Source organism: Parvibium lacunae (assembly GCF_003335215.1).
In the GTDB taxonomy this organism is placed as follows: domain Bacteria; phylum Pseudomonadota; class Gammaproteobacteria; order Burkholderiales; family Burkholderiaceae_D; genus Parvibium; species Parvibium lacunae.
Genome location: NZ_QPGB01000001.1, coordinates 230,687 through 461,372, shown reverse-complemented (window position 1 = coordinate 461,372; position 230,686 = coordinate 230,687). Strand labels below are relative to the sequence as shown.

The window sequence follows — 230,686 nt, the reverse complement described above, 5'->3', positions numbered from 1 at the left end:
GTAATTGCGCAAGTGCGGCCTGTGCTGCTGCTTGTTCCGCTGCACGACGTGATTGTCCTACACCAGGAACACGGATACCCAGCGAAGGGATGTCACATAAGACATGAAACGCTTGGGCATGGGCAGCACCACTGATTTCCGTCACAGCATAAGTCGGCAACGGTTTCTTTTGCCCTTGCAGTAATTCTTGCAATTGTGTTTTCGGGTCTTTCGCTGTGATCTGAGTTAGCGCGATTTCACTTAAGAGCGGGGCATAGAGTTCGCGCACTAACTTTTCTGCAGCAGCGAAGCCTCCGTCCAGAAGCATTGCCCCAAGTAGCGCCTCAAATGCATCAGCCAAAATGGAAGGTCGTTGCAAACCACCACTGCGGAGCTCCCCCTCACCAAGGCATAAAAACATCTCCAGTTGTAAGGTTTGGCTGAGTTGATGCAGAGTTTGTTGCTGAACAAGATTGGCCCGAATTCGAGACAAATCTCCCTCCGTCTCGGTCGCAAATTTTTCATAGAGAATCTGCGCTACAGCACAATTCAACACGCTGTCACCCAAAAACTCGAGTCGCTCATTGTGTGGCAGGCTGTGACTGCGATGGGTCATTGCCTGGCGAAGCAAAGCAGGCTGGCGAAAAGAATAGCCAATACGCTGCTCAAGAACAGCCAACGCAGTCATAGGGAGAAGGTTGCGTGCATCATCACACCGCTGGCAAGCATCACTATTTCAGTTTCTCAATTAATTTTTTTGCCTCAGCCGCGGTATCTGTGGTGCCTGTAAAGTCGAAAACCAGGCGTGCGTTATTCCACTCCATCAGCTTGATTTCACGCGAATAGGCAAAAGAAATTTCATAACCATCGCCGCTCTTGGTCTGCTCGACAACGAAGTCTTTCGCCGGATCAAACGTTCGAATTTCATTGATATATAAAAACTTACCTAGCGAGTCTCTGACGGCAGAGGGTGTTTTGTGATTCAGGTCTCGGGTTGCTTTGATGGCACGCTGCAGCGTCCAATATTCATTCAGGACAGGAAACAGCTTCATGACAAACACACTGCCAAAAATCAACAGAGCGCAAATAATGATTAACTTCAGAAAGGAAAACCCACGCTGCTGCTGAATCGATGATCTTGTATGCATTCTCGCTCCCTCTAAAATATCAATGAACTAGTAAGCTGAATCGACGGCTTAATGAAAACGACCAATACGAGTGATATCAGAAAAATTCATCCAGACAAAAAAAGCTTTACCGACAATATTGGCATCAGGCACAAAGCCCCAAACCCGACTGTCTTCGCTATTATCGCGGTTATCGCCCATCATAAAGTAATGTCCGGCCGGGACTTTGCATTTAAACCCGATATTGCTGTATTCGCAATGATCGCGATAGGGGAAATCCAATACCCGATCGACATATGGGGGCCGATAGTCATCATTTAATATCTGATGCTCGACATTGCCTAATTTTTCGGAAAAATGTTTGGCATAACTCACGCGCTCTTTGTCATAAAAATCTGGCAAGGGTGTCATGGCTAGCGGCTTGCCATTGATAGTGAGCTTCTTGTTCCGATACTCCACCACATCACCCGGCACACCAACAACGCGCTTGATAAAATCGACAGTCGGGTTGGGGGGGTGTTTAAATACCATTACATCCCCACGCTGAGGGTCATTGAGCGAGATAACTTTCTTATTGATCACCGGCAAACGAATGCCATAGGTGAATTTATTCACCAGAATAAAATCACCCACCAATAAAGTAGGAATCATAGAGCCTGATGGAATCTGGAAAGGTTCCACAATGAACGATCGCAACGAAAAAACCAGCAAAATCACCGGAAAAAAACCAGCCGTCCATTCAATCCACCATGGTTCGCGTAAGCGGGCTATTTCAATCGCTTGTTTTTGCCGCGCAACCTCGGCCGGCCCGGATTCAGTCTCCACGCTGGCAGCCGTGATGCGTTCGAAATCTTGCACCGCTTGTCGCGCTTGCTGCTGACGCTGGCGGCGAAAAATCAGCTTATCCAAAACCCAAAAAATGCCGGTGAAGACCGTTAATATAAATAACAGCAGGGCAAAATTAAAATCCATGTTTTTCCTTATTTATCATCAACTTGCAAGATCGCTAAAAAAGCTTCTTGCGGAATTTCCACCGTCCCGACCTGCTTCATGCGTTTTTTACCGGCCTTTTGCTTTTCAAGCAGTTTTTTCTTACGGGTGATATCGCCACCATAGCACTTGGCCAATACGTTCTTGCGTAATGCTTTAATGTTTTCGCGGGCAATAATATTCGAGCCAATCGCCGCCTGAATCGCCACATCGTACATCTGCCGCGGAATCAATTCACGCATTTTCGCGGCTACTTCACGGCCACGGCTTTGCGAATTGCTACGGTGGCAAATCAAGGACAAGGCATCGACCTTTTCGCTGTTAATCAGCATATCGACTTTAACCACATCGGCCGCTCGGTATTCTTTAAACTCATAGTCCATTGAGGCGTAACCACGTGAGGTAGATTTCAAACGATCAAAGAAATCCAGCACAATCTCGCCCAAGGGGATCTCATAGGTCAACACCACTTGGCGACCATGGTAAGCCATGTTGATTTGAATACCCCGCTTCTGGGTACAGAGAGTAATGACAGACCCCACATATTCTTGCGGGGTAAAGATTGTCACGGTGACTATCGGTTCGCGAATTTCTTCAATCTTGGCCGGGTCCGGCATTTTGGAAGGATTTTCCACCTGCGTCAGCGACCCATCCCGCTCAATCACCTCGTACACTACCGAGGGCGCCGTGGTAATCAGGTCCATGTCGAATTCGCGCTCCAAGCGCTCTTGCACGATATCCATGTGCAACAAGCCCAAGAAGCCGCAGCGGAAACCAAACCCCAGTGCGGAAGACACTTCGGGTTCAAACATTAATGCGGCGTCGTTCAACTGGAGTTTTTCTAAGGAGTCGCGCAAAGCGTCGTATTGATTGGATTCAACCGGATACAAACCTGCAAACACCTGGGGTTTGACTTCTTTAAAGCCGGGCAACGGCGCTTTCGCGGAGACTTTACCGGCCAAGGCGGCGTGGGTAATCGTATCGCCCACCTTCGCGCTTTTCAGCTCTTTAATCCCAGCGATAATGAAACCCACTTCCCCCGCGGAGAGATGATCACGCTGCACCGACTTGGGCGTAAACACACCGACCTGCTCACATAAGTGATTGGCGCCGGTCGCCATGAACAGCAAGCGCTCTTTGGGGCGCAAGGTGCCATTCACCACGCGCACCAGCATCACCACGCCCACGTAATTATCAAACCAGGAGTCAATGATCAATGCTTGCAAGGGTTCTTCAGTACTGCCCACCGGCGGTGGCACTTTATTGACCACGAGCTCCAGAATTTCATCAACGCCCATGCCGGTTTTGGCGCTACATGGAATTGCGTCCATCGCGTCAATCCCAATCACATCCTCAATTTCCTGCTTGGCACCATCGGGATTGGCCTGCGGCAAATCCATTTTATTGAGCACGGGCAAGACTTCCACGCCTAACTCAATCGCGGTATAGCAGTTCGCCACGGTCTGCGCTTCTACCCCCTGCGAGGCATCCACGACCAGCAATGCCCCCTCGCACGCAGACAGCGAGCGGCTAACTTCATAGGAGAAATCGACGTGACCAGGGGTATCAATCAGGTTCAGGTTGTAGACCTTGCCGTCTTTGGCCTTGTAGTGCAGCGCCGCCGTTTGCGCTTTGATGGTAATCCCGCGCTCTTTTTCTAAATCCATGGAATCCAGCACTTGCGCTTCCATTTCACGGTCAGACAGGCCCCCGCAACGTTGAATCAAGCGATCAGCCAAGGTGGATTTACCGTGATCAATGTGGGCAATAATGGAAAAATTACGAATATGCTGCATGGGTGTGGGGTTGTCCTCGATTTCCCCTACTCGGCGCGAATGGCAGTTCTCGCCATAGGGAATTAAGCAAACGAAACGGTTAAAAGTTAACCCGCTATTCTACCGTATCGCATTCGTGGGGTGACAGCACCGCTCTCGATAATTGCCCCTGAAGCGATTTTTTTACCGTCACGCGCCAGACTAAAGACATGCACACTGTTGAAGCCTTCTAAATTAATCTAATCCTTGAAACTTTTCAGGCTAACCCTTACTCTAAGTGTCATGCCGGAAACGGTATTTTCAGATGAGGAAAACAATGAACCAACCCTTTGGTCAGATGCAGGAATATGGCTACTCACAAACCCGCGATTCGCTACTCGTCCGTAACCGCGTACTACGCAACACTTATCTGTTGCTGGCGCTGTCCTTAATTCCAACCGTATTGGGCGCTTGGCTGGGGATTGCAACTGGCTTGCGTCAAGTCATGTCCGGTAGCCCGATTTTATCGCTGATTGTTTTTTTAGCAGGGGCATTCGGTTTCATGTTTGCCATTGAGAAAAATAAAAACAGCTCTTTGGGTGTGGTGTTACTCCTTGGCTTTACCCTCTTCATGGGCATCATGTTGTCACGCCTCGTTGGCAGTGTCTTGGGCCTGGCAAATGGGGCGCAATTGATTATGATGGCATTTGGCGGCACCGCAGCAATTTTTGGTGTGATGGCAACCATCGCCACGGTCAGCAAACGTAATTTTTCTGGTCTTGGTAAATGGCTGTTTGTGGGCGCATTGGTCTTACTGGTAGCCAGTGTTATCGGCGTTGTTTTTCAACTCAGCGCGATGATGATTGCGATGTCAGTGTTGGCAATTGCCATTTTCTCACTTTACATGCTGTATGACGTCAACCAAATTGTTAATGGTGGAGAGACCAACTACATCAGCGCAACGTTGGCACTTTATCTGGATATCTATAACGTCTTTAGCAACCTACTCGCCCTGCTAGGCATCTTTGGTGGGGATCGCGAGTAAGGATTGTCATTACATGGTTCACTGGGCGTACTAGCCACCAACTAAACTGGCTTCAGTACCCAGTGAACCATATCCTACAAAACAGAACTACCTAGCCTACGTCTTTTCATTCTGTATACCTAGAAGCCGTTATTGACAGCGCTCAACCGGCAAAGACCGCCATAGACTCGACATGAGAGGTATGCGGGAACATATTCACCACGCCCGCTTTCAAAATGCGATAACCGCCTTGATGGTGCAAAATGGCCGCATCGCGGGCCAGTGTCCCCGGATTACAAGACACATACACAATCCGCTTTGGCCGTTTATCGGCAGGGGCCGCCGCCAAGGCTTCGGCCACCGCTTGTGAGCCATCCCGCGGGGGATCAATTAACAAGCGGTCAATCTGACCCAAATCCTGCCAAAGCGCTAACCAATCGTCTGGCGTAAATTCAAATAAATTGCGGCATTCAAAGCGGGTTTTATCCGCCAAGCCATTCTTCACCGCGTTTTCCTGCGCGCGCGTCGTCAGCACCGTGCTACCTTCTATGCCCACCACCTGCGCGGCTTGCGTCGCGAGCGGCAGGGTGAAGTTACCAAGGCCACAAAATAAGTCCACCACCCGTTCACCGGGCTGCACATCCAGCAAACGCAGCGCCCGGCTCACGAGCACACTATTAATCTGGTGATTGACCTGTGTAAAATCAGTCGGTTTAAACGGCATGCGCACATTAAATTCGGGCAAGGTATACGCCAATTCAGGCTCTAATGGGTAAAAAGGATAGACGGTATCCGGCCCTTTGGGTTGCAACCAGAATTGAACGCTATGCTCATCCGCAAAGGCTTTCAGAATAGCCTCATCGGCTGCGGTAAGCGGCTCCATATTGCGTAACACCAGTACAGTAACTTGATCGCCCACCGCTAACTCTACCTGCGGCAATCGGTCACGAATGGATAATTCTGCAATCATGTGGCGCAAAGGCATGATCAAGTTGGAGACATGCGGTGGCAACACATGACATTCTTGTAGTTCGGCCACATAGCTGGATTTACGCTCATGAAAGCCTACCAGTACCCCGCCCTTTTTCTCCACATAGCGCACGGATAAACGCGCACGGAAACGGTAGCCCCAAGTAGGGCCATACACCGGCGGCAAAATTTGTTCTGACTTGAGCTTACCGATATGCCATAGATTGTTTTCCAGCACCCGCTGCTTCACCGCCACTTGGGCGCGTGCTTCAAGGTGCTGCATGGAGCATCCCCCGCACACGCCAAAATGCGGGCACCCCGGCTTTACGCGCTGCGCACTCTCGCGCAGAATGGCCTTGGCCTCGGCAATTTCGTAGCTAGGTTTATTCCGAAACGATTTAAAGCGCACCCGCTCGCCGGGCAAGCCACCTTCAATAAAAGTGGCTTTTCCCTCCACATGGGCCACGCCACGGGCTTCCATGTCCAGCGATTCAATCTGTGCAATGGGGAGAAGGTCTAAAGGGATGTCTTGCTGTTTTTGTTTTCTACTCATGATACTTTTAGTGCGCATCTATAAATTCATTTTTCGGGCCTAATTTAAACATTCGGCGTTGCCGCGCTTGTTTAACACATTCGGCTCAAATCTCGATGTATACCACATACTATCTCACCTTTCGCTGTGCGGCTCCTAGCACCGCATTTTGAATACTAAGCCCGAAATTCTGAATTTCTAAATACGCCCTTTAATCTGAAAAATTATTATTGTTGCGTCTTAAAATTATTGCGGCCAAGCGGCCAAATATTCTTGCCAGTGTGCATCTGGCAAAGCAGCTAGGCTGTCCCGCACCAATTGCACTTCGGCCTCGTATTGCGACGGCTGCCACGCGCCACGCAATAACTGAAAGCGGGTGTACATCAGGTAGGTGTTCACCACATCGGTTTCACAATAGGCGCGAATCTCGGGCAATTGCCCCTGTTGATAGGCTTCCCAGACCTTACTACCGTCCATCCCCAATTTACCGGGGAAGCCACAGAGTTTGGCCAAATCATCTAAGGGCGCATTCGCCCGGCCCGTGTACAAGGCTAATAAATCCATTAAATCCATGTGCCGCGTATGGTAGCGACTGAGATAGTTGTTCCACTTGAAATCACGGTCATCATCGCCCATTTCCCAGTAGCGTGGGGCGACCAAGCCATGAACCAAAGCACGATAGTGCAGCACCGGCAAATCGAAACCGCCACCATTCCATGACACCAGCTGCGGTGTGTATTTATCGATGATTTTGAAAAAATCCTGCACTAGCTTGGCTTCACCGTCTTCAAGACTACCAAGCGAGCGCACCTGGAAACCTTCGCTATTGCGAAACACGCAAGAGATTGCCGCCACCCTTTGCACGTGGTGCTGCAAAAACTCGGAACCCGTTTTTTCTTTGCGCGCCGCAAAGGCTTGGGCGGCCACCTCGGCATCACTTACCTCGGCCCCCAAATGATTCAGGGTACGCAACCCTGCTACATCAGGAATCGTTTCGATATCAAAGACAAGGATGGGAGTCATGCGTTAATAAGAAAAGAGATAGGCAATAAATAAACCACAGAACGCACAGAGAGCACTGAGGAAACTCTCACAGCGTTTAGAGCTTTGATATATCTTAGTGAACTCAGTGGTGAATACTGTTCAATCAAAGCACAGCATCGCGCCCGACACCTTTACTGATGAGCTGCTTTTTCAGTTTAACCAGGGCTTCTTGCTGAATTTGCCGGACACGTTCACGGGTCAACGTCAATTCATCGGCCAACTCTTCTAATGTCGCAATATCGAAATTATTCAAACCAAAGCGGCGTTGCACCACATAGCGCTGCTTATCACTGAGTTTTTCCAGCCAGCCACTCGCCAAGCCATTGAGTTCTTGTTGGGTGACCGTGTTTTCTGGCGAATGTCCGCTTTCATCGGCAATCAAATCAACCAGCGAAGAGCCAGGATCAGCATCCAGAGGCGTATCCAGTGAGGTTGTATTTTCACCCAGCGCCAGTAATTCAGCCACTTCGTCAGCCGGACGTTGCACTAGCTCAGCAATGTCTTCCAAACGGGCATCGGCATTGTGCTGACCTTTTTCAGGTAATAAATGGGTTTCTAAATGGCGCTTCGCCCGTAACACCTGATTCAACTCGCGCACCACATGCACGGGTAAACGAATGGTGCGCGATTGATTGATGATGGCCCGCTCAATTGATTGGCGAATCCACCACGTGGCATAGGTAGAAAAACGAAAACCACGATCGGGATCAAATTTTTCCAATGCATGAATCAAGCCCAGATTACCTTCTTCAATCAGATCCAATAACGACACCCCACGATTGAGATAGTGCTTGGCAATCGACACAACCAAGCGCAAATTGTGCTCAATCATCTTTTGCCGGGCATTAAAGTCGCCGCGTTTTACGGCCTGCGTATAAGTTTTTTCCTGCTCGGCAGTCAGCAGTGGCTTAGCCCCAATCTCTTGCAGGTAATGCTGAGTGGTATCTACCGCCATTTCTTCTGCCAGCGCATGCAGCTGCTCACCCGCAGCGGGGCTGCCAGTCAGCCCTTCCGCCGCATCAAGATCAATCTCCAGAGGCTCGGCGTAGTCCCCTTCCTGGTTGTCTACCGCAGCAGAAAAGTCGTCTTGTGGCTCTGCAGCCTCTAAATTGGAATGATTCATAAACTCACTTCATGTGATGAGGATCGATCCAGCATGAGCCTCACGTTACGGCAAAAACTTTGCCGGATCGACGGGCTTACCCTGGCGACGGATTTCAAAATGTAATTTTGGCGATTCACTATCGCTTTTACCCATTTCGGCAATTTTCTGGCCACGCTTAACGGTTTGGCCCTCTTTCACGAGAATTTTATCGTTATGAGCATAAGCCGAGAGGTATAGCTTGTTGTGCCGGACAATCACCAGATTGCCATAGCCACGTAGCGCATTACCCACATAGGTAACCTCACCATCAGCAGCAGCCAGCACACTGTCACCTAGCTTGCCTTCAATATCAATTCCTTTGTTACGGCTCTCTTGGAAAGGTTCCGTGATTTTGTTTTGCGCTGTTGGCCACGCCCAGGTAATGCCCGCCTCCTCATCTACTTTGGCGGCAGGCAACGAGGCACTCACGTTAGGGGTTGCCGTGGGAGTAGGGAGAGCCGCGGGAATGGACTCCGCTTTGGGCTGCGACTTGGCCGCAGCTTGGCTAGCCGCAGGGTTGGGCGACGGTGCCGTTGCTGGATTTGCCTGCGTTTTTTGCCAGGCCGCCTCGCTGTAGGGCTGTTTTACACCACTTGGCTCGGTTCGTGTGGCGGCGCCAGCAACCGCTGGGGCGCTGGGAGCGACGGGAGCAGCCGGTAAAGCCGGTACGGCAGCGCTACTACTGGAGGGGCCACTACTCATGCTCGTGCTCATGCCTGGTAACTTAACCGTGTTCACCGCGACCACGGCACTGCCATCCCCCCCAGCGCTGCTGCCCGCCAGCTCCGTTTCAGGCTGTACCCGTAACACCTGACCAATTTTGATCAAGTTTGGGTCTGCCAGATTATTCCAGGCCGCCAGATCGCGATAGGTTTGTCCATTTTCCAGCGCGATTGAATATAGCGTATCGCCTTTTTTGACCTCATAAAAACCGGGTTTGATCTCAGGTTTCACGGACGCATCAGTTTTTACCGCTTTGTCAAGGCTGGGACTGGCGCTAGGGCTGGCAGGCGCTTTGTCTTCATTTAAGCGAATAATTTTAGGCCCGCCGGGCTGACTCAGCGTGCTATTCGCCTTGCGTTCTTCGATTGGCGCTTGATTCAACGAGACAGAACTGCAGGCAACCAACGTTGATAACAGGGGCAATAACCATGGCCAACGTGCGCGGCTGTGTATGAACGTTAGCGCTGCATTCTGCATCTTGTCGCCACCAATTGTTTGATCTGTCATGAATCAGTACTCCCATTTTCCCACATCAGGTTACAGAACCCCATGCAATAGAGGCACAAAGCGTACAGCTTCCAATTGCTGTTGTACCCACTCACCCGGTCGGGGCTGTTCGTATAACCATAAATATTGTTTACCATCCGCATGCTGCACTGGCGCCAAAATACGGCCACCAGGACGAATTTGCGCCAGCAACGGCGCAGGGAGCGCCATGCCTGCTGCGGCCAAAATCAAGCCATCGAAGGGGGCTGCTTGCGGTAAGCCAAGCATACCATCCCCAAATGAAAGTCTGACATTCGGTAAGCGTAGCGGGCGTAAATTTTGTCGTGCCAAATCATGCAAAGCCCGAATCCGCTCAATTGAATACACCTCAGTAAACACGCCGCCTAATACTGCCGCCTGATAGCCGCAGCCGGTGCCAATTTCCAGCACTTTTTCGATTCCTTGGCCGGCACGCAGATATTCGATCATGCGGGCCACGATGTAGGGCTGAGAAATCGTCTGCGCATGGCCAATCGGCAGGGCTGTATCTTCATAGGCTCGGCTGGCCAAGCCCTCTTCGACAAAGTGATGGCGCGGCACCTGTAACATGGCCTGCAGGACTTGCGGATCGCGGATACCCTGCTGTTGTAACCGTTGCACCATCTGCTGGCGCGCTCGCTCCGATGCAATCCCAACATCTACCCGTAGCATGGCTGAAGCCGCAACCGTCCGGCCCGGTGAAGGTGTAGCCACCTCACGATTTTCCCTGACAGCCGACTGCCTGGTGGAACCTATCGGCTTATTTGTCGCTTGCAAGGGCGCGGGTTGCACCGGGCTGCGATGACCGGAAACCACACGGCCAGCCCCTTTATTGAGGGGCTCAGTGGCAACGCGCTGGGCGACTCCATAGCGTGGGGTCACCCCAGCTAGGGCCGCTGGTTTAGCGGGTGTTGCACGAGCACTGTGAGGGGAACGCGAGGTTTTTTTCATGTGATCAGGCTTGTGACGGATCAGCCGTTAGCCAAGTCTGCAAACGTGGAATCAACTCATTCCGGGTCAAATCCATTTGCAAGGGCGTAATCGACACCCGCTGCTGCAAAATCGCATGAAAATCAGTCCCCTCCCCCGCATCGCGGGCGCTCCCTGCCGGCCCGACCCAATAGATCGTGTCACCGCGTGGGTTCGTCGTTTTAACCACGGGCTCGGCGTGATGGCGTTTGCCCAGGCGGGTGATTTCCCAGCCTGTCAACGCGGCTAGCGGCACATCAGGCACATTCACATTCAATAAAAACGGTGGTTTCAACACCGCCTGTTTATCGTTTTCAGCCTGACTCAAGTAACGCGAAACAACCTCATGCGCGACCGCCGCCGCCGTTTGAATATGCTGGCCTCGATGCCCGGTGAGCGAAATCGCAAAGCTCGGCAAGCCAAAGAGATAGCCTTCCGTCGCCGCGGCGACTGTGCCGGAATAGATCGTGTCATCGCCCATGTTCGAGCCCAGGTTAATTCCTGATACCACAATGTCTGGCAAGCTATCCAACAACCCCGTTAGCGCCACATGCACACAATCGGTCGGGGTGCCATTGATATAGATAAAGCCGTTCGCTGCGGTGCGTACCGTTAAAGGCCGGTCTAAGGTCAGTGAGTTAGACGCCCCGCTACGGTCCCGGTCCGGCGCCACCACCGTTACCTCGCCAAAATCTCGCATGGCGTTGGCCAGAGCCTCTATGCCCGGAGATAAATACCCATCATCGTTACTAATTAAAATTCGCATCACATCACCAAAGTTTGTCCACTCATCAAGAGTCGCGCACTGCGTGCCAAGCGCACCCGTTTTGCCACCCACTGTCCCGCTTCTTGCAACACCTCGGCTTCTACCGGCGTAATACCAGAGGGGTGGCCAATGCGAGTTGCCAAACCTGGCAACGTACGCGCGACGTCCGACACCACCGTGCCAGGCAAGGCTGCCGCCACCGCCAGCGCAATCGACGCTGTTCCCGCGATTGCATGATGGGGCTTGCCCATAGAGAGCATGCGTGCCAGTATATCGACACTCTCGCGGCTAATCTCATTACCTGCGCTGCTACGGTACGTTACCGGTGGGGCCACCAAGCAAAGTTTCGGGGTTGCAGGTCGCACTCGACTTGCTTCGCTGGCTGTTTCTGCCAAGCCCATTTTGACTGCAGCGAGCGCACGAACTTGTTCGAGTTTGGCGAGTAGTTTGCCTTGCTTGGCTAGCTCTTCCGGCATTTCTTTGCCTTTGAGGCCGAATTTCTCTGCTCTGACAAAGACCATAGGATTGCCCGCTTGCAGCAAAGTGACGGGTAATTTACCAAGTTCGGGCACACTCAATTCATCACAAGCGCGCCCAGTTGGTAATAGCGGCGCCTCCGCGGCGGGCTGCAGAAAATCTAGCATCACCTCGACCCCCGCAACCCCCTGCGTGGGATCATGTCCCGCCGCCGTCAGCACGGGGAGCTGGGCGACCCCATCTTCACCCACCACCCCCTGCCAATGCACTTGGCCATCGCGTAGGGCCACCTGTGCATCAATCCGTTGCGCTGTATTCACGCAATACAAACGCACGCATTGTCTGCTGGCAGCCTGGCTGTATAGGTCATGCTGCACGGTGACCATTTGGTTAAACAGCGCAAAAGGCCCAATCGCTGCGGTTAGGTTGCCGCAATTACCTGACCAATCAATGCGCCCACTCACCACATCGACTTGTCCAAACCAATAATCAATATCGCAATCGGCTTGCTGGCTACGCGCCAGTAACATCACCTTGCTGGTGCTTGAATAGCCTCCCCCCAAGCCATTAATCTGCTTGCCATAAGGGTCTGGTGATCCAAGCAACTGAGCCAACAAGCGGTCGCGCTCGGCTGGGTGGGGCGCACAGGCGGCCAGCGCTTCTTGCAATAAGAATAGGCCTTTACTGGTGCCACCACGCATCCAGGCGAGGGGTAACATAAGCGGCTGCGGTTTAAGCTTATCCATCGCTGTGAGACTCCCCATTCGCCTCGGCTGTTGTCAGCGCGGTTGAGTTAGACTGCGCCAACATCGCCGTACATAGGCCCCGCAATAACTGCCATTCTTCCAGCTCAGGTTGGAGCCGCCCAAACAACCGGCGTAAACGCGGCATTAGTTTTTTGGGGTGAGCGGGGTTTAAAAATCGAACCGCAATCAGCGCCGCCTCAAGATGCGCATAAAACTGTTCCATCTGCGCCAGGCTCGCGTAGCGCGCTTGCGCATCAGTAGCCTGTTCAGCAGGGACGAGTTGCTGTGCGGCAAGACGACACTCATACGTCAGAATCTGCACAGCCTGTGCCAAATTGAGCGAACTGTATGCCGCGTCAGTTGGAATCATGCAATAGCGCTGACACTGCATCACTTGTTCATTTGACAAGCCATAGCGTTCACTCCCAAAAACTAAGGCAACGGTAGCCTGTGGCTGTGCCTGCAAATGCTGAATCGCCTGTTCGGCAACCGCGCGTGGCGTTGCCAATGCAGGGCTCAAATCACGCGGGCGGGCAGACAATGCAACCGCATAATCGCAATCCGCCAACGCTTCTGCCAGAGACGGCAGACAACGCATTTTTTCCAAAACATCCGTGGCGCCGCTGGCAAACGCAATCGCCTCAGCTTGCTGACAAACATCGGCATAACGCGGCTGAACTAACACTACTTGGCTAAGACCCATATTTTTTGCCGCACGGGCAACCGCGCCCACATTACCGGGATGACTGGTTTCCACCAAGACCAAACGAATCCGCGCTAAACAAGCCATGCCCGTCTGCCCATTTGCGGTCACTGCTAATGCCTGAGGGTACATATTGGCATTGCCGTCTGGTGCCCCATCATCCTGCAAAAAATCACTCATTACCTTCGACCCCAATCAGGGAAATATTCAGGAAAGACCGGCCCAATGCGCATGAAGCCGGCGCAGAAAGCTGGGCGAATTGGCCAGCTTGCGGTAAAATCACGTTTTTCGTGTTTGCCCGTAGCGATTCCTCAGGTTTCCTGCGGTTTATCATGGCAAGCACCTCGCTTCTTTTACACACGCTGAGTCTCTATCATGCACCCGATGCTTAACACTGCGGTCAAAGCCGCGCGCCTTGCTGGCAAAATTATTAACCGCGCCAGTCTGGACATTGATCTCGTCAAGGTCAGTCGCAAACAACAAAATGACTTCGTGACAGAAGTTGATCAAGCGGCTGAAGCTGCGATTATCGACACCCTGCTACAAGCTTATCCAAACCATGCGATTTTAGCAGAGGAGTCTGGTCAAAGCCGCTCCGGACAAGCCGATTCAGAATATGTCTGGATCATCGACCCGCTCGATGGCACCACCAATTTCATTCATGGTTTCCCACAATATTGCATCTCCATTGGACTACAGCACCGGGGGCAACTGACTCAAGCCGTTGTCTACGATCCCAGCCGCGATGAACTCTTTACCGCCAGCAAAGGCGCGGGGGCCTATCTAAATAACAAACGCATCCGCGTCTCTAACCGCACCCGCATGAATGAAGCCTTGATCGGTACGGGCTTCCCCTTCCGCGATTTAGATACGCTCGACCTCTACCTCGACATGTTCCGCACGATTACTGCTAATTCGGCAGGCATTCGCCGCCCTGGCGCCGCCGCGCTGGATTTAGCCTATGTTGCTTGTGGTCGCTTTGACGGCTTCTTTGAGATCGGCCTCATGCCCTGGGATATCGCCGCAGGTAGTTTGCTGGTGCAAGAATCAGGCGGGTTGATTGGCGATTTCTCTGGCAACAGTGGCTACCTAGAACACGGTAACGTGCTGGCCGGCACGCCTAAAATTTTCGGGCAGTTAGTGCAGCTGCTAGAAAAGAATGCGGGGCAGATTCCGGCGGATAAAAATATCTGAGTCGGCATGAATCAGATTACAAACAAAAAGGGTAGCTCAGCTACCCTTTTTGTTTTTAAGCGTTTAACCCAGCACTTTAAACAATGCCAACGCCTTTTCCCTAGCCACCGCATGCTCCACAATCGGTGCCGGATAATCGGTGCCAATCACACAGCCCGCCAGCTTTTGTTCCAGCGACGGCATGGTCCACGGTGCATGAATAAATTTGCTGGGTACCTTTTCCAGTGCAGGTAAATAGCGCCGAATAAATTTACCCTCGGCATCAAATTTTTCAGATTGCATGACCGGATTAAAAATACGGAAATACGGCTGCGCATCGCAGCCCGTCGAAGCCGCCCACTGCCAGCCCCCATTGTTGGCGGCCAAATCAAAGTCGTTCAAATGCTCGGCAAAAAAGCGTTCGCCCCAGCGCCAGTCAATCAGTAAATGTTTGGTGAGGAAGCTCGCCACAATCATGCGGAGGCGATTGTGCATGAAGCCAGTTTGCAAAATCTGCTGCATGGCGGCATCTACGATTGGGTAACCGGTACGCGCTTCACACCAAGCGGCAAATTTTTCGGCGTCGTTTTCCCAAGCCAAGTTTTCATATTTGCGCTTAAACGCATGGCCCACCACATGCGGATAGTGCGTGAGAATATGAAAATAAAAGTCGCGCCACACCAGCTCATTTAACCAACCGGACGCCCCATGGGTATTACGTTGCCACGCCAAGCGCGCCAAGTAGCGCGGGCTGATAGTGCCGAAACGATTATGGACCGACAGGTACGACACCCCGCGTACCGCGGGGAAATTACGCTGATCAAAATACCGATCCATGCGCGGCATAAATTCATCAAAGACTTGCAGTGCACCGCGCATGCCAGTGGGAATCGGGATCGACAGCAAATTGGTTCTGGCGAAACCCATGGCCTCTAAGCTAGGTAAATCGTCTGTCTGCGCCAATCCCTTAGTCGGTGCAGCCAGCTTGTGCCAATAGTTCTCACAGGGATAGGCGCGCACATAAAAGTCTGAGCCGTGTTCATTCAGCTTACGTAGCCAGGCATTTTTGTAGGGCGTAAACACCGAATACGGCTGCCCGGTTTTACTCATGACTTCATCGGCCGCAAAAATCGCATGGTCTTTAAACGCATGAAACGCCCTGCCCTGCGCGGCCAGTGCGGTTGCCACACTGTCATCACGCACTAGCGCACTTGGCTCATAGTCTTCATTCGTAAACACGGCTTGCACGTCGAGGCTGGCGGCCAGCGCTGGAATGGCTTGCTCGGCATGCGCATGCAGCACGATTAAATCGCCCCCTGCCTCACGCAACGCAGTTTGCAGCTCACGCACGCTTTCCCAAATAAATTCCACGCGGCGATCTGCCTTGTTTGGCAGCGCATCCAAAATGGTTTTATCAAACACAAACACGCAATGCACTTGCGCGCTTTGTGTGAGCGCTCGATACAGCCCCGCGTTGTCGGTATGGCGCAGGTCACGGCGAAACCAGAACAGACTGCGGGGATAGGGATTGCTCGTTGTCGATTGCGAAGAGGTCATTTGTTCAGTGTTATTTATTGAGTGTTATTTCTCAGTGTTATTTACTAACGGTCATTTTTGGCAGAGGTTTTAGCTGGGCTTGCCCGCCGTCAACCGGAATCACTTGCCCGGTGATAAACGCGCTGTGGTCGCTCAGTAAAAATGCGAGCAGCGCGGCAATGTCTGCCGGTTCGCCAATGCGTCCGAGGGGAATCATACTCGCTGAGCGGGCCTCGGCTTCGGGCGTAGCAATAAAACGCGCCGTGAGGTTGGAACGGGTCAGCGCAGGCGAGACGGCATTGACGCGTATGCCGCGATCCGCATAGGTAGCCGCCGCCGATTGCACTAAAGCCGCCACGCCCGCCTTGGCTGCCGCCACGGCCTCATGGTTAGCAAAACCCGCATGCGCCACGACTGAACTGACCAAGGCCGCGCTGCCGCCTTGTTTGGCTTTGAGCCGCTGTGCCACAAACGCCTTCAGCACTAAAAAAGCCGATACCGTATTTTGCTCATATTGCGCCATGAAATCGGCCAAGGCCGTTAAGTGCAAGGGCTTGATGACCGTGCTGCCCACACAGTGCGCGAGTGCCGTGGGTGGCGCTGCACTGGCGGCCAGCGTGTCGAACAGCGACTGTACCGCACTCTCCTGTGTTAGGTCGGCACTGTAGGTGGCGATGTGCGCGGCGGGCTGTACCGCCGCTAACTGCACGCTAAGCGCGGCTAACGGCTCGGCTTGCCGTGCAACGAGATGCAGATGAATGGGCGCAGTGGCTTGCTGTAAAACTTGTTGCGCCAGGGCACTGCCAATCGCGCCAGTCGCGCCTGTGATTAAAATACTTTGCATCATGATTTCCTTTTTGCTCTCAAGTGACTTACAGTTCATTCAGCCGGGCGCGGTAATCGGCGGCGCACGCCGTGATCTCGGCGCGTTCAGCGGCGCTCAAGCGTTCTAAATTTTTCAGCATCAGGCCCATGCGCGGGTTGCCCTGCAAACGGCTTTGGTGGCGGTTTAAAAAATCCCAGTAAAACGTGGTGAACGGACAAGCCTGCGGCCCGGTCTTTTGTTCAGGCCGATAACGACAGCCGCCGCAATAATTACTCATGCGCTTGATGTACGCGCCACTGGCAATGTAGGGCTTGGTCGTAAAGCGCCCGCCATTGGCATACAGCGCCATGCCCAGCGTATTCGGCATTTCTACCCATGCCACCGCATCCACATACACTGCGCGGTACCACGCGCTGACGGCACTCGGCAAAATCCCGGCGAGTAGCGCAAAATTGCCCGTCACCATCAAACGCTGAATGTGATGCGCATAACCGTGTTGCAGGGTTTGCCCAATACTCTGGCGCAGGCACTGCATCTGGGTTTGGCCGGTCCAGTACCAATCCGGCAAGGGATGCTGATGATCAAAATGATTCGCCTCGTCCAGCGCGGGCATACTTTGCCAATACACCCCTCGAATGAATTCGCGCCAGCCCAATATTTGCCGGATAAAGCCCTCGGTGGCTGCCAAATCCGCCACGCCTCGTTCATACGCGGCTTGTGCGGCATCCAGCACTTGCTTGGGGGATAACAGCTTGAGGTTGAGCGGCACCGCGAGTAGCGAGTGATACAGAAACGGCTCATCCGTCCACATCGCATCTTGATAACGACCAAAATCAACCAAGCGATGTTGAATAAAATCATCCAGTGCCAGCGCCGCCTGGGCGGGCGTCACTGGCCAATTGAAATGGTCCAGTGATCCGGGGTGCTGCGGAAACTCACGAGCAACCAGCGCTAACACCTCCTGGGTAATCGCATCTGGCGTAAACACCGGCAGCGGTGGACGCAAACCGGGGCCTTGTTTACCAAAGGCTTGGCGATTTTCTGCATCAAAATTCCAAGCACCACCAATCGGCTGATTACCTAGCATCAAGTAACCCGTGCGTTTGCGCATCTCGCGGTAAAAGCCCTCCATCAACCACTGGCGTTTACCCTTGGCCCAGCGCGCAAAATCCGCCCGCGAACACAGGAAATGATCATCCTCCAGCCACTGTACCGCCACGCCCTGCGCCGCACAGGTATGAATCAAGGTCTGCTCGACGCGCCAATCCCCCATGCTGAGTGCGCGCACCTGCTGCGGCTGATACCGGGCCAAGGCCGCCGTCCAGACACTCGTCAAATCGGGATACGCATGGCGACCGAGCGCCAAGTACCAAACCGGCCAGCCCCGCGCGGCGAGTGTCAGCGCAAAGTGCCGCATCGCACTGAGAAACACGGCAATACGGGCGCGGTGGCTCCAAACCTCGGTGGCTTCGGCGGGGACTTCCGCTAGCACCACTACATCTTGCTGGGGATCAAAGCCTTCCCACAAGGCGCTATCGAGATTCAATTGGTCGCCCGTTACCACCACCAAGTTTCGGCAAGCCACCCCCGTTGGCCGCGTCGGTTCCGGGATGGCAAAATGGCTAGGGGCACTCATGGAAGTGTTCATGGTATTGGCTCCTGCCAATCAAAACTCAGTTGTTCTGAAGATAGGGATGCGGAGCTTGCGCGAGAAGCACGCCGACGTGGCGCATCGTCCAAAGGGTGATCAGGACGCCGTTGCTGCGGGGTCCAGCGTCCGGCGCGGCTGCCGTGTTTTTCCAGCACCGCCAGGCTATGACTGCGTTGCACCTGTTCACGCCATGCGCTGTAACGCGCGCGTGCCAGCCGGGTGGCTTGGGTCAGGTCAACCAGCGGCGCGGGATAATCTCGACCAATCCGCACGCCTAATTTATCTTGTAAGGCCGAGGGCATCAGCCAAGGCTGAAACATATACGGTGCAGGCACACGGCGCAGAACGGGCAACCAGCGCTTCACAAAATACCCGTCAGGATCATGGTCTTGCGCCTGTTTAATCGGGTTATACATGCGCACGGCGTTGATGCCGGTGACACCGGATTGCATTTGAATTTGCGGGTAATGAATGCCCGGTTCGTAATCCAAAAAACAGCGGGCGAGATGCCAGGCGGGCGCTTGCCAAGGTTGCCAAAGCTGATAACTACAAAAGCTAATCAGCATCGCGCGCATCCGAAAATTCAGCCAGCCCGTTTGCCGTAGCATCTGCATGCACGCATCAATCAAAGGGTAACCTGTCGCCCCTTCTGCCCATGCGGCTTGCCAATCAGGCCGGAGATGGTCTTCGCGCACGCCCACCCAATCGGGATGCATATTGCGGTGTTCAATCGCGGGTTCGGATTCGAGCTTTTGCATGAAATGGCAGTGCCAGTGCAAGCGGCTTTCAAACGCGCGCAAGCCCGCCAGCCGGGCCTTGCTGTCAGGGCTATTGGGCATACTGCGTAACTGTGCCTGACATTCCCACCCAGCTTGCAGGACTTCGCGCATGGAGAGGGCACCGTAGGCCAAATACGGACTCAGGCGCGAACAAGCACGCGGTGCCGTGCGTGGGCTGGAGAGGCCATACCGATACTCACGGACGTGATCGGCGAGAAACGCATTAAAGCGTGCCCAACCCTGCTCACGGCCACCGCGCTGACGTAGCGGGTTCCCTTCTTTTGGGTCCAAACCAAGTGCGCTGCGGCTGGGCAGTAGTAGTTGTTTGGCAACTGCACGCCCTTGCTGTATTTGCGGGGTGGGCCAAGACGCAGCGGTCATGCGTGCTTGCCAGTGTGCCGTCCATTGCGCCCGACCGCCCTGGGCAGCTAATCGACGCACCACGCCATGCTGCGGATATTCGTGCCAGGTCACGCCGACATCACGACACCAGCGAGCCACCGCACGATCACGCTCAAACGTCAGGCCATTGCCCGTTTCTTCGTGGCTGTGCAGGGCTAGCTGTGGCCAGTGTGTATACAGAGTTTGCAGCACTGGCAATACCTCAGCGCGCACCACCCACAGGGGAATATTCAAGGCGTGCAGCGCGGGCTGTAAATCTTGCAAACACTCGTAAGCAAACTGCCCATGCTGATCCGCATAGTCGGGGGCGGTTTGTAAGCTCGGCTCAAACACATACAGGGCGAGCACCGGGCCAGCGCGACTGGCGTGATACAGCGGGGCATGATCCACCACCCGCAAATCACGCTTGAACCAGACGATTTGCCAGACCCAATCACTCGGCAGCTGAGCGATGGCAGCGGGCAGCGATACCGACGAGGGAGGCGCACTGATGTGGGCGGACATAGGCCTAGGCTTGCCCCCAGGCCGCTAAATATTGCTGCGCACATTGCCAGCCACTCCACCAGGCATCTTCGATGCGACTGCCCCGAGCTAACGCAGCAGGTGGCGCTTCAGGCTGCGCGTGTAACGCTAGATGGGCATAGCCCAGATAATCGCCGCAACAAGCCAAGCCTAGCTTTTCATCCACCCACGCTGCTTGCTGTAACTCAGCCGGTAGCGCCGCAGCAGGCAAGCCGGCCCGCGCATACAGCCAGCGATGTGCGGCTTGATAATGGACAGTTACCTCACGTGCCGCTGGGCCAAGTAAATCACGCCACAATCCCTGCATGGCGCTGGCGGCCTCTGCGGCGGGGAGATCAAGGTGGGCCGTGGTCCACGCTGGGCTGGCTTGCACGACCCACGCTTCTTTACCCTTTGCCAATTGCCGACTGGGTTTGTGGTGATTACGGGCCACCCACGCCAGAGGATGATCCAACAGCTGCACGCTATCGACGCTAGCCCAGCCTTTGCGGTGAATGTCACTGGGCGCGATTTTGATTTCATCCGTCAGGGCCATCCAGGTCCAGCACGGGTCCATCGGCCATTGGGTAAGATGGTTTGCCCATGTGGGTTGATACGGGGCGCACAAGACAGCGGCTTGTGCGGGTGGCATCGCCAGCACCACGGCATCCGCCGTCTCCAGGGTAGCCCCCTGCTCATCTTGCACCGTCCAGCTAAGTTCGCCTGCCGCACTTCGCTCCATAGTCAGTGCCGCCGCACGGGTATTCACCCGCACCGTCATCGGGTTGAGCAAACTACGAATCCAGTTTGGCATATCGGGCACCGCGACCCAGCGCGCTGCGGGTTCTGTATTGTCGGGCGTGAGCGGTTCGAGGTTCCCCGCCCCTTCTACCTTGCCATGCCTGGCGGCCCATGGGGCCACCAAACCCTGCTGCTGCGCCAATGCCACCCGACGCTGAAACTCCGGGTGGCGCGCCCGAAAATACTGAGCGCCATGATCAAAGGTCACGGGCACCAAGCCTAAACCGCTTAATTCAGTGGAAATGCGGCGAGTGCTCATGCGGCCGCCCACACCACGCGCCTTTTCCAGCACCACTACTTGGTGGCCTGCGGCGTGCAAAGTCTGGGCACAGACCGCGCCAGCCAGACCGGCACCAATCACAATAATTTTCTTGCGCATACGCTGAATAGAAGAAGGAAATTAAAACTCAATAATCCTATTCTAGCGGTAAAACCATTATTTTGTCTTAGACAAAATAAATTAAAAACAAACCCGTAGGGCAAGTCAAGCGTGCGACAGAAAGACAATGCCCCGCTGCACTTCCCGCCCCTGAGCGAGGGCGGCGACCAGCAACACCACCTCAGCGGGTTGCGCATGGCCCCGATATTCCTGAGAAGCCGCCGCGCGCAACGCCGCCTCAATGGCCTCACCGTCATAGGTCAGCAGTTCCGCATGGGCGGGCTGAGCCTGATCTATCGAGGCAAACCAATGGGCTCGGCTTAACACGGCCCAGCGCAGGTCAGGGTAGTCAGCTAAGATCGGACAGCGAGCCACCGACGTCGCATGCCAAGGAGCGGGGTGGAAGGAAGTGTTGGGGGCCATCGGTAAGACATACCAAAAACCACGCAGATGCACCGGATTGAGCAGGCTTTGCCAGGCCGGGCTTACATCTGGGGCTTGCTGGCCCCAGGGATAGAACAGCCGGCCCGGCAGCCTGAGCTGGGCGGGTTGCATTGATAACGACGTCAACGGTAGCGCAGCCGACGCCATCCAACCCTCAATCGCCGCTTGCCCAATCGGGGTGGTGCTCCACCCCAATTGCTGTTTTAAGCGCTGTAACTTATAACGCAAACGATCTTGGCCACGCGGGCCAATAAAATCTGGGCTTGGAGCGACTGCCGATGATCGATACACATAAAACTTTACCGCCAGCTCTGTATGCTGCACGCTGTTGGGGGTGGGCGCCTCAGGGGTGGGCGGTGAGCTCCAGACAAGATCCAGTTCGCCCAGCGTTTTCCCAGCCGGCTCGCGCAAAGGCAGGTTACGCCCAACCCGCAAGCCCAAGCCCTCTATCAAAAAATAGGCAAACAGCGCCTCCGCGTAACGCCCGAGGCGGGGGGCTGGCCACGGCATGGCGTTATCAAGTGAGCGTGCATGCGCTGAACGCTGCCAATCTGACTGCAACCATTGCCACAACACGGTCGGGGCACGTAACTGTGCGTCCAACCAAGCAAATAAATCGACCGCATGCTGGCTTGCTAATTGGCTGATTGCCGCAGGGGTGAGGCACACCGACTGCCAGGCTGAATGTGCTGGGTTTAATAAACAGGGGCTGGTCAGCAACCACTGCAAATCTAGGGCAGCCTGATACGCCGCAGCCTGCTGCTGGGCTTCTAGCATGACGGGGCGACCCAATGCCCAGATTTGCCCCCGTACTTTTCCAGCAATTGAATCTCGCTCATCACCATGCCCTTATCCACGGCTTTGCACATATCGTAAATCGTCAGCAACGCGATCTGTACAGCGGTAAGGGCTTCCATTTCCACGCCAGTTTGGCCGACGGTTTCGGCAGTCGCCCGTACCGTCACGGCACTGGCTTCCAGCGCAAACTCAACGGCGACATGGGTTAACGGGATGGGATGGCACAGCGGAATCAGCTCGCTGGTACGCTTGGCCGCCATAATGCCCGCAATCCGCGCAATACCCAGCACATCGCCTTTGGCATGTTGCCCGGCCTCAATCAAGGCCAGCGTGTTTGGTAGCATGCTGATGCGTCCGCCCGCAATCGCGCGGCGCGCTGTGCTGTTTTTTTGCCCCACATTCACCATGTGAGCTTGGCCTTGAGCATCGAAGTGAGTGAGTTCGGACATTGCTATTTCCTCGTTCCGTCTATTTCCTATTTCTCACATTCTAAAGGCAGATCCAGCCAATAGCGGCAAGCTGGCTTGCTATCATACGCGGCTAGCTTTCTTTACCGACCCTGATTTGCATGAGTACTGCCGATAAAAACACCGCCACGCATACGCCCATGATGCAGCAGTACCTGCGCATCAAAGATCAGGTGCAGCGCGAACACCCGAATACGTTGGTGTTTTATCGCATGGGGGATTTTTACGAGCTGTTTTTTGAAGATGCCGAACGCGCCGCGCGCCTGCTCGGCATTACGCTGACTACGCGCGGGCAAAGCGCGGGCCAGCCGATCAAAATGGCCGGGGTGCCGTTTCATTCGATGGAGCAATACCTCGCCAAGCTGATTAAGCAAGGTGAATCGGTGGCGATTTGCGAGCAAATTGGCGACCCCGCCACCAGTAAAGGCCCGGTAGAGCGTAAAGTGGTGCGGATTGTCACGCCGGGTACGCTCACCGATAGCAATCTGCTGCCTGAAAAATCCGACAGTCTCTTGCTCGCTTTGTGTCCTCACGCTGAGCAACCCACGCAACTGGGTTTGGCCTGGTTAAACGTCGCCAGCGGGGCTTTGCATGTGCTGGAATGTGGCTTGGAGAGCCTGCCCACGCAACTCGCCCGCCTCAACCTCGCTGAAGTATTGGTGCCGGATGGGTTGGCGGCGCGCATCAGCCAAGCGTTGCCGGCGACCCTGCGCTGTGTGCGCCTACCGGTGTGGCACTATGCCCAGCCTGCGGCGAACGAGCAAGTGGCGCGCCACTTCGCCGTGCAAAATTTACAAGGTTTGGGGTTGGATGCCCTGCCCACCGCCGTGGCCGCCACTGCCGCCCTGCTGCGCTATGCGCAGGAGATGCAGGGGCAAGCGCTGAGCCATGTGCAGGGTGTGGTGGTGGAAGACGAAAGCGCCTTCATTACGCTCGACCCGGCCACGCGCCGCAACTTAGAAATCACCGAAACCCTGCGCGGCACCGAGTCCCCTACCCTGTATTCGCTGCTGGATGTCTGCGCCACCCACATGGGCAGCCGCCGCCTGCGGCATTGGTTGCATCATCCGCCGCGCCAGCAAAGCGTGCCACAGCAACGGCATGCCGCCGTGGCCGAGCTCTTGGATACACCACAAGCGCTCGGACCACTGTATGAGCCGCTACGCAGCGAACTACGCCAGCAAGCCGATATTGAGCGGATTGCCACGCGCATTGCCTTGCGCCAAGCGCGTCCGCGTGACTTGTCGGGCTTGCGCGATTCGCTGCACGCCCTGCCCGACCTGCAACAGATTCTGGCCACGCGCCAAGCCCACTACGAAAACAGTGGGCAGCCGCTAGAAAGCCTGCAACCGTTCATGACCCATCTGCATGCGCCCCCCGCGACGCTGGCGCTCCTGCAAGCGGCGATTGCCCCGGAACCCAGCACCAATCTGCGTGATGGCGGCGTGATCGCAACTGGCTTTGATGCGGAGCTAGACGAACTGCGGGCGATTCAAACTAACTGCGGCGAGTTTTTGCTGGACCTCGAAACCCGCGAACGCACCCGCACCGGCATCGCCAATTTGCGGGTGGAATTTAATAAGGTGCATGGCTTTTACATTGAAGTCACCAATGGCCAAGCCGATAAAGTGCCGGAGGATTACCGCCGCCGCCAAACGCTGAAAAATGCCGAGCGCTACATCACGCCCGAGCTAAAAACCTTTGAAGACAAAGCGTTATCGGCACAAGACCGGGCGCTAGCGCGGGAAAAATACCTGTTTGAGCAAGTGCTGGAACAACTCCAGCCGCACATCGGCGCCCTCCAGCAGCTCGCCCACTGTATTGCCGAGCTGGATGTGCTGTGCGCCTTTGCCGAACGGGCAGCGCGCTACAACTGGGTGCAGCCCCAGCTCAGCCCACAACTGGGTTTACAGATTGAAGCGGGCCGCCACCCGGTGGTCGAACCGCAAATCGAAAACTTTATTGCCAACGATTGCGTGCTCAACCCCACGCGGCAAATGCTGCTGATTACCGGCCCGAACATGGGCGGTAAATCCACCTACATGCGGCAAACGGCGCTGATTGCGCTGCTTGCTTACGTCGGCTGTTTTGTACCGGCCCAGCGGGCGCAGATTGGCCCGCTCGACCGCATCTTTACCCGCATTGGCGCGGCCGACGATTTAGCCGGCGGGCGCTCGACGTTTATGGTGGAAATGACCGAAGCGGCACTGATTTTGAATAGCGCCACCCCGAATAGTTTGGTCCTCATGGATGAAATCGGGCGCGGCACCTCGACCTTTGATGGCTTAGCGCTGGCTTGGGCGATTGCGCGACGGTTGGTAGAAACCAACCGTAGCCTGACCCTCTTTGCCACGCATTATTTTGAACTGACGCAACTGGCTGAGCGTTATTCGCAGCTTGCCAATGTGCATCTCGCCGCCGTCGAGCATGGCGACAGCATTGTGTTTTTGCATAGCGTGCAGGCGGGTGCGGCCAGCCAAAGCTATGGTTTACAGGTGGCCAAACTGGCGGGGGTGCCCGGCTCGGTGATCCGCCAAGCGCGGCAAAAGCTAGCCGAGCTGGAACAACTGGCGCAAGCGCAGGTCCAAACGCCACAGTTTGATTTATTTAACACTGCGGCCGCTGCACAAGCGGCACCAGCAGGCGAACATCCCGTCCTCACTCAATTAGCCGATTTGCGCTTGGATGAACTTAGCCCCAAGCAGGCGCTGGATGCGCTGTATGAACTCCGAAAATTACTAGCATGATTCGTTTTGCCGTTTGCCTCACCCTCTGCTTTCTCGGCTGGCTGACCCAAGTGGGTGCCGAGGAAAGAGCGACACCCAAGCGTTTCAGCTTTGCCGCCCTGGGCGATGTGCCTTATGGCCCGCGCGATGCGCATTGGACACGAGAAGTGTTACGAGAAATCGATCAGGAAGAATTGCAGTTTGTCTTGCATGTCGGCGACTTAAAAAGCAGCAGCGAACCTTGTAGTGATGCGTTGATCTTGCAGCGTAAGGCCTTGTTAACCACAACCCGACATGCGCTGGTTTATCTGCCCGGTGATAATGAATGGACTGACTGTGAACTCAAATCGAACCCGCCTTTTGCGCCGCAGGAACGGCTTGAGCGCTTGCGTGAGTGGTTTTATCCCGATGAGATGACGCTCGGGGGGGCCCCATTCCGGTTGCAACGCCAGAGCGAGATCGCCAAATTTCGTCAGTATCGCGAAAACGTACGCTGGGAAATGCATGGGGTCTTGTTTGTTGGTCTGAATATCCCCGGCAGCAATAATAATTACCGTAAAGAGGCCGGGCGCAATGGCGAATTCGAAGAACGCTTGTTAGCCAATGAATATTGGCTGCAACGAGCATTTGCCCAAGCCCAGCAACGGCAACTGCCGGCCATCGTTATCGCGTTTCAGGCGAATCCTTTTTTTGAACGCCACGAAAACCCCAAAGCCCTCTATCGTGATGGCTATCAGGAATTACGGCGCCTTTTATGGCAGCTCGCCAGCCAATACCAGGGGCATGTGCTGCTGATTCATGGCGACACCCACCGCTACCGCTTTAATCAACCCCTGAATTGGGGTAGCGGCAATAAAGAGAAGAGCCTGCCGCACGTCAGTCGCTTAGAAGTATTTGGCTCGCCCTCAGCCCTGAACTGGGTGAAAGTGAATGTCGACCTTAACCGCAGCAATCCTTTTTCGGTTGAAGTCAAGCAAATATCAGTTAACTCCCCCGACTAAAGCGAGCGCTGAATCAGCTTGGTGAATAGCCAACACGACGCATGCTTCCTCAGCGACTGGCGCTGAGGGCGGCATTAATGCAGCGTCCGCGGGCGCTGGCGAGCAGCGTTATGCGCAGAGGTGTCGTTCTCGTCCTCCTCGTCTTCGTCATCATCGGGATAAATTTCCGTGGTTGTGCCAATGGTTAAACCACTGGCGTCACTGGCGAAACCCTGCTCAATTTCCTGCTCACTCGCTTCTCGTACCGCGAGCACACGCAACTCGAAACGTAAGGCCATACCCGCATAGGGATGATTACCGTCTAATATCACCTTATCTTCGGCAATATCGGTCACGGTGTAGACGTGGCTGTCCACTTCATCGGCATCACTGGGCACGCCTTCAAACTGCATGCCTACTTCGAGCTCGGTTGGAAACAACTGCCGATCTTCAACCCGCAGCAGCTCGGTATCGTAGTCCCCAAAGGCGTCTTGCGGGTCTAATTGAATCTGGGCGCTATAGCCCTCTTCTTTATCCAGCAAGAGCTCCTCAATCCGTGGGAAAATCTCGTCATAACCCCCATGCAGGTAAACCATGGGCTGATCACCGTCTTCGAGCACATGACCTTGTGTGTCTGTGACTTTGAACTGTAAAGAGACGACGGTATTTTTTTGAATTTTCATAACAGGCTTTCTTCCAAACAAGCCGCTATTTTACGCCATGCCAAGCAAATCCAAACAGCCTGCTACCTCTGCCCCCAAGAAACGTCTTGGCACGCCCGCAATGCTTGATTCGGGGGCTGGAAATCCTCTTCTAAATGGCCTTAGCATTAATCAATTTCTCTACAAACACTGGCATAAAAAACCACTGTTGATTCGGCAAGCCCTTTCAGTAGCAGAGTTGACCGCGTTGCAATGCGATCGGGAACGACTCCTGACCTTAGGTCAGCAAGAAGGGGTAGAAAGCCGATTGATTGTCGCCGAGGGGAAACAATGGCAATTTACCGCCCAGCCCAGCGCTCTGCCACCACTGACACAGCGTCAGTGGACCCTGCTCGTGCAGGGAATGAATTTGCATCACCCCCCAATCGCAGCGCTATTACGGCGGTTTCGCTTTTTACCCGATGTGCGGCTGGATGACATCATGGTCAGCTACGCCACTGATGGCGGTGGGGTCGGCCCCCATTTTGATTCTTATGATGTCTTTCTATTGCAGCTTGAAGGGGTTCGGCGCTGGCAGATTAGCGCACAAAAAGACCTCACGCTCAAACCCAATTTACCCCTCAAAATTCTGCAAAATTTTACGGTAGAGGATGAATGGTGCCTGGAACCTGGCGACATGCTGTATTTGCCACCACGCTACGCCCATAATGGCATTGCGCAAGGCGAGTGCATCACACTTTCAGTGGGTTTTCGTGCGCCAGCATTTAATGAATTGGCACAGCAGTTTTATACCTGGCTTGCCGAACAATTGGATATTCCGGGTGCGGTGCATGATGCTAATTTACTGACCGAAACCGCAGAACCGGCGCGGATCCCTGGCTGGCTCGTTGAACAATTTACCCAGGCGTTACGCAAAGCAGCGCCCACAGCGGAAGATATTCAAGCCTTTGTGGGTGAATACTTTAGCGAACCCAAAGCCACCACCTTTTTTTCAGCGCCCGCCAAATCCCTCAACCTGAGCCAATTCAAACAACGGCTGCAACGAGATGGCCTAGCGCTGAGTGCCCGCAGCCGCCTGCTTTACGATGCCGATAACATCTATTTCAATGGTCAAAGCCTTTATGCCAGCGGGATAGAGCGCAAACTGCTGACGCGACTGGCGAATCAGCATACGCTTAGCCCGACTGAGCTCGTGAGCGTGCTCACGCTGCCAGACTTCATGGCACAGCTGCACGATTGGTATCTGTCAGGTTGGCTCTTGCTAGGCGAAGGGCAGGAATCACTGGCGCCATAACCGGCGGCAGTTTCTGTCTTAGTAGCAAACAGTTACATAATCGGACAAAAAAGCCACGATTCAATCCCAGCATGGCTTAAATACAGCGTTATTCCTGGCATATTCGGGTTTACATGCGTGAAAGATGCGCGGCAAATTCGACAGCACGGAGTTTGTTTTGTTATAATCTTGGGCTGAGTTATCTAACATTGCCTGTCAAGATTTATTCACGACAGTCTTTGAAACAACTCAAATAAGCAATTGATAATTACCGGTAATTATCCATTCACACTTTCAAAGAGGAAAATCACATGAAGAAGTCCCTACTCGTCGCTTCCCTGTTAGCCATCGCTTTGGCTGCTTGCGGCAAAAAAGAAGAAGCTGCTGCTCCTGCACCAGCACCTGAAGCTGCTGCTCCTGCTGCTGCCGCGCCTGCTGCTCCTGAAGCTGCTCCAGCCGCACCTGCTGCTGACGCAAAACCAGCTGACGCTGCCGCTCCTGCTGCTGCCGCTCCTGCTGCTGATGCAAAACCAGCTGAAGCACCAAAACAGTAATTCATACTGTTTCCGCAAAAAAGCCAGTCTGCAGACTGGCTTTTTTGTTTTCTCGGCACCGCGTTGCTATCCTGCCTTGTTACCAGCACCTCAATACGCGCTAGGCGGTCGCCATCACCTCAATAGCAGCCGTTGTAGCGTGGGGAATCGTGAGATCAATCATGCCCCCGATTGGCAAACAGGTTTTCTCATACACATGACCAAATGGAAAGCCGGCGATAATCGGTACCGCAACCTCTGCTTGAACCCGCGCCAAGGCTGTTGGCAAATCATAGCCTCGATCAAACTCAGCCAATCGGTACGCTGTCACCTGGCCCACTAAAATCAACTGCTGACGAGCCAATATGCCAGCTTGCGCTAGCTGCAATAGCATGCGTTCAACCCGGTAGGGATGCTCATTGACCTCTTCCAAAAATAAAATCCCGTCCGTTATCGTTGGCAGCCAAGGTGTGCCGATTAAGCTGCATAACAAACTTAAGTTCCCGCCCCATAAACGACCCCGATAATGGCCAGCCAAGGTTACTGGTGTTGCCTCCAGATATGTCGGCATAAACGAGAAATTAACTCGCCCAGTTTGCATTGCCTGGCTGAATTGCTGCCACATAAACGGATTGACCGGTGTCGCACCAAGATCAAAACAAGCCATCGGTCCGCACCACGTTACGGCTTGTGTTTGCGCCAACAGCGCCAATTGCAGCAAATTCAGATCACTGTGCCCGACTATTTTTTTGGGCCGAGCTAGAAGCTGTGCAGCGAGATAAGCTAAATCCAGCTGTGGTAGCAAACGCGTCAGGCCATAGCCACCGCGGGTTGCAATCGCGATATCGTAGTGAGATTCAAACACACTATGAAGGTCAGTGAGACGGGCTTTGTCATCACCGGCGAAACGCTGCGCCTGGGCTAGCGTGTGTGGTTGATAGCTAAGAGCGTAACCTTGCTCTTGCAAAAAAGAAGCCGCCCGCTGCAAGGCGTCAGCATCTTGCACCGAGCCTGATGGTGAAAAAAAACATAACGCTGGCGCTGTCATCCGTTAGCCACTCCATCCCCAGAGAGATCGGTAAAAAGACCTGCTGCTGCGCGAGCCTGGCTGGTACGACGTGCTGCAAAAAATTCTTTCAGCACCTGCCCACACTCGTCTGCCAAAATGCCACCGACGATCTCGGTCTGGTGATTGAGCTGCTTTTCGGCAAACAGGTTCACGACACTTCCCGCTGCCCCGGTTTTCGGGTCATAGGCCCCAAACACTACCCGCGCCAAGCGCGCATGCAACATAGCGCCAACACACATCATGCAGGGTTCTAGGGTGACATACAAGGTACACCCCGGCAAGCGATAGTTTCCTAATAAATGTGCGGCAGTTCGTAATGCCTGAATCTCCGCATGGGCAGTGGGATCGTGATTACCAATGGGCTGGTTAAACCCCGTTGCCACCAACTGCCCGTCGCGCACCAGCACTGCACCCACGGGTACCTCGCCCAAGGCCCAAGCGTTATGGGCTTGATTGAGCGCTTCGCGCATGAAGATGATGTCTTGTTGTTCTTGATTCATATTAAGGGCACTTCTATAAATTCATTTTTCGAGCGAATTGCGTTGTCGCGTGCTCGCTCAAGTCTCACTGTATACCGCATACTATCTCGCCTCTCGCTGCGCGGCTTCTAGCACTTCACCCGAAATTCTGAATTTCTAAAAGCGCCCTCAAGGTTTATCCGCTTCATCTTCTAAATGAAAATGATGAAAAAAGCGATGCACCACCGGCGCAAAAATAATCCCGGTTACCAAGATAACCACTAGCCCGCTATACAGCGCATAGGTACCGGCAAAGGCTTTGCCACCCACGGTCGCGGGGTTATGCAGCGGCCCCATGCCCGATAAAATCATCGCGGCATTCAGGTAAGCATCCAAGCAGCTTAAGCCCTCGTAGTGCCAGTAACCCCACATGCCCACCGCCAGCGATACTACGACCAGCAGGAAACCCAACACGAGCGATAGCAAAACGCGCCGCAAAAAGACGGCGCGTGTGGCAAGGGTATGGTGACGAGATTCAAACATACGGGCTGAATAACCGTACACAGACGGTGTTGGATAAACAGCCCTTAGTGTAATTTAATTCTGGGGTTCTTCACACGACCAATCGTTTCAATCCACGTGCCGAGCCAGGTTCTAAACCAGCCGTTGATCGCCACTTGATGCTTTTTATGCAAGGACCAGTACATCCACTTCGCCATCAGGCCCTCGATAAACACCGAGCCACGCGTAATGCCGCCCATCAGGCTGCCCACTGTGGAATACTCGCCCAAAGACACCAGCGAGCCATAATCGTGGTACTTGAACGCAGGCAAGGTTTTGCCTTGGATTTTGAGCGGGATGGATTTTGCCAACAGCATCGCCATTTGGTGTGCGGATTGCGCACGGGGTGGCACAATCGGGAGGTTTTCACCTTGCGGGCAAGCGGCGCAATCACCCATCGCAAAGATGTTGGCATCGTGCGTGGTTTGCAGCGTTGGCAACACCACGAGTTGATTGGCACGATTGGTTTCCAAGCCATCAATCTCTTTTAAGAAATCGGCGGCTTTAATCCCTGCCGCCCACACTGTGAGCGCACTGGGGATGAATTTACCGCTGGCCATTTGCACGCCATCGGGCCGCACTTCGACTACTTTCTCATTGGTGTGAATATCAATATCCAGCTTGCGTAACTCCCGCGCCACGGAGGCCGACAACTGCTCGGGCAACATCGGCAAAATACGGGGCGCGGCATCGCAAATCACAATTTTTAAATCCTGCTCAGGATGCACATGGTTCAGGCCATAGCTACTCATAATTCGCGCCGTCATGTGCAGCTCCGCCGCCAGCTCCACGCCGGTTGCGCCACCGCCGATGATGGCCAGCGTCACCCGGCCCTTGCCCTGCCCCAGCGGCTGGGCCTGTACCTTGAGGAAGTTATTGATGAGCTTTTTATGAAAGCGTTCAGCAGCCTGCGCCGTGTCCAGCAAAATGCAATGATCTTTCACGCCTGCCGTGCCAAAGTCATTACTCTGGCTGCCCAGCGCCAACACCAAGGTGTCGTAGGGAATCGTCTGGCGCGGCAGCAGCATTTCGCCATCTTCATCTTGCATCGGCGCTAAGTAAATTTCTTTGGCTGCGCGGTTCAAGCCATCCATCCGGCCCAACCGAAAATTAAAATAATTCCAGCGCGCTTGGGCAATGTACTCCACCTCATCCGCATGATGATCTAACGTACCCGCCGCCACTTGGTGCAGCAGCGGCTTCCACAAATGCGTGCGATTAGCATCCACCAGCGTAATCTGGGCTTTGCCTTTGCGGCCCAACTTTTTACCCAGTCTCGTGGCCAGTTCCAAGCCCCCTGCGCCCCCGCCCACAATGACAATCCGATGCGCCGAATCGGCCGCCGCTGTTTGATTTGCTTGCATGTTTCCCTCAATGTAGTGATGTATTCGTTATTAAGCGAAAGACTACCAGAAGGTGATGACAGATTAGTAGAAACCCTAATACAAAAGACGTAAACCCAACAAAAAACCGCAAAATTCACGCGCCACCGCTCTATACTCCCCACACAACTCACCGGCATCCCCAACACCCATGAAAAAACTAACCCTCGCCGCCCTGCTCCTCATCACCGCCCTCTGCGCCCTCACCGCCTGCTCGACCCTCGATTGGCCCTTTGCTAACTCACGCACCATCAGCATTCAAGCCGATACTGATGCCAATCAGAACAGCGCCACCGCAATCGACATTGTGCTCGTATACGACCAAGCTGCACTCAGCCAGCTACCCCAAACCGGGCCAGAATGGTTTACAAAAAAAGCCGCACTAACAGCGGGCTTAGGCGACGCGATGAAGGTGGTGAGCCTACAGATTCCGCCTGCCAAGTTGATAGATGATGTGCCACTCCCCAAGCACGCCAAGAAAGCCGTGGCGGTGTACTGCTATACCAATTACCTCAGCATAGGCGGGCAAGCGATGGGGGATTTAACGAACTTTAAAAAAGTAAGGATTAAGCTGCAGGAGCAGACCGTGGGGTATGAAGCGTATTAGCTAAATACGGCTATTCACCAATCAAACATGGTGGGGATTCGTGATCTGCAAGGACTCATAAGCAATCTCAATGCTATCCACTGCCACCTCATTACCTTCTGATTTAAGATCAGTGCTGGTAATTTTTGTCGGCCAGGCATTGCTCAGCGTCCATTGCATGGTGACCTGGTTGTTCTCATCAAGTAAGCGGATGATCACCGTGCGCCGTGCAATCGTATTCATCTTGATCTGGTTGATCCAGTTCCAGAATGTCATATCGCCTACAAAAATGCCGCGCTTCATGGTGACATTGCCATGCTTAACAATACCGGGCATTTTGATCGTTGAAAAAAGTGGATTGTTGCTGGCTCGGTATTCAATCACCTGAACTTCTTTATCCATGCCAGAGACTTCCTGAAAGCCAATGTTGGTTAGCTCCGTTCCAAAATCCACACTAAAACGAAACTTGGGCAGCGGCCATATCGAACCTGCGTTACTTTCATCATCCGCCATCATTCATCCTAAATAAAAAGTAGTGGTAAAAAGAATTTCCTCGCAACGCCATTGTGAACCTGCTGGCGACGCACCGTCACCAACGCACCATTACCAACTCTGCGGCGCACTGCGCGGGAAAATAACCGGCCCACCCAGAGATTGAGCCGCCCCTGTCACCGGGTCGGTCGTACTCAGCGTTACGTCGAAGCTGAGGGTTGCCACACCTTGCTGTGTGCTTTCATTGGTGGGGGTTGCACGACGCACTGGAACACGAAACTCAATCGGCCAAGCCTTTGCCGATGGCCCCTGTGCGCCGCTGCTTGGGCGTGCGGCCCACTGCTCAAGTAAGCGCAGCATAGCCCAAGGGCCATTAAAGTCAAAGTTAGCGGCAACGCCTTCCGTCTGCATGCCCTCAGTATTCGCCTCACCCTCAGGGCGCCACAGCGAGCGGTCGGCCCACGTTAAATTAAAGGTTAAGGCTTGCCCAACCGCCCAGTAAAGCTGCGTGGTTGCGCCACTTGGTGCGACGATTTGGCTACTACTGGTACTTAATGCCCAGCTCACTAACTGATTATGTCCGGGCATCAGATTTTTCTGCGGCGAGTTTCGTAGCGGTTGCGCTTGAACGTTAACCAACACGGACGAGCCAACTAACTGCCCACCGCGCAGGAAGTCGGCCACCGCATTAAGCTGCGCCACAAAGCTTAAAGCAGCGCGCCACTTATCACCCTGACGGCTTGAGAGTTTTTCACGGAGAACTTCGCGTTGCACAGCGTAATCGGCAAAGAAAGCGCGCACCGTCTCCGGGTTAGCGTCCCGCGCGTCCAAGCCCGCAAATGGATAACGCCCGGCCAGCTCGCTGTTAAAACGCGCAGCCAGTGCTTGATATTCCTCAAGTGCCACCGCAGACTGTCGATCATCGCATCGCCATGAAAGCATGCTCATCAAGCTCTGCCGCCGCTCAGAGAACAAATCATTGTCAAAGGGTGGCTGCTTCATGTCTGCAAGTTTCTGGTGACAGTTACTGAAGGTAAGGCCGGGCGCATCCGTTTGTAGCAAGGTTTCTTCAAGCGCGTTGAGCTGAATCGCCTCCCCCGTGGCTTGCAAATAGGTGTTCAATTCATTGAGGGTATTTGACCAATACGATACTAGCGAGGCGGCACGCAGGTCACTCGTACGGGTCTGTTGGTCGGTATGATTCAGCCAATGCACATAGGGCATGGCATAGCCCGCCAGCACCTGCACACGCGCTCGGTTTCGCTCCAGATGATCTTGCAATATTGCAGAAGGCCAATCGAACCCTAAGCTATCTGGATCCGAAGCAACAAAACGCGGTGTGTACAACCGGCTTTGCTCGGCCAAGCTCGACACCTGCTGCAAAGCCCCAACCGCACGGCTACTCACACAGTGCGCCACCGCTTGGTAACTCTTCGCCAAACCAATTTGCTGATAGCTAGCCAGCAACGACAACCAATCTTCAGTTGACTGCGCAAATTCGGCACTGTGCTGCGCCAAAGCGCGCTCTGGCATCACTATTGATTTATTTAGAGATGGAACTAAGGACAACGACTGATCGCCCACAGGCATTTGCGCGGCCTTCAAACTCGCGTTCATGGCTGCTTCAACATGCCACTTCGCCAAACGCAAATACAGGGGCAGCGGGAACTTAGCCCCTACCGGCGGCGCTAGGGTAGGCGAGGCTGTAAAGGCCTGATAGGCTTTTACATAGCGCTGCGCTTGCGCGAGGTTGGCCGGCTGCCAGCTAGATGCGGCGGGGTTGCAGGCAAACGAAACGGACTGTCCTGCATGCGCAGCGGACACAAACGGTTGCACCCACAGCGCCCGCAAGCCTTGCAGCTCCTCATTCACCCACGGCGTAAAGGCCAAGCCTTGCGCAGTTGAATCGAACAGCGCCCCCTGCGGTGCTAGCTGCATGCCGCGCAAGCGGGCTAACACGGGTTCAACACATTGCGCAGGGCCCAGACTATCCAAACTATTCGCCAGCGCGCTGGGGTATCCATGCACTTGCACCAGCGCCTGCAATAGCGGGCGTAGCTCGCCATCCAGCCGAGCGCAGGGGTTGGTGTTCTTGGCGTCTTGCAACCAATCGCGTTCAACCCCCGTCAGCCAATCCGTCACATGCTGCGCATCGACTGGCGCGGTAGACCCCATCGCCGCCACAGACTGCAACAGTGGCGCGCCCTTTGCGGCTTCAGTTTGAAGAGCGGCTACATATTGAGGAATCGCCTTGCTGATCCACGCCGAAGCCTGCTGCCGGGTTTGCCCAGCGCGAGCAGGCAATGGCACGACGCGTTCATCTAGCGCCTGGAGGAGAAGCCGCTGACTTGAAACCGCTTTGCCCAACACAGGGCGAGACCACAGATATTGCGCCGCTTGATAAAGCGCACGCAAACGCACGGCGGGCGAATCGGCATGGTTAGCCGCACGCTGCAAGTTAGCCACGGCCTCCTCTAGCGCCACCAATGCTTGTGTGTTTACCCGTAGCTGCTTGCCCATCGCTTCGGGGTCGGCAGGCCCATCAGTAGTCAGCTGAATGGCCCAGATCGCACGCTCGCGCAATTGCAGCTGGCAAGCCATCGCCGCAAACACGCGCTTGGGCAACACTTTTTCCGACACCAGCGCAACCGCCCGCTGCTTCTCTCCACCCAGCAACCAAGACGGCACGAAGGCCACACGATCCAAGCTTGCGCTAAGCTCGCCCAAACGGGATAAGGTTTCATCCACCGCAGTGGTGCTTAAACACCCGCTGCCGTCAGCCACAGGGGCGGCATCGCTCGCTGCGAGCTGGGTTTCAAAGCGGGTTGTTAGCTGCGCCAGCGCATGGTGCTCGCTGAATAACCAAGCCCCACCGGCAATCAGCGCTAGGCCCAGCCCCAACCACACATACACAAACGATTTAGACGCTGTAAGGGGGAGCCGGATGTTTGTCATTTGTTCTCTTATTGCAAGTTAGTTGTGGTGTAGGCAACGGAACGATTCTAAATCAAAGCCTTGCAAGCAAGGAGTGAGAAGTTAGACGGGTTATAAGAACGTATTAATTGGATTAGTGGAGAAAAATGTTATGAAACAACCGAGTGAATATACGGATAAAACTGTTTGATTTAGAAGAGACTCTCAAGCAAATCCATAAGTTGATATTCAGACTAAATACCAGATTGATTATTCGAGAGGTTTATAGATGGACTGAAGATATCTGTTTTAACTAGCTTAATTTATAATCACGTCGTATCATTAATAATGACTTAATAATTAGCAATAGACAGTAAATCTTCTAACTAATGAGGCAGGAAAACTTTTGAAACTTTCAGCCGTAATTCTTGAAAATTTTCGAGGCTATTATCAGAAGACCCGAATCTCTATAGATGATCTCACTGCTTTTATTGGTAAAAATGACGCAGGTAAGTCAACAATTTTAGAAGCGCTTGATATCTTCTTGAATGACGTGAAACCTGAACGCAGCGACGTCTGTGTCCACAGCACTGAAACTACGATTCGCATCGGTTGCACATTCACAAATCTATCAAATCCAATAATCATTGATGCAGCAGCTCCTACTAGCCTCGCTGCCGAATATCTGTTAAATGAAAATGGTGAGTTAGAAATCATCAAGGAATGGGACTCGTCAGCAAAAACACCAAAGGAATCAATTTTTGCTGCAGCACTACATCCTACTAACCCTAATGTAGCTGATTTGCTCACTTTGAAAATCAGCGATCTAAAGTCTCGCGTAAAGTTATTAGGAATTGACGAAACCACCGTAAATCTAAGCATCAGTGGCAGCATGAGGGAAGCAATTCGCGAGGCCTGCCAGCCACTAACGCTTGAGCGGAAGCTATTACCACTTGACAAAGACGATGCCAAAAAGGTTTGGGACCAGCTCAAGCCCCAACTGCCAATGTATGCGCTCTTCAAATCAGACCGCCCAAGCCAAGACGGAGACGAGGAGGTTCAGAGCCCGCTCAAGTTTGCTATCACTCAGGCATTGAAGGAAATGGCAGACGATTTAAAAAGAATTGAAGATTCAGTGCGAGCCCGAGCCGAGGACGTAGCGAAACGAACGCTGGCAAAGCTGAATGAAATGGATGGCCGTTTGGCAAGCGAACTGAAGCCATTTTTTAAGACTGACCCCAAATGGGATGTTTTCAAATTCGGACTGGTGGGGGACAACGACATCCCTATCAACAAGCGAGGGAGCGGCGTCCGGCGTCTTATTCTGTTGAATTTCTTCCGGGCTGAAGCAGAACGGCGGCGCACCGAGAAGGGAGCCTTGAACGTAATCTATGCCATTGAGGAACCGGAGACTTCGCAGCATCCTGACAACCAGCGACTATTGGTCCAGGCGCTCAAGGACCTTGCGGCGGATGAGAATACACAAGTGTTGGTCACATCGCATACGCCAGGCTTGGCTGGCCTCCTCCCAAGCGACAGTCTGCGATATGTTCGCAAGCAAGCTGACGGCACAGCAGCCGTTTCTCATTGCAGCGATACCGATTTGACCGTAATAGCAAATGAGCTTGGCGTTCTACCAGATCGAAGAGTTCAGGTTTTAGTTTTCGTTGAAGGAACGAATGACATCGAATTCCTTGAGCGTGTAAGTTCGATGCTCAAGCCTAATTTCCCCAATATCGTAGATTTCACTAGCGACAGCCGTGTTGCACTGGTACCCCTCGGTGGAGGATCATTAAAGCAATGGGTTGCCAAACATTACCTGCGCAACCTAGGCATTCCAGAAGTTCACATATACGACAGGGATGAAGGCACTCCACCGAAATATCAACAGGAATGCGATGCTGTCAACAAACGAAGTGACCGCTCATGGGCTGTTCTCACGACAAAGCGCGAACTTGAGAACTATCTTCATGCAGATGCGATAAGGGAAGGCATGAACGGAATTGTGGTTACGTTCACGGATACATGTGATGTACCTGAAATAGTAGCCCAAGCGGTACATACGGCATCTGGTACCGGAAGAGCATGGGCCGAAATAACCAATGATAACAAGTGCCTAGATAAGAAAATTAGTCAAGCCAAAAAGCGACTCAACCGCGATGCTGCCGGGAAAATGACAGTAGCCAGGCTTGCTCAGAGCGATACGTCTAATGAAGTAATTGGTTGGTTAACCAAAATTTATAGCATGTTGAAATAACTGGTTAGATACGAGGATCTATCACCAAGAAAGCCCGCATTAAAACGGGCTTAAATATGTTTGATTATCGGCGAGATAAACATACGAGGCGCAGCTCACTCCCACTCAATCGTCGCGGGGGGCTTGCCTGAAATGTCGTACACCACGCGGTTGATGCCGCGTACTTCGTTAATGATACGGTTAGAGACTTTGCCGAGCAGCTCATGCGGCAGGTGTACCCAGTGTGCGGTCATCTCCGTTTTACCCCCCCCTCCCTGTGGGAGAGGGTTCTACACAGGCATTACGCAGCTATTCAATAAAAAAACGCTACTACTGCGGCTGCACCACCCATTTTTTATTCCGCCTTCTGCGCAGGCATTTGAATCTCATAGGCTTGGGCGATACGGCTGACCAGCTCGGCGACGGAGTTGCCAAGCCCCAATGTTTTCGGGTCAATCGCGGGGTCGGCAGCAACGGCAAGAAGGAACCGCGTCATGTCGTCGCTCATCTTTTTGTCGAGCGCAATGCGCGTGGCGGGGGCGAGCAACTGCGACAGGCGCAGCACATCGTTGAGGTGCTTACGCACGTCCTTGGCGTCCACATTGGCACCCTGCGCTTTTCGCGCAGTCAAATCTAGCCACGCGATGGCTTTGAGTGGGATCAGCCGATCTTCGCCAACCCAGGGTAAGCCATTGACTTCACGGCGCCCAGCCATGATGAATGCGTAGTAGCTGTTATCTAGCAAGATGGCGGACAAGCTGCTGATGGCTTCGTCTAGCGGTATGGGGGTGAGGCGACTGTTTATGGCCGGTTGCAACCCATCAGGCGCTCTAGCGAATAGCTCGAGCATAGCTGGGTAGCGGGCATCAGCGGGCTTTTGAAAGCGGTAGAAGATTGGCTTTCCGGTATTGCTGGCTTGGCGGATTTCGTAGCCACCCTCCTCAACGAATTTCCAGAAAGCCTCGCCAAACGCTGGGGTGAGCGCCTCCACATGCAGGACGATGTCGAGGTCTTTGGTGGCACGAAATGCTAGCCCGGCCTCTTCCATGGTGAGGCTCGCGGCTGTACCACCAATCAGAACATACTGATCGGCGTATGCCGCGAAAGACCTTTGAAAAATATCCAACCCTCTCACCATGGCAGTTGTCCTTTCAGCTCGTCCAGTGCAAGCTGGATACGGTCATCAATGTTATCCCGTAGGCTGAGCGTTAGCGAGAGTGGGTCGACCGTATGGGCGTCTGCCCACAACGCGGGGCTATAGCTCCATAGTTGCCACTCTTGGGCACCGGCTTCGGGTTCGGGTAACTCACGCACACCAGCATCCGTCGCGGCTTTCCAGTCATTGACGAACAGCGCATACACCGGCAACTTGGGTTCGGCCAGCATGGAATAGGACGCAAGCGCACTCACGCCAGCGATGCGGCGGGGTAAGTATGCAGGCACCGTATCACCCGCCACCCAGACCGTGCGTTTGACGGGTGTTCGCAGTAGGGGCGTTGCGCGTTCCCAGACTTGCTCAGGTGGAAGCGCCATTCGCAGCCAGCGCGAGCGGCCGACTGTGTATGCGTCTGCCAGCCCAGCCGCAGTCAGTTCCCTAACCGCACGCGAGAGCGTCATCGGCGTGTAGCCCAAGGCGGCTGCGACCTTGGCAGGCTGCCAATCAGATTGCCAGGGTTGGCTTAGCAAAGCGGTGATGAGTATGGCCTGCGCAGCTGGGCTCAGAGGCGCTTCCGTGGCGGATGCACGCTGACGAAAGTATTCACGCAGGTCTAAGCCCAGATCGGGCAGATAGAGCTGGTTGCCCGGCACAATGAATGGGACTTTTTGCTCAATCAAACGCCGACGCTCATAAGAAGCTAATGCATGCGTAACGTAGACCACAGGCTGGCCCGCCTGGGCGTTGATTTTTCCTAACCAGCTTCTGACCTCGCTGAGGGACTGCTTGACCTCGCCGCGCCCTATTGCCAAAACGACGCTATGCCCCAGTATTTCCAGCATTTCTAACTCGAATGCGTCTCTCAGAAAATAGGGAAGCGCATTGGCACCGGCCCACGGCTTGGGTTCGGGCACGCTAATCCCCAAAACCTCGTTGAGATAATGAGCAACGGCAATCGCGAGAGTTTGCACGGTATATCCTATTTAACATATTTTTAGCACGATAACACAATTGTAGTTATCGTGCAAAGTTACGTTATATTAAACTCAGGGTGCTATACCGCATGAGCCGATGAAGAGAACAAATAGCCTCTAAACAAAAAAGCCCGCAAAATCGCGGGCTTAGCTGTGTTTTAGTGCCTGTTGGGCAAGCACCGTCAGACGCGAGATCACTCCCACTCGATTGTGAACCCTAGCAAAAACGTGGATTCTGTAGAACCGTGTCGCGTGCGGCTGGACGATAGTTACGCATCGTCCAAGGCCGTCCATACCGTCAGTTTTACCGTTAGCGCCAGCGTGCTTGCCGCCCACGCTCGCATCAAGTGGATTTCGCAGGCTGTCTCTGCGAAATCTGGCCAATGAAGGTGTTGCACAAATGCAACCACATAATTATTTTTCTAGAATTATAGAAATTTAATGCTATAGTGCAAGCATGATCCCCTCAAAATGCTCTCCCAGCCTCACTGATGCCCAAGCCGCTCCAATGCTGGCTGCGTTGGGCAGCGAGGTGCGCTTGAAGCTGTTTCGCGTACTGCTTCGCAGCGGGCACGAATGCCTGAGTGTGACGGGGCTGCAGCGCCTGATGGACATTCCGCCCTCTACGCTGGGGCATCACATCAGCGCTTTGGTGGCGGCGGGTTTGGTTTCTCAAGAGCGGCAAGGGCGCGAGCTGATTTGTCGGGCTGAGTTTGCAGATATACGCCGCCTCAGTGCATTTTTGCTTAACGAATGCTGCGCTGGCAATTCAGAAAGCGATCACGCGGTGCGCCAGGTGAATAGGAACGATTTAAACCAGCAAACAGAGATAGCGTGATTCTCCTCGCCAACGTGTTTGCTTTTTTTTGCCTGTTATTTTCTATTTTATTAGAAAGGTAGATGATGAAAACACTCTCACCCCCCATCACCACCAGCCGCTCGCAGCGCCTGTATCAAGGCTTCAAGGCCTATCGCCTTGATCGCGTTTGGCTCACCATCGGTTTGATTTTGTTGGCTCTAGCCGCGCTGGATCAGCCGCAACTGCCCGCTACATTGGCTTTTGTCAGCAAAGCGGCTCTCAATACCTTTGGATTTCTGCTGCTATCAGTGGGACTCACTGCGTACGCCAAAGCCAGCGGAGTCGATAACCTGATCTCGCGCGCCTTCAGCGGCCCACCCTTGCTGGCCGTGGTGAGCGCGGCGCTGATGGGAGCAGTCTCGCCATTTTGCTCCTGCGGGGTGATCCCAATCATTGTGGCGTTGCTGGCCATGGGCGTGCCACTCGCGCCGGTGATGGCGTTTTGGCTGGCTTCACCATTAATGGATCCCTCGATGTTCATCATGACGAGCGCAACTTTGGGGCTGGAATTCGCGGTGGCTAAAACCATGATTGCCGTTAGCATCGGTTTGCTTGGCGGCTGGGGGGCTTTTATGCTCACGCGCCAAGGCTGGATCACTGATGTGCTCAAAGATGGTGTGGGCAACGGTGGCTGCGCAGGCTCCAAAATCCGCACACCCAAGCCGGTGGTCTGGGCTTTCTGGAAGGACTCTTCACGACTTAGCACGGCGCTCGCCAGTTTCAAAACGAACGCGCTGTTTTTGGTGAAATGGCTGTTGCTGGCCTTCGTACTTGAAAGTTTGATGGTGGCTTACCTGCCACGCGATTTGATTGCACAAGTCGCTGGCGGTACGGGCTTCATGCCAGTTTTGCTGGCCACTTTGGTGGGCATTCCTTCGTATCTCAATGGCTATGCTGCATTGCCCTTGGTCAGCGGTTTGATGGGGCAAGGTCTTTCGCCAGGCGCAAGCATGGCATTCTTGGTCGCAGGTGGCGTCACATCCCTGCCCGCTGCAATGGCCGTTTGGGCAGTGGCTCGTGCGCGCGTGTTTGCTGCCTATCTCGGCTTCGCTTTCTTGGGCGCGCTGGCAAGTGGAGTCTTGTTCGGGTTGTGGAAAGCTTGACTCGAAAGTCTCTGTTATTTTGTCAACTGGCCTGCTTTGGATCGCAAGTGGCACGCGCCTCCATTGGAATTCTCTAGACAGTGTCTGGAGAATTCGGGCTCAAAATTGACGTGAATATGACCTCCGTCAGCCCTGATTCTGTACCGTCCCCAATACCGTCAAAAGTCGACGCTGGGAACGCAACTCCTCGACAGTTGATGAAGCTCCCGCAGCAAGAATCTCCATACAAAACAGGTACTTAACGAAACTGGACAATTCGTTGACGATGCAAATCGCGTCATCGCCAAGACTTCGTAAATTATTGATTTACATAGACTTTCTAAAAATCGTCACTCCCACTCAATCGTCGCGGGGGGCTTGCCTGAAATGTCGTACACAACGCGGTTGATGCCGCGCACTTCGTTAATGATACGGTTCGAGACTTTGCCAAGCAGCTCATGTGGCAGGTGTGCCCAGTGTGCGGTCATGAAGTCTTGCGTTTGCACGGCGCGCAGGGCGACCACGTATTCGTAGGTGCGGCCATCGCCCATGACGCCGACCGATTTCACGGGCAGGAACACGGCAAAGGCTTGGCTGGTGAGGTCGTACCAATTTTTGTTGGTGGCGGGGTCGATGGTGTTGCGCAGCTCTTCAATAAAAATCGCATCGGCGCGGCGCAGCAGGTCGGCGTAGTCTTTTTTAACTTCACCTAAAATCCGCACGCCCAGGCCGGGGCCGGGGAATGGGTGGCGATAAACCATTTCGGGCGGTAGGCCGAGCGCGACGCCGAGTTTGCGCACTTCGTCTTTGAAGAGTTCGCGCAGTGGCTCGAGTAATTTGAGGTGCAGCGTATCGGGCAGGCCACCGACGTTGTGGTGGCTTTTAATGGTGGTGGCTTTTTTGGATTTTGCGCCAGCGGATTCAATCACATCTGGGTAAATGGTGCCTTGCGCGAGCCATTTAGCCGCGGTGAGTTTGCCGGATTCGGCTTGGAACACTTCGACAAATTCTTTGCCAATAATTTTGCGTTTGGCTTCGGGGTCGCTCACGCCGGCGAGCTTACCCATGAACTGGTCGGTGGCATCGACGTGGATGATTTTCATGCCAAAGTTGCGGCCAAACATGTCCATCACCATTTGGCCTTCGTTCAGGCGCAGCAGGCCATGATCGACGAACACACAGGTGAGTTGATCGCCAATGGCGCGGTGAATCAGCGCGGCAGCCACGCTGGAATCCACGCCACCGGATAAACCGAGGATGACTTCTTCTTTACCAACTTGGGCGCGGATTTTTTCCACGGCTTCGGCAATGTAGTCGCCCATGATCCAGTCCGCTTTGGCAGCGCAGATTTTGAGGACAAAGCGCTCGAGGATCGCCGCGCCTTGCTGAGTGTGGGTGACTTCGGGGTGGAACTGGACGGCGTAAAACTTGCGGGTTTCATCAGCCATACCGGCAATGGGGCACGCGGGCGTAGAGGCCATGACTTTAAAGCCAGCGGGGAGTTGCGTGACTTTATCGCCATGGCTCATCCACACTTTGAGCAGGCCGTGGCCTTCGGCATTGGTAGCATCTTGAATGCCTTCGAGCAGCGCGGTGTGACCATGTGCCCGCACTTCGGCGTAGCCAAATTCACGCGATTGGCCCGGCTCTACCTTGCCGCCCAGTTGCTGCGCCATGGTTTGCATGCCATAACAAATGCCGAGCACGGGCAGGCCTAACTCAAACACGGCGGCGGGCGCTTTATCGGTACTTTCTTCATACGCTGACATGTGGCTGCCAGAGAGGATGACGCCTTTGAGGCTGCCGTCTTTGGCGTAGTCACGAATAAAGTCGTCGGTGACATCGCAGGGATGCACTTCGCAAAACACATTGGCTTCGCGCACGCGGCGGGCGATGAGCTGAGTGACTTGAGAACCGAAATCGAGAATGAGGATTTTGTTGTGGGACATGGCAAACGCTGTATTAGTAAGGACAGCAATCAAAAATCATCAATTTAAATGCTGATGATGCTGGATGGATATAAGGAGCTTGTTAAGTTGGGAGGCTGCGCTAGGCGCTGAGCCGCAGATAGTACAGGTAGTACAGCAAGGCGAAAGCAACGCCGCGCAGCACCCAAATTAACAAACTTTATTCGACGTGGTAGTTAGGGGCTTCTTTAGTAATCTGCACATCATGCACGTGCGATTCCCGCATACCGGCCGCCGTAATTTCAACAAACTCGGCTTTTTGGCGCATTTCATCAATGCTCTTGCAGCCGCAGTAGCCCATGGATGATTTAACCCCACCGACCAACTGATAAATAATTTGCAGCACGGAGCCTTTGTAGGGCACGCGGCCTTCGATGCCTTCGGGCACGAATTTATCGTTGTTGGGGTTGTTGGGATTGTTGTCTTGGAAGTAGCGGTCGGCAGAGCCATCTTGCATCGCGCCCACGGAACCCATGCCACGGTATGACTTATACGAACGGCCTTGGTACAGAATGACTTCGCCGGGGGCTTCTTCGGTCCCGGCAAACATGCCGCCCATCATCACGGTATAGGCACCGGCTGCGAGGGCTTTGGCAATATCGCCAGAATAACGAATGCCGCCATCGGCAATCAGGGGTACCCCGGTACCTTCTAATGCTTTGGCCACATTGGCAATCGCGCTAATCTGCGGCACGCCCACACCAGCCACGATACGGGTGGTACAAATCGAGCCGGGGCCAATCCCAACCTTGACACCGTCTGCGCCATGCTCGAGCAGCGCACGGGCGGCATCGCCAGTCGCAATGTTGCCGCCAATCACTTCAATATGCGGGAAGTGTTTTTTCACCCAACGCACGCGGTCCAGCACGCCTTTGGAATGGCCGTGCGCGGTATCGACCACAATCACATCCACGCCAGCGGCATTCAGCAGCTCTACACGCTCTTCAGTGCCCTCGCCTACGCCAACGGCAGCGCCGACGCGCAACTTGCCGAATTCGTCTTTACAAGCATTGGGGTGGGCGGTGGATTTGGTAATGTCTTTGACGGTAATGAGGCCGCGCAACTCAAAGGCATCGTTCACCACCAGCACGCGCTCCAGGCGATGTTGGTGCATGAGGGCTTTGGCTTCTTCGGGGTTGGCACCTTCACGAACCGTCACCAAGCGGTCACGGGGGGTCATGACGTTGCGCACGTCTTCATCTAAACGGGTTTCAAAGCGCAAGTCGCGGTTGGTGAGAATCCCGACCACTTCTTTACCTTGCAGTACGGGCAGGCCTGAAATGCCGTGCTGGCGTTGCAGGGCAATCGCATCACGCACTTTCATGTCGGGGGTGATGGTGACGGGGTCACGCAACACACCGGCTTCGTGGCGTTTCACCTTGGCCACTTCAGCGGCTTGCTGTTTGGCGCTGAGGTTTTTGTGCACAATACCAATCCCACCCTCTTGCGCAAGCGCAATCGCGAGGCGGCTTTCTGTCACCGTGTCCATCGCAGCGGACACAACCGGAATATTCAAGGCAATATTGCGTGAGAGTTTGGTCTTGAGAGACGTGTCACGCGGGAGAACTTCAGAATAGGCAGGAACGAGGAGGACGTCATCGAACGTCAGGGCCTTTTGCAATAAGCGCATAATTCACCTTTCGACGCAAAAGCGAATTATACAGAAATCACAAGGGCTCCGCGGTGCAGGCCAGCTACAAGAGGTAACAATAGCGTCATGCGGCGTAAAAAAGCAAAAAGCCGTTCCAAAAGAAACGGCTTTATCACTCAAGAGCATCATGTGTTGATTTTCTTTGGTCGGGGCGAGAAGATTCGAACTTCCGACCCCTTGCACCCCATGCAAGTGCGCTACCAGGCTGCGCTACGCCCCGACTGAAATCAAATTATATCATGGTGAAACAGGCCAACTAAACGCGCAGCAAAAATTAACTGCGCAAAATATGTAGGGCCATTTCCAATTGTTGTCGAACGCCGTGCAGGTCAGTGTATGCCGGGAGCGACTCAACAGGCGTAGCGACTACCGCTTGTTGTAAACGAGTTTCAATCGGCGAGAGCGGATCTTTTTGACTGGCACTTGTCGGGGTTGCTGCTATCGCGTCATTGCGCAATTCGAGTTTATTGCGCGCACCACTGATGGTAAATCCTTGCTCATAAAGCAATTCGCGGATACGGCGAATCAGTAGCACTTCATGGTGTTGGTAATAGCGACGGTTACCCCGCCGCTTGACAGGTTTAAGCTGGGTAAATTCTTGTTCCCAGTAGCGCAGTACATGTGGCTTAACGGCACAGAGCTCGCTGACCTCGCCAATCGTGAAATAACGTTTGGCTGGAATCGCAGGTAGCTCAATAGTGGGAGTCTCTTCGCGGGCCATAATCGGTTGTTATGCTTAGGCAAAATCTGGGGTGTAGAGGGCTTGCGTTTCCGCTGCACTGGCGCGCACTGAGCTCTGACGCGAGGCTTTATCGTCAGTCACTTCAACCATGGCCTTGAGTTTTTGGCTGGCATGAAAGGTGACAACCCGACGGGCGGTAATCGGAATGATTTCGCCTGTTTTTGGGTTACGGCCAGGCCGCTGGGGTTTGTCGCGCAGCATAAAATTACCGAAACCTGATAATTTAACGCTGTCTCCATGCACGAGGGCATCTCGAATTTCATCAAAGAAAAGGTCAACGATTTCTTTGGCCTCTCGCTTGTTTAATCCAACCCGTTCAAAGATCATTTCAGCCAACTCGGCTTTGGTCAACGTCGCCATATTGGCAGCGTTGCTTAGATCGCCCAATTCTGTCACAGAGGCCTCAGATACAGTATTCATGTTGTCATTGCGGGAGTGTTCGCTTAAAGGCTGCCGTGTTGACAAGCCCCAGGGATGAATTAGCGCAAACGTGCGTCACAGTGCTGCGTCCAGAGTTGCGTCACTTGCGTGATAGCAGCATCGACGACGGCATCATCTAAAGTTTGCTCAGTATCTTGCAAGGTCAGGCGAAATGCAAGCGATTTTTCGTTTTGCATCAAGCCCTTAGCGGGATCTTTTGAACGAAATTCGTCAAACAAACGCACGTCTTGCAACACGCCTAACGCTGAACTCTCGCTACGCGCTGTTGCGACGACATCTAGCAATACCTGTACCGGGGTTTCTATGGGTACCACCACTGCCAAGTCACGCACGACGGCCGGGAAGCGGCTGATTTCGGCGAATACCGGCACGGCAATCTGACGCAGCGCCTCGGCCTCGATTTCAAATAGAACCGGCGCGGCTTGTTGGGGCAGATCGTATTTTTGTTGCCAGCGGGGATGCAATTCGCCCAGCCAACCGACCACGCGGCCATTCACTTCGATGTTGGCCGAACGCCCTGGGTGCAAGGCGGGATGGGCCTCATCAGGACTAAACGCAATGCAGCGCACGGCAGCGGGAGCGAAGAGTAGTTCGAGGTCGGCCTTCACATCGTAAAAATCGACGGCACGGGTGGGGGTGCCCCACTGCTCTTCCTGCGCGGGGCCAAAGGCTAAGCCACCGACATGCAAGGGCTGATCTAGCCCGGCGACAGTTGCAGGGCCATCCACGACAACAGCATCGCGCTTGAACACGCGACCAATTTCAAATACGCGCACGCGGCTGGCTTTGCGATTGAGGTTAAAGCGCAGAGTTTGCAGCAGGCTACCGACCAAATTACTGCGCATCACCGCGAGCTGGCTAGCGATAGGGTTGAGCAACTTGATCGGATTGTTATTTGCCGCAAAATCGGTTTCCCATTCGGCTTCGACAAAGCTGTAGTTAATCACCTCTTGGTAATCGGCCTGGGCGACCAATTGCCGCAACTGACTGAGAGTACGCTGGCCTTCAGGCTGACGCAGCATTTTGCTAGGGGCGACAGGCGGATTGGCGGGAATATTGTCAAAGCCATACACGCGGGCGATTTCTTCAACCAAGTCCTCTTCAATCGCAATATCAAAGCGATACGAAGGCGGGGTTACGGTAAACATGCCGTCTTCCAGCGTAAAACTGAGTTGCAGGCGTTTAAAAATCGCTGCCATTTCGCTTTCAGGAATCGCCACGCCAATGATTTTTTGTGCGCGGGCCACACGCATCTTCACGGGTGTGCGGGCGGGCAGGTTCACGGCTTGATCGTCGATGGGGCCGACTTGCACTGGCTCACCATTCACGCCACCGCACACTTCTAGAATCAATTGGGTTAAGCGCTCGATATGTTCGGCGTTGGTCGCAAAGTCCACCCCCCGCTCAAAGCGGTGGCTGGCATCGGTGCTGAAATTATAACGGCGGGCTTTACCGGCAATAGCTTCGGGCCACCAGAAGGCGGCTTCGAGATAAATATTGCGGGTCTCGGTGCTGACCGCCGTCGCATCCCCGCCCATGATCCCTGCCATCGCTTCCGGGCCATTGGCATCGGCCACCACCCCAATATCCGCGGCGAGTTCGATGGTTTGTTCATTCAGCAGTTTGAGAGTTTCACCCGCTTTGGCCCAGCGTACAGTGAGGCCACCACTGACTTTATCCAGATCAAAAATATGATTCGGGCGTCCTTGCTCCAACATGACGTAATTGGAAATATCGACCAAGGCGGAAATCGAACGCTGACCACAGCGTTCTAAGCGATCTTTCATCCACTGCGGCGTTGGCGCAGCAGCATTCACCCCGCGCAGCACGCGGCCCGTAAAACGGCCACATAAATCGGGTGCTTCAATCTTGACGGGCAATACTTCAGCCATATTGCTAGGCACTGGAGTATTGGCGGGTGCGCTCAAGGGGGTATCGGTGAGCGCCGATACTTCGCGTGCCACGCCGAGCAAGCTCAGGCAATCAGCTTTGTTAGGCGTGAGCTTGATGGTGATGAGGCGATCATCTAAATCCAAAGCCTGGCGAATATCCTGCCCGGCAGTGGCGCTGGCGACGAGAATATGCAGACCATTGGATTCTTCGCTAATGCCCAGTTCCTTGGCGGAACACAACATACCTTGGCTATCCACTCCACGCATAGTCACAGGCTTAATCGCCATGCCGCCAGGTAAACTGGCACCGATAGTGGCGCACGGTACCTTGAGCCCCACCGCCACATTCGGCGCGCCACAGACAATTTGCAGCGGCTCAGCTTGGCCAACATTCACTTTACACACCCGCAAGCGATCGGCATTGGGATGGGGCGCGACTTCTAGCACTTCGGCAACCACCACGCCCGTGAAAGCGGGCGCGACGGGATCATTTTCTTCCACTTCCAAACCCGCCATGGTTAGCAGGTGGGTGAGCTGCGCATTATCAAGCGCGGGGTTCACAAAAGTACGTAACCAGTTTTCAGAGAATTTCATAATTTCTCACAGAGATTTTTTCACTATTCCAACGGCCACCTGCATAGAGGCAACGATCAAGTTCGCATTTAGACAAATTGCTTGAGGAAGCGTAGGTCATTGTCATAAAACATCCGCAAATCATTGATGCCATAGCGGAGCATGGTCAAACGATCTGGCCCAATCCCAAAGGCAAAGCCGATGTAGCGCTCTGGGTCCAGACCATAATTGCGCACCACTTCCGGATGTACTTGACCAGAACCCGCAATTTCCAACCATTTACCCCTATTGGGGCCGGTGGAAAATTTCATGTCGATTTCTGCACTCGGCTCAGTAAAGGGAAAGAAAGAAGGACGGAAACGAACTTCTAAATCATCGGACTCAAAAAAGTTGCGCAAGAAATCGGTAATCACGCCCTTGAGGTCGGCAAAACTTACATCCTCAGCAATCCACAGCCCTTCTACCTGATGGAACATGGGGGTATGGGTGGCATCGCTATCCACGCGATACACGCGGCCCGGGGCGATGACTTTGATCGGCGGCTGGTGGTGTTTGGCGTAGCGCACTTGAATCGGGCTGGTGTGGGTACGCAGCACCAGCGGCAAGCCGGTGCTGTCTTTATCTTCCACGTAGAAGGTATCTTGCATCGACCGGGCGGGGTGATTCAGCGGATTGTTCAGCGCCGTGAAGTTATACCAGTCGGTTTCAATTTCTGGGCCATCGGCCACCGCAAAACCCATACTGGCAAAGAGTTGTTCGATCCGCGCCAAGGTCCGAGTGGCTGGGTGCAAGCCACCGCGCGTGCGCCCGCGACCAGGGAGCGTTACATCAATCGCCTCGGCATTCAAACGGGCTTGCATTTGCGCATCGGCCAATGCCTGGCGGCGGGCGTTGAGTGCGGCTTCAATTTGCCCTTTCAGGGCATTGACGGCGGCACCTTGGGTTTTCTTTTCTTCGTGACTCAGGCTGGCCATGCCTTTCAGCAACTCGGTCACCTTGCCGGTTTTACCTAAAAATTTGGCTTTTTCATTTTCCAACGTCGCGGCATCTTGCGCTTGGGCAAAGGCTTGCTCGGCTTCTTGGTAAAGTTGTTGAATATCCATATCGATTCCGCAGTAGTCGTCACAGCATATTGGCTATGGCGAGGAAAACAGGCATGTATAAAGAGTTTTAAAACAAACGCCAAAAAAGGCTTTTTAAAAGCATAAGGGCCTTACGAGAAGGCCCTTGCTATTGTGTGTCCACTATCAGCGGCACACCAGTCCGATGAGATCGGCTAAATTAGTTTGCTGCGAGGCTGGCCTTCACTTGATTAACGATGGCCGCAAATGCGGGCTTGTCGTTAATGGCCATGTCGGACAACACTTTACGGTCGATCTCAATCGACAGCTTTTGCAAACCGTTCATGAATACGCTGTAAGTCAAACCCAGCTCACGCACACCGGCGTTGATACGGGTAATCCAAAGTGCGCGGAATACGCGCTTTTTGTTACGACGATCGCGGTAGGCATATTGCCCAGCGCGCATGACCGCTTCTTTAGCGATGCGGAATACATTACCACGACGACCACGATAACCTTTAGCAGCGTCGATGACTTTTTTATGACGGGCTCTTGCTGTCACACCACGTTTTACGCGAGGCATAATTAACTCCTAATATCCTGAAATTTTAAACAATCGAAATAACGTGATGCCGCAATTAAGCAAAAGGCATCATTTGTGCAATCCGCCCTAAATCAGACGCATGCACGTTCACTGCTCCACGCAGATGACGTTTGTTTTTCGTGGTTTTCTTGGTCAGGATGTGGCGTTTAAAAGCCTGGCCACGTTTGACAGTACCGCCAGCACGCACGATAAAGCGCTTGGCTGCACTTTTCTTGGTTTTCATCTTTGGCATACAACAACTCCAGTTTTAGATGCTGATCCAGGTGGTTATGTACTAACTCATAACGCTTCTTTGACCTGACCGCACTTGTTTTCTGACGTACTCTGTATCACAACAGTGGGTTGATCGAGTCAACCTCAACGTACAATCAGCTTAGGGGATCAAACATGCTGATCAATCCCGAAAAGCCCATGATTATAACACAGATTATTTCTTCTTCTTCGGTGCCAACATCATCACCATTTGCCGACCTTCGAGCTTGGGCATGGCTTCCACTTGGCTGATTTCCTGCAAATCCGCTTTAACCCGTTCCAGCAGCTGCATACCTAGTTCTTGGTGCGCCATTTCACGACCACGGAAGCGCAGTGTTACCTTGGCTTTGTCGCCCTCTTCCAGGAACCGCGTTAAGGCACGAATTTTGGTGTGGTAATCGCCTTCATCAGTACCAGGGCGGAACTTAATTTCCTTCACTTGGATGACTTTTTGCTTGAGCTTGGCTTCGTGCGCCTTTTTCTGCTCTTGGTACTTGAATTTGCCGTAATCCATCAAACGGCACACCGGCGGCGAGGCCTGAGCGGAGATCTCAACCAAATCGACGTCGGCTTCTTCAGCCATACGACGTGCGTCACCCAAACGGACGATTCCCAACTGTTCGCCGTCTACCCCAATCAATCGCACTTCTGTGCCGGTAATTTCACCGTTAATGCGATGTGTCTTATCTGTAGCGATGTTACGACTCCAAAAAAAGAAAAAAATAAGCCGCGCTTAAGCTCCGCTGGGTGTTGCAGCAGGTGTTGCAAGCTCTGCTTGCACACGAGCCACAAATGCATCGACCGACATTACGCCTAAATCGACACCCCCACGGGCACGCACGGCCACCGTTCCGGCTTGCATTTCCTTATCCCCGATGACGAGCAGATAAGGGACTTTTTGCAAGCTGTGTTCGCGAATTTTATACGTAATTTTTTCGTTACGCAAATCTGCCTCAACTCTAAGCCCTTGTTTTTTCAGGGATTGTGCTAATGCAGCGACGTATTCAGCCTGACTATCGGTAATATTCATGAGCACAATTTGCACAGGTGCTAACCAAACCGGTAAGGCCCCCGCGTAGTTTTCAATCAACATGCCGATAAAGCGCTCCAATGACCCCAAGATGGCGCGGTGGAGCATAACTGGTACGCGGCGGCTGTTATCTTCAGCCACATATTCCGCGCCCAAACGCACGGGCATGGAGAAATCGACCTGAATCGTGCCGCACTGCCATGAACGGCCAATCGAGTCTTTCAAGTGATATTCGACTTTCGGGCCGTAAAACGCGCCCTCGCCATCTAAAATGTCATATTCGACGCCAGAGGCTTTGAGTGATTCGGCCAGCGCGGCTTCGGCTTTATCCCACACCGCATCGTCGCCCACCCGTTTGGCCGGACGAGTCGCTAGCTTATACGCCACTTGCGTAAAGCCAAAGTCACCATACACCTTCTTCACCAAGGCAGTGAAGTTCAAACATTCTTGCTGAATTTGGTCTTCGGTACAGAAAATGTGACCATCATCTTGCGTAAAGCCGCGTACCCGCATGAGGCCATGCAACGCGCCGGAGGCCTCATTCCGATGGCATTGCCCAAACTCACCATAGCGAATCGGCAATTCACGATAAGAGTGCAAACCAGAACGGAAAATTTGCAAATGCCCAGGACAGTTCATGGGCTTGAGGGCGTAGTAACGGTTTTCAGATTCGGTCGTGAACATATTGTCACGATAGTTTTCCCAATGCCCAGTTTTTTCCCAGAGGGTACGATCCAAAATTTGCGGGGCTTTCACTTCTTGATAGCCATTGTCCAAATAGACTTTGCGCATGTATTGCTCAACCGCCTGCCAGACCGCCCAGCCTTTGGGGTGCCAAAACACTAAACCGGGCGCTTCTTCCTGAAAGTGGAATAGATCAAGCTCTTTACCAAGCTTACGGTGATCGCGTTTTTCCGCTTCTTCCAGCATGTGCAAATAAGCTTCTTGATCTTCTTTTTTAGCCCAGGCGGTGCCATAGACCCGTTGCAGCATTTCGTTTTTGGCATCGCCGCGCCAGTAAGCGCCGGCCACTTTCATGAGCTTAAACACTTTAAGCTTGCCGGTTGAGGGCACGTGCGGGCCACGACACAGATCAATAAAATTGCCTTCGCGGTACAAGGAGATATGTTGATCGGCGGGAATCGACGAAATAATTTCGGCTTTGTATTTTTCGCCAATTGAATTAAAAAATGCCACCGCATCATCACGCTTCCACACTTCGCGTGTAACCTTTTCGTCTTTTTTCGCCAATTCCTGCATACGCTTTTCAATCGCCTGCAAATCCTCGGGCGTAAAGGGACGCCTGTAGGAAAAGTCGTAATAGAAACCGTTATCGATCACGGGGCCAATCGTCACTTGCGCATCAGGGAATAACTCCTTCACTGCATAGGCCAACAAGTGCGCGGTGGAGTGGCGAATAATGTCTACGCCATCGGCATCTTTGTCCGTCACAATCGCCAATTTGGCATCCTGCTCAATCAGGTGCGAGGTATCGACCAATTCACCCTCCACGCGCCCAGCCAGTGCGGCTTTCGCCAGCCCGGCGCCAATTGAAGCGGCCACTTCCGCTACGGTAACGGCTTGCGGGTATTGGCGTTGCGACCCATCGGGTAAGGTAATGGTGACCATATTGAACCTCTATCGGTATAAGCTTGAAATCAGAAGATATAGACGTAAAAAAAGCGCGAACCACGTCGCGCTTTTTCAAAATAGCTAGGCGTGGTTTAGTGAACAGGGAACAAAGTCGTTCGCGGTGTCATAACCAGTTTGCCTTTCTCTATTCTTAAATAAGGATGCAAAGATTGGAAGTGAAGCTTGGTAGGCACGATTGGATTCGAACCAACGACCCCCACCATGTCAAGGTGATGCTCTAACCAACTGAGCTACGTGCCTGTCGTTGTAAGTTCGTTACTATAGCATAGCTTTGGCTTCCATTGGCAACTACTGCAAGGCTTGCAGCCAAAACGGCTTGCCCACCTCCGCTGGGGGTAAACGTCATCAAGATGTCATGCATCCGCACTAAGGTATGCGTTTATTTGCTTATGGCGTTTACGTTTTGACCTATGTCTGCCATTCCTGACACGCTCCGTATTACCCCTCCGTATGATGCTGCGATTGGCGCCACGCCGCCGCGCATCGATTCAGGCAAGGAAGCCCTGACAAAGCGCTCACACACATTGGACGAGGTTGAGCCAGTCAACAACAATACGATCGATTTTCTTGTTAAGCCAATCGCCTTGCTGCCTGGCTCAACACGCGTACTTGCCCTACACGATAAGTTAATTCAACATCCAGACACCCAGTGTGTCGCGATTGCAGCTGACGAGCAAGTGACGGGGCTGATCTATTGCCGTCAGTTCTTAAAGAGAATGTCGGAGCCTTATCAGCGCGAATTGAATGAGCGAAAATTGCTGAGTGATATCGCAGAAACAGGCTATTTTTCACTCCAAGCCAGCGAGACAATCACGACCGCACTAGAAAAGCTGCTAGCGCATGACCCCAGACTCAAGCTAGATGCTGTGCCTATTTTTAGGGACACCAAGTTAATCGGTCAGATCGCGATTCCTGCGCTGATTTTAGCCATCTCTCGTAACCAGACCGCCCTCTACCAGCAACTGGCTGAGATGAGCCAACGCTTACATAGCGAAGTTTCTAAGACTGCCGCCTTGCAAGCCGAGCTATTACCTGCGCAACAAGCGCGCTTAGATAACATCGAGATCGCCAGCCAGGTCTTTACGTCAACCGAAGTCGGCGGTGATTTTTTTGACTATTTTGTGCTAGACCAGAACCATATTGGGATTGCAATCGGCGATGCCTCGGGCCATGGCGTTCCCGCTGGCATGTTAGTCAGTGCGGCTAAAGGCGCTTTGCATGCACTACCAACAGAAACGCGCTTGAACCCTGCTGTAACTCTCCAACAGCTCAATCAAGCAATCTTAGCCACCGGCATGCGGCAATTGCTGATGACGTTTTGCTATGGCGTCATTAATACTCAAGACCTTGTCTTTGAGTATGCCAATGCGGGACATAATTTTCCATACTGGCTACGCAATAACGATAACACCCCACTCATGCTTGATACTGAAGGAGAGGCCCCACTGGGTTTGGATAATCAGCCAACGTATCAAATACATTCTGTGCGGTTACAAGCAGGCGATAAACTCTTCTTTTATACAGATGGCCTGATTGAAAATACCAATACTCAGGAAGAAGAATTTGGCTATGAGCGGCTTGAATCGCATTTAACCAACTTCGCCAAGCAAACCTCTACCAACTTGGTAAAAGGTGTTGCAAGCTATGCCAGCCAGCATTTCCAAACCCACAAACCTGATATTGATGATGATGTCACTTTACTCTGCATCGAAGTTGCCGCGCCAGCGCAATATCAACAGCGTCAATCAATCTCTATCGGGGTGGCTGATTTTGAACTTCGCACCACCACGATAGAGCAACAGCTTCAACAGACGAAACTACCCTTCCAACGGCTATCGAGGCAGCATATCGCAATGCATGATTTGCCGTCACCCACGATACTCACACAGCATTTCTTTAATGCCAATTTCCGCGAGTTAGTAGCGTTTAAACCAGGACAATCACCCATACTGCTCACCGCAAGAAGTTTAAGTAAGCAAATTTCGCTACTGCGTAATCTTGGTGTTTTACGACTGATTCAGGAAGCGGATCCGATTATTGATTATGTAGGCTGGCCAACCCTGCTGCTGGGACATATTGGTGACGAGTTTATTAATTTGCATCAACTCTGCCAACCCATCAGATTTTATTTATCGCAGACAGCCGATAAGGAAATTACCATTCAGCAACTGATTGCTGCTATGGAGCGGGCGCAGTTGGCGCAGACTCGCCCTGAAATCATCGAAATTGCAGCCTTGATCGCAGATGAGCTGTTAGAGAACGCTTTCATGGCCAGCAGCAAGCGACATGCCCAACCTTATGCCAAAGGGCAAGACCTAGTCTTTCAAGACCCTCAAGGCATCAGCCTAGCGCTTGGCTGCGAGCCCCATTTAATTGCGATTCAAATCAGCGATGACGGCGGCAACTTTGATGGCGACAAATTACTGGAACGGCTGCAACGCAATCTCTATGGCGTTGGGGTGCAATCTCATGCCAGTGAGAATGGCATGGGCGGAGCAGGTTTATATATGGTGTGGCGCCTTGCTGATTACTTGCATATTCATATAGCGCCAGGCAAACGCACCAGTATTACAGTCTTTTTTCATGCAAATGGCATCGCTGATGACGTGCATGAAAAAAGCGTCCAAATTACCTATCAGGCATCTAATTGATGATCTTATTTTGATGAGGAGTTGATCATGTCAAACTTTCCGATGAGCAAACCCTACACCATTTTGCTACAAGGGGTGATTAGTGCTGAGTCAGCCAGTTTTTTTCAAAAGGCGGTTGCCAGTGTCGGTGGCTACAGTGAAGTCGTTTTTGATTTTTCTCAAGTGATCAGAATTAATTCAATGGGCATTGCATTGCTGCTCAAAACACTGCGCGAACTTCGTTATCTGAACAAGAAGGTTGCAATTTTTGGGGCCAACAAAATGACCATGATGCTTTTCAAAATGATGGGGGTAACGCAACATGCGACGATTCTGGATGCCCCAAGCCCATCTGCTCAAACCCCCAACCGCAATGGCTTTATTCGTACTTCGCTGGCTTAACTGCAAACAGTGGCTGTCATCTAACTTTAAACAAACTGTCATGAGGATGACATGTCACCGCAGTGTAATACGGGAAACTACTCCTACCTGACCAGGATGACAGACCACCACGACTATCCCGCCACCCTAAATACGAGCGAAGATCCCCCTACACATCATTACCGTGCGATTTGGATTTCAGATGTTCATCTCGGTACAGCAGGTTGCAAAGCCGGTTATTTGTTGGATTTTTTGAAACACAACGAATCGGACAAGCTTTACTTGGTCGGCGATATTATCGATGGTTGGCAGTTGCGTAAAGGTTGGACATGGCAACAAACACACAACGACGTCGTACAGAAAATTTTACGCAAAGCCCGTAAAGGAACCAAGGTTTTCTATATCCCTGGAAACCATGATGAGTTCGCCCGAGATTATCTGAATATCAGTTTTGGCGATATTCAAGTATGCGATGAAGCGGTGCATACCTGCCTAGATGGCAAGCGCTTGTGGGTCACGCACGGAGACTTGTTTGATGGGGTGATTCAGCACGCGAAATGGCTTGCTTACCTAGGCGACACCCTATACACCTTTATTCTTGCGCTCAATCACTGGTTCAATCGGATTCGACATCGCTGCGGCTTGTCTTATTGGTCACTCTCCCAATACCTAAAGCATAAAGTCAAAAATGCAGTCAGTTTCATTACTGACTTTGAAGAAGCCCTGGTAGAGCAAGCGCAGCGACGTGGCTATGACGGAGTCGTTTGTGGCCATATCCATAAAGCAGAAATCCGTGAGATTAATGGCACGCTTTACTGTAATGACGGGGATTGGGTTGAAAGCCTTACCGCACTGGTTGAAACACATCAAGGTGAGCTGAAGATTATTACCTGGGCTACGCTGGCTGAAAGCTCAAAAAAACTGAAAACCATTCCCGCGCTCACTGCCCCAGTCAGCCCCAGTACCTCGTCAACACTGCGCAAAGCACTCTTTAACTCACGCACAACACCCTCGACGTCTCTTTGATCCCGAAAGGAATACCCATGAATATTTTGATCGTCACCGATGCCTGGGAACCACAAGTCAACGGTGTGGTACGGACGTTGAAACAAACTCGTCATGAACTCATTCAGATGGGGCATAACGTCGACTTACTTACTCCCCTTGAATTCAAAACCATTCCCTGCCCCACCTATCCTGAAATTCGACTCTCCATTTTTCCAGGTAAAAGGGTAGCCGCACGAATCGCCGCCGCACGGCCAGATGCCTTACACATTGCAACCGAAGGCCCTCTCGGATTAGCCGCTCGCGCTTACGCCTTGCGCCACAATCTTCCCTTCACAACCGCTTATCACACCCGCTTTCCCGAATATGTCAAAGCCCGTTTCGGTATTCCTTTATGGGTTTCTTATCGCTTTTTCAGTTGGTTTCATAATGCCGGCCATGCCTGCTTGGTTCCCACCCAAGTGGTCCGAGAAGATTTACGGCAAAATGGCTTTGTTAATCCGGTGATTTGGTCACGTGGGGTAGATTTAGACACATTTAGCGTTACAGGCCGCACGGATGCGATTGAGACTGAACGTCCCCGCTTTCTCTATGTAGGCCGGGTGGCTGTAGAAAAAAATGTCGAGGCATTTTTAGCACTTGATCTCCCCGGGTCAAAATGGGTTGCAGGAGAAGGCCCAGCACTCGCAAATATCCGTCAAAAATACCCCGATGTTCACTTTACAGGGGTACTGAAACAGCCCGATTTAGCAGATTTATACCGATCCGCCGACGTGTTTGTGTTCCCCAGTCGCACCGACACTTTTGGCCTAGTGTTATTGGAAGCGATGGCTTGTGGCTTACCCGTTGCGGCGTATCCTGTTACAGGGCCAATTGATGTGATAGGCCAGAGCGGTGCTGGCGCACTGCATGATGACTTACGCACTGCTTGCTTGGAGGCCTTAACAATCCAGCGCAGCCAAGCCAGAAAACAGGCAGAGAAATACTCATGGCAAGCCTGCACTGAGCAATTTGTTTCTTACTTAAAACCCATTAAACTGAGTGCTAACAGCCCTCGATCAGAAACTGCAACGGCATGAAACCGCTTCCCCCTTCCCCACCCAACCATCCACCAGCAGCGCTGACTGACAACAACTCGATTGATGAAACAGGGACAGAAAGCCCCTTCAAAGGCAATATTGGGATCAAACGCGCCTACTATGCCCTGTTTCATTCATGCAATGGTTTGATGCTCGCGATTCGCCATGAAAGTGCGTTTCGTCAGGAGCTGACGCTGGCAATATTGTTACTACCAGTGGCCCTGTTGTTGCCCGTTACAGCGGTCGAAAGGGTGCTGTTGATCGGCTCGGTCATCTTAGTTCTGATTGTTGAATTGCTTAATTCTTCTGTTGAAGCAGCGATTGATCGTATCTCGTTAGAGCGTCATCGGCTCTCCAAGCGCGCCAAAGACCTGGGTAGTGCTGCGGTGCTGCTCGCGCTGGCGCTTTGCTTGTTAACCTGGGGCTGTTTGGCAGGCCCGATTTGTGTGTCTTTACTCAAAAACGGCTTATGAATCTCATCCTCTGGCGTCACGCAGAAGCCGAAGAAAATTTACGTGAAAGTTATGCTACCGACCTGCGCCGTCAACTCACCGACCGCGGTCATAAGCAGGCCCAAAAGGTTGCTGCCTGGTTACAGCAACATTTACCACCCAGTAGCCTGGTGATTGCAAGTCCCGCCATTCGTACCCGCCAAACTGCCAGCGCGTTAACTGATAGCTTCAAAATTGATGAAAGCCTTGCCCCTGATGCTGACGTCAGCGCGGTATTGGCTGCGGCTGACTGGCCGAATGGACAAATCAGCGATAAGCAGCAGAGTCAGCGGTATGACACGGTCGTGATTGTGGGGCATCAACCGACACTGGGCTATGTGGCTAGCCTCCTATTGGCAGGCGAAGAACAACGCTGGAGCATTAAAAAGGGGGCCGTATGGTGGCTCTCAGCGCGCCAGCGTGAGCGCGACGCTCAAGTGGTACTGCGTACCGTCATCAGCCCGGATTTCCTGTAACGATTCGCATTTCATCGCACAATTTCATCGCACAAAAAGGCTAAAATGGCTGGTGCAATGTAAATGTGGGCCGTTGACCCACGCTGCGTTATGTTTTTTGGGAACCGGTCCGCGTGAGTTACAGCGTTAAAGAAATTTTTTATACCCTGCAAGGTGAAGGGGCACAAGCTGGCCGCCCGGCGGTCTTTTGCCGCTTTGCCGGGTGCAACTTATGGAGTGGCCGCGAGGCCGACCGCGCCAGTGCTGCCTGCCAGTTTTGCGATACTGATTTTGTTGGCACCGATGGCACCCTAGGTGGCAAATATGCGACTGCCGCAGCGCTAGCCGCAGAAATTGCAGGGCAATGGCCAAGCCTGACGACCGCCCCCATACAACGGAAAGCGCCACCCCGCAAATATGTTGTGTGTACCGGCGGTGAACCGCTGCTACAGATCGACACCGCCCTCATCGAAGCGCTACACGCACAGGGGTTCGAGATCGCGATAGAAACCAATGGCACCTTACCTGCACCCGCTGGAATCGATTGGATTTGTGTCTCCCCCAAAGGCAATCAACCGTTGCTGCAACCGAGCGGGCATGAGTTGAAAGTGGTGTATCCGCAAGCTGAAACCAATCTGGATGCCCTGGGCCAACTTGATTTTCAGCATTTTTTTATTCAGCCGATGGCCGTATTGGGAGATAGCAGTGCGACTCAAGCGAATATTGCTGCGGCTACGGCCTATTGCCTCGCGCACCCGCAATGGCATTTAAGCCTACAAACGCACAAAATGATCAATATTCGCTAATCGGCATCAATCGCTAGGGCTAATCACAACCTGTAGCACTTGTTTCCTTGCCCTAGGAGAGCAGGGCATACCCCGCCTCTGCCGGGCTTACTACTGAAATAATCTGCAAAGGTTCTTGCCCATTGTTGAACACGCCATGCACCTCATTGGTGTTCGCTATAACGATATCGCCTGCAGTAATGGGTTGACTGACGCCACGGGTATTAATGGTGTACTCCCCCTGGCCTCGAATCACCATCCACGTATCTTGCCCATGCGGGTGAACATGAGGCAGAATTTTTTGACCTGGTAAAACATGCCATGCCACCACGACGGCATCGGGTGACTCACTAATCACTGAACGGATCGGCTCTCCTTGATTGGTCGCCGTTGCCTGAAAATAAGCCAGGCTATTAAAAATTCGCTCACGGTACATGCGTTTTCTCACCCTATTTCAAACGATCCCATATCAACAAAAGCAAGGAATACGCCAGCTTAGTAACTGCTCAACAAATCAAGCGATCTTGTCGTTAAACATGAGACTTGACCTAGCGCAAGGGTCGCCCAAGAAAATTAGGGTGGAATGGAGGCCTACTCTTTAGGTCTTACATCATGCCCAATTCGCAAACCGCGCAGCCCTTGCAACCCTTGTTACACGCCCTCAACAATCTCAACTTGCCCTATTTGCGCTTAAAAGCGCACGAGGTATTACCGATTGTTCAAGGCGGCATGGGCGTCGGCGTATCGGCCCATAAGCTGGCGGGTGCGGTGGCTGCCCAGGGAGGTATCGGCACCCTCTCCAGCGTCGATTTACGGCGCCATCACCCCGACTTGATGGCGCAAACGCAGGGGGATCGCAACGATGCCGCACTGAAAGACAAAATCAATGCGATTAATTTAATTGCGCTTGATCGCGAAATTCAACTTGCCAAAAAAGTCGCAAACGGGCTGGGACTAATCGCGGTGAATGTCATGCGCGCCGTGAGTGAATATGCCGAATACGTGCGCCAAGCCTGCCGCAGTGGGGCCGATATGCTGGCCGTAGGCGCCGGATTACCGCTCGATTTACCCGAGCTGACGCAAGACTATCCGCACGTTGCGCTCGTTCCGATTATTTCCGATGCCCGCACCGCGCAACTCATTTTGCGCAAATGGGAAAGAAAAAACCGCTTACCCGATGCCTTCATCATTGAACACCCCGGCTATGCGGGTGGCCATTTAGGCGCAACGCAAATGAGTGAAGTCCATGACGCCCGTTTTGATTTTGAAAAAGTCATTCCCGAAACCTTGGCCGTGCTTGAAAAGCATGGCCTCAGTGCGCAAAGCATCCCACTGATTCCGGCGGGCGGCATCAATTCTCACGAACGAGTACAACAGCTCTTTGCGCTAGGCGCACGCGGTGTGCAACTCGGCACGGCCTTTGCTGTGACGCAGGAAGGCGACGCCCACGTCAATTTCAAAAAGGTATTGGCCGAAGCCAAACCCGAAGACATGGTGGAATTCATGAGTGTCGCGGGCTTGCCCGCACGGGCGGTGCGTACCCCGTGGCTGGATAAATATCTCAGCCACGAACAACGCATGCAAGACAAAGCCAAGGCCAAACCACGCTGCATGATGGCCTTTGATTGCTTGGCGCAATGCGGTCTGCGCGATGGCAACCCCAAGGCTGGGCAATTTTGTATTGACCATCACCTCGCCGCTGCCTTACACGGCCAAGTCGATAAAGGGTTATTCTTCCGAGGTGGCAGTAGCTTACCGTTTGGTGAACAGATTCGTTCTGTGCGGGAATTGATGCAATACCTACTCAATGGCATCAAACCCGATTTAAGTACACATAGCACCTTACAACTCGCGTAATTCATCCAACAGAAAGGGCCTTAGTATGAATATCGTTAGCTTTCCTGGCCTCGCCAAATTAGAAGCCGGCTTTGATGAACCGCTTGAAATGCTAGATGCTTGTCACCTACGCGTGAAAAAATTTTCCAGCTTGCTCGGTAAAGTCGATGACCATGTGCAGCAACGTGGTTACGATGATGAAGCCCGCCAAGCTGTGCAACGTGTTATGCAATATTTTGATCATGCTGGCCCAGTGCATCATGCAGACGAAGAAAATGCACTCTTTCCGGCGCTGCTCCAGCATCCCGAATTGCCAACCGCCGTTCGCCGCGTGATTCTTACCCTGCAAAGCGAACACCGTACGCTAGAAAATCTCTGGCAAAGTATTCGTGCCAAATTAGTGCTGGCAAATATGACTGGAACATGGCAGGCCGATCGCAAAAAAATTGATAGCTTTGCCCAGCAGTATGCGCAACATATTCGCTGTGAAGAGCAAGAAGTACTGCCCTATGCGCAACAGCTACTTGATCCCGCCGTGCTGGCCGCCGTTGGCTTGGATATGGAAAAACGCCGGGGTGTCGCGGTTCAATGAATTAGTGAATACCCAAAGAGGTTAGGCGTTCAGCCACTGGGCTAAATCTGGGTGGCTCGCCACCGCATTGAATTGCACCACCTCATACGCTGCCACACCCGACTGATAAAACGGATCAAGCGCCAAGATTGCCTGCAAGGCCTCAGCGCTTTCCGCTTGCGCCAAAATCACCCCACCCGTGCGCGGCATCTTTGGACCCGATAATAAAAAATGCCCCGCGGCATACTGCGCTTTCAAAAAAGCCCGATGCGCTTCTAGCAGCGCATCCACTTCGGACAAGGGTTTTTGGTAGGTCAAAAGAATAAGGAACATGAATACCCCTACTAAAAAAGATCATAACTGAATAGGCAATACTGGTTGCCTCGGGAAATTGGGCCTTCTGCCTGCCCGCAGCGCCCCACCAGAACTTGGGCAGCAAAGCGCTGCTTTGCGTCGTGTGCAAAAGCTGTTTGAGCGACCTAGGCGTAGCCTTGGACGCGAGTTCTTTTGCACACTCCCAAGGCTGGTGAGAAGCAAGGAAATGCAGGCGGAGGCTGGCTTTTTCTTTGGGTACTTTCTTTTGGCCACGCAAAAGAAAGTACCTCGGCAGCGGGCCGAGACCCGCAAACACTTCCAAAATTAACACTAGCATTATTAAATGTTTGGCTTAAATTTTGGCCATCTGTTATAACCAATAGCAGGATTATTTGATTGATATTTTTTAATTAATTCTGCTTCAACTCGATTAATTTCTTCCGTACTCTCAGATTCAAAGATGATTTCTTTTCTAATAACAAAATCTCGTTTCTGTTCATCGGTGAAATCATTAGCAACAATATTGGCATCTACGCTACCAAAATAAGTAAGTGTATTTGTTAAATCTTTACCTATATATATTTTTCCGTTTGGATAGGTGATTTTATAAATGACTTTTTTCATGTAGTAGCGCTATAAGAAAAAAGGCTTCCAAACTGAAAGCCTTTTATTGATTTACCCCACCCACTTCCGCGCATTCCAAAACATCCGCATCCATGGCGAATCTTCACCCCACGCTGCGGGGTGATAGCTCATCTGCACAGTACGGAATACGCGCTCAGGGTGCGGCATCATCACCGTAAAGCGGCCATCGGGCGTGGTTACGCTGGTAATACCACCTACAGACCCGTTCGGGTTGAACGGATAGATTTCGGTCGGCTCACCGTTGTTATCCACAAAACGGGCCGCAACCAAAGCACGCACGCGATGGTCTTCCGAGCTGAAGTTAGCAAAGCCCTCGCCATGTGAAACCACCACGGGGATGCGGCTACCGGCCATACCCTCAAAGAACAAGGACGGCGACTGACTGACTTCGAGTGTGACGTAACGAGCTTCAAATTGCTCGGATTTATTCCGGGTAAATTTGGGCCAGTGCTCCGCACCGGGAATGATGCTGCTGAGGTTGCTCATCATCTGGCAACCGTTACATACCCCCAAGGCAAAGGTATCGCTGCGCTGGAAGAATTGCGCAAACATGTCAGCCAACTGCGGGTTGTAGAGAATGGTTTTCGCCCAGCCCTCACCGGCCCCCAGCACGTCACCATAGGAGAAGCCACCACACGCGGCAAAGCCACGGAAATTGGCGAGGTTTACTCGCCCAGCGAGCAGATCGCTCATGTGCACATCCACCGCGGCAAAACCCGCACGGTCAAACGCAGCGGCCATTTCGATTTGGCCATTGACACCCTGCTCACGCAAGATCGCCATGCGTGGCTTAGCACCCCCATTGATAAAAGGCGCAGCAATATTTTCCGCGGGATCAAAGGTCAAGCGCGGGCTGATCCCGGCGTCCTTGGCATTGAGCAGGCTCTCAAACTCTTGTTCGGCACAGAGTGGGTTATCGCGCAGGCGGGCAATCTGATAGCTGGTTTCGCTCCAGATGCGCTGCAACTCAGCCCGTGGTGAGCTGTATACGGCCTTGGCATCTCGCCAGATTTCAATCGCATCGCTTTGATTGAGCATCCCCACCACATGGGTATGCGCGGCCAGCCCAGCTTGGCGCAGCACTTGCATAATCGCGGTTTGGTCAGCACGGCGCACTTGTAGCAGGGCGCCGAGTTCTTCACTGAACAGCGCTTTCAGGGTCAGCTCATTACGCTGCACGCTGACTTGCTCGGCGCGAATTTTGAAATCGCCCCAGTCTTGCGCATGGGGGTCGATGGTGAGCAGATCCACATTCAACGAAACACCACAATGTGCGGCAAAGGCCATTTCACAGGCAGCGGCAAATAAGCCGCCATCTGAACGGTCATGGTAGGCCAACAACAGCCCTTGCTGATTCAGCTGCTGAATGGCATTGAAGAAACCTTTCAACAGCGCGGGATCATCCACATCCGGCACCGCTTCGCCGAGCTGCTGCGTAACTTGGGCGAGTGCCGAGGCTCCCAGGCGGTTTTTGCCTTGGCCTAAATCGACGAGTACGAGTACGGTATCAGTGACATCGGTGCGTAATTGCGGGGTCAGCACTTGGCGCACATCGGTCACCGGTGCAAAAGCGCTGATAATCAGGGACACAGGCGCGGTCACGGACTTGGCGGTGCCATTGGTCTCGTCTTGCCAAGTGGTCCGCATCGACAGCGAATCTTTACCCACGGGAATGCTGATACCCAATGCTGGGCAAATTTCCATACCCACGGCTTTCACGGTATCGAATAATGCAGCATCTTCACCGGGCTGGCCACAGGCGGCCATCCAGTTAGCAGAAAGTTTGATTTGGCTGATATCGGCAACCGGGGCAGCCGCGAGGTTGGTGAGCGCCTCGCCAACTGCCATGCGGCCCGAAGCGGGTGCATCCAGCACGGCCAGCGGGGTGCGCTCGCCCATGCTCATGGCTTCGCCACGATAGCCTTGGAAGTCCATTAAAGTCACGGCACAATCGGCTACCGGCACTTGCCACGGGCCGACGTATTGGTCGCGCGAACATAAGCCACCGACGCTACGATCGCCAATCGAAATCAGGAAAGATTTACTGGCCACCGCAGGCAAACGCAACACGCGCTGCGCCGCTTCGGCTAAGTCTAACGTCGCTAAATCAATCGGCGCGGTTTTGGGGGTGACATGTTCCACATTGCGGTGCATCTTGGGCGGTTTGCCCAGCAGCACGTTGATATCCATATCAACCGGGTTATTCCCGTACTCTGGATCAACCACTTGTAGTTGCAACTCATCGGTCGTGACACCCACCACGGCAAACGGGCAACGCTCGCGCTCACAAATGGTTTTGAATTGCTCGAGGCTGCTTGGCGAAATCGCCAGTACATAACGCTCTTGTGATTCGTTGCTCCAAATTTCCTTGGGCGAGAGACCACTCTCTTCCAGCTGAATCTTGCGCAAATCAAAGCGTGCGCCCTTTTCTGCACCATGCACGATCTCGGGGAAGGCATTGGATAGGCCGCCGGCACCCACATCATGAATCGAGAGAATCGGGTTATCGTTACCGAGCGCCCAGCAACGGTCGATGACCTCTTGCGCACGTCGTTCAATTTCAGGGTTGCCACGCTGGACTGAATCAAAGTCGAGATCGGCGGTATTGGTGCCCGTCGCCATGGACGAAGCCGCACCACCGCCCATGCCAATACGCATGCCGGGGCCACCTAACTGGATGAGTAAATCACCGGCTTGCAGGGATTTCTTATGGGTATGTTCGGCTTTGATATTGCCCAAGCCTCCCGCGATCATGATGGGCTTATGGTAGCCACGGACATTGCCAGCAATGTTTTGCTCGTAGGTGCGGAAATAGCCAAGCAAGTTAGGACGGCCAAATTCGTTGTTAAACGCCGCGCCGCCAATCGGGCCATCAATCATGATTTGCAGGGCAGATGCAATCCGCTCCGGCTTGCCGTAAGGCTGGGCTGTTGATTTTTCTGCCGCTGTGACGTCTTGCGCGTTTTCCCAAGGCTGCTCAAAGCCTGGAATCTGCAAGTTAGAAACCGAAAAGCCGACTAAACCGGCTTTGGGTTTGCCGCCAATCCCCGTGGCCCCTTCATCGCGAATCTCGCCGCCCGAACCAGTTGAAGCACCGGGGAATGGTGCAATCGCCGTCGGGTGGTTGTGGGTTTCTACTTTCATCAAGGTGTGGGTCAGCTCTTGGCTGGCGGCATACTGCTGGCCTTGCTCAGCACGGGGGTAAAAACGCTGGGCCTCGCAGCCTTCCATCACCGCCGAGTTATCGGAATAGGCGACCACCGAGTATTGCGGGGTGAGCTGGTGCGTATTGCGAATCATGGCGAACAGGGATTTATCTTGATCCACGCCATCAATCGTCCAATCCGCATTAAAAATTTTGTGACGGCAATGTTCGGAGTTCGCTTGTGCGAACATCATCAATTCCACATCAGTGGGGTTACGCCCGGCTTGGGTGAAAGCCGTATTCAGGTAATCAATTTCGTCGTCCGACAGCGCCAAGCCCAGCTCGGTATTGGCTTTAACCAGCGCGGCACTGCCCTCTTCCAGCAAAGGCACCGTCGCCAAGGGTTGAGGGGGTAGCTCTTTGAACAGGGTTTGCGGATCGGTATCCACTGGCAGCACGTTTTCGATCATGCGGTCATGAATGGCGCCGTACACCACTTGCCACTCGGCTTCACTTAGGCTGGTGGGCTTACCCAATAAACCTTTGGTGACCACCTTGGTAACAGCGTTCAGCGCACCCGTTAAACCACCTTTGAGCGCAATGCTTACTTCCATCCCACGTTCGATGCGCTTGATTTTCGCCAAACCGGCATTGTGGGCAATGTCCGTCGCTTTACTGGCCCAAGGGCTGATGGTGCCCAAACGCGGTACGACCCAGACTTTTTCGGCTTGCGCTAAGTCGATAGCTGGGTCGCCATACTGAAGAAGCGCTTGCAGCGTGGTGAGTTCATTGCCAAATAGCGGCGCGCTTGACCAAACAAAATGAACATAACGCGCTTGGATATCAGCGATCTTGTGGGCAACGTCTGCGTTTTGAGACGCAATCTGCTTAAGCAATCGTTCACAACGAAAAGGAGATAATGCACGCGCACCGGCCAGGATAAAGGCAGATGAAGAATCAGTCGAAGTCATGGAGGCAAGGGTCATGAAAAGGCGGTGTCAGACGAAATGAAGAGCGAGGCTTCGGGAAGAGAAAAAGCGATTTGGACATACAGCCTAAATTATACCCGTTTGCCCCCTTGCTGCAGCAATTGCCGCCCATGAAAGCTGCGTCTGTGCTTAGATGTAATCTAGCGGCAGGATGGTCGTACTCTTTAACTTTTCCATCGCAAAGCTAGAGCTAACATCGCGCAACTCTACCTGACTGACCAAATGCTTATAAATCCGATCAAAAGCCTGGATATCCGGCACGACGATGCGTAATAGATAATCGACATCCCCACTGAGACGATAAAAATCCAGAACTTCTGGAATGGCTTTAACAACACTGCTAAATTGCTCATACCAAGCTTTACTGTGGCTAGCCGCCTTAACAGAGACAAACACGGTTACGCCTAAATTCACCTTTGCAGCATCAATAAGCGCAACACGTTGGGTAATGACCCCCTGCGCTTCTAATTGCTGTATGCGTCGCCAGCAGGGCGTGGTAGACAGCTGTACTTTCTCAGCCAGCACTTGCAAGGGCAAGCTGGCATCTGCCTGCAATAAATTGATGATTTTTTTATCTATTTTATCCATTTAACAAAATATTATCAAATTAATTAAATTTAAGGAAATAATTTCTATTATATTGGAAATAAATAAAAAAATTAGAAACATATTCCTTGCTTGATCGATCAAAATCGTGTTGATCGTTAAGCAATTGAACTGGAGTCATCATGAAAACAATCGGCATTCTGGGCGGCATGAGCTGGGAATCGACCAGTCTGTATTACCAAGGCATTAACCGGACGATTGCAAGCCAGCTTGGCGGCCTGCATTCCGGGAAGATCGTGCTGCACAGCGATGATTTTGCACTTGTCGCGCAAATGCAAAAAGCAGGCGATTGGGCGGGCCTGGAAAAACGCTTACTGGCCCATGCCCAACAGCTCACAGCAGCCGGCGCGGAGGCGATCTTGATTGCGACCAACACGATGCACGTTTTAGCGCCGGCGCTGAGCCAAGTGCTACCTGTCCCGTTACTGCATATCGCTCACTGCACAGCACAAGCGATTCAAGCGCAAGGAATACGACAAGTTGCCCTCTTAGGCACGCGTTTTACGATGGAAATGCCTTTTTACCGGGATATTTTGGCCGGTTACGGCATTGAAACACTGACGCCCGATCAAGATGGGCGTGAAAGAATCCATCAGATAATCTTTGCCGAGTTGTGCCAAGGGCAGATCACCATGGCGTCGAAAACGCAGATGTTGTCGATCATCGCAGGGCTTCAACAGCAAGGGGCTGAAGGGGTGATTCTCGGTTGCACCGAAATTCCGCTACTGATTACACAAGCAGATGTCACTGTCCCGGTGTTCGACACCACCGCTTTACACATCCAGCAAGCTGTTGACTTCATGCTCTCCACAACGACCGATGTGAAGGTTAAAGCAGAAATGGAAGAAAAATCTGTGATACTAGCTTGAGCAATCAGTTAGACAAAAAAAGTTGCAGCAGATCATTCAAAAAGGCCCGGCCTTTCGCGGTCGGGCGAATCTGCTGAAAATCCCGTTCCAGCAAGCCTTGAGTTTCCGCTTGATTTAATTGGGACTCGATTTGATTGAGGGTTAAGCCGGTTCGCTCATAGAATAAATTCACGGGAAACCCCGCCTGCAGGCGCAGGGCGTTGAGCATAAACTCAAACGGTAACTCTTTGATTGCGACCTCATGGCTTTCCTGAATTGCCTGTCGCCGAACTGCCTGCGCCATATAGTGTTTGGGTTGCTTGTAACGCAGCTGGCGCACAATCCGGTGCGGGAAACTCAATTTAGAGTGAGCGCCCGCGCCAATGCCCAGATAATCGCCAAACTCCCAATAATTACTGTTGTGCCGGCTCGTTCGACCTGGCTGCGCATAGGCAGAAACCTCATAGTGAACATAACCCGCCTCAGCGGTGCGTGTCGTAATTAGCGCTTGCATATCCGCTGCGAGATCATCATCTGGCAATACAGGCGGGTAGCGATGGAAATAGGTATTGGGTTCGAGCGTGAGATGGTAGATCGAAATATGGGGCGGGCGATAGCCCAATGCCGTCTCAATGTCTAATGCGCATTCGGCGAGGGTCTGTTGCGGTAACGCAAACATAATATCAAGGTTGAAATTATCAAAATACTTCGCAGCATGCGCAACAGCGGCATGCGCTTGCCGGTCATCATGAATGCGGCCCAGCGCTTGCAAGTGTTCCGGCGCAAAACTCTGTATTCCCAATGACAGACGATTGATACCTGCTGTCCGAAAAGCACTAAATTTCTCAGCTTCAAAAGTGCCAGGGTTGGCTTCCAGCGTTACTTCAACATCCGGGCCCAACCCGGTCAGCATACGAATATCATTCAGTAATTGTTCGATAGCCGCTGCTGAAAATAAACTGGGGGTTCCGCCACCGATAAAGACGCTGTGTATTTTGCGGCCCCAAATGAGCGGCAAGGCTTGCTCTAAATCTGCGCGCAGAGCTTGTAAATAATCAGCCTCGGGGAGTGCTTGTTGCGGTAGCTGGCTCAGACCATGGGAGTTGAAATCACAGTAAGGACATTTACGCACGCACCAAGGCAGGTGTACGTAGAGCGCTAGTGGGGGCAGGCTTTTGAGCTGCAGAGGCCCAGGCCGCAAATAGAGTGCGGCCAACTCAGCCGAATCCGGTAAAGAAGTCGGCGTCGCATCAACGGTCTCTGTGGTAGCCGTTGTGGCGGATTGAATCGGAATCGTGGGCACAGGACTCATTTCTGAAAAATAGATGCCCGCTCACGCTGTAGTAAGCTGAGTAAACGCTGTATTGCCTGAGCACGATGGCTGAGCTGATTCTTTTCTGCAGGGGTTAATTCTGCCGCTGTTTTTTGTAAATCACTCAGCCAGAAATGAGGGTCATAACCAAAGCCAGCAGTTCCCCGCGGAGATGAGACTATTTCGCCATACCAACTGCCATCTGCAATCAAGGGTTGCGGGTCATGCGGCGCACGAACCAAGACCAAAACGCAGTAATAATAGGCACGACGATCAGCATGCGCGGCTAGCTCGCTAACAAGACGGGTGTTATTACGATCATCGTCTCTGGGCAGGCCATCTAGCAATGACGCAAAGCGGGCTGAGTGGACTCCTGGCGCACCGCCCAAAGCAGGCACACAAATGCCGGAATCATCAGCCAATGCGGGTAAGCCAGTATGTTGGCTGGCATGCCGCGCTTTCGCTAGCGCATTTTCTATAAAGGTTTGAAATGGCTCAGCCACTTCTGGCACCTTGAAAGCAGATTGTGGAACAACGTCAATCTTTAATGGGGCGAGCAAGGCATTAAATTCACGTAACTTACCCGTATTTTCTGATGCCAGAATGAGTGTGTTACCAAGGCTGTCCATGGATTCAGCCGCTACTCAAGACTGACTTAATGCTTGCGTTTGATACGCCAGTAATTGCTGAATGCCAACGTCTGCCAGTTTGAGTAGTTGATCAAACTGGGTACGGGTAAAGGGTTCGCCCTCAGCGGTCCCCTGCACTTCGACCATGCCGCCCTGTCCGGTCATCACAACATTCATGTCGGTATCGCAGCTTGAGTCTTCTTGGTAGTTGAGATCCAGTAAAGGCTGCCCTTGTACAAGGCCAACCGAAATGGCGGCTACCGCGGTTTTGATTGGATTAACCGCAAGCAGCCCTTTTGCTTCTAGGCCCCGTACCGCATCGACTAATGCAACGTAGGCCCCTGTTATGCTGGCAGTGCGAGTGCCCCCATCTGCTTGGATCACATCGCAATCAAGTTGAATGGTGCGCTCACCCAATGCCGATAAGTCGATCACTGCGCGCAAGCTACGACCGATTAAACGCTGAATTTCTTGCGTACGCCCGGATTGCTTGCCTTTGGCTGCCTCGCGGTCCATCCGACTGTGGGTAGAACGTGGCAGCATCCCATACTCTGCCGTTACCCAGCCCTCCCCTTTGCCTTTCATAAAGCCAGGTACTTTCTCTAGGACTGAAGCAGTACAAAGCACATGGGTATCACCAAATTGAATCAGGACGGAGCCTTCGGCATGCTTGGTGTAATGCCGCTGAATGGAAATGGCACGCAGGGCATCAGCACGACGGCCATCACAACGAGTTTCTATGGTCATAGCAGCAACGGCGTCTCTATTCTTTGTTATTCATGGCATTCTTAGAACGATTGAGTGCATCATTAATTTCATCAATCGCATTTTCAATGTCCTCTTCGGAAAGCGGAATACTGTCTTCGAAGTCAGCAAAACGGGGGGCGCGGATGGTGGTCGTGAATGCCCCGTTTGGCATCCGCTTGGTTGAATGCGTACTGCGGCGATGTGACCGCGCTTCAACTTCTTCTTTACCTTCCCACATCATGGCGATTCCAGTCGCATTATCGGCGCTGCGCCCAGAGCGTTGGACTGCATGCTCCAGCACGTCAGGCAGTGATTCTGTCACTTGATTATTCATGAAAGCGCGGGCGAGTTCTTGATCATGAATCGCCGCCCATAGACCATCGGTGCAGAGCAGCAAGACATCGCCTTTATGCAGGGCCTCGACCTTGCCGATTTCAACCCGAGGCTCCATGGGAGACCCCAAGCAGTTCATGACCTTATTGCGCTCTGGGTGCAAATAAGCCTGTTCCTGTGAAATGTAGCCTTCATCGACCAGACGTTGTACTTTTGTATGGTCTTTCGTGCGAATCAGTACCTCACCCTCACGCATGAGATACAAGCGTGAATCCCCCGCGTGGGCCCAATGAGCACAACCATCCTGCACGACACAAACCACAACCGTGGTGCGAGGCGCTTCAGGGAGCTGATTCACAGCACGAAAGCGGTGAATTTCCTTATGCGCAGCATTAATCGCATCTTCCAAAAATTTGGCCGTATCTTTGATCACCGGGCGAGCGCGCTGCTGAAACATACCGGCTATTGCCTGGAGGGTAATCTGGGCGGCGATTTCGCCGTTCGCATGTCCGCCCATGCCATCGGCCACCACCATCATCAAACAGTCGCGAGAATAGCTGAATCCCATGCGATCTTGGTTGACTTGTCGGGTGCCGAGCTTACTTTCTTGATAAATTGAAAATTTCATCCTACCCTCAACGCGCTTGGCCAGTTCTCATCAAGTTTGTCTGAATCATTTGGTGTGGTCTACCTGTGTGCCATCAAGATTAGTCCGAAAAACACTGGAAGAGCTCATTTCTGTCATACGCTCGCGCTGACGACCCTTCATAACGAGCTCTTTGAAGGCCTTGGAGACCTGCCCGAACATGCCGGTTTTTTTGCGTTCAGGTACTTTACTCGATAAGCGGCGCTGCAGAGCAAAAACGCTTTGCGGGCGCTCAAGGGGGCTGAGACGCAAACACCACTCGGTAATATCCACCAAATCATCACTGTAAGCCCCTCGCAGTGCTTTGAAGGCGGCTTTCATCTTGTCATGCTGCTGGCGCGCATCACTGGGTTGGGGCGGTGAGCCAGCCATACAGGCAAAAATGCAGGCACCAACAGCATAGATATCAGTCCATGGACCCAACTGTGCATTTTTCTGATAGAGCTCCGGCGCCGCAAACCCTGGGGTATACATTGGAAATAATCGAGGCGCATCGGCCGTCAAGGTTTGTCTCGCAGCCCCAAAGTCTAAGAGGATTGGCGTACCGTCATGACGTAGATATATATTCGCGGGCTTTAAATCCAGGTGCAGCAATTTGTTTGAGTGGACTTCACGCAAACCATTCATGACATGACGAAATACCCGTCGTGTCATCCGCTCACTCACGATTTCGCTGGCCCCAACGCTGCGTACATTTTCCCGATTGCGCAAAATATGCTGTTGTAAAGACATGCCGGACTCATAGCCCATCACCATGTAAACCGTATCATTGGCACGGAAAAAATTCAGAACACGCACGACATTGGGATGAATAATGCGAGCGAGGGCGCGCCCCTCTTCAAAAAAACATTTCAAACCGCTTCTAAATGCTTGCAGATTTTCAGGCTGGATAATGGGGGCAAGCTGCCCTATATTGCGCAAGGCCAGGTTACTTGGCAGATATTCTTTAATGGCCACCGGTTGGTTGTGCTCATCATAGGCAAGATAAACAATGCTAAAGCCACCACTGGCGATTTTCTTGACAATGCGGTAACCCGCAATTTCAATGCCATCTGGTAAAGGAGCATTAGTCTGTTGCGCCATAAATAAAGAGTCGCCTGCCTGTGGTTTCCGAAACAAATCGGCATCTATTAATAAACTGGCTGAATTATGCACTATTTTGGCGGGATTCCATTATCCTAAGCACTTTGCTGCAACACTCGGCGCAGATATATTTGACACGCAACCAAAGCGTTTCGATACTCCCATTCTTAAAGTGCGAACAACAAAGGCGCTAACATGATATTTAGCATGACTGGCTATGCGGCGGCGAATCGTGAAACCGACGCAGGGGTACTCAGCCTGGAGCTGAAAAGTATTAATTCACGTTTTCTGGATTTGCAGTTTCGGATCAGTGATGAGTTGCGTACCTATGAATCAACGCTGAGGGAAGCCCTGAGTGCGGCATTTGCGCGGGGGAAAATTGATTGCCGACTCATTCTAAATCGCGCAACCTCAGCCAGCCCGGATATCGTGGTTGAACAAGCGATGGTGGCACGACTGATCGCGCTTCAAGTTCAAGTGCTTGCAGTGAGTCCACGCAGTGCGCCCATGGGCGTCGCCGATATTCTCAAATGGCCCGGAGTCATTATTGAAAACGCCTTAGATCCTGAAGAGCTTAACCGCTTAATTAAAAGCCTCATCGAAGAAGCGATTACTCAGCTTAAAGCAGCACGTGGACGCGAGGGAGACAAGCTAAGCCTCACGATCCAAGATCGTCTGCAACAAATGACCGACACCGTTCAGCGTTTACTCCCACTCATGCCTACCGTACTAGAACAACAGCAACGTAAGCTCACGGAACGCTTACGTGACAGCCTGAAAGAGGTTGGAGGACAGGCTGCAGGCGAACTGGGTGAGCGCATCAAACAAGAAGTTACCCTGTTTGGTATGAAATTTGACGTCGCGGAAGAGTTAACCCGGCTACAAACCCACATTGGCGAAACCCGTCGCATTTTGAAAGAAGGGGGACAAGTGGGCAAGCGGCTTGATTTCATGATGCAAGAAATGAACCGTGAAGCCAATACCCTGGGCTCTAAAGCCAGCGTCATTGAGCTCTCAAATGCAGCGATGCAGCTTAAACTATTAATTGAGCAAATGCGCGAACAAGTCCAAAATCTGGAATAACCGATACGGAGATTGCATGGCTGCTGGCAGCTTATTTATTATCGCCGCACCGTCAGGTGCGGGCAAATCATCGCTGGTCAATGCGCTCTTGGCTGCTGAACCTGGTATTGAGCTCTCAGTTTCCTGGACAACCCGACCGCCTCGGCCCGGCGAGCAAGCCGGGCGGGAATATCATTTTTGCAGCGTGGCAGAATTCCAAGCACGCAAACAAGCGGGTGAATTTCTCGAAAGTGCTGAAGTTCATGGCAACTATTACGGCACCTCGCAGCGCTGGATCCAGGAAAAAATTGCTGCAGACAAAGACGTTTTACTTGAAATAGATTGGCAAGGTGCCCGACAAGTTCGCCAACACTTCCCCCAAGCCATTAGCATCTTTATTTTGCCCCCCTCGATTGCTGTGTTGGCCGAGCGTTTACGCAAGCGCGGGCAAGATGAGCCTGACATCATAGAGCGCCGTTTACTGGCAGCTGGTGGGGAGATTGCCCACGCGACTGAGTTTGACTATGTTATCATTAATGAAGATTTTTCAGCCGCGCTGAATGCCATGAAAACCATTGTTTACGCCAGCCGACAGCGTTTTGCTGCACAAGCAGCGCGCCACGCAACGCTATTTACACAATTGGGAATTCATGTCTGAAGTCGGTTACCGCAGGGTTGTTACTACATCAACCGATTAAAGAGATAGGATAGATCATGGCCCGTATTACCGTTGAAGATTGCTTAAAACAGATCCCAAACCGCTTCGAACTGGCGCTCGCCGCCACCTATCGCGCTCGGATGCTCGCCCAAGGACACAGCGCCAAAATTGAGACCAAAAACAAAGCCGTTGTCACCGCGCTAAAAGAAATCGCCGGTGGTAAAACAGGCATCGAAATGCTGCGTAAAGTCCCCACCTGATTGATCGCAGGGGATTCTCATGCCTGCCAATCCGCCACCCAGCGCCGATACCCAAGCAGCGAGTCCACAAGAGAAATCCCCTGTTTCAAAAAAAAACCATAGCATTACCGGCTTCATTCCTGAATACGGCTCTCATCTTTACGGCTTTAGTGAACACTTAACCGATACCCCACCAGCAGTTGCTTCACTGGCCAGCCTCACACAGCTTGTACAGCAATATTTGCCAGAAAGTGCCGTCAAGCAAATTCGTGATGCCTATCGCTTCAGTGATGCCGCTCACCTTGGCCAATTCAGACAAAGCGGTGAGCCCTATATTTCTCACCCCATCGCGGTTGCTGAGATTTGTGCCCAGTGGCGACTTGATCAAGAAGCGCTCATGTCTGCGTTGTTGCATGATGTGATGGAAGACTCAGGGATCGCAAAACAAGAATTATTAGAAAAATTTGGGCCCGAAGTTGCCGAATTGGTAGACGGCCTCTCCAAGCTAGACAAGCTTGAATTTCAAACCCGTGAAGAAGCACAAGCCGAAAACTTCCGCAAGATGCTGTTGGCAATGGCTAAAGATGTTCGAGTGATTTTGGTCAAACTGGCGGATCGCCTGCACAATATGCGAACGCTCGATGCGATGCGTGCCGATAAACGCCGCCGAATCGCCCGTGAGACGCTCGAAATCTATGCACCGATTGCCAACCGACTGGGGTTAAACGCGATCTACCGTGAGTTACAAGACCTCAGTTTTAAGGCCGTTAACCCTTACCGCTATCAAGTACTACGCAAGGCAATTTTGGCTGCACGCGGCAATCGACGCGAGGTGATTGGAAAGATTCTGCAGACCGTTAAAACCAAGCTTCCTAGCTTTAATATCGATGCAGTCGTGTTTGGGCGAGAAAAAACGATTTATGGCATTTATCGCAAAATGCTTGAGAAGCACCTATCGTTTTCGCAAGTCCTGGACATTTATGGATTCCGTATCGTCGTTGAAAATGAAGCGACCTGCTATCTTGCATTGGGGGCGCTGCACAGCCTTTACAAGCCGATGCCGGGAAAATTCAAAGACTATATTGCCATTCCTAAGGTCAATGGCTATCAATCATTACACACGACACTCATTGGCCCCTATGGCACACCAGTCGAGTTCCAAATCCGCTCACGTGAAATGCACCGAATCGCAGAGGGTGGTGTGGCGGCGCACTGGTTATATAAAAATGATCGGGCTCAACTGAACGATCTACAAAAACATACCCATCAATGGCTGCAATCTCTGCTCGATATTCAGAATCAAACACGGGATGCAGATGAGTTTTTAGAACACGTCAAAGTCGATCTCTACCCCGATGCGGTCTATGTCTTTACCCCAAGAGGGAAAATATTAGCCATGCCGCGCGGCGCCACGGCGATTGACTTTGCTTATTACGTACACACCGATATTGGCAACCATGCGATCGCTGCTAAAATCGACGGCACCCAGTCGCCACTAAGAACAGAACTCAAAAGCGGTAATGTGGTTGAGATACTCACTGCCAACACAGCACGCCCGAATCCCAGCTGGTTAAACTTTGTGCGGACGGGCCGCGCTCGCTCAGAAATTCGCCACTATCTCAAAACCATGAAGTTGGAAGAATCGATTGCCCTCGGTGATCGCTTACTAGAGCAGGCCTGGGAAAATATTGCAGGTCGGCATCATGCCATCCCCGATAGCGCCTGGCAAAAGCTCACTAAAGAGCTGGCAGCTAGCAGTAAAGTGGATATTTTGGCGGACATTGGCCTCGGCAGGAAAATGCCGGCCGTTCTGGCGCGGCGTTTGTATGCCTTCAGTGAAAAAGCAGACAATCCGCAGACGGCAGCGCTGCTGGCGACGAGCAGCGAACATTTACAGGAACCGCTCAGCCAAGCGATCACCGTCTCTGGTAATGAAGGCTCTGCGGTGCATTATTCAACCTGTTGCCACCCGCTGCCTGGTGATCCTGTGATTGGTCATATGCGGGGGGGACAAGGGCTGTTTGTCCATACTGAAGACTGTCATACTGCGCGCCGTTTACGCAGCAAAGACCCAGAACGATGGGTAGAAATTGAATGGGCACTGGATACCCATGGTCTTTTTGATACGCGCATTGATGTGGAAGTGATCAACGGTCGAGGCGTACTTGGTAAGGTCGCGGCGGCCTTATCCGAGGCAGAAGCCAATATTGTTCAAGTGCAGATGGATGAAGAAGCCGGCACCAATACAGCACTGAAATTTAAAATTCAAGTTCATGATCGCGTTCACTTGGCACGTGTCTTCCGTAGCCTTCGCAACTTAGCCGCGGTCACCAAAATTCATCGCCTCCGCCATTAAGCGAGATCAGTAGTCACTCTGCGCACGGCGCATACTCAATCTCCATAATGGTAAGAACTTCGAGCCCACGCGGTGAACGCAATGTCACCGTGTCGCCCACATAGGCTTTGAGAAGCACACGTGCAACGGGAGAAATCCAACTAATTTTCCCCTGTAACGGTGCTATCTCATCCACCCCGACAATCTGGATCGTATGCATCCGCCCATGCTGATCTTCATACTTGACTCGAGCACCGAAAAAAACCTGGTCTTGGTTAACTTGGTCAGCAGGATCAACCACCACAGCCAGATCCAGCCGCTGGGTCAGGAAACGGATGCGCCGGTCGATTTCACGTAAGCGTTTTTTGCCGTACAAATAATCGCCATTTTCTGAACGGTCTCCATTTGAAGCCGCCCAGGAAACAACCTTAACAACCGCAGGACGCTCTTCGTCAATGAGCTGTAGTAATTCCGCTTTTAATCGTGCCAAGCCCACTGGGGTAATGTAATTTTTTGTGCCCTGCGGGGTATCCTGATGAGACGTTTCCTCTTCTTCGCAACCTTGATTTATGCTCATTTTTTTTGCTTAGCTTTCATTGTTTAAGACAAATAACGGTTTAAGTTACGTGCTTTATAGTCGTTATTCTTATATCTAAAATCTGCTCACTTTTGTAAGATTACTATTCTATTGATTCTGGGCGAAACGCCCGTCAACCAGCGCTGCCCATGCACCGAATTTTACTAGTTGATGATAACGAAGACGATGCTTTGCTCGCCAGCGCGCAAATTGAGCGTGCCTTGGGCAAGTTTTCGCATCGCCGTGTCGAAAATGCACTAGATTTTCGCCATGCCCTGGTAGAGGAAGATTGGGATCTGATCATTTGCGATCACTCAATGCCACAGTTTGACTCACGCGCCGCTTTGATGATCGTCAAAGAATTAAAGAATGAGACGCCCTTTATTGTGTATTCCGGCCATTATTCGGAACAAGAGGGCATACAGGCCATGCAGCGGGGTGCCAGTGACTTCGTTGAAAAAGGGAGCCCTGCCCGCCTGATTCCGGTTGTGCAACGTGAATTAAATACTTCACGTTTGCGACGTGCCAAATCGGTTGCTGAAAACGAAATTGAATCATTATCGCGTTACGACAAATTAACCCGACTGCCAAATCGGCAGTTTTTTCTCGATATCGTGGACGCTAAGCTCACGCAATTGCAAGAAGCCCATGAACAAGCGGCCTTGCTGTACATTGATCTAGATCGATTCATGCGAATCAATGAATCGTTCGGCTACCAAATTGGTGATTTTTTAATTCAGACTTGTGCCGCTCGTCTCAAAAGCCTTCCCTACAATGTCACCATTTGTCGGTTAAGCCAGGATGAATTTACCCTGTTGCTTGAGAATTGTGCTTCTAATCACGATGCCATTCATCTTGCTGAGCAAATTCTCGGGCGCCTAGGTGAACCCTGTTATGTGACGACGCCAGACCAACAAACCCAAGAACTCTATCTATCTGCCAGTATCGGGATAGCGATGTTTCCACTACAGGGAATCGATGGCCCCGAATTAATTAAAAACGCTGAAAGCGCCATGTACCGAGCTAAAAGCCAGGGTGGACAGCGTTACTTGTTTTATGCGGATGAATTAAGTGGCCGCGCTTCACGGCGCTACATGTTGGAATTAGGATTGCGCCATGCAATCAGCCGGGGCCAAATTTATCTGGAGTTTCAGCCTGTTTTTGACCTCGCGAGCGAAAAACTGATTGGAACAGAAGCCTTAGTGAGGTGGCGTAACCCAGAGTTTGGCCTGATCCGCCCAGACGAGTTTATCCCGCTTGCCGATGAAACCGGCATGATTATTCCACTCGGCGAATGGGTCTTACGCGAAGCTTGTTTGCAAACGCAGCGCTGGCATGCCGCTGGCTACAGTCATTTAAATATCGCGATCAACTTCTCGGCGATTCAATTCCGACAAGAAAAATTGGCTGAGAAGGTATTGCCGATAATTTTAGAGACGGGCATCGCGCCTGATCGCATTGAAGTTGAAATTACCGAAACTGTGGCGATGCAGGATGCAGAAAGCGCGATTCAAACCCTAAAAAGTTTGAAAAATTCGGGAGTGCGAGTCGCAATTGATGACTTTGGCACCGGTTACTCATCACTTAGCTATTTACGTAAATTTCCAATCGATATTTTGAAAATCGATAAATCATTCGTGCGCGATATTGAAACAGACCCAGACGATGCGTCGATCGTCCGAGTGATTAATGCACTGGGGCATGCGCTGCGGCTAGAAATGCAAGCCGAAGGGGTTGAGAACCTGGAACAGCTCAAATTTCTGCAAAATGAAGGCTGCCAACGGGCCCAGGGCTATCTGTTTAGCATGCCCCGCAGTGCTGAGGCTATGACAGAAATGCTAGCGCAATACCCAAGTCAGTTTGGGTTTAGACAATTCGGCACCACCTAGGCACCGATATAAGAAGCTTCAGATACGCGCCGTAGTTTCGGCTTGCTCAACACCCTGATGACGAATGTCTTGGCCCTTAACCAAGTACACAACCTGCTCCGCCATATTTTTGGCGTGATCTCCAATACGCTCTAGTGCTTTTGCAATAAACAATAAATCAATCGAGCGTGAAATAGTTCTGGGATCTTCCATCATGTACGTGACCAGTTGGCGAAAGACCGAACTAAATTGATCATCAAGAGAAAGATCTTGCCGAATAACAGCGGCGGCCTCAGGAGCATCAAGACGAGCAAAGGCGTTGAGAGACTGGCGCAACATATCAACGGCTTGATTTCCCATCGAGCTGATCTCAACCCGAGGCATATTCGTCCTACCAGCATCGTGGATGAGTTTGGCATTGCGCGCAATCTTTTCTGCTTCATCGCCGACGCGCTCTAAATCGCGTGTCATTTTGCCGACGGTCAACACCATCCGCAAATCATAAGCTGCCGGCTGTAATCTGGCGATAAAGTTGGTGCAAGCGTCATCCAAATCTGTTTCAAATTTATTGATTTCTGACTCACGACGAATCACTTGATTAACAAGCAATAAATCACCATCAACAAACGCTTCAATCGCATTAATGATTTGCTGCTCGACCGCGCCGCCCATCTGCAACAGCGTACTCCGTAGACGCTCTAACTCTTGATCGTATTGTTTGAAGGTATGCTCGTTCATGGACGTTGCCTCAGTAAATTTGTCTAACTATAGCTGTCATAAATGACAAAAATATGACACTCATACAGTCAATCAACCAGGATGTTTGGTTTCGACCCCATTCGGCGTGCCGAGCAAGAGAACATCGGCCCCACGCTTTGCAAATAAGCCATTACAAACAACCCCCACGATCTGATTTAGAGCTTGCTCAAGGGTGTAAGGGTCAACAATTTGCAGGCCATGTACATCAAGAATCACATTCCCATTATCGGTTGTGAACCCCTGACGTAAGCGTGGTTCACCACCAAATGCAATCAGCTGACGCGCCACATATGAACGCGCACTGGGAATCACCTCAATCGGCAAAGGGAATTGGCCGAGGATCGCCACCAGTTTCGATTGATCCGCAATACAAATGAATTTCCGTGCGACTGCGGCAACGATCTTTTCTCTGGTAAGCGCCCCGCCCCCACCCTTGATCATGGCTAAATGAGTATTCACTTCATCAGCGCCATCAACGTAAATCGGTAACTCGCTCACTGAATTCAAATCGAATACCTCGATACCCAAGGCTTTTAGTTTTTGCGTGCTGCGCTCCGAGCTTGATACTGCCCCTCGAATATGATCTTTCTTGTCCGCTAGAGCATCAATAAAACAATCTACCGTAGAGCCGGTACCCACACCAATAATCGAGTCTTCAGGTACATAGGCAAGCGCCGCTCGCGCAACGTCTTGTTTGAGTCTTTGTTGATCAACCGTACTCTGCACAATTCCCCCTAGCTAAACTCAAGTCAAGCTTCCATTATAGAGCAGCAGCCAGACTCGCTTAACCGAGGGTAAAGTAAAATGTGGCCCCTTTTCCTGGGCTGCCTGTTGCCCAAATCATGCCACCATGACGCTCAATGACACGTTTAGTCAGTGCCAGACCAAGCCCAAAGCCTGCAATCCCGCGCCCCATATGCAAACGATAAAAGGGGCGAAATAAATGCTCCGCATCGCGCGTTTCAAAACCAATCCCATTGTCTGTAAGTACGTAAGTGAGAATAGGCCGCAGACCACCGGGGGGAACTAATAATTCTGCTGAGAAAGAAACTTCGCAAGCGCGATCGGGATGAGCATATTTGACAGCGTTCGACAGTAAATTCATTAAAACACTATGCAGTAAAATTCGATCTCCCAGTACCGGCATCGCATGTCGAATGCGCAATGCGGGTTGAATTTGCCGCTCTACAGCATAAGCGCCACAAACCTGCTGCCAAATTACCTTCGCTTTTTCAGCCAAGTCTATCGGTTCAATGTGTAACTCGGCAGTCACCATCCGCACCGCCTGCATGACATATTCCAGCATACTCGCGACCTCTTCTGCGGCATCTTTGATTTTCCGCAGCAAACGCTGTGGCTCAGTCTGCGTCGCTGGATTGATATGCTCTCCTACCATACTGGCATAGCCGTGAATAGCCCGCAAAGGGGTGCGCAGGTCATGGGCCAAAGAATACGTCAAAGCTTGCAATTCATCATTTGCGGCCTGTAGCTCGCACAGATTCACATAACTCTGTGTAATGTTGATATGCTGAATCAGGACGCAACTGACATCCTGTTCTTGTCCGTGCGGCAAGCGATGCGCCCGCAGTTCAAACCAACGCCGCTCATGCAGACTATGGCAGGGATAAGTACACGCAAAGTGCTCGCGCTGACCATGAATAATTTGCTCTATGGCATGGCGAATATCAGCAGCATCATACTCAGCAGCCACTACGCGGGCTTGAGGGTTGGTTGGCTCTGGTGCGCAAATTGAGTCAAGATAATTTTTACCAATCCAAGCCGCTGCATTAGGGCTACCACCATTGGCCCCAGAAAATTGGCACCAGTGATGATTTACCAGCAGAATTCGCCCAAACTTATCAAGAACGGTAATGTTGGCATCGAATGCGTCAATCATGCTCTGCTGAATGTGCCATACCGATTCAGTCATCCCCAACGCGATAGCCAATACACGTGCCTGACTAATGTCATCTGTGACACCACTATGGACTTGCTCGGGAGAATGAATCCGTTGATATTTAATCAAGGGAGAACTGAATGGCTGCATGCAGATTCCCCTTGTGTTTAATGATGGCAAAAATACATTCCAGTCCAAGCAGCAAAAAACGCACCAAAATAGTTCAAAATTATTCTAGTACATGAAATTATTTTTAACAGTCATCATAGACAATATTATGACAATTACTAAACCAAACTTAACGCTATTTAATAAATATCAGTTTAATTGCCTCTCAAAGGATGTTTTATTAGACCAACTGGCTAGACATTTGGTTAGACAAATAAAAAACGCTCTCAAGCCATTGCGGCTGAGAGCGTTAGCACCAAGATGGTGCGATTTATTTTTTCTTTTGTGGGGGCAGATCGGTACAAACACCTTTGTACACTTCAGCGGCCATCCCGACAGACTCACCCAGCGTTGGGTGCGCGTGAATGGTTTTACCCACATCAACAGCATCGGCACCCATTTCAACGGCTAAGCAGATTTCGCCGAGCAGATCACCGGCATGTGTGCCCACAATCCCGCCCCCTAAGACGCGGCCAGTCGCTTCATCAAAAATCAATTTGGTAAAGCCTTCGTCACGGCCATTCGCAATCGCGCGACCGGAAGCCGCCCACGGGAACACGCCTTTACCGATTTTGACGCCGTTTTTCTTGGCTTCATCTTCGGTTAAGCCCACCCAAGCCACTTCAGGATCGGTGTAAGCAACAGAGGGAATCGTGCGCGCATCGAAGTACACTTTTTCACCATGGGCGACTTCAGCCGCAACGTGTGCTTCATGTACGGCTTTGTGCGCCAGCATCGGCTGCCCGACGATATCGCCAATCGCGAAGATGTGGGGCACGTTGGTACGCTGTTGTTTATCGACGGGGATAAAGCCACGCTCATTCACAATCACACCTGCTTTTTCGGCACCGATTTTTTTACCATTCGGCGCACGACCTACCGCTGACAACACCATGTCATAACGCTGTGGTTCCGCAGGGGCGTTTTCGCCTTCAAAGGTCACGTAAATGCCATCGGGTTTCGCTTCAACAGCAACGGTTTTGGTTTTGAGCATGATGCGATCAAAACGGCCTTCGTTTTTCTTCTGCCAAACTTTGACCAGATCGCGGTCCGCACCTTGCATTAGGCCATCCATCATCTCAACCACATCTAAACGTGCGCCGAGCGCGGAATACACCGTACCCATTTCCAGACCGATAATGCCACCGCCCATGATGAGCATTTTTTGTGGCACAAAGCGCAGTTCGAGCGCGCCGGTGGAATCGACAATGCGAGGATCTTCCGGCACAAACGGCAACTTCACCACGGAAGAGCCCGCAGCAATAATCGCTTGCTTGAACTTGATGACCTTCTTACCGCCGTCAGCCAGAGTCACTTCGAGATGATGCGGGTCAAGGAAGCTACCCACGCCCTGCACGGTTGTCACTTTGCGGGCTTTCGCCATGCCAGCCAGACCGCCAGTGAGTTTGCCGATCACTTTGTTTTTGTGATCGCGCAGCTTGTTGATATCCACTTGCGGTTCACCAAAGCTGATTCCAATATCGGCCATGTGCTTGGCTTCTTCCAAGACGGCGGCACTGTGCAGCAAGGCTTTAGAAGGAATGCAACCGACGTTCAAACAGACACCACCGAGGGTACTATAACGTTCAACCAAAACGGTTTTCATGCCAAGGTCGGCACTGCGGAACGCGGCGGAATACCCGCCGGGGCCTGCGCCGAGTACCAGCATATCGAACTCTTCATCTGCCCCACCACCAAAACTAGCGGCAGCAGGAGCGGGTACGGCAGCAGAAGCAGGCGCTGCGGCAGGAGTTCCAGTTGCAGGCGCAGCAGAAACAGCAGCGGCACCCGAGGCTTCAAGCAACAGCAACAAGGAGCCTTCGCTCACTTTATCGCCCAGCTTTACTTTCAGTTCTTTAATGACGCCAGCAGCTGAGCTAGGGATTTCCATACTGGCTTTATCGGACTCCACCGTAATCAAAGACTGTTCTTCTTTGATGGCGTCTCCGGCTTTTACCAATACTTCGATGACTTCCACTTCTTTGAAATCACCAATATCAGGGACTTTAACTTCGATTAGGTTGCTCATGCTTGCACCCTTTAATAAAAACAGATTAAGTATTGATTCCAGCAAGTCATTGGAGGGATAACAAGGCGGTAAGAAAATTCACGCGCAGATAGTACATGTAGTACAGCGAGCATGAATTTTCGACACCAACACAGTTAGCGCTTCAATGACGAACTGGAATTAGATCATTACGCGGCGGAAGTCTGCCATGATTGCGCCAAAATAAGCATTGAAGCGAGCCGCAGCAGCACCATCAATCACGCGGTGATCCCAAGACAGTGACAAGGGCAGAATCAAGCGTGGTACGAACTCTTTACCATTCCAAGTTGGTTGCATACTAGATTTGCAGACACCCATAATCGACACTTCAGGTGCGTTGATAATCGGCGTGAAGTAACGACCACCGATGCCACCCAGTGAAGAAATGGTGAAGGTACCACCGGTCATTTCAGCAGGACCCAGCTTGCCATCACGGGCTTTCTTGGCCAGCTCACCCATTTCTTGGGCGATTTGAGCCACACCTTTTTTGTCGGCGTCTTTAATCACGGGCACGACCAAACCATTCGGGGTATCAGCGGCAAAGCCAATGTGGTAGTACTGCTTCAGCACTAAGTTATCGCCATCCAGTGACGCATTAAATTCTGGGAATTTCTTGAGTGCCGCTACCGCCGCTTTAATCATGAACGCCAACATGGTGAGCTTGACACCTGACTTCTCATTTTCTTTGTTCCACTGGACGCGGAAGGCTTCGAGATCAGTGATATCGCAATCATCATGGTTGGTCACATGGGGAATCATGACCCAGTTACGATGCAAGTTAGCACCAGAAATTTTCTTGATGCGTGACAATGGCGCGGTGGTGACCGGGCCAAATTTCGCAAAGTCTACTTTTGGCCATGGCAACAGGCCGAGCGCAGCACCATCCGCATTTGCAGCAGTGGCACCCACTTTACCGGCACCGCCTTCAAACGCCGCGACAGCACCTTTGACGTAAGCCTGTACATCATCGTGCACGATTCGCTCTTTAGGACCGGAACCTTTTACTTTGGACAAATCAACGCCCAGCTCGCGTGCAAATTTACGCACGGAAGGGGAAGCGTGTGGCTTGGTGATATTGCTATTGTCGTGCGAATCGAAAGTAGTGGCAGCGGGAGCTGCCTTAGCCGGTGCAGAAGCAACCGGAGCTGGCGCGGCAGCCGTCGCTGGTGCAGGTGCGGGAGCCGCAACAGCCACAGCGGCAGCAGCGCCTTCGAGTACCAGCAGCGGTGTACCTTGCGACACTTTGTCGCCCAGCTTCACTTTAATTTCTTTCACGACACCGGCGGCCGAGCTAGGAATTTCCATGCTGGCTTTGTCGGATTCAACGGTGATCAGCGATTGTTCAGCGGCAACGGTGTCACCCACTTTAACCAGAATTTCAATGACTTCCACTTCTTTGAAATCACCGATATCCGGCACGTCCACTTGCACAGGGCCACTCGCAGCGGCAGGAGCAGCCACAGACACAGCTGCGGGGGCTGCTGGTGCGGGAGCGGAGGCTGGCGCAGCTGCAGTTTCAGGTGCAGCTGCTGGTGCAGCGGCACCGGCGGCTTCTACAACCAGCAACAGCGTGCCTTCGTTAACCTTGTCACCTAATTTAATTTTGAGTTCTTTCACCACGCCCGCAGTGGAACTTGGAATTTCCATGCTGGCTTTGTCGGATTCGACGGTAATCAAGGATTGTTCGGCGGCAATCGTATCGCCGACTTTCACCAACACTTCAATTACTTCAACGTCTTTGAAGTCGCCAATATCGGGGACTTTGACTTCAATTAAATTGCTCATCGTTGTCTCTTTCTATTCATTGCTTGTTGATCGCATACAGTCTTTGTGCTGACAGCAAATGGCCCCTACAGAAGAGGGGCCATGACACCAAATTACGCGTATTGCGGATTGGCTTTCTCTGGGTTAATGCCGTATTTCTTGATCGCTTCAGCGACTTTGGCGAGCGGCAGTTTGCCTTCATCGGCCAAGGCGCGCAAGGCAGCCACTACTACGAAAGAACGGTTAACTTCAAAGTGCTCACGCAGTTTGGCGCGGAAGTCAGAACGACCAAAACCATCTGTACCCAACACGCGATAAGTGCGACCCGCAGGCATAAACTGGCGAATCTGATCGGCATACACTTTCATGTAGTCGGTCGTCGCAATAATCGGGCCTTCGCTCTTAGCAAATTGCTGTGTGACATACGGTACCTTCTGGGCTTGCTCGGGATGCAACAAGTTCCAGCGGTCGCAATCCAGACCTTCGCGGCGCAGTTCATTGAACGAAGGTGCACTCCAGATGTCGGCAGAAATGCCCCAATCTTTTTCCAGCAACTCGGCGGCGAACATGGCTTCACGCAGAATCGTGCCCGAACCCATCAACTGCACACGCAGTTTGTTTTTGCCACCGTCTTGCAGTTTGTACAGGCCTTTGATGATGCCCTCTTCCTGACCTGCTTTCAGGCCTGGGTGGGCATAGTTTTCGTTCAAGAGCGTGATGTAGTAGAAGACGTCTTCTTGGTTCTCCACCATGCGCTTCAAACCGTGCTGCATGATGACCGCCACTTCGTGTGCGAAGGTTGGGTCGTAGGATACGCAGTTCGGCACAGTGGAAGCCAAGACGTGGCTGTGGCCATCTTCGTGCTGCAAACCTTCGCCGTTCAGCGTAGTACGACCAGACGTACCGCCCAACAAGAAGCCACGTGAACGTAAGTCACCTGCGGCCCACACTAAATCGCCTACGCGCTGCAAACCAAACATCGAGTAGAAAATGTAGAACGGAATCATGATGCGGTTATTGGAGGAGTACGACGTCGCCGCCGCAATCCAGGATGACATCGCACCGGCTTCGTTAATACCCTCTTGCAGAATCTGACCACCCTTATCTTCGCGGTAGTACATCACTTGATCGCGATCGACGGGGGTGTATTTTTGGCCTTCGGGGGCGTAAATACCAATCTGACGGAATAGCCCTTCCATACCAAACGTGCGGGCTTCGTCCACAAGAATCGGCACTACGCGTGGACCGATTTCTTTATCACGCAGCAATTGCGTCAAGAAACGCACATAGGCTTGGGTCGTAGAGATTTCACGGCCTTCAGCAGTCGGCTCCAGCACCGGTTGGAAGGTTTCCAAGCTTGGCACTTTAAATTGTTCATCGGCTTTCGCGCGACGCTGGGGCAAGTAGCCGCCCAGCGCTTTACGACGCTCGTGCATGTACTTCATTTCCGGCGCATCATCGCTCGGCTTGTAGTACGGTACTTCGTGCAACTTATCATCGGGAATGGGAATATTGAAACGGTCGCGCATTTCGCGAATCGTTGCGTCTTCCAATTTCTTGGTTTGGTGTGCCGTATTGCGGGCTTCACCGGCTTTACCCATGCCATAACCTTTAACGGTTTTAACCAGCAGCACGGTCGGTTGACCTTTGTGTTTTACGGCTGCGGAGAAGGCGGCATACACCTTGTTGGGATCATGGCCACCGCGGTTCAAACGCCAGATGTCATCATCGGACATGCGGCTGACCATTTCCAGCAGCTCTGGGTATTTACCAAAGAAGTTTTTGCGCACAAACGCGCCATCGTTGGCTTTGAAGGATTGGTATTCACCATCCACGGTTTCGTTCATTAACTTAACCAGGAGACCGTTTTTATCTTTAGCCAAGAGCGGATCCCAATAACCGCCCCAAATCAGTTTGATGACATTCCAGCCGGCACCACGGAACTCGCCTTCGAGTTCTTGAATAATCTTGTCGTTACCACGCACTGGGCCATCCAAACGCTGCAAGTTGCAGTTAATGACCATCACGAGGTTGTCGAGTTTTTCACGCGCGGCCAAACCAATTGCGCCAAGTGATTCGGGTTCGTCCATCTCACCATCACCGCAGAATACCCAGACTTTACGGTTGTTGGTTTTGGCAATGCCACGGGCTTCCAAATACTTGAGGAAGCGTGCTTGGTAAATCGCCATGATTGGGCCAAGGCCCATGGAAACCGTGGGGAACTGCCAGAAATTCGGCATCAGTTTGGGGTGAGGATAAGAGGACAGCCCTTTGCCATCCACTTCCTGACGGAAGCTATCTAGTTGCTCTTCAGTCAAACGCCCTTCAACATACGCACGGCCATAAATGCCGGGTGAGGAATGGCCTTGGTAATAAATCAAATCACCGCCATGGCCTTCGTGCTCAGCATGCCAAAAGTGGTTCATGCCTGCACCAATCATGGTGGCAGACGACGCGAAGGAAGAAATATGGCCACCCAGATCGCCGCCATCAGCGGGATTGAGGCGGTTGGCACGCACCACCATCGCCATCGCGTTCCAGCGAATATAGGAGCGGATGCGCTCTTCATATTCCATATTGCCGGGATTTGGGTCTTCTTGGCTGGGGTGAATCGTATTCACATACGCGGTCGTCGCAGAATAGGGCAAATTAGTCCCATTGCGACGCGCTTTATCAATCAGGGTTTCGAGCAGGAAATGGGCACGCTGCGGGCCTTCTCGCTCCAACACAGCATCGAGCGCATCAATCCACTCTTGGGTTTCTTGGGAATCAATATCGGTTGTCAACAGACGTGACGAGTCTTGCTGCGCGGACATGCTGTCTCCTGGTTTTAAGATCGTTAGTGAATATTACAGTCCGAATCCGGATACTCAGGATCGAACCAATCCTCGCGAATGGGGATTCTAAATACAGTCCCATCGAAACACAAGCATTTTTTCAAATTACGAGATGATTTTTTATATTATGAAATATTAAAAAATAAACCGCCAGGGTGACTGACGGCAGAAAGATATCTGATTTTAGTGTCAATTCAGTGAAAGGCGTCCCTATCCCTGCTTTTTGCGTTGCAGCAAGCCACGTCGCGCATCTTCACTGTAGGCATACACCACCCGCCCCTGCTTGACTTGTCCCATGACCAACATATTCGGTGTAACGGCATCATGATCAAGACGGGTAAAAGGCTTTTCGTAGACAGTGATCGCTCCTGGAACCCGCTTTTGGAGATTTTCGAGTGCCTGCACAATGGCTTTACCCTCAGTAGATCCCGCCTGCCAGAGTGCTGCCGCTAACAAGAGCATGGCATCGTAACCCTGCGCTGCGGACATGGGTGAAGCAATTCGCCCAGTTTTGAAAGTACTGGCGTAGGCTAGTAAAAAAGAATTTTTCGAGGAAACGCCGCCTTCCTGAATAAAAGTTTGCGTCATCAATGCCCCCTCACCCGCGCTGCCTGCGCCATCAATAAAGTTGGCCATCGACAATGTCCATCCGCCCACTAATAACACCTTCCAGCCGAGCTGCTGTACCCCACGCGCAATCGCGGCCAACTCCGGACCGATACCCCATAAAATTAGCGCCTGCGCTTTGGTCGCCCGAGCGCGCCGTAGCTGCTCGGTCATATCGGTATCACCAACTTTGAAGCGCTCAATACTGGATAAGGCAACGCCCTTTGCATTCGCGGCATCGCCGACTGCCTTGACGCCTGCATCGCCATAGGCTGTGGCATCAGCCAATAGCGCCACTTGCTGAAACCCACGCTTTGCCATGTCTTCCATAATAATTTGAGCTTCTAGTGTCAGGGTTGGCGACAGGCGAAAAATATAGTTATCAGGGGCATTCGGTTGATCTGCTGCTGGCGCATATTTCTTGGTCAGCGCGGGTCCGGTTGAGACCGCGACTAACAGTGGAATTTTATGCTTCTGATATGTATCGATCGATGCCATACCAACCCCAGTATTGACAATACCAATGGTAGCCACAACCTTGTCCTTTAATACCAGGTCCTCGGCTATCGCCGCACCGACTTGTGGATTGGCCTGATCATCACGCTCGACCAATTCCAGCGGCCGACCTAGTACGCCACCGATGTAATTCAGCTCATTAACGGCCAACCGAACCCCATTACGCATACTTTCCCCCATTGGGGCAGAACCCCCTGAGTAGGGCCCACTTAAACCAATTCGCAGTGGAGAACTCTGCCCCCAACCTCGCGAAAAGGGACCAACGGATAAAACTGCGGCGGCTAGGGTGCTGGTTAAAAACTGCCGCCGCGTAGGCAGCTGTGAATTACTTGCGTCAACCGCCAGATCCGGTTGAGTGAATACGCTAGGCGACATTGTGCTTACCTCCTTGATTAATTGACTGTGTCATCTATTGGAGTTTTAGGTATTGAGAGAACGATGACAATCAGACATAAGCATTAGCACTCTAGCGCTAAGCAGTGAACATCTGAACTGGTATTTACCCGATATGCGATTCAATGCTTGTGATGACAGCAAGATGGCGTCTAAACTTGGGAACAATTGAAGTAGTATTTCGATAGATTTTTTTCACACGACTCGTTTCACCCATATTGCAATGCGGCAAATCAAACATTGGCTCGGCGCAACAAGACCCGATCAGCAAATTTCTTTTTACTCACTGATGCCCGTGTTGGCGCTACTGCTGTTTATTGGCACCATGTTTTTGCTGTTACGGTTGCTGCAAACGACTGAAATAGAACAAGTGCGGGGAACACTACTACGTGACACGGAATGGGCGCAGCAAAGCATGCGTTTGCATCTGCAGTTAAATCAAGATTCACTGGTTGGGTTGGCACGAGATATCAGCCAACAGCGAATCGATAATTTATCCTTTCAGGTGCAAACTAAGGATTACATGGTGTTGAATCCAGAGTTAGAAGCGATTTACTTGAGCAATCATGAGGGCCAAGTCCAATGGCTGAGTACCAGTGGGCGGCTGAATGAACGTAAATTCCGCTTACTAGGCCAGAATTTAAAAAGTCTTCCTGTCCCTAATCATAGCTACACCACCTTTTTAGCGGCAAAAGAAACAGAGCGAACGGCTTACAGCGCCCCTTACTTCACGACTGATCGGGAACGTAACCCTCATAGCTATATGGAAGTACAAGTACCGGTGATTCGTAGCGGGCAATTTTTAGGAACGGTAACCGGGGTGTACTCGATTCTCGGATTACTGGAACAAGTCGTACCACGCGAAATTACCCGCAAATATTCCGTGACGATTACCGAGGAGAGTGGGCGCGTCTTGGCTAGCACCTCACCCGAAGAAAAACAGGGGGAAAGCCAAGCTGTCACCCGCGCCCAGACACTCAGCTATGAAGTCCTGATTGACCCACCCGGACAGGGAATTATCTTAAAAACATATGCCATCCGCCCGCAGAGTGAACTGGCGCGAAGTATCTTATTTTGGCTTGTGATCGGCTTATCAATCACCATCATCTGGAGCTTGGCCATGTTGTGGCGGCATACCCGACGCCGCATGGAAGCTGAACACAGTCGCGATCGTTTTTTTGCGGTATCGCTGGATATCTTGGCAATCTTGCGCACCAACGGCCAAATTGAACGCATCAACCCGGCGACTGCGCGGTTACTGGACCAACCGCATACCAGTTTAATTGATAAGCCGATCAGCACCCTGATTCACCAGAGTGATCAAGCGTTATTTCAACAACAATTTAAACAACTCCTGGAAGCCAGAACCGAAGTCGAAAGTGCCCTTAGCTTTTCTTGTCGCGCTGCGGTTGTGAGTGCTCAGATCAGCCCGCGCTGGCTCGCTTGGGAATTGAAACTAGATTTGGCCTCAAAACCTGCGGCACGCCGCATTTATGCTGTAGCCCATGATATTACTGAACGCAAACAGGCTGAAGCCGCATTAATTGCTGAAACCGCTTTCCGCCGCGCGATGGAAGATTCGATGCTAACAGGCATGCGCGCCTTCGACAAACAAGGAAAAATCACCTACGTGAATCGGGCGTTTTGTCGGATGGTCGGTTGGGAAGAGAATGAGTTGATTGGTACTTCCCCCCCCTTCCCTTATTGGCCCGAGGAAGATATTCCTCAGCAATGGAAAAATTTAGACATGGTGCTCGAGGGTCGGGCCCCCAGCAGTGGCTTTGAAGTTCGCATACAACGGCGGCATGGAGAAAAATTCGACGCACGAATGTATGTATCGCCCTTGATTGACAACCAGGGCGAACAAAGTGGCTGGATGACCTCGATTACGGATATTACGGAACCCAAAAAAATCCGTGAAGAACTGGTCGCTGCCCACGAACGCTTTACAACTGTGCTGAACGAATTGGATGTCGCCATCTCCGTTGCTACCGACGTCAACAATCAACGGATTGATCGAGATCACCAACATACTGCTGAACTTTTGTTTGCCAATCGCTATTACCGGCAATATTTTAGCCACGACAGCCAGGGCCACCAGCGGTTGCATGCTGAGGCAGAACAACTGCCCAACTATCCAACAGATCAACACAATGGATTGAACATGCAAGTCAGTGAGGTGCAAGACCCACAAACAGGTCATTGGTATGAGCTACGCAGAAGAGCCATCAAATGGGTAGATGGTCGCCATGCCACCTTACAGATTGCGACCGATATTACTCAACGTAAACAAGCAGAGGAGCTGGCACGCCAACAGCAAGAGAAATTGCAACTCACTAGCCGCCTTACCACCATGGGGGAAATGGCCTCGTCTCTTGCGCATGAGCTAAACCAGCCACTCACCGCGATTGCCAATTACTGCATGGGGATCAGTAACCGTGTCAAACAACAGAGTATTCAGCCAGACGAACTGATTACTGCCCTAGAAAAAACCAGTCAGCAAGCCGAACGAGCCGGAAAAATCATCCGCCGCATCCGTGAATTTGTCAAACGTAGTGAACCCAATCGCCGCCCTTGTGATCTGGCTGTCGTGATTGAAAATGCAATCGGCTTTGCTGAGATAGAAGCGAAAAAGAAAAATATTCAAATCCTGACTGAGTTACCATCGCCTCTACCCACTGTCGAAGCAGACACCATACTGATCGAACAGGTACTGCTTAATTTGCTAAAAAATGCGGTTGAAGCCAGCGATAGCAAACACCCCCCACTGGCGCCAGCGGAGCGGGTTGTCGTGTTAAAACTCATCCAAGATAATGCGCAGTTAACTTTCAGCGTTCATGACCGAGGAACGGGAATCGCCCCCGACCATATCAATAAACTCTTTGATCCTTTCTTTAGCACTAAAGCTGAAGGCATGGGAATGGGCTTGAATATTTGCCGCTCAATCATTGAATTTCATCACGGACGACTCTGGGTCGATTCACAACTGGGTCAAGGCAGCACGTTTTACTTTACCCTGCCCCGCTAAAAATAGGAGACACATATGACGCAGCTCGCTGGAACCATTTATATTGTGGATGATGATGATGCCGTCCGTGATTCACTGCAGTGGCTGCTGGAAACTGACCCGACCTATCGGGTCAAAACCTTCCCCAGCGCCGAGGCTTTTTTAGCTCACTACGATAATAATCCGGTGGGATGTTTAATTCTTGATGTGCGCATGCCTGGTATGAGTGGTCTTGAATTACAAGAGCAGCTGAATGCCCGTGGTTCAACTCTGCCCATCGTATTTATTACCGGCCACGGGGATGTCCCCATGGCGGTTTCCACCATGAAAAAAGGGGCAGTCGACTTTATTGAAAAACCCTTCAACGAGGCCGAACTGCGCCGCATAGTAGAAACCATGCTCACAGCATCTCGCAGCCAGCACGAAAAGAACACGTCTAAACAACACCAAGAAGCCCTACTCGCGAAGCTAACCGCCCGTGAAAATCAGGTGCTGGAAAGAATTGTGGCCGGTCGCCTCAATAAACAAATCGCCGATGACTTAAATATCAGTATTAAAACTGTGGAAGCGCATCGCGCCAATATCATGGATAAGCTGGGCATTACGACCGTGGCTGATTTAATGAAAATTGTCTTGCAAAAGTACTAATTGATCGCCCTCATCCATTCAATGAATAGATTAAGATATTCGCATTGCCTAAATTTTTCTACCGCCAACTATCCCTCCATAGAAAATAGGCAATATCTCAGCACACAATTTGGCGGCCAGCCCACTTGGATCAATCAACCCTGCTGGCCACTGAGTGCAAAAACAAACGCGCCCATGACCTTTATTGGGCAGATTGTGATCCCGTCTGAATTGTTTACGCAAGCAGATGGGCAGTGCGCGTACTTATTTATTGCCGATAGTGATGGATCTTTGCCAACATGGGAACCAGAAAGCGGTGAAAACGCGGTAATTATCCAATCGCCGCACGCACTCTTTTCACCACCGACTTTCTTAACGCTCAGCTCATTAGCAACTGGCCCTACTGTGCTGACTAAGGCTCATGGCGCAGAAACGGATAGAGTTGAATTATTTATCCCTACGTTTGATTTACAAATGGAACCACAATTCCATACGCAAGCGCAACGAGCGATACTTGATGACGAGAGCGCTAAGGCATACGACCATGCGATGTGGGGCAATAAAATTGGCGGCCAACCATGGTTTATTCAAGGTGATGAATATCCTATTGGAGATACCTGGCAACTACTTGCACAATTGGATGAATGCGCCCTACCTTTTTATGTGAATTTCGGTACTGGTTATGCTTATATTTTTATTAATGAAACGCTTAACGAAGGGCGTTTACTCTGGCAATGCTAATCATTTTCACAAAGAGATACAGATTAATTAACCTCAGGGTAAATTCAGCACATTTAAATGGACTTACGGAAGACAATGAAAATGGAATCTCAAATCCACTGGTGGCTCTTAGGTCTAAGTTGCACCTTATTTGCTGCCTGCTTGTGCGGGGAAGCCTATTATTTAGAAGGAGACCGACGTGACGCTTACTCCTCTGCCCTAGGGCTGTTAGCCGTTGGCTGGATGGGGGTGTTTTTTCATATTTACACATGGCTAGCCAACCCATTATTAATCATCGCTTGGGTATTTACTGGGCTCAAGCAATACGAAATCGCATTAGCTTGTAGTGGCCTAGCGGTGATTTTGATGCTGAGTTTTTTACGCCACAAAAAAATTATTGTTAGCGCTGTGCCAGACTATGCAACTATCGTTGGTTACGGCTGTGGCTATTGGTTATGGGTTGGCGCAGCGGCTGTTTTAGCCGCAGGATGCGCCTGCCTGACCGCTCTAAAATTGCTCCAAAAAGCGTAATCTGATTGGAAATCGGTCAATCAGAATGAGTGGGGTATGAAGTGCGACACTATCACTGAGCAAAGTCATTAGCCTTCACGTATCCGCAGATGGATACCGAAATCTGATTGCCCGACAAGCCAGAGAATACGCAGTTGATGGCTGATGAAAATCCTCCTACGCAATTAATTACTCACCTAGCCAAGACTTTTTCCACAATCATCTTCCCAATCGGAAAGGCAGAGGTCGCAGCAGGAGAAGGCGCATTACATACATGTAGCATTCTCTTACTCTCTAAAAATAAAAAGTCATGTACTAACTCACCATTTCGCATGACTGCTTGTGCGCGTATGCCTGCTTCATAGGGTAATAAATCTTCCAGCTTCAAGCTCGGACAATATTTTTGACACAAAGCCAGATAACCCGACTTATAGATCGAGTTTTTCATCTCACTCAGCCCAGACTGCAAGTTATCCGCAATCACACGCCAAAAACCTGGGAAGCTGAGATAAGACGCCATATCGCGCAGATTCACGGAAAACTTTTTGTATCCTTCTCGTGCAAAACCCAGTACCGCATTTGGCCCCACGGTGACGGAACCATCAATCATGCGCGTCAGGTGCACGCCCAAGAAAGGTAATTCAGGATCGGGAATCGGATAAATCAAATGGCTAACAATATTATTCAAATGCGGAGGTAGCTGGTAATACTCCCCCCGGAATGGAATGATCTGATGTTGAATCGCTAAACCGGCTAATTTTGCAAGACGGTCAGACTGCAAGCCGCCGCAGACAATTAGGTGCCTTGCTTGCCATTCTTGCTGACCATCGGAGATGACGATCCCATTGCCATACTCCGCTATCTGTGTCACGGTTACGCCAAGCTGTATCGTCACGTCTTGCTGAACGAGCAATGCGGCAACTTTCTCGCAGATTTGGCGATAGCTAACAATGCCCGTTGTCGTGACCTTCAAGGCACCCAGGCCCGCTATATTTGGCTCCAGTTCCGCTAATTCGGACTGGTTCAAGGGCTGAATATCCAAACCATTCTCAATGGAACGCTGGTGCAGCGCCTGCATGCGCTGCATTTCCACCTCATTGGTTGCCACTAGTAATTTGCCACAGACATCGAAAGGAATATCGTGTTCGGTACAAAATTGCTTAGTCGCTTCCGCCCCCTCTTTGCATAGACGCGCCTTTAAACTACCTGGTGCATAGTAAACACCCGCATGGATCACACCGCTATTGTGACCAGTTTGGTGTTTAGCTAACGAGCTTTCTTTTTCCAAAATCAATATCGTCGCAGCGGGCTTTTGTTTTTTTAACTCGAAGGCAGTCGCTAACCCGACGATGCCGCCGCCGATAATACAAAAGTCATACATCGTCTACTTCCTAAAATAATTTTTAAACAGGAGGGGCGCCCCCCCTCCGCAGGCTTGATTAATCGTTGAACTTGATATTTTTAGTTTTAACGATGTTTTTCATTTTCATATACTCAATCTCGGCCTGCTGCTTAAACTCAGCAGACGAATTACCTATCGGCAATGCCCCTTGGGTTTGGAGCTTGGCTTTGACCTCAGCTTGAGTCAACGATTTTTGCACGGCTTCCTGCAACTTTTTAGTGATTGCCTCAGGTAAATTCGCTGGCGCAACTAAGCCATACCAAGCCGGTTCATTAACTAGTGGATGGCCTAGTTCGCCAAATGTTGGCACATTCGGGAAGAGCTCTACTCGTTTAGGAGAAGCAACCGCCAACGCTCTTAGATTACCCGCTTGGATATGCGGCACAGATGAGGGCAAGTTATCAAACATCATGTCAACTTGACCACCCACTGTATCTGTTAATGCTGGGCCAGACCCACGATAAGGAATGTGCGTGAGCTTAGTTTTAGTACTCTCTTCAAACAACTCACCCATCATATGCATCACCCCACAGGTTCCTGAACTTGCATAGGTGTATTGCGTCGGTTTTTCTTTAATTAGCTTGATTAACTCAGCCAGATCTTTCACCGGCAATTTTTTAGGATTCACGGTAACCACATTTGGCACACCAGCAATATTACTGATGTAAGTGAAATCTTTCATTGGGTCATAAGATAGCTTGTCATTACACGCAGGTACCGTCGCCACCGTACTGACCGAAGCAATCCCTAATGTATAGCCATCTGGGCTGGCCTTTGCCAACGCGTCCGCACCAATCGCCCCCCCTGCCCCTGCACGGTTTTCAACAATGAAAGGCTGCCCCAACGCTGTTGAAAGTTTATCTGCGATTAATCGCCCAATAATGTCTGTCGAGCCACCAGGCGCAAATGGGACAATTATTTTCACGGGCTTGACCGGATATTCTGCAGCCATCAAGGTAAGCGGCGCTTGAAGGAGTGCTATCCATACAATCTTTACGGCAGATTTAATCATCTTTGTCTCCTCATCTGTAGCAAATGTTTAATGCGATATTTTTAAACGTATTTGATAAATATCGGTGAGACTAGCCATAGACTGGATAATTCGCAGCAATATTTATATTGTTATATTATAACAATATAAATCAAAGATCACCCCCCAGCTTTGCTGTGATAGTGTATTAGTATGAACCCAAATGTAATTACACTCACCGATCAAGTTGCCGAACATCTTGAACAAGAAATCAAGGACGGCACCTACCCAATTGACAGCAAGATCCCCACCGGCAAAAAATTGTGCGAGCAATACGGTGTCAGCATTGTGGTGGTCCGTGAAGCGATCGAACGCCTGAAATCCAAGGGTTTACTGGCCTCCAAGCAAGGGGCGGGCGTGTTTGTCAAAGCACTGACAATTGATACAGGCTTACAGTTTGAAGCCCCGATTCAGGACAATGAATTTAAAGCCTTGATTGAATTACGGATGGTGATCGAATCTGGCGCCGCCGCCATAGCGGCTAAAAATGCTTCGAAGGAAGATATAGCCGCCATCAAGGATGCGCTCGCCCATCTCAAAAAGAACCTATACGGCCCGCTTAGTATTGATGCGGATCTGGGCTTTCATCTCGCCATTGCGCACGCCACAAAAAATCACTATTTCATTGAGTTACTTCACTATCTGCACGGCAAATTACGTAACGCTATTGAGAATGCCCGCGCTAACAGCGCTCAAAATACGGGATACACGGAAGCCGCTTACCATGAGCATGAGGCCATATATCGCGCCATCGCGGCCAAGCAACCCGAGAATGCAGCCGAAATGGCCACGCAGCATCTACAAAAAGTGCTGGAACGCTTCTACTCAAAGAAAAAACCTTGAATTAATAAAATTCGAGCATGGTAAAATTCCAAATTCAATTCTTCTTCAAGATCACTGCTATGCCCGCTACCCTGATTGATGGAAAGCTACTTTCCAGTGTCCTGCGCGACGAACTACGCGAACGCATTGAGCGAGTCGCGGATCATGGCTATAAACCTGGCTTGGTCGTTATTCTGGTTGGGGCAGATCCAGCGTCGAGTGTGTATGTTAAAAATAAAATCAAAGCCTGCGAAGACGTTGGCATTTACTCTGTTTTTGAACATCTGCCCGCCACTGCCAGCGAAGAAGAACTTTTAGACGTTATTCAAGCCTATAACGATGATGATTCTATTCAAGGCATCCTGGTCCAACTGCCATTGCCTGCGCACTTAGATGCCCACAAGGTCATTGAAGCGATAGCAGCTGAAAAAGATGTCGATGGTTTTCATCTATCCAGTGTTGGAGCGCTGGTCACGGGTAAACCGCTATTCCGGCCTTGCACCCCGTATGGCGTAATGAAAATGCTGGAAGCACATGAAATCCCCTTGCGTGGTGCGCACGCGGTGGTTGTCGGCGCTAGCAATATTGTTGGCAAGCCAATGGCAATGCTACTGCTGCAGGCAGGAGCGACGGTCACCATCTGCAATAGCAAAACAAAAGACTTAGCACACCATACCAAGCAGGCTGATATTTTGATTGCCGCGGTTGGCAAACCCAATATGATCACGTCGAGCATGGTTAAACCCGGTGCCGTCGTCATTGACGTCGGCATCAATCGCCTCCCCGATGGGAAACTGGTGGGTGACGTTGACTTTAACAGCGTCAAATATGTTGCCGGCTACCTGACACCGGTTCCCGGCGGCGTCGGCCCGATGACCATTACCATGCTGCTGACCAATACGGTGGAAGCCGCTGAGCGAGCCTGCGCAACTCAATTGGCTTCGCTGAATTAATTTCTCCACCCTCAACGCCTAACATTCCTGAAATAAGAGCAGCCAGTCAACTCGGCCCTGAGCTAGCCACCTAATTTATAGCTACAATAAAGTTTCAAGCGCGCTAACGCTGTTGAGCACAGTAAGTGGCGCCTTATCTTGCTGGTTTATAGAGAACGCCCCCATGACGACTGTTACTTTGCCTGCCAATCCACTGCTGTCCTTCGCGGACTTACAACACAATCCATTACCAGATTTTGCCGCAGTCCATCCAGACCATATCGACCCAGCGATCGCAGCGCTTATCGCACGTGCGCAGGTTGCAGTGGATGAAGTCATCGCCATTCAGGAGCCAAGTTGGGAGAGTGTTGTTATCCCACTAGAAACAGCAACCGAAGCCCTGAGCCGGGCCTGGGGCATGGTAGGTCACTTAAACAGTGTGATGGATAGCGAGGCACTACGGGCTGCTTATAACCAGCAGCTCCCTGTGGTCACTGCATTTTGGACCGCGCTCGGGCAGAACCTCCACCTATATGAGCAATATAAAAAAATTGCAGCTAGAGAGGACTTTAAGGCGCTCTCTCTCGCACGCCAAAAAGTTATCCAAAATGCCCTCCGGAATTTTCGCCTGAGTGGTGCAGAGTTAGACGACGACGCCAAACTGCGTTTTGCCGAGATTCAAACGCAGCAGGCGGCTCTGGCGCAAAAATTCTCCGAGAATATCTTAGATGCAACCAATGACTATGCTTGGTACATTACCGATCAAGAACAACTGAAAGGTATTCCAGCCGATGAACTTGCAGCCATGGCCGAGGCAGCAACGCAAGATATCGCGGCTGGCCGCTGCCCTGCTGAAGTTGGCACCGGCTGCTGGAAATTAAGCTTACATTTACCCAGCTATTTGCCCGTCATGCAATATGCTGAAAATCGTGCGCTGCGTGCGTCTCTTTATCAAGCCTATGTCACACGGGCAGCGGAGTTTCCTAACAGCAATGGTAAGGTCTGGGATAACAGCCAGATCATGGTTGATTTACTCACGTTACGCGCGGAAGAAGCCTCCTTGCTGGGGTACCAAAATTACGCAGAAACCTCGTTAGCCTCGAAAATGGCGGACAGCCCTGCGCAAGTGATTGACTTCTTGCTCGATTTGGCCAAACGGGCACGGCCTTATGCCGAACAGGATATAGCTGAACTGCGACAGTTCGCGGCCAGTCGGTTCGGCCTGGAAACCTTGGAGGCGTGGGATATTCCTTATGTTGCCGAAAAACTGCGGGAAGAACGGTATGATTTTTCTGAGAATGAAGTGAAACAGTATTTCCCTGAAAATCAGGTGCTTGAGGGCTTGTTCCGCTTGATTCAAACCCTGTTCAATGTTGTCATCAAACCCGACAACCTGCCTGTTTGGCATCCTAGCGTACGTTCTTACCGAATCGAACAATCGACGGGTACGCTGGTAGGCCAGTTTTACCTTGATCCCTATGCCCGCGCAGGGAAACGAGGAGGTGCCTGGATGGATGATGTCCGTGGACGCAAACGGCTAGACGATCAGGTGCAAACCCCGATTGCCCATCTGGTTTGCAATTTTCCCACCCCTGTTGGCAATAAGCCCGCCTTATTAACCCATGATGATGTGATTACCCTTTTTCATGAATTCGGACATGGGTTACACCATCTCCTGACGCAAGTCGATGAACTCGGTGTATCGGGGATAAGCGGGGTCGAATGGGATGCCGTCGAGTTGCCCAGTCAATTCATGGAAAACTTTTGCTGGGAGTGGGAAGTCCTGAAAAACATGACTGCGCATGTCGATACAGGCGCACCATTACCCAAAGGCTTGTATGAAAAAATGCTGGCAGCAAAAAACTTCCAAAGTGGCATGCAAACCTTGCGTCAAGTTGAATTCGCCTTGTTCGACATGCGCTTACATAGCCAGCCTGCGGGAGCAGTGATTGATGTTCAGCAAATACTCAATGATGTTAGAGCCAGCGTTGCGGTCATTGCTCCCCCCGCTTTTAATCGTTTCCAACACAGTTTTTCGCATATCTTTGCAGGGGGCTATGCAGCCGGTTACTATAGCTATAAATGGGCTGAAGTGCTATCTGCCGATGCTTACGCCCAATTCGAGGAAGACCGCGAATTAACAAACCCGGCGCAAAGTATCGTTAATACCAACACTGGCCAACGTTATTGGCGCGAAATTTTGGCTGTTGGGGGGAGCCGGCCAGCATTAGAATCCTTCATGGCTTTTCGAGGTCGTCGCCCAAATATTGATGCGCTCCTGCGCCATAATGGAATGCAACAACCACAGACGATGACCAGACCCAATAATCTATAGTGTATGGTGCGACATGGGGCAATGTCACACCAATTCACTGAATGGCTAATCTTATGGCACTGGGAGAAACATCATGATCCATCATCTTAAAAACAGCTTTGGGTTGAGTGCCTTAATCTTGTTTTTTCTCTATAGTCATGCACAAGCTCAAACGCTACCTTATGCGACTCAGCGCGCCGCGCAGCAATTTCCTGTTACGCTTTATACCAATAAAGACTGTACAACGCTGTGCCAGGATGCACGCCAGTTTCTGCAAAAGCGTGGCGTCCCTTATACCGAAAAAGTCATCAGCCAAGCGGAGGGGATTGCCGAGCTGAAACGCCTGACGGGACAAGCCATGATCCCGAGTTTGCAAGTTGGCCGCACAGGGTTCTCTGGTTTAAACGAAAGTGTGTGGCAAACTCAGTTGAGCGCGGCGGGGTATCCGAATAGCCCACTGCCAGCGAACTATCGTCCCACGGTTCAACAGGAGGAAGCAACTGCAAAACCTAAAGAAAATCCAACCGCCACTAATCCCAATGCGGGTAATAACCGCTCTGTCAATGAAGCGCCCAGGATTCCCACGCCGCCACCACCACCATTAAATGCACCACCAGGTTTCCGCTTTTAATGACTTTGCTCAGAAGCAGATGCCTAAAATAAAACAGCCGCGTCATCCGCGGCTGTTTTATTGTCAGTGAATGCCTTACTTTTTATCTGCATTAAAAGGAAACTGATTTGGGAACTGTGAAAACACCGTTTTCGCTTGGCTTTGCATTTGTTCTTGCATCTGTAAGAATAAATTTTTGCTTTGTTCGATGTAGTTGCCCATCATGGTCTGCATCACCGGTCCTTGAACATTCATGAACTGGCTCCATACCTCAGGGCTGGTGAGATTATTACCGTCATAGAGGGCCTTGGATTGCTCTTGCAACTTTCCTTGAATATCCATAAATGCCTGAATATTTTTTTCAAGATAGCCGCCCATAATATTTTGCATGGCATTGCCATAGAGCCGAATAATGTGCGCAAGCGAGTTAGAGGTAAACATCGGCACACCATCCGTTTCCTCTTCCATGATGATCTGCAACAAAATACTTCGCGTGAGATCTTCACTGGTTTTTGCATCGACCACTTGAAACTCTTGATTTTCAAGCACGAGCTGCTTAACGTCGGCTAGCGTGATATACGTACTGGTTTGTGTGTCGTATAAACGGCGATTAGGATACTTTTTTATCGTACGCAAGCCTTGATTTTTAGCCATCTCCAATCCTCCTCAGGGTAGGCAGAAAGCGACCTGCCCTCTGCCTCTCCATCACAATACTACAAAAAGTTGACTACCAACAGCCCATTAAAGGCTATTGCTTAGCCCATGTGCAACCCGCCGTTGATTGAGAAATCAGCGCCGGTGGCAAAGCCGCCATCATCTGAGGCTAACCAAGCAACCATTGAAGCGATCTCATCGGGCGCACCAAGGCGCTTGACAGGAATCCCGGCAACAATTTTCTCCAGCACATCGGGGCGAATCGCCCGCACCATATCGGTTCCAATATAACCGGGAGAGACGGTATTAACAGTCACTCCTTTACTGGCGACCTCTTGCGCTAACGCCATCGTGAAGCCATGAATACCCGCCTTTGCAGTGGAATAATTGGTTTGACCGAACTGCCCTTTTTGGCCATTGACGGAAGAGATATTAATAATCCGCCCCCAACCACGCTCAACCATGTCATCTAGCACTTGCTTGGTGACATTGAACAGTGAGTTCAAATTGGTATCGATAACGGCATCCCAATCTGCCTTGGTCATTTTGCGAAACATCCCATCACGGGTAATACCCGCATTGTTCACCAAAATATCGATGGTGCCATGCTCTGCTTTGGCCGCGTTTAGGGCTGCGACGGTTGACTCCCAATCAGACACGTTGCCGACGGAAGCGTAAAACGTAAACCCTTGCTCCTTTTGTTCAGCCAGCCATTTTGCGTGATCCCTAGTCGGGCCACAGCCTGCAATCACTTTGTGCCCGGCACGCGCCAAACCCTGACAGATTGCGGTTCCGATCCCACCCATACCCCCAGTTACATAAGCTACGCGTTGCGTCATTTTCTTCTCCTTTAATGCCTAAATTAATTAGCGTTCTACTGTCAGGGCAACACCCATGCCACCACCAATACACAGCGAAGCGAGGCCTTTTTTCGCATCACGTCGATTCATTTCGTGTACAAGCGTCACCAAAATTCGGCAACCGGAGGCACCAATCGGATGGCCGATCGCAATCGCACCACCATTGACGTTGATTTTGTTGGTGTCCCAGCCCATTTCTTTATTCACGGCGCAAGCTTGCGCGGCGAACGCTTCATTCACTTCCAACAGGTCTAGCTCGCTTGCTTGCCAGCCAGCACGCTGCAGTGCTTTGCGCGATGCCGGCACGGGGCCCATGCCCATCACTTTTGGATCTAACCCTGAGGTTGCGAAAGATTTAATCTTGACCAAGGGCTGCAAGCCTAATTCAGCGGCCTTGGCAGCACTCATTAACATGACTGCAGCTGCTCCGTCATTAATCCCGGAGGCATTGCCTGCAGTGACTGAACCAGCTTTATCAAAAGCCGGCTTCAAGCCAGACAGCGCATCGTAGGTCGCGCCTGTGCGAATAAACTCATCGTCAGCGAACTGAATCGGGTCACCTTTACGCTGCGGAATCAGGACAGGGGTAATTTCATCTTTAAACTTACCAGCCTTCTGTGCTGCTTCCGCTTTATTTTGTGAGGCGACCGCAAATTCATCTTGCTGAGTACGACTAATCTCGTATTCTTTAGCGACATTTTCAGCAGTAATACCCATGTGATATTGGTTATAGACATCCCATAAACCATCATTGATCATGGTATCGACCAATTTTGCATCGCCCATACGGAAGCCATCACGAGATCCCAACAAGACATGCGGCGCAGCACTCATATTTTCCTGACCACCGGCAATCACAATCTCCGCATCCCCGGCAAAGATCGCCTGGTATCCCAGCATGACGGCTTTCAGTCCACTGCCACAAACTGCATTGATGGTGAGTCCGGGGACTTCTTTTGGCAAGCCCGCTTTGAGCACCGTTTGCCGCGCTGGATTCTGGCCAGCACCAGCTGCTAATACTTGGCCCATGATCACTTCAGAAACTTGCTCACCTGCAACACCCGTTTTTTCTAGCAATGCCTTGACGACGATTGCGCCTAATTCAGGTGCGCTCAACTTTGCTAGGCTGCCACCAAACTTCCCCACCGCGGTACGTTGTGCCGCTACGATTACTACCTCTGTCATACCACCTCCTCGAAAAAAGGGTTTCAATGGTTAATTGCACATTCTCACGCTGATGGCTGTTTCATAGCCAGGAGATTCATGCCCTAACCTTAACATAAGTTCCAGGCGCTGCTTCAAGCGGCATAAACTTGCGGCTCCCCAGTTGCGTGGGGGAGGTAACCTCAGGGCCACGATAGGCAGTCAGCCAATTTTGCCAATCACGCCACCAACTTCCTGGATGCTCAGTGGCATGATTCAACCAATCCGAAGATGATTCAGGTAAGCTAGACTCGGCATTTTTCTGTGACGGTTGTTCCATTAGCCAATAGCTTCGCTTGTTTTTTGAGGCTGGATTAATCACACCTGCAATATGCCCACTGGCAGCGAGCGCAAAGCGTACCCGTTCTTTACGCGCAGCGCCCAGTAATTGGGCTGACAGATAGGCAGACTGCCAAGGCACGATATGATCTTCTCGCGCGGCCAAAACATACGTGGGAACCTGAATCCGGCTGAAATCAACAGGCTCACCACAAACACGGGCTTTGCCTGGTTCTCGTAACTTGTTTTCCAGATAGGTATTGCGTAGATACCAGCAAAACATCGGGCCGGGCAAATTGGTGCTATCAGAGTTCCAATACAATAGATCGAAAGCGGGTGGACGCTGGCCTTTCAAGTAATTATTCACCACATAATTCCAGATCAAATCATTCGGTCGCAAACTCGAAAAAGCAGAAGCCAGATCACGTCCAGGCAACAGACCACCGTTACCAATGGTCTGCTCTCGAAGTGCGACTTGTGCCTCATCAATGTAAACGTCTAGTGCGCCGACATCGGTAAAGTCCAGCATGGTTGTTAGCAGCGTAAGGCTAGCAACAGCATGATCGCCACGTGCTGCCATGGTACTGAGTGCTGTTGCCAGCAGGGTGCCACCAACACAAAACCCGAGGACATTAATTGTTTCTTGACGGCTGATTTGCTGTACGGTGTGAATCGCCTCAATCACCCCATCAGCAACATAATCATCCCAAGTCAATCCGGCATGCTCGGGCATGGCATTCGCCCAAGAGACCAAGAAAACAGTATGCCCCTGTTGCACACAATAATTAACCAGAGAATTATCGGGCTGCAGGTCTAGAATGTAATATTTGTTGATGCAAGGTGGAACAATCAACAAGGGGCGGGCCCCAACTTCAGGGGTTTGCGCCCGATACTGGATGAGCTGAAACAGCGGGTTTTGAAAAACGACCTGACCGGGTGTCGTCGCCACATTTTTACCTACTTCAAACGCAGACTCGTCGGTTTGAGAGATACGCCCTTTGCGCAAATCATCAAGCATGTTTTCCATGCCCACGCGCAAACTTTCGCCCTTGGTTTCAATAATCCGCTGCTGCGCCTCAGGATTGGTCACCAGGAAATTGCTGGGGGCAACGGCATCAATCCACTGCTGTAAGGCAAAACGAATTTTGTTTTTCGTTTTGATATCGCCCTCAACTTGATCAGCCAACTTCAGCAGATACTTCGCATTGAGCAAGTAGACCATCGCATTTAATTCATTCATGCCGTGGTCATGCCATGCCTGCGCGGCAAAGCGACGATCTGACAAACCATCCGCTTCTTGCTGAGCTTGCCACGCAGACCATAATTCGGTCATTTCCTGGCTATATTCCTGCTGCAAGCGTAATTGCGCCTGAGGGTCAAGATGAACCGCATATTGCGCCCAGAGCGCGGCAGGGAAGCTCTGCTGAACGGCTGACACAGCTGAATTTGGGCTACTCTGCCCTGGAATCTGGGTAGACAAATGGGGCCAATGCTCTGCCAACTGCTTACCCCACCAACCGGCCCACTGTTGCAGCCCTGCTTGATTCAATGCGGCGTGGGGGTTTGGCAGAGCGCCCCCTGCCGTAGAAGCCGACCATTGCTGCCACCACTGCTGCCAGGCTGCTTGCATACCCTCAAAAAGTCCAGCAGGAATGCTCGTGGGGGATGTAGGAGCGGTCTGATTAGAAGCAGATTCAGGGGTGACTGAAGTTTGCTGGCGGCGGTTTGTTTTTGTCGACGAGTTAGAGACGTTTTTCGGTACCGACTTGCGGGCAGATTTTTTGGAAGAAGATGAAGTGGTCACGAGATACCCTGTTTACCAGAAGCGAGAATGAATAAGGCTTGCATAGGCCGATTGTGCGTTAGCACCCAAGCCCTGTCAACCCAGCCTGCCAATGGACTCCCAGCAAAACGTCATGATGCGGCAGATTGGGCACAATCATCAGGATGCCAGTGTAGTTGATAACGTTTTCCTTCTTGGCTCAGGACTGTTGCCAGCATCCCCAAACAGCCAATCGCCAGTAATGTTTCCCCTGTATAGAGGCAAGGCAAGGCAGCCCGTTGTTCCGCATCAATCCCCGCTTCCTGACACCAGTGTTTAAAGGTTTTAGCAGGTCGATGCGGGTGCAATCTTAGGCGCTGACGACCCAATGAAAAGCGTGACCGCACGGACAAACTCGTTAGCATCGAAAGCGGTATTCCCCACGCCGTGTCCCCCTCCTGAACTGGGACAAACTGCCAGCTACCCTGCCAAGAGGGAACCGCTAATTCAGATTGCCCATCCCAATTGAGTGAGATGGGTAATCTCACTGGCTGTGCAACCGGGGCAGCAAAGGCAACTGGGACAACCGGAACGTAAAACAGATTGCCCGCACGGGAATGAATTTCTGCTGCAGGGCCGTACAGCCCCAATACGCCAGCTTTGGGTAGGCTGGATAAGCCTTGCAGGGCTGACCATATCTGCTCAAAATCCTGACGAATCAACCCATGAGGGGCCACGTCTTGCAACCAAAAACGCAAGGCATTGCGCTGGCGTACGCTAGACAATGCTGTCAGCGCGGTCCAATTCAACGCCCCAAAAGCACTGAATTTTTTCAAATCAGCGACAGCGATTTCGCGCATCAGTGTGTCAGCCTCGGCACAATGCGCGGCGCTCTGTGCCAAGGTCCGCGCGACACTTGGGAGCCGCTCTTGCCACAACGGAAAAATCTGGGTGCGGAGCTGATTTCTCAAAAAACGCGGATTGTCATTTGAGTCATCAACAATCCAATTTAACTGATTATCCCGCGCATAGGTTTCAATCTGATGACGCGCAATCGCTAAAAATGGACGAAGTTGGTAATAGTTTCCCGCATTCACCGTCTCGGATAAGAGCGATTGCCAATGCTTACAAGGTTGGCTTTTTTGCATGGCACCTAGGCCGGCAATGCCCGCGCCACGCAATGCTTGTAAGAGAAAAGTTTCCGCTTGATCATCTTGGTGATGTGCCGTGCAAAATACTGCCGCACCCTGCTCATGCAAGTAACTCAAAATTGCCTGATAGCGTTTCTGCCGTGCCTCGTTCTCAATACTGTTACCAGGCTTGGGTGAGAGATTGAGGTGAACTACCTGGCAAGGTATCTGACTTGATAGACAAAACGTTTTTGCATGGGCGGCCCAATCATCAGCCGCTGGGTGTAAGCCATGATGAACATGAATTGCGAGCAGTTCGCGCTGCGCTGGCTCTTGCTTACGCCAGCGTTGCGCCACATGAAGGAGTACCGTTGAATCCAGGCCACCACTGTATGCCACCACCAAGCGCTGGCGCGCTCCTAACACCACAGTCGTAAAGCAAGTCTCAAGTGCTTGCGTGAAAGGTACCAGCAGATCAGTGTTCAGCAGTGACATGTCCGCAAGTGATCAAGCGGCGTGACCATCTTTGAATTTACCGTAAGAAAGGAGGCGCTCTAGACGGGCAGCTTTTAGCGCCGCGGGACTGGTTTCTTTGAATTGTCGTAAGGCATCAGCCAACGCTTTTTTCAATGCTTGTGCCATCGCTTGCGGGTCGCGATGCGCCCCGCCAACAGGCTCACTGACGATCCGATCAATCAACCCCAATGCTTTTAAACGATGGGCGGTAATACCCATGGTTTCGGCGGCTTCCGGCGCTTTGGCAGCACTCTTCCATAAAATAGAGGCACAGCCCTCGGGAGAAATAACCGAGTAAACGGCATATTGCAGCATCAGCGTCATATCGCTCACAGCAATGGCTAAGGCACCACCAGACCCGCCTTCACCAATAATCGTGCTGATAATCGGCACATTCAGCTCTGCCATAACGTATAAATTTTTCCCGATTGCTTCTGACTGGCCACGCTCTTCTGCATCAATGCCTGGATAAGCACCCGGGGTATCGACAAATGTCATCACAGGAATGCCAAATTTTTCTGCCAGCCGCATCAGACGCTCTGCTTTTCGATAACCTTCTGGTTTACTCATGCCAAAGTTACGCATGGCGCGTTCTTTGGTATCACGCCCTTTTTGATGGCCGATCACCATGACGGGCATGCCATTAAAACGGGCTAATCCCCCTACAATCGATAAATCATCAGCGAAAGCACGGTCGCCATGCAACTCATGAAAATCAGTGAAAATCTCGCGAATATAGTCAAAGGTATAAGGGCGTTGTGGATGCCGTGCGACCTGTGAAATCTGCCATGGGGTTAACTTGGCATATATTTCTTTCGTGAGGCTCTCGCTTTTGCTTTTAAGACGGTCAATTTCTTCAGATATGTCAACGGCTGACTCATCTTGAACATAGCGCAGCTCCTCTACTTTATTTTCGAGTTCTGCAATCGATTGCTCAAAATCCAAAAACGTCGTTTTCATCGTGACTCCCTCTTTTTTAACACTGGCTCACTACTACCGCAGCGCGCCCTTTGACTCATTAATGTGATCAGTAAAACTTAATATCGATAAGCAAACAACCCGCCGGCAAGCCGACCTTAGGGTCGATTATTTCCATAACCGCTAATATTCAACGGGAATCGGATCCAAACTGCGCCATAAATACCAGGTGGCAACCGTGCACCAAGGCGCCCAATTTTCAGCGACCTCACGCGCATCACTGCGAGTCACGGGCTCGCCACTGAAATAATGGACACTGATTCCTTTGAGTAAGCCCAAATCGTCTAGGGGCAAGACATTTGGCCGCAATAAATTAAACATCAGAAACATTTCTGCCGTCCAGCGGCCGATCCCACGTATCTGCACCAACTCACTGATGACGGCCTCATCATCCATGTCAGCCCACTTCGCGACATGCAGACGGCCCTCTTTAAAATGCTGTGCTAAATCAGTGATGTACTCGACCTTACGCTTCGACAAGCCGCAGGCAGCCAAAGTCTCAGAAGAACGGCGCAAAACAGCACCAGGGCTCATGCGAGGAATGGCGACCAATAAACGTTGCCATACAGCTTCAGCGGCTTTAACAGATATCTGCTGGCCAACAATTGAGCGCGCTAGCGTCATGAATGGATCCCCTCGCGATACGAGGGTCAGATCGGCGTACTGAGGAATTAAACGGCGCATAATGCGATCTTGCTGCATCAACTCAGTGCAGGCCTGACGCCAGTAATCTGGCGCATCGGGATGAATGATCAACGCAGCTGCGTTCACACGCGACGCCATAACGTTCCTTGCGCGGTATCTTCAAGAACAATCCCCAACGCAGTCAATTGCGCACGGATTTTATCGGCTTCCGCATAGTCTCGTGCCTGTTTGGCAGTACTGCGACGTTGAACTAGAGCCTCAATCGTTTCTGCTTCTGTGATTGTGGAGTCTGAGCTTGCATTCGTCGCCGCCCCCCCTTGCAGATACTGGATTGGGGCCTGCTGTAACAAGCCAAGCACTGCCCCTAGTTGCAAAAGGTAGCCTGCCAGCACCGGATCATGTGTTTTATTAACCTCAGTGGCCAGATCAAAGAGGACGGCAAACGCCACGGGCGTATTAAAGTCGTCATCCAATGCGGCCTTGAAACGGGCTGCATAGTCTTGAGCCCAGTCGATCGTTAGCGGTTGGGCAGGCGTATCACGCAAGGCGACGTACAAACGGCCAAGCGCTTGTTTGGCCTCGTTTAAATTTTCTTCGGAGTAGTTGATCGGACTGCGATACTGGGTGCGAAGAATAAAAAAGCGCACGACTTCTGCATCGTAGCGAGCTAAAACATCCCGAATCATGAAGAAATTGCCCAATGATTTGGACATTTTTTCGCCATCTACGCGGATAAAACCATTGTGCATCCAATAATTAACAAATTGCCCAGCTTCTGGATGAGCCCCTTCACTCTGTGCAATTTCATTTTCGTGATGGGGAAACTGTAAATCAGCGCCACCACCGTGAATATCGAAGCGTGGCCCCAACAGAGCGGAGCTCATGGCAGAGCACTCAATATGCCAACCCGGGCGTCCGTACCCCCAAGAAGAAGGCCACTTTACCTCGTCAGGCTCCGTTGCTTTCGCACGCTTCCAGAGCACAAAATCCAAGGGATCTTGTTTGTGTTGATCGACATCGACACGCTCCCCTGCGCGTAAGTCGTCCAGCGATTTCCCTGACAATTTGCCGTAGCCGGCGAATTTACGAACTGCATAATTCACATCGCCTTGGGTTGATTGATAAGCCAATCCATTTGCAGCTAGTTTCTCAATCAAGTTCAACATCTGCGGAATATATTCTGTCGCACGAGGCTCGTGATCAGGGGGTTCAACCCCTAATGCAGCTGCATCTTGATTCATCGCATCGATAAAGCGTTGCGTCAATTGACTGATCCGCTCACCATTCTCGACTGCACGCTTGATGATCTTATCGTCAATGTCAGTAATGTTGCGCACGTAGGTCACCGCGTATCCAGAGCAGCGCAGCCAGCGTTGCACCATGTCAAAAACCACCATCACCCGCGCATGCCCAATATGACAGTAGTCATAGACGGTCATGCCGCAAACATACATGTTGACCTGGCCCGGCACAAGCGGCTTAAAGACTTCTTTTTGGCGTGTTAGGGTATTAAACAGAGTCAACATAGAGCAAATAGATAACCCGCAGTCATAGAGAGACTGGTGAAAGAATAAAGAGTTAGAAAATTATGGCATGTCGCCACAGCGACAACAGGCCCATAGCCTGATCAAACCTGCGCATGATTTACGACATTTTTCGCATTCCAGCCGCGATCTCCACAATTTTCCCGATGATTGAGCGACTGAATCGCAAATCTACCAAAATATTCTTGGTAGAATCTTGGAAGTATACCGTATTGCCTCTGCCCCAACAGCAGTGATCAGTCAGGTGTCATAGATTAAGCAAGAATTCGTAAGCCCTATTTAAACCAGTATTAGCAACCATATCGTCTTTACCGAGAGGCCCCTATGCAACAGCTTGAGCAACGCCGTTGTCAGTCATCCCCAAACCATCTCGTTTCCCTGCGTCAATGGGGCCGCCATCGATTACTCGGGGCGTTATTGGCGGCTTGTTGCATGGCGGCGCCAGTCTATGCGGATGAAGCCCAAGAAGTGACTCGCCTCCTGCGCGCCGGGCAGCTCGACCAGGCCATGTCTCGCGCAGATACGTTTCTGGCCAGCAAACCCCGCGATGCGCAAATGCGCTTCTTGAAGGGTTTGATTCTGACCGAGCAAAGCAAAACTCAAGATGCAGTACAAGTCTTTTTACGGTTGACCGAAGACTACCCCGAACTACCCGAGCCCTACAATAATTTGGCTGTTTTGTATGCGGCTCAAGGCCAATTTGACAAGGCACGCGCTGCCCTGGAAATGGCCATACGTACCCACCCTAGCTACGCGACCGCCCATGAAAATCTGGGTGACGTCTATTCCAAGCTTGCCAGCCAAGCTTATGACAAAGCGCTACAGTTGGATGCGAATAACACCACCGCTCAAACCAAGCTGGCGCTGATTCGTGACTTAGTAGGCGGTGGCAAGACTCGCCCTCCAGCCACCGTTGCAGCTAACAACCGCCCCGCAGCGACCAGCCCAATTCAGCCGGCACCCGCCCCTGCTGCGCCAGTGAGCGGCCCCAAACCAGCTATTGAACCGCCCAAACCTCAAGTGGTAACGGACACAGCGCCGAATAAGTCCACACCAGTCGCCCCTGCTCCTGCGGCTGCGTCCAAAGTGAATGATTCAGAGGAAATTGGAAGCACTGTTCAATCCTGGGCTAAAGCGTGGTCACGCCAAGACACCAAATCTTACTTAGCGTTTTATGGTAAAGACTTTGATACCCCCAAAGGCATGAGCCGTAGCGCCTGGGAGCAGGAACGGCGGCAACGGATTGAAGGTAAAAATAAAATTGAAGTGCAGGTCGAGCAGTTACAGATTCAGCAAAATGGTGATAAAGCGGTGGCGAAATTCCGTCAGAATTACAAGTCGGATCGCCTTAGCACCTCAAGCCGGAAGACACTTGAACTGCAAAAATCAAATGGCAAGTGGGTGATCGTCGAAGAGCGCTCAGGAAACTAATCCCATTTTCGATGGCCCCCAGGGGTGTGGCATGCCACACCCCATTGTATTTTTGATGTTTGAAATAATGCTGCTTTTGATTCTATTTTATCGGTTCCTAATTCGCTTTTTCCCTGGCCTTGTGGCACTCACTTTTAGTGCGGCCGTGGCAGCGCAAAGCCCTGCTCTCAATAACAGCAGCGATATCGAGGCCCAACTCAATAAGATTTTGCGCGCGATTGCCGCAAATCGTATGAGCGAAGCAACTAAGTTGAATGATGCCCTGCTGCAGGCCTACCCTAATTTTCGGCTCGCCTATCTCATTCAAGGAGACTTATTGCGTGCCCGCGTTGCCCCCTTGCGGACAATTGGCGATATTCCGAATATACCGGATGAGAGAGTACGCGCCCTCAGGGAAGAGGCGTTACAACGGTTACGCGGCTATCTTGAGAAGCCGCCGAGCAATCGAGTACCCCGTTACCTACTGCAATTACGTACAGATCAGCGCACCGCCATCGTCGTGGATACCAAACGCTCGCGCCTTTATGTCTATGAAAATACCAATGGACAACCGCGCTTTTTGGCCGATTTTTACATGACCCAAGGAAAAAGTGGCTCCTTCAAATTGCGCGAAGGGGATGAGAAGACCCCCATCGGGGTATACCATGTCACGAGCAGCATCCCCGACAGTAAATTAGATGACTTCTACGGTGCGGGGGCGTTTCCCATCAACTATCCGAATGAATGGGATCGCTTGAATGGCCGCACTGGCTCGGGTATTTGGTTACATGGCGTGCCCAGCAATACCTACAGTCGCCCCCCTAAGGCCAGCAATGGCTGCGTGGTGCTGTCCAATCCTGATTTACAAAAAATCGCACAGTGGATTAATCCTGGCACAACGCCAGTTGTAATTAGTGAGGAAGTGGAGTGGCTGAATCTTGATGACTGGCAGCGCGAGCGAGAGCAATTTCAGTCCGCCTTTGACACTTGGCGGCGTGATTGGGAAAGCCGCGATATGCGACGGTATCTTGGTCATTATGCTATGCGCTTCCAGGGTGATGGCCTGAATTACAACCAGTGGGCCGAACGTAAAAATGCTGTTAATCAGAGTAAAACCTGGATCAAAGTCGGCGTTAGTAATCTATCGATGTTTCGATACCCTAATAAATCGGACGAGATGATTGTTGTCACTTTTGATCAAGATTACAAATCGAATAACCTAGAAAACAAAATGCGCAAGCGCCAGTTCTGGATTAAAGAACAAGGCCGCTGGCGGATTCTGGTTGAAGAAGCAGCCTAATCCCAACTGATATTGGAAGGACTGATATGCAAAAACGATTTCTCTTGCAACTCTGTGCAGGTTTCGTAATCGCCCTAGGTGTTGCCAAAGCATGGGCCCAAGCGCCAACGAACGTTGTATTAAAAACGACTCAAGGGACTATCGTCGTTGAATTGAATGCGGCTAAAGCCCCAAAGACGGTTGAAAATTTCCTCACCTATGTCAAAAATGGGCATTACAACGGCACGGTATTTCATCGTGTAATTCAGCATTTTATGATCCAAGGTGGCGGCTTCACCAAAGACATGCAACAGAAAGCCACGCGACCACCGATTGCCATTGAATCTCGTAATGGCCTGAAGAATACACGTGGCAGCATTGCTATGGCGCGCACCAATGATCCAAACTCAGCAACGTCCCAATTTTTTATTAATGTGGTTGATAACCCTAATCTCGACTTCCCTTCTTTTGATGGTCACGGCTATACCGTATTTGGCCGTGTCATCCACGGTATGGACGTCGTGGATAAAATCCGTGCAGTACGAACAGGTAACGTTGGTTTTCATCAAGATGTACCACTCGAACCGGTTATTATCGAGAGTGCCACTATTCAAAAAGACTGAAATTTCAATCCCCCCTAACACTCAATAAGGATGCAACTCATGATTAAACTGCACACCAACCTCGGTACGATCACGTTAGAACTCGATACGGAAAAAGCGCCAAAATCTGCGGCGAATTTCTTGCAATATGTACAGGACGGTCACTATGATGGGACCATTTTTCATCGGGTCATCAATGGCTTTATGATTCAAGGGGGTGGATTTGTACCAGGGATGGAACAAAAACCAACACGCGAACCAATCGAGTGTGAATCTAAAAATGGTTTAAAAAATGACAAATATACGGTTGCCATGGCCCGGACTATGCAACCGCACTCAGCCACTGCGCAATTTTTTATTAATGTCGTTGACAACCAGGGGTTGAACTACCCTCAACCCGATGGCTGGGGCTATGCAGTTTTTGGCAAAGTGGTCGATGGTTTTGATGTCGTTGAAAAAATTAAAAGCACTAAAACTGGCCGCAGTGGCTTTCATCAGGATGTTCCTGTAGAAGATATCGTCATCACAAAAGCGGAAGCAGTTTAAATCCACGCACAAATCACCCTCGCGATGTCTTCTGCTCGGCTCAATCTGGGTATCGATCAATTGCCTACCCAGGCATTGTCGCCCAACGCAGCTGACACTCAAACAGCCGTTCTCTCGCTTGAATCGAGATCGGCTGTTTTTATTTCAGATTTGCATTTGCACAGCAACATACCAGCGCTGAATCATGCCTTGTCCTGCTTCATCGCAGATTTCTTGCAAACGCCCCACCAGTGCCTATTTATTCTGGGTGATTTGTTTGAATACTGGGCAGGAGATGAAGAACTCACTGAACCCTACTATGCCCAACTGGCTGGCCTGTTGTCACAGGTTGCTGCTGCTGGCAGACAGTTGTTTATCATGCATGGTAATCGTGATCTACTGCTGGGTGAGCGCTTCATGTCTGCGGCCAGCGCGACACTGTTGCCCGATCCCACAATCTTAGTCCTTGAGCAAGAACGGATTTTATTAACGCACGGCGATGCTTACTGCACCGACGATATTGACTATCAAGTCTTTCGCCAGCAAGTTCGTCAACCCGCTTGGCAAACCCAGTTCTTGGCTCTACCACTGGCCCAACGGCAACAGATTATTCAGAATATTCGCAGCGAAAGCAGTCAAGCCAAACAACAAAAAAGCATGCAAATTATGGATGTGAATCAGCACGCCATTGATGCTCTGTGGCCACAATACGGCGTGCAATTAATCATTCATGGTCATACCCATCGCCCGGCTAGCCACCAACACGATCACGGACAGCGTTGGGTCATTCCAGACTGGCGAATCGACAAGCAGGGTCAAGTCGCAGCAGGGTATCTACTCTGGCAAAAAGGGGGGCCTCTGCAACTGCATCGAAGCCTCAGTTTGTTTAACGCTGCATAATGAGTGCCTGGCAGCGCTTATCTAGTAGCCCTAGTCAACCATCCGATTTAATCCGGCCGCATCGAAAGGTGCCTTGCCAGATGGATTATTGCAACTGATTCCAGCCGCTTGTAAGGCTTGCAAGATACACGCTATCTGCTGATCCTGGTTCGTTGCATGGTCGATTAGCCCGTGCAACGCCTTGGTGAGTGGATCATCTTGGGCCGTGGACACGGCATAGGCAGAAAAACCCATTTTATTCGCTTGAGCCTCCCGAGTCTTGGCGCTTTCTGCCTCAATAATCCGGGCGGGAATCCCAACCGCTGTTGCCCCAGCGGGCACCGCCTTGAGCACGACCGCATTTGATCCAATCCGCGCCCCCGCCCCTACCGTAAATGGCCCAAGCACTTTCGCCCCTGCGCTGACCACCACGCCACGTTCGAGCGTTGGATGGCGCTTGCCTTGATTAAGCGAAGTACCCCCAAGCGTCACGCCTTGATAGATCGTGCATTCATCGCCAATTTCAGCGGTTTCACCAATCACCACACCCATGCCATGGTCGATAAACACCCGGCGACCAATCGTCGCGCCAGGATGAATTTCAATCCCCGTCCACCAGCGCGCAAAATGTGAAACCAAGCGTGCCAGCCACAGCCAGCCCCAATGCCAGAAACGATGGGCAATGCGATGTAACCAGAGTGCGTGTAAGCCGGGATAACAAGTAAGCACCTCGCGGACCGAGCGTGCTGCCGGATCGCGTTCTAGGATGCATTGAATATCTTCGCGTACACGTTGCCACATAATGAATCGCAGTCAAAAAACAAAACAACATTGTAAGTGGGTTTACAGGATGTTGCAGGCTTCCCCATCTGAAAACCTCCTGACACTACGTTGTCAGGAGGGGGGCCGCACACTCTGGGTTCGATTAACTATCCGAGAAAGGAAAGGCCCATCATGTCAAATCAGCGTCTGCTTAATTGGTTTGAAATCCCCGTCACAGACTTAACCCGTGCCACTCAGTTCTACCAACAGTTACTAGATACCACCCTGCGCTCAGAAACTTGCGGCCCCGCCCAACTGGCCGTGTTTGAGTATGCAGAACCAAATACGGGAGGCTGTCTCTACTACCACCCAGAACACCAGCCCCAGCACAGTCAATCCGCCGGAGGTGTATTGATTTATTTAAATTGCGCAGCCGGGATTGATTCCGTTTTGGCACGCCTCGAAAACCTTGGCGGTGCAATCCTCACACCGAAAACCACACTACCCGACAATATGGGCTATTTTGCGGTGATGCGTGATAGCGAAGGCAATGCGGTCGGCCTGCATAGCGCTACTTAAATAAGTAAGGGGAAGCCATGACAATCTTGTCACGCTCAGCATCACACTCGGCCCCACGCTATTGGATTGGTGTGGTTTCTGATAGCCATGTGCAGCGGGGCGTGACAGGCGGCTTCTGCCAACTCTGCCATGGTAAAGCCGCGCCCCTCAAACGGATGCAACAAGGCGACTGGCTCATCTATTACTCGCCCAAATACGATATGAATCGAACTGAACCCTACCAAGCCTTTACGGCCTTGGGACGGGTAGCTGATAACGCTATTTACCAGTTTGCCATGACACCCGACTTCATCCCCTGGCGACGGCAAATTGATTACCTGTCCGTGACCCCGGCGCCGATTCGCCCACTCTTGGATCAGCTCGACTTTATTCAAGATAAACAACACTGGGGCGCTGTCTTTCGGCATGGGTACGTAGAAATAAACCAGCGTGATTTTCTCTTAATCAGTCAAGCCTTGGGCGTATCATGTTGCCTATTTCTCGCTGACCCGGCCTAATCTATGCGGCGTGCTGACCGACTCTTCCAGATCACTCAAATCCTCCGTGGCCGGCGCAACACCACGGCCAAGTACTTGGCTGAGCGCTTGGGGGTGGGAGAGCGTACCATCTATCGCGACATACGCGATCTCGGCCTATCTGGTGTGCCGATTGAGGGCGAAGCGGGTGTGGGTTACCGGCTAAAGCAAGGGTTTGATTTACCCCCACTGATGTTCAATATTGGTGAAATCCATGCGATGGTAGCAGGCTTACGCCTGATCAGCACTTGGGGCGGCAATGCGTTAAAACAGCAAGCTCATAGCGTGCTTGAGAAAATTTACGCGATTTTACCGATTGATAAGCAAATTGCTTTTGAACGAACCCCATTATTTGCCCCCGAGTTTGTGAACGCATCACAACGAGGATTGTTCGATCAACTCCATCAGAGCTGCCAGGAACAGCAAAAAGTTCTTATCAGATACCGCGATGGACAGCAAAACCACAGTGAGCGTATAGTGCATCCCTTGGCTTTATTTTTCTGGGGAAATACATGGACCTTACTTGCTTGGTGTGAACTACGCCAAGCATTTCGGAGTTTCAGAAGCGATAGAATTACTGAGGCTGAGTTGTTAGATCAACACTTCATAAGCCCACCAGGTCAACAGCTTCAGGACTATTTGCGGCTTATTGAACATGAATGCGATACCACTTCCTGATTGCCTGCCAAGTTATCACCGATATCAACATTAAAGCGAGCGCCAAAAATTGTTTGCGGATGCCGGTAGATACAACCTCAGCAGGGAATCAGGATTAACTAAACTATTTACGCTGTCCCTCTTCAGGCCAGTAACGTTTTTCTTTGCTGGCCTTAACAACACTTCCATCCTGATCAGGCCAGTATGCCATCGCTGATTGACCATATAAAAAACCGATTGCTGCAACAATTGCAAGTAATTGACGCATGATTAGCTCCTTCACGATGAGTTCATAACAGGTCACCAACAAAAAAGAGAGACGCCTTTGTTTGTCGCTGATAAATGCTTATCGAACTGACTCATGTCTGACTAAAATCACTCATACCGAGGACCTAGTGCCCGATTAAGCAGACTTCCTACACCGGCGTTAGCAATCCTTCACCCAACCCATTTTGTGGCCCGCATCAGTTAAAATCAATTAATTGTTTTTTTGACCCTAGCTTGGATATAAGACCGTTTATGGCTATTTATCAACTCGCGGACCACCAACCTCACATTGACCCCAGCAGCTTTATTGCGGACACCGCCGCAGTGATCGGCAAAGTTACGCTCGCCCAAGGGTGCAGTATCTGGTTCAGCGCCGTCCTGCGTGGCGATAATGAACTCATTGCGATTGGTCGAGCGAGCAATGTTCAAGAAGGTGCCGTGTTACACACGGACCCCGGCTGCCCACTCACGGTTGGGGAGAATGTCACGATTGGCCACCAAGCCATGTTGCATGGTTGTACGATTGGTGATGGCAGCTTGATTGGCATGCAAGCGATTGTCTTAAATCGCGCAGTGATTGGTAAAAATTGCCTGATCGGCGCGGGTGCGCTCGTTACGGAAGGCAAGATAATTCCAGATAACTCACTCGTTGTTGGCAGTCCAGGTAAAGTCCTCCGTCCGCTAACTGAAGCTGAAATTGCGACCATGCATCGTAATACCGCAGGCTATGTCAAAAAGGCCGCGCTCTTCAGTAGCGATCTTAAAAGAATTCAACCCTGATGGTTAATCCAGCATCATGTCTGACCAGCTACATAAATTCCTCTTTGCAAACGCCCCCATCAAAGGCGAAACACTGCGCCTTGAAGCCACCTGGCAACGTATTTTGCAAAATCATGATTACCCCCCTGCCGTGATGCATTTGCTGGGTGAAATGGTTGCGGCGAGCGCACTGCTCTCAGCGAATCTAAAATTCAATGGGGCCTTGATTTTGCAACTATATGGTAATGGTCCCATTCAAATGTTGGTCGTTGAATGTTCTGCAGACCTCGGTATCCGAGCAACAGCTAAATTACATCAACAGATGTTGCTCGAACCCAATATGGGTTTTCAGCAGCTCGTGAATCAGGGTGGTCAAGGCCATTTTGCACTCACACTTGATCCATATGATCGCCAGCCCGGCCAGCAACCCTACCAAGGGATTGTGCCGTTACGCGGCACCTGTATTTCTGATGTCTTGGAAAACTACATGCGCCAGTCAGAACAACTCGATACCAAGCTCTGGCTGGCTGCCGACAATAAAAGCGCGAGTGGCCTGTTACTCCAACGCATGCCCGATCACGGTGGCACGATGGAAGCGCAAACGTTAGATATAGATGCCTGGCCCCGCACGACGCAACTTGCAGCGACAGTTAAAACCGAAGAACTGTTAACCCTCGCCAGTGAACAACTGATACACCGCCTCTTCTGGCAAGAAAGTATTCATCTTGAGTCTGCTCGCGCCTGCCGCTTTCACTGCACCTGCTCGCGCGAAAAGGTGGGTAACATGCTCCGCACTTTAGGTACAGAAGAAATTGCAGCAGCGCTGGCGGAGCAAGAAGTGCTAACCGTTAATTGCGAATTTTGTAATGCCGAATATCGTTTTGATGCGGTGGATTGCGCGGGGCTGTTTGTCGCACTGTCAACGACGAAAAGCGTAGGAACGCATTAGGTGCAATAAATTAGGGTCGAGTATGGCGAGTATTTGACACGGACGGTGCTGCGGCCGCAGGCGGAGGGGATGATTTTGGAATTACCTGCACAAATATTTCGTCTGGCTTGACCATACCTAACTCAAAACGGGCCCGCTCCTCAATCGCCTCAGTCCCCGTTCGCAGGTCTTTCACCTCACCTTCCAGCGCGGCATTGCGATTCGCAAGCTCCATGTTTTTATTCTTTTGCTGCTCTACCTTACGTTCCATGTCCCATACCTTCAACCATCCCCCCTTCCCAAACCAAAGGGGATACTGAATAAGAACAAGCAAGGTAATGAGAATGTAGGTAATCGCTCTCATATCACCATATCAAACAAACCGGGCGACTGCATCGCCGCCCGGTTTCAACAGATTATTTCAAGTTAAAGAAAGTATCACGACCAGGATAGATCGCAATATCACCGAGGTCTTCTTCAATCCGCAGCAATTGGTTGTATTTGGCGATCCGGTCTGAACGTGAGAGCGAACCAGTTTTGATTTGACCCGCATTCGTACCGACAGCGATATCCGCAATCGTGCTGTCTTCGGTTTCACCGGAACGATGGGAGACCACGGAGGTGTAGCCTGCGCGCTTGGCCATTTCAATCGCTTCAAAGGTTTCGCTGAGCGTACCAATCTGGTTGACTTTAATCAGAATGGAGTTAGCCACCCCTTGTTGAATGCCTTCTTTCAGGATTTTGGGGTTGGTTACGAACAGGTCATCACCGACGAGCTGAACTTTGCCACCGAGTTTGTCGGTGAGGGTTTTCCAACCAGCCCAGTCGTTTTCAGACATGCCGTCTTCAATGGAGACAATGGGGAATTTGTCGCAGAGGTTGGCGAGGTAATCAGCAAACTCAGTGGAGGTGAGTTGCAGGTTTTCACCAGAGAGGTGGTATTTGCCGTCTTTGAAGAATTCGGTACTGGCGCAGTCTAAGGCGATCAAGACGTCTTCACTGGGGCGATAGCCAGCTTGTTCAATCGCTTGCAGGATGGTGTTCAGACAATCGGCATTGCTGGCGAAGTTGGGGGCGAAGCCACCTTCGTCACCCACGGCAGTGGACCAGTTTTTGTCATGAATGATTTTTTTCAAGGCATGGAAGACTTCAGCACCGCAGCGCAGGGCTTCACGGAAGCTGGTCATGCCCACGGGCATGATCATGAATTCTTGAATGTCGAGGCTATTGTTGGCATGCGCCCCGCCATTGACGATATTCATCATGGGCACAGGCAGTTGCATTTTGCCGGAACCACCAAAGTAGCGGTATAGAGGCAAGCCCGCTTCTTCAGCAGCGGCACGAGCAACGGCCATGGACACGGCTAGAGTAGCATTCGCGCCCAGGCGGGATTTGCTTTCAGTGCCGTCTAAGTCGATGAGGGTGTTGTCGAGGTAGGCCTGTTCATTGGCCTCTAAACCCATGATGGCTTCGGCGATTTCGGTATTGACGTTTTCAACGGCTTTTAATACCCCTTTGCCGAGGTAGCGGCTTTTGTCACCGTCACGCAGCTCAATGGCTTCACGGGAACCAGTCGATGCCCCGCTGGGGACAGCAGCACGGCCCATCGCACCACTTTCCAGCAGCACATCACATTCCACCGTGGGATTACCGCGGCTATCTAATATCTCGCGGGCAACGATATCAACAATTGCGCTCATGTTGTTTCACTCCAATTAATAAAATAACAATTCAAAACTTAAACTGACAAACCATCTACCACGTACATATTCATCTTCGCCGCCCCCGCCCGCGCTTCACGCGCCTGACGATATTCGGCTGATTCGTACCACGCCCGTGCCGCCGCCATATCGGGGAATTCCATGATTACCGTACGGGGAGGCGCCTGACCTTCGAGCACATCTTGTTGCCCACCCCGCACCAGCACTTTCACCCCATGTGTTTGCATGGCAATACTGGAAAACTTTTGGTACTCCTTATACTGCTCAGGGTTGGTGACTTCAACTTGTACGATAATAAAAGCGGGCATATCGGGATCCTTAGGATGACATCAAGCTGTTTTCAATGAAACCTTGGCGTTTTACCAAAGCATCTAATTCTTTAAGCGTGAAGAGTAGTTCTTTCATGCGTGGCAGGGGCCAGGCATTGGGGCCGTCAGACATGGCTTTGGCAGGATCAGGATGGGTTTCCATAAACAGACCAGCAACCCCCGCCGCCACCGCCGCCCGCGCCAAGACCGGCACAAACTCACGCTGACCACCGCTGGCCGTACCTTGCCCACCGGGCAACTGGACGGAATGCGTGGCATCAAAAACCACCGGGCAACCGGTACCGCGCATGATCGCAAGCGAACGCATGTCGGAAACGAGATTGTTATAGCCAAAGCTCACGCCACGTTCACAGACCATGATGTTGTCTTGACCACTGGCCGCGCGGGCTTTATCGACCACGTTCTGCATATCACCGGGGGCAAGGAACTGGCCCTTTTTGATATTCACGGGCAGGCCGGCGCTCGCCACTGCATTGATGAAATCGGTTTGGCGGCAGAGAAACGCGGGCGTTTGCAACAAGTCAACGACCGCAGCAACTTGCGCAATCTCCTCAATCTCATGCACATCGGTCACAACGGGCACACCGATTTGTTTTTTGACTTCGCTGAGAATCCGTAAGCCTTCATCAATGCCCAAACCCCGGAAGGATTTGCCCGAGCTGCGATTGGCTTTGTCGTAAGAAGATTTGTAAATGAATGGAACGCCCACTTCCACACAAATTTCTTTGAGCTGACCGGCCGTATCCAGCGCCATCTGCTCGGACTCAATGACACACGGCCCTGCCAGCAAAAACAAGGGGTGGTTTAAGCCAGCGTCAAAGCCACATAGTTTCATTGGCTACGCTCCCCACCTTGCTTGGCCTTGCTATTCGCGACCGCCGCTGACACGTAGCTACTAAAAAGCGGATGACCATCGCGCGGCGTAGAGGTGAATTCGGGGTGGTACTGCACACCCACAAACCAAGGATGCATGCTTTGCGGCAACTCCATCATTTCAGGCAGATTTTCGGTGGGGGTGCGCGCACTAATCACTAAGCCCGCTTGTTCTAGTTGTGGCACATAGGCATTGTTCACTTCATAGCGATGGCGGTGCCGTTCGTTCACCTCTGCACCGTAAATTTGACTGGCCAGGCTACCGGGCTTGATGGGGCAACGCTGTGAGCCTAGACGCATCGTGCCGCCAAGGTCCGCATTTTCATCACGCTTTTCAATTTTGCCCGTGCGATCCGTCCACTCGGTAATCAAGGCCACAACGGGGTGCGGCGTTTCATCGTTAAATTCAGTGCTGTTCGCGGCCTCTAATTTGGCTTGATGACGGGCAAATTCAATCACCGCCAATTGCATGCCCAGGCAAATGCCGAGGTAAGGCACTTTGTTTTCACGGGCGTATTGAATGGCCTTAATCTTACCTTCCGTCCCACGCTTACCAAAACCACCGGGGACGAGAATCGCATCAAACTTCGCTAAGGCATCCGTGCCGTTGGCTTCTATGTCTTCAGAATCGATGTACTCAATATTCACTTTGGTACGGGTATGAATACCGGCATGGACCAAAGCTTCGGTAAGCGACTTGTAGGATTCCGTTAAGTCCACATACTTGCCCACCATCCCAATCGTAATACTTTGTTGGGGATTTTCTAACGCTTCTACCAATTTGTTCCACACGCTTAAATCAGCCGGTGGTGGGTTGAGGGCAAGTTTTTCGCAGACGATGCTATCCACGCCTTGCGCATGCAGCATGGCCGGGATTTTGTAAATGGAATCGGCATCCCAGACCGAAATGACCGCTTCGGTTGGAATATTAGCGAACAGGGAAATCTTCTCGCGCTCATCATCGGGAATCTTGCGATCCGCGCGGCACAGCAACACGTAGGGGGAAATCCCGATCTCACGCAGTTTTTGCACGCTGTGTTGCGTGGGTTTGGTTTTGAGTTCACCCGCCGAGGGGATGTAAGGCACCAAGGTCAAATGCACAAAGCACACGTTGTTGCGGCCTAATTTTAGGCGCATTTGCCGTGCGGCTTCGAGGAATGGTAGGGATTCAATATCGCCAACCGTGCCGCCAATTTCTACAATCGCGACATCGGGCTTACCTTCCCAGGCAGCGTGTGCGCCGCGCACCAGGAAGTCTTGAATTTCATTGGTAATGTGCGGAATCACCTGCACGGTTTTACCCAGATATTCGCCACGACGCTCTTTACGAATCACCGATTCATAAATTTGACCGGTAGTGAAGTTATTCACCTTACGCATTTTGGCGCTGATAAAGCGCTCGTAATGGCCTAAATCAAGGTCAGTCTCCGCACCGTCTTCGGTGACGAATACCTCACCATGTTGAAACGGACTCATGGTGCCGGGATCAACGTTGATGTAGGGATCGAGTTTAAGCAGGGTAACTTTGAGGCCGCGCGATTCTAAAATGGCAGCCAGCGAGGCGGCGGCAATCCCCTTACCGAGGGAAGAAACCACACCACCCGTAACGAATACATATTTGGTCATGAAAATGCACACGATACCCGTCAGAAAAGAATAACCAACGGGCGCTGAGTTGGAAAGGCAGATTATACCCCGACAGATGGGGCACCAACAGCGCAACCAACGAATCACGAATACCGAGTCAAGAAAGGAGCGACCGACATGGTTGACAAGGGTCACTTGCTCCTGACCTAAAGTCATGTCATTCTTGTGCAGATAATATTCACAAGGTTTTACCCTCCCCCCAATGAACCAGCATCGCGTTCAGCCGCCTACCACAACATCAACCCGTCAAACGGAGCGCCTACGCTCGATTGATGGCCTCAGAGGCATGGCGATTATTGCCATGATTTTCTACCATGCCTGTTATGATCTTCACTACTTTAGTTGGATTTTCCTTGATCAACGGGGCAGCCCCCTCTGGCAAGGATTTCGCAACCTGATTGTGAGTTGCTTTCTGTTGGTGGTTGGCATTAGCATCGTTTTAAGAAGTCGCACGACACAAGCACGTCGAGACTGGTGGCTACGCTGGTTTCAAATCGCCGGAGCGGCGATACTGGTCAGCTTGGGCAGTGCGCTGCTATTCCCCAAAAGCTTTATTTATTTCGGGGTACTCCATTTTGTTGCATTGACCCTTCTCTTGAGCTTGATCGCTCGCCAGCGCTGGCACCAGCAGCCCAGCATTTGGCTGGTGTTGGTCGGTTTAGCTTGTTGGTTTAGCCCTTATTTCTATCAGCATGAATACTTCAATCCTCCCTATCTCAACTGGATTGGTTTTACAACACGCTTACCACACACAGAAGACTACGTTCCCTTATTCCCCTGGCTGGGTATGGTGTTACTAGGGATGGCTTGGGCCAATTGCCCCCGCTTATTTGCGCCCTTACAGGCAGTCCGTTGGCCTGCACTGTTCTGTTGGCTAGGCCAACGCAGCCTACTGGTCTATTTGCTGCATCAACCATTGTTAATGGGAATATTGGGCTTGCTTGACGGGTTACGTTAAGCGCTCTTCCGCGCTATGCGCAGAAAGTGGTGACCACTCTGGCTGTAGCGTGACATGGCTGATACCAAATTGCCCCTGCAGAGCCTGCCGCGCTTGTGAAAGCACCTCATACCAATCTTCTGGCGTGTGCAACTGCAGATGCGCGATTAAGGCAGGTTGATTGGCCGCCATTAACCAAATATGTAAATCATGGATGCCCGCCACTCCCGGTAACGCTTCTAAGGTGCGGGCGACCTCGACATAAGAAATTTGCTTAGGGACAGCTTCCAACAATATTTCGACTGATTCGCGCAGCACCCGCCATGTTGAGCGCAGCAGCAACAAGCAAATCACAAATGATAGGAGTGGGTCAATTAGGGTCCAGCCTGTTAGATAAATGACCGCCCCCGCTATCAGTGCTGCCAGAGAACCCAGTAAATCCCCCACAACATGCACGAGTGCCGCTCGTCGATTCAAGCTGTTGGCAACGTCATCATGACGATGCCCTGCATGTAATAAACGATAAACCAATAAATTACATAATAGCCCGAGGATGGCGATGCCCATCACCCATTCTGCCGCTACAGGCTCTGGGGTGCGCAATCGCTGAATCGCTTCATAAGAGATCCAAGCGATCAGCACCAGCATCGCCAGGCTATTTAAAAATGCAGCCAGCACTTCGGCGCGCGCCAAACCAAACGACCAATCTTGATTCGCAGGTCGCCGTGCCCACCATTGCGCACACACGGCCAAGCCCAATGCGGCGACGTCCGTCGTCATATGTCCCGCATCAGAAAGCAAGGCCAGCGAACCTGACAACACCCCCCCGAATAACTCGGCAAGCGCAAACGTAGCCGTTAAGATTAGCGCCCAAACCATGCGATGCAATGATTGGGTTTCTGCGTGCAGATGGTGGCTATGAGTCGCATCGCCATGCTGATGTCCATGCCAATCTGCAGGCACTACCGGCCCTTTTGAGATGCTTGCTTGCATCGCTGGCTGCTTAACTGGCCTGTTCGCATGTGACATTACTGCCCTCCCAAAACTGTATCCACTCGTTTGCCAGCAATCCCCTGGATTCGAGCTGGTTCAGTCGATCGATTATCCGGATTATAGAAGTCAAAGAGTCGCTTCTGCTTGACACCTATCGTCTCAGTGTCAAACTCGATGGCACGTCTGACGAATAGCGCGCCACCCCAAGCAATTTCCATGGCGAAAAGGCTGCTACCCTGCTTTTACTGCGCCGTCAAGCAGCTTGACGCTGTCCCTGGGCCCTGTTTGGCTGGGGGGAAAATGCGACATTTGTCGTAAATGCAGCGCATCATCACTGCCGCCTATTTTTTAATCTAAACCTCGAGTACTAATCCGGCTTGGTGGGCTAAGCCACGTTTTCGGCGAATTGAGCTTGTCAAGTAGAGTAAAAAGCGCTGCTGCCCTAGCACTATTGCCCATTAATCAATCAAAAATCTTTGAGAACGCGTTAAATACCGAGAAACAGATTAAACGCCCCCAAAGCATCGGTTAATGAAAAATGAGGGTGACACTTGGCGCTCCATTCCCTCATTTTTTCCAAAATAGCGGGTTTAAAACAAGCTTAGCCCCCTAAATTCAGCAAGTTAGCGCGTTCTGTATGCTCAAACCACCCTAGAAGAGGGGCCTAGCCCCTCTTTTCTTCTTCTGCAAGCAAGTGCGTGTTAGAAGATTGATAAAAATTAATCTCTTGTTAGTTGCATTCTGATTTATTTTTACACAAAAAAATAGCCATCTAGGCCGATGCAACAGTGCGACAAGACAACGCCCATTGTTTCAAAGCGGCATAATCGGGCAAGGCGCAGGGGAACAGCGACGGATAAAAAAATCCCCGACAACCGCTTATGAGTTAAGCAAAGTTAGTCGGGGTTTAATAAGAGTGCTATGGCAACTAAGCCTTCTTAACTATGCCACAAACCACAAAAAATCATAGGCTCTGGCCCGCAATTTTCTGATTATTTTTTTGTGTACAACGCACAAATTCGATTAAAAATAATGCGGACTGATGCGGCAAAGTTGCAACAACGCTTAAAATATAAACATCAAAACAATGCCATCAAGATTTAACTTGACAACCCGTGCTTTTCACGATCTCTTCAAAATCAACACCCGGCGCAAGCTCTACCAGGTGTAAACCATCGGCTTTAACATCAAAGACACCCAAGTCAGTAATGACCCGATCTACGACTGCTTTACCGGTTAACGGCAGAGTGCATTGCGGCAAGATTTTTTGATCTGTCGTGCCATCTTTCTTGGTTGCTACATGCTCCATCAAGACCACCACGCGGCGCACGCCTGCCACCAAGTCCATCGCGCCACCCATGCCTTTTACCATCTTGCCGGGAATCATCCAATTAGCTAGATCACCCTGCTCGCTCACTTGCATCGCGCCCAAAATGGAGAGATCAACGTGACCACCACGAATCATGGCAAACGAATCTGCACTCGAAAAAAAGCTGGCGCCGGGTAATGCGGTAATGGTTTGCTTGCCGGCATTAATCAAGTCGGCATCGACCGTCTCTTCGGTGGGAAAGGGACCAATCCCCAGCATGCCATTTTCTGATTGCAGGACCACGTCCATGCCGGCAGGAATATGGTTTGCCACCAGCGTGGGTAAGCCAATCCCCAAATTCACATAGAAGCCATCTTGCAGTTCTTGTGCCGCGCGTGCGGCCATTTCATCTCTTGTCCAAGCCATGTTTCACCTCACGCTGCACTGAGTGTGCGTTGCTCAATTCGTTTTTCGGGGGTAGCGTTTAACACCACACGCTGTACAAAAATACTCGGGGTATGAATCTGGTCGGGATCCAACTCACCCACCTCAACAATCTCTTCCACTTCAGCAATCGTGATACGACCTGCCATCGCACAGACTGGATTAAAGTTGCGCGCCGTTTTACGGTAGACCAGGTTACCTGCCTTATCCGCTTTCCAGGCTTTTACCAGCGCAATATCCGCAGTGAGAGAACGTTCCATCACATACATCTCGCCATTGAACTCGCGGATTTCTTTACCGTCAGCCACAATCGTGCCATAGCCCGTTTTGGTAAAAAAAGCAGGAATACCGGCGCCACCAGCCCGCAGTTTTTCTGCCAACGTGCCTTGCGGGGTGAATTCCAGTTCTAGCTCTCCTGCTAGATACTGTCGCTCAAACTCTTTGTTTTCGCCCACGTAGGAAGAGATCATTTTTTTAATTTGACGGGTGGTGAGCAATTGGCCTAAACCAAACCCATCCACCCCCGCGTTGTTACTGATCACAGTGAGATTCTTCTTACCGCTGTCGCGCAACGCAGCGATCAAGGCTTCAGGAATACCACATAGACCAAAGCCCCCAACAGCCAGAACTTGACCATCTTGAGCGATATCCGCCAGCGCGGCCTGCGCACTGGAAAAGACTTTATTCATGTCACCTCCTTTTTTGTATGACAGCCAGAGCATAAATCCCTTATATTACGGTATCAATACCGTATAAACACGGGCAGGTACAGGACCCAATGCCACGCATGAATATCGATTTTTTACAAGTTTTTCTGGATGCACCGGTTGGCTTATGCGTGACAGAGCATCGCATCATGTGCGCTTGTAACAAAGCCTTGGCCAGTATGTTTGGTTACAGCGTAGAAAGAATGGCCCAACAATCCCTAGAACTACTCTACCCCAGTGTGGATGAGTTTGAGCGAATTGGACAGCGGATTCTACCGATCCTCAGCCAAACCGGGCACTATGCAGATGACCGAATAATGCGGCGGGCGAATGGTGAGCTATTTTGGTGTCACGTGAGTGGCAATACCCTCAGCCAGCATGATCCCTTTGCAAGAGCCATCTGGGCATTTGAAGACGTGAGTCAGTCTCGTCCGGTCACCGTGGCCCTTAGCCCCCGCGAACGTGAAGTCGGGTCATTATTGGCTACGGGGAAAACCAGCAAAGAGATTGCACGCAGCTTACAACTCAGCCCTCGTACCGTTGAAATGTATCGCTCAAACTTATTGAGCAAATACTGTGTCAGCACGAGCACAGAGCTGATTCAGAAGTTACTCATCCATTCGCGCCAATAAGCCAACAGCGGTCACTCGCTTACCGGTGCGCTCAGCTCGCCGCTGCGAACGAGGAACAAGAACCGAGAATAGCCACGCTTGCAGGCATTCAACCTCCTTAATGTCGGTGAGTTGCCGGATGCTCGCCTTTCGCCGTCGGTTTTGGCAATACCTCCAAAACAGGAGCGGGGGCAGCATAATCACTCCGTTTTTTACCAGCGGCTGGCACCTCGACCCAATCAATCCGGCCTTGCTCGCAAATTTGCGAGACTGACCAATACAGCGGCCCGACTTGTTCAGGCAAACGCACACTCACGACAAACTCATCATAGTAGGCATCTGGCAATGAGCCGCCCGTCCAGCGCACCACACTCACAGTGTCTTCAATTTTTTTGCCGTGGCTGACATAAGGTTGCGGAAGTTTGGTCTTTTCGATTTCAATCTGCCAACCGGCTTTGGGCATGGGCTTCGCGCCCATGACGCCATTGGGAATCGTGACCACAATCTGTTTAATGGCTGAACCGTCACAGCCATGCCCCACTTTAAACGTGGCCTTGTAATAGCTCCCAGCTTCAGCTTGTTTTTGCTCTAGGGTAATGTGAGCGTAGGCAGGCGATGCCAGCAAGCAAACCAAGATCCCTACATACTGTTTTAAAGACATCTGACTCTCCACTGTAAAAATTAAACTCTATTTGGCTTCTGGCAACGTGACGAACGCAATTTTGTTTAGCCCAGCTTTTTGTGCGGCTGCCATCACCTTGGCGACACGCTCATACGGGGTTTGGCGATCTGCACGGAAATGCAGCTCGGGAACAGCGCCCTCGCCCCGCAGGGCCAGCAAGGTCTGATCTAGTTGTGCGTCTGCGCGCACTTCCCCATTAATAAACACTTGGCCCGCGTTATCTAAAGCCAGTTGAATGACTGCAGGCGGCTCTTGCAAACGGGTGCTATCGACATTCGGTAAATCAACCGGCACCGCTTGGTGAAAGAGTGGTGCGGTGATAATAAAAATCACCAGCAAAACTAGCATCACATCAACTAAAGGTGTGGTGTTGATCTCGGCTAGCGGCTGCGTATTGGCGGCAGCCCCCTGAAAAGAGGTAAAGGCCATCTCAATGCCCTGCCTGACTGTTGGCCACTCGGAGCTTGGGGGCACTGGCTTGCGCCGTACGCATCCCTGATACCACGTAGGCATGCAGGCTATGCGCAAAGCCGTCTAAACGGGCTAATATCAAGCGATTGGCACGTGTGCAAGCGTTGTACGCGAGCACCGCAGGAATCGCCACAAATAACCCCGCAGCAGTCATGATGAGCGCTTCACCGACTGGCCCAGCCACTTTATCCAGCACCACTTGGGTTGCCCCCGCCAGGCCAACCAGGGCGTGATAAATCCCCCATACCGTTCCAAACAATCCAACAAATGGCGCGGTTGAGCCAATCGAGGCCAAGAGTGTCAGGCCCCGCTCTATGCGCGCTTGTGCCAGAACAATCGACTGCTGCAAGGTGCGGGCGATGAATTCATTTTTATCAACCCCCGCGCCAATCCCACTGACTTGGGTGGATTGCTGCTCGTACATGTCTGCTGCCACAAATGCATCAACCGCCACTTGAGCAAAAGCCCCACTGCTGTCTTTCGTCCGAATCACGGCCAACGCCTCCGCCCGCGAGGGCGCTGCCCAAAAGACGTGTAGTGTTTGATCGATTGACGCTTGATGCCGGATTTGCCCAATCACTTTTCCGATAATCCAATACCAAGAAAGGGCTGACATCGCCAACAAGAAAAAAGCGACACTGTGCGACACCGCATCTGCTTGCTGCCAAAAATGAGTGAATCCGAATGCTGAGTTCATGACAAGGCCTCTAGATTATTTCGTTAATCGGCGGTAATAGAGCACGCTCCCGACTATCGCAATCACCACATTCATGAAGGCAAATAAAGCGAGCAGGAAATCGCGTAGATCTTTACCGTCATCAGTGAAATGCCATTTGTGCAGATACGCAAATGATTTACCTTCTAAAGCATCTAAATCATTCACCGCCGCCGCAACCGTTGCTGTCGCTGGCTCAATGTAATAGCGTGGATTATCCGGTGCATCGAAAGCCACCTTGACAACGGGTAAGCGTTTATTGATAAAGCCATATTCGCCCGCAAATTTTGTGATCCAGCTTGCCTCTTTAATCTGCTCCGCAGTGAATCCAGAGGCTTTAATCGCCAAGGCTTTAGCAACACCCTGCGCCCCGTCGGCTTGCACCTCACCAGAAAATGCATCGACCACCATGACCTTTGGTACAAAACCACCCGCTTTCTTTTTTAGGTCCGCAGTGTTGGGGTCGGGCTTTCGATGCTCGGCATGTTCATCCTGCTCAGGCGGTTTTGCCATCGCGGCAACCTGCGCACGCGGGCCGCTGGCACCGTGAGGTGACGCCAGCTGAGCCAACCAGACGGTCTTGTCTTCCGATAATTTGACCAAACTCAGGCGGGCCAGGGACTGGCCATTGAGCGCAACAAGCAGTTTTTGCCAGTGAGTATTATCCAACGCGCCGAGGCTAACCGTGCTTTGAATATTGGGTAGTGGGTTGCGATCACGCTGGTAGGTCATCCACAAATGGAATAAAGCGCTCACCATAAACGTGAAGGTTGAAAAAGCAACCAGTATGCCAAAACGACGGTGCCAACGGGCCAAGGGTTTGTTAGCCAGGCGCTGCGCAGCGGTTTTACGCATGCGGAAATAAAAATACACGCCGGAACTGGCAGAAAAAAGTCCCGTTAACAATAACGCGGTCATCACCAGCACTTGTAGCGTCGGGTGTCCTTCAAGGAAACTCCAGTTATGGCCAAAGCGAAACCAGGAAGTTAAAAGATGGCGGGTATCGTCAACCAAGGTCGCTAAACGGGCTTGATCGGTATCGATAAAAGCCCGCAAGCCCGCATCTCCCGCAAATTGTACCCGCCAGACGGGCAGTAAGCGATTCACAGGGTGGTAATCGCCGCCGAAAGCCGTGACCAACTCCGTCGAGATGATTGCCTCACTGTGCCGTCCGGTGTAATGACGGGCCAAGGCTTGTGCATAGCGCTGATCGCCTGCTGCTAACTCGCGCCCATCCACCATCGAAAAATAGCGGGCGGGCTCGTTAGGATTAACCGTGATCCGGTAATACCCCTGCCCTGCGATTTGTGCCACCCCCACTCGGCTGAGTGGTTGCTGGGTGAGATTGGCATGCGCTAACGCGGTGGATAAAGGAACGGCTTGGTTAAGCTGAATCGCTTGAGGCGGCGGAAAAAATACCGCAGGCCGGGGTTGCAGCCGCGACATGATCGGATGGGTTATCCCGGATAAGCCCCAGAGCAGCACGCCCAGGCAGGTTAGCAAGCCGAGACTATGATGTAGTTTGAGCCAGCGCGCTAACATTATTTGGCTCCCAAGGTGTAGCGAATGCCCACCAGAAACGTACGAGGGGCCCCAGGGCTAAAGGTATCTTGCGCATTGGGGTTATAGGCACCGACACCACTGTAGGAACTGGAAGCATCATCAGCATATTTCTTGTTTGTCGCATTAAATAAGCCAGCCCATAGCTCGGCTCCTTGCCATTTGTAGCTGGCGCGCAGGTTCAGCAGCGTATGGCCGTTGTACTTAACGGTGTTGGCTAAATCCATGTAATACGAGCTCAGGTATTGGACTTCACTAGACAGCCGCAAGTTGTTCGTTGGCTTAACCCCCACTTCCCCGTTAACCAGCCATTTGGGGGCTTTTTGCATGTCTTTGCCAGAATAATCGAGGGTTGCGGAGGTCCGATATTCTTGGAATTTATGTTGAGCATAGGTCCCATTTAAGCGCGCATCCCAGACTTTCTCGCGATAGCCGAATCCAAATTCGATCCCTTGATGCAGTGTTTTACCAGCATTGCGGGGCTCCGATAAGCCGGGAGAGATCGTATAAGACACCTGCTCATCTCGCCCAATCAAGCGATAGAGAGCGATTTCACTGTTATATTTTTTATCGGCACTGGTGAAACGCACGCCTAAGTCTAGGTTGTCATAAACAGCAGGTTTCAGATTGGGTACTGCTAGCGAGCCACCGTATTGGGAAGACACTTCAGGGGGGGCAAAACCACGGCTCACGTTGGTATAGAGGTTAACTTGATTAGTTGGATTCCAGGTCGCCCCCAATTTCGGGCTGAACTGATTGTAGCTACGCTCTTCAGAAGCCGCCCCCGTGGTCGCACTGGGCACCAACTTATTTTTGTAATCGTAGGTTATCTTGTCATAGCGCCCACCGGCAACGAGCGTCACAGCCCGTAATGGCGTGTATTCAAGCTGACTGTAGAGCGCTTTGCTACTGACATCCACGGTATAGTCGCGGCGGGTTGTGCCAACGGTATAGCCGGTATAAATCCCTGAAAAAGGATTGCGCGTGATAGCCAGATTTTTTTCGTTCGCTTCCATCGGGGTTTCTTCAAGGCTTGCCCCCACAATCAAGCGCAAACGTGTCTGTAAGAAATCCTGCCGATGCCGCGCATCAAAACCACGGGACTCAAAGCTATTGTCCGTTGTTCGACCCGCTGCCGTCGCTTGATAGGTGCCACCGGGTGGAATCGCGCCTGTCCCAAAGATCAAAAAACTCGGTAACTGGTTCGTGGTGTTATTTCGGTAGTAGGCGGTGAGTGTGGTTAAGCCGCCTTCATTCCAGTTCCCTTCTAAGGCCGTTGACAAGCGCGTGGCTTCGACTTTACGCCAAGTAAAGGTCTGATAGCTGTAACCCGCACGATTGTCGTAGTCAGCGCGATTTAAACTACCGGGCATTTGGGTGAATAAGCGGTTATAGGTCGCAATGGTCTTTAATGTGGTCCGCTCGCCCAGCGCCAGATCATGACGTGCCGTGACCCCGGCACGGTCAGCATTGTTGTAGGTTTGCCAGCCGCCTGTCCGATCTGAGACAAAGCCGGTGATCCGTAAGCCTTGTTTCTCACTGCTACCAGAGACCCCAAAATCATATTTTTGATAACCTTGGTTACTCCGCTGATAGCCGATCATCGCTTCAGGCTTGGGACCCGCCGCTTTCGTCAAAAAATTAACAGCGCCGCCCGCGGCATTACTCCCATAAAGCGAGGAGGCGGGCCCCTTGATCACCTCGATACTCTCGATCCCGTCGAGGTTAATTTCATACATAGCATTGTGGTTGAATAAGCCAACCGGACGAATCGGAATCCCATCTTCGAGGTATTGATAGACGGCGCTGGTCGTAATCGGGTAGCGAATACTGGTCATATGCTGACCATTGCCCAGATCGGTCACATAGACGCCAGGCGTTTGATTAAGCACCTGCCCCACAAAGGTTGGTTTTTTTTCTTCCAATACCGCTTTATTGATCTTATTGATCGCAACCGGCGTTTTCTTGATCGCGGTGCCCTCTTTTGACCCAGAAACCACGACTTCTTCTAACTGGGTCGCTTTATCTTGCGCGTAAACCGATGAGGTTGCGGCAAGAATTGCCAGCAAGACAGGGTTTAAACAAATATGCTTCTGCATAGTACGGTCCTTTAATACGTTAATTGTCTAATCGAAATGAAAGTGGCACCAAAACACTGGCGGCTATCGGCTCATTGCCGCGTTTAGCCGGCACAAAGCGCCAACCGCGCACGGCATTCAAGGCGGCGTTGTCTAATCGAGGGAAATCACTACTTTGCTTAAGCGTGACCTCGGTCGCCACCCCTTCGGCGCTGACTTGCACGAGCAATAGCACCCGGCCTTCTTCTCCCAGGCGCTTAGACATGGGGGGATAGACCGGTGCGGGATTTTTTAGGTAATCTGCGTCAAAACGCGCTGGCGTCACGACCGGTTGCGGGGCGCTTACCACGGCGACCGGGGCGGGTGGTGGTGGCACAGGTGCCGTTACAGGGGGTAACACCACAGGCGCCGGGGGCTGTGGCGCCACCACGAAGTGACTTGGCGCAGCTGAACTGGCTGCGGTCATTACCGGCGGCGGTGCGACCGGCATCGCGGTGTTGACAGGGGCTTTTACCGCTGGCAGCGGTCTCGGCTTCTCAGTCACCGGGGGGGGGAACCACCGCATCGAGCATGCGCATTTCCAGCGGGCGTGGCGGTGCCGTTTCGTGGCTGGGCCGCGGCACACTCAGCACGAACCAGAGGGCAACCGCATGGACCAACACAACGGCCAACCCCTTGCTGGGTAACCCCCACCAAGCGGCAGCAGACGGCTGGGTTGTCTGCCACTCAGTGCTTAAAATCGACACACGCATGACGCTCACTTATTTCGCGTGATGCTGCATGGCAGCCCCTTGTAAGGGCCGCGCCGTTGCTTGCACAGTAATCCGCTGCGGCTTTTTATCAGCGCCCTCGACGATTAAGGTCAGGGGAATCACTTGGCCTTCCTGCACTGCCTGCTTTAAATCCATCAGCATGATGTGATAGCCACCAGGTTTAAGCTCGACTGAGGTTCCTGCCGGTAACGTCAGGCCTTCAGCTAAACGACGCATACGCATGACATTGCCATCCATCGCCATTTCATGTACCTCGACCGTTTTCGTTAAGGAGGATTCGACACCAATGAGACGTAAGGGCTGCGTAGCTTTAAGCGTCATGAATGCGCCCGTCGCTTTTTGTTGATTGACGGTCGCTCTGACCCAAGCATTCTGCACATCCAGCACGGGCGGCGCTGCGTGGGCCACACTCAGCGGTGACAAGCGCCATTGCAACGGCCAGGCCTCTGCAGGCACACGCACGAGAAAGGCATATAACCAAATCAACCAAAGTAACAATGCAGCGGTAATGGCAAGCAGTACACGGCGTAAACGCATGATGTTGGCAACCTGAAAAAGGCTCATGGAACTCTCCTGTAGAAATAGTTGAAAACGCATAGCCAGCGTTTAACTCACGTTATCGTGGCTAAGAAATCAGCAATAGAAAATGGCAAGGCGAACCACGAGGTTCGCTAAGCGATCAAACAGAAATGAAATTAGGCGCGGGGAGGAGCGCGGGCCTGAATAGCGGCCCAGATAAAGAGTGGGCGAGGTGCCCGATAGAATAAAGTAGGCTCAGTCGCACTGAGTGAGGCTTGCACCAAAGCCGGCGGTAATACTGGTAACGTTGCTGCAGGCAAATCAGCCACACAACATTTGCCATGCTGAATGTGGACATCTGCTGATTTGCTGGTGTCTGAGTTAAGATTGATACTGCCGGGTGGATCAAACTGCTTATTGACCTTGATCCATTTACTGCCCTGGGCGGTACACACCTCCAGCCATGACCCATCTTTGGCTTTTTGCATCATGAGGGCATGTGAAACCGACGGCGCCAATGCGGCAAAGGCCATGACCCAAGCGGTAATAGCTGCCAGCAATTTGGAATGCGCACGATTAAGCTTCATAGACGGCATTATACCCAGGGTTTAGCCTAACGATACGGGCTTAACGCAGGCTAAAGCCGTCGTCAACGGTAATGATCGAGCCGTTGATGAAATGGGAATGATCCGATGCCAGTAACAGCAATACCCCATCCAAATCCTCAGGTTTGCCAACGCGGTGGCGTGGCATCATTTCCATTAACTTCGAGCCCGCCTCAGAAGAAAGGTGATCCCGATTGAAGTCGGTTTCAATGTAACCCGGGCTAATGGCGTTAGTGTTAATACCGTATTTACCCCATTCCAAAGCCATGCTTTTCGTCATTTGCAAGACGGCTGCTTTAGACATGGAATAAACCCCAATCTGCGATAAGGCGCGCATTCCAGCAATCGATGAAATATTAATAATACGGGCCTGCGGCAACGGTTCTTGTTTTTTCATGGCGCCGGTCGCCCGCGCCTTCATGCGCTTGGCCACCTCTTGCGCAACAAAGAAAGCACCCTTTGCATTTGTATCGAACACTGTATCAAAGTCTTCTTCTGTCACTTCTGCCAAGCGCTTGGTCACACTAACACCAGAATTGTTGACCAAGATATCAATGCTACCCGCTTCTGTTTCTGCATGGGCTACAGCAGAACGAATACTCGCCAGATCCGTCACATCTAAACTCACCACATGGGCTTCGCCCCCCTGGGCCTCAATTTCCGCACGCAACTCTTTCAAACGCTCAATGCGTCGTGACGCCAAGACGACACTAGCACCGGCCATGGCCAGAACCCGGGCAAAGCGCTCCCCTAAGCCGCCTGAAGCCCCGGTTACAAATGCGGTTTTGCCTTCTAAACTCACTGCTAAGCTCATTGTTGCCCCCTCAAACTAACAAACTTAGCAATCATCGCATGAAGTCAGCCCTTCTACTGTTGGAAAGGCGTCGCGAATTGCAAATATTTCAGTGGCGAGTGGCTGATTTGTCTGTCAGACAAACAAAGTTATTTGGCAAAATAGCAATCTACTTACACAAAGGAGCTGCTATGACTGCTGCTGCAGACAATTTGCCAACGATTGAACGCGAATCCATGGAATACGATGTGGTTATCGTGGGGGGTGGGCCAGCAGGCTTGAGTGCAGCGATTCATCTGAAACAGTGCGCTGCCGCCGCAGGCACAGAGATCAGTGTCTGCGTGTTGGAAAAGGGCGCGGAAATTGGCGCCCATGTTTTGTCTGGTGCAGTCATGGACCCGATTGCGATTCAGGAGCTCTTCCCCGATTGGCAAGCACTCGGTGCGCCACTGCACACACCAGTCACACAAGATAAACTTCTGATTCTTTCTGCCAATAAAGCCTATGCGTCGCCCATCATTCCAGACTGCTTTCAAAATCACGGCAACTACATTATCAGCCTAAGTAATGTGGTGCGCTGGTTAGGCCAGCAAGCAGAAGCCCTTGGTGTGGAAATTTACCCTGGCTTTGCCGCAGCCGAAATTTTATATACCCCGGCGGGTGCGGTGCGCGGTGTTGCAACAGGCAATCAAGGAGTCGGCAAAGATGAGCAGCCCACCCCTCATTTCCAGCCGGGAATGGAACTGCTGGCTAAATACACCCTCTTTGCGGAAGGCGCGCGCGGCCACTTAGGGAAACAATTAATTGCCCGCTACCAGCTTGACGATGGGCGTGACCCACAGTCTTACGCCATCGGCATCAAAGAATTATGGCAAGTGGATCCCGCCCAACATCAACCGGGATTAGTGATTCATACCGCCGGTTGGCCAATGGATAACCAAACCTATGGTGGTGGCTTCCTTTACCACCTGGACAATCACCAAGTTGCCGTTGGCTTGGTCGTTGGGCTGGATTATGCCAATCCCTACCTCAGCCCCTTTGAAGAATTTCAGCGCTACAAAACACACCCCGCCTTACGCGACACCTTTACCAACGGCAAACGACTCGCTTATGGTGCCCGTGCCATCACCGCAGGTGGCTTACTCAGCTTACCGAAAACCATCTTTCCTGGCGGCGCACTGATTGGCTGTGATGCCGGATTTTTGAACGCAGCCCGAATCAAAGGCAGTCATGCCGCAATCAAAACCGGCATGCTAGCTGCGCAAGCTTGTTTTGAGGCGCTGCAGACAGGGCGCGCTTATGATGAGCTGCAAGCCTATCCAGATGCCTTTGAAAAATCTTGGCTGCATGCAGAACTACACAAGGCCCGTAACTTCAAACAGTGGTTCAAGAAAGGGCTTTACGTCGGGATGGCGATGACGGGTATTGAACAATGGCTCCTAAAAGGAAAACATCCCTGGACCATACATCGCCACATCGCCGATCATGCCTGCTTGAAACCAGCCGCAGCGTGCTCTCCGATTAACTACCCCAAACCCGATGGCAAGCTCACCTTTGACCGCCTCTCATCGGTGTTCATCTCGAATACCAACCATGAGGAAAATCAGCCTGCTCACCTGACCTTGCGTGACCCAGCTGTGCCGGTAGCGCTGAATCTGGCCAAGTTCGCTGGCCCAGAGCAACGCTATTGCCCAGCGGGGGTATATGAATATGTGAAGCAGGAAAACGGCGATGATCGCCTGCAGATTAATGCGCAGAACTGTGTTCACTGCAAAACTTGCGATATTAAAGACCCCGGCCAGAATATTGTCTGGGTCACCCCAGAGGGGGGCGGTGGGCCGAATTATTCGGGGATGTAAGCGCTGCGTACACGGTGTAAATTAAATCTGAATAATACAAATTCATCACTAAGGTAACCGCCAGCCATATTTGACCGCCAGTAAGCGAAAGCTGGCGGTGACGACCATACAAGCCAGCAAAGCGGTAGAGGCAGCGACTGCACACCACATTAACACCACATAAATCCCCCCACCCAGAAAGGCACAAGTGGCATACAAGGTGCCACGCCGAAATACCAAGGGGATCTCGTTACAAAATACATCGCGCAAGACGCCACCAAAAATACTGGTGATCACACCCATCATAATCGCCACAAAGGGCGGGTTGCCTAATTGCCAAGCCAGCGCCACACCGCCAGCATTAAACAAAGCCATACCCAGGGCATCGGGCACCACGATCGCCCGTTCACTTCGCATTTTTTGCAGCATGGGGGAATCGCGCCAATGGCGTTCCAGCCCATACGCAACAATGGCCAGTGCAAAAATCATTAAAGGGTAAGCCTGGTGCTGAACCCAAACCAAGGGACGCTGCTCGAGTAGGACATCGCGTATCGTGCCCCCACCGAAAGCGGTAATAAAAGCAATCGTAAACGCCCCAACGGGGTCCATTTCCTTACGCCTCGCCTCAATATAGCCCGACCAGGCAAAGGCCAATACCCCTAACACTTCAACCAATAAAAAGATTTCTTTCATCCTATTCCAGTTATTCGCTAGTCAACATCAGACGATAGCCTACCCCGATTTCTGTTAACGCTCCAGAACCCTGCTTGCGGATAGCGTTGTCTGCCCTTTGTAACGCAATAACCTTAAGAAAACCAAGGGTATCGCTTCCTGCCCGATACGAAAAAAATACAATATGCTATATTTTCAGTAATTCCTGAAAATTCAATAAATTTATGAACCTAAATCCACTCGCCCGTGATTTTGTCCTGCATTTCGGTGAAATGGGTAACCGCTGGGGCATTAACCGTACGGTTGGTCAAATCTACGCCCTGATTTTCATTTCACCCCAGCCGATCAATGCCGATGACATTGCCGAGCAACTCGGCTTTTCACGTTCCAATGTCAGTATGGGATTAAAGGAGCTGGGGTCGTGGGGCATCCTGCGGTTGCAACACTTACCGGGTGACCGGCGTGAATATTTCAGTACCCCAGGGGATGTTTGGGAAATCTTTCGTATCCTCGCGGAACAACGGCGTAAGCGCGAAATTGACCCAACGCTATCCATGCTGCGCGGGGCACTCATGGAGCCGCCCAAAGACAACGATGAAGCCTATGCCCAACAGCGCATGCATGACATGTATGAGCTAATTGAGCTGCTCACCACTTGGTTTAATGAAGTGCAAAAAATGGAAAAGAGTACGCTGATTAAACTCATGCAAATGGGCAGCACAGTGCAAAAACTCGTCGCGGGTGCTGAGCGACTTTTGCCCAACCTACGCAGCAAAAAGACCACGACCGAAACGCTGGAAAAAGCACGTAAACCTACCGCCCGTAAAGCTTAGTGAGCCTTAACCATGGACGCCCTACTCCTCGCCCGAATTCAATTCGCCGCCAATATCTCCTTTCATATTCTTTTCCCCACTATTTCGATTGGCCTTGGTTGGCTGCTGTTTTACTTCAAGTGGCAACACCTCAAAACCAAGTTGCCACACTGGCAAGAAGCCTACTTGTTTTGGGTGAAAATTTTTGCCCTGACCTTTGCGCTGGGCGTAGTGAGCGGTATCACCATGAGCTTTCAATTTGGGACGAACTGGCCAGGCTTCATGAAAACCGTCGGCAATATTGCCGGCCCACTGTTGGCTTACGAAGTGCTCACCGCCTTCTTTTTAGAAGCCACTTTCCTTGGCATCATGCTCTTTGGACAACAACGGGTGAGCGCGCGCGTGCATTTACTCGCCACCTTTCTCGTCGCCTTTGGCACTACCATCAGTGCATTCTGGATATTGGCGCTTAACTCGTGGATGCATACACCCTCAGGTTATGTCGTGCGAGAAGGGGTAGCGCATGTGCTGGACTGGTGGCAAGTCATCTTTAATCCCTCACTCCCCTATCGCTTGACTCATATGTTATTGGCTTCTGGGCTCACCGTGGCTTTTCTGGTTGCGGGCATTTCTGCCTGGCGCAAGTTACGGGGTGATCAAAGCCAGGCCGTTCACATCACCCTCAAAACCAGTCTCTGGTTGGCTGCCTGTCTGATCCCGATTCAAATTTTGGTCGGCGATCTACATGGCCTGAATACACTGAAATACCAACCCGCCAAAATCGCTGCCATTGAAGCGGTATGGGAAACAGAGCGCGGCGCTCCCTTGGTGTTATTTGCTATTCCAAACAGCGAAACCCGACAAAATGATTTTGCAATCAGTATTCCCAAACTCGCCAGTCTGATTCTGACCCACGATGCCAATGGCCTGATTCAAGGGCTGGATAACTTTGCCGATGCCCCCCCGGTCAAACCGCTTTTCTACGGCTTCCGCATAATGGTTGGTGTAGGCGTGCTCATGCTGCTGGCCAGCTGGTTTGGCGTATGGCAACTTTGGCGACAAGGGGTCAACGCACTTTCTTGTCGCTACATGTGGCTATTAGTTGGAATGACCTTCTCTGGTTGGGTAGCAACCCTAGCAGGTTGGTATGTCACTGAAATTGGTCGCCAGCCTTATTTGGTTTATGGGCTACTGCGCACCGCAGAGGCAGCCTCAACAGTTAGTCAAGGAAATATAGCGCTATCACTGGTGCTCTATCTCACTTTGTATGCTGTGCTGATTGTTGCTTATATCAAAGCCGTGTTCTATCTTGCCAAAAAAGCCATCCCTGCCACTTCCACACCCAGCGAGGTCCCCTATGATTCCCAATGATCTTAGCTTAGCGGCCAACTGGTTACCCTTAGTGTTTTATGTGCTGCTGGGTCTTTCACTGCTGATCTACGTGATTTTAGATGGCTATGACCTCGGCGTGGGTATCTTACTCAAGCAAGTTCGCATTGAAGAAAAAGACTTAATGATTGCCTCGATTGGGCCCTTCTGGGATGCCAATGAAACCTGGCTCGTACTCGCGGTTGGCATTCTGCTGGTCGCCTTCCCCGTTGCGCATGGCTTGATATTGGGTTGGCTCTACTTGCCCACCGTCTTATTGCTGATTGGCTTGATTTTGCGTGGCGTGGCATTTGATTTTCGTGTCAAAGCCCACGCCGCGGCGCAGCCGTTATGGAACGATGTATTCTGGGCGGGCTCGTTACTCGCCGCACTCAGCCAGGGCTATATGCTGGGTTTAACGATCTTGGGCTTTGCCGAAGGTTGGGCTGCGCATCTCTTTGCCCTCATGATTGGGGTGTGTCTGGCCGCGGGATATAGCCTGCTGGGTGCAACCTGGCTCATCATGAAAACCGAGGGCGCGTTGCAACTCAAAGCCGTCAAATGGGCACGCCATAGCCTCAGCCTCACCGCATTGGGCGTCTTGGCGGTGTCTATCGCCACCCCCTTCCTCAGCCAACGCGTACTGGAGAAATGGTTTACCTTACCCTGGTTAGTCTTGTTACTGCCCATTCCGATCATCACCCTCATTTTGTTTTTGGTGATTGCCCGCAGCTTGGCGCGCTTACCCTCACGACTCGCAAACGAAAACCAATACGGCATTTGGGTGCCTTTCGCCGCCAGCGTGGGTATTTTTATACTCGCCTTTTATGGTTTGGCTTACAGCATTTTTCCCTTCTTAATCATTGAAAAGATGACGCTATGGGAAGCCGCCAGCAGTGAGGCGGCCTTGCGTGTCATCCTCTATGGCGTAGTGATTGTGTTGCCCGCTATTATTGGCTACACGATTTTTGCCTATCGGATTTTTTGGGGGAAAGTCACCACCCTGCGTTACGACTAAGGTAACACAGGGCTTGATACGGCTAATGCACCACCCGCCCGAAGCTGAACTCGCCGTTGATGTAATCGACGGGAATCACATCATTTGGCCCGAACTTGCCTTCGAGGATTAGCTTGGCCACTGGGTTTTCGATTTGCTGTTGAATCGCACGCTTGAGTGGCCGCGCGCCAAACAGGGGATCGAACCCAACCTTGGCAATTTCTGCCAGTGCCGCATCGCTGACTTGAAGCGTCATTTCCTTGGCCGCCAACCGTTGCTCTAAGCCGCGCAACTGAATCCGCGCAATCGAGGCAATGTGATCGCTGCCGAGGGCGTGGAACACCACCACCTCATCAATGCGGTTAATAAATTCAGGGCGGAAATGCTGCTTCACTTCACCCATGACCGCTTCTTTAATCAGGCCGTAATCTTGCCCAACCATGCGCTGGATTTCATGCGCACCGAGGTTAGAGGTCATCACCACCACGGTGTTTTTAAAGTCCACGGTGCGGCCTTGGCCATCCGTTAAACGGCCATCGTCCAGCACTTGCAGCAAAACGTTAAACACATCGGGATGCGCCTTTTCAACCTCGTCCAACAAAATCACACTGTACGGCTTGCGGCGTACTGCTTCGGTCAAATAACCACCTTCGTCGTAACCCACATAGCCGGGGGGCGCACCGATCAAGCGGCTGACGCTATGTTTTTCCATAAACTCGCTCATGTCCACCCGAATGAGATGCTCTTCGCTATCAAACAGGAAATTCGCCAGCGCCTTACACAGCTCGGTTTTACCCACACCCGTCGGGCCGAGAAAGAGGAAGGAGCCATAGGGCTTGTTGGGATCAGACAATCCGGCGCGTGAACGGCGAATGGCGTCCGACACCAGCGTGACGGCTTCATCTTGTCCGACCACACGCTCATGCAGCTTGCCTTCCATGTGCAGGAGTTTTTCGCGCTCGCCTTGCATCATTTTAGACACCGGAATCCCCGTGGCACGGCTAACCACTTCGGCAATTTCTTCCGCACCGACTTCGGTGCGCAGCAAGCGCGGTTTCTCTACCGTGGCAGTTTGTTTGTCGGCGGATTTCAACCGGGCCTCTAACTCCGGTAATTTGCCATATTGCAGCTCAGAAGCTTTTTGCCAATCGCCTTTGCGTTTGTAATCTTCGATTTGCACTTTTACCTTGTCGATTTCTTCTTTAATCGACTGGCTACCTTGCACCGTGGCTTTTTCAGCTTTCCAGATTTCTTCAAGGTCGGCGTATTCCCGCTCTAGGCGAGCGATTTCTTCTTCAATTAAACCTAGGCGTTTTTGTGAAGCATCGTCCTTTTCACGTTTCACGGCTTCGCGCTCAATCTTTAGTTGAATCAAACGGCGATCCAGTTTATCCATGCTCTCGGGCTTGGAATCAATTTCCATTTTGATGCGTGCGGCCGCTTCGTCGATCAGGTCAATCGCCTTATCGGGCAAGAAGCGGTCGGTAATGTAGCGGTGTGAGAGTTCGGCCGCGGCAACAATCGCCGGGTCGGTAATATCCACGCCGTGGTGGAGTTCGTATTTTTCTTGTAGGCCGCGCAGAATCGCAATGGTGCTTTCTACCGTGGGTTCGCCCACGAGCACTTTTTGGAAACGGCGTTCTAGGGCAGCGTCTTTTTCAATGTATTTGCGGTATTCATCAAGCGTGGTCGCGCCAATACAGTGCAATTCGCCACGCGAGAGCGCGGGTTTGAGCATGTTGCCTGCATCAATCGCGCCCTCAGCTTTACCGGCACCGACCATGGTGTGAATTTCGTCGATAAAGACAATGGTTTGCCCTTCGTCTTGTGCGACTTCTTTCAACACGGCTTTCAGGCGTTCTTCAAACTCGCCGCGATATTTTGCACCTGCGAGTAAACCCGCCATATCCAGCACCAAGATACGTTTGTTTTTCAAACTCTCGGGGACTTCGCCATTCACAATCCGTTGCGCCAGGCCTTCCACAATCGCGGTCTTACCCACGCCGGGCTCGCCAATCAACACGGGATTGTTTTTACTGCGGCGTTGCAGAATTTGGATTGCACGGCGGATTTCATCATCGCGCCCAATCACCGGGTCAAGCTTGCCCTGACGAGCGCGGTCGGTCAGATCAATACAATATTTTTTCAGGGCCTCGCGATTGCCCTCGCCTTCTTGCGAGTTCACGCTTTGGTTACCACGTACGGCTTGCACCGCTGTGTCCAGCGCCTTGCGGGTGAGGCCGCATTCGCGTGCGAGCTGTCCCGCCGTGCCCTTATCATCCGCCACCGCGAGCAAAAACATCTCGCTGGCAATAAATTGATCGCCACGCTTTTGGGCTTCTTTATCCGCCTGATTCAATAAACCCAACAAGTCACGGCCAATTTGCACTTGACCATCAGTGCCACTCACCTGCGGCAGGCGCCGAATGGCCGCTTCCAGCTCGCCACTGAGTTTTTGCACATTGGCCCCGGCCCGCGCCAGGAGCGAGCGCGCCGCGCCATCTTCCTGCTTGAGCAAGGCCAGCAATAGGTGAACGGGTTCGATATATTGATTGTCATTGCCCACGGCCAAGCTTTGGCCATCGGCAATCGCTTCTTGAAATTTCGTCGTTAGTTTGTCGATTCGCATGATGACTCCTCATAATCTAATGCTATAGATATAGGGATCACCACGTCACTTTCAAGCACCTAGATTTGCGCTAGGTCAAATGGGCTGTGTCAAAGTAGCCATGCTGAGTTTATGGCGCTAGCGGGCGCACAAGGCAAAACGAGGAACACCATACTGATTAAAGGGCGAGCGGTAAGCGCACCACGAAGCAAGCCCCAGTGGCGACCTGTGGGCGCGACTCGGCATAAATGATGCCACCATGCGCCTGCACAATTTCGCGGCAAATCGGTAAGCCCAGCCCCGTTCCGCCAGCGCCAGCGCCAGACTTGGTTTTACTCGACTGCACAAACTTATCAAAAATACTTTCCATTTCTGCTGCTGGAATACCCCCACCGGTGTCTTGAACCGTCATTTCCCAGATCCGCTGCATTGCAGGCAAGGTTTGTGTCTGGGTGTCATTCAAGGTGGTTCTGACCTGAACCGGCTGGGCAGACTGCATGCTGCCGGTCACGGTGATATAGATAGTCCCCGCTTCGGGCGTGAATTTGATGGCGTTTGAAAGCAGATTACGAATCACTTGCATAATTCGGGCGGCATCAGCGTACAGCGCGGCCGGAATCGGGGTAAAAGAAATCGTTAAATGTTTGGCTTGGATTAATGCTGAAAGCTCTTGCAGCACTTCCTGAATCAGCTCAGAGAGATCGGTATTGGTTTTATGCATCTCCATTTTTCCGGCCTCAAGCTTGGAAAGATCAAGCAAATCATTCAGCAAGCGTAATAAACGGCTGCCGCTCGTATGAATGTTATTGAAGTAATGCGCTAGCTTGGCCGGCTCAATCTGCGTCACTTTTTCTGCGCCCAATTTCGCGAACGACAAAATAGCGTGCATCGGGGTTCGTAACTCATGCGACATATTGGCTAAAAATTCAGATTTAGCGCGGTTCGCTGCATCGGCTTTATTCGCCGTTGCTTGTAATTCCAAGGTTTTCGCTTCAACCAGCTCCGCCAAGCGGTCGCGATGTGCTGCTAACTCCTGTTCCGCAATTTTTTGTGCATGGATATCGGTAATCACCCCCGACATCAAACGCTGGCCGGTATTGGGATCAAAGGTCGTTTGACCACGCACACGAAACCACCGGTATTCGCCATTGGCATGACGGTAACGAACATCAAAACGACCTCGTCCACGCTGCACAAAGTGTTCCTGAATATTGCGTTCATAATCTACCACATCGTCAGGACACACCACTTCAGCTAAAAAATCTTTGCGGTCAGTGGGTAAGCTGTGTCCCTCCATGCCCAGCAATTGCAAATAGCGGGGTGAGTAATAGACTTCGCCAGTATCCAGGTTAGTTTCCCACAGACCATCATTCGCGCCACTCAAGGCCCGTGCAAGGCGGCCACTGATGCTTTTCAGTTTTTCTTCATCGGCTTGCTGGCGGCTAATATCGCGCAGCATAATTAAATAAGTGACCTGCCCAAACTGGGCATGGCTGTCTGCAAAGTCACTGATTCTGATTTCGACCGGTAACGAACTGCCATCTCGCCGGGAAACAATAAGCTGGGTTTTCTTGGCTTGAGCAAGCAAAGTTGAAGGCTGACCCAGCACAGCAATCAGCGGGTTTTGCCAAGTATCCCAAAAACTTTCGTCTTTATTTAAGTCGCGTGGCTGGCTATTCACAAAACGAGACTTGCCATGCAGGTGCCAATATTCTGTCCACTCAGCGATGTATTCATTCATCGTATGCCCGACTGGCGTCATCCCTGTCTGTCCTTCGAGCATAGCGGTCGAGGCTGAGTTAGCCTGAATGATTTCACCGCAATCATTCAGAATCAAAATCGCATCGGGCACGGTTTCCAACACGGTATTTAGCCGTGCTTCGCGATCCTGCAAGCGCCGATAGGTTTTCCGCATGATGTCGCGTTGACGCTCCTGCCGGCGCTGGGCACGAACGATCAGGCCGCCGACCAGCAGTAAAAAGAAACACACCAGTGCCCCTGCAAACAAGGTAAATGTTTCACGGCTTTCTAACTCGTGGTGTGCTGATTGCCAATCGAGTTGTGTAATCACCATCAAAGGAAAATTCTTTAAGAGGCGATAGGCAACCACATCTCCTGATTCAGGCAAGACAAATACACCGTGCTCTTTTGGCAGGAGTGTTTTGAAAATTTTTTCATGATGTGCCAGAAACGCTTGCGGTGGTCGCTGTGCTTGCCGATTCACTTGAGCGCTAAATAACCAATGTTGATTAATCCGCCACAACTCGGTGTATGAATTAGGGTCATCTAAGATCTGTTGCTGATAATTGGCAACCGCATCCAGATTCAGCAAAGCAATCCAGTAACCCTGTGGGTCTTCTAGCACCAGGGGCAGAAAGGTCGGTAGCCGGGGCGAACGAATCGGCTCTAGAATGGGCATGCCATCGACAAGATCACGGCCCGCCCACGCATACTCAATTCGTAAGGCATCGTACTGATCGACGGGACTAGCGGGCGTACGGATTAACGCACTCAGTTGATCTGGCTTGAGCTGCTTGCCTTGACTACGCTCACTGGTTGACGCCAACACCAATCCTTCTTTGGTGACAAACGCCAGCGAACGCAAATGGGGACCGGTGCGTAAACCTTCATTCATCAAGCCTTTTAGCCAAGTGGCATAGGCTGGGTTTGAACTTTCCAGTGCCGCCTGTTGGCGATAGGCCTGTGACTGCGCCACCAGAAAACGCAACAGCTGTTCCTTGCGCTTTAACATGGCGTTTAGCTGCTCTTCAAACACCCGTGTATACGCAGTCGCCTGCTTGATTCGATCTTTTTGAAAGTCGTCGCGATTGCGTTTGATGTCGTAGCCAATCGCGCTAATCACCAACGCCACAAAGATCAGACTACAAATGGCAGCCCAAGTACTTAGAGGAATTTTTTTGAGCGATAGCCGCGACATAGGTGATTATTTTTTATCAGACACCGCTATTCGTTCCAGTTTGTAACGACGGGCAATCGCAAGGAGCCGGCCATCGTTTTTCGTGGCGAGTAAAAATTGATTGATACGGTTCAACCAGCGCTGATCTCCCGGTGTTTTAACCTTGGCGATAGCATAGGCATAATTGGTAATAAAAAATGGCTTACTCGGCCCCAGCAAGGCGGCCCAGTCGGCGTTGTCTAATACCTTCCGACTATACGGATAATCGGTAATAAACACATCAATCCGCCCTGCTTCCAACTCTTGCTCTCGCGTTTTCGGCGCATAGATCAATTCGATTTGCGCTTGCCGTAGCGCTTTACGCATAACCGGCTCCATCACAGTGCCCCCCATTATTCCCACCACCACATCGGGTTTGTCAATATCGTCCCATTGTGTCACCGTGGGGTGGCTCTTGGTTGTCACCGCATAAAAATCGCTCTTGAGATAAGGCTCGCTGAAACTCAGTTTTTCCAACCGGGCTTCAGTGATTGCAACCCCATGCATCGCAATGTCACATTGATCGCCCACCAGATTATCCATCAGAGCCGCAAACGAGCTATTGACAAAGGTCAGCTCCACGCCCAAGTCTTTTGCAAATTGCTGCGCCATATCAATGTCGAAACCATTAAGCTGGCCCGTGCGCGGATTACGAAAGGTGATGCTGTAGTAGTCTGGCCAAATACAAACCCGCAGCGATTTTTGCTGCAGGATGCGGCTCAGGCGGTCGGGTGAATTTGCCCAAGCCGAATTTGAAAACCAGCAGGCCCCGGTCAATAGCGTGACCAAGACCAACATACGGATGACTAAACCAGGAACTTGCATGATGCCTAACCTAAACCGAGATTAGGCATATATCGGCAAAAATGGCTAAGGCTTAAGCAATGAAGCGGCCATCTCAATCAAAATAGATAAACCCAGTGCAAAGGCCTAGATAAAGCGTTGCGCGCTCAGCCAGCCTAAATAGGTGGCAAAAAGGGATGCCAGCACGTGAGCCAGCATATGAACGCCAGCGGCAATCCAGCGCCCTTCTTGCCAGTGTTGAAAGTTTTCGGCCGAGAAGGTTGAAAAAGTGGTCAATCCTCCCAAAAAACCGGTGATGATGAGTAAACGCCACGCCGGATTCAGCTCAGGCAGGGTGCTCAGCCCAGCAGCTGCCAGGCCTATCAGGTAGCCACCGATCAGGTTGGCCAACCAGGTGCCCAGCGGCACCGTTGCTCCAGCACTATTCAGCACCAACCCCAACCACCAGCGCAACCAAGCCCCAAGGGCAGCGCCTACTCCAACCGCCAAGAAACCCAGTGGGCTCATCATGATCCTTTCTGTTCGGGTGCGGCATTTGAGCCGACAGAGCGCCAGCGCGCCGTGGCAGCCTCATCACTGGCTTTGGCTTCGACCCAGCGTGTGCCTTGCGCGGTTTGCTCTTTCTTCCAAAACGGCGCGGTCGTTTTAAGGGTATCCATGATGAATTCACAGGCCGCAAATGCCGCCGCCCGGTGGCTGCTGGCGACCAACACCAACACAATCTGCGCTTGCGGCAAGAGGGTGCCAATGCGGTGAATGATCCGCACATTCAAAAGCGGCCAACGCGCACGGGCGTCGGCTTCAATTTTGCTCAAGGCTTTTTCCGTCATGCCGGGGTAGTGTTCCAACTCCAGCGTATTCACCACATCACCGTCATTCAAATCCCGCGCTAAACCGATAAAGCTTGCAATCGCGCCGATTTTGCCGGGGTCAGCGCAGCCTGCCCGCAGGGCTTGCAGCTCGACGTTTACATCAAAATCGTTGGTTTGAATTGAAATCGTCATAAATATTAATTACTACAACACAATATGATTCCAGCAAGAAATCAGAGCAAGAACAACGCGACTAGCAACTTCACGCACAGATAGTACCTAAATGTACAGCGAGCATGAAGTTGCGCTGTCAACACAGTTATTGCTTTGATTTCAAACTGGAATCAGCCGCCGGTTACCGGGGGAAAAAAAGCAATCTCATCTCCTGCTTGTAGCGGATGCGTAAACGGCACTTGCTCTTGGTTCACCGCGCAGCGTAGTTGCGGATTGGCCAGCGCACTTTGCCAAGGTTCACCACGTGTTTGCAGGTGAGCTTTGAGCGCCTGCACCGTCGCCAACTCGGCGGTATGCGGCACACGCTCTTCGGCACAATTCAGGGCTTCACGCAGGCTGGCAAAATATTTGATCGTGAGCGTCATTTCGATTTATCCAACTTAGTTCACCAAGGCCGAGAGCGGAATAAAGCGCACCAAGTCACCGGGGGCAATCGTTTGGCTGGGCGCGTTATCCACCAAGCCCTCCGCCCAGGCGCAGGAAGTCAGCACCCCACTTTTTTGGTTGGGGAAGAGTTCGACTTGACCGTTTTGATTGATACGCGCACGTAGAAATTCACGCCGCTTATCGGCCTTGGGCCACGCAAAGGCGGCTGAGAGCGGCAAGCCCGTGGGCTGTACGTTCTGCACCCCCATTCGCCGCAGCAAATACGGCCGCGCAAAGAGCAAGAAGGTGACATACGCCGAGACTGGATTCCCCGGCAAACCAATGAAGGCAGCCTGATGGGCGGTGCTGGCAGGGTGTTTTGTGATTTTGCCAAAGGCCAGCGGCTTACCGGGCTTGACCGCAATCGCCCATAAGTCCAGCTCGCCGCAGGCTTGTACGGCGGCTTTCACATGATCTTCTTCGCCCACCGAAACGCCACCCGCCGTGATAATCACCTCATGTTCAGCAGCCGCCCGTTCGAGCATGGCTTGAGTTTGCGCCAAGTTATCGCGCACGATGCCGTAGTCGGTCACCACACAGCCCAAGCGCTCTAACAAAGGCCGCAAAAAATAACGATTCGAGTTATAAATCGCGCCCTCAGGGAGCGGTTCGCCCGGTGTCACCAATTCATCGCCCGTAAAAAATATCGCCACACGCAAGGCCGCACGCACAGGGACTTGCGCAATCCCGACCGAAGCTAGCAGCCCCACATCCGCCGCGCTTAAACGCTGCCCCGCTGAAAACAAACATTGGCCGTGCTGAATATCTTCCCCCACCGCGCGAATGTTTTCTTGTGGCTGCGGCACGGTTTCAAAATTTACACCCGCCTCCGTCACCACCGCCCGCTCTTGCATGATCACAGCATCCGCCCCCACTGGGATCGGCGCACCCGTAAAAATCCGCGCCACCGTCCCCGCCGCTAAAGGCTGCGGTACTTGCCCTGCCGCAATCCGCTGGCTAATTGGCAAGGCTTGCCCACTGGCCACATCGACAATCCTCACTGCATAGCCATCCATCGCCGAATTGGCATGGGGTGGTACCGCACAGGGAGCGTAAATATTTTGCGCCACCACGCGGCCCGCCGCGTGTTCCAGCGCCACCGTTTCTAGCGCAGGTAACGGCAAAGCACTCGCCGCAGCCAGCAGCGTATCCAGCGCATCATCCACCGAACGTAAAGCGGGCTTGATAGTGGTAGCGGCAGTAGCATCGTTAGTCGGCATGGTCATTTGTGTAGTCCCAAGCGTTGCAGAATAAATGCCGCCACTTCGGCGGGTTCATCCAGATTTAAGTAGTGCGGCACTTTTTTGGCAAAGGCCTCCTGGCCCAGTGTACTCGCCACCGCAATCACACGGCTATCCGCAGGGTATAGCAGTGGCTCCAACTTGCGCGTGATTTCAATTTTAGGAATTTGGGCAAACTTAAAACCTTCTACCAGCACCAAATCGCACGGCGCTAATAAATCGAGTTGCTCTTCCAGTGTGGGGGGCGGATGTAATTCATCCAGCTCATTGATATGCACCCAACGCTTCGGAGCGACCAGCAACACCTGCTGCGCCCCCGCCTTACGATGCCGCCAGGTATCTTTAGCTTTGCCGTCGATGGGTTTATCTACATCCACATCTTTGTGGGTGTGTTTAATCAGCGCCACCCGCAAGCCCCGCGTACATAGCAAGGGCAACATGGCTTCGATGAGAGTGGTTTTGCCCGAGCCGCTGTAACCAACGATCCCGAGTACATGGGGGCAACGCATAGTGTGCTCTGAATGAATGGAATGCAACAGATTATACGAGTGATTACTGACAACCCGATATGTCCAGCTTATCTGCAAAAGAACTAGTTCTTTATGGGGAGATTAAAACCACTTTGTTTTTTGGATTATCAGGTAGATCAAACAAATCGGCTTTTCTAAATCGAACATCCTAAACCATCTTGAAAACCCTACATTTAGTATCTAGCATTGATTTCACACACTAAATATAGGAAAACCATGTTTAACCCTCTCATTCAAAAACGCAGTGGCTTGACCCGCCCGTATGAGCGGACCCGCATTACCCATGCCCTAACTCGCGCAGGGCAAGCCACTCAGGAATTTGGCCCCACTGAGGCCGAACGCCTGAGCACGCTAGTGGAGTCTGCGTTACAGATACAGCAGGCAGGGTGCTACCACGTTGAACATATTCAAGACCACGTTGAAACCGCACTCATCCAAGCAGGCTATCTACGTACCGCCCGTGCCTATATCGCTTACCGTTTTCAGCATCAAACCCGGCGCGATGACCAACGCTGCTTGGTGGATGTGGAACGCGCAGTCAATGAATATCTGTCACAAGACGATTGGCGCGTGAAAGCCAATGCCAATCAAGGCTACTCATTGGGCGGATTAATTCTGAATATATCGGGCAAGGTGATTGCTAATTATTGGCTCAACCATATTTATCCACCCGCGATTGGGGCCGCCCATCGTGATGCGGATTTACATATTCATGACCTCGACATGCTATCTGGCTACTGTGCTGGATGGTCGCTGCGAACCTTATTGCATGAAGGCTTGAATGGCGTACCAGGGCGGGTTGAAGCGGGTCCCCCCAAACATTTATCAAGCGCGATTGGGCAAATCGTCAATTTTCTGGGCACGCTTCAAAATGAATGGGCTGGCGCGCAAGCGTTCAGTTCATTCGACACGTATCTAGCGCCCTACATCCGGCAGGATCAGCTCAGCTATCCGCAGGTCAAACAAGCGATGCAGGAACTGATTTACAACCTGAATGTGCCCTCGCGCTGGGGAACTCAAACACCCTTTACCAATCTCACGTTTGATTGGGTCTGCCCCGCTGATTTACGCGAGCAGGTACCCGTAATAGCGCGTCAGGAAATGCCTTTCTGCTATGGTGATCTGCAAGCGGAAATGGACATGATTAACCAAGCTTATTTAGAAGTCATGATGGATGGGGATACCCAAGGCCGTGTATTTACCTTTCCAATCCCAACCTATAACATCACCCCCGATTTTGACTGGGAACATCCCAATACCGAGCGGCTCTTTGAAATGACGGCGAAATATGGCCTGCCTTACTTCCAAAATTTTTTAAATTCGGATTTACAGCCGCACATGATTCGCTCGATGTGCTGCCGCTTACAACTGGATTTGCGCGAGCTACTCAAACGCGGTAACGGGCTTTTTGGCTCGGCGGAACAAACCGGTTCGCTCGGTGTCGTAACCCTCAATTGCGCCCGCCTGGGTTATCGCTACGCACAGGATTGGATGGGCTTACTACAGGCCGTTGATCATCTACTCGATTTAGCCAGCCAGAGTTTAGAAATCAAACGCAAAGTCATACAGGGTTATATGGATCAGGGCTTATTTCCCTACACCAAGCGCTACCTCGGCACCTTACGTAATCACTTCTCCACCATCGGGGTCAATGGCATTAATGAGATGCTACGCAACTTTAGTCATGATGCCTATGACATTACCCATCCAACGGGTAAGCAATACGCCTTGGCTCTGCTCGACCATATTCGCCAACGTTTAACGGACTTTCAAGAACGTACCGGACATTTGTACAACCTCGAAGCCACGCCCGCCGAAGGGACAACATACCGCTTTGCCAAAGAAGATAAACAACGTTACCCCGATATTTTGCAGGCGGGCACCAACACGCACCCGTATTACACCAACTCCTCCCAGTTGCCGGTTGGCTATACCGCTGATCCATTTCAAGCGCTCACGGAACAGGATGAATTACAGCGTAAATACACCGGCGGTACGGTACTACACCTGTATATGGGCGAAGCCCTGCCCTCCGCCAGCAGTTGTAAAACTTTAGTCAAACGCGCTCTCTCACGCTTCCGCTTACCGTATTTGACCATCACGCCCACGTTTTCCATTTGCCCGACGCATGGTTATTTATCAGGCCAGCATGAATATTGCCCCAAGTGTGATGAACAGCTACTCGCTGAATATCAACACACATCCCCTACCCCCGTTTCACCCCTACCAACCAAGGAGCCTCAGGATGCACACACAAACTGTTAATCCCTCTGTTTCTACTATCAACACATTGCCCGCAGCCTATCAAGCACGGCGCCAGCGCTGTGAGGTCTGGACGCGCGTGATGGGCTATCACCGTCCCGTCAGCGCCTTCAATATCGGGAAACAAGGAGAATTCGCCGAGCGTCAGTATTTTGTGGCACCCACACTAAGCGCATCGCATTCCGTGCCTGCGCCAATGGCGTCCGCAGCACAGGCTGTAGACTCATGTTGCGTATAGGCGGCTTCGAGCCCTTTAGTACACTGGACTACCCTGGTTTACTGAGTGCCGTGGTGTTTATCCAGGGCTGCCCATGGCGCTGCCACTATTGTCACAACCCCGCTTTACAGCCGCGCCAGATCACGCTGTCATCACCTAGCAATTGGCAGCAAGCCAGCTTAAAACTGAAGTGGTCAGACATCGTCGACATACTCCGCCAACGTCAGGGTTGCCTAGATGCCGTGGTTTTCAGCGGCGGCGAACCCACTCTGGAAGGCCACCTCTCTCACGCCATCCAAGCTGTGAAAGACCTTGGATTGCGTGTGGGTTTACATACCGCAGGCATCTACCCAGAAAGACTAGCAGCACTCCTCCCATTGCTGGATTGGGTCGGCCTGGATATTAAAACCTGCCACGCGGATTATCCACGCCTCACACAACGCCGACAAAGCGGTACGCAGGCTTTTCAGTCGCTAAGCCACGTTTTATCGAGTGGGATTGACTACGAAATAAGAACCACGCTGGATCCCAGTTTACTGGAAGCACAGCGTTTGCAATGTTTGCTAGAAGAATTAACCGATGCCAGGGTTAAACATTACGTTTGGCAATGTGGCCGCTCCAACGGATGGCCTAGTTCTTCCGATGGATTGCCAGAAGCCGCCCGCAGCGTATTAAATCAATTCACGCAGGCCCCGTTTTATCGCACCTTGCAAATACGAGGCAACTAATTACCCATTACCGCATCACGATTAAATACTGGAGTCCCCATCATGACCACCGCCGCTACTTTCACGCTAGATCCTACGCAAGCCATCGGGCAAATTGCCGTCGCGTTACCAGGCGCGACCGCTATTTTTCGCCGCCTCAAAATGGACTACTGCTGCGGCGGCCAAATCAGCCTGGAAGCGGCAGCCGATAAGAAACACTTAGACCTGGAACCCATTCTGCAAGAACTTGCCCAACTCGCTGAGCGGCGTCATGACGATACCGCGCTAAGCATTACTGATGTGCCCGCTCTGATTGACCACATTTTGACTCGCTACCACGACGTTCACCGTGCGCAATTACCTGAACTCATTCTCATGGCACGCCGCGTCGAAGCAGTCCATCGCGATCATCCAAACGCCCCAGTGGGTCTCGCGCAGTTATTAACTGAGATGGAAGTCGATTTACTCAACCATATGCAGAAAGAAGAGCAAGTGCTATTCCCCATGCTCAAAGCGGGCGGCAATGCATTTGTTGTCCACCCTATCGGTATGATGCGCAGCGAACATATTGATCATGGTGCAACTCTTGAGCGGTTGGCAGCGCTCACGCAAGAGATGACCCCGCCACCGGGCGCATGTACGACCTGGCGTGCCCTCTATGCGGGGCTCGCACAATTGGCCGATGATCTGGTTAACCATATTCACCTAGAAAATAATGTCTTGTTTCCTTTATTTGAGCCGGAAACCCAAGTCGGGGAGGAATTTCGCGGAGGGTGCCAAGTAACGTCCAACAATCCCGCTAAATCCTGCTGCTAGGGTATAGGCTGAGATACGGATTACGCTCAAGCTCCCGCACATGGACATTCAGGTTCGTCTCCGTAATACTGTTGGCAAGACGCCCACGGCCTCAATGGCCTGTTCGGGATGCCAACTGCAAACAGTTTGTTTTTCCTCTATGGGCAAGGATGAGACACCGGCTGAAAATACCATCACGCACTGCATGTTAGCGCTCAAAAACAAGCAGAAACTCTGTTTCCGTTCGATGCCCCACCCTACCTTTTATGCCCTGCATGCGGGCACACTCAAAAGCACCCTCTCACTTGGCACGGCGCATGGAATTATTGATTTTCATTACGCTGGGGAGTTGATAGCTTTACACACGCTTGCACCCATGCCACAAACCGTGGTGTATGAGGCCATTGGCGATTGCGCCGTTTGTGTGATTGAATTAAATCCGAGCCAACTGGATAAACAGGCTCTCAATAGCGCCACAGCCAGCCCAGCCCAGCCAGCTCTGTTATGGCAACAAATGGGGGCCGCGATTAGCCAATACCAACAACAGTATGTTTGGCGTAGTCACTTACCCGCACTCCCACGCTTCATTCGTTTTTTATTACAAACGCACACTAGACAACAAGCTCAAATCAGGCTCGGTATGACTGCACCTAGCGCCAACACATCCATTTCCTATTGGATTGACTTACCGATGACACGCAGCGATATTGCGAATCACCTCGGACTAACCCTGGAAACAGTCTGCCGCTTACTGGCTGATTTACGGCAGAAAAAAATCATTGAAATTCACGCCCGACAATTACATATTGTGCAGCCAAGTGCATTTGAAAAGCTCAGCGAGCAGCGAGAGGTTGTCTCCAATAAAAAATAACAAACCTATTTCAGCGTAACATGCCGCCGTTTTTGCGTCCGTTTTACTTCCTCGGCAGTCTCTTTGCCATCTGGGCGGTTCCTTACTGGCTAAGCCCGTTCGACATCACACACTGGTTTGTATTTACAACTGGCCTACCGATGTCTCCGCCTTTTCCAAAGGCGTTATGGCATGCTCACGAAATGGTCTATGGCTATATCTGGGCCATCATCATCGGCTTTTTATTCACCCCTGCTCACACATCGTTGCATGCCAAGACCGCCGCCAGTCAATTACTAAGACGACGACTATGGCGATGGTTAATCATTCGTCTACTTTATTTATCTCCGTGGGTGGATGTTGCCTTTGCGCTAGAAATTTTATTGCTGACTAACCTGGCACAGCCGTCATTAAAAAAACTACTTCAAGCTAGAATCTGGCGACAAGGCTACATATTGGGTTTAATCAGCCTGTTTATTGTTATTGATTTAGGCTGTTGGCTGAGTTGGCGTATCCCCCTCAATACGCTTTCGCCGCTCATATTTCTCGATAGCGCACTCTTCGTCATCGCTAGTCTCATTAGCGTGATGGGTGGGCGGATGATCCCCGCTTTCACTGCCAATGCCACCGCCAGTCTGCGGCAATGGCGATGGGCCTGGTTAGATCGTATCGCTATATTTTTCACGCTAATGTGCGGCTTGCTGCATCTATGCCATGCGTTCATAGCAATACCCGGATTGATAAGATTTATGGTGCCATTGGCTACCGCATTAGCACATGGCTTGCGCTGGCTTGGCTGGCGCCCCTGGACGAGCCGCCATCAGCCCTTGCTTTGGATTCTGCATCTGTCGTACCTCTGGATCATCATCGGCTTTGCTTTACTTGCTGGCGCGCACATGCCGCACGGCACTATCCCCCTGAGCATTGCCCTACATGCGATCGCGGTGGGCGGCATCAGTGGCATGATCATGGGCATGATGACCCGTACTAGCATGGCTTACACCGGCTCTCCGCTACGCACTGGACGTGCTGAATGGTTTATTTATCTGGGAATACAGGCGGCCGCAGGCAGTCGGGCGATTTTACCCGTTGCCCTTTACGCCTACCTACCGATTTTGGAACCACGCTATTACACGCATTGTCTGTGGCTTTCCGCTAGTTTCTGGATAAGTAGTTTGGGCATATTTTGCTTTGCTTATTGGCCCCAGTTAAGCCATCCACAAAAACATTACTAGTCCTTAATAACTAGGCGCCCCCCTCCTTTTTCTAAGGCCATCCCTCCCTTCGACGAATCGTTTTTATCCGGTCTTTTCTTTAACCTTAAAGCGTCAATTCAGGTTAGGAGAAAGGCATGGAAGATAAAAATAAAGCGTATTCGGTACTGATTGCCAGTACCGCCTCATTCACAGTCTGCTTCGCTGTATGGATGATGTTTGCGGTGATTGGGATTCCACTCAAAAAACAGTTGGGACTCAACGAAACCGAATTTGGTTTGCTGACCGCTATTCCGGTACTGACCGGTTCGCTGGTGCGCGTGCCCTTGGGTTTTTTAACCGATAAGTTTGGTGGCCGTATCGTCCTGTTTGGCTGCATGCTCGCCACTATCCTTCCCATCTGGTGTATTCAATACGCGACCGCGTACTGGCACTTTCTCGTGCTTGGTTTGTTTGTAGGGGTAGCTGGCGGCTCTTTTTCCGTGGGCACTCCCTATGTCGCGCGCTGGTTTCCTAAAAATAAACAGGGCATGGCCATGGGGGTGTTTGGTGCAGGTAACTCCGGGGCCGCTGTCAACAAATTTATTGCACCGACCTTGATTGCGGCAGGTGGCTGGGTACTCGTTCCCAAAGTCTATGCGATTGGGATGACCGTAATGGCCGTCATTTTCTGGTTCAGTTCTTTTCAGAAAAAAGAACACCTTGTTCAAAACAGCGCTAGTTTGCGTGAGCAACTCGCCGTGATGAAAGACCCACGTGTCCTCAAGTATTGCCAGTATTACTCGATTGTCTTCGGTGGTTATGTCGCCCTGTCGCTGTGGATGACGAAATACTATGTGAATGAATATGGTTTTACGCTGCAATCGGCGGCCTTACTCGCCGCCTGCTTCTCTTTGCCCGGTGGCGTCTTACGCGCGATTGGGGGCTGGATGTCCGATAAATGGGGGGCCCATAGCGTGACCTGGTGGGTCATGTGGGTGACGTGGATTTGTCTGTTCATTCTCTCTTATCCGCAAACTGATTTCACGATCGTCACTGTCAACGGCCCCAAATCTTTCCATATTGGCCTCACCCCAGTCACCTTCACCATTCTCATGTTCATCATGGGTATGGCTTGGGCCTTTGGCAAAGCCTCCGTCTTTAAATACATCTCCAATGAATACAGCCACAACATCGGTGCCGTATCCGGCGTAGTGGGTTTGGCCGGTGGCTTAGGCGGGTTTGTCTTACCAATACTGTTCGGGGTGCTGGTCGATCTCACGGGCGTGCGTTCGTCCTGCTTCATGTTGATGTACGGCGTGACTTGGGTTTCGTTGATTCTGATGTACTTCACCGAAGTCAAAGGCCAACACTTCTTAGAAGTCAAACCCAAACAAGCAACTTGATTCACCCCTGTTAAAGGCACAACCGATATGGCATCGCTCTCGTCGCAAAGCATGAATGAGCATGCCTTTTATATGAAAAGGAGTAATTCATGAGCTCACACGTCATCCAACGCTGGGAACCCGAAAACCCCAGCTTCTGGCAGCAGCAGGGCAAAGGCGTCGCCCAGCGTAATTTGTGGATATCCATTCCGGCGCTCACCCTCGCCTTTAGTGTCTGGATGGTATGGAGTATGGTGGTGGTTAAGCTCCCTAGCGTGGGCTTTAAGTTCACTACCGATCAGCTCTTCTGGCTCGCCGCTTTGCCCGCGTTATCGGGAGCCACCCTGCGTATTTTTTATTCTTTCTTGGTGCCGATTATTGGCGGACGCAAGTGGACGGCACTTTCTACGGCTAGCCTGCTGCTACCCGCGCTCGGGATTGGCTTTGCGGTACAAGACCCGAATACCAGCTACCCGACAATGCTTATCCTCGCCCTGCTGTGCGGCTTCGGCGGTGGTAACTTTAGTTCCAGTATGGCCAACATCAGTTTCTTTTTTCCAAAAGCAGAAAAAGGTACAGCGCTGGGCCTTAATGCAGGATTGGGAAATTTGGGCGTCTCATTGATGCAGTTTTTAGTCCCGATTGTCATTACTTCAGCGGTATTTGGCTCACTCGGCGGGGAAGCACAGCATTTCACTAAAAATGGGGTGGAAAAAAGTTTGTGGCTGCAAAACGCTGGCTTTATTTGGGTACCGTTTATTGTCTTTGCCACCATTGCGGCTTGGCTAGGCATGAATGACCTCGCGGAAGCCAAATCGTCCTTCAGCGAACAAGCTGTGATTTTCAAACGCAAACACAATTGGCTCATGTGCTGGCTATATATCGGTACCTTTGGCTCTTTCATTGGTTTCTCCGCCGGCTTGGCCATGTTAACCAAAGCCTTGTTTCCCGAGATTGATCCCACGAAATACGCCTTCCTTGGCCCCTTGGTAGGCGCATTGGTGCGTCCGATTGGCGGTTGGCTCTCCGACAAAATTGGCGGTGCGCGCGTGACATTCTGGACATTCTTGCTGATGGCACTGGCAGTGTATGGCTTGCTGCAAACTCTCCCACATCAAGGTGTCGGAGGTAACTTCCACGCGTTTCTCGGTATCTTTATTGTGCTCTTTGCCCTGACCGGGATTGGGAATGGTTCTACTTTCCGCATGATTCCGGTGATTTTCTTAACCCATCACCAACGTTTAGCCGCACGCAACCACGCGGGGCAGAAACAAGCGCAAACAGACGCCGGTCGGGAATCCGCAGCCGTATTGGGATTTGCAGGCGCGATTGGCGCATATGGGGGTTTCTTCATACCCAAAAGCTTTGGCAGTGCCATCAGCATGACGGGCAGCCCTGATGCCGCGCTTTGGATATTTATCGGCTTCTACCTAAGTTGCTTAGTCATCACCTGGTGGTTCTACTCGCGCAAAGGCGCGGAGATGCCTTGCTAATTTTCACACTCAATCGACCTTGGCATCTAGTTCTTTGTGACTAGCCAATTCTAGCTCGAATGTGGCTTGCGCCCTCCTCCACTGGGGAATACGCAAGCCACCCGTCTTTCAATAAGCTAACACTGAAAATCATTACCATCCTTACATAGAGGGAGTCCGAGATGAGCCACTTTCTTGATCGTCTCAATTACTTAGGCAAAATTAAATCGACATTTGCGGATGGCCACGGTGCAGTCGTCAATGAAGACCGCACATGGGAAAACGCGTATCGCAGCCGCTGGCAACACGACAAAATTGTGCGTTCCACGCATGGTGTCAACTGCACCGGTTCTTGTAGCTGGAAAGTCTATGTGAAAAATGGCCTCATCACCTGGGAAACGCAACAGACGGATTACCCGCGCACTCGCCCAGATTTACCTAACCATGAGCCGCGTGGCTGCCCCCGTGGGGCTTCCTATAGCTGGTACGTGTATTCCGCCCAGCGTGTGAAATACCCCATGATTCGTGGCCGCCTGATGGAAATGTGGCGCGAAGCCCGCAAAACGCTCGACCCGATTGCCGCCTGGGAAAGCATCAGCCAAAACCCCGAGAAAGCCAAGCGTTATAAAAGTGTGCGCGGGCAAGGCGGCTTTGTTCGCGCGGACTGGGATACGGCCACTGAAATGATTGCGGCTGCCAATGCCTACACCATTAAACAGTTTGGCCCGGACCGCTTGATTGGCTTCTCACCCATTCCGGCGATGTCGATGGTGTCGTATGCCGCCGGGGCACGCTACCTCAGCTTATTGGGTGGCGCATGTCTGAGCTTCTACGATTGGTATTGCGACCTGCCGCCCGCCAGCCCACAGATTTGGGGCGAACAAACGGACGTGCCTGAATCGGCTGACTGGTATAACTCAACGTATTTGATGGTGTGGGGTTCTAACGTCCCCATGACACGCACCCCTGATGCCCACTTCTACACCGAAGTGCGCTACAAAGGTACCAAGACCGTGGCGGTTTCGAGTGACTTTGGCGAGATGGCAAAGTTTGGCGATATTTGGCTTGCCCCCAAACAAGGCACCGATGCCGCCCTGGCAATGGCGATGGGCCATGTAATTTTGAGCGAATTCCATCAAGGCGTGAGACGCTCGGATTACTTCACGCAATACGCCAAACAGTATACCGATATGCCAATGCTCGTGTTATTACGCCAGCAGACGAATGGGCAATACGTAACCGATCATTTCCTGCGTGCCTCACATCTTGCAGAGCAGCATAAAGAAAGCAACAACCCTGACTGGAAAACCCTGCTCATCGATAGCCGCAGCCAAAAACTCGTCGTGCCCAATGGCACCATCGGTTTCCGCTGGGGGGAAGACAAGGCTGAGAACGGCAAAGTGGGCCGCTGGAATCTGGAAATGAAAGAAGGGCAAACCGGTGAAGAAATTGATCCTCAACTCACCCTGCTCGGCCAGCACGATACCGTGATCGAGGTCAACTTCCCTTATTTCTGTAGCGACCGCGGCGAACTGATAAAACAACGTGTACCGGTTAAACAAATCACCTTAGCCGATGGCAGCACCGCATTTGTCGCTACCGTCTTCGACTTACAACTCGCCAACTATGGCGTTAATCGAGGCGTAACCGAGTTACAAAGCGAACGCACCCCCAATTCCTATTTAGAAGACTTACCCTACACGCCAAAATGGCAGGAAAAAGTCACGGGCGTAAAAGCGGAACTGGTGATTCAAGTCGCCCGTGAATTTGCGCAAAATGCCCACGACACCCATGGCAAGAGCATGGTGATTGTGGGAGCCGCGCTCAACCACTGGTATCACATGGACATGACGTATCGCGGCATTATCAACTTATTGATGATGTGCGGCTGCGTCGGCCAAAGTGGCGGTGGCTGGGCCCACTACGTCGGGCAAGAAAAACTCCGTCCACAATTTGGCTGGGCTCCCCTCGCCTTTGCACTGGATTGGCAAAGACCACCGCGTCAGATGAATGGCACCAGCTTTTTCTATGCGCACACCAGTCAATGGCGGCATGAAAAATTGCCCGTTGATAGCATCCTTGCCGCCACTGCCAAACAAGAAACCTACCAGAACATGAGCATGATCGACTTGAACGCTAAGTCGGAACGCATGGGCTGGCTGCCCTCGGCCCCGCAACTGCAAACCAACCCACTGGATGTCACCGCAGCGGCGGTACAGGCTGGACAAGACCCCGTGCAATATGCCACGGCACAACTTAAAAATGGCGCGCTGCGCATGAGCTGTGAAGCGCCGGACAACCCCGCCAACTTCCCACGCAATATGTTCGTGTGGCGCTCCAATATTTTGGGTTCGAGCGGCAAAGGCCATGAGTATTTCCTCAAGTACTTACTCGGCACGCAAAACGCCCTATTCGATGATGCGAGCCAAGCCATTAAACCGACCGAGGTGGAATTTCAAGCCCAAGGCGCCGAAGGCAAACTGGATTTGCTCACCGTATTGGATTTCCGCATGAGTACCACCTGTCTGTATGGCGATATCGTGCTACCGACGGCTACCTGGTATGAGAAAGACGATCTCAACACCTCCGACATGCACCCCTTCATTCACCCGCTGAGTGAAGCCGTGCAGCCGCTTTGGGAAAGTAAAACCGATTGGGAAATTTATAAACTCCTTGCTAAAAAATTTACCGAGATCGGCGGCGATTATCTTGGCACCCGCAAGGACTTGGTGTTGACGCCGCTCATGCACGATACCCCTGCGGAATTGGGGCAGGCCCTGGAACCCAAAGACTGGAAACATGGCGAGTGCGATCTCATCCCCGGCAAAACCGCACCGAATATGACCGTGGTGGAGCGCAATTACAAAGAGATTTATAAAAAATTCACCTCTGTCGGCCCCCTGTTGGACAAACTCGGTAATGGTGGTAAAGGCATTAGCTGGAACACCGAGCATGAAGTGCATGAGCTGGGTGCACTCAATAAAACCGTGACCGAAGGCGGCGTGAGCCAAGGGCGTCCACAACTCAATACCGCGATTGATGCAGCGGAGATGATTCTGACCTTTGCCCCAGAAACCAACGGCCATGTTTCGGTGAAAGCCTGGGAAGCCTTGAGCAAAATTACCGGACGTGACCACACCCATTTAGCCGTCGGGCGGGAACACGACAAAATCCGTTTCCGCGATGTTCAAGCACAACCACGCAAAATTATTTCAGCCCCCACTTGGTCTGGGTTGGAATCGGAAGAAGTCAGCTACAACGCAGGCTATACGAATGTGCATGAACTGATTCCTTGGCGCACCCTGACCGGGCGGCAACAGTTCTACCAAGATCACCGTTGGATGCTGGACTTTGGTGAGGGCTTTTGCGTTTACAAACCTGCGATTGACACCAAAACCATCGCCCCGATGCTCGGCCAATATCCGAACGGGGAAAAAGAGTTGGTATTGAACTGGATTACCCCGCACCAAAAATGGGGCATTCACAGTACCTACTCGGACAACCTGCGCATGCTCACCCTCAGTCGCGGTGGTCCACACGTGTGGATTAGCGAAGCCGAGGCGAAACAAGCGGGACTGGTCGATAACGATTGGGTCGAAGTGTTTAACGTCAACGGCACCCTCACGGCGCGCGTGGTCGTGAGCCAGCGGGTGCCGCAAGGCATGTGCTTGATGTATCACGCCCAAGAAAAAATCGTGAACGTCCCCGGCGCAGAAACCAGCGGCAAACGCGGTGGCATTCACAACTCCGTCACCCGTACGGTCTTAAAACCCACGCACATGATTGGGGGGTATGCCCAGCAAGCGTATGGCTTTAATTACTACGGCACGGTGGGCAGTAACCGTGATGAGTTTGTCGTCCTCCGAAAAATGCGCAAAGTGGAATGGCTGGAAGGCCCTAGGGTTGAAGATGCGGTTGAAAAAGCGCTTGAAAAAACAAGTGAAGAGGTAGCTAAAGAAGGAGCAGCAAAATGAAAATTCGCGCCCAAATTGGTATGGTGTTGAATCTCGATAAATGTATCGGCTGTCACACTTGCTCAGTCACTTGTAAAAACGTCTGGACCAGCCGCGATGGCGTGGAATACGCTTGGTTTAATAATGTAGAAACCAAACCTGGCGTGGGTTATCCCAAACAATGGGAAAATCAGGAAAAATGGCAAGGGGGCTGGGAACGCACACCCGATGGTCAATTACGACCCAAACAGGGCGGCAAGCTGAAAATTCTCAGTAACCTATTTGCTAACCCAAATTTGCCGCAAATCGACGACTATTACGAACCGTTTACCTACGACTACGAGCACCTGCAAAAAGCACCCCTCAGTCAAACGCCGCCCACGGCGCGCCCAGTCTCGGTGATAACGGGTAAAAAAATGGAAAAGATTGAGTGGGGCCCGAACTGGGAAGACGATCTCGGCGGCGAGTTCAGCGCCCGCAGCCGTGACCAGCTTTTTGAAGGGATTCAAAAGGAGATGTATTCCACCTTTGAAAATACTTTCATGATGTACTTGCCCCGTTTGTGCGAGCATTGCTTGAACCCGACTTGCGTGGCCTCGTGCCCTTCTGGCTCAGTGTACAAGCGCGAGGATGATGGGATTGTGCTGGTCGATCAAGACAAGTGCCGCGGCTGGCGCATGTGTATTTCTGGCTGCCCGTACAAAAAAATCTATTTCAACTGGCAAAGCGGCAAGGCAGAAAAATGTACTTTTTGCTTTCCCCGGATTGAAGCCGGCCAACCCACAGTCTGCTCTGAAACCTGCGTGGGTCGAATTCGCTATCTGGGTGTGATGCTGTACGACGCGGACAAAATTGCCGAAGCTGCCGCCATTGAAAACGAACAGGAACTCTACGAAGCCCAACTCGGTTGCTTCCTCAACCCGAATGATCCCGCCATTCTGGCCGAAGCACGCAAACAGGGCATTCCCGAAAGTTGGTTAGAAGCGGCTCAGCGTTCGCCCGTGTACAAAATGGCAATGGACTGGAAAGTGGCGTTCCCTTTACATCCAGAATACCGCACCTTACCCATGGTGTGGTACATCCCACCCCTGTCCCCCATTCAAGCAGCTTTTGAAAATGGACAAATGCCACACACCACTTATGGCGACAGCATTATTCCCGATGTGAAATCTTTACGGATTCCCGTACGCTATCTCGCCAACCTGCTGACTGCCGGTAAAGAGCAGCCCATTGTCACCGCACTGGATCGGATGATCGCGATGCGCGCTTACAAACGCAGTGAAGTGGTGCACGGTAAGGGCGATGCTGCGCTCTTACAGCGCGTCGGTCTGACACCGGCCTTGGTAGAAGACATGTACCAGATTATGGCCATTGCGAATTACGAAGATCGCTTCGTGATTCCCACCAGCCACAAAGAGCTAGTGGAAGACAGCTTTAACGAAAAAGGCAGTTGTGGTTTCAGCTTTGGCAATGGTTGCTCCGGCGGCACTTCATCGGGTTCACTGTTTGGCAAAAAGCCCCAAGGCAGCACCGTTTTTGTGGACATGCCCAAGTCCCGCAAAAAAACCACGACAGAATGAGGAGAATCGAATGACCCATACTATTTCTTCTACCTTGCGTGTGCTATCGGCCTTGCTCAGTTACCCCGAAGAGGGGCTACTCGCAGCGCTGCCAGAGGTTCCTTCGCGCCTAGGCAACATGCAGTACACCACCCTGCAACCGCTCCTGAATTTTATGCAGGCGCACTCCTTAATTGAATTGCAGGAAAACTATGTAGCCACATTTGATCGTAATCCGGCACACTCGCTACATCTATTTGAACATATTCATGGTGAAAGCCGTGACCGTGGGCAAGCGATGGTGGATTTACTCAACGAATACCAGACGCACGGGTATGAACCCCACGCGGCGGAATTACCCGACCATGTGCCACTGTTTCTGGAATTTCTTAGCCTCGTTCCCACGCAGGAAGCGGAAACCCTACTCGGTGATGCCATTCATGTACTGGCAGCGATTGGCGAGAGGCTAGAACGAAATGCCAGCCCCTATGCCGGTGTGTTCAAAGTCTTACGTAGCTTAACCACCGTGGTACCGCAAGCCTTAACCATGCCACCCATCAAAGACATGGATGAGGCGCTGGAAAAATTTGGCCCAGATTCCATGGGGGTAGAACCGCTGCTGAAGCCAGGCTGTGAATCTACCAACACCCCTCAGCCGATTCAGTTTTATCCAGCAGCGTCCCGCATGACTACCGCCATGTAAGGCCAAGGAGAATCTCACTATGAATACCTTGCATCAATTTCTATTTGGCATTTATCCCTATATTGCTTTATGCATTTTTTTATTTGGAAGCCTCGCACGTTTTGAGCGCGAACAATACACCTGGAAAACGGATAGCTCTCAAGTCCTCTACCAGGGTAATTTGCGTGTGGGCAACATCCTGTTTCATATCGGGGTAATCGGGCTATTTTTCGGCCACCTCGTTGGCTTACTCACGCCCGTGGCGGTATGGGATGCACTGGGCGTCAGCCACGGCTTTAAACAACTGGTTGCGATGACCGCAGGCGGCATTATGGGAAGCTGTTGTCTACTCGGCTTGCTGATTCTGCTGCACCGTCGGCTCAGCAACCCGCGTATTCGCGCAGTAACCAAAATCGGCGATAAAGTGTTACTACTATGGTTGCTCACCACGCTACTGCTCGGTTTATCTACCATCGCGGTATCTTCTCACCATTTAGACGGTCACGCGATGGTGCAACTGATGACTTGGGCGCAACATATTTTCACCTTTCAGGGTGATGCCGCCAGTTATATCCTCGATGCTGATTTACTTTTCAAACTGCACCTATTCATGGGCATGACTTTGTTTGTAATTTTCCCCTTTACACGCTTGGTCCATGTGTGGAGTGGCTTTGCGAGTGTGACTTACCTAGGTCGTGCTTGGCAAATTGTCCGACCACGCTAAATAAGCCTCACAGGCGATAAAGGGCTCTAGGGGAAAATATGGAAAACCAGCGCGAATTACAGCGAGTCACCGCCTTAAAAGAAGGCATCAAAAACATTGCGGTACATGCCTTCCAAATCAATCTTTTGGGCATTAACGCGATTGTGCTGGCCAAACAATTTGGAGAGAAAGCGCGTGCCTTTGGGGTTATATCCAAAGAGCTGCGCGAGTTCAGCCAATCACTCCGGCAGCAAATGCAGGGGCTGGGAACGGCCAGTGCTGATTTAGTCAGTTTAGCTACCCAGCAGCTTAAATTGGAACGACAATTAGCGCTGCTCCAGCAAACAGCCTTGCAATTGAAAAATCCAACCGTGCTAGGACGGTGCATTCATCAATCTCAACATACCAGTCACGCACTGAATCAACACATTACGCAGGCACATCAATCTATGTATACCTGGCTGGAGGGGGCTTATCAAGTCTGCCTGTTTGGTTCAGTGATTGCCCGTTCTGCCAAAATCGAAGCGGCCTATGTGCGGGATATGGGCACGGGTTTAACTGAAGCATCAGATGAATTTGCCGACTACATAGACCAGATTCTTCCGAACCTAGAAATACTGAAAAAAGCCATTAGGACAGATGCATGAAAAAAGCGACACTGATTTATTCTGATGGGCCCCATCAATGGTACGCGCTGGCGCGTGATCCAAGCAAACCAGACTGCCTGATTGATACGAATGAATATCTGATCCAATATCAGCAGCATGCCCTACTAACCGATCCTGGCGGCATGGAAATTTTTCCTGCTGTCTTTAGCGCCCTTTCTGAAGTCATTGATCCACTGTGCGTCACCCAAATTTTTTCGTCCCACCAGGACCCTGATGTGATTTCTTCATTAGCGTTATGGCTATCCTTCAATCCCAACTTGATTTGTCATGTCAGTGGTTTATGGAAAAGTTTTATTCCCCACTTTGGCGGAGATGAAGAAACCATCCAATCCATTCCAGATCAAGGGAAAGAACTAATTGTAGACAAACTCTCTTTACAAACCATCCCAGCGCACTATTTACATTCTTCCGGAAATTTTCATCTTTACGATGCCAAGGCTAAGATTTTATTCAGTGGGGACATTGGTGCTGCACTTCTCCCACCACAGCACGCTGAATTGTTTGTTAAAAGCTTTGACGAGCATATTCGTTTTGCTAAAGGTTTCCATCAGCGTTGGCTGGGTTCGAATACCGCTAAACGTGACTGGTGTGAACGTGCAAGTAAGCTGACGATTGAACAGCTTTGCCCGCAGCATGGGGCAATCTATCAAGGTAATGACGTCATGCGCTTTATTAACTGGCTGGATGAGTTACCTGTCGGAGTTGTTTAATTCATAACCCAGCCCCTAGTTCAAAAGAACTAGAGAGGCTAGCTAGCTTGTCGAATGGTGTAAGCACGGCTTATCCATAACAATAGTGTTATGGATGCTATGCCTATCAACCCCTTTTCACTTTCTGCCACGTCTCCCACTACGGTGCAAGCCGGGTTAATTGACCCGTTTGGCCGAAAAATCGACTATCTACGGGTTTCCGTGACGGATCGCTGCGATTTGCGCTGTCACTATTGTCTACCCAAGCGCTTCCGCGATTTTAGTGAACCAGAAAACTGGCTCACACTGGACGAACAATTGCAAGTGATTCAAGCCTTTTCGGAGTTAGGCGTTAAGCGGGTGCGGTTAACGGGTGGTGAACCACTATTGCGGAAGAATCTGACCGAATTTGTACACGGTATTGCTGCACTACCTCTGATTGAAGACATTTCACTATCCACCAATGGCACACAATTAGCCAAGCACGCACACGCCTTAAAAGCAGCCGGATTACATCGACTGAATATTAGCCTAGACTCATTAGAACGTCGCTGCATGGCCGATATTACAGGCAGCGACAGCCTTCCTGCTGTGATGGCGGGTATTGCCGCCGCACAAGAGGCTGGGTTCAGACAAATTAAAATCAATATGGTCGCACTGGCAAATTTAGAAATAAGCGATTATGAAAAAATGGTGGACTATTGTTTTAATCAGGGGCTAACCTTGCGCATGATTGAAACCATGCCAATCGGACAGACTGGACAGCAAACCCCATATATCAACCTACAGTCAATCCAAAATCAGCTTGTTCAACGCTATCAGCTCGAACCGGCAGCACAGGAACTCGGTGGGGGCCCCGCGCGTTACTGGCAAACACAGGATGGAAAAAGATTTATTGGATTTATTACACCGATCTCGCAACATTTCTGTGCCACCTGTAATCGTTTGCGCTTGAGTGTAGAAGGCAACTTACATCTATGCCTCGGGCAAAATGATCGGGTACCTTTGCGAGCACTCATACGCCAGGGCTTATCGCTAGATGAGTTAAAAGATCAGCTTTTGAATGCCATCGCCAAAAAGCCAGAAAAGCATGACTTTACCCAACAACCCCATAAAATCGTGCGGTTTATGGCAAGCACTGGCGGTTAGCCAGCACACCGGGACACAGGGGTATCAATATGCATGATATTGAGAAATTTCTTCAGGGTTTTCAGCAATTTCAATCAAAGTATTTTGCTGATGACCATGCCCTATTCGATGAACTCCGCCAAGGTCAACACCCCAACACACTCGTCATTGCGTGTTGTGATTCACGCGCCGATCCGGCTTTATTATTGGGGTGCGATCCAGGCGAGATTTTTGTGGTGAGAAATATTGCTAATCTGGTGCCCCCCTGTGATAGCGATCACCACTATCACGGCGTCAGCGCAGCCATTCAATTTGCGGTACTCAATTTGGCAATTAATCGGGTGATCATTCTCGGCCATTCACAATGCGGGGGGATTCGGGCACTCTTTAGCGAACCCATCAGCCATGCTCAACAAAGTCCACATATTGAAGGCCCTGATTTTGTGAGTAAATGGCTATCCATTGCTGCGCCCGCGAAAGAACGCGTGCTCAAAGCCCATTGTTTGCACCCACTCAGTACTGAACAGCAACGACATGCAGCGGAAATGGCGAGTATCATCAATTCACTTCATAACCTGCTAAGCTATCCTTGGCTCAAGCAGGCGGTTGAACAACAAAAGCTGAGTTTGCATGGCTGGTATTTCAATTTGCAAGAGGGGGCTCTGTATGCCTATTCCGCACGTGCCGATCAGTTTTTAGCAATGATTAGTGGGGTCACGCATCCGAACACGCTGGATAGCTGGTAAACCTGTAAAGCAATGACAATGTACGCACACCGCCACACTGTGAAACAGATATAGACCATGTCAACACAACCTTTGAATTGGCTCCGTTCACTCTCTGGCCGAATTATCGGCTTGTCACTTCTCGTGTTATTTGTTGGTTTAACCATGATGGGAGGCACCTTATGGCTATCTTGGCAAATGGAAGGTGAGGCTGCGGCGATCAATGATGCCGGTAGCTTACGCATGCGAGCCTATCGTCTCGCGCTGGCGCTGGAAGATACACAGCTCAGTCACCATCAGAATCACTACCCACTGCGTGAGGAAATTCAAGGCATTGATGACACGCTGACATCTCTCAGTGTAGGTGACCCGACACGGCCCCTTGTAATGCCCAATAACCCGGAGGTAAATCGTAGCCTAGAAACGGTTAAGACACTGTGGACGCAAAAAATGCGCCCATTGGCATTACAGGCCCTAGAGACGAGCCCTGTTCAAAATAATACGTCACTGAGCCGTGACTACAGAACAGAACTAGAACCCTATGTTGCGCAGCTACAGCAACTGGTTAAACTGATTGAAAGTGATAATGCGCATAAAACGACCTGGCTACGAATTTCACAATTAGTCCTGATTGCGATGTCTATTGCGGGTACAGTCGCCATCATTTACTTACTGTATTTATGGATTATCCAACCCGTGCAATCAATGCAGAGTGCGATTGGCCGTATGGCGCGAAAAGAGTTTAATGCCCGTGTCCCCATCGAATCGGATGATGAATTTGGTGAACTCGCACAGACTTTTAATCATATGGCTGAACAACTCAGCCAACTCTATCAATCACTCGAACAACGCGTCGCAGAAAAAACGCAAACACTTGAACAACAGAATCACGAGTTAAGCGTACTCTATAAAACCACGACCTTCCTAAATGAACCGCATGCACTAGAACTTTTGTGTCAGGGTTTTATTGAACAAACGATTCAACACTTTACTGCGGACGGCGGCTCACTCCGACTGTACTCGGAACGAGATAAAACCCTGCATCTCGTCAGCACCCAAGGCTACTCCCCTGAAATGGCCGAAGATGAATTCTGTTTACGCGCTGGCGATTGTCATTGTGGCGTGGCCATGGCTAGCGGCAAAAGCCAGTTATACGATCTGCGGATTCCCATTCAACCGATCGGCACCACACAACCCAGTGTTGAAATAAAACCCCACTGCGGCGAAATGGGATTCTTAAAAACGGGGATTTTTCAAATTGACTATCAAGGACAAAAACTCGGGATTTTTACGCTCCACTTCAAGCATGACCGGCAACTCTCGCTGCCAGAACAACGCTTACTCCAAACCTTGGGTCAACATCTAGGAGCAGCCATTCAAACCATGCGCCTAAGCCAACAAGCTCGGGAGCTGGCTATTGCCCAAGAACGGAATTTGGTTGCCCAGGGGCTGCATGACAGCATTGCACAAGGCTTGTCTTATCTCAATATTCAAGTGCAGCTCTTGCAAGAGTCGATTCAAACAAAGGACTGGGAACAAGCCACAGAAATCGTACCGTTTCTACAGGCAGGAGTGCAAGAGAGTTATGAAGATGTCCGTGAACTGCTTTTAGACTTTCGCAGCAAATTGGAAGAAGGTGATATCGAACGTGCGATGCGCAACACCATAGACCGCTTCACTCGCCAAACTACGCTACCAGTCACCCTTGAGGTAGAAAACGATGGTCCGGCCTTACCCCGTGATCAGCAACTACAGATTTTGTTTATTCTGCAAGAAGCCCTATCCAATATTCGCAAGCATGCGCAGGCCACACAGGTGTCCGTCACCGTACACAATCACCATGATTTCACGCTGAAGATTCGAGACAATGGCTGCGGCTTTGACTTAGCCACGAAACAATTTAAAAACAGTTCACATGTGGGTTTAAATATCATGCGCGAGCGAGCGAATAAAATTTCAGCGACGCTAAATATTGAAACACAAATGGGTCAAGGGACCATGATTAATTTACATCTCGCGCAAGCGCAACGACTGGCCGCCTGAATAATTCATGAGACTAGCTGAATGGAGTGCAAAAGCAAATCATGTCTAAGCCAATCAATATTTTACTGATTGATGATCACGCCCTATTTCGCAGTGGGGTTAAATCTTTGTTGCAACGCTATCCGCAATTTACCGTTGTAGGGGAAGCCGCTGATGGCGCAGAAGGCTTAAAACGTGCTCAACAACTAATGCCTGATGTCATCTTGCTTGATCTGCACATGCCTGGCATTTCCGGCCTACAGGCTTTACAAATGATTTTGCAAGAACGCCCACAACAAATTATCCTGATGCTGACCGTCTCAGAAGATGCGGACGATCTCAAACAAGCGCTCGAACGCGGAGCTAAGGGTTACTTGCTTAAAAACATTGATACCGATTATCTCGTCCGTGCGATTGAGCGTGCCGCACAGGGTGAAGCGGTGGTTGATGAAAACATGACAACTAAACTCGTTGCCCAACTAATGCAACCAAGCAAAGTGACTTCAGCCACAACCGCAGAGTGGGAGAAGCTAACCCCGCGCGAAATGGATGTATTGCAAGGGTTAGCCATGGGAGAAAGCAATAAGGAAATCGCACGCCGCCTTGATGTCGCGGAAAGTACCGTCAAAATTCACGTACAGAATATTTTAAAAAAACTGAACCTAAGTAGCCGTGTGCAAGCTGCAGTATATGCGGTCGATCATGGCTTAGATAAATTACGCACACAACAATAAAGTGTTCTAAACAGAATGGTCTAGCTCTATAGAAGGATAGGCAATTCGGTATATCGTCATTACACTGATGTCATGCCTGACATTCACACCCTACGCACTCGCCCGCTGGTCTATAGTTGTTCCGGCTGCTCTGATGCAGCACAGACTGCCAACTATTACGCCCTAAAGCTTACGCAAGAAGAGCGTGCAGAAATGTCATGTATTGCTGGGGTGGGTGGCGGTGTACCGGCCTTGGTCAAACAGGCCCAGTCTGGTCGCATCATTTGGGCGATTGATGGATGCGCGATGCACTGCGTGAAAGCTTGTTTAGAAAAAGTGTGCGTCAAGCCCGATAAACACATCACGCTCAGTGACTTATCGATCAAAAAGCACAAACATCAATTACTAGATATGGAACAGGCCAATGAACATTGGCCTGCATTGCTCGTAGAGCTAGAAAAGACTGAGCAGTCGAGCAATATTACAACCCCGTCCGCTGCGTGATAAAGTCTTTCACCGTTTGCACATTCACGTCCATCACTTCGCAGCGCTGCGGTAAATCTTCAATCCCGGCAAAGGCCGGTGGACGTGGGGCGGCTTGCCCAGTGGCTTCTTTGACAGTCTCAGCAAACTTAATCGGTAAGGCGGTTTCTAACACCAGCATGGGGATGCCGGGTTCGCGCCATTCTTGCGCGACTTTCATGGCATCGGCCGTGTGGGTGTCGATGAGCACACCATATTTGGCTTGGGTCTCGCGAATGGTTTGCAAGCGGTCGGCATGCGTGCTGCAGCCTGAGCCAAACCCATAGCGGCTGGCGGTTTCGGGGAAGGCGGGGTGCTGCGACAAATCGAAATACCCTTGGCTATCCACTTGCTGCCACAGGGCTTTGACGGCAGCGCCATCTTGGCCGAGCAGGTCGTACACAAAGCGCTCGAAGTTAGAGGCCTTGGAAATATCCATCGAGGGGCTAGACGTCTCGTAAGTCTCGCTGGACTTGCGCACGCGATATACGCCGGTGCGGAAGAATTCGTCCAACACGTTATTCTCATTGGTGGCGGCGACTAAGCGGCGAATCGGCAAGCCCATTTGGCGGGCGATGTGCCCGGCCAGGACGTTACCAAAATTACCTGACGGCACGGTAAACGATACTTGCTGATCGTTGCTAGTGGTGGCCGCAAAGTAGCCTTTGAAGTAATAGACCGCTTGCGCCAAGACCCGCGCCCAGTTAATAGAATTAACGGTACCTATTTTTTGGCGAGCTTTGAAAGCGTGGTCGTTCGACACGGCTTTTACGATATCTTGCGCATCATCAAACATGCCGCGAATGGCGATATTGAAAATGTTTTCGTCTTGCAGCGAATACATTTGCGCACGCTGGAAGGCACTCATTTTGCCGTGGGGCGAGAGCATAAACACGCGCACACCGCGCTTGCCGCGCATGGCGTATTCGGCTGCCGAGCCGGTGTCGCCACTGGTAGCGCCGAGGATGTTGAGTTCACTATTGGTTTTGGCGAGTGCGTATTCAAACAAGTTGCCCAGCAACTGCATGGCCATATCTTTAAACGCCAGCGTGGGGCCGTTGGACAGCTCCAGAATATGCAGGTCTTTTTCCAGCGTGGTGAGTGGCGTAATCTCGTTGGCTTGCGCGGGGTTACGGCCATTGCAATACACCTGCGCGGTGTAGGTTTTTTTAACCAAAGCGCGCAGATCGTCAGCGGGAATATCGGTCGCGAACTTGCTGAGAATTTTAAACGCCAGATCGGCGTAACTCAACTTGCGCCAAGCCGTCAGCTCGGCATCCGTCACCTTGGGATAGCTGACGGGCATGGCCAAGCCGCCATCAACGGCCAAGCCTTCAAGCAGGATTTGTGAGAATTCTTGCGGGGCAGAGCCTCCGCGTGTAGAAACGTATTGCATACGGTGTAGCTTTAATGAATTAGTTGAGTTCTTCCATGCGAATGCGCGTGACCGGGGCCAGCACACTCGACAGCGCTTGGATTTTTTCCAGCGCGGCATTCATGAGTTTTTCTTGCGTTTGGTGCGTGAGCAGAATCAAATCGGTTTGTGCCACGCCTTGGCTGGCCGGCTCAAACAACTCGGCTTCTTTCTGCAAAACGGCATCCAGCGAAATTTGCTGGTCGGCCAGAATGCGGGTGATGTCGGCCAACACGCCCGGCTGGTCAGCCACGCGAATCCGCAGGTAATAAGCAGTGTGTACTTCGCTGATCGGCAGAATCGGGGCGTTATCCAGCGCATCGTGCTGGAAGGCCAGGGACGGTACGCGGTGGGATGGATCGGCATTCAATAAACGGGTGACATCCACCAAATCGGCGACCACGGCAGACGCGGTTGGCTCGGCACCGGCACCGGCACCGTAGTACAGCGTGGCACCGACAGCATCACCTTTAACCAAGACCGCATTCATCGCGCCTTCTACATTGGCAATCAAGCGCTTGCTAGGAATAAGCGTGGGGTGCACGCGCAGCTCGACGCCTTCTGGATGGCGGCGGGTAATCCCCAAGAGCTTAATGCGGTAGCCGAGTTCTTCGGCATAACGAATATCTTGCGCGGTAAGTTTGGTAATGCCTTCGGTGTAGGCTTTGTCGAATTGCACCGGAATCCCAAACGCAATCGCAGATAGCAGTGTGAGCTTGTGGGCAGCATCCACGCCTTCGACATCAAACGTGGGATCGGCTTCGGCGTAGCCCAAGCGCTGCGCTTCGGCCAGCACGGTACCAAAATCCAGCCCTTTACTGCGCATTTCGCTGAGGATAAAGTTGGTGGTGCCATTGATAATGCCGCTCACCCACTGAATGCGGTTCGCTGACAGGCCTTCACGCACGGCTTTAATAATGGGAATACCCCCAGCCACGGCGGCTTCAAAGGCCACGATCACGCCTTTTTCACGGGCCTTGGCAAAAATTTCATTACCATGTACAGCCAGCAACGCTTTGTTAGCCGTCACCACATGTTTGCCATGGGCAATCGCTTCCAGCACCAGTTCGCGTGCCAGAGTGGTGCCGCCAATCAGTTCGCATACCACCTCAATGTTGGGGTTGCGCACAACCGCAAAGGGATCGGCCACGACCTCAACATCATTCGCATTCAATGTTGTCAACAAATTATCGATCTTGCTGCGGGTGCGGGAAGAAACGGCCACAATATGGAGCTTGCAGCCAGCGCGGCGGGTAATCTCAGCTTGATTCCGCAGCAACACATGAAAGACGCCACCGGCAACGGTGCCGGCCCCGATTACCCCTATTTTGACTGCTGTCACTTTTTTAATCCTTTGCGAAAATTAAAAGAAGGAATCGTGAATCCTTCCCGAAAATAAAAACGATGCGCCTGCTGACGCTGTGTTCCTGAATCCAAGGCAATACAATCTGCGTCGAGTTTGCGGGCTTCCCGCTGCAGGTAATCAAGCATAAATTTCCCCACGCCTTGGCTGCGATGGGCTTCATCTGTTACCAGATCATCGATATAAAAATGCAGGCCGGTATAGGTATTTTCATAACAGCGATATAGCGCAAGGCCGAGCACTTTAGCGCCATCAACTGCCGCGCATAAGGTTGCGCCACCCGCCGTCACGCGCTGAATTTTAGCGCTGTAATCATGAGCCATCTGCGTGCGAAGTTGCCGATGCACGGCTTCGGCCCGCAGCAACCAGGCTGGGTGGTGGATTTTACCGCCGCTCGCTAATATCAGCATTTCCATTGTAGGTTCCTATTCCATCAAGCTCGGTGTTCCTCTACTCGCATCGAGCAGGAAAAGCCATCGGTATCGTTAATCAGTGCCTAAGCGACGCCGATAGCCCTCGCAAAAGCGGGCGATACGGTGCATCGAATCCTGCAAGTCGTCGGTGTTGGGCAAAAAGACCAAGCGGAAATGGTCTGGGCGGGGCCAGTTAAAGCCTGTGCCCTGTACCAACAACACTTTTTCTTCTTCCAGCAGCGCCAGCATGAACTGCTGATCATCTTGGATTGGATAAATCTTGGGGTCGAGGCGCGGAAACATATATAGCGCGGCTTTGGGCTTCACACAGCTAATGCCAGGAATCGCCGTGAGCATGTCATATGCCAAGTCGCGCTGGCGGCTCAGGCGGCCAGTTGGCGCCACCAGATCGTTAATGCTCTGGTAGCCCCCCAAAGCAGTTTGAATGGCGTATTGCGCCGGCACATTCGGGCAGAGACGCATCGCCGCTAAAATATTCAGCCCGTCGATATAGTCTTTGGCATGGCGCTTTTCACCCGACACAATCATCCAGCCCGCACGGTAGCCGCAAGCACGATAGTTTTTAGACAAGCCGTTAAACGTCACAAACAGCACATCATCAGCCAGCGAGGCAATGGAAGTGTGGGTATTACCGTCGTACAGCACTTTGTCGTAAATCTCGTCGGCATAAATAATCAGATCATGCTGCCGTGCAATTTCAATCATGGCATGCAGCACCGCATCGGGGTACAGCGCGCCAGTGGGGTTATTAGGATTAATAATTACCATCGCTTTCGTGCGATCAGTAATTTTGCTGCGCAGATCATCCAGATCCGGGGTCCAATCGGCCCCTTCATCACAAATGTAATGGCGCGGCACCCCACCCGCCAAGCTCACAGCGGCAGTCCAGAGCGGATAGTCCGGCGCGGGCACCAAGACCTCATCGCCATTGTTCAGCAACCCCTGCATGGCCATCACGATCAACTCTGACGCGCCATTGCCCAGATAAATATCATCGATCTGCACACCCGCGATCCGCTTTTCTTGGGTGTAATGCATAATCGCTTTACGGGCGGCAAACAAGCCCTGCGAGTCTGAATAAGCCGCCGCATTACCCAGATTGCGAATCACATCCTGCCGGACTTCATCCGGCGCCTCTAAACCAAAAGCCGCGAGATTACCAATATTGAGCTTGATAATACGCTGGCCTTCCTCTTCCATTTGCTTGGCGCGGCGCATTACCGGGCCACGAATTTCATAGCAAACGTTGTCTAATTTGGCCGATTTTTGAATGGGCTTCATGGCTTTTCTTTCTGGCGGGAGCCTGGGTGAAAGCCGATCATGGCTGGCACTCAGGAAACAATTCCAAGTTACAATGTGGCTACAGCGGAATTTAGTGATTTTAGCCTTATTCTGCCACCTTGTTGATCACAGCCGCCCACAAATTCCAGCATAACAGCATGAAATTACACGCCGACACCGCATCAGCACTGAACACCATCACTGCTTATGATGTGAATTACCTGGAAATCAACCAGCAGCGTTACCCCCACTCTCTTTTTTTACATCCGCGCCACCTCGAATCCTGGGCCGTGCAACATCTCGATCAGCTTGCGCCTGACAGCCTTGATTACTTGGCTGACACCCCATTTAGCTTCCCTCTCGAAGTGATTCTACTTGGCACGGGCCGCCGCCAGCGCTTCCCCCACCCCCGCTTACTCAGCCGCTTGCATGCGCTGCAAGTTGGGGTTGAAATCATGGATACCCAAGCTGCTTGTCGGACGTATAACATCCTGATGAGTGAAGGCCGCCAAGTCGCTGCTGCATTAATCCTAGAATCGGACCCCACCGCATGAATTCCGTCACTGCCCCTATCACTTGGCGACGTTGGCTGAGTGTTTGTTTGCTGCTCTTTATCGCCCTCTGGTTTGGCACCCTTGAAGTCCGCGATTTAATTCGCACCGACGAGACACGCTATGCCGAAATCCCCCGTGAAATGGTCGCCAGTGGTGACTGGATTACCCCACGCCTGAGTGATCTCAAATATTTTGAAAAACCGCCCCTGCAATACTGGGCGACCGCAGCAGCCTTCACCGCCTTTGGCCCCGCCGCCTGGACAGCACGGCTATGGACCGCCCTCACCGGCGCACTGGCGATCTGGCTCACATGGTTTACGCTGCGGCGGCTCACAAGCAGCACCACCACGCCCAACTTAGCTGGCACTGCCTCGGCCATCCCCTGGCTGGGGGCTGGCATGTTAGCGAGCAGCTTGTTTTGGATTGGCGGCGGCCATATCAACTCGCTCGATATGGGGTTGAGTTTTTTTATGCACGCCACGTTGTGCTGCCTGTTACTGGCCCTGCACGCCGACCACACTCACGCGCCATTACAGGCAAGGCGCTGGATGCTAGCAAGCTGGGCCAGCATGGCGCTAGCCGTCATGAGCAAAGGCTTAATCGGCATTGTGTTACCCGGCGGTGTGCTGGTTGTTTATATCTTGCTCACCCGCGACTGGCGGTGCCTGCGCCGTTTAGAGTGGCTGCGGGGCTTGGCGCTTTTTTTCGCCATCACCGCCCCTTGGTTTATCTTGGTTTCACTGCGTAACCCCGAGTTTCCAGAGTTCTTTTTTATTCACGAACACTTTCAACGCTTTGTCAGCAAAGGGCATCGGCGTGAAGGCCCCCCCTGGTACTTCATCCCTATTTTGCTGGCTGGCCTGCTCCCCTGGACCTCGTGGCTGTTTAAAGCCTTATGGCAAGGCGTTTGCCAGTTGTTGCCTGCCCTCAAGCGCCCTCAAGCCATGCCGTTTGAGCAACGCCAAACGCTGTTACTGTGGCTGTGGGTTGGCCTGATTTTTGTTTTTTTCAGTGTTTCCAGCTCCAAGCTACCCGGCTATATTTTGCCCATCTTCCCTGCGCTGTGCATGCTGCTTGCGCCGCAGCTTGCCGCCACCGCCAACCGCTCGCTACGCTGGCATGCCTTGGCGGTTACGGTGGTCACCGGTATCTTTGCCGCAGCCATTGCCCTGCTCTACCCGCAGCAAATCAACAAAGACCTGTTTTACCGCGATCTATATTGGCAATATGCTGAAATTTTATTGCTGTGCTTGGGCTTGCTAGTCACCGCCAGCGCCATCACTGCCTGGCTCGCCCACCGCCATCGTCAGCAGCCACAGCCAAGCTGGTCTGCCTACCTCTTGCTCGGGCTAGCCAGCTTTGTGGCCGGCCACGGCATTTTGCTGGGCCACCAAGTGCTCTCGCCCAGCAGCTCAGCGCGGGTCATGGCGCAAACGCTCAGCCCCTACCTGGAAACAGACACCCCACTGTATAGCGTTGATATTTTTGAGCATGGGCTGCTGTTTTACACGCAACGCCCCGCGATCTTGGTCGCCACCAAAGATGAAATGTATCTCGGGGTCGCCCAAGAGCCGCATAAACAGATACCTGATCTGGCCCAATTTGCCCAGCGCTGGCAGCAAGAAAAAAAAGCCATTGCCTTGGTTAAGCCAGACCGGCTGCCCGAGTTAACCGCGCTCGGGGTGAAATTTGACATACGCTATCAAGATCAGCGCCGCATCCTCATTAGCAAACCGCTCACCTCTCCGACGCAATAAACCCTCACCATGAACCTACCCGCTCTCGGCCTTCTCCTCACCGGCATCGCCCTCAATGCTATTGCCCAGCTCCTGCTCAAAATGGGTGTGAACGCCGTCGTCGCCAGCGCCGGGGCCTTTACCTTTACCCGTGAAAACATTATTCCGATTGGTTTTAAACTCGCCACACAAATCCCGATTATTGGCGGCCTGACCTGTTACGCCATCAGCGTGGTGGTGTGGATTTTGGGTCTCTCGCGGGTAGATGTGAGCATTGCTTACCCGCTCTTATCGCTGGGCTATATTCTGAATGCCCTTGGTGCCTGGTACTTACTCGGTGAACCCCTCTCCATCCAACGCTGGGTAGGGATTGGCATCATTATTGTTGGGGTGTATGTGTTGGCGCGGTCTTGAAGGCACTGGCGTAATACTCTAGCCGGACCCATTTAATGTGACAAACTAGAGACCGTAGGCTTAAACCATGGATAAGACAGCCCTCAACATTCTCCTAAAGTCATATTGGTCAGCATCTGGCTGGAAAGCCGACGGCGATAGAATGCCGTGCCCTGAGGACTTTGAGTACGCCAAATCTAAGGGGGTAATGTTTGATCCTGTAACGCTAGATCACGATCAAGCAATTGCCCAGGTTAACGAGCTTGTCGCTATGCTTAACCGGCGCAAAGTCGCCGACGCTTTCCTCGCAAGCCTATCGACGAGACGCCTAGACTGGCGCTCGGCGTTGGGAAGCTATTCAGTTTTCCAGCACATCCGACCACATGCATCTACAAACATGAAACATCAATGCAGAATCTGTGGTTTTTATATGACTGGTGGCTTAGAGCATGACCTAAATGTACTCAACTTTGAACGCTTCAAATGGGGCGGCGTTCGACACGACCAAGTTATTTACGCGGTAATGGATTTAAGCCTGTTTCTGAAAGAGCCGGCCACAGAACCAACCAATGCCGATATCGAGATTTTTCGCAAGATTATTGCTGCTATCGAGGTGGCTCCTGAGAATACATCAAGCGCAAATCTACACTCCCAATTTGCGAAGATATTTAAGTCAAACAAGAGCGAACGGGATGTTCTTATCGCAATTCTTGGATTCTGCGGGGTTCTCGAAACGCCGATTCATTCCGGCTACTCCAACACCTTTGTTCCTGTAATAGAACGTCACCTTCCCGATCGACGGTTCGTCGATATGCCTTACCCTGCCTGCTGGTGGCAAAGCAATATTGGAATTAATCAGAAATGGCTGCACGAGTTCTTTGGTCATGTTCTCTAACTCTCGAACGTGTTATCCCCCTCAGCGCGCGGCACTTGCTTGGCGAACCGCTCTCCATCCAGCGCTGGGTGGGAATCGGCATCATTATTATTGGGGTGTATGTATTGGCGAGGTCTTGAGGGCACTGCAATGCGATTAATTTTTGTGCTACATTAATTTGGGCTGGGACCACATAGAAAATAAGTTCAGTAGATTAGGCGCACAATTTTTGGGGTAGCTGTTTTTTACTCAACCGCACACACAAATCAACGGGTTATGGGATTTTTAATCATGTTGTACACTGATCAACCAATTAAATATGCACCGAAAAAGGTGCATATTGCACGTTAGATCGCATATGTCTGAAGACCCTCGCATTCAACCGCTACTGGAGTGGAATCGCTTAGCCCGCGAAAACACGGAAAATGCTATTGTCTCTTCTATGTTTGAAACTTCTGGTTGTGCTATTCAGCCAATCGAAAAATTCTCAACATGGCTTTTAGTCGGCGCGGCAGCAATAGCATCGTTCCTCATAACCAACTCAGACAAAGTGATCCCGCTGTTAACCAAACAAGGCTTCTTAGTTTGTGGCGGGCTACTCTGTGTTTCCTGTTTCTTTGGTTTGTTGGCAAAAGTGACTGCAATGAAGTCGTACATCGCTACTCAAACCATTGCCGCAGTGCTTAAGACATTTAAAGAACACTTCGCAAAATATCAAGAAGAAGAGGAAAAAATCCAAAAAGGTACTGAGTTTTGGGGGATCACTCTGCAAACCGGGGTGCGTATCGAGCGCATACTTTCAGAGTTCCTAAAGCCTTTGCCTTGGTGGGTTAAGTTTCTTGTTACCTGGAAACTGAAAGGACAGATGAACAACCCACAAGTAGGTTATTTGCCCCTCGTCAATAATTTGATATGGCTTGGGTACTTCACAGCAGGACAGTCCTTGACCATTCTGGCGTTTCTTGTTGCGGGGGTTGTATATGGCGCTGCGATCTAATCCTTCGGTCAAGCGGACCTGCCGCAAGCGGCAGTCCGCTTACCTCCAACGTTAGGCTTTCCATATGCGTCATTACTTTGGATTTATGGCGTTGTTGGCATTGGTGGGCTGTGCGACTGCGCCGCCGACGACAGATTTCGTACATGTGATCCCACAGCGGTATATTCCACCCCCAGCCACTCCGATCCCAAACTACACTTTTGGTTGGGTAACGACCGATATTGCACACGCAGAAAGTTTTCGCGTTGAAGTCGGAAACAAGCAGTATTTCACTCTGTTAGCTCGCGTTGGCCCAGATCGAATCAAGGAAGAGCTTGCTCGCTTTGCTGAAGCAGAAGTAGTAGCGCGACATTTCTGTTCTTCCGAGAATGTACAAACAATTACTCCTGAGTTAGTGGGGCCGCGAAGTGGCGAGTACATGTGGGTGGGTGTTCGATGCCAGGCACCTTAATAAAACGGCGCACGTCTAACGTCGAAATGAAAAAATGGGGACTATGGAAAAATGTGGAAAAATGGGGCATTAAAACAGGGACAGACCACATTTATCCCCCAACCAAGGACAGGAAAATCAAACCAATTATGAGTTTTCATTGATGCCATACACCGATCAACTAATTAGACATGTAGCTGTGAAGGTACATATTGCTCGTTAGAGCTCCCCATGAAATTACTCCACACACAGATCGATGAGAGTTCACTCATAGCCTTTGGTGAAGAGGCGCGCTCTTTAGTGCTGAGCCATGACTACGCTAGTCTTGCCAGAAAGTTTGGTTACGCCCTCGCATATGATCGTCCTCCAGCCACCGCAATAGAAGCCGATTACCTGAGCGCGATTGCATCACCCATAACGGCTGAGTCAGATATGTACTTTCCGTCTACAATTACTGTTAAATTTTTCTCACCAAACACCACAGGATTGTTTGCCGTGGTCGAGTGCCCAGTGCCTGTTGACGACAAAGTGGCCGTCCTTTTGGAGCTAATCGTCGCCGGAAAAGGTGAAGAGAAACACATTACAGTGGAGGATATCAGTGGTGTAGCCACATAGATCCTACCCATGTCCCTACTGAAAACACAAGCAGGGCAAAACGGGGATAGACCACGGTTATATTCGTCCCACGGTGAACGTCAGTGTTAGCGTGGCTGCGCAACAGCACCTAAGACCCAAGGCCCCAAGTCTGTTAAGCGACCAGCCTTAAACTCCCCGCGATTCAGGGTAACATCTCGTTTTAGGTCAGCGCATTTACCTAGCCTGACGCCTCCATACGTTTATTAGCCATTCAGCATGAGCACACAGCCTTTCCTCCCCTTCGCCCGCCCAACCATTGCCGTCGTAGGTGATGTATTGCGCTCTGGCTGAATTACCAGCGGCCCGAAGGTGTAAGCCCTTGAAGCGGCGTTGGGTGAGTATTTTGGCCGCCCGGTGCGCTGCTATAACTCGGGGACTTAACGGTGACAGAGCACGTTTTAAGTTCACGCTATGATGAACTTAAGGAGCCACAATGCAAGCCATGAACATGCTGCAAGCCCAGTCCCTGCTTTCGCGTTTGGTATAAGCCATCGAGCAAGGAAAATCATGTGAGATTGTGATTACCGGGAGTGGCCGAGCCGTGGTGTACTATTTTTTGGGGAAAGGTGCCTTTTGCTTAACCGGACACAAAAAATCAACGGACTATGGGGGGGTTAATTATGCAATGTACCGATCAACAAATTAAATCTGCACTGCCAATGGTGCAGATTGGACGTTAGAAAGCAGTTATGTCACCGTATCAAGTATTAACAGTTGCCGTTCGTTTGTTCTCACTCTGGTTGTTTGTGTTTGCTACCAGCAACATGGTTGGAACTATTGCCATGGTTAAAAACAATAGCGCATCTCTCTCACCATTATTCATTTTTACTGGCATTGCTATCACGGTTTTAGTGTGTCTCGCCATTTGGTTTTTCCCACAAAGCATTGCACATAAGTTGCTACCTAAATCGGCAGCCGAAACCAACGAAAGCAAAACCTTTGATAGTTGGTTCAGCATGGGCTGTAGCCTGATAGGTTTGTGGGCTTTATCTAAAGCCATACCTTCTTTGGTGCATTTTTTTACATTAAATTATTTGGGTTACGTTTTATACGCTGATGCATTCTCAATGCACGCCACTTGGAAGCTTGAGCTTGCCTTCAATATTTTTTATCTGCTGTTTGGTTTTTGGCTCCTTTTGGGAGCTCGCGGCATCAAAAAACTTGTTACATGGGCTAAGTATGCATAATCAGCTTTCTAATCTCTCGTTAAACACGGACGGGTTACAAGGGACGTTGGCTTAGCTGGCCTGCCCGCCAATTTAGCCCGAACCGGACTTAGAGTTTGGGTTAAAAACTGTATGCGGACTGATTCCCATATTTAACTTGGGCCTGTGTTTTTGAGCCATCTATAAGTCGCACATAACTTAAAAATTAGATGGTTAAGGGTTATCTAAATGCTGAATTAATCGGGGTTGCTGACCGCCCTTTGATAAACCCAAGTAGCAGTGCGACCACCCCGAAAACCAAGACACGAATAGCGGAATTAAATGATTGATTCGATGCAATCGAAGATGCAGTGCGAAGCTCTGCTTTTTGTCGTATACGCTTGGCATCTTCTAATGTCGGGCAATATTCTTTCCAGTCGCCCGATCTATCAACGTACTTGAGTAATTGATTTGACTCGACAAAAGCAATCGAGGCGATGATGCGACTATTTTCCTCACGGTCAGCTGGAGGACTATCCTCTCCCCAGTTTTGAGGTAGTTGACTGTAAGTAGAAGTAGTGCCTGGAGATAATTTAGTGTGACTATATAAATAGTTCAGGGTCCAATAATATCCACTGAATCCGATGCAGATCAACAAGGCTAATATCATGCGAATCTTCGCTTCACGGGCAAATGAACGCGTTGCAAGTGCATAGCCTCCCTGATAGAGCCATAACGAACTTGTTAAAAAAATGATGGGCCAAGCCACCCAATTAAATAACAAATCAACTATCTGCATTGATCACCTGAAAGCAAGAATTTTCATGTAAATGAATACCGTTTAATGTGAGTATTAGTGCAATCTCTTTCTAAATGGGAGAGACCTTATCATTAATAATCAAACAATCAAATGGGCCATGCTCCAATTGAACGTCTCTAATATTGAGAAATTAGAAAGAAGTACCTCGAAGCGCTCGCCGATATTGTTTAACCCGCTTTGCTCTCCCCTGAGGCGGGTATTGACTCAAGACAAGTCGTAATTGCAAGCTAGCAATCTCAGCAAGTAAATCCGGTCCGAAAGAATCATTCTGAACGATAACGTTCCGCATGTAGATACCGAAGTCAATCGAAGCCATCTCAACACCAACTACCATCCGCATTGCTTTGAGTTCAGTATGGTAACGTCTAAGAAATTTTATCGCCTCCGCTTGTTGCTGCTCAAACGCTTCAAATTCAGCGTCGCTTGCCACAACACTGATTCCAGAGGTCCTTGCAAGACGAGCATTGGGTCGTGTGGTTCTGGGTTCACCCTTCACAAATACATTACAGGGAGCTATTGGGCACAGACGCTGAAGCTCATCGACATTGGCATTGTCACCGATAAAATGGATGATACAGCTCATATTTTTTCACCAAAAACTGATTAAAAATCATAAATCTGCCTCAGCTGATTTAACTAACAACTGGGGACAAGCCGTGTTTTATGTTCGTCCTACGATAAACTCAAGTAGCCACGATGCAACCCGTGAGCATGCTACAAGCCCAGTCCTCACTATCACGTTTGGTAGAAACCATTAAACAAGGCAAAGCGCGTGAGATTGTGATTACCCGGAATGGCCGAGCCGTGGCGAAGCTAGTGCCAATAGAACAAAGCAGCCGTAATGCGCGATTAGGCGTGGCAAAGGGCCAATTTGTGGTGCCTGACGATATTGATGCCAATAATCAGCAGATTGCCCAGCTTACTTGCTCAAAAGATAAAGCGTATCTTTACTGAAATCTTGCTCATGCGGCCATTCAACCGAGCCAAACGACACCCGCACTTGTTTAAAGTATTCAGGGTCTTTCAATTCAGTAAAAATACCTTTGTCTAGATATGGAGAAACATCGAACAGTCGCTGTTCACCATTTTCAAATAACAGACTTAGGGTATAGCCTTCAATAGCCGCTACCGATTTAACCGAGGGATTCATCATTGACCCTTACACCCTTATCATATAGGCTCAATTTTAAAACCGCATCACCATTGGTGGCAAGCTACCAATCCGCCATGAGTTCCTCTTGGCATAAAACAGGGCAATAGTACCCCACCGAAACCACTTGAGATATGCGATTTAGAGCCATAGGTAAAGGCATCAAACTTAAAGAACGTCTAAATCACGGTAACATCTCGTTTTAGGTCAGCACATTTACGCAGCCTGACGCCTCCAAACGTTTATTAGCCATTCAGCATGAGCACACAGCCTTTCCTCCCCTTCGCCCGCCCGACCATTGATGAAGCCACCATAGCAGCTGTGGGCGAAGTGCTGCGCTCGGGCTGGATTACCAGCGGCCCGAAGGTGCAGGCCCTTGAGGCGGCGCTGGGCGAGTATTTTGGCCGCCCGGTGCGCTGCTATAACTCCGGCACCTGTACCTTGCAAATTGCGCTCAAGCTGTGTGGCGTGCAAGCAAGGGATGAGGTGATTACCACCCCGCTAACGTGGGTGTCTACCTGTAATGTGATTCTGGAGCTGGGTGCGAAGCCGGTGTTTGTGGATATTGATCCGCGCACCCGCAACATTGATGCGAGCAAGATTGCTGCTGCCATTACACCGCGCACCAAGGCCATCATGCCCGTGCATTTAACTGGCTTACCCGCTGACTTAGATACGATTTACGCCATAGCCCAGCAGCATGGCTTGCGGGTGGTGGAAGACGCGGCGCAAGCGATAGATGCGGAATACCTTGGCAACACTTACCACGGCAAGATTGGTAGCTTTGGGGATTACGCCTCGTTTAGCTTTCATGCCAATAAAAACCTCACCACGACCGAAGGCGGCTGCTTGGTGTTCCCGAAAGATACCGACGAGGCCACGCTCAAACTGGCCGAGCGCCTACGCCTGCAAGGGGTGAGCCGCAACGGGGCAGACGGTATGGATGTAGATGTGATTGGCGGCAAGTACAACCTGACCGACATGGCGGCGGTGATTGGCCTACACCAACTGCCGCAACTGGTGGGCTTTACCGCCCGCCGTCGTGCCCTGGCCAAACAGTACTTTGCGCGACTGAGTAATTCGCCCTTGGTCTTGGCGGGCGTGGAATTACCAGTAGAAGACTACGCACAGTCCAACTGGCACATGTTTCAGCTGGTTTTGCCCACGCACATTAGCCGCGCCAAGGTGATTGAGCGCCTGAAAACCGAGTTCAACATTGGGATTGGGGTACACTACCCCGCCGTGCATTTATTTACGCTATACCGCCAGCAGGGCTGGGCGGCGGGGCAATTCCCGCAGGCCGAGCGCGTAGGCGCAGGGACGATTACCCTGCCCTTATTCCCGACGATGGCAGACAGCGAGGTAGATCGCGTGATTACTGCTTTGGAAATCTGTACTCAATCTTGAACAAAATTTATGGCTAACCCAGCAATTTCCGTCGTCATCCCTGTTTATAACGAAGAAGCAGGCCTCGATGCCTTGTTTGCGCGGCTGTATCCAGCCCTAGATAAGCTGGGCGAAAGCTACGAAATTATTTTTATTAATGATGGCAGCGTGGATCGCTCTGCCGCCATGCTGGCCGCTCAGCAACAAGCCCGCACCGATGTGACCCGCGTGATTTTGTTTAACGGTAATTTTGGTCAGCACATGGCGATTATTGCGGGCTTTGAGCATGTGCGTGGCGAAATCATCATTACGCTGGATGCCGATTTACAAAACCCGCCCGAAGAAATTGGTAACCTCGTAGCCAAAATGCGCGAAGGGCACGATTACGTCGGCAGCATTCGCCGCCAGCGACAAGATTCTTTCTTCCGCACCTATGCCTCGCGGGCCATGAACCGGCTGCGTGAGCGCATCACGAATATTCACATGACAGATCAAGGTTGCATGCTACGTGCCTACAGCCGCCGCATCGTTGATACCATTTCGGCCTGCCGTGAAGTCAACACCTTTATCCCTGCCCTGGCTTACACCTTTGCGCAAAAGCCCGCTGAGATTGTGGTGGAACATGAGGAACGCGCTGCTGGGGAATCAAAATATTCGCTCTACAAGCTGATTCGGCTGAATTTCGATCTGGTAACAGGCTTTTCCGTGGTGCCTTTGCAGTTTGTGTCGCTCATGGGCGTGGTCTTGTCGGTGTTATCCGCGCTGTTTGTGGTCTATTTGGCAGTGCGCCGGATTATGATGGGGCCAGAAGCCGAAGGCTTGTTTACCCTGTTTGGCATCGCCTTTTTCATGATTGGTGTGCTGCTGTTTTCAATCGGCCTGCTGGGTGAATACGTGGGCCGCATTTACCAGCAAGTGCGGCAACGCCCACGGTATTTGATTCAGGCAGTCTTGGATAGCACCGAAACGAAACAATAAGTCGGAGGAACCATGCGCGCACTCGTCTTTGCCTATCACAACGTGGGGGTCCGCTGTCTTAAGGCGCTGCTTTCTGCGGGTGTCGAGGTTCCATTGGTTGTAACACACAGCGACGATCCGGCTGAAACAGTGTGGTTTGAGCGAGTAATCGACGTCTGTCATGAATATGAGATTCCCTACATTACCCCGGCAGACCCCAATAGCGCAGAATGGATTGCGCAGTTTGAGGAACTCGCGCCAGACTTCATCTTTTCCTTCTATTACCGCAAAATGCTATGCCAAGATATTTTGTGGATTCCACTGCATGGCGCACTCAATATGCATGGCTCGCTGCTACCGAAATATCGGGGTCGGGCGCCGGTGAATTGGGCCATCATTAACGGTGAAACTGAAACCGGGGCAACACTGCATTACATGGAAGTGAAGCCCGATGCGGGCGATATCGTAGCGCAAACAGCCGTGCCTATTTTGGCGGACGACACGGCGAAAGAGGTATTTGATAAAGTCACGGTTGCTGCCGAGATCACCCTCTGTCAAGCCTTACCGCACTTGCTGGACAACACGCATGAGCGCACCCCGCTGGATTTAAGCGAAGGCAGTTACTTTAGCGGCCGCCAGCCCGAAGATGGCCGCATTGATTGGCACAGCACCCCGCAAGAGATTCATAACCTGGTGCGAGCTGTTGCACCGCCTTATTATCCGGGGGCATTTTTTGAGGTGACGCTGCACGGCGAGAGACAGCGGATACGCTTATGGAAAACAGCGATTGACTTAGATCCCGCGCCACGTTTTGAAAAGCCCACGTTTTACTGCGACAATAATGGCTTGTACCTAAGCAACGCTGAAGGCACGTTGCGGGTTCTGAAAGCAGATATTCAACATATCGATAACGAATTCGATTTAAATGCTGATTTAACGCCGGAAAACTTTACCGAGTTGCTGGGAAATACCCAGCTAACACTGACATAAACGATTTGCTGATTTAACGATTCTTTCATCATGAAAAAAATTCTTATCCTGGGCGTCAATGGCTTTATTGGTCACCATCTTTCCAAACGTATTTTGGAAACGACCGACTGGGAAATTTATGGCATGGACATGCAAACCGAGCGGATCACCGAATACCTCGATCATCCGCGCTTCCACTTTTTTGAAGGTGACATCACCATCAATAAAGAATGGATTGAATACCATGTGCGCAAGTGCGATGTGATTCTGCCGCTGGTAGCGATTGCCACCCCCGCCACCTATGTGCGTGAGCCGCTGCGGGTGTTTGAGCTGGACTTTGAAGCTAACTTGCCGATTATTCGCCAAGCCGTTAAGTACAAAAAACGGGTGATTTTCCCCTCCACTTCTGAAGTGTATGGCATGTGTAGCGACAACGAGTTTGATCCCTATGCCTCTTCACTCGTCTATGGCCCCATCGACAAGCCGCGCTGGATTTACGCCTGCGCCAAGCAATTGATGGACCGCGTGATTGCGGGTTACGGCCAGCAAGAAGGTTTGCAATACACCCTCTTCCGCCCCTTTAACTGGATTGGTGCTGGCCTCGATTCCATTCATACCCCCAAAGAAGGGTCTTCCCGTGTGATTACGCAGTTCTTCGGCCACATCGTGCGCGGCGAAAACATCACACTGGTAGACGGCGGTCACCAGAAACGGGCGTTTACCTACATTGATGACGGCATTGATGCGCTGGTCCGCATCATCGACAATAAAGACAACATCGCCAACGGCAAGATTTATAACATTGGCAACCCCAGCAACAACTACTCTGTGCGAGAGCTGGCCAACATGATGCTGGAACTCGCCAAAGAATATCCTGAGTATCGCGAAAGCGCCGCCAAAGTACAGCTGGTAGAAAGCACCTCCGCTGAGTACTACGGCAAAGGCTACCAAGACGTGCAAAACCGCGTACCTAAAATCGCCAACACCAAAGAAGAGTTGGGTTGGGCACCTACCGTCGATATGAAAGATGCCTTGCGCGGCATTTTTGATGCGTATCGTGGTCAGGTCGCTGCGGCCAAGCAGTTGGTGGAGTAATTTTTACCACGGAGCGCACTGAGAGCACGGAGAAAACCCATTCTACTCAGTGTGCTCTGTGATCTCTGTGGTTAATTCAATGCCTAAATTAGTTCTAAAAATCGATGTCGACACCCTCCGTGGCACGCTAGAAGGCGTGCCACGTTTGCTTTCAGCGCTCGCCGCTGTGAATGCGCCCGCCACGTTCCTGTTTTCGCTCGGCCCAGACCATACGGGCAGAGCGATTAAGCGCGTGTTCCGCCCCGGTTTTTTTGCCAAGGTGCAGCGCACCTCGGTGGTAAGCCACTACGGCATTAAAACCCTGCTCTACGGCACGGTGCTGCCCGGCCCTGACATTGGTAAACGTGGCCAACAAGTTTTACGGCAAGTGGCGCAAGCGGGACATGAGTGTGGGATTCATTGCTGGGATCATTTCACTTGGCAAGACTATGTGCGCCACAAGCCCGCCGCGTGGACTGATAAACACTTACGCAAAGCCTTTGAGCGCTTTCAGGCCATTTTTGGCTATGCCGCCCCCACGCATGGCGCGGCAGGCTGGCAGATGAATGACCACGCGCTGTCACAGCACAGCGCGAATGGCCTGCGCTATGCCAGCGATAGTCGCGGTACGCATCCTTTCTGGCCGGTAGTGAATGGCAAAACTTTGGCGCATATTGAAATGCCGACCACCCTCCCCACCTTGGATGAGTTGCTTGGCCGGGAAGTGAATGGCACGGTGATTGATGAGAGCAATGTCGCCCAGCATTTGCTGCGTTATACCGCCGCCCAGCAGCAAGATCATGTGTTTACCCTGCATGCCGAGCTAGAAGGCATGAAACTGCTGCCCGTCTTTGCCGAGCTATTACGCGGCTGGCAAGCGCAAGGATACGAGCTGAGCACCATGTCACAATACTTTCATGTGCTGCAAACGCAAAATCTCCCCAAACATGCAGTAACATGGGGGGAAGTTGCAGGGCGTACTGGGGACGTATTGTTACAAGGTGCGCCCATTGTATAAAAATGGCATTCATGAGGCTTGTACGATGACGGATTTGACTTTGAATAAAGAAGTACCCAACTTCACCGCCGCCTGTACCGCTGGCACAGACAATGGCGAGTTTGAGTTAGCCGCCCAGCGGGGGCACAACGTGGTGCTGTATTTTTACCCCAAAGACAGTACACCCGGCTGTACCACTCAAGGCCAACAGTTCCGCGACATGCACGAAGCGTTTCTGGCAGCCAATACGAAAATTTTTGGGATTTCGCGTGACAGCCTGAAGTCTCACCACAACTTCAAAAGCAAAATGGGGTTCCCCTTTGAGCTGATTGCCGATACCGATGAAGCGGTATGCACGCTGTTTGACACCGTGAAGATGAAAAACATGTACGGCAAACAAGTGCGTGGGGTTGAGCGCAGCACTTTTGTGTTGGATACAACGGGCGTGGTGCGCAAGGTCTGGCGTGGTGTTAAAGTACCTGGACACGTTGCTGAGGTATTGGAATTTGTTAAAACTCTGTGATTCGCGCGTGAGCTGGTCGCGCACTGTTTCTGAAAGCCGCATGGGATGATTGTCCCGGCGGCTTTTTCACTTTTTTAGCCTGCTTTTGTATAACCCGGAGCCTGTATGCCGCTACCCAAAGCCCCTACCAAACCTGCGACCTTAATTCATTTGGATGAACGGTTAGAAGCCAAAAAACTAACCCCGCCAGTGCAGGAGAAAAAAGGTAAAACCGCAGCAAAAACAGGTGGGCAAACGGCAGCCTTGGTCAGCCCAAAACTGCAAGAGAAGACACGAGCGACCACAGCGCAACCGCTCGCACCGATTGCCGCCCCCGCCGCCAGCCGCAGCAGTAATGTGCCGGGAACAACGCCATCCGCAGCCAATGCAAATCTGATTCCTCCCCAAGGGCAGACGCTTAACCCACCCAAGACGCCAAAAACGCCGAAAAACCCGCAACCTCAAAAAGCGGTCGATACGATTCGCAAACTGTTTGTGCTTGATACGAACGTCCTGATGCATGACCCTTCTTCCCTGTTCCGATTCGAAGAGCATGATGTGTTTATTCCAATGACCACCTTGGAAGAGTTGGATGGGCATAAAAAAGGGATGTCAGAAGTCGCACGTAATGCCCGTCAAGCCAGCCGGAGTTTAGATTCGCTGGTTGCCAGCGAGCCGGATATTGATGCTGGCATTGCACTGAATGCGCTTGGCAATAAAGATGCATTGGGCCGGCTGTATTTGCAAACACACGTGCTGGCGAACACGCTCCCAACCACCCTCCCTCTGGGCAAGGGTGATAATCAAATTCTCTCGGTTGTGCGTGCGCTGCAAGAAGATAAGCCACAACGGCCAGTGGTGCTGGTGTCCAAAGACATTAACATGCGCATTAAAGCGCGTGCCTTAGGCTTGGCGGCAGAAGATTACTTTAACGACCAAGTGCTGGAAGATTCTGACTTGTTGTACACCGGTATTCTTAGCCTGCCAGAAAACTTCTGGGATAAGCATGGCAAAGGCATGGAGTCCTGGCAGCAAGGCGGCTATACCTACTATCGGTTAACGGGTCCGCAGGTACCCAGCATGGTGCTGAATCAGTTTATCTATCTCGAAACCGGCACCCCATTTTATGCTCAGGTCAAAGAGCTAAATGGGAAAACGGCAGTACTAAAAACGCTGCGTGACTACACCCATCATAAAAATGCCGTATGGGGCCTCACTGCACGTAACCGTGAACAAAATTTCGCGCTGAATATGCTGATGGACCCGGACTGCGATTTTGTCTCTATGCTCGGTCAAGCTGGTACCGGTAAAACATTAATGGCACTGGCCGCAGGCCTCGCCCAGATCATGGAAAGCAAGGCTTACAGTGAAATCATTATGACCCGTGTCACGGTGCCCGTTGGGGAAGACATTGGTTTCTTACCCGGTACCGAAGAAGAGAAAATGGCCCCGTGGATGGGTGCATTGGAAGACAACCTGGAAATCCTCAATAAAACCGATGCCAGCGCTGGCGAATGGGGTCGTGCTGCCACAACGGATCTGATCAAAGCCAAAATTCGTATCAAGTCGCTTAACTTCATGCGTGGCCGCACCTTCGTCAATAAGTTCCTGATCATCGACGAAGCGCAGAACTTAACCCCCAAACAAATGAAAACGCTGATCACCCGCGCTGGCCCCGGCACGAAAGTGGTGTGCCTAGGGAATATCGCGCAGATTGATACGCCCTACCTCACCGAAGGCTCCTCCGGCTTGACGTATGTGGTGGACCGCTTCAAAGGCTGGGATCACAGCGGGCATGTCACCTTACAACGTGGCGAGCGTTCGCGCTTGGCCGACTTTGCGGCAGAAATTCTGTAGTGCTCGATTGTGCTGCGCTGAGTAGTCAGACGGTGACAGGAGGCGCAGCTTTTTGCCAGCGCCGCCGCCACTTCAACAACCAGTTTTCCACGTCATCAACCCAGGTATAAACCACGGGAATCACTAGCAGGCTCAGGAAAGTTGAGGTAATCAGCCCGCCGATCACCGCAATCGCCATCGGGCTGCGAAATGAGGGGTCTGCAATGCCCCAGCCAATCGCGATAGGGAGCATGCCCGCGCCCATCGCAATCGTCGTCATGACAATCGGTTGCGCCCGCTTGTGGCATGCATCGAGCAGCGCATCGAGCCGATTCATGCCTTGGCGACGGGCCACAATCGCATACTCAACCAACAAAATTGAGTTTTTGGTCGCAATGCCCATCAGCATGATCAAGCCAATCAGCGATGGCATGGAGAAGCTTTTGCCCGCGACCAAAAGCGCAACAAACGCGCCACCTAGCGATAACGGTAAGGCGGCGAGAATGGTAATCGGCTGCAAGAAATCTTTGAACAATAAAACCAGTACTATGTAAATGCACAAGACACCGGTCAGCATCGCCAGCCCGAAACTGGCGAATAGTTCGCCCATGACCTCCGCATCACCGATTTCAATTTGTTTAACGCCAGCGGGCAGATTTTGAATGCTAGGTAACTGTTGTACCGCTTTGGTAACCTCGCCTAGCGGCACCCCGGATAATTCAATTTCGAAGTTGATGTTACGCGCACGGTCATAGCGGTCGATCACGGCCGGGCCGCTGGCGAGGCTGAGATCGGCGACCTGATTGATCATGACTGCGCTGCCTTTGCTACTGGGCACGGTCAGGCGCTCCAAAATACGCAAATCTTGGCGGGCTTGCTTGTCGAGCCGAACGACGACCGGAACTTGTCTCTGCGAGAGATTCAATTTTGGCAGTGCCACATCGTAGTCACCTACTGTTGCAATGCGGAGCGTTTCTGCCAAGCTGGCCGTGGTTACCCCTAAATCTGCGGCCCGAGAAAAGTCGGGGCGGACAGCGATTTCTGGCCGAATCAGCGCGGCGCTGGACGCAATGCTGCCTAAACCCGGAATGGTTCGTAAGTCTTTCTCAACCGCCCGCGCGGCAGTGCTGAGTGCCACGGGGTCGTCGCCACGCAAAACGAGGATATATTTTTCACCAGAGCCGCCCAAACCGACTTTGGTGCGGACACCCGGTAAAGCTTGAAGCTGTTGGCGGATTTCTTGCTCGGTGACTTGCTTGCGGACCAGGCGTTGACGCCGATCAGCCAAAATAATGGTTAGGGTGGCTTTGCGGACTTCACTGGCCCCGGCAGGGGCAAAGGGGTCGCTCCCTGCACTGCCGCCACCAATGGTGGTGTAAACACTCTCTACATACTTAACTTGGTGCACCAGAGCGCGCGCAGACTCGGCAGCGGCTTGGGTTTGCGCCAGTGTTGAGCCAGGCGGTAACTCTAAGTGGACTTGTGTTTGTGAATTGTCGTCAGGGGGGATAAAGCCCGTCGGCAGTAACGGAATCAGTAAAATCGAGCCGATAAAAAATAAGCCAGCGCCAAGCATCGTTAACCAACGATGGTCGAGACACCAGGCAGCGGCCTTTAGGTAGCCCTGCATCAAACGACCCGTCGCTGGCACATGGCTCGCGGTAGGCTTGAGCAGGTAGGCTGCCATCATTGGCGTTAACATACGCGCCACGACGAGGGAAGCAAACACGGCCAGCGCCGCTGTCCAACCAAACTGCTTGAAAAACTTGCCAGCGATGCCGCTCATAAATGCCGTCGGCAAAAAAACGGCGATCAGCGTAAAGGTGGTTGCGATAACTGCTAAGCCGATTTCATCCGCCGCTTCTAGCGCAGCTTGATAGGGTGACTTTCCCATGCGCAAATGGCGGACAATATTTTCGACCTCAACAATCGCATCGTCGACCAAAATACCGATCACCAGAGAGAGGGCAAGTAGGGTGACGACATTGATCGAAAACCCAAAGTAAGCCATACCGATAAACGCGGGGATAACCGACAACGGCAAGGCAACGGCAGAGACAAAGGTGGCCCGCCAGTCACGTAAAAATAGCCAGACAACGATGACAGCTAAAACAGCCCCTTCATAAAGTAAACTCATTGAGCCGCGAAACTCTTCAGCCACTGGGGTGACAAAATCAAAGGCCTGGGTAACCTCAATATCGGGGTGTTGGTCGCGCAAGCTTTTTAACACTTTTTCGACGCCCGCGCCCACATCGACCTCGCTCGCGCCACGACTGCGGGTAACCTCAAAACCGACAACGGGCTGCCCATTCAACAGCGCTACCGAGCGTGGCTCGGCTGTTGTATCTGTGACGGTTGCAATTTCATCGAGGCGAATCCGCCGGCCCGGCCCATTACCGCCAGTGATGGATAAACTGATTGCCGCCAGCTCTGCCGCTGTTTGCACAGTTGCCAGGGTTCTGACTGGCTGCTCGCCTTGCCCCAAGTCGGTTCGACCGCCCGCGCTTTCTTGCTGCACTTGGCGTAGCTGGCGTGAGATTTCGGCCGCACTGACCCCTAACGCCTGTAATTTGAGCGGATCGAGCGCGATACTGATTTCACGATTCACGCCCCCGACCCGGTTAACCGCACCAACGCCCTTAACCGTGAGGAGTTGTTTGGTGATGGTGTCATCGACAAACCAAGAGAGCGCTTCTTCATCCATGCGCGAGGAGGCGACCGTAAAGGCCAGCACGGGCGCTCCCGCTAAATCGAGTTTGTTGATAATTGGATCGCGCAGATCGCCGGGTAAATCGGCACGCACACGACTGACAGCCGAACGCACATCATCTACCGCCTCTTGCACGGGCTTCTCAAGCCGGAACTCGGCGGTGAGTGTCACCCCGCCATCCTGCACCTTGGTGTAGATATGCTTTAACCCTTGCAGGGTTGCCAAGGAGTTTTCAATTTTACGCGCGACATCATTTTCCAGTTGCGCTGGTGAGGCGCCGGGTAAAGAAGCGGTGACGGTGACCGTCGGCAAATCCAGATCGGGGAAATTCTGAATTTTCATTGCCTTGAAGCTGAGCATGCCGCCAAAGGTCAGCAAGACAAACAGCATCAGGGCTGGAATCGGGTTTTTGATACACCAGGCGGAGATATTCATGGTTGTCTCTGGCGCTGGAGTAACGGCAGTGTGAATCGGGGTTGTCATGGTCGATCACCTTGCCGACGAGCTTGGCGCCGCCGGAGGGGCAACCACTTTAACGGTATCGCCATCGGCCAAAAAGGCTGCACCACTGGCCACGATGCTGTCGCCTGGCTGTACCCCTTGCAATATCTCAATCGCGCTATCCGTTTCCTTATTAGTTTCTTTGCCTGGCTCATTGACAAGCCGACGACCGGTTTGGACCTTGACCAACGTCACTCGGTTGTTTGCTTGTAATTTAAAGACGTAGCTAAACCCATCCCGCAGGGCAACCGCACTTTGCGGCAAGGTTAATGCGTCACTGTCGCCAAGTAAAAACTCACCGCGCGCAAACATACCGGGCTTAATCCCCTGCGACATCGCGCCCGGCAGGTCAACATACACAAGCGCATTGCGGGTTTGCGGATCGACCGTGGGGGCGATCATCCGCACCCGTCCGGTAAGAGGCGACAGCGCCCCGACTTGGACTTTTACACGCTGCCCCACTTTGAGTCGGGCTAATTCACTGGCCGTAACCTCGGCGCGCCACTCTAAACGCTGCTGCCGAATCAAGCGGAATAATTCTTGCCCAGGGGCGATGACCGCCCCTGCTGTCGCGCTCCGTGCAGAGATCACGCCATCATCACTCGCGAGCACGCGGGTATGCCGCTGCCGAAGTAGCTGATTTTGTAACTGTGCCTGAGCAGCGGCCAATCGGGCTTGCGCCGTTTGTGCGGCGGTTTGGTATTGCGCTATTTGCTGTGTACTGAGCGCACCACTGTCAGCAATGCGGCGAGCCCGTTCGGCATTTGCCTGTGCTTCTTGCCATGTTGCATCGGCTTCAGCAACATTGGCTTTGGCCTGAGCGACCTCAGCCTCTACCGTTTCAGCCGCAAAGGTAGCCAGCACTTGCCCACGGCGGACGGTATCGCCAACATTAACCAATACTTCAGCGAGGCGTAAACCATTGACTTCCGCGCCAATGATCGCCTCTTGCCAGGCCGCTACGCTGCCATTCGCTTGTAAGCTAAACGGAATACGCTGGATGCGCGGCTGGACTACGGTCACGGTAAGGGCAGGTCGTGCAGGCGGGGTTTGCGCTTGACTCTCATGCGTTACTACGATACCACTCATAACAGTCAGTGGCAGCAGGTAAGCCGCAGGGATAGTTAAATGACTGCATTGAATCACTATGCCAGCTATTTTTAAATTGCGTTTAGTTCTCGCGATCATGATTTACCTTGTTACATCTGTCTGTTCTAAATGCCTATATCAGCAGTATTACTGTGGTGTGCGTGGAGCACTAGAGCTCAATCTGTAGTCTGTGTTCAACGCTAGAGAATCCTGCTGCCACCCACCGCCTAAAGCACGATAGAGACTGACCCATGCATTGATTTGTTCGTGTTTAACCTGTAACCAAGCTTGCTCTGCTTGCAAGAGGCTGCGCCGGGCGTCTTGTAACTCAATCCGGTTCGCGAAGCCCGCCTGCTCTCGTGTTGTCACGGCAGTCATATTCTCTTGCACAGCTTGGTAAGCCTGCACTAAATAGGCTGACTCTTGCTGCGCAGATTGGACACGTAGCATGGCTTCTTCTACTTCACGCACCGCCTGCCTCGCTTTACTGACATATGCTGCTTTGGCCGCTTCATACTCTGCCTGTGCGGCCGCTAGGTTTGCACTTCGTCGCCCACCTTGGATTAATGGTAACAACAGAGAAGGTCCAACCGACCACGTTCTGACATTGCTGACAGGGCCATCATTAATACTTTGTCGGGTTGGCGTAATCGAACCCGTTAAACTCAGCCGAGGATACCAACGAGCAGATTCAATGCCAATCGCAGCGCTGGCCTGCGCCACAGCTCTCTCAGCCATAAATAAATCCGGACGTTGATTCAGTAATTCCGCTGGCAAGGTAGGCAAAACAAATGTCGGGGGAGCAGGTAACTGTGCGACAGTTGCTACTGGCAACTGCACGGCGAGCTGACGACGCAAAGTTGGCTCGTCTTGTGCAGTGAGTGCAACAAGACCTTTTATTGCAACGTCACAATCTGTGGCGCGTGCGGTCAGGGTGCGTTGCAGCTCTGCCAGTTTAGCTTGAGCCAAACTTGCCACAGCGGCTGGCTGCAAGCCAACTTTAACCGCCTCCGTTAGACTCTGAACGATACGTTCCTGTGCGTCTCGTTCCTGCTGCAACAGAATGATCTGAGTTTGGCAGTAGCGATAATTGAAATAGGCAGTGGCTACCTCAACGGCAATAGCAACCCGCGCAGCGTGCCAGTTCGCTTGGGCTGATTGTAGTGCAGCCAGTGCCGCCTCACGCTCACGCGCCAAGCCCCCAAACAAATCAATTTCCCAGCTACTTTGCAAACCAATCGAGGTCAAACTGCGGTAAGTCACTGGACCACCAAAACTAAAGGCCGAGCGATTGGCATCAGCAGTAAGATTTAAGGCGGGGACAGGCTTAGCCTCTGCGACAACAGCGTTAGCGCGGGCGCGCACAATCAGGGCCTGGGCATCGGCGACGTTGCTGCTCACTGCCTGTGCCTCTGATATGAAGGAGATTAGGAGTGGATCACGAAACTGGCTCCACCAATCCTTTAAGCTGGCAACAGAACCGCTGTGTGGTAGTGGCGGTACCTGCCATTCTTTTGGTGTGGAGACCGAAGTGGGCTTGTAGTCAGGCCCCAGCGTTGTTAGTAAACCGCGAGGACTCTGGCAACCAGAGAGCAACAGAATCCAGATCAATACACCGAAGCGAAACATAAAATGCCCAAGCGTTTCCCGTAAATTGAAACCATATCTTACCTGCTTGGGGCATACGCAACGAAACCGCGAATGGTTTTATTCCGCCTATGCTCAATGAAAAGATATTCTATTCACACCGGGCCGTATCCATTTCAGATTTTTCGAGTGCCAAAATGACAGCAGCCGCCGGAAATCCGGCGGCTGCTGGTATGAAGCGTAACGAGGTTAGCGTTGTCGTATCACCCACTGGCTGACTATTTGCTCGGCTGCTGCACCGCCTGTTGCCGCGCCAACCCCAATAAAAAAGCGAGGGCCGAAACGAGCGCTGAGATCAATCGACAGCGTATCGTTAATTGGGCGAACAACGCCATCGGTTACAAGAGTTCCTGTCATCTCTAGAAGCTTGCGGCTTGCATCGTAACGAACAATTAAATGCCCCTGGATAAGCGCATGATTGCCCAAATCAACACCAGCTGACTTGGCGGCTTGAGCATTACTTGCAAAACCTAATCGGTTATTGTCCCAGGTTTGCACAACGGCTCCAATCCAATTAGGTAAGTTGCACACACCCAGACAGCCGCCATTCATACCAACGAAATCGGTACCCGTATTTTGCAGTACCAGCGCTAGGCCATCCGCTTGACGAGCAGTACCACGTAAGGAAAAATCCAGCTCTGTGGTGAAACTCTGGCTACTTGACAACGGTTGTGTGGCCCATGCCGTCCCCGTTTTATTTTGCGTATTCGGGGTTAATAAAAGGCTACCGTTGGTCTGCGCCTGTGCATCCCAGTTTAGTTTTACCCAGCTATTATTGATTGGCTCGGCAAAATCAGCGGTCCAATTTCGAATTACCTGTTCTGCACTGGCGCCACCGGTCGCGCCTGTAATGCCAACGGTGACTCGTTGGCCAAACTTCGCAGTCAAATCAATCGTCATTGCATCTACTAAGGTTCGGCTAACGCCATTACTGGTCAACGTAACGTAACTGGTTAGCAGCTTGGTAACGGGGTTGTAAGCCAAAGTTGCCCGACCACTTATATTGGCGGCATTACCGAGATCAAAGCCAGCAGGTTTAGCAATCTGGGTATTCGTCGCGAGACCCACGCGATTGTTTTCCCATGTTTGAATGACTAAGCCAGACCAATTTGGTAAATTACACACACCAATGCAGCCACCTAGTCCACCCAAAAAGTTGTTCCCACTGCCGTGCATCACCAGGGCTATGCCATCAGCCTGTCTTGCGGCTCCTTGTAAAACAAAGTCGAAACTAGTGGTAAAGGCCTGAGTAGTTGACCACCCTAGAGTGGACCAAGCTGCGCCACCCTGCGCTGTACTGTTCGGTGTGATTTGTATAGCGCCATCAGCACGCACAGCGGCAGCCCCCACCAAACTCAGATTGCTGGCGCCAAGTTGAACTGCGGATGGGAGCATATCCAGCCCCCCCTCACGCAAGTAACTGGCTAGTTGCCGCAGTTTCGTCGCATCCAACCCTGTCTGGTGCGCTTGAATCGCCGCCTCCAAGGTAGCTGCAGAGCCATCATGAAGATAGGGTGCCGTTGCCCAGACATCACGAAGCGTCGGGGTATCCAAGCCCGTTAGCGTTGACCCCAAGCGCTTGCCACTGCTCGCTTTGATCGTGGCCAACTTATGTAATTTTCCAGAAGGGCTATCGGTCGCAATACTGCCGCTATGACACTGAATACATTGAGCATTAAATAAATTGCGACCAATTAGCGCATCACTGCTGAGTTGGCCATTAGCCGCACGCAAAGGACTGCTGCCAAACTGCGTGAGCGACCCAAGATAGGCCGCCAGGGCGTCTAGATCGCTGCTCAACCCCGCTTTTTTATCGCCAAGAGGTTGACTGCGGGTACCCGTATTAAAAGCGGCGTCAGGCATTAACCCGGTGCCCCCAGCCAAGCCACGAATTTGACCCTCGAAGTCTTGTACCTCGTCAAAGTTACCGGTCCAATGTAGACGTCCGTGGGTCATCCCCGCACGCCCGCGCAGACTGATTGTATTACGCAAGCCTTCGCCCATCCCGGTTAAATCCCAGGTTCGGCCATCGTGACCACCGTCATTATGGCAAGTGGCACAGCTCATGTAACGATCGCGAGCCAGGCGTGGATCGCGGGCATCATAAAAAAGTTGCTTACCCCGCAACACTTGCGGGGGTAACAGCTCATTCCCAACGGTCGGCAGCGTTTGCAAGAGAGGCGCGACCAGCCGCCCTTGCTCTAGCAAGGGAACAAGGTCGTATACCCCTACATTACGGGCCATGAAATTGCTGACGTATAAACGCTTGCCATCGGGGGAAACTTCAAGTGCTTGAGGCGCAAAATCCGTTTCAATACGCAGTAATTGTGTTCGGTTATGTGCGTTTAAGATCGCTATTTCTCGGCTAGTCTCAAGCGCTACAAACAACCAAACCCCGCGAGGATCAAATGCTGCCGCACTCGCCAGGCTGGCGTTATCGTGATCAATTCGGCCTGCCAAGTCTTCTGCCTCAGAGGCCAGGAGAATACGGGAACTGATCGCGCGCACAGTGCTTTGGAAGTTCAGGTTGCTGCCATCGCGCAAGGTTCCACGCAGAATATTATCTTGCTTCGAGGGAACAAAAGCTTGGCTACCATCGGGCGAAATCGCCATTGCCCCGAGATAATTCGGAATTCCACGCCCTTGGTTTTCACTATCAACCTTATCGCTATGTCGCAATATCATGGTTTTTGTGATCGCCAAGTTAGCATTCAAAACCACCACTTCGCCACCACGCGCAACGCCACCCGCATTCGGTTGTACTGTTGCGGTTGCTTCACCAGGCAAGGGGGGCGTAATGAAGCGTGACACATAAAGCTTGCTGCCGTTGTGCGTTATTGCGAGATGGCGGGGTTGGGAACCAAGATTGACGGTTTGCCCAACCAAGCGCTTCGCTGCGTCAATTCTCAATAATTGTCCCCGGCCTTCGAGTACCACGTGGATTAAATTGGGGTTATTCGGGGTCGCAAGAATCCCATAGGGACCGGAGCCAGAAGCCAGATTCATTGTTTGGCTAACCGTCAAACTGGTTGGATTGATAATGCTGAGCGAATCACTTTGGCGATTAGCGACCCAAATTTGTCCTGTGGCATCCCTGGTTAGGGTGACGGGTTGTTGGCCCACGACAATTTCAGCCAGTTTATTTTGGGTAACTGCATCGAAAACACTGACCGTATTAGCATCGGGATTAGCAACCCACAAACGTGCATTCCCTGTACTCGGTTGCTCGAACAGCAAAGCCGAAGAACGCGCCGGGCGAGTGGGTGTCGCTGTCAGGGCAACCGTCTGCAAGAAAGTTTGCGTCTGTGGCCGCCCCTGGTCGTCAATCGCCGTTACGGTAACGGCATATACACCGGGAGCACTGTAGCGGTAGCGAATTGTACGGCTCGTTGACCACGCGCTAACGGGACTGCCATCACCAAAATTCCACTGATAGCGAACATTTGAACCAATCGCATTCGCCGTAAAGGTCAAGTCTTGTTGACTTAGTGCTGCTGAAACGGGTAGCACAGGCTGCAAGACCAATGTGCCTTGGGCAACTTCCCAGAGGAACGAACTGGAGCCCACCCAACTGCCATCGTCAACCGCAACGGTGGCGAAGAATGTCCCAGGCTGCCTTGGGCTACCGGTAATTTTTCCTGTGTTGGCATCAATAACCAGTCCATTCGGTAATCCACTGGCACTCCAACGCAAGGTCCGCCCGAGCGGATTCGATGCGGTTGGCTGGATATCGATGACAGCACCCGTGTCACTGCGTTGGTTGGCTATGTTGTTCACTGCAGGGCTGCGCGCGGCATCGCGCGCGCCAGGCATGTTGACCCGTAGAATCTTAGCGACTGAGGGGACACCCTGAGTATCAAAGGCAAACAGCATATAAAAGCCTGGGGGGGTATCTGCTGCCCGTGCCGGCATTTGTAGCGCAAAACGCTGCGACCCATTATTGCGCCAAGGTAAATCAATAAAACGCTGATCACTGTTCCAGCTGTGTGAAACAGAACCAAATCGCACCAAACTAACTCGCGACAAATTGGCTGTACTGGTCTCAATATTAAAGCTTTGCCCCGGTTCAACCACGGTTGGTGCAGTGGTAATCGTAGGCCGTGGTGCCAGGGCACCCTGAGAATTATAGAGATAAGAAGGGGTATAAATTTCGCCGTTCTTGTTAGTCAGCGGGCCAGGCGCCCCACCACCCGCCACCAGAACACGCGCATCAGGCAGCAGCAAGGCGGTGCCGTGATAAAGGCGTGCAAGTTGTTGGGCTGGTCCAATCGTCCATTGCCCACTGACAGGATCCCAGACCTCCGCGGCATTATTCGCGGTGTTCAATACGTTGTCGGTACTGCTCCCACCGCTGACCAGCACCCGGCCATCGGCCAGGACTGTCGCCACACTGTGAATACGAATCGACGAAACAGCCTCGGTGTTCGTGACAGCCGCTTGGCCATTATTTATATCAATGATGGCTGCGGCTGGAGAGTTGGTCGACAGTTTGAGAATGCGTCCTGGCCGGAACATGGCAGCACCAGTAGCTGCGCCCGCATTCGCAGCGGGAAGTTGGCCGGCTGCCGTTAAAGCACCATTACCGGTCGGGTTGACATAGTACATGTAACCATTGCCGACTACCCCAAATACACGTCCATCAGGGGCAAGCCAATTTTTTGGAAAGGTTGCATCATAGGCGGAGGTGTCAACACCATTGAGCAAACGATACGTTCCATCAGTTTGTCGTACCTCTGGACGATCATGCCCGCCTGATCCACCCTGAATATAAACCTCACCATTCAACAACATGGTGGTCGAGGAATACCAGCGCAAACGATTCAAATCGTTCTGCTTGACCAGCGAATTATCTAAAAAACTAAACAGATTGGTCGATCGGTTTGCGACATTACTATCGGGATTCGCTTCATCACCACCCACAATTAAGGTTTTGCCATCCAATAGAACGGTTTGTGAACTACAAAACAAATCGTTGCCTGTTCCATTCGGCAAAATCATCAGACTGTTACTGCTAGTTCCATTTGCCGGATTCCAGATTCCATAACGATATGCCGCCGTTTGGCTTCCATTTAAATCGCTACCGTAATACATAACCCGGCCATCAGGCTGCAAAACCATGTGGATTGGGATCAACGACATATCAAAAACAGGGTCCCAGGCGCCAGCGATATGCTTTTCAGTTGAGCGTATTGCTTGAATTGCTGCCTGCGATGATGAATCGCTAGCGCCAGTTAGCTGGGCCACTGTCTTGTCACCACCACCACAACCCACCAGAGCGATCGAAAATATACTCGCGACCAAGCCAGATAATCTGGCACAACGAGCACGACAAAAAGCATCAAATGAAGGCAATGCCCGAGAAACGGCAGAAATAGAACCCATGACCCACCCAATTTATGATTATGTGTTGCAAAATTGTCGCGGATGGTACGTTAAAGCCAGCAAATAATCAAGAAATGTGACAAATATCACCTTGTATTTTTAAAAAACACAAAATGTGAATAGGCACAACACTATCGTTTGACTTTATCTGCGTGATGGGATTGTTTCTGCGTGGATTTTTGCGCGGATTTAGGGACTGGCTTTTTACTAGGTCCTTGCGTATTAGATTTCATGGCTTTAGTCTGGTTAGCACGGCGCCCAGCTACCGCCGCGGCAGACGAAGATTTAGCAGCACCACGGCCTGCAGTGTGTGTTGCATTACGGATTGATTTAGGGGCGATTGTTGTAGCTTTTTTTGCCGCACCGGCGAGCCGCGACGTAGCCTGAGGCTGGCAAGTTGTACGTACTGTCTTTTTTCCAGCGCGGGTTTTGATTGTCTGTTGACGACATTCAGCACGGGCTGTTGAACGAGGTTGAATCGGCGTTGTAGCAGCGGGGACCACTGCGCCAACAGGTGGAACATAACCACGCTCACGCGCGGGTGTTTTTTGGTCGGCGACAGGCAACTGGCGATCGCGAAAAACAGCTCTGAGTGCGGTGATGCGGTTACGCCGAATTTCAGCTAAGTTTTCTTGCAAGCGGTCAAACTTACCAGTAAATAAATCATCATAACGCCCAGGTTGATAGAAACCCGGCGCCCGCTCTAAGAGGCGAGGTCGATCTTTGATGCCGGCCATGCCGGTTTGGCCAGCACTCATTTCAATGATTTCACGGCGTTGTGCCAGGGTGGTTTTGCCATGATAAACCTGGACGTATGTCCCTCCATCACCACCAGGATCGAATTCAGGAATAACCCAGGTTTCGTGATCGGCTGCACGCGTGGTGACGGTTGCCGTTGGTGTTTTAATTTGCCATTGCCGTGATTGCTCAGCGGCTATCCAACCCGTGATCAAGCGCATGCTGCCCTTCACTAAGGTCAGCGTGCCACGATCCTCAGCATCACCATACGCTTGATAACGGGTAAACCGTAACATCGCATTCGGGCGCAAAGCTAGATAGCCCCCGTCCATCAGGTGCAAATGAACTTCTCCGTCATTCCCCGTTTGCAGTAACTCTCCCTCATAGAGCGTTTCACCGACCTGCGGGTTGGGCGACTGGCGCACATCAGACTCCACCCGCACCTGTCCGGTTACGGTCTCTATCACGCCAACCTCATGACGACGACCTGACTGTGCTGAACTCCAGGAAGAGCAGGCGATCATCAAGCCAATTAAGGTTAATCTGTAAAAACGGGCGCACCGCATGGCGAAATCTCAGTACAAATAGAAAGTGGCGGGAGAATACCTGAAAAACAGCGAGGGCTGAAGTATTTACCCTCGCCTATCTCTTCTAAGGTGGCCTAACATTCACACAGCCCCCCTAGCGCTAGGTGCTCAAAACAAATGCGTTCCCAGCCACCAAGCCATCGCCGCCATGAAAGCCGAAGCAGGAATGGTAAATACCCAGGCCCAGACGATGCCACCGGCAACACCCCATCGCACCGCGCGCACGTTGTTGGCTGACCCAACGCCAACAATCGCCCCGGTAATGGTATGGGTGGTGGAGACGGGGATTCCCAAAGCGGTGGCTAAAAAGAGGGTGATCGCCCCGCCTGTTTCAGCACAAAATCCACCCACGGGTTTGAGTTTTGTAATTTTTTGCCCCATGGTCTTCACAATCCGCCAGCCGCCAAACAGGGTGCCCAGGCCAATGGCAACGTAGCAGGACACAATGACCCAACCCGGCACACCGTCCTGGGCAGAGGATACGCCAGCGGCCAGCAATAGCATCCAGATAATGCCCATCGTTTTCTGTGCATCGTTGCCGCCGTGACCCAGACTGTATAAAGCGGCGGAGAATAATTGCAAACGTCGGAACCAGCGATCCACGCGGCGCGGCGTACTGCGTCGGAAAAGCCAGGCCACCAACACCATCAGGATTGACCCCAACACAAACCCCAAAGTAGGTGAAACCAGAATGAACACCACGGTTTTGATAAGACCACTGCCGATCAAGGCACTGGTTCCCGCTTTGGCAACAGCCGCCCCGACCAATCCACCAATCAACGCATGAGAAGAACTGGATGGAATACCGTAATACCAGGTGATTAAATTCCAGCTTATCGCCCCCACCAGAGCCCCAAAGACAACATAGTGATCAACAATTTGCGGTTCAATCGTGCCTTTGCCGACTGTAGTTGCTACTTTCAGGTGGAATATAAATATCGCGACAAAGTTGAAAAATGCCGCAAATGCAACCGCATGGTGAGGTCGTAGCACGCCTGTAGAGACAACGGTTGCAATAGAATTGGCCGCATCGTGAAAACCATTCATAAAGTCGAACAGCAGCGCCAAAACAACCAGCATGACAAGCACCCATAGGCTGATCTGTAAGCCGTTCATGAATGCTCCAACACAATGCCTTCAATAATATTCGCCACGTCTTCACAGCGATCCGTCACGGCCTCTAGTAACTCATAGATAGCCTTCATTTTGATCAATTCGCGCACATCGTTTTCATGGCGAAACAGCTTCGACATGGCCGAGCGCATTACTCGATCTGCATCGGATTCCAGGCGATCGATCTCGTGACAAATTTTTAAGATTCCCTGTGAATCATGCATATCAGACAAACTGCCCACCACTGTTTTTACCCGCTCTGCACAAGCCAGACAAATATTCCCCAGTTGTTTGGCTTCGGGGGTAATGCGTTTCACATCATAGAGAGAGATTGACTCCACCACATCTTGCATTAAGTCCAAGATGTCATCCATGCTGTTGATTAATGAATGAATCTGGTCGCGATCAAGTGGGGTAATGAAGGTTTTATGTAACAGATCAATCGTTGCATGGGTAATTCTGTCAGCAGCATGCTCATGATCATTCAACACCTGTGCCTGCGCTTCCAACTGATCAAAGTCATCGAGCAAAGCCACCAGCGCTTTACTACCGGCGATGATATGCTCGGCATGCTCATTAAAGTAGCCAAAAAACTGCCCTTCTGTGGGCATGAATTTTCCGAACATGATGCGCCTCCCTCTGGCAAATATGAATTGTCATATTTCTGTATTTTACCTGAGAGCCACCACTGCATACGTCGCATCACACCCCTCTTTTATCCGGGGTTTAGCACTGCAACTGATATGGATTTAGCGGGAGAAGTTATCGAGCCAGCGTAAAATTTGCTCGCGCAATACTGGTAACGGTACCGCGCCCAGTTGCAAGACCTGTTCATGGAATGCCGCTAGATCGAACTCGCCTTGCAACCTCGTGTAAGCAATCTGGCGCAATGTCTGGATTTCACGTGCGCCTAGGTGATACGCCAATGCCTGTGCAGGCCAAGCGATATAGCGCTCCACTTCGGTGACAACACGCGCCTGACTGAATGCGGTTGTCTGGCGCATATAGTCGATCGCCTGCTCATAAGACCAACCCTGACTGTGAATCCCCGTATCGACAACCAACCGCACCGCCCGTAGCAGGCGATGCTGAAGATGATCTGCGTGCTCTTCGGGATTCTCATACAACCCCATGTTATAGCCCAGAGTCTCGGCATATAACCCCCACCCTTCGACATAAGCCGTATAGAGCTTATTGCGGCGGAAAGCCGGGAGTGAGGTGGACTCAAGCTGGCGCATCATTTGTAGATGATGTCCAGGCCACCCCTCATGGAGCAATAGACTCAGCGACACTGCTTGCGGACCCATATTGAGATCTTGCGCATTTAACCAGAACAACCCCAGGCGCCCCGGAAAAACAGCCTTGTATTGGCTGGAGGTATTGGCCTCACGATAGGGATCGATCAACTGCACCCCCAGCACTGCCTGTGGTAGGACTTTAAACAATGGTTGACTGCGCTGCTGAAGCTCCCCGACTCGCTCCTGATAGGCTTTTAGCAGCGCTTGTCGGCTCGCATAGCGCGCTACAGCAGGTTGCGCTGCCGAGTCACTGCGCTCACGCTGGAGCGCCGCGATCTGGGTTTTAATCTCAGCAACCTCTGCCAGCCCATCCTGATGAATAGCGGCAGGACTCAGATCCAGGGTTGTATGTAAACGAATCAGTTGCTGATATAACTGGGGCCCCTCTGGTACGCCGTCAATGCCAATGCTCTCGCGTGCAGCGGGCAAATACACTTGCTTAAGATACGACTGTAATCTCTGATAGGCAGGAAATAATTTTTGCTCAAGCCCGGTTTGGTAGCGCAGCTCAAAAGCTTGCCGCTCAGTCACAGAAAGATCAGCGGGTAGCTTGTGTGGGAGCTGATTAACAACGTTTTGCTTCTGCCCTTTTTGCTGTAACAGCAACGTTAGCTTTTCTAGCACCCGTAGCACCAAGCGCTTGGGCAACACATAGCCAGTCCGAATTCCCTCATTCAGCAAGGCTGGATAGGCATTGAGCTCATCGCTGGCAAGCTGGATCAAGAGCAGCATTTGTTCATGCGCAGCGCGCTGTTTAAAGTTTAGCCCAGTCCGACCACTTGCATGCTCCGGCACAGCGAGCCAGAGCCCATCAGTCGGGAGCAAGGCCATCAAATGCATGGGTAAACCTTCTCGCATTCGACATTCCCGCATCAGATACGAAAAGAGGGTCAGATTAAGTTGGTTCTCTTGACTAAGGGAAACGCCGGTATAGCCATCTATAACCCGCTCATAACGATGGCAGAGATCAGCCTGGGCATGACGTAATGCTTGGCCAGGTATGTTACTGACGGGTTCTGGTGATGTACCTGCGGAAACCTCATCATCCTGTGCAAGCGTGAGCCCCGCATTGGGATTGGCTCGATAAAGTGCCGCTTGCTCTTTGCTGTAAGCCGCGAGTTGCAGCAGCAATCCTGCCTCATTTTGATCGTCTTGATCGGCAAAGGTCTGCCCCAAGCTCAGGCAATACAGCACACTGCCCAGGCCAAAGTAGTGTACAAGGCGTTTTCTATTCATTGCTAAAGAACGCATTGCCCCCCGCGAAATTCTCAAACTTCGTATATTGCCCCAGGAAGGTCAATCTGACGGTACCAATCGGGCCATTCCGCTGCTTACCAATGATAATTTCTGCAGTGCCTTTATCGGGCGAGTCTGGGTTATACACCTCATCGCGATAAATGAAAATAATGACGTCGGCATCCTGCTCAATCGCGCCAGACTCACGCAAATCTGACATGACAGGCCGTTTGTTGGGTCGTTGCTCCAAGCCGCGATTGAGCTGTGACAGGGCAATCAATGGACAATTGAGCTCTTTCGCTAGCGCCTTCAAAGAACGAGAGATTTCAGACAATTCGGTTGCCCGGTTTTCACTACCATCACCAGCCATGAGCTGAATGTAGTCGATAATGATCAGGCCAAGCTTGCCGCACTGGCGCGCCAAGCGGCGAGCGCGTGAACGCAGCTCAATCACTGACAAGGCAGGCGTTTCGTCGATATATAACTGCGCATCCTGCATTTTTTGGATGGCATGCGTCAGACGCGGCCAATCATCATCCGTCAAACGACCGGTGCGCACGCGATGCTGATCCAGCCGCCCAACCGACCCCAGCATCCGCATCGCCAGTTGTGTCCCTGGCATTTCCATACTGAACACCGCGACTGGCAAGCCCTCTTCCACGGCAACGTGCGAACCAATATTGAGTGAGAAGGCCGTTTTACCCATCGACGGACGACCTGCCACGACGACCATGTCTCCTGGTTGCAGGCCGGACGTCATTTTATCTAAATCACTAAAGCCACTGGGCACCCCAGTGATATCGCTCTCATTATCGCGGTGATAAAGCTCATCAATACGCTCAACGACTTGGCTCAGTAAGCCCGGTAAAGCTTGAAAGCCAGACCCTCCACGCGCCCGCTCTTCTGAAATATGAAACACTTTTTGTTCGGCTTCATCCAGGATTTGTTTTGTTTCTTTACCCTGTGGATTAAATGCAGCCGCGCTGATCTCGTCGCTAATCGTTACCAGCCGTCGCAAAATCGAGCGGTCGCGCACAATCTCGGCATAGCGGCCAATATTGGCTGCCGACGGGGTATTTTGGGCCAAGCTATTGAGATAAGGCAAGCCCCCTGCATCGTTGACTTTACCGGCATTTTGTAAGGCTTCAAACACCGTAATGACATCAGCCGGCTTTCCATTGCTAATCAAGCGGCTGAGCTGTTGAAAAATCAAACGATGATCAAAGCGATAAAAATCTTCCTCACGGATCACATCGGCAATGCGATCCCACGCAGCATTGTCGAGGAGTAGCCCCCCGAGCACAGACTGTTCAGCCTCCACTGAATGCGGTGGAACGCGTAACGCATCAAGCTGAGGATCAGCGGGCATAACGGGAGGGGGAATATCCATATCAACTTACCTGACACTGAAATGAAAGAAGATTTTACGCCTGCCATTACCGAGAGATAGCGAAGCTCAAATAAAAAAAGCCAGCTAGCAAGCTAACTGGCTTTTCGATTGTTGTAAGCGCTTAGGCTTTTTCAGCAACGATATCAATCGTGACATCAACAACAACATCCGTGTGCGGTGCCACACTAACGCCATGTTGGCCGATGGTTTTCAGCGGGCCATTAGGTAAGCGAATCTGGGCTTTCTCAATCGCAAACCCATTGGTTTTAAGTTGCTCAGCAATATCGATATTGGTGATCGAGCCAAATAAACGGCCATCTACACCGGCTTTCGCTGTGATTGCCAAGGTCAACCCATTCAGTTTCTCACCCAGCGCCTGAGCCGCAGCCAGTTTTTCGGCTTGGGCTTTTTCTAGCTCAGCACGACGTGCCTCAAACTCTTTGATCGCGACTTCTGTCGCGCGTTTGGCTTTGCCTTGAGGGATCAAGAAATTGCGTGCATAGCCATCTTTAACACGGACCACTTCACCCAGCTGGCCGAGGTTAACAACTTTTTCTAGCAGAATAATTTGCATAATTCGTTACTCCTGTCCTATCAGCGGCTTAGTGATTATCGGTATATGGCAACAAAGCCAAGAAACGGGCACGTTTGATCGCGACGTTTAATTGACGCTGGTAGTTGGCTTTTGTTCCTGTCAAACGGGCAGGAATAATTTTGCCGTTTTCTTGGATGAAGTCTTTCAGCGTTTCGATATCTTTGTAATCGATTTCTTCCACTTTAGCGACAGTAAAGCGGCAGAACTTTTTACGTTTGAACAAAGGGTTTTGTTGAGGACGTTTTTTATCGCGGTTATTGCGTTTCACAAAGGCCATGATGATTCCTTTAAATTAATTCGGTTCAGTTACGTGACAAATTTAGCGTGGATCCAGTATTTGCAGGGATTGCACATGTAGGACAAGGGTTTTGCTATTGAGGCTTTTTTTTGCCAGAAAACCATTCATCCGGACACTTAATCCAAGCGCGTGCGTCTGCATAGATAATGCCTGCTCACCTGCTAACAACCATCTGATTTCACAGAGCACTTGACGCGGTTTTGCCAATTCAAGCACCGTTGACTGATGTTGTAGCACCCCTTCTAAGATCGGGATACCTGCGGGGGTATATCGCACTGCCCCACATTCAACTAATTTGCCATCTAGTACCACTTGGTTGATGGCATCAATCACGCGTTCAAACTCAGATAATTATTAACGACGCGGATCCAGCACCATGCTGTTAGGCAGAAGCCTGCTCAGCAGCGGCACGACTTGCTTTTTGCGCTTCTTCTTTCGCGACTTCTTTCATCATGAGAGAAGCGCCTGTTTCAGCGTTCTTCTTCTGCAAAATGAGGTGGCGCAAAACAGCGTCATTAAATTTGAACGCATGCTCAAGCTCAGACAACGTTGTCTGACCACATTCAATGTTTAACAGAACGTAGTGCGCTTTGTGAAGCTTTTGGATTGGATAAGCTAACTGGCGGCGACCCCAGTCTTCCAGACGGTGAATCTTGCCTGCCTGACCTTCGATCAAGCCTTTGTAGCGTTCGATCATGGCAGGGACCTGTTCGCTCTGATCAGGGTGGACAATAAAAACAATCTCATAATGACGCATTACAACTCCTTATGGTTAAAGCCGCCCAGCGTCGAGGGAATATCCCTTTGGTGCGGCAAGGTGGTGAAAAGTCGAGCATTATAGCCTAAAAATGGATGGCCGGTAAAGCACGCTTTCTTGCGAGATGCGCCGGACCCCAGTTACTCACTCAACTTGGGTTAATCGCTCGACAGCCTTTACAATGCCAGCACGTTAAGCAAACTGTTCTTATATGAATCTTCTCAAAGCCGCTGCTGCCGTTAGCAGCATGACCCTGCTCTCCCGCATTACGGGGCTCATCCGCGAAAACCTAATTGCCCGTTTATTTGGCGCCGGGAGTGAGACCGACGCTTTTTTTGTAGCCTTTCGTCTGCCCAATCTGCTGCGGCGCTTATTCGCCGAAGGGGCTTTTTCACAAGCCTTTGTGCCGATTTTAGCTGAATACAAAGCTACCCAGCCGGAAGCGGAAACCAAGCGGCTAGTCAACGATACCGCGACAGTGCTATTTTGGGCCGTGCTGGGAGTCAGCGTGATTGGCGTCATTGCTGCGGATGCCTTGGTACTGGCGATGGCGAGTGGCTTGGGCGAGCATTCGCAAGGCTTTGATTTAGCGGTGTCGCTCACCCGCTGGATGTTCCCGTATATTTTATGCGCGACCCTGATGGCGTTTAGCGCGGGCGTCCTCAACACTTGGAAGCAATTTAGCTTACCCGCCTTTGCCCCAGTGTTACTCAACCTGAGCTTTATTGCCGCAGCGCTTTGGCTCAGCCCGCATTTACACACCCCGATTTATGCTTTGGCCGTCGCCGTGCTGGTTGGCGGCGTATTGCAAGTCGCGATTCAAATCCCCGCCTTGCGTAAGGTGGGCATGCTACCGCGCATTACCTGGCGAGTCGGCGCGGCTTTCGCCGACCCCGGCGTACGACGCGTGCTGAAGAAAATGGGGCCCGCGATTTTTGGGGTGTCGGTCGCACAGATTAGTTTGCTCATCAACACCAATATCGCTTCACATCTGGCGGCGGGTAGCGTGTCGTGGATTACGTATGCCGATCGGCTCATGGAATTCCCCACGGCCATGCTCGGGGTGGCATTGGGGACGGTGCTACTCCCCAGCCTAAGTCGTGCCAGTAAAACCGATCCCGCTGAATACAATGCCTTGCTGGATTGGGGCTTACGCCTGATGTTTTTGCTGGCCCTGCCCGCCACCGTCGGCTTATGCATGTTGGCCGAGCCACTGACCGCAGGCTTGTTTCACTATGGCCGATTTAGCGCAAATGATGTAGCCATGACCCAGCAAGCCGTGATGGCCTATGGCGTAGGTTTGTGTGGTTTGATTGGCATCAAAATTCTCGCTCCTGGTTTTTATGCCCGCCAAGATTTGCGCACGCCGGTGAAAATTGCGGTCGTCGCCCTCATCACCACCCAGCTCTTCAATTGGCTGTTAGTTCCCACGATGGCTCATGCAGGTTTAGCGCTCTCCATCAGTGTCGGAGCCTGTGTGAACGCCCTGCTACTTTTTACCTTTTTGTGCAGTGGCAAGCACTACCAGCCCTGCGCGGGTTGGCTGAGCTTCTTCGCAAAATTAACACTGGCGCTGGTGGCGATGGCGGGCTTTTTATGGTGGGTCAACCAAGGCATAACATGGGTGGGCAGCCCCAGCGCACCGGTGCTGTGGTGGCTGCGCCTACTCAAACTCGGCGGGTTGATCGTAGGTGGAGCCGCTGTTTACTTTGCCGTGCTGCTGGCGCTGGGGTTCCGCCTAAAAGACTTTAAACGCAAAGGCTAGCTCGCGCTGAAAGAAGAGCAAACAAGGCCAGCATTGCTGGCCTTGTTTTATGATAGTTGCTTAAATCAAGCGCTTATTTCAATGCCGCCATCGCCCGTGCCGTAATTTCCTCGACCGAACCGGTCCCGGCAATTTTGCGGTACTTGGGGGCCTTGGCATCGCCTGTCGCCGCCCAACCGGAGTAATAATCGACCAGCGGGCGGGTTTGCGCTTCGTATACATCTAGGCGCTTACGGACGGTTTCTTCTTTATCGTCATCACGCTGAATCAGGTCTTCGCCGGTTGCATCATCTTTGCCCGCCACTTTCGGAGGATTGAATTTGACGTGATAAGTCCGACCGCTGGCAACGTGGACACGACGGCCACTCATGCGCTCAATGATTTCGCTGTGGGGAACATCAATTTCCAGCACGTAATCTAAAGACACCCCGGCCTCTTTCAGAGCATCGGCTTGGGGGATTGTGCGCGGAAAGCCATCAAATAAATAACCGTTGGCACAATCCGCTTCTTTGAGGCGCTCTTTTACTAGACCAATGATGATGTCATCCGACACCAGCCCACCTGCATCCATGACTTGTTTAGCGGCAATACCCAATGGCGTACCTGCTTTCACGGCGGCACGCAGCATATCGCCGGTAGAAATTTGGGGAATCCCGTATTTTTCTTTAATGAACGCCGCTTGCGTACCTTTACCCGCACCGGGCGCACCTAAGAGAATGAGTCGCATATGAATCCTAAAAGTTGAAAGTGTGTGTCTCGTTGATTTTTTATGATTGATATTGTGCTCGCATCATGCGGCGTATGGCTTGCCGCAACCTTACTGAGTATTTGCCAATTGGTCAACCTGCTTGCAGCGTGGGCCAGATTTGTCGCACGCGCGCTAAATCTTCGGGGGTATCCACACCGCCTGGGGGCGCACTAGGAAGTGTCATCACCTTGATTTTGTAGCCATGCCCCAATGCCCGCAACTGCTCCAGTGCTTCAAATTGTTCCAACGCAGTGCTGGCTAAATTTGGGTAGGCGCGCAAGAAGCCAGCCCGGTATGCGTACAAGCCAATATGGCGCAATGCCGGAAAAGCGGCGGGCAGTATCGCTCGTCCCGCTTCGCTCGCAAAAGCATCCCGCGCATACGGGATGGGCGCACGGGAAAAATACAACGCCTCATCCTGCGCATTCAGTACGACTTTGACGATGTTAGGGTTAAAAAATTCCGCCGCATCATGAACGGCATGGGCGGCAGTGGCAATCGCACAATCGGGCGCATTGGCCAGCGCGGCGGCCACTTGATCAATCAAACCAGGGGGTAATAAAGGCTCGTCACCCTGCACATTAACCACAATCGTATCGTCTGCCAAACCGAGCTGGGTGGCCACTTCAGCCAAGCGATCCGTGCCCGTAGGATGATCGGCGCGCGTTAGCAAAACCTCAAGGCCATGCGCTCGGACAGCCTCAACAATCCGCGCATCATCGGTGGCCACACAGACGCGGCTCGCACCACTGCGCAAGGCTTGTTGGGCAACGCGCACCACCATCGGTGCACCCGCTATATCTGCCAATGGCTTAGCAGGCAAGCGCGTAGAGGCGTAGCGGGCGGGGATAATCGCAACGAACATAAAGGGTTATTGTTGCTCTAAAGGCCGTGCTTGGTCGGCCAACATCACGGGGATGCCATCACGAATGGGAAAGGCCAATTTATCGTGCTGACAGATTAACTCCTGTGCTGCACGGTCGAACTCCAACGTCCCCTTGCACAGTGGACATACCAGAATATCGAGTAAACGCTTATCCATTTGAATTTCTCACTGTTCTATGCTGATCGATTACATTGTGGGTTGATTGATTCGGCTCAAGGCTTCAATCGATTGAGTTTGTTTGAGTGCTGCCAATGTTTGCCACAACTGCGGACGGACTGATTCGTCGATTTGGGCTTCTACGGCCAGATATAGAAGTGGCAAAGCTAGCTGAGCCGCAAATTTTTGACATTTTACGGCATCTTTCTCAGTACAAATCAAAAGATCAAGCTGACCTGCAGACTGCGCAATTAAACTCGCCAGATCCGCTGACTGATAAGGGTGATGATCTGGAAAGGCTCGCATTTGCCAGTGTTCTGCTTGTGCCTTTTCCAGAATTGTTTGCATACTCGTAAAGAACCGCTCTGGCGCGCCGATGCCGGCAAAAAGCAGAATTCGCTTACCCGCTAAGTCTGGCAAAGCATAGGGGGATTGATCCGCGACCGCACGCAATGCCGTCGGCTCTAAAACAAAAGGGATAAGGACGACACCATGACTGGGTGATGCGGAAACTGGCGGAACAGCGCCATTGCAGGCCCAAACAGAAAAAGAGTTTGCTTGTATTGCCGGTTCCCGTAAGGGCCCGGCAGGCAAACAGTGTCGATTTCCAAAACCGCGCTGGTCAAGCACCATGATTTCCAGATCACGCGCCAGCGCCAAGTGCTGTAAACCATCATCACAAACAACGATGTCAATCTCTGATTGCAAGGACAGCAGGTGCTGCACCGCTGTCACACGCTGGCGATGGACCACAACCGGACAATTACGCCGACGCGCCATGAGTAGGGGCTCATCACCAACCTGTAGTGGGTCACTTTCTGGCAAGACCAGCTCTGGTTTATCAGTGGCTGACTGCCGTGCCCCATAACCTCGGGAGACAATCCCGGGACGCCAGCCTTGCTGTTGTAAAAGTTTCACCAAGGCTAGGGTAAATGGCGTTTTACCCGTTCCCCCGACGTAGACATTGCCAACAACAACCACTGGCACTGGAGCGCGCCAGGCTTTGAGCCATCCTTGACGATAGGCATAACGCCGTAGCGCCATCGCGCTGCGATAAAACAAGGATATAGGCCATAAGGGAAAGAGCCACATTGAGAGACGCGGCCTCGCCCACAGGGCCAGTATTTTTGCTCGCCACATGACGCTAGCGGCTGCTCCCGGTTTGAGTAGCGAAGGTGAGCCGTGGATATTGCGCTAAACGCGCTGCTTCCAAAATATTCACCACGGCTTGGTGGCTGGCACCTGCATCGGCATTGACGATAATCGTAGGATCTACCCGGTCCCCAGCGACGCGCTGCAGCTCTTGCGCCAGTGTGGAGACATTAACGAAATTCACCAACACGCGGTCAATCGCATATTTGCCATCAGCAGTGACTGAAACAATGATTTCTTTCTCACGCTCAACCGCTTTATTCGCCTCTGCAGTTGGCAGGGTTATTTGTAACTCGCTGAACTTAGAATAGGTTGTTGTCACCATCAGAAAAATCAAAATGACGAGCAGCACATCAATCAATGGAATAAAGTTAATTTCTGGCTCTTCACGTGTCATACCGCGACGGAAATTCATGGCTCTGGTCCCGATTGCTAGCGCTTCTTGTTGGTCGCGGCTGGTTTAGCTGTCGCTGGGCTGGCTGGGGTGACCGGCCCCGCAGCAGGAAAACCCGTTCCATGTAAGGCATCGACAAATTTGATCGCCAACTGCTCCATGTCAACGATTAAGCTATCTACCTTGCCACGATAGTAGCGATAAAAAATCATCGCAGGAATCGCCACAGCTATGCCAAAAGCTGTGTTGTATAACGCCACTGAAATACCATGAGCCAAGGCTTGTGGGTTAGTTCCCGTCGGCGCGGATGCGCCAAAGATCTCAATCATCCCGACCACGGTGCCAAAGAGCCCAAACAAGGGGGCTGTCGAGGCAATCGTACCAAGCGTCATCAGAAATCGTTCAAGTTGATGGCTGGCTGCACGCCCTGCTTCCTCAATGGCTTCTTTCATCACCTCACGCGTCGCGCGCTCGTTGCGCAGGCCCGCCGCCAGAATTTTTCCGAGTGGTGAATTTTGTTCAAGTTTCTGTAACACATCGGCATTGACCTGACGTAGCCGGTGTAATTGCAATACCTCGCCCACCAGATTAGATGGCATAACTTTCTCAGTTTTTAAGGAAAGGGCACGCTCAATGATCAACGCAATCGCTAGCACTGATGCCAATAATAAGGGCCAGATCGGCCAACCCGCTGCTTGAATAATACTAAACAAAGTTTTCTCCCCAAAAGATGCGGTCCATCGCGCTGAGCAGCGATCTATTGCGTGAGCTTACGGATCGCTGCCATACCAGTTTGTTTGATCCGATCTAATAATCAATACCCTCAGCGCCGAAATTTTACTCTGATCTTCCACCAGAACTCGAAAAAAATTGACCGCGGTGAAATACCAAGCCAGGCGCCTGATTGGACTGATGCTGGCAAGCCACCACCTCTGCCAAATGAATAAGGTGATCACCGGCTTCATAGTGTTGTTGACGCCGACAGACTAACCAGGCCAAACAGCCCGTTAGCAGAGGTACGCCCTCTGCGGCCAATTCGTAACTCACACCGGCGAAACGGTCTGCAACTTTACTCGCAAACTGGCGCGCTAATGGCGCTTGTCCTACTTCTAAAATATTGACAGCGAAATAAGAAGCCTGCGAAAACACACTGGCATTGCTCGATTGGCGATTTTGGCTCCATAAGACCAGCGGCGGCGTCAACGAGACAGAGTTAAACGAATTTGCGGTTAAACCAACAGGCTCCCCCTGCTGGTTGAGGGTCGTCATAATCGTCACGCCAGTGACAAACTCTCCCAGCACATCACGAAGAAATCGCTGATCACTGGGACTAGACAGGGGGGGAATATCGGTATTTAGAGCAAATGCATTCAAAACGAGCGTTTCCAGTCATTAATCGGTCATAGAAACTAGCCCGCGCAGGCAGCGGGGTTAGTCTATTTGCATGTATTGTAACCCTGAGCGTGCGCTCTCTCTGGATGTAAAAAGCGCGCTGTGTCCAGCGCGCTTTTTACTTGGGACCCGATTTTACGGGTAAGAAACTCGTTAGGCTCAGTTATAGCATGCCATCCAATAACTCACGGAGCTCCAGCACCAAAACCAGCACGCCATCGCCCGATAAGGTAGCGCCTGCAACGCCTTTGGGTTTGACCCCCTCCAGCGGTTTGATCATGACTTCATCTTGACCCACAAAGCTATCTACCGCAAGCACCACTCCCTTTTCTTCAACAACCGCAACAACCCCTACTTTGGCAGGCGTTTCACGTGCGCGCCCAATCGTCGAAGAGAGATCAATCAAAGGCATGACTTCGCCACGAACCACCATCATGGGTTTATTCGAGACATATTGGAGGTTTTCATCCTGGATTGGGATGATTTCACGCACGGCAGACAGCGGAATTGCAAAAATCTGCTCATCCAACGTGAGCATGAGTACAGGCAAAATGGCCAACGTCAGCGGTAGGGAAATGGTAATCCTGGAACCTCGCCCCACATCAGACTGAATATCAATACGGCCTTTGAGTTTCTCGATGTTGGTTTTTACAACATCCATGCCAACACCACGTCCGGACAGATCAGAAATTTCGGACTTCGTCGAAAACCCAGGCAGGAAAATCAATTGCAGACTCTGGCGCGTATCTAACAGTGCCGCCTCATCGGGCTTAATCAAGCCTTTTTCTATCGCTTTTTGCCGGAGAATTTCGGGCCGCATTCCACGGCCGTCATCCACGATTTCGATCACAATATGATCGCCGGTCTGCCGTGCGGAGAGATTAATCGTCCCACGATCGGGTTTACCTTGGCTACGGCGTTCTTTCGGCGTTTCAATCCCGTGATCGCAAGAGTTACGGACCAAATGCACCAAGGGGTCGTTCAACTCTTCCAGAATTGTTTTGTCAACTTCGGTTTCTGCCCCAGAAATTACCAGTTCAATATCTTTACCCAATGTTCTGGCGACATCACGCGCCAACCGGCTGTATTTCTGGAATACACGGCCTACTGGCTGCATCCGCGCCTTCATCACCGCAGATTGCAGGTCACTCACCAGCATATCCATTTGACCAATCACCGCTTCCATGGTTTTCATGGTGGTATCGTCTTGCTCTCCCCGCAATAAAGCCAAGCGCAAATGGTTTAATCGGTTTTTGGTGAGGCCAATCTCTCCTGATAAGTTCAAGATCTGATCGAAACGCTGGGTATCTACCCGAATGGTATTTTCTTTGGCGGCGGCCACTGGCGCAGGGGCAGGGGCTGCCTTCATCGTCCGTGCTGGCGTTGCAGGCGTTGCTGCCGCAGGAGCCTCTGCAGCGGGAGCGGGCGCTGGCACCGGCGCAGAAGCCGGTATCGCGGTTGGCACGGCTGGAACGGCAGCGGCCGGCTGAGGTACAGGCGTCGCCGAGGCCCCTCCAACAATGGCTTGATACAAACTATTCCAATCAAGCTCGCCACTAGCATGTGTGCTAGTGGGTGCCGGGGCTACAGGTGCAGCCACGGGTTCTGGTACGGCCGCTTGGGCGACAACGGCTGGCTCTGGCTCTGCGGCAACATTGCCATGGATATTTGGGACCTTGCCTTGCAAGCAATCATCCAAAGCCTGAATCAATTCGGCCGGTGCCGGCGAAGGGTCTTGCACTGCGGCCATTTGACCAAACATCCGCTTCACTTCGCCGGTGGAAGCCAAAATTACGTCCATTACCTCGGGCGTAATAGCCATCTTACCGCTGCGTAGGTTATCAAAGAGACTCTCGGTGCGATGACATAGTGCAACCAGCGCATGGGCCTCTAAAAAACCAGCGCCCCCTTTAATCGTATGGAAGCCACGAAAAATGGTATTAAGCAGGGCTTTGTCATCAGGTCGTTGCTCTAACTCGACGAGTTTCATATCCACATCATCAAGTAGCTCACCCGCCTCTGTCAGGAAGTCTTGCAGGAGATCTTGCGCGTCAGATAAGGACATTATGTGCCTCGTTTCTTCAAAATTAAGCTCGTGCTAAAAACCTAAACTGGCCAGTAGATCGTCAACCTGCTCTTGGTTGGATACCACATCGGTACGGCCCTGAGCATTAATAACGGGACCATTCAACCAGCTGTCTGCGGCATCAACCCGTTTTTCTGGCGGCGTGGCATCGAGTAACAATTTGACCAAACTTTCTTCAAGCGTTTGGGCAATATTGACAATCTTGTTAATCACCTGCCCGGTTAAATCATGAAAATCTTGGGCCATCATAATGTCTAGGAATAGGCCGTTAAATTGCCCTGAGGTTTCAGGTAATTTCTGTAAGAAGCCCCGAGTATCGCCAGCCAAAGCCTTGAACTCGTCCACAGACAGTTGTTTGGCATAAAGCTTTTCCCAACGATCACGTAAATTGACCGCATCAGCCTCGAGCTTGCCCGCCGTATCTTGTCCCTTTTCAACACAAGACAATGATTTCTCAGCAGCTTGACCAGTCAAATTAGCAATGTAGGTCAAGCGCGCTCTTGCGTCGGGTAAACTCCCTACGGCACTATCCAGTTTCTTGTCATAGCCCAACTCACGCAACGCGTCGTGTAGGTTACGTGTTAGCGTACCAACACGCTGAAAAATATCATAAGCATCTTTAACCTGATCGTACTGTGCCTTGACATCCTGAGCGTTTGCTGGAGCTGCTGCCGTCTGGGCAGCGCTGGCAGCAGGAGCCTCTTTTGATTTTTCTTCAGCGACACGCTGCGATGAAATTTGGTCAAACAGCGCTTCCAGATCATCTGGATCGTTAGCCATCATGCTCTCCTTATGAATTTTTGTTGTTAGCCTTGTAATTTTTGGATGATCTTGGTTAGCTTCTCTTCAAGCGTCGCTTTGGTAAACGGCTTGACGATATAACCACTGGCACCAATCTGAGCAGCCAACACAATATCTTCCTTTTTGGCTTCGGCTGTTACCATCAAAACAGGAAGCGTCTTGAGCTGAGGATCTTCACGAATGTTCCGCAGCAATTCGAAACCATTCATATTCGGCATATTGATATCGCTTACAACAAAATTGAAGCTACCCGCTTTAAGCTTTTGTAAGGCGGCGGCACCATCTTCTGCTTCGTCAGCATTGCTGTAGCCAATTTCTTTCAACAAATTACGGACAATCCGACGCATTGTCGAGAAGTCATCGACAATCAAAAACTTAATTTGGTCTGGATTCATAGTGCTGCCTCCTTCGTATTACGCATCATGTTTGTTATCATCGACGCCAATTCTTCTGGATGGAATTTAGCGACATAGCCGTCAACCCCTACTTGCTGGCCTAATTTCTTGTTAGCCACCGAAGAGAGAGAAGAATGCATCACCACTGGAATACCTTTGAAACGGGCGTCTTCTTTAATGTGTCGGGTTAACACATAACCGTCCATCTCAGGCATCTCAGCATCAACCAGAATCATACCAATCTGCTTCGATAAATTCGCGTTTTCAGCTTCCGCTTTAGCCGCAACAGCACGAAGTTTCTCCCAAGCTTCACGGCCATTGTGGGCAAACTGATAGGTAATTTTGAGTTTATCCAGTACTTCCATAATTTTCTTACGAGCCAAAGGCGAATCATCGGCAAAGAACAGCGTGGCATTGCCCACCTCTTCGGTCACCGGCTCAAAGGTTGGTACAGGTTCATCACCAATTACATCGCCTAAAATTTGCTCAACATCCAGAATGGAAACCAATTTGCCATCAGGCAGCTCAGTCAGTGCGGTAATTTTCCCGGATACGTGAGCTGGCATGCTCTGGGGGGCGCGCACATGATCCCAATCAACCCGGACGATCCGATCCACATCGTGGACCAGAAAAGCTTGGGTGTGAGTGGAAAACTCAGTAATGATCAACTTAGTCTTGGGTTTGTCGTTTTCCATGTTGAGGCACGCAGCCAGATTTAGCACGGGCAGGATGCTACCGCGCAAAGAAATGATTCCCTCTACCCCACCTGGCATATTCGGGGTTTTAGTAATCGGCAAGGTTTCGCAAACCTCGCGCACCTTGAACACATTGATGCCAAATGTTTCATGTCCACCCAGCGAAAATAACAGGAGTTCCATTTTGTTAGAACCTGCCAGCCGGGCTTTGTCATTGATCATGTCAATCAATTGATATTCATGTTGCTTGGCCATTTCGTGCTCCTGTCTCAGCTATTCATCGTGTCAAGATACTGCCTGTTTTCTTACATAAGACAATTTCAAGGATTGCTCTTACCTGAAACTTGTCTCTGCTCAGATTCATTTACGTCAAATTTTCGATCTTCATTAGCCACAGCTTCTTCAGCTTTTTTATTCAGGATCGTAATACTGATCCGCCGATTCACTGGCGCATTGGGATGCTCGGCATCTAGCGGCAGGGCAGAGGCTAAACCCACCACCCGCAACACCTTGTTTTCATCGAGTCCGCCTGCAATCATTTCTCGTCGAGAAGCATTCGCACGATCGGCAGAGAGCTCCCAATTACTATAGCCACGCTGGCCGCTGGCAAAGGGCG

213 protein-coding genes, 2 tRNA genes and 3 pseudogenes (2 of these 218 cut by a window edge) are annotated in these 230,686 nt (G+C 51.7%); 87 read left to right on the top strand and 131 right to left on the bottom strand.

Annotated elements, in window-relative coordinates:
* The 4 genes in view from rnc to lepA are tightly spaced (at most 48 nt apart) and all read right to left on the bottom strand, a layout consistent with a single transcriptional unit that may run on beyond the window.
* Window positions 1–667, bottom strand: partial view of a ribonuclease III gene (gene rnc, locus DU000_RS02150; protein ID WP_114401698.1) — the 5' portion only. The gene continues 101 nt to the left of window position 1, outside the view; the window shows 667 of its 768 coding nt (coding positions 1–667); the start codon lies at window positions 665–667; its stop codon lies beyond the left edge, outside the window.
* A 43-nt stretch (window positions 668–710) separates the two neighbouring features.
* Entirely contained in the window at window positions 711–1,127 is a 417-nt protein-coding gene (locus DU000_RS02145) for a DUF4845 domain-containing protein (RefSeq protein WP_114401697.1), read from the bottom strand.
* A 48-nt stretch (window positions 1,128–1,175) separates the two neighbouring features.
* Window positions 1,176–2,078 carry a signal peptidase I gene (gene lepB / locus DU000_RS02140; protein WP_114401696.1) on the bottom strand — a complete coding sequence of 301 codons (903 nt, stop codon included), beginning with the start codon at window positions 2,076–2,078 and terminating at the stop codon, window positions 1,176–1,178.
* An 8-nt stretch (window positions 2,079–2,086) separates the two neighbouring features.
* Entirely contained in the window at window positions 2,087–3,892 is a 1,806-nt protein-coding gene (gene lepA, locus DU000_RS02135) for a translation elongation factor 4 (RefSeq protein ID WP_114401695.1), read from the bottom strand.
* Between the two features lie 295 nt (window positions 3,893–4,187).
* Here lepA and DU000_RS02130 point away from each other — a divergent pair, with 295 nt between their 5' ends.
* Entirely contained in the window at window positions 4,188–4,895 is a 708-nt protein-coding gene (locus DU000_RS02130; protein ID WP_114401694.1) for a Bax inhibitor-1/YccA family protein, read from the top strand.
* Between the two features lie 142 nt (window positions 4,896–5,037).
* On the opposite strand, the gene rlmD is transcribed toward DU000_RS02130, so the two are convergent.
* The 8 genes from rlmD to DU000_RS02090 form a co-directional block, all read right to left on the bottom strand.
* On the bottom strand, window positions 5,038–6,396 hold the full coding sequence (gene rlmD / locus DU000_RS02125; protein ID WP_240001759.1) for a 23S rRNA (uracil(1939)-C(5))-methyltransferase RlmD: 1,359 nt from the start codon (window positions 6,394–6,396) through the stop codon (window positions 5,038–5,040).
* A gap of 225 nt (window positions 6,397–6,621) precedes the next feature.
* Window positions 6,622–7,398, bottom strand: coding sequence for a 3'-5' exonuclease (locus tag DU000_RS02120; protein ID WP_114401692.1), 777 nt, complete (start codon window positions 7,396–7,398; stop codon window positions 6,622–6,624).
* Between the two features lie 124 nt (window positions 7,399–7,522).
* Window positions 7,523–8,542: an RNA polymerase sigma factor RpoS gene (rpoS, locus tag DU000_RS02115; RefSeq protein ID WP_114401691.1), complete on the bottom strand. Its 1,020-nt coding sequence runs from the start codon at window positions 8,540–8,542 to the stop codon at window positions 7,523–7,525.
* Window positions 8,543–8,587: 45 nt separating this feature from the next.
* Window positions 8,588–9,793, bottom strand: a complete 1,206-nt coding sequence (locus DU000_RS02110) for a peptidoglycan DD-metalloendopeptidase family protein (RefSeq protein WP_240001758.1) — start codon at window positions 9,791–9,793, stop codon at window positions 8,588–8,590.
* Window positions 9,794–9,823: 30 nt separating this feature from the next.
* Window positions 9,824–10,762 carry a protein-L-isoaspartate(D-aspartate) O-methyltransferase gene (locus DU000_RS02105; RefSeq protein WP_114401690.1) on the bottom strand — a complete coding sequence of 313 codons (939 nt, stop codon included), beginning with the start codon at window positions 10,760–10,762 and terminating at the stop codon, window positions 9,824–9,826.
* Window positions 10,763–10,766: 4 nt separating this feature from the next.
* Complete coding sequence (gene surE / locus DU000_RS02100; protein ID WP_114401689.1) at window positions 10,767–11,546, bottom strand: 5'/3'-nucleotidase SurE; 780 nt, start codon at window positions 11,544–11,546, stop codon at window positions 10,767–10,769.
* Window positions 11,546–12,769: a PrpF domain-containing protein gene (locus DU000_RS02095; RefSeq protein ID WP_205073999.1), complete on the bottom strand. Its 1,224-nt coding sequence runs from the start codon at window positions 12,767–12,769 to the stop codon at window positions 11,546–11,548. Before DU000_RS02095 ends, surE begins: the two co-directional genes overlap by 1 nt.
* Window positions 12,762–13,652, bottom strand: coding sequence for an RNA methyltransferase (locus DU000_RS02090; protein WP_240001757.1), 891 nt, complete (start codon window positions 13,650–13,652; stop codon window positions 12,762–12,764). Before DU000_RS02090 ends, DU000_RS02095 begins: the two co-directional genes overlap by 8 nt.
* A 195-nt stretch (window positions 13,653–13,847) precedes the next feature.
* On the opposite strand from DU000_RS02090, the gene DU000_RS02085 reads away from it, so the two are divergent.
* A complete protein-coding gene (locus DU000_RS02085) occupies window positions 13,848–14,666 on the top strand; it encodes an inositol monophosphatase family protein (protein WP_114401688.1) in 819 nt (272 codons plus the stop codon).
* Between the two features lie 63 nt (window positions 14,667–14,729).
* Here DU000_RS02085 and DU000_RS02080 read toward each other — a convergent pair whose 3' ends face one another.
* The 7 genes from DU000_RS02080 to moaC all read right to left on the bottom strand — a co-directional run bounded on the left by DU000_RS02080 (window position 14,730) and on the right by moaC (window position 23,211).
* Complete coding sequence (locus DU000_RS02080) at window positions 14,730–16,202, bottom strand: cryptochrome/photolyase family protein (RefSeq protein ID WP_114401687.1); 1,473 nt, start codon at window positions 16,200–16,202, stop codon at window positions 14,730–14,732.
* A 37-nt stretch (window positions 16,203–16,239) separates the two neighbouring features.
* Entirely contained in the window at window positions 16,240–17,025 is a 786-nt protein-coding gene (locus DU000_RS02075) for an SDR family NAD(P)-dependent oxidoreductase (protein WP_205073998.1), read from the bottom strand.
* A gap of 28 nt (window positions 17,026–17,053) precedes the next feature.
* Entirely contained in the window at window positions 17,054–18,655 is a 1,602-nt protein-coding gene (locus DU000_RS02070) for a cryptochrome/photolyase family protein (RefSeq protein ID WP_240001756.1), read from the bottom strand.
* A complete protein-coding gene (locus tag DU000_RS02065; protein WP_114401685.1) occupies window positions 18,652–20,343 on the bottom strand; it encodes a cryptochrome/deoxyribodipyrimidine photo-lyase family protein in 1,692 nt (563 codons plus the stop codon). The genes DU000_RS02070 and DU000_RS02065 overlap by 4 nt, the downstream gene beginning before the upstream one ends.
* Before the next feature lie 4 nt (window positions 20,344–20,347).
* Complete coding sequence (locus tag DU000_RS02060) at window positions 20,348–21,520, bottom strand: NAD(P)/FAD-dependent oxidoreductase (RefSeq protein WP_114401684.1); 1,173 nt, start codon at window positions 21,518–21,520, stop codon at window positions 20,348–20,350.
* 105 nt (window positions 21,521–21,625) lie between these two features.
* Window positions 21,626–22,741, bottom strand: coding sequence for a DUF1853 family protein (locus DU000_RS02055; RefSeq protein WP_114401683.1), 1,116 nt, complete (start codon window positions 22,739–22,741; stop codon window positions 21,626–21,628).
* Entirely contained in the window at window positions 22,735–23,211 is a 477-nt protein-coding gene (moaC, locus tag DU000_RS02050; RefSeq protein WP_114401682.1) for a cyclic pyranopterin monophosphate synthase MoaC, read from the bottom strand. The genes DU000_RS02055 and moaC overlap by 7 nt, the downstream gene beginning before the upstream one ends.
* 119 nt (window positions 23,212–23,330) lie before the next feature.
* Here moaC and mutS point away from each other — a divergent pair, with 119 nt between their 5' ends.
* Together mutS and DU000_RS02040 are read left to right on the top strand one after the other, a co-directional pair.
* The gene (mutS, locus tag DU000_RS02045; protein ID WP_114401681.1) at window positions 23,331–25,976 is read left to right on the top strand and encodes a DNA mismatch repair protein MutS; all 2,646 of its coding nucleotides are present in this window, start codon (window positions 23,331–23,333) and stop codon (window positions 25,974–25,976) included.
* Window positions 25,973–26,956 carry a hypothetical protein gene (locus tag DU000_RS02040; protein WP_114401680.1) on the top strand — a complete coding sequence of 328 codons (984 nt, stop codon included), beginning with the start codon at window positions 25,973–25,975 and terminating at the stop codon, window positions 26,954–26,956. The genes mutS and DU000_RS02040 overlap by 4 nt, the downstream gene beginning before the upstream one ends.
* Before the next feature lie 74 nt (window positions 26,957–27,030).
* Here DU000_RS02040 and DU000_RS02035 read toward each other — a convergent pair whose 3' ends face one another.
* Window positions 27,031–27,618 (bottom strand): FKBP-type peptidyl-prolyl cis-trans isomerase, encoded by a 588-nt coding sequence (locus DU000_RS02035; RefSeq protein ID WP_114401679.1) that lies wholly within the window; start codon window positions 27,616–27,618, stop codon window positions 27,031–27,033.
* Between the two features lie 37 nt (window positions 27,619–27,655).
* On the opposite strand from DU000_RS02035, the gene DU000_RS02030 reads away from it, so the two are divergent.
* Window positions 27,656–28,891 (top strand): JmjC domain-containing protein, encoded by a 1,236-nt coding sequence (locus DU000_RS02030; protein WP_114401678.1) that lies wholly within the window; start codon window positions 27,656–27,658, stop codon window positions 28,889–28,891.
* A gap of 290 nt (window positions 28,892–29,181) precedes the next feature.
* A complete protein-coding gene (locus DU000_RS02025; RefSeq protein WP_114401677.1) occupies window positions 29,182–29,424 on the top strand; it encodes a hypothetical protein in 243 nt (80 codons plus the stop codon).
* 100 nt (window positions 29,425–29,524) lie between these two features.
* On the opposite strand, the gene DU000_RS02020 is transcribed toward DU000_RS02025, so the two are convergent.
* The 4 genes from DU000_RS02020 to DU000_RS02005 form a co-directional block, all read right to left on the bottom strand.
* Entirely contained in the window at window positions 29,525–30,451 is a 927-nt protein-coding gene (locus tag DU000_RS02020) for an LD-carboxypeptidase (protein ID WP_114401676.1), read from the bottom strand.
* Window positions 30,448–30,972: a tRNA adenosine(34) deaminase TadA gene (tadA, locus tag DU000_RS02015; protein WP_114401675.1), complete on the bottom strand. Its 525-nt coding sequence runs from the start codon at window positions 30,970–30,972 to the stop codon at window positions 30,448–30,450. The genes DU000_RS02020 and tadA overlap by 4 nt, the downstream gene beginning before the upstream one ends.
* A gap of 147 nt (window positions 30,973–31,119) precedes the next feature.
* Window positions 31,120–31,473 (bottom strand): hypothetical protein, encoded by a 354-nt coding sequence (locus tag DU000_RS02010; RefSeq protein WP_114401674.1) that lies wholly within the window; start codon window positions 31,471–31,473, stop codon window positions 31,120–31,122.
* Window positions 31,474–31,517: 44 nt separating this feature from the next.
* Entirely contained in the window at window positions 31,518–32,855 is a 1,338-nt protein-coding gene (locus DU000_RS02005) for an NAD(P)/FAD-dependent oxidoreductase (RefSeq protein ID WP_114401673.1), read from the bottom strand.
* A gap of 169 nt (window positions 32,856–33,024) precedes the next feature.
* On the opposite strand from DU000_RS02005, the gene DU000_RS02000 reads away from it, so the two are divergent.
* Window positions 33,025–33,480: a hypothetical protein gene (locus DU000_RS02000; protein WP_114401672.1), complete on the top strand. Its 456-nt coding sequence runs from the start codon at window positions 33,025–33,027 to the stop codon at window positions 33,478–33,480.
* A 21-nt stretch (window positions 33,481–33,501) separates the two neighbouring features.
* Here the strand turns inward: DU000_RS02000 and DU000_RS01995 are convergent, their stop codons facing one another.
* Together DU000_RS01995 and DU000_RS01990 are read right to left on the bottom strand one after the other, a co-directional pair.
* Window positions 33,502–33,972, bottom strand: a complete 471-nt coding sequence (locus DU000_RS01995) for a phage tail protein (protein WP_114402064.1) — start codon at window positions 33,970–33,972, stop codon at window positions 33,502–33,504.
* A 90-nt stretch (window positions 33,973–34,062) separates the two neighbouring features.
* Window positions 34,063–36,906 (bottom strand): hypothetical protein, encoded by a 2,844-nt coding sequence (locus DU000_RS01990; RefSeq protein WP_114401671.1) that lies wholly within the window; start codon window positions 36,904–36,906, stop codon window positions 34,063–34,065.
* Between the two features lie 364 nt (window positions 36,907–37,270).
* On the opposite strand from DU000_RS01990, the gene DU000_RS01985 reads away from it, so the two are divergent.
* Window positions 37,271–39,121: an AAA family ATPase gene (locus DU000_RS01985; protein ID WP_114401670.1), complete on the top strand. Its 1,851-nt coding sequence runs from the start codon at window positions 37,271–37,273 to the stop codon at window positions 39,119–39,121.
* Between the two features lie 95 nt (window positions 39,122–39,216).
* On the opposite strand, the pseudogene DU000_RS01980 reads toward DU000_RS01985, so the two are convergent.
* From DU000_RS01980 to DU000_RS13060, 4 genes and pseudogenes are all read right to left on the bottom strand, one after another.
* A pseudogene (locus DU000_RS01980) lies at window positions 39,217–39,354 on the bottom strand (GMP synthase (glutamine-hydrolyzing)); the annotation flags it as partial.
* A 101-nt stretch (window positions 39,355–39,455) separates the two neighbouring features.
* Window positions 39,456–40,238 carry a nucleotidyl transferase AbiEii/AbiGii toxin family protein gene (locus tag DU000_RS01975; protein ID WP_114401669.1) on the bottom strand — a complete coding sequence of 261 codons (783 nt, stop codon included), beginning with the start codon at window positions 40,236–40,238 and terminating at the stop codon, window positions 39,456–39,458.
* Window positions 40,232–41,227 (bottom strand): hypothetical protein, encoded by a 996-nt coding sequence (locus tag DU000_RS01970; RefSeq protein ID WP_114401668.1) that lies wholly within the window; start codon window positions 41,225–41,227, stop codon window positions 40,232–40,234. The genes DU000_RS01975 and DU000_RS01970 overlap by 7 nt, the downstream gene beginning before the upstream one ends.
* A gap of 272 nt (window positions 41,228–41,499) precedes the next feature.
* The gene (locus DU000_RS13060) at window positions 41,500–41,628 is read right to left on the bottom strand and encodes a hypothetical protein (protein ID WP_275667792.1); all 129 of its coding nucleotides are present in this window, start codon (window positions 41,626–41,628) and stop codon (window positions 41,500–41,502) included.
* 59 nt (window positions 41,629–41,687) lie between these two features.
* On the opposite strand from DU000_RS13060, the gene DU000_RS01965 reads away from it, so the two are divergent.
* Window positions 41,688–42,068, top strand: a complete 381-nt coding sequence (locus DU000_RS01965; protein ID WP_114401667.1) for an ArsR/SmtB family transcription factor — start codon at window positions 41,688–41,690, stop codon at window positions 42,066–42,068.
* 62 nt (window positions 42,069–42,130) lie between these two features.
* Complete coding sequence (locus tag DU000_RS01960; RefSeq protein ID WP_205073997.1) at window positions 42,131–43,192, top strand: permease; 1,062 nt, start codon at window positions 42,131–42,133, stop codon at window positions 43,190–43,192.
* A gap of 329 nt (window positions 43,193–43,521) precedes the next feature.
* Here the strand turns inward: DU000_RS01960 and guaA are convergent, their stop codons facing one another.
* The 12 genes from guaA to DU000_RS01900 all read right to left on the bottom strand — a co-directional run bounded on the left by guaA (window position 43,522) and on the right by DU000_RS01900 (window position 55,277).
* A complete protein-coding gene (guaA, locus tag DU000_RS01955) occupies window positions 43,522–45,120 on the bottom strand; it encodes a glutamine-hydrolyzing GMP synthase (protein WP_114401666.1) in 1,599 nt (532 codons plus the stop codon).
* 178 nt (window positions 45,121–45,298) lie between these two features.
* Window positions 45,299–46,768 (bottom strand): IMP dehydrogenase, encoded by a 1,470-nt coding sequence (guaB, locus tag DU000_RS01950; protein ID WP_114401665.1) that lies wholly within the window; start codon window positions 46,766–46,768, stop codon window positions 45,299–45,301.
* 164 nt (window positions 46,769–46,932) lie between these two features.
* Window positions 46,933–47,009 (bottom strand) — tRNA-Pro (locus DU000_RS01945).
* A 54-nt stretch (window positions 47,010–47,063) separates the two neighbouring features.
* A complete protein-coding gene (locus DU000_RS01940) occupies window positions 47,064–47,510 on the bottom strand; it encodes a MerR family transcriptional regulator (protein WP_114401664.1) in 447 nt (148 codons plus the stop codon).
* 15 nt (window positions 47,511–47,525) lie between these two features.
* Window positions 47,526–47,891, bottom strand: a complete 366-nt coding sequence (locus tag DU000_RS01935) for an integration host factor subunit alpha (protein ID WP_420812096.1) — start codon at window positions 47,889–47,891, stop codon at window positions 47,526–47,528.
* A gap of 119 nt (window positions 47,892–48,010) precedes the next feature.
* Window positions 48,011–50,458: a phenylalanine--tRNA ligase subunit beta gene (pheT, locus tag DU000_RS01930; protein ID WP_114401662.1), complete on the bottom strand. Its 2,448-nt coding sequence runs from the start codon at window positions 50,456–50,458 to the stop codon at window positions 48,011–48,013.
* Window positions 50,459–50,526: 68 nt separating this feature from the next.
* Complete coding sequence (gene pheS, locus DU000_RS01925; RefSeq protein ID WP_114401661.1) at window positions 50,527–51,540, bottom strand: phenylalanine--tRNA ligase subunit alpha; 1,014 nt, start codon at window positions 51,538–51,540, stop codon at window positions 50,527–50,529.
* Window positions 51,541–51,718: 178 nt separating this feature from the next.
* Window positions 51,719–52,081, bottom strand: coding sequence for a 50S ribosomal protein L20 (rplT, locus tag DU000_RS01920; RefSeq protein ID WP_114401660.1), 363 nt, complete (start codon window positions 52,079–52,081; stop codon window positions 51,719–51,721).
* A gap of 55 nt (window positions 52,082–52,136) precedes the next feature.
* Window positions 52,137–52,334: a 50S ribosomal protein L35 gene (gene rpmI / locus DU000_RS01915; protein ID WP_114401659.1), complete on the bottom strand. Its 198-nt coding sequence runs from the start codon at window positions 52,332–52,334 to the stop codon at window positions 52,137–52,139.
* 195 nt (window positions 52,335–52,529) lie between these two features.
* Window positions 52,530–53,078 carry a translation initiation factor IF-3 gene (gene infC, locus DU000_RS01910; RefSeq protein ID WP_240001787.1) on the bottom strand — a complete coding sequence of 183 codons (549 nt, stop codon included), beginning with the start codon at window positions 53,076–53,078 and terminating at the stop codon, window positions 52,530–52,532.
* 9 nt (window positions 53,079–53,087) lie between these two features.
* Entirely contained in the window at window positions 53,088–55,013 is a 1,926-nt protein-coding gene (thrS, locus tag DU000_RS01905; protein ID WP_114401657.1) for a threonine--tRNA ligase, read from the bottom strand.
* A gap of 187 nt (window positions 55,014–55,200) precedes the next feature.
* Window positions 55,201–55,277 (bottom strand) — tRNA-Val (locus tag DU000_RS01900).
* Window positions 55,278–55,447: 170 nt separating this feature from the next.
* Here DU000_RS01900 and DU000_RS01895 point away from each other — a divergent pair.
* From DU000_RS01895 to queE, 7 genes are all read left to right on the top strand, one after another.
* On the top strand, window positions 55,448–57,688 hold the full coding sequence (locus DU000_RS01895) for a SpoIIE family protein phosphatase (protein ID WP_114401656.1): 2,241 nt from the start codon (window positions 55,448–55,450) through the stop codon (window positions 57,686–57,688).
* A gap of 27 nt (window positions 57,689–57,715) precedes the next feature.
* Window positions 57,716–58,069 carry an STAS domain-containing protein gene (locus DU000_RS01890; RefSeq protein ID WP_114401655.1) on the top strand — a complete coding sequence of 118 codons (354 nt, stop codon included), beginning with the start codon at window positions 57,716–57,718 and terminating at the stop codon, window positions 58,067–58,069.
* A gap of 51 nt (window positions 58,070–58,120) precedes the next feature.
* Window positions 58,121–59,074, top strand: a complete 954-nt coding sequence (locus DU000_RS01885) for a UDP-2,3-diacylglucosamine diphosphatase (RefSeq protein WP_114401654.1) — start codon at window positions 58,121–58,123, stop codon at window positions 59,072–59,074.
* 17 nt (window positions 59,075–59,091) lie between these two features.
* Window positions 59,092–60,132, top strand: a complete 1,041-nt coding sequence (locus DU000_RS01880) for a glycosyltransferase family 4 protein (RefSeq protein WP_114401653.1) — start codon at window positions 59,092–59,094, stop codon at window positions 60,130–60,132.
* Entirely contained in the window at window positions 60,129–60,605 is a 477-nt protein-coding gene (locus DU000_RS01875) for a diacylglycerol kinase (RefSeq protein ID WP_114401652.1), read from the top strand. Before DU000_RS01880 ends, DU000_RS01875 begins: the two co-directional genes overlap by 4 nt.
* A complete protein-coding gene (locus tag DU000_RS01870) occupies window positions 60,602–61,099 on the top strand; it encodes a SixA phosphatase family protein (RefSeq protein ID WP_114401651.1) in 498 nt (165 codons plus the stop codon). The genes DU000_RS01875 and DU000_RS01870 overlap by 4 nt, the downstream gene beginning before the upstream one ends.
* Window positions 61,100–61,212: 113 nt before the next feature.
* Window positions 61,213–61,884, top strand: coding sequence for a 7-carboxy-7-deazaguanine synthase (gene queE / locus DU000_RS01865; protein ID WP_114401650.1), 672 nt, complete (start codon window positions 61,213–61,215; stop codon window positions 61,882–61,884).
* 52 nt (window positions 61,885–61,936) lie between these two features.
* Here queE and DU000_RS01860 read toward each other — a convergent pair whose 3' ends face one another.
* Window positions 61,937–62,299 (bottom strand): cupin domain-containing protein, encoded by a 363-nt coding sequence (locus DU000_RS01860; protein ID WP_114401649.1) that lies wholly within the window; start codon window positions 62,297–62,299, stop codon window positions 61,937–61,939.
* A 176-nt stretch (window positions 62,300–62,475) separates the two neighbouring features.
* Between DU000_RS01860 and DU000_RS01855 the strand changes: the two genes are divergently transcribed.
* Together DU000_RS01855 and DU000_RS01850 are read left to right on the top strand one after the other, a co-directional pair.
* On the top strand, window positions 62,476–63,720 hold the full coding sequence (locus DU000_RS01855) for an NAD(P)H-dependent flavin oxidoreductase (RefSeq protein WP_114401648.1): 1,245 nt from the start codon (window positions 62,476–62,478) through the stop codon (window positions 63,718–63,720).
* 25 nt (window positions 63,721–63,745) lie between these two features.
* Complete coding sequence (locus DU000_RS01850) at window positions 63,746–64,291, top strand: hemerythrin domain-containing protein (RefSeq protein WP_114401647.1); 546 nt, start codon at window positions 63,746–63,748, stop codon at window positions 64,289–64,291.
* A gap of 21 nt (window positions 64,292–64,312) precedes the next feature.
* Here the strand turns inward: DU000_RS01850 and DU000_RS01845 are convergent, their stop codons facing one another.
* The 4 genes from DU000_RS01845 to DU000_RS01830 form a co-directional block, all read right to left on the bottom strand.
* Entirely contained in the window at window positions 64,313–64,603 is a 291-nt protein-coding gene (locus DU000_RS01845) for a YciI family protein (RefSeq protein WP_114401646.1), read from the bottom strand.
* 321 nt (window positions 64,604–64,924) lie between these two features.
* A complete protein-coding gene (locus DU000_RS01840) occupies window positions 64,925–65,209 on the bottom strand; it encodes a GIY-YIG nuclease family protein (RefSeq protein WP_114401645.1) in 285 nt (94 codons plus the stop codon).
* A 51-nt stretch (window positions 65,210–65,260) separates the two neighbouring features.
* Window positions 65,261–69,346, bottom strand: a complete 4,086-nt coding sequence (gene purL / locus DU000_RS01835; RefSeq protein ID WP_114402062.1) for a phosphoribosylformylglycinamidine synthase — start codon at window positions 69,344–69,346, stop codon at window positions 65,261–65,263.
* Window positions 69,347–69,493: 147 nt separating this feature from the next.
* Window positions 69,494–69,952, bottom strand: coding sequence for an Lrp/AsnC family transcriptional regulator (locus DU000_RS01830; RefSeq protein WP_114401644.1), 459 nt, complete (start codon window positions 69,950–69,952; stop codon window positions 69,494–69,496).
* A 140-nt stretch (window positions 69,953–70,092) separates the two neighbouring features.
* Between DU000_RS01830 and DU000_RS01825 the strand changes: the two genes are divergently transcribed.
* A complete protein-coding gene (locus DU000_RS01825; RefSeq protein ID WP_114401643.1) occupies window positions 70,093–70,839 on the top strand; it encodes an aspartate/glutamate racemase family protein in 747 nt (248 codons plus the stop codon).
* Between the two features lie 4 nt (window positions 70,840–70,843).
* Here the strand turns inward: DU000_RS01825 and hemW are convergent, their stop codons facing one another.
* The 5 genes from hemW to DU000_RS01800 are packed head-to-tail and all read right to left on the bottom strand — an operon-like array spanning window position 70,844 to window position 75,568.
* The gene (gene hemW / locus DU000_RS01820; RefSeq protein ID WP_114401642.1) at window positions 70,844–72,130 is read right to left on the bottom strand and encodes a radical SAM family heme chaperone HemW; all 1,287 of its coding nucleotides are present in this window, start codon (window positions 72,128–72,130) and stop codon (window positions 70,844–70,846) included.
* Entirely contained in the window at window positions 72,127–72,759 is a 633-nt protein-coding gene (gene rdgB / locus DU000_RS01815) for an RdgB/HAM1 family non-canonical purine NTP pyrophosphatase (protein WP_114401641.1), read from the bottom strand. The genes hemW and rdgB overlap by 4 nt, the downstream gene beginning before the upstream one ends.
* 15 nt (window positions 72,760–72,774) lie before the next feature.
* Window positions 72,775–73,506, bottom strand: coding sequence for a ribonuclease PH (gene rph / locus DU000_RS01810; RefSeq protein WP_114401640.1), 732 nt, complete (start codon window positions 73,504–73,506; stop codon window positions 72,775–72,777).
* Window positions 73,507–73,522: 16 nt separating this feature from the next.
* Entirely contained in the window at window positions 73,523–74,467 is a 945-nt protein-coding gene (locus DU000_RS01805) for a PP2C family protein-serine/threonine phosphatase (RefSeq protein ID WP_114401639.1), read from the bottom strand.
* Window positions 74,468–74,512: 45 nt separating this feature from the next.
* Window positions 74,513–75,568: a serine/threonine protein kinase gene (locus DU000_RS01800; protein ID WP_114402061.1), complete on the bottom strand. Its 1,056-nt coding sequence runs from the start codon at window positions 75,566–75,568 to the stop codon at window positions 74,513–74,515.
* A 207-nt stretch (window positions 75,569–75,775) separates the two neighbouring features.
* On the opposite strand from DU000_RS01800, the gene DU000_RS01795 reads away from it, so the two are divergent.
* The 4 genes from DU000_RS01795 to DU000_RS01780 are packed head-to-tail and all read left to right on the top strand — an operon-like array spanning window position 75,776 to window position 79,883.
* Entirely contained in the window at window positions 75,776–76,651 is an 876-nt protein-coding gene (locus DU000_RS01795; RefSeq protein ID WP_114401638.1) for a YicC/YloC family endoribonuclease, read from the top strand.
* A gap of 16 nt (window positions 76,652–76,667) precedes the next feature.
* On the top strand, window positions 76,668–77,288 hold the full coding sequence (gene gmk / locus DU000_RS01790) for a guanylate kinase (protein WP_114401637.1): 621 nt from the start codon (window positions 76,668–76,670) through the stop codon (window positions 77,286–77,288).
* 56 nt (window positions 77,289–77,344) lie between these two features.
* Window positions 77,345–77,548, top strand: coding sequence for a DNA-directed RNA polymerase subunit omega (gene rpoZ / locus DU000_RS01785; RefSeq protein WP_114401636.1), 204 nt, complete (start codon window positions 77,345–77,347; stop codon window positions 77,546–77,548).
* 19 nt (window positions 77,549–77,567) lie between these two features.
* Window positions 77,568–79,883 carry a RelA/SpoT family protein gene (locus tag DU000_RS01780; protein WP_114401635.1) on the top strand — a complete coding sequence of 772 codons (2,316 nt, stop codon included), beginning with the start codon at window positions 77,568–77,570 and terminating at the stop codon, window positions 79,881–79,883.
* A gap of 13 nt (window positions 79,884–79,896) precedes the next feature.
* Here the strand turns inward: DU000_RS01780 and greB are convergent, their stop codons facing one another.
* Complete coding sequence (gene greB, locus DU000_RS01775; protein WP_114401634.1) at window positions 79,897–80,439, bottom strand: transcription elongation factor GreB; 543 nt, start codon at window positions 80,437–80,439, stop codon at window positions 79,897–79,899.
* A 149-nt stretch (window positions 80,440–80,588) separates the two neighbouring features.
* Here greB and DU000_RS01770 point away from each other — a divergent pair, with 149 nt between their 5' ends.
* The gene (locus tag DU000_RS01770; RefSeq protein WP_114401633.1) at window positions 80,589–82,328 is read left to right on the top strand and encodes a putative bifunctional diguanylate cyclase/phosphodiesterase; all 1,740 of its coding nucleotides are present in this window, start codon (window positions 80,589–80,591) and stop codon (window positions 82,326–82,328) included.
* Between the two features lie 18 nt (window positions 82,329–82,346).
* Here DU000_RS01770 and phoU read toward each other — a convergent pair whose 3' ends face one another.
* From phoU to DU000_RS01735, 7 genes are all read right to left on the bottom strand, one after another.
* Window positions 82,347–83,045, bottom strand: a complete 699-nt coding sequence (phoU, locus tag DU000_RS01765) for a phosphate signaling complex protein PhoU (RefSeq protein WP_114401632.1) — start codon at window positions 83,043–83,045, stop codon at window positions 82,347–82,349.
* Window positions 83,046–83,117: 72 nt separating this feature from the next.
* The gene (gene rpiA / locus DU000_RS01760) at window positions 83,118–83,792 is read right to left on the bottom strand and encodes a ribose-5-phosphate isomerase RpiA (protein WP_114401631.1); all 675 of its coding nucleotides are present in this window, start codon (window positions 83,790–83,792) and stop codon (window positions 83,118–83,120) included.
* A gap of 58 nt (window positions 83,793–83,850) precedes the next feature.
* Window positions 83,851–85,113, bottom strand: coding sequence for a sensor histidine kinase (locus DU000_RS01755; protein WP_114401630.1), 1,263 nt, complete (start codon window positions 85,111–85,113; stop codon window positions 83,851–83,853).
* A 289-nt stretch (window positions 85,114–85,402) separates the two neighbouring features.
* Complete coding sequence (lpdA, locus tag DU000_RS01750; RefSeq protein WP_114401629.1) at window positions 85,403–87,160, bottom strand: dihydrolipoyl dehydrogenase; 1,758 nt, start codon at window positions 87,158–87,160, stop codon at window positions 85,403–85,405.
* A 159-nt stretch (window positions 87,161–87,319) separates the two neighbouring features.
* Window positions 87,320–88,963, bottom strand: a complete 1,644-nt coding sequence (aceF, locus tag DU000_RS01745; protein ID WP_114401628.1) for a dihydrolipoyllysine-residue acetyltransferase — start codon at window positions 88,961–88,963, stop codon at window positions 87,320–87,322.
* A 92-nt stretch (window positions 88,964–89,055) separates the two neighbouring features.
* Entirely contained in the window at window positions 89,056–91,758 is a 2,703-nt protein-coding gene (gene aceE, locus DU000_RS01740) for a pyruvate dehydrogenase (acetyl-transferring), homodimeric type (RefSeq protein WP_114401627.1), read from the bottom strand.
* 231 nt (window positions 91,759–91,989) lie between these two features.
* A complete protein-coding gene (locus DU000_RS01735) occupies window positions 91,990–93,276 on the bottom strand; it encodes an ABC transporter substrate-binding protein (RefSeq protein WP_114401626.1) in 1,287 nt (428 codons plus the stop codon).
* A gap of 241 nt (window positions 93,277–93,517) precedes the next feature.
* On the opposite strand from DU000_RS01735, the gene DU000_RS01730 reads away from it, so the two are divergent.
* The 4 genes from DU000_RS01730 (at window position 93,518) to DU000_RS01715 (ending at window position 98,179) form a co-directional block, all read left to right on the top strand.
* Entirely contained in the window at window positions 93,518–96,322 is a 2,805-nt protein-coding gene (locus DU000_RS01730; protein ID WP_114401625.1) for a PAS domain S-box protein, read from the top strand.
* A gap of 15 nt (window positions 96,323–96,337) precedes the next feature.
* The gene (locus DU000_RS01725) at window positions 96,338–96,949 is read left to right on the top strand and encodes a response regulator transcription factor (RefSeq protein WP_114401624.1); all 612 of its coding nucleotides are present in this window, start codon (window positions 96,338–96,340) and stop codon (window positions 96,947–96,949) included.
* Between the two features lie 21 nt (window positions 96,950–96,970).
* On the top strand, window positions 96,971–97,669 hold the full coding sequence (locus tag DU000_RS01720) for a DUF1963 domain-containing protein (protein ID WP_114401623.1): 699 nt from the start codon (window positions 96,971–96,973) through the stop codon (window positions 97,667–97,669).
* 81 nt (window positions 97,670–97,750) lie between these two features.
* The gene (locus DU000_RS01715; RefSeq protein WP_147266947.1) at window positions 97,751–98,179 is read left to right on the top strand and encodes a hypothetical protein; all 429 of its coding nucleotides are present in this window, start codon (window positions 97,751–97,753) and stop codon (window positions 98,177–98,179) included.
* Window positions 98,180–98,351: 172 nt separating this feature from the next.
* Here the strand turns inward: DU000_RS01715 and lhgO are convergent, their stop codons facing one another.
* Window positions 98,352–99,539 (bottom strand): L-2-hydroxyglutarate oxidase, encoded by a 1,188-nt coding sequence (lhgO, locus tag DU000_RS01710; RefSeq protein ID WP_114401621.1) that lies wholly within the window; start codon window positions 99,537–99,539, stop codon window positions 98,352–98,354.
* Window positions 99,540–99,597: 58 nt separating this feature from the next.
* Window positions 99,598–100,572: a Bug family tripartite tricarboxylate transporter substrate binding protein gene (locus DU000_RS01705; RefSeq protein ID WP_114401620.1), complete on the bottom strand. Its 975-nt coding sequence runs from the start codon at window positions 100,570–100,572 to the stop codon at window positions 99,598–99,600.
* 171 nt (window positions 100,573–100,743) lie between these two features.
* On the opposite strand from DU000_RS01705, the gene DU000_RS01700 reads away from it, so the two are divergent.
* From DU000_RS01700 to DU000_RS01685, 4 genes are all read left to right on the top strand, one after another.
* Complete coding sequence (locus tag DU000_RS01700; protein ID WP_114401619.1) at window positions 100,744–101,433, top strand: FadR/GntR family transcriptional regulator; 690 nt, start codon at window positions 100,744–100,746, stop codon at window positions 101,431–101,433.
* A 59-nt stretch (window positions 101,434–101,492) separates the two neighbouring features.
* Complete coding sequence (gene folD, locus DU000_RS01695; protein WP_114402060.1) at window positions 101,493–102,365, top strand: bifunctional methylenetetrahydrofolate dehydrogenase/methenyltetrahydrofolate cyclohydrolase FolD; 873 nt, start codon at window positions 101,493–101,495, stop codon at window positions 102,363–102,365.
* A 163-nt stretch (window positions 102,366–102,528) separates the two neighbouring features.
* Window positions 102,529–104,679: a M3 family metallopeptidase gene (locus DU000_RS01690; RefSeq protein ID WP_114401618.1), complete on the top strand. Its 2,151-nt coding sequence runs from the start codon at window positions 102,529–102,531 to the stop codon at window positions 104,677–104,679.
* A 73-nt stretch (window positions 104,680–104,752) separates the two neighbouring features.
* Complete coding sequence (locus DU000_RS01685; protein ID WP_114401617.1) at window positions 104,753–105,289, top strand: glutaredoxin family protein; 537 nt, start codon at window positions 104,753–104,755, stop codon at window positions 105,287–105,289.
* A gap of 75 nt (window positions 105,290–105,364) precedes the next feature.
* Here DU000_RS01685 and phaR read toward each other — a convergent pair whose 3' ends face one another.
* From phaR to cysS, 8 genes are all read right to left on the bottom strand, one after another.
* The gene (phaR, locus tag DU000_RS01680; protein ID WP_114401616.1) at window positions 105,365–105,922 is read right to left on the bottom strand and encodes a polyhydroxyalkanoate synthesis repressor PhaR; all 558 of its coding nucleotides are present in this window, start codon (window positions 105,920–105,922) and stop codon (window positions 105,365–105,367) included.
* A gap of 101 nt (window positions 105,923–106,023) precedes the next feature.
* On the bottom strand, window positions 106,024–106,761 hold the full coding sequence (phbB, locus tag DU000_RS01675) for an acetoacetyl-CoA reductase (protein WP_114401615.1): 738 nt from the start codon (window positions 106,759–106,761) through the stop codon (window positions 106,024–106,026).
* 27 nt (window positions 106,762–106,788) lie between these two features.
* The gene (locus DU000_RS01670) at window positions 106,789–107,967 is read right to left on the bottom strand and encodes an acetyl-CoA C-acetyltransferase (protein WP_114401614.1); all 1,179 of its coding nucleotides are present in this window, start codon (window positions 107,965–107,967) and stop codon (window positions 106,789–106,791) included.
* Between the two features lie 76 nt (window positions 107,968–108,043).
* Window positions 108,044–109,894, bottom strand: coding sequence for a PHA/PHB synthase family protein (locus DU000_RS01665; RefSeq protein ID WP_114401613.1), 1,851 nt, complete (start codon window positions 109,892–109,894; stop codon window positions 108,044–108,046).
* A gap of 284 nt (window positions 109,895–110,178) precedes the next feature.
* On the bottom strand, window positions 110,179–111,651 hold the full coding sequence (gene tilS / locus DU000_RS01660) for a tRNA lysidine(34) synthetase TilS (RefSeq protein WP_114401612.1): 1,473 nt from the start codon (window positions 111,649–111,651) through the stop codon (window positions 110,179–110,181).
* A gap of 12 nt (window positions 111,652–111,663) precedes the next feature.
* Window positions 111,664–112,632 carry an acetyl-CoA carboxylase carboxyltransferase subunit alpha gene (locus DU000_RS01655; protein WP_114401611.1) on the bottom strand — a complete coding sequence of 323 codons (969 nt, stop codon included), beginning with the start codon at window positions 112,630–112,632 and terminating at the stop codon, window positions 111,664–111,666.
* Between the two features lie 141 nt (window positions 112,633–112,773).
* Entirely contained in the window at window positions 112,774–113,433 is a 660-nt protein-coding gene (locus DU000_RS01650) for a DNA-3-methyladenine glycosylase family protein (protein ID WP_114401610.1), read from the bottom strand.
* Window positions 113,418–114,821 carry a cysteine--tRNA ligase gene (gene cysS, locus DU000_RS01645; protein WP_114401609.1) on the bottom strand — a complete coding sequence of 468 codons (1,404 nt, stop codon included), beginning with the start codon at window positions 114,819–114,821 and terminating at the stop codon, window positions 113,418–113,420. The genes DU000_RS01650 and cysS overlap by 16 nt, the downstream gene beginning before the upstream one ends.
* Window positions 114,822–115,163: 342 nt before the next feature.
* On the opposite strand from cysS, the gene DU000_RS01640 reads away from it, so the two are divergent.
* The 5 genes from DU000_RS01640 to DU000_RS01620 all read left to right on the top strand — a co-directional run bounded on the left by DU000_RS01640 (window position 115,164) and on the right by DU000_RS01620 (window position 119,555).
* Window positions 115,164–116,270 carry a nuclear transport factor 2 family protein gene (locus DU000_RS01640; RefSeq protein ID WP_205073996.1) on the top strand — a complete coding sequence of 369 codons (1,107 nt, stop codon included), beginning with the start codon at window positions 115,164–115,166 and terminating at the stop codon, window positions 116,268–116,270.
* Between the two features lie 31 nt (window positions 116,271–116,301).
* Window positions 116,302–117,549, top strand: coding sequence for a L,D-transpeptidase family protein (locus DU000_RS01635; protein ID WP_205073995.1), 1,248 nt, complete (start codon window positions 116,302–116,304; stop codon window positions 117,547–117,549).
* A gap of 26 nt (window positions 117,550–117,575) precedes the next feature.
* On the top strand, window positions 117,576–118,151 hold the full coding sequence (locus tag DU000_RS01630) for a peptidylprolyl isomerase (RefSeq protein WP_114401607.1): 576 nt from the start codon (window positions 117,576–117,578) through the stop codon (window positions 118,149–118,151).
* A gap of 39 nt (window positions 118,152–118,190) precedes the next feature.
* Window positions 118,191–118,676, top strand: coding sequence for a peptidylprolyl isomerase (locus tag DU000_RS01625; protein ID WP_114402058.1), 486 nt, complete (start codon window positions 118,191–118,193; stop codon window positions 118,674–118,676).
* Window positions 118,677–118,751: 75 nt separating this feature from the next.
* The gene (locus DU000_RS01620) at window positions 118,752–119,555 is read left to right on the top strand and encodes a UDP-2,3-diacylglucosamine diphosphatase (RefSeq protein WP_420812095.1); all 804 of its coding nucleotides are present in this window, start codon (window positions 118,752–118,754) and stop codon (window positions 119,553–119,555) included.
* A 30-nt stretch (window positions 119,556–119,585) separates the two neighbouring features.
* Here the strand turns inward: DU000_RS01620 and cysE are convergent, their stop codons facing one another.
* Window positions 119,586–120,335, bottom strand: a complete 750-nt coding sequence (cysE, locus tag DU000_RS01615) for a serine O-acetyltransferase (protein ID WP_114401605.1) — start codon at window positions 120,333–120,335, stop codon at window positions 119,586–119,588.
* Window positions 120,336–120,488: 153 nt separating this feature from the next.
* On the opposite strand from cysE, the gene DU000_RS01610 reads away from it, so the two are divergent.
* From DU000_RS01610 to DU000_RS01600, 3 genes are read left to right on the top strand one after another with little or no spacing between them, the layout of a single operon-like run.
* Window positions 120,489–120,875 (top strand): VOC family protein, encoded by a 387-nt coding sequence (locus DU000_RS01610; RefSeq protein ID WP_114401604.1) that lies wholly within the window; start codon window positions 120,489–120,491, stop codon window positions 120,873–120,875.
* A 17-nt stretch (window positions 120,876–120,892) separates the two neighbouring features.
* Window positions 120,893–121,372, top strand: a complete 480-nt coding sequence (locus DU000_RS01605; RefSeq protein ID WP_114401603.1) for an EVE domain-containing protein — start codon at window positions 120,893–120,895, stop codon at window positions 121,370–121,372.
* 3 nt (window positions 121,373–121,375) lie between these two features.
* Complete coding sequence (locus tag DU000_RS01600) at window positions 121,376–122,068, top strand: helix-turn-helix transcriptional regulator (RefSeq protein WP_114401602.1); 693 nt, start codon at window positions 121,376–121,378, stop codon at window positions 122,066–122,068.
* A 103-nt stretch (window positions 122,069–122,171) separates the two neighbouring features.
* Here the strand turns inward: DU000_RS01600 and DU000_RS12705 are convergent, their stop codons facing one another.
* Complete coding sequence (locus tag DU000_RS12705; RefSeq protein WP_158529603.1) at window positions 122,172–122,315, bottom strand: hypothetical protein; 144 nt, start codon at window positions 122,313–122,315, stop codon at window positions 122,172–122,174.
* 251 nt (window positions 122,316–122,566) lie between these two features.
* Between DU000_RS12705 and DU000_RS01595 the strand changes: the two genes are divergently transcribed.
* Both DU000_RS01595 and hslO read left to right on the top strand, forming a co-directional pair.
* Window positions 122,567–123,094 (top strand): gamma carbonic anhydrase family protein, encoded by a 528-nt coding sequence (locus DU000_RS01595; protein ID WP_114401601.1) that lies wholly within the window; start codon window positions 122,567–122,569, stop codon window positions 123,092–123,094.
* A 16-nt stretch (window positions 123,095–123,110) separates the two neighbouring features.
* Entirely contained in the window at window positions 123,111–124,022 is a 912-nt protein-coding gene (gene hslO / locus DU000_RS01590; RefSeq protein ID WP_114401600.1) for an Hsp33 family molecular chaperone HslO, read from the top strand.
* Window positions 124,023–124,032: 10 nt separating this feature from the next.
* Here the strand turns inward: hslO and ftsB are convergent, their stop codons facing one another.
* From ftsB to DU000_RS01565, 5 genes are read right to left on the bottom strand one after another with little or no spacing between them, the layout of a single operon-like run.
* Window positions 124,033–124,365 (bottom strand): cell division protein FtsB, encoded by a 333-nt coding sequence (gene ftsB, locus DU000_RS01585; protein ID WP_114401599.1) that lies wholly within the window; start codon window positions 124,363–124,365, stop codon window positions 124,033–124,035.
* 52 nt (window positions 124,366–124,417) lie between these two features.
* On the bottom strand, window positions 124,418–125,701 hold the full coding sequence (gene eno, locus DU000_RS01580; protein ID WP_114401598.1) for a phosphopyruvate hydratase: 1,284 nt from the start codon (window positions 125,699–125,701) through the stop codon (window positions 124,418–124,420).
* Window positions 125,702–125,739: 38 nt separating this feature from the next.
* Entirely contained in the window at window positions 125,740–126,030 is a 291-nt protein-coding gene (locus DU000_RS01575) for a DUF1330 domain-containing protein (RefSeq protein ID WP_114401597.1), read from the bottom strand.
* 10 nt (window positions 126,031–126,040) lie between these two features.
* Entirely contained in the window at window positions 126,041–126,886 is an 846-nt protein-coding gene (kdsA, locus tag DU000_RS01570) for a 3-deoxy-8-phosphooctulonate synthase (protein WP_114401596.1), read from the bottom strand.
* Window positions 126,883–128,550: a CTP synthase gene (locus DU000_RS01565; RefSeq protein WP_114401595.1), complete on the bottom strand. Its 1,668-nt coding sequence runs from the start codon at window positions 128,548–128,550 to the stop codon at window positions 126,883–126,885. Before DU000_RS01565 ends, kdsA begins: the two co-directional genes overlap by 4 nt.
* 223 nt (window positions 128,551–128,773) lie before the next feature.
* On the opposite strand from DU000_RS01565, the gene DU000_RS01560 reads away from it, so the two are divergent.
* Window positions 128,774–129,529 (top strand): heparan-alpha-glucosaminide N-acetyltransferase, encoded by a 756-nt coding sequence (locus DU000_RS01560; protein ID WP_114401594.1) that lies wholly within the window; start codon window positions 128,774–128,776, stop codon window positions 129,527–129,529.
* Here the strand turns inward: DU000_RS01560 and DU000_RS01555 are convergent.
* From DU000_RS01555 to DU000_RS01540, 3 genes are all read right to left on the bottom strand, one after another.
* Complete coding sequence (locus tag DU000_RS01555; protein WP_114402057.1) at window positions 129,521–130,501, bottom strand: cation diffusion facilitator family transporter; 981 nt, start codon at window positions 130,499–130,501, stop codon at window positions 129,521–129,523. The two genes, DU000_RS01560 and DU000_RS01555, sit on opposite strands and share 9 nt — an antisense overlap.
* A gap of 1,093 nt (window positions 130,502–131,594) precedes the next feature.
* Entirely contained in the window at window positions 131,595–132,236 is a 642-nt protein-coding gene (locus DU000_RS01545) for a CoA transferase subunit B (RefSeq protein WP_114401592.1), read from the bottom strand.
* 8 nt (window positions 132,237–132,244) lie between these two features.
* On the bottom strand, window positions 132,245–132,943 hold the full coding sequence (locus DU000_RS01540) for a CoA transferase subunit A (protein ID WP_114401591.1): 699 nt from the start codon (window positions 132,941–132,943) through the stop codon (window positions 132,245–132,247).
* A 98-nt stretch (window positions 132,944–133,041) separates the two neighbouring features.
* Here DU000_RS01540 and DU000_RS01535 point away from each other — a divergent pair, with 98 nt between their 5' ends.
* Window positions 133,042–133,593: a helix-turn-helix transcriptional regulator gene (locus DU000_RS01535; protein WP_114401590.1), complete on the top strand. Its 552-nt coding sequence runs from the start codon at window positions 133,042–133,044 to the stop codon at window positions 133,591–133,593.
* Between the two features lie 97 nt (window positions 133,594–133,690).
* Here DU000_RS01535 and DU000_RS01530 read toward each other — a convergent pair whose 3' ends face one another.
* The 10 genes from DU000_RS01530 to DU000_RS01485 form a co-directional block, all read right to left on the bottom strand.
* Window positions 133,691–134,233 carry a YcnI family copper-binding membrane protein gene (locus tag DU000_RS01530; RefSeq protein ID WP_114401589.1) on the bottom strand — a complete coding sequence of 181 codons (543 nt, stop codon included), beginning with the start codon at window positions 134,231–134,233 and terminating at the stop codon, window positions 133,691–133,693.
* A 27-nt stretch (window positions 134,234–134,260) separates the two neighbouring features.
* Complete coding sequence (locus DU000_RS01525) at window positions 134,261–134,683, bottom strand: ExbD/TolR family protein (protein ID WP_114401588.1); 423 nt, start codon at window positions 134,681–134,683, stop codon at window positions 134,261–134,263.
* A gap of 1 nt (window position 134,684) precedes the next feature.
* Entirely contained in the window at window positions 134,685–135,422 is a 738-nt protein-coding gene (locus DU000_RS01520) for a MotA/TolQ/ExbB proton channel family protein (RefSeq protein WP_114401587.1), read from the bottom strand.
* A gap of 15 nt (window positions 135,423–135,437) precedes the next feature.
* On the bottom strand, window positions 135,438–136,982 hold the full coding sequence (locus DU000_RS01515) for a PepSY domain-containing protein (RefSeq protein ID WP_114401586.1): 1,545 nt from the start codon (window positions 136,980–136,982) through the stop codon (window positions 135,438–135,440).
* The gene (locus DU000_RS01510) at window positions 136,982–139,099 is read right to left on the bottom strand and encodes a TonB-dependent receptor family protein (protein ID WP_114401585.1); all 2,118 of its coding nucleotides are present in this window, start codon (window positions 139,097–139,099) and stop codon (window positions 136,982–136,984) included. The genes DU000_RS01515 and DU000_RS01510 overlap by 1 nt, the downstream gene beginning before the upstream one ends.
* A gap of 19 nt (window positions 139,100–139,118) precedes the next feature.
* On the bottom strand, window positions 139,119–139,643 hold the full coding sequence (locus tag DU000_RS01505; protein WP_147266946.1) for an energy transducer TonB: 525 nt from the start codon (window positions 139,641–139,643) through the stop codon (window positions 139,119–139,121).
* Window positions 139,615–139,830, bottom strand: coding sequence for a hypothetical protein (locus tag DU000_RS01500; RefSeq protein ID WP_114401583.1), 216 nt, complete (start codon window positions 139,828–139,830; stop codon window positions 139,615–139,617). Before DU000_RS01500 ends, DU000_RS01505 begins: the two co-directional genes overlap by 29 nt.
* A 9-nt stretch (window positions 139,831–139,839) precedes the next feature.
* Window positions 139,840–140,415 carry a copper chaperone PCu(A)C gene (locus DU000_RS01495; protein WP_240001755.1) on the bottom strand — a complete coding sequence of 192 codons (576 nt, stop codon included), beginning with the start codon at window positions 140,413–140,415 and terminating at the stop codon, window positions 139,840–139,842.
* Between the two features lie 131 nt (window positions 140,416–140,546).
* Window positions 140,547–140,957 (bottom strand): DUF2946 family protein, encoded by a 411-nt coding sequence (locus DU000_RS01490; protein WP_158529602.1) that lies wholly within the window; start codon window positions 140,955–140,957, stop codon window positions 140,547–140,549.
* A 40-nt stretch (window positions 140,958–140,997) separates the two neighbouring features.
* Window positions 140,998–141,789 (bottom strand): SDR family oxidoreductase, encoded by a 792-nt coding sequence (locus tag DU000_RS01485; RefSeq protein WP_114401581.1) that lies wholly within the window; start codon window positions 141,787–141,789, stop codon window positions 140,998–141,000.
* 215 nt (window positions 141,790–142,004) lie between these two features.
* On the opposite strand from DU000_RS01485, the gene DU000_RS01480 reads away from it, so the two are divergent.
* Window positions 142,005–143,627, top strand: a complete 1,623-nt coding sequence (locus DU000_RS01480; protein WP_114402055.1) for an electron transfer flavoprotein-ubiquinone oxidoreductase — start codon at window positions 142,005–142,007, stop codon at window positions 143,625–143,627.
* A 48-nt stretch (window positions 143,628–143,675) separates the two neighbouring features.
* On the opposite strand, the gene DU000_RS01475 is transcribed toward DU000_RS01480, so the two are convergent.
* Entirely contained in the window at window positions 143,676–144,299 is a 624-nt protein-coding gene (locus tag DU000_RS01475; protein WP_114401580.1) for a trimeric intracellular cation channel family protein, read from the bottom strand.
* A gap of 203 nt (window positions 144,300–144,502) precedes the next feature.
* Here DU000_RS01475 and DU000_RS01470 point away from each other — a divergent pair, with 203 nt between their 5' ends.
* From DU000_RS01470 to DU000_RS01460, 3 genes are read left to right on the top strand one after another with little or no spacing between them, the layout of a single operon-like run.
* Window positions 144,503–145,111, top strand: a complete 609-nt coding sequence (locus DU000_RS01470) for a GbsR/MarR family transcriptional regulator (RefSeq protein ID WP_114401579.1) — start codon at window positions 144,503–144,505, stop codon at window positions 145,109–145,111.
* A 12-nt stretch (window positions 145,112–145,123) separates the two neighbouring features.
* On the top strand, window positions 145,124–146,461 hold the full coding sequence (locus DU000_RS01465; protein ID WP_114401578.1) for a cytochrome ubiquinol oxidase subunit I: 1,338 nt from the start codon (window positions 145,124–145,126) through the stop codon (window positions 146,459–146,461).
* Window positions 146,448–147,476, top strand: coding sequence for a cytochrome d ubiquinol oxidase subunit II (locus tag DU000_RS01460; protein WP_114401577.1), 1,029 nt, complete (start codon window positions 146,448–146,450; stop codon window positions 147,474–147,476). The genes DU000_RS01465 and DU000_RS01460 overlap by 14 nt, the downstream gene beginning before the upstream one ends.
* Before the next feature lie 22 nt (window positions 147,477–147,498).
* Here the strand turns inward: DU000_RS01460 and clpB are convergent, their stop codons facing one another.
* The 8 genes from clpB to mobB all read right to left on the bottom strand — a co-directional run bounded on the left by clpB (window position 147,499) and on the right by mobB (window position 157,123).
* Window positions 147,499–150,084 carry an ATP-dependent chaperone ClpB gene (gene clpB / locus DU000_RS01455; protein WP_114401576.1) on the bottom strand — a complete coding sequence of 862 codons (2,586 nt, stop codon included), beginning with the start codon at window positions 150,082–150,084 and terminating at the stop codon, window positions 147,499–147,501.
* Between the two features lie 157 nt (window positions 150,085–150,241).
* Window positions 150,242–153,001 carry a sensor histidine kinase gene (locus tag DU000_RS01450; RefSeq protein WP_114401575.1) on the bottom strand — a complete coding sequence of 920 codons (2,760 nt, stop codon included), beginning with the start codon at window positions 152,999–153,001 and terminating at the stop codon, window positions 150,242–150,244.
* A 6-nt stretch (window positions 153,002–153,007) separates the two neighbouring features.
* Window positions 153,008–153,844, bottom strand: coding sequence for an ABC transporter substrate-binding protein (locus tag DU000_RS01445; protein ID WP_205073994.1), 837 nt, complete (start codon window positions 153,842–153,844; stop codon window positions 153,008–153,010).
* 105 nt (window positions 153,845–153,949) lie between these two features.
* Window positions 153,950–154,330 carry a fluoride efflux transporter CrcB gene (gene crcB, locus DU000_RS01440; RefSeq protein ID WP_114401574.1) on the bottom strand — a complete coding sequence of 127 codons (381 nt, stop codon included), beginning with the start codon at window positions 154,328–154,330 and terminating at the stop codon, window positions 153,950–153,952.
* Window positions 154,330–154,827 (bottom strand): molybdenum cofactor biosynthesis protein MoaE, encoded by a 498-nt coding sequence (locus DU000_RS01435; RefSeq protein WP_114401573.1) that lies wholly within the window; start codon window positions 154,825–154,827, stop codon window positions 154,330–154,332. Before DU000_RS01435 ends, crcB begins: the two co-directional genes overlap by 1 nt.
* 152 nt (window positions 154,828–154,979) lie before the next feature.
* Window positions 154,980–155,234, bottom strand: a complete 255-nt coding sequence (gene moaD / locus DU000_RS01430; RefSeq protein WP_114401572.1) for a molybdopterin converting factor subunit 1 — start codon at window positions 155,232–155,234, stop codon at window positions 154,980–154,982.
* A 15-nt stretch (window positions 155,235–155,249) separates the two neighbouring features.
* Window positions 155,250–156,515 (bottom strand): molybdopterin molybdotransferase MoeA, encoded by a 1,266-nt coding sequence (locus DU000_RS01425; protein ID WP_192878426.1) that lies wholly within the window; start codon window positions 156,513–156,515, stop codon window positions 155,250–155,252.
* A 2-nt stretch (window positions 156,516–156,517) separates the two neighbouring features.
* Window positions 156,518–157,123: a molybdopterin-guanine dinucleotide biosynthesis protein B gene (gene mobB, locus DU000_RS01420; RefSeq protein ID WP_338049452.1), complete on the bottom strand. Its 606-nt coding sequence runs from the start codon at window positions 157,121–157,123 to the stop codon at window positions 156,518–156,520.
* Between the two features lie 159 nt (window positions 157,124–157,282).
* On the opposite strand from mobB, the gene DU000_RS01415 reads away from it, so the two are divergent.
* From DU000_RS01415 to DU000_RS01325, 19 genes are all read left to right on the top strand, one after another.
* Complete coding sequence (locus tag DU000_RS01415; RefSeq protein ID WP_114401571.1) at window positions 157,283–159,331, top strand: ribonucleoside triphosphate reductase; 2,049 nt, start codon at window positions 157,283–157,285, stop codon at window positions 159,329–159,331.
* 16 nt (window positions 159,332–159,347) lie between these two features.
* Window positions 159,348–159,566: an anaerobic ribonucleoside-triphosphate reductase gene (nrdD, locus tag DU000_RS13055; protein WP_420812094.1), complete on the top strand. Its 219-nt coding sequence runs from the start codon at window positions 159,348–159,350 to the stop codon at window positions 159,564–159,566.
* Window positions 159,554–160,273, top strand: coding sequence for an anaerobic ribonucleoside-triphosphate reductase activating protein (locus DU000_RS01405; RefSeq protein ID WP_114401569.1), 720 nt, complete (start codon window positions 159,554–159,556; stop codon window positions 160,271–160,273). Before nrdD ends, DU000_RS01405 begins: the two co-directional genes overlap by 13 nt.
* Before the next feature lie 42 nt (window positions 160,274–160,315).
* The gene (gene ytfE / locus DU000_RS01400; RefSeq protein WP_114401568.1) at window positions 160,316–161,068 is read left to right on the top strand and encodes an iron-sulfur cluster repair protein YtfE; all 753 of its coding nucleotides are present in this window, start codon (window positions 160,316–160,318) and stop codon (window positions 161,066–161,068) included.
* Window positions 161,069–161,207: 139 nt separating this feature from the next.
* The gene (locus tag DU000_RS01395) at window positions 161,208–161,918 is read left to right on the top strand and encodes a Crp/Fnr family transcriptional regulator (RefSeq protein WP_158529600.1); all 711 of its coding nucleotides are present in this window, start codon (window positions 161,208–161,210) and stop codon (window positions 161,916–161,918) included.
* Window positions 161,919–161,938: 20 nt separating this feature from the next.
* On the top strand, window positions 161,939–163,132 hold the full coding sequence (locus DU000_RS01390) for an NnrS family protein (RefSeq protein WP_114401566.1): 1,194 nt from the start codon (window positions 161,939–161,941) through the stop codon (window positions 163,130–163,132).
* A gap of 116 nt (window positions 163,133–163,248) precedes the next feature.
* Window positions 163,249–164,496: an MFS transporter gene (locus DU000_RS01385; protein ID WP_114401565.1), complete on the top strand. Its 1,248-nt coding sequence runs from the start codon at window positions 163,249–163,251 to the stop codon at window positions 164,494–164,496.
* Window positions 164,497–164,585: 89 nt separating this feature from the next.
* On the top strand, window positions 164,586–165,968 hold the full coding sequence (locus DU000_RS01380; protein WP_114401564.1) for a NarK family nitrate/nitrite MFS transporter: 1,383 nt from the start codon (window positions 164,586–164,588) through the stop codon (window positions 165,966–165,968).
* 161 nt (window positions 165,969–166,129) lie between these two features.
* A complete protein-coding gene (locus DU000_RS01375; protein WP_114401563.1) occupies window positions 166,130–169,921 on the top strand; it encodes a nitrate reductase subunit alpha in 3,792 nt (1,263 codons plus the stop codon).
* Complete coding sequence (gene narH / locus DU000_RS01370) at window positions 169,918–171,480, top strand: nitrate reductase subunit beta (RefSeq protein WP_114401562.1); 1,563 nt, start codon at window positions 169,918–169,920, stop codon at window positions 171,478–171,480. Before DU000_RS01375 ends, narH begins: the two co-directional genes overlap by 4 nt.
* A gap of 10 nt (window positions 171,481–171,490) precedes the next feature.
* Window positions 171,491–172,162, top strand: a complete 672-nt coding sequence (gene narJ, locus DU000_RS01365; protein WP_114401561.1) for a nitrate reductase molybdenum cofactor assembly chaperone — start codon at window positions 171,491–171,493, stop codon at window positions 172,160–172,162.
* Between the two features lie 19 nt (window positions 172,163–172,181).
* Complete coding sequence (narI, locus tag DU000_RS01360) at window positions 172,182–172,865, top strand: respiratory nitrate reductase subunit gamma (RefSeq protein ID WP_114401560.1); 684 nt, start codon at window positions 172,182–172,184, stop codon at window positions 172,863–172,865.
* A 38-nt stretch (window positions 172,866–172,903) separates the two neighbouring features.
* Window positions 172,904–173,491 carry a hypothetical protein gene (locus DU000_RS01355; protein WP_114401559.1) on the top strand — a complete coding sequence of 196 codons (588 nt, stop codon included), beginning with the start codon at window positions 172,904–172,906 and terminating at the stop codon, window positions 173,489–173,491.
* Window positions 173,488–174,222 (top strand): oxygen-binding di-iron domain-containing protein, encoded by a 735-nt coding sequence (locus DU000_RS01350; protein ID WP_114401558.1) that lies wholly within the window; start codon window positions 173,488–173,490, stop codon window positions 174,220–174,222. The genes DU000_RS01355 and DU000_RS01350 overlap by 4 nt, the downstream gene beginning before the upstream one ends.
* Before the next feature lie 90 nt (window positions 174,223–174,312).
* Window positions 174,313–175,350, top strand: coding sequence for a GTP 3',8-cyclase MoaA (moaA, locus tag DU000_RS01345; protein ID WP_338049451.1), 1,038 nt, complete (start codon window positions 174,313–174,315; stop codon window positions 175,348–175,350).
* Window positions 175,351–175,379: 29 nt separating this feature from the next.
* A complete protein-coding gene (locus DU000_RS01340; RefSeq protein ID WP_114401557.1) occupies window positions 175,380–176,075 on the top strand; it encodes a carbonic anhydrase in 696 nt (231 codons plus the stop codon).
* Window positions 176,076–176,132: 57 nt separating this feature from the next.
* A complete protein-coding gene (locus tag DU000_RS01335; RefSeq protein WP_114401556.1) occupies window positions 176,133–178,097 on the top strand; it encodes a type IV pili methyl-accepting chemotaxis transducer N-terminal domain-containing protein in 1,965 nt (654 codons plus the stop codon).
* A gap of 41 nt (window positions 178,098–178,138) precedes the next feature.
* Window positions 178,139–178,810, top strand: coding sequence for a response regulator (locus DU000_RS01330; RefSeq protein WP_192878412.1), 672 nt, complete (start codon window positions 178,139–178,141; stop codon window positions 178,808–178,810).
* Window positions 178,811–178,882: 72 nt separating this feature from the next.
* Window positions 178,883–179,293, top strand: a complete 411-nt coding sequence (locus DU000_RS01325) for a putative zinc-binding protein (RefSeq protein ID WP_114401555.1) — start codon at window positions 178,883–178,885, stop codon at window positions 179,291–179,293.
* Here DU000_RS01325 and thrC read toward each other — a convergent pair.
* The 4 genes from thrC to DU000_RS01305 form a co-directional block, all read right to left on the bottom strand.
* Window positions 179,271–180,707, bottom strand: a complete 1,437-nt coding sequence (thrC, locus tag DU000_RS01320; protein ID WP_114401554.1) for a threonine synthase — start codon at window positions 180,705–180,707, stop codon at window positions 179,271–179,273. The genes DU000_RS01325 and thrC overlap by 23 nt on opposite strands.
* A gap of 19 nt (window positions 180,708–180,726) precedes the next feature.
* Window positions 180,727–182,067 (bottom strand): homoserine dehydrogenase, encoded by a 1,341-nt coding sequence (locus DU000_RS01315; RefSeq protein WP_114401553.1) that lies wholly within the window; start codon window positions 182,065–182,067, stop codon window positions 180,727–180,729.
* On the bottom strand, window positions 182,064–182,504 hold the full coding sequence (locus DU000_RS01310; protein WP_114401552.1) for a GNAT family N-acetyltransferase: 441 nt from the start codon (window positions 182,502–182,504) through the stop codon (window positions 182,064–182,066). Before DU000_RS01310 ends, DU000_RS01315 begins: the two co-directional genes overlap by 4 nt.
* Window positions 182,505–182,573: 69 nt before the next feature.
* Complete coding sequence (locus DU000_RS01305; RefSeq protein WP_114401551.1) at window positions 182,574–183,803, bottom strand: pyridoxal phosphate-dependent aminotransferase; 1,230 nt, start codon at window positions 183,801–183,803, stop codon at window positions 182,574–182,576.
* Window positions 183,804–183,961: 158 nt separating this feature from the next.
* On the opposite strand from DU000_RS01305, the gene DU000_RS01300 reads away from it, so the two are divergent.
* From DU000_RS01300 to DU000_RS01260, 10 genes and pseudogenes are all read left to right on the top strand, one after another.
* A complete protein-coding gene (locus DU000_RS01300; RefSeq protein ID WP_114401550.1) occupies window positions 183,962–184,357 on the top strand; it encodes an Mth938-like domain-containing protein in 396 nt (131 codons plus the stop codon).
* Window positions 184,354–186,114 carry a glycosyltransferase family 39 protein gene (locus DU000_RS01295; protein ID WP_114401549.1) on the top strand — a complete coding sequence of 587 codons (1,761 nt, stop codon included), beginning with the start codon at window positions 184,354–184,356 and terminating at the stop codon, window positions 186,112–186,114. Before DU000_RS01300 ends, DU000_RS01295 begins: the two co-directional genes overlap by 4 nt.
* Before the next feature lie 9 nt (window positions 186,115–186,123).
* On the top strand, window positions 186,124–186,507 hold the full coding sequence (locus DU000_RS01290) for an SMR family transporter (protein ID WP_114401548.1): 384 nt from the start codon (window positions 186,124–186,126) through the stop codon (window positions 186,505–186,507).
* A 67-nt stretch (window positions 186,508–186,574) separates the two neighbouring features.
* Window positions 186,575–187,381: a hypothetical protein gene (locus DU000_RS01285; protein WP_114401547.1), complete on the top strand. Its 807-nt coding sequence runs from the start codon at window positions 186,575–186,577 to the stop codon at window positions 187,379–187,381.
* Window positions 187,382–187,404: 23 nt separating this feature from the next.
* Window positions 187,405–187,500, top strand: a pseudogene (locus DU000_RS13130) (4-amino-4-deoxy-L-arabinose transferase); the annotation flags it as partial.
* Between the two features lie 218 nt (window positions 187,501–187,718).
* Window positions 187,719–188,357 carry a hypothetical protein gene (locus tag DU000_RS01280; protein ID WP_147266945.1) on the top strand — a complete coding sequence of 213 codons (639 nt, stop codon included), beginning with the start codon at window positions 187,719–187,721 and terminating at the stop codon, window positions 188,355–188,357.
* Window positions 188,358–188,421: 64 nt separating this feature from the next.
* The gene (locus tag DU000_RS01275) at window positions 188,422–188,808 is read left to right on the top strand and encodes a hypothetical protein (protein WP_114401545.1); all 387 of its coding nucleotides are present in this window, start codon (window positions 188,422–188,424) and stop codon (window positions 188,806–188,808) included.
* Window positions 188,809–189,018: 210 nt separating this feature from the next.
* Complete coding sequence (locus tag DU000_RS01270; protein ID WP_114401544.1) at window positions 189,019–189,402, top strand: hypothetical protein; 384 nt, start codon at window positions 189,019–189,021, stop codon at window positions 189,400–189,402.
* Window positions 189,403–189,639: 237 nt separating this feature from the next.
* Window positions 189,640–189,801 (top strand): annotated as a pseudogene (locus tag DU000_RS12910) (DegT/DnrJ/EryC1/StrS aminotransferase family protein); the annotation flags it as partial.
* Between the two features lie 311 nt (window positions 189,802–190,112).
* Window positions 190,113–190,610, top strand: coding sequence for a hypothetical protein (locus DU000_RS01260; RefSeq protein WP_114401543.1), 498 nt, complete (start codon window positions 190,113–190,115; stop codon window positions 190,608–190,610).
* A 199-nt stretch (window positions 190,611–190,809) separates the two neighbouring features.
* On the opposite strand, the gene DU000_RS01255 is transcribed toward DU000_RS01260, so the two are convergent.
* Together DU000_RS01255 and DU000_RS01250 are read right to left on the bottom strand one after the other, a co-directional pair.
* On the bottom strand, window positions 190,810–191,367 hold the full coding sequence (locus DU000_RS01255) for a hypothetical protein (RefSeq protein WP_114401542.1): 558 nt from the start codon (window positions 191,365–191,367) through the stop codon (window positions 190,810–190,812).
* Window positions 191,368–191,518: 151 nt separating this feature from the next.
* Entirely contained in the window at window positions 191,519–191,971 is a 453-nt protein-coding gene (locus tag DU000_RS01250; protein ID WP_114401541.1) for a hypothetical protein, read from the bottom strand.
* Between the two features lie 113 nt (window positions 191,972–192,084).
* Here DU000_RS01250 and DU000_RS01245 point away from each other — a divergent pair, with 113 nt between their 5' ends.
* Window positions 192,085–192,342 carry a type II toxin-antitoxin system Phd/YefM family antitoxin gene (locus DU000_RS01245; RefSeq protein ID WP_114401540.1) on the top strand — a complete coding sequence of 86 codons (258 nt, stop codon included), beginning with the start codon at window positions 192,085–192,087 and terminating at the stop codon, window positions 192,340–192,342.
* Here DU000_RS01245 and DU000_RS01240 read toward each other — a convergent pair.
* Complete coding sequence (locus DU000_RS01240; RefSeq protein ID WP_114402049.1) at window positions 192,308–192,538, bottom strand: DUF2442 domain-containing protein; 231 nt, start codon at window positions 192,536–192,538, stop codon at window positions 192,308–192,310. The two genes, DU000_RS01245 and DU000_RS01240, sit on opposite strands and share 35 nt — an antisense overlap.
* A gap of 258 nt (window positions 192,539–192,796) precedes the next feature.
* Here DU000_RS01240 and DU000_RS01235 point away from each other — a divergent pair, with 258 nt between their 5' ends.
* The 7 genes from DU000_RS01235 (at window position 192,797) to DU000_RS01205 (ending at window position 200,280) form a co-directional block, all read left to right on the top strand.
* The gene (locus DU000_RS01235) at window positions 192,797–193,945 is read left to right on the top strand and encodes a DegT/DnrJ/EryC1/StrS family aminotransferase (RefSeq protein ID WP_114401539.1); all 1,149 of its coding nucleotides are present in this window, start codon (window positions 192,797–192,799) and stop codon (window positions 193,943–193,945) included.
* A 9-nt stretch (window positions 193,946–193,954) separates the two neighbouring features.
* The gene (locus DU000_RS01230) at window positions 193,955–194,902 is read left to right on the top strand and encodes a glycosyltransferase (protein WP_114401538.1); all 948 of its coding nucleotides are present in this window, start codon (window positions 193,955–193,957) and stop codon (window positions 194,900–194,902) included.
* Window positions 194,903–194,914: 12 nt separating this feature from the next.
* Window positions 194,915–195,871: a formyltransferase gene (locus DU000_RS01225; protein ID WP_114401537.1), complete on the top strand. Its 957-nt coding sequence runs from the start codon at window positions 194,915–194,917 to the stop codon at window positions 195,869–195,871.
* 30 nt (window positions 195,872–195,901) lie between these two features.
* Window positions 195,902–196,945 carry a bifunctional UDP-4-keto-pentose/UDP-xylose synthase gene (locus DU000_RS01220; protein ID WP_114401536.1) on the top strand — a complete coding sequence of 348 codons (1,044 nt, stop codon included), beginning with the start codon at window positions 195,902–195,904 and terminating at the stop codon, window positions 196,943–196,945.
* Between the two features lie 79 nt (window positions 196,946–197,024).
* Window positions 197,025–197,942 (top strand): polysaccharide deacetylase family protein, encoded by a 918-nt coding sequence (locus DU000_RS01215; protein WP_114401535.1) that lies wholly within the window; start codon window positions 197,025–197,027, stop codon window positions 197,940–197,942.
* 25 nt (window positions 197,943–197,967) lie between these two features.
* Window positions 197,968–198,444 carry a peroxiredoxin gene (locus DU000_RS01210; RefSeq protein ID WP_114401534.1) on the top strand — a complete coding sequence of 159 codons (477 nt, stop codon included), beginning with the start codon at window positions 197,968–197,970 and terminating at the stop codon, window positions 198,442–198,444.
* Between the two features lie 105 nt (window positions 198,445–198,549).
* The gene (locus tag DU000_RS01205; protein WP_114401533.1) at window positions 198,550–200,280 is read left to right on the top strand and encodes a PhoH family protein; all 1,731 of its coding nucleotides are present in this window, start codon (window positions 198,550–198,552) and stop codon (window positions 200,278–200,280) included.
* Between the two features lie 25 nt (window positions 200,281–200,305).
* Here the strand turns inward: DU000_RS01205 and DU000_RS01200 are convergent, their stop codons facing one another.
* From DU000_RS01200 to rpsF, 13 genes are all read right to left on the bottom strand, one after another.
* Window positions 200,306–203,404 carry an efflux RND transporter permease subunit gene (locus tag DU000_RS01200; RefSeq protein WP_114402048.1) on the bottom strand — a complete coding sequence of 1,033 codons (3,099 nt, stop codon included), beginning with the start codon at window positions 203,402–203,404 and terminating at the stop codon, window positions 200,306–200,308.
* A gap of 54 nt (window positions 203,405–203,458) precedes the next feature.
* Complete coding sequence (locus tag DU000_RS01195; RefSeq protein ID WP_114401532.1) at window positions 203,459–204,559, bottom strand: efflux RND transporter periplasmic adaptor subunit; 1,101 nt, start codon at window positions 204,557–204,559, stop codon at window positions 203,459–203,461.
* 147 nt (window positions 204,560–204,706) lie between these two features.
* On the bottom strand, window positions 204,707–206,188 hold the full coding sequence (locus tag DU000_RS01190) for an efflux transporter outer membrane subunit (protein WP_114401531.1): 1,482 nt from the start codon (window positions 206,186–206,188) through the stop codon (window positions 204,707–204,709).
* Window positions 206,189–206,395: 207 nt separating this feature from the next.
* Entirely contained in the window at window positions 206,396–211,588 is a 5,193-nt protein-coding gene (locus tag DU000_RS01185) for a galactose oxidase-like domain-containing protein (protein WP_114401530.1), read from the bottom strand.
* Between the two features lie 131 nt (window positions 211,589–211,719).
* Window positions 211,720–212,892 (bottom strand): FecR domain-containing protein, encoded by a 1,173-nt coding sequence (locus tag DU000_RS01180; RefSeq protein WP_114401529.1) that lies wholly within the window; start codon window positions 212,890–212,892, stop codon window positions 211,720–211,722.
* Between the two features lie 129 nt (window positions 212,893–213,021).
* On the bottom strand, window positions 213,022–214,029 hold the full coding sequence (locus DU000_RS01175; RefSeq protein WP_114401528.1) for an inorganic phosphate transporter: 1,008 nt from the start codon (window positions 214,027–214,029) through the stop codon (window positions 213,022–213,024).
* Window positions 214,026–214,652 carry a DUF47 domain-containing protein gene (locus DU000_RS01170; RefSeq protein WP_114401527.1) on the bottom strand — a complete coding sequence of 209 codons (627 nt, stop codon included), beginning with the start codon at window positions 214,650–214,652 and terminating at the stop codon, window positions 214,026–214,028. Before DU000_RS01170 ends, DU000_RS01175 begins: the two co-directional genes overlap by 4 nt.
* A gap of 123 nt (window positions 214,653–214,775) precedes the next feature.
* Window positions 214,776–216,560, bottom strand: coding sequence for a DUF885 domain-containing protein (locus DU000_RS01165; protein ID WP_158529599.1), 1,785 nt, complete (start codon window positions 216,558–216,560; stop codon window positions 214,776–214,778).
* On the bottom strand, window positions 216,553–217,950 hold the full coding sequence (locus DU000_RS01160) for a replicative DNA helicase (protein ID WP_192878410.1): 1,398 nt from the start codon (window positions 217,948–217,950) through the stop codon (window positions 216,553–216,555). Before DU000_RS01160 ends, DU000_RS01165 begins: the two co-directional genes overlap by 8 nt.
* Window positions 217,951–218,071: 121 nt before the next feature.
* Window positions 218,072–218,524 (bottom strand): 50S ribosomal protein L9, encoded by a 453-nt coding sequence (rplI, locus tag DU000_RS01155; protein ID WP_114401525.1) that lies wholly within the window; start codon window positions 218,522–218,524, stop codon window positions 218,072–218,074.
* Between the two features lie 28 nt (window positions 218,525–218,552).
* Window positions 218,553–218,822 carry a 30S ribosomal protein S18 gene (gene rpsR / locus DU000_RS01150; RefSeq protein ID WP_114401524.1) on the bottom strand — a complete coding sequence of 90 codons (270 nt, stop codon included), beginning with the start codon at window positions 218,820–218,822 and terminating at the stop codon, window positions 218,553–218,555.
* A 42-nt stretch (window positions 218,823–218,864) separates the two neighbouring features.
* Window positions 218,865–219,176: a primosomal replication protein N gene (gene priB / locus DU000_RS01145; protein ID WP_205073993.1), complete on the bottom strand. Its 312-nt coding sequence runs from the start codon at window positions 219,174–219,176 to the stop codon at window positions 218,865–218,867.
* Between the two features lie 49 nt (window positions 219,177–219,225).
* Window positions 219,226–219,600 carry a 30S ribosomal protein S6 gene (gene rpsF, locus DU000_RS01140; protein ID WP_114401523.1) on the bottom strand — a complete coding sequence of 125 codons (375 nt, stop codon included), beginning with the start codon at window positions 219,598–219,600 and terminating at the stop codon, window positions 219,226–219,228.
* Between the two features lie 211 nt (window positions 219,601–219,811).
* On the opposite strand from rpsF, the gene murJ reads away from it, so the two are divergent.
* The gene (gene murJ / locus DU000_RS01135; RefSeq protein WP_114401522.1) at window positions 219,812–221,365 is read left to right on the top strand and encodes a murein biosynthesis integral membrane protein MurJ; all 1,554 of its coding nucleotides are present in this window, start codon (window positions 219,812–219,814) and stop codon (window positions 221,363–221,365) included.
* Between the two features lie 73 nt (window positions 221,366–221,438).
* Here murJ and adk read toward each other — a convergent pair whose 3' ends face one another.
* The 12 genes from adk to motB form a co-directional block, all read right to left on the bottom strand.
* The gene (adk, locus tag DU000_RS01130; protein ID WP_114401521.1) at window positions 221,439–222,092 is read right to left on the bottom strand and encodes an adenylate kinase; all 654 of its coding nucleotides are present in this window, start codon (window positions 222,090–222,092) and stop codon (window positions 221,439–221,441) included.
* 112 nt (window positions 222,093–222,204) lie between these two features.
* On the bottom strand, window positions 222,205–222,978 hold the full coding sequence (kdsB, locus tag DU000_RS01125; RefSeq protein ID WP_114401520.1) for a 3-deoxy-manno-octulosonate cytidylyltransferase: 774 nt from the start codon (window positions 222,976–222,978) through the stop codon (window positions 222,205–222,207).
* A 6-nt stretch (window positions 222,979–222,984) separates the two neighbouring features.
* Entirely contained in the window at window positions 222,985–223,155 is a 171-nt protein-coding gene (locus tag DU000_RS01120) for a Trm112 family protein (RefSeq protein ID WP_114401519.1), read from the bottom strand.
* A gap of 30 nt (window positions 223,156–223,185) precedes the next feature.
* Window positions 223,186–224,247 (bottom strand): tetraacyldisaccharide 4'-kinase, encoded by a 1,062-nt coding sequence (gene lpxK, locus DU000_RS01115; protein ID WP_275667790.1) that lies wholly within the window; start codon window positions 224,245–224,247, stop codon window positions 223,186–223,188.
* A gap of 52 nt (window positions 224,248–224,299) precedes the next feature.
* Entirely contained in the window at window positions 224,300–224,722 is a 423-nt protein-coding gene (locus tag DU000_RS01110) for an ExbD/TolR family protein (RefSeq protein WP_114401517.1), read from the bottom strand.
* A gap of 17 nt (window positions 224,723–224,739) precedes the next feature.
* Window positions 224,740–225,414 carry a MotA/TolQ/ExbB proton channel family protein gene (locus DU000_RS01105; protein WP_114401516.1) on the bottom strand — a complete coding sequence of 225 codons (675 nt, stop codon included), beginning with the start codon at window positions 225,412–225,414 and terminating at the stop codon, window positions 224,740–224,742.
* Between the two features lie 124 nt (window positions 225,415–225,538).
* Window positions 225,539–226,075, bottom strand: coding sequence for a flavin reductase family protein (locus tag DU000_RS01100; protein ID WP_240001753.1), 537 nt, complete (start codon window positions 226,073–226,075; stop codon window positions 225,539–225,541).
* Window positions 226,076–226,256: 181 nt separating this feature from the next.
* Window positions 226,257–228,158, bottom strand: a complete 1,902-nt coding sequence (locus tag DU000_RS01095) for a chemotaxis protein CheA (RefSeq protein ID WP_114401515.1) — start codon at window positions 228,156–228,158, stop codon at window positions 226,257–226,259.
* Between the two features lie 33 nt (window positions 228,159–228,191).
* Window positions 228,192–228,959, bottom strand: coding sequence for a protein phosphatase CheZ (gene cheZ, locus DU000_RS01090; RefSeq protein ID WP_205073992.1), 768 nt, complete (start codon window positions 228,957–228,959; stop codon window positions 228,192–228,194).
* Window positions 228,960–228,985: 26 nt separating this feature from the next.
* Window positions 228,986–229,375 (bottom strand): chemotaxis response regulator CheY, encoded by a 390-nt coding sequence (cheY, locus tag DU000_RS01085; protein ID WP_114401513.1) that lies wholly within the window; start codon window positions 229,373–229,375, stop codon window positions 228,986–228,988.
* Window positions 229,372–230,325, bottom strand: coding sequence for a chemotaxis protein (locus tag DU000_RS01080; protein ID WP_114401512.1), 954 nt, complete (start codon window positions 230,323–230,325; stop codon window positions 229,372–229,374). The genes cheY and DU000_RS01080 overlap by 4 nt, the downstream gene beginning before the upstream one ends.
* A gap of 65 nt (window positions 230,326–230,390) precedes the next feature.
* Window positions 230,391–230,686, bottom strand: the 3' end of a protein-coding gene (gene motB / locus DU000_RS01075; RefSeq protein WP_114401511.1) for a flagellar motor protein MotB. It continues 634 nt past the right edge of the window; only the last 296 of its 930 coding nucleotides appear in the window; the start codon falls outside the window, past its right edge; it ends in the stop codon at window positions 230,391–230,393.

Excerpts from the sequence above, each read along its gene's own strand:
- DU000_RS02145 (WP_114401697.1), bottom strand. The coding sequence starts at position 1,127 with ATGCATACAAGATCATCGATTCAGCAGCAGCGTGGGTTTTCCTTTCTG.
- lepB (WP_114401696.1), bottom strand. The coding sequence starts at position 2,078 with ATGGATTTTAATTTTGCCCTGCTGTTATTTATATTAACGGTCTTCACC.
- lepA (WP_114401695.1), bottom strand. The coding sequence starts at position 3,892 with ATGCAGCATATTCGTAATTTTTCCATTATTGCCCACATTGATCACGGT.
- DU000_RS02130 (WP_114401694.1), top strand. The coding sequence starts at position 4,188 with ATGAACCAACCCTTTGGTCAGATGCAGGAATATGGCTACTCACAAACC.
- rlmD (WP_240001759.1), bottom strand. The coding sequence starts at position 6,396 with ATGAGTAGAAAACAAAAACAGCAAGACATCCCTTTAGACCTTCTCCCC.
- DU000_RS02120 (WP_114401692.1), bottom strand. The coding sequence starts at position 7,398 with ATGACTCCCATCCTTGTCTTTGATATCGAAACGATTCCTGATGTAGCA.
- rpoS (WP_114401691.1), bottom strand. The coding sequence starts at position 8,542 with ATGAATCATTCCAATTTAGAGGCTGCAGAGCCACAAGACGACTTTTCT.
- DU000_RS02110 (WP_240001758.1), bottom strand. The coding sequence starts at position 9,793 with ATGACAGATCAAACAATTGGTGGCGACAAGATGCAGAATGCAGCGCTA.
- DU000_RS02105 (WP_114401690.1), bottom strand. The coding sequence starts at position 10,762 with ATGAAAAAAACCTCGCGTTCCCCTCACAGTGCTCGTGCAACACCCGCT.
- surE (WP_114401689.1), bottom strand. The coding sequence starts at position 11,546 with ATGCGAATTTTAATTAGTAACGATGATGGGTATTTATCTCCGGGCATA.
- DU000_RS02095 (WP_205073999.1), bottom strand. The coding sequence starts at position 12,769 with ATGGATAAGCTTAAACCGCAGCCGCTTATGTTACCCCTCGCCTGGATG.
- DU000_RS02090 (WP_240001757.1), bottom strand. The coding sequence starts at position 13,652 with ATGAGTGATTTTTTGCAGGATGATGGGGCACCAGACGGCAATGCCAAT.
- DU000_RS02085 (WP_114401688.1), top strand. The coding sequence starts at position 13,848 with ATGCACCCGATGCTTAACACTGCGGTCAAAGCCGCGCGCCTTGCTGGC.
- DU000_RS02080 (WP_114401687.1), bottom strand. The coding sequence starts at position 16,202 with ATGACCTCTTCGCAATCGACAACGAGCAATCCCTATCCCCGCAGTCTG.
- DU000_RS02075 (WP_205073998.1), bottom strand. The coding sequence starts at position 17,025 with ATGCAAAGTATTTTAATCACAGGCGCGACTGGCGCGATTGGCAGTGCC.
- DU000_RS02070 (WP_240001756.1), bottom strand. The coding sequence starts at position 18,655 with ATGAACACTTCCATGAGTGCCCCTAGCCATTTTGCCATCCCGGAACCG.
- DU000_RS02065 (WP_114401685.1), bottom strand. The coding sequence starts at position 20,343 with ATGTCCGCCCACATCAGTGCGCCTCCCTCGTCGGTATCGCTGCCCGCT.
- DU000_RS02060 (WP_114401684.1), bottom strand. The coding sequence starts at position 21,520 with ATGCGCAAGAAAATTATTGTGATTGGTGCCGGTCTGGCTGGCGCGGTC.
- DU000_RS02055 (WP_114401683.1), bottom strand. The coding sequence starts at position 22,741 with ATGCTAGAAGCCCAGCAGCAGGCTGCGGCGTATCAGGCTGCCCTAGAT.
- moaC (WP_114401682.1), bottom strand. The coding sequence starts at position 23,211 with ATGTCCGAACTCACTCACTTCGATGCTCAAGGCCAAGCTCACATGGTG.
- mutS (WP_114401681.1), top strand. The coding sequence starts at position 23,331 with ATGAGTACTGCCGATAAAAACACCGCCACGCATACGCCCATGATGCAG.
- DU000_RS02040 (WP_114401680.1), top strand. The coding sequence starts at position 25,973 with ATGATTCGTTTTGCCGTTTGCCTCACCCTCTGCTTTCTCGGCTGGCTG.
- DU000_RS02035 (WP_114401679.1), bottom strand. The coding sequence starts at position 27,618 with ATGAAAATTCAAAAAAATACCGTCGTCTCTTTACAGTTCAAAGTCACA.
- DU000_RS02030 (WP_114401678.1), top strand. The coding sequence starts at position 27,656 with ATGCCAAGCAAATCCAAACAGCCTGCTACCTCTGCCCCCAAGAAACGT.
- DU000_RS02025 (WP_114401677.1), top strand. The coding sequence starts at position 29,182 with ATGAAGAAGTCCCTACTCGTCGCTTCCCTGTTAGCCATCGCTTTGGCT.
- DU000_RS02020 (WP_114401676.1), bottom strand. The coding sequence starts at position 30,451 with ATGACAGCGCCAGCGTTATGTTTTTTTTCACCATCAGGCTCGGTGCAA.
- tadA (WP_114401675.1), bottom strand. The coding sequence starts at position 30,972 with ATGAATCAAGAACAACAAGACATCATCTTCATGCGCGAAGCGCTCAAT.
- DU000_RS02010 (WP_114401674.1), bottom strand. The coding sequence starts at position 31,473 with ATGTTTGAATCTCGTCACCATACCCTTGCCACACGCGCCGTCTTTTTG.
- DU000_RS02005 (WP_114401673.1), bottom strand. The coding sequence starts at position 32,855 with ATGCAAGCAAATCAAACAGCGGCGGCCGATTCGGCGCATCGGATTGTC.
- DU000_RS02000 (WP_114401672.1), top strand. The coding sequence starts at position 33,025 with ATGAAAAAACTAACCCTCGCCGCCCTGCTCCTCATCACCGCCCTCTGC.
- DU000_RS01995 (WP_114402064.1), bottom strand. The coding sequence starts at position 33,972 with ATGGCGGATGATGAAAGTAACGCAGGTTCGATATGGCCGCTGCCCAAG.
- DU000_RS01990 (WP_114401671.1), bottom strand. The coding sequence starts at position 36,906 with ATGACAAACATCCGGCTCCCCCTTACAGCGTCTAAATCGTTTGTGTAT.
- DU000_RS01975 (WP_114401669.1), bottom strand. The coding sequence starts at position 40,238 with ATGGTGAGAGGGTTGGATATTTTTCAAAGGTCTTTCGCGGCATACGCC.
- DU000_RS01965 (WP_114401667.1), top strand. The coding sequence starts at position 41,688 with ATGATCCCCTCAAAATGCTCTCCCAGCCTCACTGATGCCCAAGCCGCT.
- DU000_RS01960 (WP_205073997.1), top strand. The coding sequence starts at position 42,131 with ATGATGAAAACACTCTCACCCCCCATCACCACCAGCCGCTCGCAGCGC.
- guaA (WP_114401666.1), bottom strand. The coding sequence starts at position 45,120 with ATGTCCCACAACAAAATCCTCATTCTCGATTTCGGTTCTCAAGTCACT.
- guaB (WP_114401665.1), bottom strand. The coding sequence starts at position 46,768 with ATGCGCTTATTGCAAAAGGCCCTGACGTTCGATGACGTCCTCCTCGTT.
- DU000_RS01940 (WP_114401664.1), bottom strand. The coding sequence starts at position 47,510 with ATGGCCCGCGAAGAGACTCCCACTATTGAGCTACCTGCGATTCCAGCC.
- DU000_RS01935 (WP_420812096.1), bottom strand. The coding sequence starts at position 47,891 with ATGGCGACGTTGACCAAAGCCGAGTTGGCTGAAATGATCTTTGAACGG.
- pheT (WP_114401662.1), bottom strand. The coding sequence starts at position 50,458 with ATGAAATTCTCTGAAAACTGGTTACGTACTTTTGTGAACCCCGCGCTT.
- pheS (WP_114401661.1), bottom strand. The coding sequence starts at position 51,540 with ATGGATATTCAACAACTTTACCAAGAAGCCGAGCAAGCCTTTGCCCAA.
- rplT (WP_114401660.1), bottom strand. The coding sequence starts at position 52,081 with ATGCCTCGCGTAAAACGTGGTGTGACAGCAAGAGCCCGTCATAAAAAA.
- rpmI (WP_114401659.1), bottom strand. The coding sequence starts at position 52,334 with ATGCCAAAGATGAAAACCAAGAAAAGTGCAGCCAAGCGCTTTATCGTG.
- thrS (WP_114401657.1), bottom strand. The coding sequence starts at position 55,013 with ATGGTCACCATTACCTTACCCGATGGGTCGCAACGCCAATACCCGCAA.
- DU000_RS01895 (WP_114401656.1), top strand. The coding sequence starts at position 55,448 with ATGTCTGCCATTCCTGACACGCTCCGTATTACCCCTCCGTATGATGCT.
- DU000_RS01890 (WP_114401655.1), top strand. The coding sequence starts at position 57,716 with ATGTCAAACTTTCCGATGAGCAAACCCTACACCATTTTGCTACAAGGG.
- DU000_RS01885 (WP_114401654.1), top strand. The coding sequence starts at position 58,121 with ATGTCACCGCAGTGTAATACGGGAAACTACTCCTACCTGACCAGGATG.
- DU000_RS01880 (WP_114401653.1), top strand. The coding sequence starts at position 59,092 with ATGAATATTTTGATCGTCACCGATGCCTGGGAACCACAAGTCAACGGT.
- DU000_RS01875 (WP_114401652.1), top strand. The coding sequence starts at position 60,129 with ATGAAACCGCTTCCCCCTTCCCCACCCAACCATCCACCAGCAGCGCTG.
- DU000_RS01870 (WP_114401651.1), top strand. The coding sequence starts at position 60,602 with ATGAATCTCATCCTCTGGCGTCACGCAGAAGCCGAAGAAAATTTACGT.
- DU000_RS01860 (WP_114401649.1), bottom strand. The coding sequence starts at position 62,299 with ATGTACCGTGAGCGAATTTTTAATAGCCTGGCTTATTTTCAGGCAACG.
- DU000_RS01855 (WP_114401648.1), top strand. The coding sequence starts at position 62,476 with ATGCCCAATTCGCAAACCGCGCAGCCCTTGCAACCCTTGTTACACGCC.
- DU000_RS01850 (WP_114401647.1), top strand. The coding sequence starts at position 63,746 with ATGAATATCGTTAGCTTTCCTGGCCTCGCCAAATTAGAAGCCGGCTTT.
- DU000_RS01845 (WP_114401646.1), bottom strand. The coding sequence starts at position 64,603 with ATGTTCCTTATTCTTTTGACCTACCAAAAACCCTTGTCCGAAGTGGAT.
- DU000_RS01840 (WP_114401645.1), bottom strand. The coding sequence starts at position 65,209 with ATGAAAAAAGTCATTTATAAAATCACCTATCCAAACGGAAAAATATAT.
- purL (WP_114402062.1), bottom strand. The coding sequence starts at position 69,346 with ATGACTTCGACTGATTCTTCATCTGCCTTTATCCTGGCCGGTGCGCGT.
- DU000_RS01830 (WP_114401644.1), bottom strand. The coding sequence starts at position 69,952 with ATGGATAAAATAGATAAAAAAATCATCAATTTATTGCAGGCAGATGCC.
- DU000_RS01825 (WP_114401643.1), top strand. The coding sequence starts at position 70,093 with ATGAAAACAATCGGCATTCTGGGCGGCATGAGCTGGGAATCGACCAGT.
- hemW (WP_114401642.1), bottom strand. The coding sequence starts at position 72,130 with ATGAGTCCTGTGCCCACGATTCCGATTCAATCCGCCACAACGGCTACC.
- rdgB (WP_114401641.1), bottom strand. The coding sequence starts at position 72,759 with ATGGACAGCCTTGGTAACACACTCATTCTGGCATCAGAAAATACGGGT.
- rph (WP_114401640.1), bottom strand. The coding sequence starts at position 73,506 with ATGACCATAGAAACTCGTTGTGATGGCCGTCGTGCTGATGCCCTGCGT.
- DU000_RS01805 (WP_114401639.1), bottom strand. The coding sequence starts at position 74,467 with ATGAAATTTTCAATTTATCAAGAAAGTAAGCTCGGCACCCGACAAGTC.
- DU000_RS01800 (WP_114402061.1), bottom strand. The coding sequence starts at position 75,568 with ATGGCGCAACAGACTAATGCTCCTTTACCAGATGGCATTGAAATTGCG.
- DU000_RS01795 (WP_114401638.1), top strand. The coding sequence starts at position 75,776 with ATGACTGGCTATGCGGCGGCGAATCGTGAAACCGACGCAGGGGTACTC.
- gmk (WP_114401637.1), top strand. The coding sequence starts at position 76,668 with ATGGCTGCTGGCAGCTTATTTATTATCGCCGCACCGTCAGGTGCGGGC.
- rpoZ (WP_114401636.1), top strand. The coding sequence starts at position 77,345 with ATGGCCCGTATTACCGTTGAAGATTGCTTAAAACAGATCCCAAACCGC.
- DU000_RS01780 (WP_114401635.1), top strand. The coding sequence starts at position 77,568 with ATGCCTGCCAATCCGCCACCCAGCGCCGATACCCAAGCAGCGAGTCCA.
- greB (WP_114401634.1), bottom strand. The coding sequence starts at position 80,439 with ATGAGCATAAATCAAGGTTGCGAAGAAGAGGAAACGTCTCATCAGGAT.
- DU000_RS01770 (WP_114401633.1), top strand. The coding sequence starts at position 80,589 with ATGCACCGAATTTTACTAGTTGATGATAACGAAGACGATGCTTTGCTC.
- phoU (WP_114401632.1), bottom strand. The coding sequence starts at position 83,045 with ATGAACGAGCATACCTTCAAACAATACGATCAAGAGTTAGAGCGTCTA.
- DU000_RS01755 (WP_114401630.1), bottom strand. The coding sequence starts at position 85,113 with ATGCAGCCATTCAGTTCTCCCTTGATTAAATATCAACGGATTCATTCT.
- lpdA (WP_114401629.1), bottom strand. The coding sequence starts at position 87,160 with ATGAGCAACCTAATCGAAGTTAAAGTCCCTGATATTGGTGATTTCAAA.
- aceF (WP_114401628.1), bottom strand. The coding sequence starts at position 88,963 with ATGAGCAATTTAATTGAAGTCAAAGTCCCCGATATTGGCGACTTCAAA.
- aceE (WP_114401627.1), bottom strand. The coding sequence starts at position 91,758 with ATGTCCGCGCAGCAAGACTCGTCACGTCTGTTGACAACCGATATTGAT.
- DU000_RS01735 (WP_114401626.1), bottom strand. The coding sequence starts at position 93,276 with ATGTCGCCTAGCGTATTCACTCAACCGGATCTGGCGGTTGACGCAAGT.
- DU000_RS01730 (WP_114401625.1), top strand. The coding sequence starts at position 93,518 with ATGCGGCAAATCAAACATTGGCTCGGCGCAACAAGACCCGATCAGCAA.
- DU000_RS01725 (WP_114401624.1), top strand. The coding sequence starts at position 96,338 with ATGACGCAGCTCGCTGGAACCATTTATATTGTGGATGATGATGATGCC.
- DU000_RS01720 (WP_114401623.1), top strand. The coding sequence starts at position 96,971 with ATGAATAGATTAAGATATTCGCATTGCCTAAATTTTTCTACCGCCAAC.
- DU000_RS01715 (WP_147266947.1), top strand. The coding sequence starts at position 97,751 with ATGGAATCTCAAATCCACTGGTGGCTCTTAGGTCTAAGTTGCACCTTA.
- lhgO (WP_114401621.1), bottom strand. The coding sequence starts at position 99,539 with ATGTATGACTTTTGTATTATCGGCGGCGGCATCGTCGGGTTAGCGACT.
- DU000_RS01705 (WP_114401620.1), bottom strand. The coding sequence starts at position 100,572 with ATGATTAAATCTGCCGTAAAGATTGTATGGATAGCACTCCTTCAAGCG.
- DU000_RS01700 (WP_114401619.1), top strand. The coding sequence starts at position 100,744 with ATGAACCCAAATGTAATTACACTCACCGATCAAGTTGCCGAACATCTT.
- folD (WP_114402060.1), top strand. The coding sequence starts at position 101,493 with ATGCCCGCTACCCTGATTGATGGAAAGCTACTTTCCAGTGTCCTGCGC.
- DU000_RS01690 (WP_114401618.1), top strand. The coding sequence starts at position 102,529 with ATGACGACTGTTACTTTGCCTGCCAATCCACTGCTGTCCTTCGCGGAC.
- DU000_RS01685 (WP_114401617.1), top strand. The coding sequence starts at position 104,753 with ATGATCCATCATCTTAAAAACAGCTTTGGGTTGAGTGCCTTAATCTTG.
- phaR (WP_114401616.1), bottom strand. The coding sequence starts at position 105,922 with ATGGCTAAAAATCAAGGCTTGCGTACGATAAAAAAGTATCCTAATCGC.
- phbB (WP_114401615.1), bottom strand. The coding sequence starts at position 106,761 with ATGACGCAACGCGTAGCTTATGTAACTGGGGGTATGGGTGGGATCGGA.
- DU000_RS01670 (WP_114401614.1), bottom strand. The coding sequence starts at position 107,967 with ATGACAGAGGTAGTAATCGTAGCGGCACAACGTACCGCGGTGGGGAAG.
- DU000_RS01665 (WP_114401613.1), bottom strand. The coding sequence starts at position 109,894 with ATGCAAGCAGCCTGGCAGCAGTGGTGGCAGCAATGGTCGGCTTCTACG.
- tilS (WP_114401612.1), bottom strand. The coding sequence starts at position 111,651 with ATGTCACTGCTGAACACTGATCTGCTGGTACCTTTCACGCAAGCACTT.
- DU000_RS01655 (WP_114401611.1), bottom strand. The coding sequence starts at position 112,632 with ATGAAAACGACGTTTTTGGATTTTGAGCAATCGATTGCAGAACTCGAA.
- DU000_RS01650 (WP_114401610.1), bottom strand. The coding sequence starts at position 113,433 with ATGGCGTCGCGTGTGAACGCAGCTGCGTTGATCATTCATCCCGATGCG.
- cysS (WP_114401609.1), bottom strand. The coding sequence starts at position 114,821 with ATGTTGACTCTGTTTAATACCCTAACACGCCAAAAAGAAGTCTTTAAG.
- DU000_RS01640 (WP_205073996.1), top strand. The coding sequence starts at position 115,164 with ATGCAACAGCTTGAGCAACGCCGTTGTCAGTCATCCCCAAACCATCTC.
- DU000_RS01635 (WP_205073995.1), top strand. The coding sequence starts at position 116,302 with ATGCCACACCCCATTGTATTTTTGATGTTTGAAATAATGCTGCTTTTG.
- DU000_RS01630 (WP_114401607.1), top strand. The coding sequence starts at position 117,576 with ATGCAAAAACGATTTCTCTTGCAACTCTGTGCAGGTTTCGTAATCGCC.
- DU000_RS01625 (WP_114402058.1), top strand. The coding sequence starts at position 118,191 with ATGATTAAACTGCACACCAACCTCGGTACGATCACGTTAGAACTCGAT.
- cysE (WP_114401605.1), bottom strand. The coding sequence starts at position 120,335 with ATGTGGCAACGTGTACGCGAAGATATTCAATGCATCCTAGAACGCGAT.
- DU000_RS01610 (WP_114401604.1), top strand. The coding sequence starts at position 120,489 with ATGTCAAATCAGCGTCTGCTTAATTGGTTTGAAATCCCCGTCACAGAC.
- DU000_RS01605 (WP_114401603.1), top strand. The coding sequence starts at position 120,893 with ATGACAATCTTGTCACGCTCAGCATCACACTCGGCCCCACGCTATTGG.
- DU000_RS01600 (WP_114401602.1), top strand. The coding sequence starts at position 121,376 with ATGCGGCGTGCTGACCGACTCTTCCAGATCACTCAAATCCTCCGTGGC.
- DU000_RS12705 (WP_158529603.1), bottom strand. The coding sequence starts at position 122,315 with ATGCGTCAATTACTTGCAATTGTTGCAGCAATCGGTTTTTTATATGGT.
- DU000_RS01595 (WP_114401601.1), top strand. The coding sequence starts at position 122,567 with ATGGCTATTTATCAACTCGCGGACCACCAACCTCACATTGACCCCAGC.
- hslO (WP_114401600.1), top strand. The coding sequence starts at position 123,111 with ATGTCTGACCAGCTACATAAATTCCTCTTTGCAAACGCCCCCATCAAA.
- ftsB (WP_114401599.1), bottom strand. The coding sequence starts at position 124,365 with ATGAGAGCGATTACCTACATTCTCATTACCTTGCTTGTTCTTATTCAG.
- eno (WP_114401598.1), bottom strand. The coding sequence starts at position 125,701 with ATGAGCGCAATTGTTGATATCGTTGCCCGCGAGATATTAGATAGCCGC.
- DU000_RS01575 (WP_114401597.1), bottom strand. The coding sequence starts at position 126,030 with ATGCCCGCTTTTATTATCGTACAAGTTGAAGTCACCAACCCTGAGCAG.
- kdsA (WP_114401596.1), bottom strand. The coding sequence starts at position 126,886 with ATGAAACTATGTGGCTTTGACGCTGGCTTAAACCACCCCTTGTTTTTG.
- DU000_RS01565 (WP_114401595.1), bottom strand. The coding sequence starts at position 128,550 with ATGACCAAATATGTATTCGTTACGGGTGGTGTGGTTTCTTCCCTCGGT.
- DU000_RS01560 (WP_114401594.1), top strand. The coding sequence starts at position 128,774 with ATGAACCAGCATCGCGTTCAGCCGCCTACCACAACATCAACCCGTCAA.
- DU000_RS01555 (WP_114402057.1), bottom strand. The coding sequence starts at position 130,501 with ATGCAAGCAAGCATCTCAAAAGGGCCGGTAGTGCCTGCAGATTGGCAT.
- DU000_RS01545 (WP_114401592.1), bottom strand. The coding sequence starts at position 132,236 with ATGGCTTGGACAAGAGATGAAATGGCCGCACGCGCGGCACAAGAACTG.
- DU000_RS01540 (WP_114401591.1), bottom strand. The coding sequence starts at position 132,943 with ATGAATAAAGTCTTTTCCAGTGCGCAGGCCGCGCTGGCGGATATCGCT.
- DU000_RS01535 (WP_114401590.1), top strand. The coding sequence starts at position 133,042 with ATGAATATCGATTTTTTACAAGTTTTTCTGGATGCACCGGTTGGCTTA.
- DU000_RS01530 (WP_114401589.1), bottom strand. The coding sequence starts at position 134,233 with ATGTCTTTAAAACAGTATGTAGGGATCTTGGTTTGCTTGCTGGCATCG.
- DU000_RS01525 (WP_114401588.1), bottom strand. The coding sequence starts at position 134,683 with ATGGCCTTTACCTCTTTTCAGGGGGCTGCCGCCAATACGCAGCCGCTA.
- DU000_RS01520 (WP_114401587.1), bottom strand. The coding sequence starts at position 135,422 with ATGAACTCAGCATTCGGATTCACTCATTTTTGGCAGCAAGCAGATGCG.
- DU000_RS01515 (WP_114401586.1), bottom strand. The coding sequence starts at position 136,982 with ATGTTAGCGCGCTGGCTCAAACTACATCATAGTCTCGGCTTGCTAACC.
- DU000_RS01510 (WP_114401585.1), bottom strand. The coding sequence starts at position 139,099 with ATGCAGAAGCATATTTGTTTAAACCCTGTCTTGCTGGCAATTCTTGCC.
- DU000_RS01505 (WP_147266946.1), bottom strand. The coding sequence starts at position 139,643 with ATGCGGTGGTTCCCCCCCCCGGTGACTGAGAAGCCGAGACCGCTGCCA.
- DU000_RS01500 (WP_114401583.1), bottom strand. The coding sequence starts at position 139,830 with ATGCGTGTGTCGATTTTAAGCACTGAGTGGCAGACAACCCAGCCGTCT.
- DU000_RS01495 (WP_240001755.1), bottom strand. The coding sequence starts at position 140,415 with ATGAGCCTTTTTCAGGTTGCCAACATCATGCGTTTACGCCGTGTACTG.
- DU000_RS01490 (WP_158529602.1), bottom strand. The coding sequence starts at position 140,957 with ATGAAGCTTAATCGTGCGCATTCCAAATTGCTGGCAGCTATTACCGCT.
- DU000_RS01485 (WP_114401581.1), bottom strand. The coding sequence starts at position 141,789 with ATGAGCTTAGCAGTGAGTTTAGAAGGCAAAACCGCATTTGTAACCGGG.
- DU000_RS01480 (WP_114402055.1), top strand. The coding sequence starts at position 142,005 with ATGGAATACGATGTGGTTATCGTGGGGGGTGGGCCAGCAGGCTTGAGT.
- DU000_RS01475 (WP_114401580.1), bottom strand. The coding sequence starts at position 144,299 with ATGAAAGAAATCTTTTTATTGGTTGAAGTGTTAGGGGTATTGGCCTTT.
- DU000_RS01470 (WP_114401579.1), top strand. The coding sequence starts at position 144,503 with ATGAACCTAAATCCACTCGCCCGTGATTTTGTCCTGCATTTCGGTGAA.
- DU000_RS01465 (WP_114401578.1), top strand. The coding sequence starts at position 145,124 with ATGGACGCCCTACTCCTCGCCCGAATTCAATTCGCCGCCAATATCTCC.
- DU000_RS01460 (WP_114401577.1), top strand. The coding sequence starts at position 146,448 with ATGATTCCCAATGATCTTAGCTTAGCGGCCAACTGGTTACCCTTAGTG.
- clpB (WP_114401576.1), bottom strand. The coding sequence starts at position 150,084 with ATGCGAATCGACAAACTAACGACGAAATTTCAAGAAGCGATTGCCGAT.
- DU000_RS01450 (WP_114401575.1), bottom strand. The coding sequence starts at position 153,001 with ATGTCGCGGCTATCGCTCAAAAAAATTCCTCTAAGTACTTGGGCTGCC.
- DU000_RS01445 (WP_205073994.1), bottom strand. The coding sequence starts at position 153,844 with ATGCAAGTTCCTGGTTTAGTCATCCGTATGTTGGTCTTGGTCACGCTA.
- crcB (WP_114401574.1), bottom strand. The coding sequence starts at position 154,330 with ATGAGCCCACTGGGTTTCTTGGCGGTTGGAGTAGGCGCTGCCCTTGGG.
- DU000_RS01435 (WP_114401573.1), bottom strand. The coding sequence starts at position 154,827 with ATGACGATTTCAATTCAAACCAACGATTTTGATGTAAACGTCGAGCTG.
- moaD (WP_114401572.1), bottom strand. The coding sequence starts at position 155,234 with ATGACGCTCACGATCAAATATTTTGCCAGCCTGCGTGAAGCCCTGAAT.
- DU000_RS01425 (WP_192878426.1), bottom strand. The coding sequence starts at position 156,515 with ATGCCGACTAACGATGCTACTGCCGCTACCACTATCAAGCCCGCTTTA.
- DU000_RS01415 (WP_114401571.1), top strand. The coding sequence starts at position 157,283 with ATGTTTAACCCTCTCATTCAAAAACGCAGTGGCTTGACCCGCCCGTAT.
- DU000_RS01405 (WP_114401569.1), top strand. The coding sequence starts at position 159,554 with ATGTTGCGTATAGGCGGCTTCGAGCCCTTTAGTACACTGGACTACCCT.
- ytfE (WP_114401568.1), top strand. The coding sequence starts at position 160,316 with ATGACCACCGCCGCTACTTTCACGCTAGATCCTACGCAAGCCATCGGG.
- DU000_RS01395 (WP_158529600.1), top strand. The coding sequence starts at position 161,208 with ATGGGCAAGGATGAGACACCGGCTGAAAATACCATCACGCACTGCATG.
- DU000_RS01390 (WP_114401566.1), top strand. The coding sequence starts at position 161,939 with ATGCCGCCGTTTTTGCGTCCGTTTTACTTCCTCGGCAGTCTCTTTGCC.
- DU000_RS01385 (WP_114401565.1), top strand. The coding sequence starts at position 163,249 with ATGGAAGATAAAAATAAAGCGTATTCGGTACTGATTGCCAGTACCGCC.
- DU000_RS01380 (WP_114401564.1), top strand. The coding sequence starts at position 164,586 with ATGAGCTCACACGTCATCCAACGCTGGGAACCCGAAAACCCCAGCTTC.
- DU000_RS01375 (WP_114401563.1), top strand. The coding sequence starts at position 166,130 with ATGAGCCACTTTCTTGATCGTCTCAATTACTTAGGCAAAATTAAATCG.
- narH (WP_114401562.1), top strand. The coding sequence starts at position 169,918 with ATGAAAATTCGCGCCCAAATTGGTATGGTGTTGAATCTCGATAAATGT.
- narJ (WP_114401561.1), top strand. The coding sequence starts at position 171,491 with ATGACCCATACTATTTCTTCTACCTTGCGTGTGCTATCGGCCTTGCTC.
- narI (WP_114401560.1), top strand. The coding sequence starts at position 172,182 with ATGAATACCTTGCATCAATTTCTATTTGGCATTTATCCCTATATTGCT.
- DU000_RS01355 (WP_114401559.1), top strand. The coding sequence starts at position 172,904 with ATGGAAAACCAGCGCGAATTACAGCGAGTCACCGCCTTAAAAGAAGGC.
- DU000_RS01350 (WP_114401558.1), top strand. The coding sequence starts at position 173,488 with ATGAAAAAAGCGACACTGATTTATTCTGATGGGCCCCATCAATGGTAC.
- moaA (WP_338049451.1), top strand. The coding sequence starts at position 174,313 with ATGGATGCTATGCCTATCAACCCCTTTTCACTTTCTGCCACGTCTCCC.
- DU000_RS01340 (WP_114401557.1), top strand. The coding sequence starts at position 175,380 with ATGCATGATATTGAGAAATTTCTTCAGGGTTTTCAGCAATTTCAATCA.
- DU000_RS01335 (WP_114401556.1), top strand. The coding sequence starts at position 176,133 with ATGTCAACACAACCTTTGAATTGGCTCCGTTCACTCTCTGGCCGAATT.
- DU000_RS01330 (WP_192878412.1), top strand. The coding sequence starts at position 178,139 with ATGTCTAAGCCAATCAATATTTTACTGATTGATGATCACGCCCTATTT.
- DU000_RS01325 (WP_114401555.1), top strand. The coding sequence starts at position 178,883 with ATGCCTGACATTCACACCCTACGCACTCGCCCGCTGGTCTATAGTTGT.
- thrC (WP_114401554.1), bottom strand. The coding sequence starts at position 180,707 with ATGCAATACGTTTCTACACGCGGAGGCTCTGCCCCGCAAGAATTCTCA.
- DU000_RS01310 (WP_114401552.1), bottom strand. The coding sequence starts at position 182,504 with ATGGAAATGCTGATATTAGCGAGCGGCGGTAAAATCCACCACCCAGCC.
- DU000_RS01305 (WP_114401551.1), bottom strand. The coding sequence starts at position 183,803 with ATGAAGCCCATTCAAAAATCGGCCAAATTAGACAACGTTTGCTATGAA.
- DU000_RS01300 (WP_114401550.1), top strand. The coding sequence starts at position 183,962 with ATGAAATTACACGCCGACACCGCATCAGCACTGAACACCATCACTGCT.
- DU000_RS01295 (WP_114401549.1), top strand. The coding sequence starts at position 184,354 with ATGAATTCCGTCACTGCCCCTATCACTTGGCGACGTTGGCTGAGTGTT.
- DU000_RS01290 (WP_114401548.1), top strand. The coding sequence starts at position 186,124 with ATGAACCTACCCGCTCTCGGCCTTCTCCTCACCGGCATCGCCCTCAAT.
- DU000_RS01285 (WP_114401547.1), top strand. The coding sequence starts at position 186,575 with ATGGATAAGACAGCCCTCAACATTCTCCTAAAGTCATATTGGTCAGCA.
- DU000_RS01280 (WP_147266945.1), top strand. The coding sequence starts at position 187,719 with ATGTCTGAAGACCCTCGCATTCAACCGCTACTGGAGTGGAATCGCTTA.
- DU000_RS01275 (WP_114401545.1), top strand. The coding sequence starts at position 188,422 with ATGCGTCATTACTTTGGATTTATGGCGTTGTTGGCATTGGTGGGCTGT.
- DU000_RS01270 (WP_114401544.1), top strand. The coding sequence starts at position 189,019 with ATGAAATTACTCCACACACAGATCGATGAGAGTTCACTCATAGCCTTT.
- DU000_RS01260 (WP_114401543.1), top strand. The coding sequence starts at position 190,113 with ATGTCACCGTATCAAGTATTAACAGTTGCCGTTCGTTTGTTCTCACTC.
- DU000_RS01255 (WP_114401542.1), bottom strand. The coding sequence starts at position 191,367 with ATGCAGATAGTTGATTTGTTATTTAATTGGGTGGCTTGGCCCATCATT.
- DU000_RS01250 (WP_114401541.1), bottom strand. The coding sequence starts at position 191,971 with ATGAGCTGTATCATCCATTTTATCGGTGACAATGCCAATGTCGATGAG.
- DU000_RS01245 (WP_114401540.1), top strand. The coding sequence starts at position 192,085 with ATGCAACCCGTGAGCATGCTACAAGCCCAGTCCTCACTATCACGTTTG.
- DU000_RS01240 (WP_114402049.1), bottom strand. The coding sequence starts at position 192,538 with ATGAATCCCTCGGTTAAATCGGTAGCGGCTATTGAAGGCTATACCCTA.
- DU000_RS01235 (WP_114401539.1), top strand. The coding sequence starts at position 192,797 with ATGAGCACACAGCCTTTCCTCCCCTTCGCCCGCCCGACCATTGATGAA.
- DU000_RS01230 (WP_114401538.1), top strand. The coding sequence starts at position 193,955 with ATGGCTAACCCAGCAATTTCCGTCGTCATCCCTGTTTATAACGAAGAA.
- DU000_RS01225 (WP_114401537.1), top strand. The coding sequence starts at position 194,915 with ATGCGCGCACTCGTCTTTGCCTATCACAACGTGGGGGTCCGCTGTCTT.
- DU000_RS01220 (WP_114401536.1), top strand. The coding sequence starts at position 195,902 with ATGAAAAAAATTCTTATCCTGGGCGTCAATGGCTTTATTGGTCACCAT.
- DU000_RS01215 (WP_114401535.1), top strand. The coding sequence starts at position 197,025 with ATGCCTAAATTAGTTCTAAAAATCGATGTCGACACCCTCCGTGGCACG.
- DU000_RS01210 (WP_114401534.1), top strand. The coding sequence starts at position 197,968 with ATGACGGATTTGACTTTGAATAAAGAAGTACCCAACTTCACCGCCGCC.
- DU000_RS01205 (WP_114401533.1), top strand. The coding sequence starts at position 198,550 with ATGCCGCTACCCAAAGCCCCTACCAAACCTGCGACCTTAATTCATTTG.
- DU000_RS01200 (WP_114402048.1), bottom strand. The coding sequence starts at position 203,404 with ATGAATATCTCCGCCTGGTGTATCAAAAACCCGATTCCAGCCCTGATG.
- DU000_RS01195 (WP_114401532.1), bottom strand. The coding sequence starts at position 204,559 with ATGAGTGGTATCGTAGTAACGCATGAGAGTCAAGCGCAAACCCCGCCT.
- DU000_RS01190 (WP_114401531.1), bottom strand. The coding sequence starts at position 206,188 with ATGTTTCGCTTCGGTGTATTGATCTGGATTCTGTTGCTCTCTGGTTGC.
- DU000_RS01185 (WP_114401530.1), bottom strand. The coding sequence starts at position 211,588 with ATGGGTTCTATTTCTGCCGTTTCTCGGGCATTGCCTTCATTTGATGCT.
- DU000_RS01180 (WP_114401529.1), bottom strand. The coding sequence starts at position 212,892 with ATGCGGTGCGCCCGTTTTTACAGATTAACCTTAATTGGCTTGATGATC.
- DU000_RS01175 (WP_114401528.1), bottom strand. The coding sequence starts at position 214,029 with ATGAACGGCTTACAGATCAGCCTATGGGTGCTTGTCATGCTGGTTGTT.
- DU000_RS01170 (WP_114401527.1), bottom strand. The coding sequence starts at position 214,652 with ATGTTCGGAAAATTCATGCCCACAGAAGGGCAGTTTTTTGGCTACTTT.
- DU000_RS01165 (WP_158529599.1), bottom strand. The coding sequence starts at position 216,560 with ATGAATAGAAAACGCCTTGTACACTACTTTGGCCTGGGCAGTGTGCTG.
- DU000_RS01160 (WP_192878410.1), bottom strand. The coding sequence starts at position 217,950 with ATGGATATTCCCCCTCCCGTTATGCCCGCTGATCCTCAGCTTGATGCG.
- rplI (WP_114401525.1), bottom strand. The coding sequence starts at position 218,524 with ATGCAAATTATTCTGCTAGAAAAAGTTGTTAACCTCGGCCAGCTGGGT.
- rpsR (WP_114401524.1), bottom strand. The coding sequence starts at position 218,822 with ATGGCCTTTGTGAAACGCAATAACCGCGATAAAAAACGTCCTCAACAA.
- rpsF (WP_114401523.1), bottom strand. The coding sequence starts at position 219,600 with ATGCGTCATTATGAGATTGTTTTTATTGTCCACCCTGATCAGAGCGAA.
- murJ (WP_114401522.1), top strand. The coding sequence starts at position 219,812 with ATGAATCTTCTCAAAGCCGCTGCTGCCGTTAGCAGCATGACCCTGCTC.
- adk (WP_114401521.1), bottom strand. The coding sequence starts at position 222,092 with ATGCGACTCATTCTCTTAGGTGCGCCCGGTGCGGGTAAAGGTACGCAA.
- kdsB (WP_114401520.1), bottom strand. The coding sequence starts at position 222,978 with ATGTTCGTTGCGATTATCCCCGCCCGCTACGCCTCTACGCGCTTGCCT.
- DU000_RS01120 (WP_114401519.1), bottom strand. The coding sequence starts at position 223,155 with ATGGATAAGCGTTTACTCGATATTCTGGTATGTCCACTGTGCAAGGGG.
- lpxK (WP_275667790.1), bottom strand. The coding sequence starts at position 224,247 with ATGTGGCTCTTTCCCTTATGGCCTATATCCTTGTTTTATCGCAGCGCG.
- DU000_RS01110 (WP_114401517.1), bottom strand. The coding sequence starts at position 224,722 with ATGAATTTCCGTCGCGGTATGACACGTGAAGAGCCAGAAATTAACTTT.
- DU000_RS01095 (WP_114401515.1), bottom strand. The coding sequence starts at position 228,158 with ATGTCCTTATCTGACGCGCAAGATCTCCTGCAAGACTTCCTGACAGAG.
- cheZ (WP_205073992.1), bottom strand. The coding sequence starts at position 228,959 with ATGGCTAACGATCCAGATGATCTGGAAGCGCTGTTTGACCAAATTTCA.
- cheY (WP_114401513.1), bottom strand. The coding sequence starts at position 229,375 with ATGAATCCAGACCAAATTAAGTTTTTGATTGTCGATGACTTCTCGACA.
- DU000_RS01080 (WP_114401512.1), bottom strand. The coding sequence starts at position 230,325 with ATGGCCAAGCAACATGAATATCAATTGATTGACATGATCAATGACAAA.